This is a genomic window from Duganella rivi, from assembly GCF_009857435.1.
In the GTDB taxonomy this organism is placed as follows: domain Bacteria; phylum Pseudomonadota; class Gammaproteobacteria; order Burkholderiales; family Burkholderiaceae_D; genus Rugamonas; species Rugamonas rivi.
On record NZ_WWCK01000002.1, the window covers coordinates 630,693 to 861,378 of the forward strand.

The 230,686-nt window shown below is 63.0% G+C and carries 183 protein-coding genes and 2 tRNA genes (2 of these 185 only partly in view); 104 read left to right on the forward strand and 81 right to left on the reverse strand.

Features of this window, described 5'->3' with window-relative positions:
* On the forward strand, positions 1–1,884 hold the 3' portion of the coding sequence (locus GTP45_RS07510; protein WP_229258367.1) for a discoidin domain-containing protein. 432 nt of this gene lie to the left of the window's left edge; the window shows 1,884 of its 2,316 coding nt (coding positions 433–2,316); its start codon lies beyond the left edge, outside the window; its stop codon occupies positions 1,882–1,884.
* A gap of 95 nt (positions 1,885–1,979) precedes the next feature.
* Here the strand turns inward: GTP45_RS07510 and GTP45_RS29155 are convergent, their stop codons facing one another.
* From GTP45_RS29155 to GTP45_RS07535, 5 genes are all read right to left on the reverse strand, one after another.
* Positions 1,980–3,590 (reverse strand): methyl-accepting chemotaxis protein, encoded by a 1,611-nt coding sequence (locus GTP45_RS29155; protein WP_308494588.1) that lies wholly within the window; start codon positions 3,588–3,590, stop codon positions 1,980–1,982.
* Positions 3,591–3,681: 91 nt separating this feature from the next.
* Positions 3,682–5,826 carry a hybrid sensor histidine kinase/response regulator gene (locus GTP45_RS07520; protein ID WP_229258368.1) on the reverse strand — a complete coding sequence of 715 codons (2,145 nt, stop codon included), beginning with the start codon at positions 5,824–5,826 and terminating at the stop codon, positions 3,682–3,684.
* Positions 5,816–6,169 carry an Hpt domain-containing protein gene (locus tag GTP45_RS07525; protein WP_161013229.1) on the reverse strand — a complete coding sequence of 118 codons (354 nt, stop codon included), beginning with the start codon at positions 6,167–6,169 and terminating at the stop codon, positions 5,816–5,818. The genes GTP45_RS07520 and GTP45_RS07525 overlap by 11 nt, the downstream gene beginning before the upstream one ends.
* Entirely contained in the window at positions 6,166–7,851 is a 1,686-nt protein-coding gene (locus tag GTP45_RS07530) for a sensor histidine kinase (RefSeq protein WP_161013230.1), read from the reverse strand. Before GTP45_RS07530 ends, GTP45_RS07525 begins: the two co-directional genes overlap by 4 nt.
* Before the next feature lie 111 nt (positions 7,852–7,962).
* On the reverse strand, positions 7,963–8,574 hold the full coding sequence (locus GTP45_RS07535; protein WP_161013231.1) for a response regulator: 612 nt from the start codon (positions 8,572–8,574) through the stop codon (positions 7,963–7,965).
* A gap of 163 nt (positions 8,575–8,737) precedes the next feature.
* On the opposite strand from GTP45_RS07535, the gene GTP45_RS07540 reads away from it, so the two are divergent.
* From GTP45_RS07540 to lpxO, 9 genes are all read left to right on the forward strand, one after another.
* Entirely contained in the window at positions 8,738–9,799 is a 1,062-nt protein-coding gene (locus GTP45_RS07540; protein ID WP_161013232.1) for an HD domain-containing phosphohydrolase, read from the forward strand.
* On the forward strand, positions 9,796–10,065 hold the full coding sequence (locus GTP45_RS07545) for a helix-turn-helix domain-containing protein (protein WP_161013233.1): 270 nt from the start codon (positions 9,796–9,798) through the stop codon (positions 10,063–10,065). Before GTP45_RS07540 ends, GTP45_RS07545 begins: the two co-directional genes overlap by 4 nt.
* 12 nt (positions 10,066–10,077) lie before the next feature.
* On the forward strand, positions 10,078–10,266 hold the full coding sequence (locus GTP45_RS07550; protein ID WP_161013234.1) for a hypothetical protein: 189 nt from the start codon (positions 10,078–10,080) through the stop codon (positions 10,264–10,266).
* A 97-nt stretch (positions 10,267–10,363) separates the two neighbouring features.
* A complete protein-coding gene (locus GTP45_RS07555) occupies positions 10,364–12,808 on the forward strand; it encodes a hybrid sensor histidine kinase/response regulator (RefSeq protein WP_161013235.1) in 2,445 nt (814 codons plus the stop codon).
* On the forward strand, positions 12,805–13,425 hold the full coding sequence (locus GTP45_RS07560; RefSeq protein ID WP_161013236.1) for an ANTAR domain-containing response regulator: 621 nt from the start codon (positions 12,805–12,807) through the stop codon (positions 13,423–13,425). The genes GTP45_RS07555 and GTP45_RS07560 overlap by 4 nt, the downstream gene beginning before the upstream one ends.
* A 296-nt stretch (positions 13,426–13,721) precedes the next feature.
* Positions 13,722–14,663 (forward strand): diguanylate cyclase domain-containing protein, encoded by a 942-nt coding sequence (locus GTP45_RS07565; protein WP_161013237.1) that lies wholly within the window; start codon positions 13,722–13,724, stop codon positions 14,661–14,663.
* Complete coding sequence (locus tag GTP45_RS07570; RefSeq protein ID WP_161013238.1) at positions 14,660–18,577, forward strand: CHASE domain-containing hybrid sensor histidine kinase/response regulator; 3,918 nt, start codon at positions 14,660–14,662, stop codon at positions 18,575–18,577. Before GTP45_RS07565 ends, GTP45_RS07570 begins: the two co-directional genes overlap by 4 nt.
* A gap of 61 nt (positions 18,578–18,638) precedes the next feature.
* Positions 18,639–18,714: transfer RNA gene (locus GTP45_RS07575), tRNA-Gly, on the forward strand.
* Between the two features lie 101 nt (positions 18,715–18,815).
* The gene (lpxO, locus tag GTP45_RS07580; RefSeq protein WP_161013239.1) at positions 18,816–19,715 is read left to right on the forward strand and encodes a lipid A hydroxylase LpxO; all 900 of its coding nucleotides are present in this window, start codon (positions 18,816–18,818) and stop codon (positions 19,713–19,715) included.
* A 6-nt stretch (positions 19,716–19,721) separates the two neighbouring features.
* On the opposite strand, the gene GTP45_RS07585 is transcribed toward lpxO, so the two are convergent.
* Together GTP45_RS07585 and GTP45_RS07590 are read right to left on the reverse strand one after the other, a co-directional pair.
* A complete protein-coding gene (locus tag GTP45_RS07585; protein WP_161013240.1) occupies positions 19,722–21,026 on the reverse strand; it encodes a metal-dependent hydrolase family protein in 1,305 nt (434 codons plus the stop codon).
* Positions 21,023–22,237: a multidrug effflux MFS transporter gene (locus tag GTP45_RS07590; protein ID WP_161013241.1), complete on the reverse strand. Its 1,215-nt coding sequence runs from the start codon at positions 22,235–22,237 to the stop codon at positions 21,023–21,025. The genes GTP45_RS07585 and GTP45_RS07590 overlap by 4 nt, the downstream gene beginning before the upstream one ends.
* Before the next feature lie 73 nt (positions 22,238–22,310).
* Between GTP45_RS07590 and GTP45_RS07595 the strand changes: the two genes are divergently transcribed.
* Positions 22,311–23,063, forward strand: a complete 753-nt coding sequence (locus tag GTP45_RS07595) for an IclR family transcriptional regulator (protein WP_161013242.1) — start codon at positions 22,311–22,313, stop codon at positions 23,061–23,063.
* Here the strand turns inward: GTP45_RS07595 and GTP45_RS07600 are convergent.
* Genes GTP45_RS07600 through GTP45_RS07610 form a run of 3 tightly spaced genes read right to left on the reverse strand, consistent with a single transcriptional unit; the run spans position 23,055 to position 26,328 of the window.
* Positions 23,055–24,392: an MFS transporter gene (locus GTP45_RS07600; RefSeq protein WP_161013243.1), complete on the reverse strand. Its 1,338-nt coding sequence runs from the start codon at positions 24,390–24,392 to the stop codon at positions 23,055–23,057. The two genes, GTP45_RS07595 and GTP45_RS07600, sit on opposite strands and share 9 nt — an antisense overlap.
* 22 nt (positions 24,393–24,414) lie before the next feature.
* On the reverse strand, positions 24,415–25,206 hold the full coding sequence (locus GTP45_RS07605; RefSeq protein ID WP_161013244.1) for a substrate-binding domain-containing protein: 792 nt from the start codon (positions 25,204–25,206) through the stop codon (positions 24,415–24,417).
* Positions 25,207–25,233: 27 nt separating this feature from the next.
* A complete protein-coding gene (locus GTP45_RS07610) occupies positions 25,234–26,328 on the reverse strand; it encodes a porin (protein ID WP_161013245.1) in 1,095 nt (364 codons plus the stop codon).
* A 110-nt stretch (positions 26,329–26,438) separates the two neighbouring features.
* Between GTP45_RS07610 and GTP45_RS07615 the strand changes: the two genes are divergently transcribed.
* The 7 genes from GTP45_RS07615 (at position 26,439) to GTP45_RS07645 (ending at position 40,132) form a co-directional block, all read left to right on the forward strand.
* The gene (locus GTP45_RS07615) at positions 26,439–27,371 is read left to right on the forward strand and encodes a LysR family transcriptional regulator (RefSeq protein ID WP_161013246.1); all 933 of its coding nucleotides are present in this window, start codon (positions 26,439–26,441) and stop codon (positions 27,369–27,371) included.
* A 161-nt stretch (positions 27,372–27,532) separates the two neighbouring features.
* Entirely contained in the window at positions 27,533–30,004 is a 2,472-nt protein-coding gene (locus tag GTP45_RS07620) for a glycoside hydrolase family 95 protein (protein ID WP_161013247.1), read from the forward strand.
* A 73-nt stretch (positions 30,005–30,077) separates the two neighbouring features.
* A complete protein-coding gene (locus GTP45_RS07625; RefSeq protein ID WP_161013248.1) occupies positions 30,078–33,038 on the forward strand; it encodes a TonB-dependent receptor domain-containing protein in 2,961 nt (986 codons plus the stop codon).
* Positions 33,039–33,051: 13 nt separating this feature from the next.
* The gene (locus GTP45_RS07630) at positions 33,052–34,359 is read left to right on the forward strand and encodes a GntT/GntP/DsdX family permease (RefSeq protein ID WP_371874417.1); all 1,308 of its coding nucleotides are present in this window, start codon (positions 33,052–33,054) and stop codon (positions 34,357–34,359) included.
* Positions 34,360–34,377: 18 nt separating this feature from the next.
* Positions 34,378–37,377: a glycoside hydrolase family 55 protein gene (locus GTP45_RS07635; protein WP_161013249.1), complete on the forward strand. Its 3,000-nt coding sequence runs from the start codon at positions 34,378–34,380 to the stop codon at positions 37,375–37,377.
* A gap of 138 nt (positions 37,378–37,515) precedes the next feature.
* Complete coding sequence (locus GTP45_RS07640; protein ID WP_161013250.1) at positions 37,516–39,075, forward strand: alpha-N-arabinofuranosidase; 1,560 nt, start codon at positions 37,516–37,518, stop codon at positions 39,073–39,075.
* A 58-nt stretch (positions 39,076–39,133) separates the two neighbouring features.
* Entirely contained in the window at positions 39,134–40,132 is a 999-nt protein-coding gene (locus tag GTP45_RS07645; RefSeq protein ID WP_161013251.1) for a 2-hydroxyacid dehydrogenase, read from the forward strand.
* Here GTP45_RS07645 and GTP45_RS07650 read toward each other — a convergent pair.
* The gene (locus GTP45_RS07650; protein WP_161013252.1) at positions 40,129–40,497 is read right to left on the reverse strand and encodes a hypothetical protein; all 369 of its coding nucleotides are present in this window, start codon (positions 40,495–40,497) and stop codon (positions 40,129–40,131) included. The genes GTP45_RS07645 and GTP45_RS07650 overlap by 4 nt on opposite strands.
* A 190-nt stretch (positions 40,498–40,687) precedes the next feature.
* On the opposite strand from GTP45_RS07650, the gene acnB reads away from it, so the two are divergent.
* The 4 genes from acnB to GTP45_RS07670 all read left to right on the forward strand — a co-directional run bounded on the left by acnB (position 40,688) and on the right by GTP45_RS07670 (position 44,526).
* Complete coding sequence (acnB, locus tag GTP45_RS07655) at positions 40,688–43,273, forward strand: bifunctional aconitate hydratase 2/2-methylisocitrate dehydratase (protein WP_161013253.1); 2,586 nt, start codon at positions 40,688–40,690, stop codon at positions 43,271–43,273.
* A gap of 69 nt (positions 43,274–43,342) precedes the next feature.
* A complete protein-coding gene (locus GTP45_RS07660) occupies positions 43,343–43,789 on the forward strand; it encodes an FKBP-type peptidyl-prolyl cis-trans isomerase (RefSeq protein ID WP_217363315.1) in 447 nt (148 codons plus the stop codon).
* 72 nt (positions 43,790–43,861) lie between these two features.
* Complete coding sequence (locus GTP45_RS07665) at positions 43,862–44,116, forward strand: FitA-like ribbon-helix-helix domain-containing protein (RefSeq protein ID WP_161013255.1); 255 nt, start codon at positions 43,862–43,864, stop codon at positions 44,114–44,116.
* On the forward strand, positions 44,113–44,526 hold the full coding sequence (locus tag GTP45_RS07670) for a type II toxin-antitoxin system VapC family toxin (protein WP_161013256.1): 414 nt from the start codon (positions 44,113–44,115) through the stop codon (positions 44,524–44,526). Before GTP45_RS07665 ends, GTP45_RS07670 begins: the two co-directional genes overlap by 4 nt.
* A gap of 7 nt (positions 44,527–44,533) precedes the next feature.
* Here GTP45_RS07670 and GTP45_RS07675 read toward each other — a convergent pair whose 3' ends face one another.
* A complete protein-coding gene (locus GTP45_RS07675; protein WP_161013257.1) occupies positions 44,534–45,283 on the reverse strand; it encodes a substrate-binding periplasmic protein in 750 nt (249 codons plus the stop codon).
* A 169-nt stretch (positions 45,284–45,452) separates the two neighbouring features.
* On the opposite strand from GTP45_RS07675, the gene GTP45_RS07680 reads away from it, so the two are divergent.
* Genes GTP45_RS07680 through GTP45_RS07690 form a run of 3 tightly spaced genes read left to right on the forward strand, consistent with a single transcriptional unit; the run spans position 45,453 to position 47,724 of the window.
* Entirely contained in the window at positions 45,453–46,367 is a 915-nt protein-coding gene (locus tag GTP45_RS07680; protein ID WP_161013258.1) for a LysR family transcriptional regulator, read from the forward strand.
* Positions 46,368–46,408: 41 nt separating this feature from the next.
* The gene (locus tag GTP45_RS07685; protein WP_161013259.1) at positions 46,409–46,774 is read left to right on the forward strand and encodes a cupin domain-containing protein; all 366 of its coding nucleotides are present in this window, start codon (positions 46,409–46,411) and stop codon (positions 46,772–46,774) included.
* Positions 46,768–47,724 carry an AEC family transporter gene (locus GTP45_RS07690; protein ID WP_161013260.1) on the forward strand — a complete coding sequence of 319 codons (957 nt, stop codon included), beginning with the start codon at positions 46,768–46,770 and terminating at the stop codon, positions 47,722–47,724. The genes GTP45_RS07685 and GTP45_RS07690 overlap by 7 nt, the downstream gene beginning before the upstream one ends.
* Here GTP45_RS07690 and GTP45_RS27925 read toward each other — a convergent pair.
* The 3 genes from GTP45_RS27925 to GTP45_RS07700 all read right to left on the reverse strand — a co-directional run bounded on the left by GTP45_RS27925 (position 47,684) and on the right by GTP45_RS07700 (position 48,834).
* A complete protein-coding gene (locus GTP45_RS27925; protein WP_166454541.1) occupies positions 47,684–47,899 on the reverse strand; it encodes a hypothetical protein in 216 nt (71 codons plus the stop codon). The genes GTP45_RS07690 and GTP45_RS27925 overlap by 41 nt on opposite strands.
* Positions 47,896–48,453 (reverse strand): hypothetical protein, encoded by a 558-nt coding sequence (locus GTP45_RS07695; RefSeq protein WP_161013261.1) that lies wholly within the window; start codon positions 48,451–48,453, stop codon positions 47,896–47,898. Before GTP45_RS07695 ends, GTP45_RS27925 begins: the two co-directional genes overlap by 4 nt.
* A 66-nt stretch (positions 48,454–48,519) precedes the next feature.
* Entirely contained in the window at positions 48,520–48,834 is a 315-nt protein-coding gene (locus tag GTP45_RS07700) for a diguanylate cyclase domain-containing protein (protein ID WP_161013262.1), read from the reverse strand.
* A 174-nt stretch (positions 48,835–49,008) separates the two neighbouring features.
* Between GTP45_RS07700 and GTP45_RS07705 the strand changes: the two genes are divergently transcribed.
* The gene (locus GTP45_RS07705) at positions 49,009–49,515 is read left to right on the forward strand and encodes a hypothetical protein (protein WP_161013263.1); all 507 of its coding nucleotides are present in this window, start codon (positions 49,009–49,011) and stop codon (positions 49,513–49,515) included.
* A gap of 106 nt (positions 49,516–49,621) precedes the next feature.
* The gene (locus GTP45_RS07710) at positions 49,622–51,940 is read left to right on the forward strand and encodes a glycoside hydrolase family 31 protein (RefSeq protein WP_161013264.1); all 2,319 of its coding nucleotides are present in this window, start codon (positions 49,622–49,624) and stop codon (positions 51,938–51,940) included.
* A 1-nt stretch (position 51,941) separates the two neighbouring features.
* Here GTP45_RS07710 and GTP45_RS07715 read toward each other — a convergent pair whose 3' ends face one another.
* The 4 genes from GTP45_RS07715 to GTP45_RS29275 all read right to left on the reverse strand — a co-directional run bounded on the left by GTP45_RS07715 (position 51,942) and on the right by GTP45_RS29275 (position 57,844).
* Positions 51,942–54,197, reverse strand: coding sequence for an acyltransferase family protein (locus tag GTP45_RS07715; protein ID WP_161013265.1), 2,256 nt, complete (start codon positions 54,195–54,197; stop codon positions 51,942–51,944).
* Complete coding sequence (locus GTP45_RS07720) at positions 54,194–54,754, reverse strand: arsenate reductase/protein-tyrosine-phosphatase family protein (RefSeq protein WP_161013266.1); 561 nt, start codon at positions 54,752–54,754, stop codon at positions 54,194–54,196. The genes GTP45_RS07715 and GTP45_RS07720 overlap by 4 nt, the downstream gene beginning before the upstream one ends.
* Positions 54,751–55,767 (reverse strand): polysaccharide deacetylase family protein, encoded by a 1,017-nt coding sequence (locus GTP45_RS07725; protein WP_161013267.1) that lies wholly within the window; start codon positions 55,765–55,767, stop codon positions 54,751–54,753. Before GTP45_RS07725 ends, GTP45_RS07720 begins: the two co-directional genes overlap by 4 nt.
* 82 nt (positions 55,768–55,849) lie before the next feature.
* On the reverse strand, positions 55,850–57,844 hold the full coding sequence (locus GTP45_RS29275; RefSeq protein WP_371874418.1) for a purine-nucleoside phosphorylase: 1,995 nt from the start codon (positions 57,842–57,844) through the stop codon (positions 55,850–55,852).
* 120 nt (positions 57,845–57,964) lie between these two features.
* Here GTP45_RS29275 and GTP45_RS07735 point away from each other — a divergent pair, with 120 nt between their 5' ends.
* Positions 57,965–59,479, forward strand: coding sequence for a PAS domain-containing hybrid sensor histidine kinase/response regulator family protein (locus GTP45_RS07735; protein ID WP_229258369.1), 1,515 nt, complete (start codon positions 57,965–57,967; stop codon positions 59,477–59,479).
* A 3-nt stretch (positions 59,480–59,482) separates the two neighbouring features.
* Here the strand turns inward: GTP45_RS07735 and GTP45_RS07740 are convergent, their stop codons facing one another.
* From GTP45_RS07740 to GTP45_RS07750, 3 genes are all read right to left on the reverse strand, one after another.
* Positions 59,483–60,370, reverse strand: coding sequence for a ZIP family metal transporter (locus GTP45_RS07740; protein ID WP_161013269.1), 888 nt, complete (start codon positions 60,368–60,370; stop codon positions 59,483–59,485).
* A 3-nt stretch (positions 60,371–60,373) separates the two neighbouring features.
* Entirely contained in the window at positions 60,374–61,294 is a 921-nt protein-coding gene (locus tag GTP45_RS07745; RefSeq protein ID WP_161013270.1) for a manganese catalase family protein, read from the reverse strand.
* A gap of 124 nt (positions 61,295–61,418) precedes the next feature.
* Positions 61,419–65,246, reverse strand: a complete 3,828-nt coding sequence (locus tag GTP45_RS07750; protein ID WP_229258370.1) for an NAD(P)-binding protein — start codon at positions 65,244–65,246, stop codon at positions 61,419–61,421.
* A 130-nt stretch (positions 65,247–65,376) separates the two neighbouring features.
* Between GTP45_RS07750 and GTP45_RS07755 the strand changes: the two genes are divergently transcribed.
* Entirely contained in the window at positions 65,377–67,137 is a 1,761-nt protein-coding gene (locus GTP45_RS07755; protein ID WP_161013272.1) for a glycoside hydrolase family 2 protein, read from the forward strand.
* Between the two features lie 227 nt (positions 67,138–67,364).
* Positions 67,365–68,387 carry a polysaccharide deacetylase family protein gene (locus GTP45_RS07760; protein ID WP_161013469.1) on the forward strand — a complete coding sequence of 341 codons (1,023 nt, stop codon included), beginning with the start codon at positions 67,365–67,367 and terminating at the stop codon, positions 68,385–68,387.
* 78 nt (positions 68,388–68,465) lie between these two features.
* On the opposite strand, the gene GTP45_RS07765 is transcribed toward GTP45_RS07760, so the two are convergent.
* On the reverse strand, positions 68,466–69,749 hold the full coding sequence (locus tag GTP45_RS07765) for an MFS transporter (protein WP_161013273.1): 1,284 nt from the start codon (positions 69,747–69,749) through the stop codon (positions 68,466–68,468).
* Positions 69,750–70,070: 321 nt separating this feature from the next.
* Between GTP45_RS07765 and GTP45_RS07770 the strand changes: the two genes are divergently transcribed.
* From GTP45_RS07770 to GTP45_RS07800, 7 genes are all read left to right on the forward strand, one after another.
* On the forward strand, positions 70,071–70,571 hold the full coding sequence (locus GTP45_RS07770; RefSeq protein WP_229258371.1) for a gluconokinase: 501 nt from the start codon (positions 70,071–70,073) through the stop codon (positions 70,569–70,571).
* A gap of 33 nt (positions 70,572–70,604) precedes the next feature.
* Positions 70,605–73,604 carry a TonB-dependent receptor plug domain-containing protein gene (locus tag GTP45_RS07775; RefSeq protein ID WP_229258372.1) on the forward strand — a complete coding sequence of 1,000 codons (3,000 nt, stop codon included), beginning with the start codon at positions 70,605–70,607 and terminating at the stop codon, positions 73,602–73,604.
* Between the two features lie 3 nt (positions 73,605–73,607).
* Positions 73,608–74,975, forward strand: coding sequence for a gluconate:H+ symporter (locus GTP45_RS07780; protein ID WP_161013274.1), 1,368 nt, complete (start codon positions 73,608–73,610; stop codon positions 74,973–74,975).
* Between the two features lie 3 nt (positions 74,976–74,978).
* Positions 74,979–78,011 (forward strand): glycosyl hydrolase family 28-related protein, encoded by a 3,033-nt coding sequence (locus GTP45_RS07785; protein WP_161013275.1) that lies wholly within the window; start codon positions 74,979–74,981, stop codon positions 78,009–78,011.
* Positions 78,001–78,876: an alpha/beta hydrolase gene (locus GTP45_RS07790; RefSeq protein WP_161013276.1), complete on the forward strand. Its 876-nt coding sequence runs from the start codon at positions 78,001–78,003 to the stop codon at positions 78,874–78,876. The genes GTP45_RS07785 and GTP45_RS07790 overlap by 11 nt, the downstream gene beginning before the upstream one ends.
* 90 nt (positions 78,877–78,966) lie before the next feature.
* Positions 78,967–79,212, forward strand: a complete 246-nt coding sequence (locus tag GTP45_RS07795) for a hypothetical protein (RefSeq protein WP_161013277.1) — start codon at positions 78,967–78,969, stop codon at positions 79,210–79,212.
* A gap of 130 nt (positions 79,213–79,342) precedes the next feature.
* Complete coding sequence (locus GTP45_RS07800; RefSeq protein WP_161013278.1) at positions 79,343–80,086, forward strand: Crp/Fnr family transcriptional regulator; 744 nt, start codon at positions 79,343–79,345, stop codon at positions 80,084–80,086.
* Here the strand turns inward: GTP45_RS07800 and GTP45_RS07805 are convergent.
* Positions 80,083–80,289 (reverse strand): hypothetical protein, encoded by a 207-nt coding sequence (locus GTP45_RS07805; RefSeq protein ID WP_161013279.1) that lies wholly within the window; start codon positions 80,287–80,289, stop codon positions 80,083–80,085. The genes GTP45_RS07800 and GTP45_RS07805 overlap by 4 nt on opposite strands.
* Before the next feature lie 154 nt (positions 80,290–80,443).
* Between GTP45_RS07805 and GTP45_RS07810 the strand changes: the two genes are divergently transcribed.
* Together GTP45_RS07810 and GTP45_RS07815 are read left to right on the forward strand one after the other, a co-directional pair.
* Entirely contained in the window at positions 80,444–81,388 is a 945-nt protein-coding gene (locus GTP45_RS07810) for a fatty acid desaturase (protein WP_161013280.1), read from the forward strand.
* On the forward strand, positions 81,385–82,179 hold the full coding sequence (locus GTP45_RS07815) for a phosphate/phosphite/phosphonate ABC transporter substrate-binding protein (RefSeq protein ID WP_161013281.1): 795 nt from the start codon (positions 81,385–81,387) through the stop codon (positions 82,177–82,179). Before GTP45_RS07810 ends, GTP45_RS07815 begins: the two co-directional genes overlap by 4 nt.
* On the opposite strand, the gene GTP45_RS07820 is transcribed toward GTP45_RS07815, so the two are convergent.
* Positions 82,176–83,114, reverse strand: coding sequence for an aliphatic sulfonate ABC transporter substrate-binding protein (locus tag GTP45_RS07820; RefSeq protein ID WP_161013282.1), 939 nt, complete (start codon positions 83,112–83,114; stop codon positions 82,176–82,178). The two genes, GTP45_RS07815 and GTP45_RS07820, sit on opposite strands and share 4 nt — an antisense overlap.
* A 284-nt stretch (positions 83,115–83,398) precedes the next feature.
* Here GTP45_RS07820 and GTP45_RS07825 point away from each other — a divergent pair, with 284 nt between their 5' ends.
* From GTP45_RS07825 to GTP45_RS07835, 3 genes are all read left to right on the forward strand, one after another.
* The gene (locus GTP45_RS07825; RefSeq protein ID WP_229258385.1) at positions 83,399–83,935 is read left to right on the forward strand and encodes a flavin monoamine oxidase family protein; all 537 of its coding nucleotides are present in this window, start codon (positions 83,399–83,401) and stop codon (positions 83,933–83,935) included.
* A gap of 649 nt (positions 83,936–84,584) precedes the next feature.
* A complete protein-coding gene (locus GTP45_RS28355; protein WP_371874425.1) occupies positions 84,585–86,168 on the forward strand; it encodes a rhodanese-related sulfurtransferase in 1,584 nt (527 codons plus the stop codon).
* Between the two features lie 85 nt (positions 86,169–86,253).
* Entirely contained in the window at positions 86,254–87,951 is a 1,698-nt protein-coding gene (locus tag GTP45_RS07835; protein WP_161013284.1) for a methyl-accepting chemotaxis protein, read from the forward strand.
* Here GTP45_RS07835 and GTP45_RS07840 read toward each other — a convergent pair whose 3' ends face one another.
* The 6 genes from GTP45_RS07840 to GTP45_RS07865 all read right to left on the reverse strand — a co-directional run bounded on the left by GTP45_RS07840 (position 87,952) and on the right by GTP45_RS07865 (position 97,863).
* Complete coding sequence (locus GTP45_RS07840) at positions 87,952–89,904, reverse strand: TonB-dependent receptor (RefSeq protein ID WP_229258386.1); 1,953 nt, start codon at positions 89,902–89,904, stop codon at positions 87,952–87,954.
* A gap of 61 nt (positions 89,905–89,965) precedes the next feature.
* Positions 89,966–90,460 (reverse strand): DUF6702 family protein, encoded by a 495-nt coding sequence (locus GTP45_RS07845; RefSeq protein ID WP_161013286.1) that lies wholly within the window; start codon positions 90,458–90,460, stop codon positions 89,966–89,968.
* Positions 90,457–92,802 (reverse strand): M1 family metallopeptidase, encoded by a 2,346-nt coding sequence (locus GTP45_RS07850; protein ID WP_161013287.1) that lies wholly within the window; start codon positions 92,800–92,802, stop codon positions 90,457–90,459. Before GTP45_RS07850 ends, GTP45_RS07845 begins: the two co-directional genes overlap by 4 nt.
* Before the next feature lie 98 nt (positions 92,803–92,900).
* Positions 92,901–94,424, reverse strand: a complete 1,524-nt coding sequence (locus tag GTP45_RS07855; RefSeq protein WP_161013288.1) for a carboxylesterase/lipase family protein — start codon at positions 94,422–94,424, stop codon at positions 92,901–92,903.
* Between the two features lie 18 nt (positions 94,425–94,442).
* The gene (locus GTP45_RS07860; RefSeq protein WP_161013289.1) at positions 94,443–95,528 is read right to left on the reverse strand and encodes a LacI family DNA-binding transcriptional regulator; all 1,086 of its coding nucleotides are present in this window, start codon (positions 95,526–95,528) and stop codon (positions 94,443–94,445) included.
* 196 nt (positions 95,529–95,724) lie between these two features.
* On the reverse strand, positions 95,725–97,863 hold the full coding sequence (locus tag GTP45_RS07865; RefSeq protein WP_161013290.1) for an alpha-glucuronidase family glycosyl hydrolase: 2,139 nt from the start codon (positions 97,861–97,863) through the stop codon (positions 95,725–95,727).
* Between the two features lie 81 nt (positions 97,864–97,944).
* Between GTP45_RS07865 and GTP45_RS07870 the strand changes: the two genes are divergently transcribed.
* Positions 97,945–99,051, forward strand: a complete 1,107-nt coding sequence (locus tag GTP45_RS07870) for an endo-1,4-beta-xylanase (RefSeq protein WP_161013291.1) — start codon at positions 97,945–97,947, stop codon at positions 99,049–99,051.
* Positions 99,052–99,244: 193 nt separating this feature from the next.
* Here the strand turns inward: GTP45_RS07870 and GTP45_RS07875 are convergent, their stop codons facing one another.
* Positions 99,245–100,849 (reverse strand): glycoside hydrolase family 43 protein, encoded by a 1,605-nt coding sequence (locus GTP45_RS07875; protein WP_217363316.1) that lies wholly within the window; start codon positions 100,847–100,849, stop codon positions 99,245–99,247.
* Entirely contained in the window at positions 100,846–102,105 is a 1,260-nt protein-coding gene (locus tag GTP45_RS07880; RefSeq protein ID WP_161013292.1) for an SGNH/GDSL hydrolase family protein, read from the reverse strand. The genes GTP45_RS07875 and GTP45_RS07880 overlap by 4 nt, the downstream gene beginning before the upstream one ends.
* Positions 102,106–102,174: 69 nt before the next feature.
* On the opposite strand from GTP45_RS07880, the gene GTP45_RS07885 reads away from it, so the two are divergent.
* From GTP45_RS07885 to GTP45_RS07935, 11 genes are all read left to right on the forward strand, one after another.
* On the forward strand, positions 102,175–103,530 hold the full coding sequence (locus tag GTP45_RS07885) for an enolase C-terminal domain-like protein (RefSeq protein ID WP_161013293.1): 1,356 nt from the start codon (positions 102,175–102,177) through the stop codon (positions 103,528–103,530).
* A 25-nt stretch (positions 103,531–103,555) separates the two neighbouring features.
* On the forward strand, positions 103,556–104,728 hold the full coding sequence (locus GTP45_RS07890; RefSeq protein ID WP_166454572.1) for a fumarylacetoacetate hydrolase family protein: 1,173 nt from the start codon (positions 103,556–103,558) through the stop codon (positions 104,726–104,728).
* A gap of 18 nt (positions 104,729–104,746) precedes the next feature.
* On the forward strand, positions 104,747–105,526 hold the full coding sequence (gene xylB / locus GTP45_RS07895; RefSeq protein ID WP_174821638.1) for a D-xylose 1-dehydrogenase: 780 nt from the start codon (positions 104,747–104,749) through the stop codon (positions 105,524–105,526).
* On the forward strand, positions 105,523–106,398 hold the full coding sequence (locus GTP45_RS07900; RefSeq protein ID WP_161013295.1) for an SMP-30/gluconolactonase/LRE family protein: 876 nt from the start codon (positions 105,523–105,525) through the stop codon (positions 106,396–106,398). The genes xylB and GTP45_RS07900 overlap by 4 nt, the downstream gene beginning before the upstream one ends.
* A gap of 9 nt (positions 106,399–106,407) precedes the next feature.
* Complete coding sequence (locus tag GTP45_RS07905; RefSeq protein ID WP_161013296.1) at positions 106,408–108,183, forward strand: IlvD/Edd family dehydratase; 1,776 nt, start codon at positions 106,408–106,410, stop codon at positions 108,181–108,183.
* 29 nt (positions 108,184–108,212) lie between these two features.
* On the forward strand, positions 108,213–109,217 hold the full coding sequence (gene xylF / locus GTP45_RS07910) for a D-xylose ABC transporter substrate-binding protein (protein WP_161013297.1): 1,005 nt from the start codon (positions 108,213–108,215) through the stop codon (positions 109,215–109,217).
* Between the two features lie 9 nt (positions 109,218–109,226).
* Positions 109,227–110,753, forward strand: a complete 1,527-nt coding sequence (gene xylG / locus GTP45_RS07915; protein WP_161013298.1) for a D-xylose ABC transporter ATP-binding protein — start codon at positions 109,227–109,229, stop codon at positions 110,751–110,753.
* A gap of 13 nt (positions 110,754–110,766) precedes the next feature.
* Positions 110,767–111,909, forward strand: a complete 1,143-nt coding sequence (locus tag GTP45_RS07920; protein WP_161013299.1) for a sugar ABC transporter permease — start codon at positions 110,767–110,769, stop codon at positions 111,907–111,909.
* A 28-nt stretch (positions 111,910–111,937) separates the two neighbouring features.
* Positions 111,938–114,313 carry a glycoside hydrolase family 3 N-terminal domain-containing protein gene (locus GTP45_RS07925; protein WP_161013300.1) on the forward strand — a complete coding sequence of 792 codons (2,376 nt, stop codon included), beginning with the start codon at positions 111,938–111,940 and terminating at the stop codon, positions 114,311–114,313.
* A gap of 88 nt (positions 114,314–114,401) precedes the next feature.
* Positions 114,402–114,875 (forward strand): VOC family protein, encoded by a 474-nt coding sequence (locus GTP45_RS07930; RefSeq protein ID WP_166454551.1) that lies wholly within the window; start codon positions 114,402–114,404, stop codon positions 114,873–114,875.
* Between the two features lie 84 nt (positions 114,876–114,959).
* Positions 114,960–115,328 carry a response regulator gene (locus GTP45_RS07935; protein WP_161013302.1) on the forward strand — a complete coding sequence of 123 codons (369 nt, stop codon included), beginning with the start codon at positions 114,960–114,962 and terminating at the stop codon, positions 115,326–115,328.
* Here the strand turns inward: GTP45_RS07935 and GTP45_RS28360 are convergent.
* Positions 115,325–115,642 (reverse strand): DUF6434 domain-containing protein, encoded by a 318-nt coding sequence (locus tag GTP45_RS28360; protein WP_217363317.1) that lies wholly within the window; start codon positions 115,640–115,642, stop codon positions 115,325–115,327. The genes GTP45_RS07935 and GTP45_RS28360 overlap by 4 nt on opposite strands.
* Positions 115,639–116,358 carry an alpha/beta hydrolase gene (locus GTP45_RS07945; RefSeq protein ID WP_371874420.1) on the reverse strand — a complete coding sequence of 240 codons (720 nt, stop codon included), beginning with the start codon at positions 116,356–116,358 and terminating at the stop codon, positions 115,639–115,641. The genes GTP45_RS28360 and GTP45_RS07945 overlap by 4 nt, the downstream gene beginning before the upstream one ends.
* 120 nt (positions 116,359–116,478) lie before the next feature.
* Here GTP45_RS07945 and GTP45_RS07950 point away from each other — a divergent pair, with 120 nt between their 5' ends.
* Positions 116,479–116,817 carry a hypothetical protein gene (locus tag GTP45_RS07950; RefSeq protein WP_161013303.1) on the forward strand — a complete coding sequence of 113 codons (339 nt, stop codon included), beginning with the start codon at positions 116,479–116,481 and terminating at the stop codon, positions 116,815–116,817.
* Between the two features lies 1 nt (position 116,818).
* On the opposite strand, the gene GTP45_RS07955 is transcribed toward GTP45_RS07950, so the two are convergent.
* The 3 genes from GTP45_RS07955 to GTP45_RS07965 form a co-directional block, all read right to left on the reverse strand.
* On the reverse strand, positions 116,819–118,486 hold the full coding sequence (locus GTP45_RS07955; protein ID WP_161013304.1) for an alkaline phosphatase family protein: 1,668 nt from the start codon (positions 118,484–118,486) through the stop codon (positions 116,819–116,821).
* Positions 118,487–118,561: 75 nt separating this feature from the next.
* A complete protein-coding gene (locus GTP45_RS07960; RefSeq protein ID WP_161013305.1) occupies positions 118,562–122,098 on the reverse strand; it encodes a pectinesterase family protein in 3,537 nt (1,178 codons plus the stop codon).
* Positions 122,099–122,127: 29 nt separating this feature from the next.
* Positions 122,128–122,691, reverse strand: a complete 564-nt coding sequence (locus tag GTP45_RS07965; RefSeq protein ID WP_161013306.1) for a PEP-CTERM sorting domain-containing protein — start codon at positions 122,689–122,691, stop codon at positions 122,128–122,130.
* 391 nt (positions 122,692–123,082) lie between these two features.
* Here GTP45_RS07965 and GTP45_RS07970 point away from each other — a divergent pair, with 391 nt between their 5' ends.
* The 5 genes from GTP45_RS07970 to GTP45_RS07990 all read left to right on the forward strand — a co-directional run bounded on the left by GTP45_RS07970 (position 123,083) and on the right by GTP45_RS07990 (position 130,647).
* Positions 123,083–123,721 carry a hypothetical protein gene (locus tag GTP45_RS07970; protein WP_161013307.1) on the forward strand — a complete coding sequence of 213 codons (639 nt, stop codon included), beginning with the start codon at positions 123,083–123,085 and terminating at the stop codon, positions 123,719–123,721.
* A 180-nt stretch (positions 123,722–123,901) separates the two neighbouring features.
* Positions 123,902–125,359, forward strand: coding sequence for an efflux transporter outer membrane subunit (locus GTP45_RS07975; protein WP_371874421.1), 1,458 nt, complete (start codon positions 123,902–123,904; stop codon positions 125,357–125,359).
* A 24-nt stretch (positions 125,360–125,383) separates the two neighbouring features.
* A complete protein-coding gene (locus GTP45_RS07980; RefSeq protein ID WP_161013309.1) occupies positions 125,384–126,529 on the forward strand; it encodes an efflux RND transporter periplasmic adaptor subunit in 1,146 nt (381 codons plus the stop codon).
* Between the two features lie 12 nt (positions 126,530–126,541).
* Positions 126,542–129,613 carry an efflux RND transporter permease subunit gene (locus GTP45_RS07985; protein WP_161013310.1) on the forward strand — a complete coding sequence of 1,024 codons (3,072 nt, stop codon included), beginning with the start codon at positions 126,542–126,544 and terminating at the stop codon, positions 129,611–129,613.
* Positions 129,614–129,621: 8 nt separating this feature from the next.
* Complete coding sequence (locus GTP45_RS07990; protein WP_161013311.1) at positions 129,622–130,647, forward strand: GGDEF domain-containing protein; 1,026 nt, start codon at positions 129,622–129,624, stop codon at positions 130,645–130,647.
* A gap of 71 nt (positions 130,648–130,718) precedes the next feature.
* Here GTP45_RS07990 and GTP45_RS07995 read toward each other — a convergent pair whose 3' ends face one another.
* The 9 genes from GTP45_RS07995 to GTP45_RS08035 form a co-directional block, all read right to left on the reverse strand.
* A complete protein-coding gene (locus GTP45_RS07995; protein WP_161013312.1) occupies positions 130,719–131,621 on the reverse strand; it encodes a MaoC/PaaZ C-terminal domain-containing protein in 903 nt (300 codons plus the stop codon).
* Positions 131,618–132,988, reverse strand: a complete 1,371-nt coding sequence (locus GTP45_RS08000) for a serine hydrolase domain-containing protein (RefSeq protein WP_161013313.1) — start codon at positions 132,986–132,988, stop codon at positions 131,618–131,620. The genes GTP45_RS07995 and GTP45_RS08000 overlap by 4 nt, the downstream gene beginning before the upstream one ends.
* The gene (locus GTP45_RS08005; protein ID WP_161013314.1) at positions 132,989–135,382 is read right to left on the reverse strand and encodes a TonB-dependent receptor; all 2,394 of its coding nucleotides are present in this window, start codon (positions 135,380–135,382) and stop codon (positions 132,989–132,991) included.
* Positions 135,379–136,599, reverse strand: coding sequence for a sterol desaturase family protein (locus GTP45_RS08010; protein WP_161013315.1), 1,221 nt, complete (start codon positions 136,597–136,599; stop codon positions 135,379–135,381). Before GTP45_RS08010 ends, GTP45_RS08005 begins: the two co-directional genes overlap by 4 nt.
* A 147-nt stretch (positions 136,600–136,746) precedes the next feature.
* Complete coding sequence (locus tag GTP45_RS28955; RefSeq protein WP_161013316.1) at positions 136,747–139,899, reverse strand: S8 family serine peptidase; 3,153 nt, start codon at positions 139,897–139,899, stop codon at positions 136,747–136,749.
* Between the two features lie 68 nt (positions 139,900–139,967).
* Positions 139,968–140,642, reverse strand: a complete 675-nt coding sequence (locus tag GTP45_RS08020) for a CPBP family intramembrane glutamic endopeptidase (protein ID WP_161013317.1) — start codon at positions 140,640–140,642, stop codon at positions 139,968–139,970.
* Between the two features lie 69 nt (positions 140,643–140,711).
* Positions 140,712–141,221 carry a redoxin domain-containing protein gene (locus GTP45_RS08025; RefSeq protein WP_161013318.1) on the reverse strand — a complete coding sequence of 170 codons (510 nt, stop codon included), beginning with the start codon at positions 141,219–141,221 and terminating at the stop codon, positions 140,712–140,714.
* Positions 141,222–141,230: 9 nt separating this feature from the next.
* The gene (locus GTP45_RS08030) at positions 141,231–141,773 is read right to left on the reverse strand and encodes a carboxymuconolactone decarboxylase family protein (RefSeq protein WP_161013319.1); all 543 of its coding nucleotides are present in this window, start codon (positions 141,771–141,773) and stop codon (positions 141,231–141,233) included.
* 45 nt (positions 141,774–141,818) lie between these two features.
* Complete coding sequence (locus tag GTP45_RS08035; protein ID WP_161013320.1) at positions 141,819–142,472, reverse strand: MarR family transcriptional regulator; 654 nt, start codon at positions 142,470–142,472, stop codon at positions 141,819–141,821.
* 159 nt (positions 142,473–142,631) lie between these two features.
* Between GTP45_RS08035 and GTP45_RS08040 the strand changes: the two genes are divergently transcribed.
* Both GTP45_RS08040 and GTP45_RS08045 read left to right on the forward strand, forming a co-directional pair.
* The gene (locus GTP45_RS08040) at positions 142,632–143,246 is read left to right on the forward strand and encodes a hypothetical protein (protein ID WP_161013321.1); all 615 of its coding nucleotides are present in this window, start codon (positions 142,632–142,634) and stop codon (positions 143,244–143,246) included.
* 85 nt (positions 143,247–143,331) lie between these two features.
* Entirely contained in the window at positions 143,332–144,105 is a 774-nt protein-coding gene (locus tag GTP45_RS08045; RefSeq protein ID WP_161013322.1) for a hypothetical protein, read from the forward strand.
* 143 nt (positions 144,106–144,248) lie between these two features.
* On the opposite strand, the gene GTP45_RS08050 is transcribed toward GTP45_RS08045, so the two are convergent.
* The 4 genes from GTP45_RS08050 to GTP45_RS08065 all read right to left on the reverse strand — a co-directional run bounded on the left by GTP45_RS08050 (position 144,249) and on the right by GTP45_RS08065 (position 147,788).
* Positions 144,249–146,342: a TonB-dependent receptor gene (locus GTP45_RS08050; protein WP_161013323.1), complete on the reverse strand. Its 2,094-nt coding sequence runs from the start codon at positions 146,340–146,342 to the stop codon at positions 144,249–144,251.
* A 70-nt stretch (positions 146,343–146,412) separates the two neighbouring features.
* Positions 146,413–146,727 (reverse strand): hypothetical protein, encoded by a 315-nt coding sequence (locus tag GTP45_RS08055; RefSeq protein WP_229258373.1) that lies wholly within the window; start codon positions 146,725–146,727, stop codon positions 146,413–146,415.
* 35 nt (positions 146,728–146,762) lie between these two features.
* The gene (locus GTP45_RS08060; protein ID WP_161013324.1) at positions 146,763–147,437 is read right to left on the reverse strand and encodes a LuxR C-terminal-related transcriptional regulator; all 675 of its coding nucleotides are present in this window, start codon (positions 147,435–147,437) and stop codon (positions 146,763–146,765) included.
* Positions 147,438–147,464: 27 nt separating this feature from the next.
* Positions 147,465–147,788, reverse strand: coding sequence for a hypothetical protein (locus tag GTP45_RS08065; protein WP_161013325.1), 324 nt, complete (start codon positions 147,786–147,788; stop codon positions 147,465–147,467).
* A 165-nt stretch (positions 147,789–147,953) separates the two neighbouring features.
* Between GTP45_RS08065 and GTP45_RS08070 the strand changes: the two genes are divergently transcribed.
* The gene (locus GTP45_RS08070; protein WP_161013326.1) at positions 147,954–148,598 is read left to right on the forward strand and encodes a response regulator; all 645 of its coding nucleotides are present in this window, start codon (positions 147,954–147,956) and stop codon (positions 148,596–148,598) included.
* A gap of 4 nt (positions 148,599–148,602) precedes the next feature.
* On the opposite strand, the gene GTP45_RS08075 is transcribed toward GTP45_RS08070, so the two are convergent.
* Positions 148,603–151,602 carry a sensor histidine kinase gene (locus GTP45_RS08075; RefSeq protein ID WP_161013327.1) on the reverse strand — a complete coding sequence of 1,000 codons (3,000 nt, stop codon included), beginning with the start codon at positions 151,600–151,602 and terminating at the stop codon, positions 148,603–148,605.
* A 162-nt stretch (positions 151,603–151,764) separates the two neighbouring features.
* Here GTP45_RS08075 and GTP45_RS08080 point away from each other — a divergent pair, with 162 nt between their 5' ends.
* Genes GTP45_RS08080 through GTP45_RS08095 form a run of 4 tightly spaced genes read left to right on the forward strand, consistent with a single transcriptional unit; the run spans position 151,765 to position 155,015 of the window.
* Positions 151,765–152,028: a XapX domain-containing protein gene (locus tag GTP45_RS08080; RefSeq protein WP_166454552.1), complete on the forward strand. Its 264-nt coding sequence runs from the start codon at positions 151,765–151,767 to the stop codon at positions 152,026–152,028.
* Entirely contained in the window at positions 152,028–153,950 is a 1,923-nt protein-coding gene (locus GTP45_RS08085) for an amidohydrolase (RefSeq protein WP_161013328.1), read from the forward strand. Before GTP45_RS08080 ends, GTP45_RS08085 begins: the two co-directional genes overlap by 1 nt.
* Entirely contained in the window at positions 153,947–154,372 is a 426-nt protein-coding gene (locus GTP45_RS08090) for a DoxX family protein (RefSeq protein ID WP_217363319.1), read from the forward strand. Before GTP45_RS08085 ends, GTP45_RS08090 begins: the two co-directional genes overlap by 4 nt.
* Positions 154,359–155,015, forward strand: coding sequence for a YoaK family protein (locus tag GTP45_RS08095; RefSeq protein WP_161013329.1), 657 nt, complete (start codon positions 154,359–154,361; stop codon positions 155,013–155,015). Before GTP45_RS08090 ends, GTP45_RS08095 begins: the two co-directional genes overlap by 14 nt.
* Here the strand turns inward: GTP45_RS08095 and GTP45_RS08100 are convergent.
* Both GTP45_RS08100 and GTP45_RS08105 read right to left on the reverse strand, forming a co-directional pair.
* Positions 155,012–155,635: a response regulator transcription factor gene (locus GTP45_RS08100; RefSeq protein ID WP_229258374.1), complete on the reverse strand. Its 624-nt coding sequence runs from the start codon at positions 155,633–155,635 to the stop codon at positions 155,012–155,014. The genes GTP45_RS08095 and GTP45_RS08100 overlap by 4 nt on opposite strands.
* A gap of 44 nt (positions 155,636–155,679) precedes the next feature.
* Complete coding sequence (locus GTP45_RS08105) at positions 155,680–156,618, reverse strand: MBL fold metallo-hydrolase (RefSeq protein WP_161013331.1); 939 nt, start codon at positions 156,616–156,618, stop codon at positions 155,680–155,682.
* A gap of 117 nt (positions 156,619–156,735) precedes the next feature.
* Between GTP45_RS08105 and GTP45_RS08110 the strand changes: the two genes are divergently transcribed.
* Complete coding sequence (locus GTP45_RS08110) at positions 156,736–157,710, forward strand: LysR family transcriptional regulator (RefSeq protein ID WP_229258375.1); 975 nt, start codon at positions 156,736–156,738, stop codon at positions 157,708–157,710.
* Between the two features lie 24 nt (positions 157,711–157,734).
* Here GTP45_RS08110 and GTP45_RS08115 read toward each other — a convergent pair whose 3' ends face one another.
* From GTP45_RS08115 to GTP45_RS08130, 4 genes are all read right to left on the reverse strand, one after another.
* Positions 157,735–158,667 carry a tetratricopeptide repeat protein gene (locus GTP45_RS08115; protein WP_161013332.1) on the reverse strand — a complete coding sequence of 311 codons (933 nt, stop codon included), beginning with the start codon at positions 158,665–158,667 and terminating at the stop codon, positions 157,735–157,737.
* Between the two features lie 43 nt (positions 158,668–158,710).
* On the reverse strand, positions 158,711–159,970 hold the full coding sequence (locus GTP45_RS08120) for a D-amino acid dehydrogenase (RefSeq protein WP_161013333.1): 1,260 nt from the start codon (positions 159,968–159,970) through the stop codon (positions 158,711–158,713).
* Positions 159,971–160,018: 48 nt separating this feature from the next.
* A complete protein-coding gene (locus GTP45_RS08125; protein ID WP_161013334.1) occupies positions 160,019–161,854 on the reverse strand; it encodes a DUF885 domain-containing protein in 1,836 nt (611 codons plus the stop codon).
* Positions 161,855–161,922: 68 nt separating this feature from the next.
* Positions 161,923–163,425, reverse strand: a complete 1,503-nt coding sequence (locus tag GTP45_RS08130; protein WP_161013335.1) for an FAD-dependent monooxygenase — start codon at positions 163,423–163,425, stop codon at positions 161,923–161,925.
* A 107-nt stretch (positions 163,426–163,532) separates the two neighbouring features.
* On the opposite strand from GTP45_RS08130, the gene bla reads away from it, so the two are divergent.
* The 3 genes from bla to GTP45_RS08145 are packed head-to-tail and all read left to right on the forward strand — an operon-like array spanning position 163,533 to position 165,108.
* Complete coding sequence (gene bla / locus GTP45_RS08135; RefSeq protein WP_161013336.1) at positions 163,533–164,414, forward strand: class A beta-lactamase; 882 nt, start codon at positions 163,533–163,535, stop codon at positions 164,412–164,414.
* On the forward strand, positions 164,411–164,629 hold the full coding sequence (locus GTP45_RS08140; protein ID WP_161013337.1) for a DUF7661 family protein: 219 nt from the start codon (positions 164,411–164,413) through the stop codon (positions 164,627–164,629). The genes bla and GTP45_RS08140 overlap by 4 nt, the downstream gene beginning before the upstream one ends.
* The gene (locus tag GTP45_RS08145; protein WP_161013338.1) at positions 164,626–165,108 is read left to right on the forward strand and encodes a GNAT family N-acetyltransferase; all 483 of its coding nucleotides are present in this window, start codon (positions 164,626–164,628) and stop codon (positions 165,106–165,108) included. The genes GTP45_RS08140 and GTP45_RS08145 overlap by 4 nt, the downstream gene beginning before the upstream one ends.
* A gap of 126 nt (positions 165,109–165,234) precedes the next feature.
* Here the strand turns inward: GTP45_RS08145 and GTP45_RS08150 are convergent, their stop codons facing one another.
* Genes GTP45_RS08150 through GTP45_RS08165 form a run of 4 tightly spaced genes read right to left on the reverse strand, consistent with a single transcriptional unit; the run spans position 165,235 to position 171,137 of the window.
* Positions 165,235–165,819 carry a YdeI/OmpD-associated family protein gene (locus GTP45_RS08150; RefSeq protein ID WP_161013339.1) on the reverse strand — a complete coding sequence of 195 codons (585 nt, stop codon included), beginning with the start codon at positions 165,817–165,819 and terminating at the stop codon, positions 165,235–165,237.
* A 10-nt stretch (positions 165,820–165,829) separates the two neighbouring features.
* A complete protein-coding gene (locus GTP45_RS08155; protein ID WP_161013340.1) occupies positions 165,830–166,546 on the reverse strand; it encodes a polysaccharide deacetylase family protein in 717 nt (238 codons plus the stop codon).
* Positions 166,543–167,124: a 4'-phosphopantetheinyl transferase family protein gene (locus GTP45_RS08160; protein ID WP_161013341.1), complete on the reverse strand. Its 582-nt coding sequence runs from the start codon at positions 167,122–167,124 to the stop codon at positions 166,543–166,545. Before GTP45_RS08160 ends, GTP45_RS08155 begins: the two co-directional genes overlap by 4 nt.
* A complete protein-coding gene (locus GTP45_RS08165) occupies positions 167,121–171,137 on the reverse strand; it encodes a Pls/PosA family non-ribosomal peptide synthetase (RefSeq protein WP_161013342.1) in 4,017 nt (1,338 codons plus the stop codon). The genes GTP45_RS08160 and GTP45_RS08165 overlap by 4 nt, the downstream gene beginning before the upstream one ends.
* Positions 171,138–171,263: 126 nt before the next feature.
* On the opposite strand from GTP45_RS08165, the gene GTP45_RS08170 reads away from it, so the two are divergent.
* Positions 171,264–172,766: an AMP nucleosidase gene (locus GTP45_RS08170; RefSeq protein ID WP_161013343.1), complete on the forward strand. Its 1,503-nt coding sequence runs from the start codon at positions 171,264–171,266 to the stop codon at positions 172,764–172,766.
* Between the two features lie 2 nt (positions 172,767–172,768).
* Here the strand turns inward: GTP45_RS08170 and GTP45_RS28365 are convergent, their stop codons facing one another.
* Positions 172,769–173,404, reverse strand: a complete 636-nt coding sequence (locus tag GTP45_RS28365) for a PEPxxWA-CTERM sorting domain-containing protein (RefSeq protein ID WP_217363323.1) — start codon at positions 173,402–173,404, stop codon at positions 172,769–172,771.
* 277 nt (positions 173,405–173,681) lie between these two features.
* Between GTP45_RS28365 and GTP45_RS08180 the strand changes: the two genes are divergently transcribed.
* From GTP45_RS08180 to GTP45_RS08270, 19 genes are all read left to right on the forward strand, one after another.
* Positions 173,682–176,315: a TonB-dependent receptor gene (locus GTP45_RS08180; RefSeq protein WP_161013344.1), complete on the forward strand. Its 2,634-nt coding sequence runs from the start codon at positions 173,682–173,684 to the stop codon at positions 176,313–176,315.
* Between the two features lie 70 nt (positions 176,316–176,385).
* Positions 176,386–177,738, forward strand: a complete 1,353-nt coding sequence (locus GTP45_RS08185) for an MFS transporter (RefSeq protein ID WP_161013345.1) — start codon at positions 176,386–176,388, stop codon at positions 177,736–177,738.
* A gap of 16 nt (positions 177,739–177,754) precedes the next feature.
* Positions 177,755–178,702, forward strand: a complete 948-nt coding sequence (locus GTP45_RS08190) for a glycoside hydrolase family 43 protein (RefSeq protein WP_161013346.1) — start codon at positions 177,755–177,757, stop codon at positions 178,700–178,702.
* 75 nt (positions 178,703–178,777) lie between these two features.
* Complete coding sequence (locus GTP45_RS08195) at positions 178,778–179,836, forward strand: aldose epimerase family protein (RefSeq protein ID WP_161013347.1); 1,059 nt, start codon at positions 178,778–178,780, stop codon at positions 179,834–179,836.
* A gap of 130 nt (positions 179,837–179,966) precedes the next feature.
* On the forward strand, positions 179,967–181,709 hold the full coding sequence (locus GTP45_RS08200; RefSeq protein ID WP_161013348.1) for an IlvD/Edd family dehydratase: 1,743 nt from the start codon (positions 179,967–179,969) through the stop codon (positions 181,707–181,709).
* A 15-nt stretch (positions 181,710–181,724) separates the two neighbouring features.
* Positions 181,725–182,717 carry an AraD1 family protein gene (gene araD1 / locus GTP45_RS08205; RefSeq protein WP_161013349.1) on the forward strand — a complete coding sequence of 331 codons (993 nt, stop codon included), beginning with the start codon at positions 181,725–181,727 and terminating at the stop codon, positions 182,715–182,717.
* Positions 182,714–184,282 carry an aldehyde dehydrogenase (NADP(+)) gene (locus GTP45_RS08210; protein WP_161013350.1) on the forward strand — a complete coding sequence of 523 codons (1,569 nt, stop codon included), beginning with the start codon at positions 182,714–182,716 and terminating at the stop codon, positions 184,280–184,282. The genes araD1 and GTP45_RS08210 overlap by 4 nt, the downstream gene beginning before the upstream one ends.
* A 21-nt stretch (positions 184,283–184,303) precedes the next feature.
* Positions 184,304–185,071, forward strand: a complete 768-nt coding sequence (locus tag GTP45_RS08215) for an SDR family NAD(P)-dependent oxidoreductase (RefSeq protein WP_161013351.1) — start codon at positions 184,304–184,306, stop codon at positions 185,069–185,071.
* An 88-nt stretch (positions 185,072–185,159) separates the two neighbouring features.
* Positions 185,160–187,100, forward strand: a complete 1,941-nt coding sequence (locus tag GTP45_RS08220; protein WP_161013352.1) for a glycoside hydrolase family 97 protein — start codon at positions 185,160–185,162, stop codon at positions 187,098–187,100.
* Between the two features lie 15 nt (positions 187,101–187,115).
* Entirely contained in the window at positions 187,116–188,666 is a 1,551-nt protein-coding gene (locus GTP45_RS08225; protein WP_161013353.1) for an alpha-N-arabinofuranosidase, read from the forward strand.
* Between the two features lie 4 nt (positions 188,667–188,670).
* On the forward strand, positions 188,671–190,233 hold the full coding sequence (locus GTP45_RS08230) for a glycoside hydrolase family 43 protein (RefSeq protein ID WP_161013354.1): 1,563 nt from the start codon (positions 188,671–188,673) through the stop codon (positions 190,231–190,233).
* A 13-nt stretch (positions 190,234–190,246) separates the two neighbouring features.
* Positions 190,247–191,260 (forward strand): arabinan endo-1,5-alpha-L-arabinosidase, encoded by a 1,014-nt coding sequence (locus GTP45_RS08235; RefSeq protein WP_161013355.1) that lies wholly within the window; start codon positions 190,247–190,249, stop codon positions 191,258–191,260.
* Positions 191,260–193,689, forward strand: a complete 2,430-nt coding sequence (locus GTP45_RS08240) for a glycoside hydrolase family 127 protein (RefSeq protein WP_161013356.1) — start codon at positions 191,260–191,262, stop codon at positions 193,687–193,689. The genes GTP45_RS08235 and GTP45_RS08240 overlap by 1 nt, the downstream gene beginning before the upstream one ends.
* Before the next feature lie 114 nt (positions 193,690–193,803).
* The gene (locus tag GTP45_RS08245) at positions 193,804–194,760 is read left to right on the forward strand and encodes an ABC transporter substrate-binding protein (RefSeq protein ID WP_161013480.1); all 957 of its coding nucleotides are present in this window, start codon (positions 193,804–193,806) and stop codon (positions 194,758–194,760) included.
* 5 nt (positions 194,761–194,765) lie between these two features.
* Complete coding sequence (locus GTP45_RS08250; protein ID WP_161013357.1) at positions 194,766–196,349, forward strand: sugar ABC transporter ATP-binding protein; 1,584 nt, start codon at positions 194,766–194,768, stop codon at positions 196,347–196,349.
* Complete coding sequence (locus GTP45_RS08255; protein ID WP_161013358.1) at positions 196,342–197,427, forward strand: ABC transporter permease; 1,086 nt, start codon at positions 196,342–196,344, stop codon at positions 197,425–197,427. The genes GTP45_RS08250 and GTP45_RS08255 overlap by 8 nt, the downstream gene beginning before the upstream one ends.
* Before the next feature lie 5 nt (positions 197,428–197,432).
* Positions 197,433–198,410: a galactofuranose ABC transporter, permease protein YjfF gene (yjfF, locus tag GTP45_RS08260; protein WP_161013359.1), complete on the forward strand. Its 978-nt coding sequence runs from the start codon at positions 197,433–197,435 to the stop codon at positions 198,408–198,410.
* Between the two features lie 48 nt (positions 198,411–198,458).
* Complete coding sequence (locus tag GTP45_RS08265) at positions 198,459–199,400, forward strand: glycoside hydrolase family 43 protein (protein ID WP_161013481.1); 942 nt, start codon at positions 198,459–198,461, stop codon at positions 199,398–199,400.
* Between the two features lie 2 nt (positions 199,401–199,402).
* Positions 199,403–200,341: a LysR family transcriptional regulator gene (locus GTP45_RS08270; RefSeq protein WP_161013360.1), complete on the forward strand. Its 939-nt coding sequence runs from the start codon at positions 199,403–199,405 to the stop codon at positions 200,339–200,341.
* Positions 200,342–200,510: 169 nt separating this feature from the next.
* Here the strand turns inward: GTP45_RS08270 and GTP45_RS08275 are convergent, their stop codons facing one another.
* Both GTP45_RS08275 and GTP45_RS08280 read right to left on the reverse strand, forming a co-directional pair.
* Positions 200,511–200,915: a response regulator gene (locus GTP45_RS08275; RefSeq protein WP_161013361.1), complete on the reverse strand. Its 405-nt coding sequence runs from the start codon at positions 200,913–200,915 to the stop codon at positions 200,511–200,513.
* The gene (locus tag GTP45_RS08280; protein WP_161013362.1) at positions 200,908–201,411 is read right to left on the reverse strand and encodes a GAF domain-containing protein; all 504 of its coding nucleotides are present in this window, start codon (positions 201,409–201,411) and stop codon (positions 200,908–200,910) included. Before GTP45_RS08280 ends, GTP45_RS08275 begins: the two co-directional genes overlap by 8 nt.
* A 154-nt stretch (positions 201,412–201,565) precedes the next feature.
* Here GTP45_RS08280 and GTP45_RS08285 point away from each other — a divergent pair, with 154 nt between their 5' ends.
* Together GTP45_RS08285 and GTP45_RS08290 are read left to right on the forward strand one after the other, a co-directional pair.
* A complete protein-coding gene (locus GTP45_RS08285) occupies positions 201,566–202,504 on the forward strand; it encodes a bifunctional helix-turn-helix transcriptional regulator/GNAT family N-acetyltransferase (protein ID WP_161013363.1) in 939 nt (312 codons plus the stop codon).
* A gap of 82 nt (positions 202,505–202,586) precedes the next feature.
* A complete protein-coding gene (locus GTP45_RS08290) occupies positions 202,587–204,995 on the forward strand; it encodes a penicillin acylase family protein (RefSeq protein ID WP_161013364.1) in 2,409 nt (802 codons plus the stop codon).
* Here the strand turns inward: GTP45_RS08290 and GTP45_RS08295 are convergent.
* The 4 genes from GTP45_RS08295 to GTP45_RS08310 all read right to left on the reverse strand — a co-directional run bounded on the left by GTP45_RS08295 (position 204,931) and on the right by GTP45_RS08310 (position 209,632).
* On the reverse strand, positions 204,931–206,139 hold the full coding sequence (locus GTP45_RS08295; protein WP_161013365.1) for an acyltransferase family protein: 1,209 nt from the start codon (positions 206,137–206,139) through the stop codon (positions 204,931–204,933). The two genes, GTP45_RS08290 and GTP45_RS08295, sit on opposite strands and share 65 nt — an antisense overlap.
* A 94-nt stretch (positions 206,140–206,233) precedes the next feature.
* Complete coding sequence (locus GTP45_RS08300) at positions 206,234–206,950, reverse strand: LytR/AlgR family response regulator transcription factor (RefSeq protein ID WP_161013366.1); 717 nt, start codon at positions 206,948–206,950, stop codon at positions 206,234–206,236.
* The gene (locus tag GTP45_RS08305; protein ID WP_161013367.1) at positions 206,938–207,996 is read right to left on the reverse strand and encodes a sensor histidine kinase; all 1,059 of its coding nucleotides are present in this window, start codon (positions 207,994–207,996) and stop codon (positions 206,938–206,940) included. Before GTP45_RS08305 ends, GTP45_RS08300 begins: the two co-directional genes overlap by 13 nt.
* A gap of 1 nt (position 207,997) precedes the next feature.
* Positions 207,998–209,632: a Na+/H+ antiporter gene (locus GTP45_RS08310; protein WP_161013368.1), complete on the reverse strand. Its 1,635-nt coding sequence runs from the start codon at positions 209,630–209,632 to the stop codon at positions 207,998–208,000.
* Between the two features lie 115 nt (positions 209,633–209,747).
* Here GTP45_RS08310 and GTP45_RS08315 point away from each other — a divergent pair.
* Together GTP45_RS08315 and GTP45_RS08320 are read left to right on the forward strand one after the other, a co-directional pair.
* A tRNA-Gly gene (locus tag GTP45_RS08315) sits at positions 209,748–209,823 on the forward strand.
* Between the two features lie 148 nt (positions 209,824–209,971).
* The gene (locus tag GTP45_RS08320; protein WP_161013369.1) at positions 209,972–210,937 is read left to right on the forward strand and encodes a chemotaxis protein; all 966 of its coding nucleotides are present in this window, start codon (positions 209,972–209,974) and stop codon (positions 210,935–210,937) included.
* A gap of 190 nt (positions 210,938–211,127) precedes the next feature.
* Here the strand turns inward: GTP45_RS08320 and fghA are convergent, their stop codons facing one another.
* Entirely contained in the window at positions 211,128–211,979 is an 852-nt protein-coding gene (gene fghA, locus GTP45_RS08325) for an S-formylglutathione hydrolase (protein ID WP_161013370.1), read from the reverse strand.
* Positions 211,980–212,065: 86 nt separating this feature from the next.
* Between fghA and GTP45_RS08330 the strand changes: the two genes are divergently transcribed.
* The gene (locus GTP45_RS08330) at positions 212,066–213,250 is read left to right on the forward strand and encodes a cation:proton antiporter (protein WP_161013371.1); all 1,185 of its coding nucleotides are present in this window, start codon (positions 212,066–212,068) and stop codon (positions 213,248–213,250) included.
* On the forward strand, positions 213,250–214,368 hold the full coding sequence (locus GTP45_RS08335; protein ID WP_161013372.1) for a YbdK family carboxylate-amine ligase: 1,119 nt from the start codon (positions 213,250–213,252) through the stop codon (positions 214,366–214,368). The genes GTP45_RS08330 and GTP45_RS08335 overlap by 1 nt, the downstream gene beginning before the upstream one ends.
* On the opposite strand, the gene GTP45_RS08340 is transcribed toward GTP45_RS08335, so the two are convergent.
* Together GTP45_RS08340 and GTP45_RS08345 are read right to left on the reverse strand one after the other, a co-directional pair.
* Entirely contained in the window at positions 214,369–215,100 is a 732-nt protein-coding gene (locus tag GTP45_RS08340; protein WP_161013373.1) for a transporter substrate-binding domain-containing protein, read from the reverse strand.
* Between the two features lie 99 nt (positions 215,101–215,199).
* The gene (locus GTP45_RS08345) at positions 215,200–216,195 is read right to left on the reverse strand and encodes a gamma-glutamyl-gamma-aminobutyrate hydrolase family protein (protein ID WP_161013374.1); all 996 of its coding nucleotides are present in this window, start codon (positions 216,193–216,195) and stop codon (positions 215,200–215,202) included.
* A gap of 125 nt (positions 216,196–216,320) precedes the next feature.
* Here GTP45_RS08345 and GTP45_RS08350 point away from each other — a divergent pair, with 125 nt between their 5' ends.
* Positions 216,321–216,782: a DUF421 domain-containing protein gene (locus GTP45_RS08350; RefSeq protein WP_161013375.1), complete on the forward strand. Its 462-nt coding sequence runs from the start codon at positions 216,321–216,323 to the stop codon at positions 216,780–216,782.
* Positions 216,783–216,784: 2 nt separating this feature from the next.
* Here the strand turns inward: GTP45_RS08350 and GTP45_RS08355 are convergent, their stop codons facing one another.
* Positions 216,785–217,111, reverse strand: coding sequence for a flagellar basal body rod C-terminal domain-containing protein (locus GTP45_RS08355; protein WP_161013376.1), 327 nt, complete (start codon positions 217,109–217,111; stop codon positions 216,785–216,787).
* Between the two features lie 131 nt (positions 217,112–217,242).
* Between GTP45_RS08355 and GTP45_RS08360 the strand changes: the two genes are divergently transcribed.
* The 6 genes from GTP45_RS08360 (at position 217,243) to trxC (ending at position 223,646) form a co-directional block, all read left to right on the forward strand.
* Complete coding sequence (locus tag GTP45_RS08360) at positions 217,243–218,097, forward strand: type 2 periplasmic-binding domain-containing protein (RefSeq protein ID WP_229258376.1); 855 nt, start codon at positions 217,243–217,245, stop codon at positions 218,095–218,097.
* A gap of 67 nt (positions 218,098–218,164) precedes the next feature.
* A complete protein-coding gene (locus tag GTP45_RS08365; RefSeq protein ID WP_161013377.1) occupies positions 218,165–219,796 on the forward strand; it encodes an OFA family MFS transporter in 1,632 nt (543 codons plus the stop codon).
* A 64-nt stretch (positions 219,797–219,860) separates the two neighbouring features.
* Positions 219,861–220,739, forward strand: coding sequence for an ABC transporter ATP-binding protein (locus tag GTP45_RS08370; RefSeq protein ID WP_161013378.1), 879 nt, complete (start codon positions 219,861–219,863; stop codon positions 220,737–220,739).
* On the forward strand, positions 220,736–222,325 hold the full coding sequence (locus GTP45_RS08375) for an ABC transporter permease (protein WP_161013379.1): 1,590 nt from the start codon (positions 220,736–220,738) through the stop codon (positions 222,323–222,325). Before GTP45_RS08370 ends, GTP45_RS08375 begins: the two co-directional genes overlap by 4 nt.
* 111 nt (positions 222,326–222,436) lie before the next feature.
* Complete coding sequence (locus GTP45_RS08380; protein WP_161013380.1) at positions 222,437–223,078, forward strand: phasin family protein; 642 nt, start codon at positions 222,437–222,439, stop codon at positions 223,076–223,078.
* Positions 223,079–223,187: 109 nt separating this feature from the next.
* Complete coding sequence (gene trxC, locus GTP45_RS08385) at positions 223,188–223,646, forward strand: thioredoxin TrxC (protein WP_161013483.1); 459 nt, start codon at positions 223,188–223,190, stop codon at positions 223,644–223,646.
* Between the two features lie 24 nt (positions 223,647–223,670).
* Here trxC and GTP45_RS08390 read toward each other — a convergent pair whose 3' ends face one another.
* The 8 genes in view from GTP45_RS08390 to GTP45_RS08425 are tightly spaced (at most 11 nt apart) and all read right to left on the reverse strand, a layout consistent with a single transcriptional unit that may run on beyond the window.
* The gene (locus tag GTP45_RS08390; RefSeq protein ID WP_161013381.1) at positions 223,671–224,579 is read right to left on the reverse strand and encodes an ACP S-malonyltransferase; all 909 of its coding nucleotides are present in this window, start codon (positions 224,577–224,579) and stop codon (positions 223,671–223,673) included.
* Positions 224,576–225,577 (reverse strand): triphosphoribosyl-dephospho-CoA synthase MdcB, encoded by a 1,002-nt coding sequence (gene mdcB / locus GTP45_RS08395; protein ID WP_161013382.1) that lies wholly within the window; start codon positions 225,575–225,577, stop codon positions 224,576–224,578. Before mdcB ends, GTP45_RS08390 begins: the two co-directional genes overlap by 4 nt.
* Positions 225,574–226,227, reverse strand: coding sequence for a malonate decarboxylase holo-[acyl-carrier-protein] synthase (gene mdcG / locus GTP45_RS08400; RefSeq protein WP_229258377.1), 654 nt, complete (start codon positions 226,225–226,227; stop codon positions 225,574–225,576). The genes mdcB and mdcG overlap by 4 nt, the downstream gene beginning before the upstream one ends.
* Positions 226,214–226,927 carry a biotin-independent malonate decarboxylase subunit gamma gene (gene mdcE, locus GTP45_RS08405; protein WP_161013384.1) on the reverse strand — a complete coding sequence of 238 codons (714 nt, stop codon included), beginning with the start codon at positions 226,925–226,927 and terminating at the stop codon, positions 226,214–226,216. The genes mdcG and mdcE overlap by 14 nt, the downstream gene beginning before the upstream one ends.
* 1 nt (position 226,928) lies before the next feature.
* Positions 226,929–227,831 carry a biotin-independent malonate decarboxylase subunit beta gene (locus tag GTP45_RS08410; RefSeq protein ID WP_161013385.1) on the reverse strand — a complete coding sequence of 301 codons (903 nt, stop codon included), beginning with the start codon at positions 227,829–227,831 and terminating at the stop codon, positions 226,929–226,931.
* Positions 227,828–228,142, reverse strand: coding sequence for a malonate decarboxylase acyl carrier protein (mdcC, locus tag GTP45_RS08415; RefSeq protein WP_161013386.1), 315 nt, complete (start codon positions 228,140–228,142; stop codon positions 227,828–227,830). Before mdcC ends, GTP45_RS08410 begins: the two co-directional genes overlap by 4 nt.
* Positions 228,143–228,153: 11 nt before the next feature.
* Positions 228,154–229,806: a malonate decarboxylase subunit alpha gene (gene mdcA / locus GTP45_RS08420; RefSeq protein WP_161013387.1), complete on the reverse strand. Its 1,653-nt coding sequence runs from the start codon at positions 229,804–229,806 to the stop codon at positions 228,154–228,156.
* 1 nt (position 229,807) lies between these two features.
* Positions 229,808–230,686 carry the 3' portion of a TRAP transporter large permease gene (locus GTP45_RS08425; RefSeq protein ID WP_161013388.1) on the reverse strand. It continues 471 nt past the right edge of the window, so the window shows 879 of its 1,350 coding nt (coding positions 472–1,350); its start codon lies beyond the right edge, outside the window; it ends in the stop codon at positions 229,808–229,810.

Sequence of the window (230,686 nt, forward strand, 5' to 3'; positions counted from 1 at the left end):
CTGGTGCGCGAAGTGGCCGACGCTGCGCGCGCCGCCGGCGTCAAGCTGGGCATCTACCTGTCGCCGGCCGACCTGTACCAGCTGCGCACCAATCCGGCCAACCCCGACGGCTACTACGGCAACGGCAGCGCCGTGCGGCTGTCCACCATCCCCACCGATCCGGCCAGCTTCAAGAGCGATCCGGCCAGGGGCCGCGCGCCGGCGCCGGGTTTCGGCACCTTCAGCTACCAGGTCGATGACTACAACCGCTACTTTCTCAACCAGCTGTACGAGCTGCTGACCGCCTACGGCCCGGTGCACGAAGTCTGGTTCGACGGCGCCAACCCCGACCCCAGCGTGACCGAGCGCTACGACTACGCCGCCTGGTACGACCTGATCCGCAAGCTGCAGCCGCAGGCGGTCATCATGGGCAAGGGGCCGGACGTGCGCTGGGTCGGCACCGAGAGCGGCTACGGCCGCACCACTGAATGGAGCGTGGTGCCGCTGCCCACCGCGCCGGGCCAGTTCGACTGGCCGGACATGCAGGCGGCCGACTTGGGCGGGCGTTCCCGCCTCACGCCCGGCGCACACCTGTGGTGGTATCCGGCCGAGACCAACGTCACCGCGCTGGCCAACGGCCAGTGGTTCTGGGCCGCCAACAAGAAGCCGCGCCCGGTGGCGCAGCTGGTCGACATCTACTACGCCTCGATTGGCCGCAACAGCAACCTGATCCTGAACCTGTCGCCCGACCAACGCGGCTTGCTGCCGGACGACCAGGTGACGGCGCTGGCGCAGGTGGCCGAGGTGGTGCGCGCCACCTTTGCCACCAACCTGGCGGTCGGCGCCAGGGTCGAGGCCGACCATGCCGCGCCCGGCCACGGCGCGGCGGCGACGCTCGACGGCAAGCTCGACACCTGGTGGGAGGCCGCCGCCGGCCGCAGCGACGGCATGCTGACGCTGCGCCTGCCCAAGCCGGCGCGCTTCGACGTGGTGTCGCTGCAGGAGGCGGTGGACCAGCGCGGCCAGCGCATCGAAGCGTTCGTGCTGGAGACCTGGGACGGCGCCGCCTGGGTCGCCGCGAAGACGGTCGCCAGCGATGCGCTGACCACGGTGGGGCATCGCCGTCTGCTGCGGCTGGAGGCCCCGGTGACGGCGTCCAGGGTGCGCGTGCGCATCACCGGCGCGCGGCTGGCGCCGACGCTGGCCGAGATCGGCCTGTACCTGCAGTCGGCCGATCTGCTGCCGCCGGCGATCGCCGACCGCGGCGCCGACGGCAGCGTGCGCATCAGCCATGCCGCCGGCGGCAGCATCGTCTACACCACCGACGGCAGCGATCCCGGCCGCCATTCGCCGGTCTACACGGCGCCGCTGGCGCTGGGCGGGAGTAACCTGGTCAAGGCGGCGCGGCTGCTGCCGGACGGCCGGCTGGGCGTGATCGGCGCGCGCAACTTCATCGGCCTGTCGCCGCGCGGCTGGAAGGTGACGACGGTGGCCAGCGGCGACCTGCAGCAACACCGCGACAGCGCGGCGCTGGCCATCGACGGCGACCCGGCCACGTTCTGGGAAACCCGGTGGCCGTCGGACCCGCAGCTGCCGCACGCGATCACGGTGGACATGGGCGCGTTGCACCGCATCGCCGGCCTGGTGTACCAGCCGCGCCAGGACGGCCAGCTCAACGGCACGGTCGAGCATTTCCGCTTCGAAACCAGCGCGGACGGCGCGCAATGGCACACCGCCGTCGCGCGCGGCGTGTTCTCCAACGTGCGCAACAATCCCGACCTGCAGGAGGTGCGCTTCGCGCCGACCGGCGCCCGTTACTTCCGCTTCACCGCGCTGGACGACGTCTGGCACAACGGCTGGACCAGCGCCGCCGAGCTGACGGTGATCCCGGTCGAAGCGCCATAGTACCGGCAGTCCGTGGGCTGCCCTTTTTGCATTGAGGCCAGTTGGAGTGGACTCTTGCGGAGAAACACTCGACAAACGGCAGGGTCTTTGATGCCTCAGGCGTAGGCCAAGGCCAGGTGGTTGCGCGTCGCTCGCAGCGCGTGTGGTTTCGCCTTCGCGGGCAGGGCGGGTGCGCCACCCGGCAGGCGGAATTGCCCCATCAGGCTGGTCAGCGCATCGGCCTGCTCGCGCATGGCGACCGCGGCGGCGGCGGACTGCTCGACCAGCGCTGCGTTCTGCTGGGTCATGTCGTCCATTTGGGTGACGGCCTGGTTGATTTGCTGGATGCCGTCGCTCTGTTCACCGCTGGCTTCGGAAATTTCGCCCACCACATCCGCCACGCGGTTGATGCTGTCGACGATGCGCTGCATTGCGCCACCGGCCTGCGCCACCAGCACGCCGCCTTGCTGTACGCGGGCCGACGAGTCGTCGATCAGCGCTTTGATTTCCTTGGCCGCTGCGGACGAACGCTGGGCCAGGCTGCGCACTTCGGAGGCGACCACGGCAAAGCCGCGGCCCTGGTCGCCGGCGCGCGCCGCCTCGACAGCGGCATTCAGCGCCAGGATATTGGTCTGGAACGCGATGCCATCGATGACGCTGATGATATCGACGATGCGGGAGGAGGCGGCGCTGATGGCCGCCATGGTGTCGACCACCTGGCTCACCACCTGGCCGCCTTCCTGCGCGGTGCCGGCGGCGTCGCTGGCCAGCCGGCGCGCCTGCAGTGCGTTGTCGGCGTTGTGCTGGACGGTGCTGGTCAGTTCCTCCATCGAGGATGCGGTTTCCTCGAGCGCGCCGGCCTGCTGTTCGGTGCGGGCCGACAGGTCCATGTTGCCGCTGGCGATTTCGCTGGAGGCGGTCTGGATCGCGTGGGCGCCGTCCTGCACTTCGCCGATGATGGCGGTAAGCTTGTCGCTCATCTGGCTCAGTGCCCGCTGCAGCTGGCCGATTTCATCGTTGCTGCTGTTCTGGACGCGCACCGTCAGGTCGCCGCCGGCCACCGCGTCGGCCAGCGACACTGCGTCGCGCAGGGCACGTACCAGCTGGCGGACCAGCAGCACACCCGCCGCCGTCACGCCCAGCGTGATCAGGATGGCGATCGTGCCCGACAGCAGCATGGCGTTGCTGCGCGTCGCGGCGGCTTGCTGCGACGCCGCGTCTGCCAGCTTGATGTTGTAGGCGCGATGATCGTGCAAAGCCTGGTCCGCAGCGGCGATTTCTTTCTGGATCGCCATCTGTTGATGACGCGCATCCTCGAAATTGTCCGCGGTCGACAGCGCCAGCACGGCATCGCGTGCCGCGTAGTAGGCGTTCAATTTGTCGCGGTCGTCCTGGAGCAACTGGCGGTCATGGTCGTCCGACAGGTCTTCTTTTTCATATTGTGCCAGTACGTCCGCAATAAGTTGCTGGTGCGCGCGAATATCTTGCAGAGCAGCGGTCTTGTCCGCCGGCGCGGCGCTGGCGATGTGCTTCCAGACCAGGATGCGCATGCGGAACATGGCTTCCGCCGCATCGTCGAGGTGCTCAATGCTGGGTAAAGAATTGTCGTTGGCGTAGTTCGCCGCCTCATAGACGGAACGAATCTGCAGCATGCCACTTGCGCCCAGCGCGATCAGACCCGTGACAGCAATGAAAATCAGGATGTACAGTTTTTTTGCAAAAGACATGATGGACTCCAGCCGAAGATGGCGGCACCTGCCGCGTTGAAGCCATCATGCCACTGACATTTGATGAAATCAATTAATTTGATTAAATCGTTTATTTATGTTGTTCTGCGGCATCATTTGAGGGCAGCCAGCGCGCCAGCATGGTTGAGAACGCCGTGGTGGTGAACGGCTTGCTCAGGTAATCATCGGCGCCTGCTGCCAGACAGCGTTCGCGGTCCCCCTCGATGGCGCTGGCGGTCAGTGCCACCACCGGGGTACGTGGCCGGTTTTGCGCCTGCTCCCACAGGCGGAAGCGACGCGTCGCTTCATAACCGTCCATGACCGGCATCATGCAATCCATGAGTACGATGTCATAACTGCCGCGCTCGAGCGCCGCCAGCGCCTGGGCGCCGTCATGCGCCTCGTCGACTTCCCAGTCGAGTTTTTTCAGCAGGATGGAGGCCAGTTGCCGGTTCATTTCGGAGTCTTCCACCAGCAACACCCGCTTGCCCGCGGCTGGCGAGATTGGTGTGGGGGCCGGTGCCGGTGCCGGCACGCTAAGGTAGCGCGAGGGAATATCAACGCTGAAGCTTGCCCCTGCGCCAGCCTCACTGGTGCAGGTGATGCTGCCGCCCATCAAGCCAACCAGCCGATGGCAAATCGCCAGCCCAAGCCCGGTGCCGGTGTAACTGGCATCGCGTTCAGGCTGGCTGAACGGTTCGAACAATTGTGCCTGCGCCGCAGCGGCGATGCCGATGCCCTGATCGCGCACCCGGTATCGCAGCAGCCATTGCTCGCCCTCGGGACGGGCGCTGAAGCTCAGTTCGACCTCACCGCTGGAGGTAAATTTAATCGCATTGTCGAGCAAGTTGCCCAGAATCTGGCGCAGGGCGCCGATGTCGCCCTCGACTTGCCCGGGCGGTGCACTGCACCGGTACAGCAGCCGCAGGCCCTTGCGTTCAGCGGCCGGGCGGTGCAAGGCCACCATTTGCGCCACCAGCTGCCCCGGATCATATGGCTGACGGCTGATCGGCATCCGATTGGCCTCAAGCCGCGAAAAGTCCAGCAGGTCGTTGATGATGTTCAGTAGCTGGGCCGTCCCCTGATGGACGTTGTTGGCATAGCCGCGCTGCTTGGGGTCGAGCTTGGTATCGAGCAGTAATTCGGACATGCCCAGTATCGCATTCATAGGCGTGCGGATTTCATGGCTCATCATGGCCAGGAAGCGCGATTTGGCGGCGTTGGCCTCGTCCGCGCGCGCCTTGAGCGCCAGCGCCTGATTGGCGTCGCTTTCGCGCCGGGCCAGCAAGCGCGCCACCAGCCAGAATGCCGCCAGTGTGACCAGCGCACTGGCGGCGCCGACAGCGCCGATCAGGCGCATGCTGGTGTGCCAGCCGGAGAACAAGGTGCGGTCGCTGATGCTGGCGCTGAGCAGCACCGGATAGTCGCGCACCGCGCGTACGGCAATCAGGCTGGCGGCCGCCGCGCCGGCGCCACGGCCGGGCGCAAGGTAGATGATATCGTGTTGCTTGCCGCTGGCGAGGCGCGGCATGTCGAGCGCCGATGACGCCAGCGGCCAGCGCGCCAGCAGCGTGGCATCCTGCCGGTACAGCGCGATTGCCGCTTGCCCGTTCAGGCTGGCGGTACGGAATGACTCGCTCAGATAGGCGGCCGAGATCCCGACCACTGCCACGCCGGCAAATCGGCCATGGCTATCGTCGAGCCGCTGGCTCAGGTAAAAAATCTGGCGGCCGTCGCGCGGGTCCGCCTCGGGTGCGCTCAGATAGGGCTGCGCGACTGCGTGGCTGCGGTGGTAGCGAAAATAATCGCGCTGCGCGACGCTGGCCGGTACCGCCGGATGACCGCGCGTGGAGGCCTGCACTGTGCCGGCCGCATCAACGATTTCGGCGACCGCGATTTGCGGCAGCATGGCGGCCTGGTCGCGCATGCTGCGGTGGACCTCAAGGCTGTCGAGGTTGCCGGTATTGCTGTGCGCCAGGCCGGCCAGGCTATCGAGCATCAGGTGGCCGGAGCCCAGGGTCTGGGCGACGTTCTCCGCCAGCACCTGGCTCAGGTTGCCAAGGTCCAGTCGCCAGTCCGCGATCTCATGCTCGCGCAGCAGCCAGCCGGAGGCGCCGACGCTGGCGCCGAGCAGCGCCAGCAGTCCGGCGCAGATCAGCGCCGCCAGCCGCCGTGCGCTGCCGCCCGCGCGCTGGCCTGGCGCCGGGCCCGCGGCCACCACCGGTTCAGGCGGCAATGCTGTCATCCTCAACGCTGGCCGTCACTTCCGTTAGCACTTGCATGAACAGCCGGCCCAGTTCCGGCGTCTCTGCCGGCTGCTGGCTGCGCGCCGCCACCTCCAGCGCCTGCAGCTGCGCGGTCAGGCGGTCGGCGCCGACCAGGGTGGTCATGCCCTTGAGGGAGTGGCTGAGGCGGCCAATGGCGGCATAATCGCCGCGCTGCAGGGCGCTGACCAGCTGGCGGAACAGCTCCGGCGCATGCTCCATGAAGGTTTGCGCCAGCACGCGGAAGGTGCTGCGGTCGCCAGCCAGGCGCATCAGCACCGCCGGGTCGATTGCTTGGTAGATAGCTGTGCTCATGATGATGCCTCCTCGCTCATGGTGATGGCGCCGGCGGCGTGCTGCAGGCGCAGATAGGGCAGGGTCACCACAAAGACCGTGCCGTCGTTGTTGCTGCTTTCCAGCAAAATGGTGCCGCCCATCAGTTGGGTCAGGCGATGGGCGATGGCCAGGCCGAGGCCGGCGCCATCGCGGCCGCGGCTGGCGCTATCGTCGGCCACGGTAAATTGTTCAAACAGGCGCTGGCGCACGGCGGCAGGAATGCCGGGGCCGGTATCGCAGACGCGGAACATCAGCTGGTTGGGGGCGCTGCGCACCAGCAGCCGCACGCTGCCGGCGCTGGCCGCCTCGACCGCGTTGCGCAGCAGGATATCGAGCACGCGCAGCAGCTTGGCGCGGTCGCACACATAATGGCGCGGCAGGTTGTGGCCGAACTCCAGTTTCAGCGCCAGGCCCTTGGACTCGGCCATGGTGCGATGGGCACTCAGCGCGCGCTGCACCAGCTCGCCAAGCTGCTCCTGGCGCAGATCCAGTGCCGCATGGCCTGATTCGAGTCCGCTCAATTCCAGTACCGCTTCGACCAGGCCAAGCAGGCGCATCCCGCATGCATGGATACGGCTGGCAAAATCACCGGTTTTGCTGGCGCCCAGTTCAGCCTGCAGCAACTCTGAATAGCCGAGCACGCCATTGAGCGGGGTGCGCAGTTCGTGCGACATATTCGACAGGAAGCGCGACTTGGCGACGTTGGCGGCACAGGCCGCTTCGCGACTGACAATCAGGCGGCGCGTCAGCGCGCTCAGGGCGGCGCTGAAGGCCAGCACCACGGCGGTGACCAGGGCCGCCAGCGCCAGCGACAAGCGCTGGTGCTCGACAAAGCTGGCCATGCGTTCCTGGCGATCCAGGCCCACCAGCGCATACAGGGGCAGGCCGGTCAGCGGCGCATAGGCATAAAACCGCTTGCGGCCATCGATCGGACCGTCGTACACGCCGCCGCCGGCGCCGCGCAACATGGCGCCAAACACCGCGCTGGACTTGATATTCTGGCCCAGGCTGTCCTGCTGGCCGACGCGCCGGGCCCGCACCACGCCATCGGCGCCGATCAGGGCGACCGAGCCGAAGTGACCAACGTCCACTTCGCCGTACAGGTGGGTGAAATACAGCGGATCGAGCGACACCACCACTACCCCGCCGAAACTGCCGTCGGCCATGGTAATCCGGCGCGAGACTTGCAGCGACCATTTGCGCGACACCCGCCCCAGCACCGGCGCGCTGACATACAGCAGATCGGGACTATGGGCGCTGTGAATCCGGATGTGCGGGCGATCCGACAGGTTGGTCGGCACGAAAGGCTGGCTCGACAGGACGACATTGCCCTGCGCGTCGACAATGGTGAACAGGTTGTACAGGCGGCCCGCACCGAGGCTGCTTTTCAGCTCTTCACTGACATTCAGGCGCCGCCCCTCGGCAGCGTAGCGCTGGCGCAAGAACAGCGCGGCCTGGTCGGCGGCCAGCACGGTGCGCGCCGCGTGTTCGCTGAACAGCCGCACCAGGTCGCGGCTTTCGCGCTCGGCGGCGGCGCGCACCTGGCGCTCATCGTTATCAAGCTGCCACAGCGTCAGGCCCCAGGTGCCGGCCAGCAGCAGCACGGTGAACACCGCCAGCGTCCAGCGGGTGTCGCAGTATCGTTGTACGGATTGCCACATGGCGTACTCCCGTGGCCGGTCGCTGCCCGAGATGGGCGGCGTTCTGCCGGCCTGATAACTGAAGCATGCGTCAAATTCCCGGATTTGTCAAATTCAATTAATTCGTTAAATTTATTTGGTGTCGCGTTCTAGCTGCGCGCAGCAGGCCCGCAGATAGCCGCGCAACTCGTCAAAGTTGACCGGCTTCTGGAAAAATACCACGCCGCGCGGCACACCGCCGCGGGTCTGCAGCGCCTCATGGTCCAGGCCCGACAGGATGGCAATGTGCATCGGCCGCAAATGGCTGTCGGCCAGGATGGTATTGATCAGTTCGTAGCCATCCATGCCTTCCATCAGGATGTCCACCAGCAGGATGTCAGGCTGGCGCCGCGCCACTTCCAGCAGGGCCTGGTAGCCGTTGTCGCAAAAGGCCAGCGTGGCGGGCAGGCCCCAGCTGCCGATCTGCTTCTGGTACAACTGGCGCTGCATCGGGTTGTCCTCGACGATCAGCACCGCGGCGGCGCCGGGGGCGCTGTGCGGCTTGGCCGGCGCCAGCTCGGCGCCCGGCTGCAGCTTATAGGCCATGACGGCGGCCAGCGGGATACGGCGGTGGCCGCCCTTGGTCTTCCAGGCCTCGATTTCGCCAGCCTCCACCAGCTGTTGCACAGTGGACACAGAAATGCCCAGCAATTCCGCCGCGCGCTGCGTGGTGCAGACCTCCTCAGTTTGTGTTGCATTTTTCATAGCACTCGTTGTCACCAATAAACTACATCAACAATTAAAATTAACGAATATATCGATTTCATCATAAATTCAGGCATAATCGATTTTAATGACGAATCAATTGACCGACGCCATTATGCCGCCGATCCCGGTGAACGCCTAGGGGAACCCGAAAGGAGCTGTGATGAAAGTGCTGGTCGTAGACGATAACCAGATGAATCTGGACCTGTTCTGCCACATGCTCAGCATGCTGGACGTGGCCAACGCGCTGCCCATGCACGACGCTGCTGCCGCGCTGGCCTGGTGCGGCCAGCGCGTGCCGGACCTGGTGGTGGTGGACTATATGATGCCGGGCATGGATGGCATCGAGTTCCTGCGCCATTTCCGCGCCCTGCCGGCCATGCGCGAAGTGCCGGTGGTCATGGTCACGGCCGATACCGAAGTGGCGGTGCGCCACCAGGCGCTGCGGCTGGGCGCGAATGACTTCCTGACCAAGCCGGTCAACAGTATCGAGTTCAACGCCCGTATCGGCAACCTGCTGGCCTTGCGCCAGGCCCAGCTGCAACTGGCCGAGCGCGCCGACAGCCTGGCCGAAGCCGTGCGGCGCGCCACCGCCGCCATCCTGGCGCGCGAGCACGAAGCTATCCACCGGCTGTCACGCGCGGCCGAATTCCGCGATAACGACACCGGCTCCCACCTGCTGCGCATGGCCGCCTACGCCCGCCTGATCGCCAGCCGGCTCGGCCTGGACGACACCGAATGCGACCTGATTTGCGACGCCGCGCCGATGCACGATATCGGCAAGGTCGGCATCCCCGACGCGGTGCTGCTCAAGCCCGGCCCGCTGACGCCGGAAGAGCGCGCCATCATGCAGCGCCATCCGCAGATCGGCGCCGACATCCTGGCCGACAGCGAGTCGCCCCTGCTGCAGGCCGGCGCCGTGATCGCCATCAGCCATCACGAACGGTTCGACGGCGGCGGCTACCCGCACGGCCTTAGCGGCCACGCGATACCGCTGTACGGCAGGATCGTCGCCGTCGCCGATGTATTCGACGCCCTGACCACCGCCCGTCCCTACAAGACGGGCTGGGAGCTGGGACGGGCCATCGCCTATCTGCAGGAGCAGCGCGGCGGCCATTTCGATCCAGCTTGCGTCGATGCGCTGCTGGCCGATACCGACGCGGTGCTGGCGATCCAGCGCCGCTTTCATGATCCTGAAGTTGCAACGATGAGGAGTGCAGCATGAGCAGCAAGAAAAGCGGCCGGCCGGCCGACCCGCCCCTGTCCCATTGCCTGCTGGATGGCGTGATGGCGCGCCAGCAGATCAAAAACGATGCTGAGCTGAGCCGCTGGCTGCAGCTGGCGCCGTCCAGCATCAGCAAAATCCGCCGGCGCCGCGTACCGGTCAGCGACGGCGTGCTGCTGCGGGTGCACGACGCCTTCGATATTCCGATTGCCGAACTGAAACGCTTGCAGGCGCGCCAGGCCCACCTCGACCAACGTCAACCTTAAACGGAGAGCATCATGCCCAAACAAGCCATCGACGACAGCGCCGTGGCCGCCGTCTTGCAGCAGATCTGGCGCCTGCGGCTGACGCTGCGCCAGCAGCAACAGCTGAGCGGCCAGATACAGGCACGCCAGCAGGCCCGCCGCAGCGAGCAGGTCTGCACCGCCCTGCAGCGCTATCTGTATCGTGTTGATAGTCAGCGTTGAGGTAGCGCCTTCGCAACACTTGCCCGGCCATGCCGAAAAAAAACCGCAGCGGCAGGCGGTGCTGGTGCTATTGTGCTAACTCATACCGGATAGCAACATGCCTGACTCACACCGCTCCCGCTCCCTGATTACCGCCACCGGCGCGGCGCTGCTGCTGACCATCGCCAGCGCGCTCGGCATTGCGCTGTACCAGGCGCGTGATAGCGAAATTGCCGAATGGCGCGACCAGCTCGGCAGCACCGCCTTGCTGCTGGCGGAGCAGACCGCGCATGAAATGGGCGCGGCCGACCTGATGCTCGACGGCATGCTGGAACGGATTCGCCTGCTGGGCGTGCACAGCGATAGCGAACTGCGCGCCAGGCTCAGCGACGAGGCCGAGTTCCAGCGCCTGCAGGACCGCAAGCGGGTGCTGCCGCAAATCGACGTTGCCACCATCGTCGCCGCCAACGGGCAGGTGATCAATTTCACCCGCAGCCATCCGGCGCCGGCCATCAACCTGGCCGACCGCGACTATTTCCAGGCGCACCGCGCTTCGGCCGAACTGGGCCTGTACGTGAGCAAGCCGGTACGCAACAAGGGCAACGGCGCCTGGACCTTTTATTTGTCGCGCCGCATCAATGCGCCGGACGGCCAGTTCCTCGGCGTGGTGCTGGTCGGCGTGTCGAGCCAGCAGATCAGCGATTTCTACGGCAAGATCCGGCTCAGCGAAGGCTCGGCCGTTACCCTGTACCGGCGCGATTTCACGGTGCTGGCGCGCTGGCCGCACCAGGACGATGTGATGGGCCAGATCAACCGCAATGGCAGCAGCTACGAGATTATCGTGCGGCGCGGGCTGGAGTCCGGCACCGCCATCGTTGCCACGCCGCGGCTGTCGGACAACGGCCGCACCGTGGTGCGCATGGGCGCAGCACGGCTGATCCAGAACTATCCGCTGGTCATCAATGTCGGGGTGCCCGAGGAGGTGTTTCTGGCGCAGTGGCGCAACTTCGCCATCCAGCTGACCGCAGTGGGGGCGGTGTGCAGCCTGGCGGTGCTGGCGGCGTGCGTGATCGTGCTGCGCGCCATGCGCAAGCGCGACGGCGCGGTCCGCGAACAGCGCGCCTTGAAAGCCGAAGCCGACGCTGCCAACCGTGCCAAGTCGGCCTTCCTGGCCATGATGAGCCATGAAATCCGCACCCCGCTGACCGCCGTGATCGGCTTTGCCGAACAGCTGGAACATGCGGGCCGCGCCGAAACCAGCGAACTGGGACGCATCATTGTGCGCAACAGCCAGCACCTGCTGTCGCTGATAAATGACATCCTCGACATGTCCAAGGTCGAATCGGGCAAGCTGGTGCTGGAAAGCGTGCTGTTCTCGCCGGAGGAAGCGCTGAATGCCGTCAGCGCACTGATGCGCACCTCGGCCGCGCAGCGCGGCATCGCCTACCAGGCCGCGGTGCACGGTGCGTGCCCGGCGGCGCTGCTGGGTGACCCGACCCGCTGGCGCCAGATCCTGCTCAACCTGGTATCGAATGCGATCAAGTTTACCGAGTATGGTGAAGTCGAGGTGGCGGTGTGGTACGACAGCGAGGCCCAGTTGCTGGGGTGCCGGGTCCACGACACTGGCATCGGCATGAGCGAGGACCAGGTGGCCAACCTGTTCACCCCGTTCACCCAGGCCGACAGCAGCGTGGCGCGCCGCTTCGGCGGCACCGGCCTCGGCCTGTACCTGGTGCGGCAACTGGCCCAGGCCATGGGCGGCGGCATCCAGGTCAGCAGCGCCAAGGGGCAGGGCACCACCATGACCGTCACCATCCGCGCCGACATCGCGCCGGCGGCGGCCCTGCCGATGGCGGCGGCGCCGGCGCTCGAGCAAGGCCCGGTGAGCGGCCACGTGCTGGTGGTCGAGGATGGCGCCGACAACCGGCTGCTGATCAGCAAGCTGCTCGAGCGCATGGGCGCCACGGTCAGTTGCGCCGGCGATGGCGAGCAGGGCGTGACCGAGGCACTGGCCAAGCTGCCCGACCTGGTGCTGATGGATATCCAGATGCCCATCCTCGACGGCCTCAGCGCCACGCGCCAGTTGCGCGAAGCGGGCTACCGGCGGCCGATCGTGGCGCTGACCGCCAATGTGCTGGCGGAGGACCAGGCGCGCTACCGCAACGCCGGCTTCGACGACTGCCTGGCCAAGCCGATCGAGCGGCCGGCCTTTGAGGCGGTGGTGGCGCGCTACCTGCGGCGCGAAGTGGCGTTGGCCAGCTTCGACGACTTGCCTGAATTCCATTCCATGGTGCACGCCTTCCGCGCCAGCCTCGGCCAGCGCGTCGAGCAGGCGGCGCTGGCGCTGGAACGCGGCGACCTGTACGCGGCGCAGATGGCGGCGCACTCGATCAAGGGCTCGGCCGCCACCTTCGGCTGTCCCGACAGCGGCGCCCAGGCGGCGGCGCTGGAACTGGCCTGCCGCCACGGCGACGCGGCGCAGGCCGGCGCCGCGCTGGCACGCTTGCGCGCCGCCAGCCACCGCGAAGCGGGCGGCACGGCAGAACTGGAAACCGCGCCATGAACCATGCCGCCGATCGCTTGCCGGCGGCGCCACTGGTGCTGCTGGTCGACGATGATCCGATGATCCTCGGCTTGCTGGCGCGCACGCTCGAGGCGGCCGGTCTGCGGGTGCGGCTGGCCAGCAGCGGCGCCCAGGCGCTGGCCTCGCTCGACGATGCGGCGCTGCCCGAACTGGCGGTGCTGGACATCACCATGCCCGATATGTCCGGCCTCGAGCTGGCGGCGCAGTTGCATGGCGTGCCGCATATGTTCTTGTCGGCCAACGACGAGCAGCAGGTGGTGGAGCAGGCTGCCCGCAGCGGCGCGGTGGGTTTCCTGCGCAAGCCGATCGACCTGGCGCAGCTGCTGCCGGCGGTGCGCGCCGGGCTGGCGCGGGGCGCGGAAATCCGCAGCTTGCGGGCCGAAGAACAGCGGCTCGGGCAGGCCTTGCGGGAAGGGCGTGAAACCGGCATGGCGATCGGCCTGCTGATGGAGCGCCACCGGCTCGATCAAGTGAGCGCGCTGAATTTGTTGCGCGAGCACGCCCGCTCCAGCCAGCGCCGCCTGAACGATGTCGCGCGCGAATTGCTGGCTGCGGCCGACACCCTGAATACGCTGGGCGGCGCGCCGCGCAAGTGAGGCGCGGGCGCGACACTAGCGAGCGCGAAGTGGCGACGAAATTGGTTTTAGGAAATTTTTTGTGATAGTCTGTAATCATTGATCGTGACAGCGCCAGAACCATGCCGCGGCCCCATCCTGCTGCGGCGGCTGCGCGCTGCAATGGCTGGCCTGCTCCCCGTCCGGGCAGGAGACAGCTGACGCGGCCCCTTCCCGCCGCTCCCCGGAACCGGCCCCGCAACGACTGCTGCGCAGCGGCGGAAGGCCTAGCAGGAGCGTGTCATGTTTTCCCTTATTTCTTTGTTGCGGCGTGCATCATGGGCAGTATGATGCATTTCCCTTTGCAAGCGCCGGCGTCGGCGCGCGCCACGGTGCTGGTGATTGACGACCAGCCACTGAATATCCAGACCGTCTACAGCATGCTATCGCAGCAGTACGAGGTGCTGATGGCCACCAGCGGCGCCGACGGCATCGCCATATGCCAGGCGCAGCAGCCGGACATCGTGCTGCTGGATCTGGTCATGCCCGGCATGAGCGGCATGGCGGTGGCCGAGCGCCTCAAGCAGGATCAGCGCACCGCCGCCATTCCGGTGATTTTCATTACCGCCAGCACCGACCCGGTCGAGGAGTCAGCCTGCTGGGAAGCCGGCGCGGTCGATTTCGTCAGCAAGCCGCTCAATCCGATGACGCTGCGCCACCGCATGCAAGTACACCTGACGCTGCGGCGCCAGGCCGAGGCATTGCAGCGGCTGGCCTTTCTGGATGGCTTGACCGGCATTCCCAACCGGCGCTATTTCGACCAGCAGGCGGACACCGCGCTGGCCGTCGCGCGGCGCAGCGGCGCCCCGCTGACGCTGATGCTCGGCGACGTCGATTTCTTCAAGCGCTACAATGACCTGTACGGCCACCAGGCCGGCGACGCCTGCCTGACCCAGGTGGCGACCGCGCTGCAAGCGGGCTTGCGCCGGCCCGGCGATTTCGTCGCCCGCTATGGCGGGGAAGAATTCGCGGTGCTGCTGCCGGGCTTGGGGAGGGACGACGCCTTGCGGCTGGCGCAACACCTGTGCCAGCAAGTGCGCGCCTTGCAGTTGCCGCATGCGGCGGGCACGGCCGGCGGTACTGTCTCGCTCAGCCTGGGCGTGGCAGTCACCGACGGCAACGACAGCGTGAATCAGTTGCTGGCGCGTGCCGACGCCCAGCTCTACCGCGCCAAAGGCGCCGGCCGCGACTGCGCCTGCGTCGATGCCGGTCCGCCATGAGCACGGCCGCCATCTGGCACCGCTGGCGCGCGCCATGGTTGCTGGCGGCGGCCGGCCTGGTGCTCAGCAGCGCCGCCGCGTTCTACCAGCAAGGACAGAACCAGCGCCTGCTGCAGCAGCGGCTGCAGGTGGCCGGCAACACGGCGGCCGCCCACATGCAGCAACACCTGGGACGCTACCTCGATGCCTTGCAAGGCTTGCGCGGCGTGGTGCTGACGGCCGGCGCGGCGCACATGGGCCAGTCTGAACTCAATCTCTACCTGGCCAGCCTGGCGCCCGAACAGGAACTGGGCAGCGCGCGCAGCTTCGGCTTCGTGCGGCGCGTGGCCCGGCACCAGGAAGCCGCATTCGTGCGCGACCAGCGCAGCCGCCAGCCGGATTTCTATCTGCGTGAATTCAGCCGTCACCAGCAGGACCGCTATGTGGTGCAGGCTTACCGCTCGCTGGACGGCGGCCAGCCGCTGCTGGGACTGGACCTGGGCTCGGAACAGCTGCGCCGCCACACCGCCGAGCTGGCCATGCACGACGGCGATGCGCGCATGACGCCGCCGGTGATGCTGTTCGGCAGCGGCGAAGTGCGCCCAGCCTTCCTGCTGGTGCTGCCTGTGTATGCCGGCGGCGCGGTGCCGCCCCGCGCGCTGCGCGACGCGGCGCTGCTGGGCTGGACCTACGCCGCGCTGCGCATCGAGAAAGTGGTGCAGGACGTCGGCGCCGAAGCCGGCGGCCTGACTTTCAGCCTGGACGACATTACCGAGCGCGTGCCGATCCGGGTGCTGCCGCGTCTCGAACACGCCGAAGCCGATACGCTGCGCGCCAGCACCACACTGGACACCCATGGCCGCCGCTGGCGGCTGACGGTGCAGGCCGGAGACACTTATGTCTTGCGCCAGCACTTGCCGTCGCCGGGCGTGGTGTTTGCCGCCGGACTGGCGCTGACCGCCGCGCTGGCGGCGCTGCTGGCCGTGGCCGCCGCCGGGCGCCGCCGCCGCGACGAAGCCCTGGCTGGCCAGGCGCGCCTGGCTGCCATCGTCGACAGTTCAGCCGATGCGATTATCGGCAAGGATATGCAGGGCCGCATCACCAGCTGGAACCGCGGCGCTGAACGCCTGTTCGGCCATAGCGCGGCGCAGGCGCTCGGCCATACGGTCGGCGAATTGCTGGTGCCGGTCCATTTGCAGTACGAGGAACGCGACATCTTGCGCCGGCTGAAGGCGGGCGAGACCGTGCCCGATGTTGAAACCCAGCGCCTGCACCGCGACGGCCATCTGGTCGATGTGTGGGTGGCGGTGGCGCCGGTACGACACCCGGACGGCAGCGTGATCGGCGCCGCCAAGACGGTGCGCGATATTACCGAACGCAAGGCCGCCGAACTGCGCGTGCGCGCCGCCAACGCGCGCCTGGAAGACACGGTGGCCCAGCGCACCGCGCAGCTGCGCGACACCAACCTGATGCTGAGCAATGTGCTGGACGCGGCCACCGGCGTGGCCATCATCGCCTGTGCCGTGGACGGCAGCATTACCGTGTTCAACCGCGGCGCCGAGCGCATGCTGGGCTACCATGCCGAATCCATGCTGCGGGGCGCGACGCCGATGCGCTTCCATGATCCCGGCGAGGTGGCGGCCTATGCCGCCGAACTGAGCGAACGGGAAGGGCGGCTGGTCGGTCCATTCGAGGCGCTGGTGCTGGCGGCCGAGCGGGCCGGCGCCGAAACCCGCGAATGGACCTATATCCGGCAGGACGGCAGCCGCCTGACGGTGTCGCTGATCGTCACCGCCATGTACGGCGCGCAGGGCGAGCTGAGCGGCTACCTCGGGGTGGCGATGGACATCACCCAGCGCCACGAGCTGCTGTCGTCGCTCGAGCGGGCCAAGGAGGAAGCGCTGGCCGCCAGCGCCGCCAAGTCCAATTTCCTGGCCAATATGAGCCATGAAATCCGCACCCCCCTGAACGCGGTGCTGGGCATGCTGCAACTGGTGCAGGCCACGCCGCTGGCGCCGCGCCAGCGCGACTGCCTGGCCAAGGCCGGCAGCGCCGCGCGCGCCCTGCTGCAGCTGCTTAACGACGTGCTCGACTATTCCAAGATCGAGGTGGGCAAACTACAGCTGGACCCGCATCCGTTCGACAGCGATGCCATGCTGCGCGACCTGGCGGTGGTGCTAGGCGGCAACCAGGGCGGCAAGCCGGTGGAACTGATCTTCGACCTGGATCCGCAGCTGCCGGCGGTGCTGATCGGCGACCGCCTGCGGCTGCAGCAAATCCTGATCAACCTGGCCGGCAACGCCCTCAAGTTTACCGAGCGCGGCGAAGTGAGCGTGTGCCTGCGCGTGCAGGCCTGCAGCGAAGGTAGGCTGCGCTTGCGGGTGGCCGTGACCGATACCGGCATCGGCATCAGCCCCGCGCAGCAAGCCGGCATCTTCGACGGCTTCACCCAGGCCGAAGCATCGATCTCGCGCCGCTACGGCGGTACCGGGCTGGGACTGGTGATCAGCCGCCGCCTGCTGGGCCTGATGGGCAGCAGCCTGCAGCTCGACAGCACACCGGGCCAGGGCAGTTGCTTCTGGTTCGAGGTCGATCTGGGCTGCGGCGCGCCGGCGCCGGCGCCGGCCCTGCCGCCGTGCACGCTGCTGATCGCGCACGGCCATGCGGTAGCCGGCGGCGCCCTGCAGCGCATGGCCTGCGGCCTGGGCTGGACTGCGACCCTGGCTGGCGACGGCCTGGCGGCGTTGCAAGCGCTGTCGCTGCAGCGCTATGACGCGGTGCTGATGGACCAATCGTTGCACCAGCGCGCCACGCTGGAGCGCCACGCCGCCGCCAGCGCCCAGCCACTGGTGCTGTTGGCGCCGGGCTGTGCGGCGCCCGCCTCCGGCGAAGTGCTGAGCATGCCGGCCACCCCGCACATGCTGGCGCAAGCGGTGCAGCGCGCGCTCGATGGCCCAGCGGCGCCGCCGCAGCTGGAGCCGGCGCCGCGGCGCCTGCAGGGCATGCGCATCCTGCTGGTGGAAGACAATTCGCTTAACCGCGAAGTGGCCGGCGAGCTGCTGGGCAACGAAGGCGCGCAGGTGGCACTGGCCGAAAATGGCCGGGAGGGCGTCGATTACCTGCTGGCCGCGACCAGCCTGCCCGACGTGGTGCTGATGGACATGCAGATGCCGGAAATGGATGGCCTGGAAGCGACGCAGCGCATCCGTGCCGCGCTGGGGCCGGCGCTGCGCATCGTGGCCATGACCGCCAACGCCGGCGACGCCGACCGCGCCAGTTGCCTGGCGGCCGGCATGGATGACCATGTCGGCAAGCCGATCGACCTCGAACAACTGGTGTGCTGTTTGCTGCGCTCGGCCGCGCCGGCGCCGGCGCCGGCGGCCGAGAGCAACGAGGCGGCCGCGCTGGTACTGGCGCGCTTTGGCGGCAACGACAAGCTCTACCAGCGCGCGCTGGACGGCTTTGCCGGCCAAGGCCGCGACCTGGCGGCCCAGGCGGTGGCGGCGCTGCGCAGCGGCGAGCGGGCCGAGGCGGGCGTGGCGCTGCATACCTACAAGGGCCTGGCGGCCACGCTGGGCGCGCGTGCGCTGGCGGCCGAAGCGGCCGCGCTGGAGCTGGCCGTCAAGCGCGGCGAAACCGACGACGCGCTGCTGGCCCGGACCACGGCATTGCAGAAGGCCTGCGCCGGCGCCATGCAGCAGCTGCGGGTAGCGTTGGCCGCTGCGGTCAGCGCTACAGCGCCGCCGCCAGCGGTAGCGGTGGCCGTGCCAGCACAGCCGCCGGACGGGCTGGCGGCGCTGCTGGCCGCGGGCAACCTGCGTGCACTGGAGTGGGTCGAGCAACTGGCCGACAGCGGCGACGCCCAGTTGCGCGATGTCGCCCAGCGCATACAAGCGCTCGATTTTCCAGCAGCGTTGGCGTTGCTGGAAGAGTAAGTCACTGCGCCGTGAACCGCAACGGGGCGCAGGCGCTTTGGGAGCTGTTGCGAGACCCTAAGCGGGAGTAGCTCAGTTGGTAGAGCGCAACCTTGCCAAGGTTGAGGTCGAGAGTTCGAGACTCTTCTCCCGCTCCAAAATGAAAAAGCGCCACCATGGTGGCTCCCGCCGAGGTACGAGGCAGCCCGCCGAAAATGACAGTACAATGACAACTTATCAAAGTGTAAGAGGTTGGGCTATGAAGTACGCCGTCGTGGGTTTTTTATTTTTCTGTGTTCTGCATGTGCACTTTCGCGGCAAGGTGCGCCTGCCTTTCATGCGCCAGTTGTTCGACCACTCGTCGTTCATGGCGCCGATCAACCTGTTCATGCAGCTGTTCTCGCGGGTGCCCGCGCAGCCGTTCCTGGAGGCGGAGCGATGGGATGAGCTAGCGCCGCTGCAGCAGAACTGGCAAGTCATCCGGGCCGAGGCCGTGAACTTGCTGGCGCTGCAAAAAATCAAGGCTGCCGAGCAAAACAACGACGCCGGCTTCAATTCCTTCTTTAAGACCGGCTGGAAGCGCTTTTACCTCAAGTGGTACGGTGCGGGCCACCCGTCCGCCGAACGCCTGTGCCCGCAGACGGTGGCGCTGCTGCGCGGTATCCCGTCGGTGAAAGCGGCGATGTTTGCCGAGTTGCCGCCCGGCGCCAAGCTCAACCCGCACCGCGACCCGTATGCCGGTTCGCTGCGCTATCACCTCGGCCTGATGACGCCGAACGACGACCGCTGTTTCATCGAGGTTGACGGGCAGCGCCATAGCTGGCGCGACGGCCAGAGCGTGGTGTTCGACGAGACCTTTATCCACTGGGCCGTCAACGGCAGCGAGAGCAACCGCGTGATCTTGTTCTGCGATATTGAGCGCCCGATGCGCTTCCGCTGGGCTCAGGCGATCAACCGCTGGCTGGGGCGCACGCTCATGACGGCCGCCAGTTCGCCCAACGAGACCGGCGACCAGACCGGCGTGATCAGCAAGCTGTTCACCATCTCCTATGTGATGGGCCAGTACCGGCGGCGCTACAAGGCATGGAACAAGACTGCCTACCAGGTGACCAAGGCCGGCCTGATCATCGGCCTGGCAGCGCTGATTATCTGGTTATAGCGACGGCTACTCGGCCTTGGCCACCGCGCCGGCCCGCATCACGAAGCGCACGCGCTTGAGCTCGGTAATGTCGCGCAGCGGATCGGCGCCGACCGCGATCAGGTCGGCGCTCTTGCCGGCCTCCAGCGTGCCGGCCGTGCTGCCGATGCCGAGCAGGGCGGCGGCGTTGACCGTGGCCGCCTGAATGGCTTCCATCGGCGTCATGCCGAACTGCACCATCAATTCAAATTCATCGGCATTGCGCCCGTGTTTAGACACGCCGGCGTCGGTGCCGAACGCAATCTTCACGCCCTTGTCATGCGCCAGCTTGAACGCCTTGCCGGTGATGCCGATGCGCCACTTGATCTTCGCCAGCACGTCCGGCGAATAGGCGTTGGGATCGGCTGCCAGCCGTTCCTTGTAGCCGTTGATGGTGGACAGGGTTGGCACGTAGTAGGCGCCCGATTGCAGGAACAGTTTCACGCCCTGTTCATCGAGCAGCGTGCCATGTTCGATGGAGTCGGCGCCGGCGGCCAGCGCCAGGTTGATGCCGCCGTCGCCGTGCGCGTGCACCGCCACTTTCTTGCCATACAGGTGGGCCGTTTCGATCAGCGCCTTGGCCTCGTCGTCGAACATCTGCTTGCCTACGCCGGCGCCGACCACGCTGTTCACGCCGCCAGTGGTGGCGATCTTGATCACGTCCACGCCACGGCCGATCTGCTTGCGCACGGCGCGGCGGCAGCTTTCCACGCCGTCGCACAGGTTGTCGTCGGCGATGTGTTCCTGTACCCAGTCGGCGTAGCCGAGGCGGCCGTCCATGTGGCCCGCAGTGGCGGAGATCGGCGTGCCGGCGTCGATGATGCGCGGCCCTTGCACCCAGCCCTTGTTGATGGCGTCGCGCAGCGCCAAGGTGATGCCTTCGGGGCCGTCGCCCAGGTTGCGCACGCTGGTAAAGCCGGCTTGCAGCGTCTTGTGCGCGTTCATTTCCGCCTCGTAGGCCCAGGCGGCCTGGCTGGTGGTGACCAGGGCCAGCGCGCCGTCGTTGCCGGCGCGGTCGGAAGTCAGGTGCACGTGGCTGTCGATCAGGCCCGGCAGCACGTAGCGCGTGCGCAGGTCGATGATGCGCGCTTCGGGATATTTCTCAGATCCGATAAAACCATCGAGCACGGCGCTGATCTTGCCGCCTTCCACCACCAGCGTGGTGGCCGCGCGTGGCGCCTGGCCCGGTTTATCCAGCACGTGGCCGGCCTGGATCAGCGTGACGGGGGCGGCGTGCGCCAGCAGGGGCAGGGCGGCGAGGGCTACGGCAACAGCGCGTGCGACTGGATTCATTGCGGCTCTTTCTTAGAATAAAATAGCCGAGAGCTTACCACGAGGAAAACCACGCCGAGCACGGCATACAGCGTCATGACGGTGGCCATTACCGACAGCGGGTTGCCGGACAGCAGTCCGATCAATGCACCGGCGCTGGCGCCGGCCAGCATCTGGATCGAGCGCAGCAGGGCGGAGGCGCTGCCGGCCACCTGGCCGACCGTGGCCAGCGCCTGGTGCGTGGCGTGCGGCATGACGATGCCGGCGCACACATTGCTCAACAGGACGAAGGCCGCGACCACGGCCACCGAGTGGACGCCGCACAGGGCCGCCACCAGCAGCGCGCCGCATATCAAGGCCGAGGCGATGACAGCGCCGGCCAGCAGCCTGCCCGGGTTCCAGCGGTGCGCCAGCCTGGCGCCGGCCGCCGCGCCGCTGATGGTGCCGGCGGCCGTCAGCGCGAACAGCGCGCCATAGGCGGCGCTCGATACGCCCAGCATGTCGATGAACACTGCCGAGGAGCCGGTGATGTAGGCAAACATGGTGCCGAACGAGGCTGCCAGCAGTCCGGCGTGAACCAGATAATGCTTGTTGCGCAATACCTGGCTGTAGGCCGAGAGGGCGGCGCTGAAGGGATTCTGCGCGTTCGCCTGGGGCGGGCGCGTTTCCTGGTAGCCGAGCGCGCCCAGCACCAGCAGCACCAGCCCGATCACGCCGAGGCAGCCATAGATCAGGCGCCAACTGCCGAACGCCAGCAGGCCGGCGCCGAGCAAGGGCGCCACCAGCGGCGCCACCGCATTGACCAGCGCCACATACGATTGGCGCGACAGCGCGGCATGGCCGGTGAACACGTCGCGCACGATGGCCGCCGGCAGGGCCGCCGCCGCGCCGGCCGCCACGCCTTGTAACAGGCGGAGCAGCAGCAAGTCGGCGATCTGCCCGGTGCAGGCACAGGCCAGCGACACCAGCGAGAATAAGCCCAGCCCCAGCAGCAGCACCGGCTTGCGGCCGTAGCGGTCTGACAGCGGGCCGAACAGGATGGGGCCGACCGAGAAGCCGAGCAGGAATACGGTCAGGGTGCGGGTGGCGGCGCCGATGTCGATGTGGAAGGCCGCTTCCAGCGCCGGAATGGCGGGCAGGCCCATGTCAATGGCCAGCGGCGGCAGCGCCGACAGCAAGCCAAGCATGACAATGTAAAACGGCGAATGGGGAGGGATGTATTTCCGTGTCATAATAATCTGTATCGTTAGGCGGTACAGTTAGTGTATCACGATGCGGTACAGTTTGCTGAGCATGGAGAAATAGATGGAAGGAATACAAGTCATTGCCCGGGCGGCCGCTATCCTGCGCGAGGTCGGCGCCCAGCCCGATGGGCTGAGCCTGGGCAAGCTGGCCAATGCCACCGGATTGGCGCGCTCGACCGTGCAGCGCATCGTCGATGCGCTGGAAATGGAACATCTGGTGCAGGCCGGCGCCGGCGGCGTGCGTCCCGGCTGGGGCTTGCGGCGCTTGGGCGAGTTGCCGGGCTCGGGCATCGCCCAGGAATTGCGCGCCGCCCTGTACCAGCTGTTCGAGGCCACCCATGAAACCATCGACCTGTCGACCCTGAGCGGGGGCGAAGTGCTGTTCATGGATCGCTTCCTGTCCGACCAGAAGGAGCGCGCGCTGCCGGCGGTGGGCGCGGTGTATCCGGCTTACACCATGGCGAGCGGCAAGGCTTTGCTGTCGGACTTGTCCGGGGAAGAAGTCGCCGGCTTGTACGGCGGCGCGCCGCTGCAACGGCTGACCGAGCACACGGTGGCCGACCTGGCGGCGCTTACGCAGCAGCTCGATGACATCCGTGCCGGCGGTTTTGCCTATGACCGGGAAGAACACGCGCTGGGCCGAAGTGCGATCGGCTTGCCGGTCGGCGTGCATCAGGGCGTGCTGCTGGCGATTTCGGTGGTGATGCCGAGCCAGCGTTTCGAGCGCCAGCGCGGCATCGTTGAAGCAGCCTTGCGCACCTGCGTCGAGCGCTGCCGCGCGCGCCTGCGCGCCATGGAAGGGCTATCAGGCTGACGCCGTGCCCCGTTCCTTGACGATGCCGCGGTACACCAGCACCGTGGCGATCAGGCTGATGGTGGCCGCGCCCGCCATCCAATAGCCGGGCGCGGCCTTGTCGCCGCTGGCCTCGATCATCCAGGTCGACAGCAGCGGCGTCAGGCCGCCGAACAGCGCGGTCGCCAGGCTGTAGGCCAGCGAGAAACCGGTGGTGCGCACCTGCGCCGGGATGATCTCGGTCAGGGCGACGATGGTGGCGCCGTTGTAGCTGCCGTACAGGAAGGACAGCCACAGTTCCACCATCACCATATTGCCGAAGCTGGGGTTGGCGATCAGCCACGACAGCGCAGGGTAGGCGGTCAGCATGGTCAGCGCGGCGCAGGCCACCATCACCGGCCAGCGGCCGATGCGATCCGACAGCGCGCCCATCACCGGCAGCCAGATGAAATTCGACACGCCCACGCACAGCGTCACCAGCAGCGCTTCCTCGGTGCTCAGCTTGAGCACGCTCTTGCCGAAGGTCGGCGTGTACACGGTGATCATGTAGAACGCCACCGTGGTCAGCACCACCAGCATCGCGCCCACCGTCACCAACTGCCAGTTGACGGCGATGGTGCGCATCATCTGGCGGAAGGTCGGATGGCTTTTCTGCTTGAGGTAGGCTTCGGTTTCCTGCAGCGAGCGGCGGATGTAGAACACCACCGGAATGATCGAGCAGCCGATGAAGAACGGGATGCGCCAGCCCCAGTCGGCAATCACGTCCTTCGGCATGGCGTGGTTCAGGCCATAGCCGAGCGCGGCGGAGAAGATCACCGCCACCTGCTGGCTGGCCGACTGCCAGCTGACGTAGAAGCCCTTGTTGCCCGGCGTCGCCATCTCGGACAGGTAGACCGATACGCCGCCCAGTTCCACGCCGGCCGAGAAGCCTTGCAGCAGGCGGCCGATCAGCACCAGGAACGGCGCCGCCAGGCCAATGGTGGCGTAGCCAGGCACGAAGGCGATCAGCGCCGTGCCGGAGGCCATGATGGCCAGTGTCAGCACCAGGCCCTTGCGGCGGCCGATGCGGTCGATGTAGCTGCCGAGGAAGATGGCGCCCAGCGGCCGCATGAAGAAGCCGGCGCCAAAGGTGGCGAAGGTCATCATCAGCGCCGCGTATTCGCTGGTGGCCGGGAAGAAGGCGTTGGCGATCTGGGTGGCATAGAAGCCAAACAGGAAGAAGTCATACATTTCAATGAAGTTGCCGCTGGTGACGCGGATGACGGCGCCCAGCTTGGAGGGCGCGCGCGCCGTTTTGGTTGCGGTTGCCGCCGGTGCGGCGTGGCTGGCAGTGGTGGTTTGCGTGTTCATGATGAGCTTTCAGGGAGAGGGTTCAATGCGCGGCGGCGACCGGTTCCAGCCCGGTGGCCTCGATGGCGGCTGCGTTGTCGGGCGCGGCCAGGAAGCGCAGCAGGGCGCGTGCGCGCTCTGGCTGGCTGGCGCCGCGCACCACGGCGCCGGAAAACTGCGTGCGCAGCTGGACTTCCGGCGGAAGCAGGCCGACGATGTCGATGCCGGCTACCGGCTTCAATTCGCTGCGCTGCTGGCAGCCGAAATCGGCCTCGCCGTGGGCGATGATCTCGCCCACCGGCGTGGCCGGAATCTGCGCCGCCTTGCCTTCCATCTGCTGGCGGATGCCCAGTTTGTCGAGCAGTTGGCGCTTGATGTATTCGCCGCTGGCGCTGTCGGAATAGGCCACGCGCTGCGCCTTCAGGAAAGCCTGGCGCAGGCCGTCGACGCTGCCGATGTCGGGCCGCGCCGCGCCTTGGCGCACGGCGCAGGCGATCGGCGAGTTGGCCAGCACCACCTTGCTGCCCGGTTCCAGACGGCCCTCGGCCATCAGCTGGTCAAGCGCATCGCCGACCATGATGACCACGTCGATCGGCTCGCCGCGATCGAGGCGGGCCGGGATGGCGTTCCTGGTGGCGCCCATTGACGGGCCCCATGCGGACACCAGCTTGTCGCCGCTGCTGCGCTCGTAAGGGCCGGACAAGTCCTTGTAGGCCTGGGCGAAACCGCCCGAGCTGACGACGTGCAGATCGGCGGCCGGGGCGGCACCGCCGATGGCAAGCGCCACGGTGGTCAGTGCCGCCAGCGCACTGTGTTTGAGGTGATGTGGTCGCATAAGAACTCCCTTGTGTGCATGAATGCGTTAAAACTTCTGCATGAGGCCGAGCGTCACGCCGCTGCCGTGGCGGTCGTTGGCGCGGGCGCCGGTCAGGCCGGCGGCGTCGCCGCGCCAGCTGGTGTAGTCGGCTTCCGCGTAGGCCGTGGTGCGCGGCGCCAGCGTCTTTTCGAGGAACACAAAAGCGCGGTCGAAGCCGTCGTCGCGCAAGCCGCTGGCCTCGCGCCGCACGCTGTATAAAGCGGTGGTGAGCAGCAGGCCGGGCATGGCCTCGCGGCTGACGCCGGCCGACAGCACGCGCTGGCTGACCTGCTTGCCGGCGCCGGCGCCGGTTTCGGCCTTGTTGCGCGCCGCGTTGGCCTTGAACTGCCAGCCGTCGGCGCGCACGGCCGCGCCCAGCGTCCAGGCATCGAGCGGCAAGCCGTCGCGGCTGCGGAATTGCATGCTGGCGCCGGACACCGTCCAGTCCGGACGCTGATAGGCCAGCGCCACGCCATGGGCGGCGCCGGCGCTGTTGTCGCCAGCCACCTCGCCGGCCGACCAGGCCGCGCGCGCCTGCCATGGGCCGTGAGTGACGGTGTATTTGAGCGTGTTGTCGAGGCGGTAGAAATTGTCGTTGTAGCCGCTGGGGCCGTATTGCCGGCCGAAGGCGTGGGTGCCGAACGCGGTGTTGCTCAACGCGGCCACATTGATATTCGGGTTAAAGCTGGCGTCGCGCTTGCCGAGCGGATCGACGCTGATCAGGGCGTCGGACAGCAGGCTGGGCTGGCGTCCGGCCGCCAGCGTGCCGTACGGCGTTTCCAGCCCGGCCCAGGCCTGGCGGTCGAACAGGCGGTCGCTCTTGGCCGTGGAGCCGGTGTCGGCGTTGATGCCGCCCTCCAGGCGCACCAGCGCGCCCCAGCCGCCGCCCAGGTCTTCGCGGCCACGGATGCCCCAGCGGCTGGTTTCATTGATGCCGCTGCTGACCGCGCCGCTGCGGTCGGCGGTGGGGGCGTTGTTGGCGCCGAGGCCGTTGCTGCTGCGCAGGCCGACATCGACGATGCCGTACAGGCTGATGCTGTTTTGTGCCTGGCAGGCGCCGCTGGCGATGAGCAGGGCGGTGAGGGCGCAGGAATGGCGCATGCTGTCTCCGTTGAGGATGGCCTTCTTGTTGAGGCTCAATGTTCAGTGTCGGGATGATGCGCCAAATGGCATAATTTGATAATCGCAATTTTTACCGGGATTAATGCACCATGCGCATCAATTACGACTTGCACGATTTGCACGCCTTCGTCGCCGTGGCCGAGCGCGCCAGTTTCCGCCAGGCCGCGGCCGACCTGTTCCTGTCGCAGTCGGCGCTGAGCCGGCGTATCGAGAAACTGGAAGAGGGCCTGGGCGTCAAGCTGTTCGAGCGCACCACGCGGCGCGTGCAGCTGACCAATGTCGGCCAGGCCTTCCTGCTCAACGTGCGCACCGCGCTGGACGGGCTGGAGGACGCGGTGCTGGGCGTGGCCGACCTGGCCGCGCACCGTACCGGCACCGTCACGCTGGCCTGCGTGCCGTCGGCCGTGTGGCACTTCCTGCCGGCCGTGCTGAGCGACTTCAGCGCGCGTTTTCCGCGCATCCGCGTGCGCGTGCACGACGAGAGCGCGCAGGATGTGCTGAACCTGGTGCTGGCCGGCGAGGCCGACTTCGGCATCAACTTTACCGGGGCGGAAGAGGCGGAAATTGTGTTCCAGCCGATCTACGAGGAACGCTACGTGCTGGCCATGCGGCGCGACCATCCGCTGGCGCGCCGCAAGACGCTGAACTGGAAGGACACGGTGGGCGAACGCTACATCTCGGTGGCCAAGTCGAGCGGCAACCGCAGCGTGATCGATGCCGCGCTGGCCGGGGTGGAGAAGCACCCGTCGGTGTTTTGCGAGGTCAACCACGTGTCCGGCGTGCTGGCGCTGGTGGAGGCGGGCATGGGGGTGGCGGCCGTGCCCGGACTGTCGGTACTGCCGGGGCGGCCGGACAGCATCGTTGGCGTGCCGCTGGTGAACCCGGCCATCCACCGCACGCTGGGCCTGATCAGCAAGCGCAAGCACGTGATGGCGCCGGCCGCGCGTACCCTGTTCGAGATGCTGGCCGCCGCACTGGTGAAAAAACAACGCCGGCCGGCCGCCGCCGAGCGGCAAGCCTAGCACTGGCCCCAGTGCGATATCAATTACGGTATCGATCCAGTTAAAAAAGTTATTGGTTGCCTGCCAATGAAAGGATTACAGTGATTTAACTTATTAAAAATGTTACCGCAAACATTTTAATGTTTGGTAACATGATACTAACAAAAATAGCAGGGGACACGATGAACACACTGGGGCTGCCGGCGCGGCGCCGCTTGTTGGTCTCGGCCGGGTTGGCAACTGTCTTCCCCGGACTGGCTGGCGCTGCCCTGAGTACCGCAGACCATGCCCAGGCCGATGGCGCGCTGACGCTGTGGTACGGGCAAGCGGCCGGCCCGTGGGTCGAAGCGCTGCCTGTCGGTAACGGCCGGGTTGGCGCCATGGTGTTCGGACGGGTGCGGCAAGAGCGCTTGCAGCTGAACGAAAGCAGCCTGTTTGCCGGCGGCCCCTACCATCCCCTCAATCCCGCCGCGGCGGCCGCCTTGCCGCGCGTGCGCGCCCTGATCGCTGCCGGACGCTACCGCGAAGCCACGGAATTGACTGCCAGCGACGTGATCGCCAAGCCTTCGTCGCAGATGCCATACGGCGCAGCCGGCGATTTGTTGTTGGATTTCCATGGTCTGGACGAGGCCAGCGGCTACCAGCGTTCGCTCGATCTTGATACCGCCATCGCCTCCACCCAGTTCACCAGCAACGGCGCCCGCTATCGGCGCGAAGTGCTGGCCAGTGCGCCCGATGGCGTGGTGGTAATGCAACTGAGCGCCGATGGCGGCATGCTCGATTTCGACCTCGGCTATCGCCACCCGCGCGAAGTCCGCTACGGCGACCGCCGCGCTGCCGGCGTCGCATGGGACGAGGTGGAGTCGCTGGACGCCGAGCGCCGCCCGTCCGCGCTGGCCATCAGCGCCGACGGCCCCGGCGCGCTGCTGATTCAAGGCCGCAACATCGCCTCGGCCGGCGTGCCGTCCGCACTGCGCTATGCGCTGCGCGTGTGCGCAGCGGGCGACGGCCAGATTGCCGTGGAGGGCGAGCGCCTGCGCGTGCGGGGCGCCACCAGCGTGACCATCATCATTGCCGCAGCCACCAGCCATATCAGCAGCACCGACGTCAGCGGCGATCCGCTGGCGCTGGTGCGCGCCGCCAGCAAGGCGGCAATTGCGCAGCCATACGCCGCGCTGCGCGCCCGCCACGTGGCAGCGCATCGCGCCTTGTTCGGCCGTTTTTCGCTCAAATTTGATAGCGCTAACTTGGCCTCGGCGCCTACTGATGCGCGCATTGCCAACGCCGAACAGGCCGCCGATCCCGAGCTTGCCGCCATGGCCGCGCTGTACGTGCAGTACGCGCGCTATTTGTTGCTGTCATGCTCGCGTCCGGGTGGACAGCCGGCCAATTTGCAGGGCATGTGGAACGAGGGCGTCAATCCGCCGTGGGGTTCCAAGTACACCATCAATATCAACACCGAGATGAATTACTGGCCGGCGCAGGCGGCCAATCTGGCCGAGTGCGTGGAGCCGGTCTTGAACATGGTGGAAGAGCTGGCGCGCAGCGGCGCCGTGACTGCGCGCGCCATGTACGGCGCGCGCGGCTGGGTAGCACACCACAACACCGACTTGTGGCGCGCCAGCGCGCCGATCGACGGCCCCAACTGGGGCATGTGGCCGTGCGGCGGCGCCTGGCTGTGCCAGATCCTGTGGGATCACTGGGACTACGGGCGCGACCCGGCGTGGCTGCGCCGCATCTACCCGCTGCTCAAGGGCGCATCGCTGTTCTTCATCGACACGCTGGTGGCTGATCCGCAAGGGCGCGGGCTGCTGACCTCGCCGTCGATCTCGCCTGAAAACGAACACCATGCCGGCTTTGCGCTGTGCGCCGGCCCGGCCATGGATCGCCAGATCGTGCGTGATCTGCTGGCATGGACGTTGGCGGCCCACCGCGAGCTGCGCGACCCTGATACGGCGTTGGCGCGCACGCTGGCCCGCACCCGCGCGCGGCTGGCGCCCGACCGCATCGGCGCCCAAGGCCAGTTGCAGGAGTGGCTGGAGGACTGGGATGCCGGCGCGCCGGAGCAGCAGCACCGCCACGTCTCGCATTTGTACGCGGTCTACCCGAGCGAGCAAATCAATGTGCGCGACACCCCGGCGCTGATCGCCGCCGCCAAGGTCACGCTGAACACGCGCGGCGACCGCTCGACCGGCTGGGCCACGGCGTGGCGGCTGGCGCTGTGGGCGCGCATGGGCGAGGGCGAGCGCGCGCTGGCCATCCTGCGCGGCCTGCTTGGCCCCGAGCGCACTTATCCGAATATGTTCGACGCCCATCCGCCATTCCAGATCGACGGCAATTTCGGCGGCGCCGCCGGCGTGCTGGAGATGCTGGTGCAGTCGTGGGGCGGCGAAGTCTATTTGCTGCCGGCCCTGCCGCGCGCGTGGCCGAACGGCGCGGTGCGCGGCTTGCGCCTGCGCGGCGCGCTGGAAATAGACCTGGATTGGCAGGCAGGGCGTCCGCAGCGCGTGCAACTGCGCGGGCCGGCCCGCGCGCGCGTGCGCTTGCGCCATGCCGGCCGCCGGCTGACGCTAGTGCTCGATGCCGACGGCAAAACGCATTCGAATTTCAATAATCATTACACCAGGGAGGCCGCAACACATCAACACCAGTAGCAAGCAGTTTGCAACAGTAGACGCATCGCCTAACCGACAGGCTGCGTCATTGATCAAAAAAACGGAGACCATCATGCAGACACCATTGCCTCAAAAACTGATTTGCCTGGCCGTCGCCGGCGCGTGCGCCGTACTGGCCATGCCCGCCTACGCCCAAGAAGCGCAGCCAGCCCAGCCAGCCCAGGCCGAAGCGCCGGCCAAGGCCAGCGCCGACACCACCGCCAGCCAGCCGACCGCGGAAACCACCGTGGTCGTATCCGGCTCGCGCATTGCCGCGCGCGGCTTCACCCAGCCGACCCCGACCACCACGCTGTCGTCGGCCGACCTCGACAAGGCCGCCAAGCCCAACATCTTTGAATCGCTGATCGAACTGCCAGCCTTGCAGGGCAGCACCGGCCGCACCACCAACACCTTCAGTACCTCGAGCGGCATCCAGGGCTTGTCGTCGCTGTCGCTGCGCGGCCTCGGCACGCTGCGTACCCTGACGCTGCTGGACGGCCAGCGCGTTGTCGGCGCCAACGTGACCGGCGTGACCGACGTCAGCCAGTTCCCGCAATTGCTGGTCAAGCGCGTGGACGTGGTCACCGGCGGCGCCTCGGCATCCTACGGCTCGGACGCCATCGGCGGCGTGGTCAACTTCATCACCGACAAGAAATTCACTGGCTTCAAGGCCAACGTGTCCGGCGGCGAAACCAAGTACCACGACGACAAGGCCGGCACCGTGCAAGCGGCCTGGGGCAAGGGCTTTGCCGACGATCGGCTGCACGTGACTGTGAGCGGCGAATTCACCAAGCAGAACGGCATCGACTCGCCGGGCTTCGGCCAGGTGGGCGCCGGCGGCCGTACCTGGTACAACAACCCGGCCCTGCAGGAATCGACCAAGGAAATGCAGGCGGCCGGCTTGCCGCGCTACCGCATGATCAGCAACGCCCAGCACATCCAGTACGCCAAGTACGGCCTGATCACCAACGGCCCGCTGAAAGGCACGGCCTTCGGCCCCGGCGGCACGCCGTATCCATTCCAGTACGGCACCGATTGCGTCGGCAACTTCTGCATCGGCGGCGACCGCGAGGGCAGCGTCGGCGCCGGCACCAACCTGGCCATGAACTTCAAGCGCAAGGTGGCTTACACCCGCATCTCGTGGAATCTGGACGACGACAATGAAATCTACGTGACCGGCAACTGGGCGCAAGTGACCTCGGCGTTCTCGCCGAACCCGGGCGCGGCCAAGCAGGGCAACCTGTCGATCAAGTGCGACAACGCCTACCTGCCGGCATCGGTGGCGGCCGGTTGCGTGTCCGGTTACCCAACTGGCGTGATGTCGGTCGGCACCTCGAACGGCGAGTTCCCGGCCAACATCAGCGTCAACCCGATGCGCACCCAGCGCCGCGGCGTGATCGGCGCCAACGGTAAATTCGCGCTGTTCGGCAAGGACTGGTCGTACGACGCTTACGCCGAGCACGGCGAGAACACCACTGTGATCCACGTAAACAACATCACGCTCAATCCGCGCTACAACTTCGCCATCGACGCGATCAAGGATCCGGCCACCGGCCAGATCGTGTGCCGCAGTGCTGCCGCGCGCGCCGCCGGCTGCCAGCCGATCAATATCTTCGGCAACGTGCCGATCAACATGGCGGGCTGGAACTACATCGCGCCATCGACCGGGCCGATGCAGCATACGGATTCATCGCAGAATGTTGTTAGCGCTAACATCAATGGTGAACTGGCGCAAGGCTGGGCCGGCCCGATCTCGCTGGCGTTTGGCGGCGAGTGGCGCCGCGAAGAGTACTCGGTGTACGGCGATCCTTACGGCGCCGGGCTGGATACCGTGTCGCCGTACAGCGCGAGCTACCCGGCCGACCCGACCCTGTCGACCACCGGCGACAACTGGTTCGCGGGCAACTACCACAACGGCAAGGGCGCGTTCACCGTGCGTGAAGCGTATGCCGAGCTGAACATCCCGTTCCTGAAGTCGGCCACCTTCGGCGAAGCCAACCTCAACATCGCTGACCGCGAGGAGAAGTACAGCACTGCCGGCAAGGCGCGCGCGTGGAAGCTGGGCGCGACGTGGCAAACCCCGATCGACGGCCTGCGTCTGCGCGCGGTCGCCTCGAAGGATGTGCGGGCGCCGAACTTGTCGGAACTGTTTGCCGCCATGACTGTGACCAACCAGGCCGTCAACAACAACCAGGGCCAGTCGATCCAGATCCAGCAGCGCAACGTCGGCAATCCAGCGCTGAAGCCGGAAGAAGCACGCAACAACTCGTTCGGCCTGGTGCTGAGCCAGCCGAGCTGGGCGCGCAACTTCAACTTCTCGGTCGATTACTACGACATCAAGGTGCGCAACGTGATCAGCTCGCTGAACCCGCAGCAGGAAGTTGACCTGTGCTACGGCGGCAACCAGCAGGTGTGCTCGGCGGTGTCGATCAACGGGCCTGCCGGCACCAACTACGTGCTAGCGCAGAGCTTCAACTTCGCCTCGCTGCATACGCGCGGTGTCGACTTCGAGATGGCCTACCGCAAGAACATGAACGAGTTCGGCTTGCCGGGCACGGTCACGCTGCGCGGCCTGGCCTCGCGCATGATCCACTCGATCTCCGATCCGGGCGTGCCGGGCACCACGCCAATCGAAGGCGCCGGCGCGATGACCGGCGCCACGCCGAAGTGGAAAGCGCTGGTGCAGCAGTCGTGGGACGGCCTGATGGGCGGCAAGCTGGGCCTGAACCTGAGCGAGCGCTGGATTGGCGCCGGTGTGTTCAATAACGAATACATCGAGTGCCAGACCAACTGCCCGCTGCCGACGGCGGCGCATCCGACCATCTACGACAACCACATGCCTGGTGCGGTCTACTTCGACTTTGGCGGCAACTACCAATACTCGAAGCAGGTGTCGGCTTACTTCAAGATCGACAACCTGGCCGACCGCGCGCCGGTGCTGGTGCCGCAGACCAACCTCAGCCTCGGCCTCAATCCGGCCGTGTATGACTCGGTGGGCCGTACCTTCCGTGTCGGCGTGCGCATGAACTTCTAAGGAGAAGCCAGCTGTGTGGAATCTGTTTTCCGTACTGCTGGCGGTCGGCCTGTTGACCATCATGATCGCGTGGGGCAAGGTTCAGCCGCTCCTCGCATTCGTGTTGGCTGCCATGGCCGCCGCCTTGATGCTGGGCGTGCCGCTGGCCAAGATTCCGACCGTCATCGACAAGGGCATCGGAGATTTGCTTGGTTCGCTGGTGGTGGTGATTTGCGTCGGCGCCGTGTTCGGCAAGCTGATTGCCGACAGCGGCGCCGCGCGGCGCATCGCCATCAGCCTGATCGATAGCATGGGCCCGAAGCGCATGCCGATCGCCATGACCGTCACCGGTTTCGTGGTCGGCCTGCCGCTGTACTACAACGTTGGTTTCGTGTTGATGATTCCGCTGATCTTCTCGCTGGTGTACCAGTCGGGGCGGCCGGCGGTGGCGCTGGGCATGCCGCTGCTGGCGGGCCTGTCGATTGCGCACGGCTTCCTGCCGCCGCACCCGTCGCCGACCGCGCTGGTGGCGGCGGTGCACGCGGACATGGGCAAGACGCTGTTGTACGGCATGATCGTGGCCATTCCCACGCTGATCATCGCCGGCCCGGTGTTTGCGATGACGCTGAAAAATATCCGTGCCGAGCCGGCCGCCATCTTCCGCAGCGAGCCCAAGCCCGATCACGAGTTGCCGGGCGCGTTCGCCAGTTTCTTTACTGCGCTGCTGCCGGTCGTACTGCTGGGCGCGTTGACCTTGACCACCTTGCTGCATCCCGAACTGACGCAGTCGCTGGCTTTCTATTCCAACCCGATGGTGGTGATGCTGGCCTCGTACGGCGTGGCGATTTTTACGCTGGGGCTTAGCCGTGGTCAGACTTTGCCGCAGGTGATGGCGTCGGCGCAGGAAGCACTGCGCGAGATCGCCCCCATCCTGCTGATCATTGCTGGCGCTGGCGGCCTGAAGCAGGTGCTGACCGAATCCGGCATCAGCGCGCAGATGGGCGCCCAACTGGCGAGCTTGCCGGTGCCGCCGCTGCTGCTGGGCTGGGCGGTGGCGACGCTGATCCGTGTTTGCCTCGGCTCGGCCACGGTGGCCGGCGTAACGGCGGCGGGCGTGGTCGGGCCGCTGGCACAAACTTCGGGTGTCGATCCCAACCTGATGGTGCTGGCGGTCGGCGCGGGCAGCCTGATGTTCAGCCACGTCAATGATTCCGCGTTCTGGATGTTCAAGGAGTATTTCGGCTTGTCGCTGAAAGACACCTTCCGCTCTTGGACCATGATGGAAACGCTGGTCGGCAGTTTCGGCATCCTGTTCATCCTGCTGCTGTCGCTATTCGTTTAAAGAATTGAGGAGACTTTTTTGAATTACCGATTCATTCCATTAGCGCTGCTGGCGCTGGTGCTGGAGGCGCAAGCGGCGCCGGCCTCGGTGTCGGCCTACCAAAGCCTGCCCGACGACCCCGGCGCCGTGATCGCGCGCGCCAAGGGCGACGGCGTTGCCGATGACAGCGACGCGCTGCAACAAGCGATCAACAGCGCCGCCAACAAGGGCGCGGGCGGCGTGGTGTTCCTGCCGTCGGGCCGCTACCGCATCACCCGCAGCATCCTGATTCCGATTGCTGTGCGCGTCTACGGCGTCGGCAAAACGCGGCCGGTGCTGGTGCTGGGCGCGAATACGCCGGGCTTCCAGAAGGGCGTGGCCAACATGGTGATCTTCACCGGCACCGATACCTACAACATCGGCAAGGTCGCCATGCCAGTGCCGAGCGCCGTGCCGTTCAGCACCGAGCCGGGCAAGGCCGTGCGCGACGCCAACTCGTCGACCTTCTACTCGGTGCTGTCCAACGTCGACTTTGAAGTGGGCGACGGCAATCCCGCCGCCAGCGGCGTGCGCATGCACACGGCGCAGCACTCCAACCTGTCGCACATCGATTTTCGCATGGGTTCGGGACTGGCGGGCGTCTACCAGGTCGGCAATATCGCCTACAACCTGCGCTTCTACGGCGGCCGCTACGGCATTCTGGCCGAGAAGACCTCGCCGGCGTGGCAATTCACCTTGCTCGACTCGCAGTTTGACGGCCAGCGCGATGCCGCCATCCGCGAACATGAGGCGGCGCTTACGCTGGCCAACACGGAAATCCGCAACACGCCGGTCGGCATCGAGATTGACCGTGGCTATGGCGACTGGCTGTGGGGGCACGACGTGCGCCTGGAGAATGTCTCCAAGGCCGGCGTCATTATCAGCAACGAGAACAACGCCTACACGCAGGTCGGCTTCGAGCGCATCAGCGCGCGCAACGTACCGGTGTTTGCCCACTTCCGCGACAGCGGCAAGCAGTTGGCGGGGCAGGGCCGCAACTACCAGGTCAGCGAATTCAATCACGGCCTGAAGTTGTCGGCGCTGGGCGAACCGGGCCAGTTCGACACCAGCTATCGCACCACCGCGCTGCCGGCGAAGATCAACACCGACCGCATCCTGCGCGCCTTGCCGCCAACCGCCGACTGGGCCAGCGTGCGCAGCTTCGGCGCCAAGGGCGACGGCGTGACCGACGACACCGCCGCGATCCAGAAAGCGATCGACAGCCGCCGCGTGGTCTACCTGCCGCTCGGCCTGTACGCGGTGAACGACACCATTCGCCTCAAGCCGGACACCGTGCTGATCGGCCTGCACCCCGGCCAGACCCGCTTGCTGCTGCCGAACGGTTCGCCGCTGTACCAGGGCACGGACACGCCCAAGGCGCTGCTGGAAAGCGCGCGCGGCGGCGACGCCATCGTGACCGGCATCGGCCTGATGACGGGCGAGGTCAACCCGCGCGCGGTAGCGTTGCTGTGGCGCGCCGGCGAACACTCGCTGGTGGACGATATCCGCCTGCAGTGGGGTTACGGTTCGCCCACCGATCCGTACAAGAAAAGCGAGCGCTTCGATACCTCGGCGTGGTGGGATCACCAGTACCCGAGCATCTGGGTGACCGATGGCGGCGGTGGCACCTTCACCGGCGTGTGGTCGCCTGCCGGCCATGCGCAAGCCGGTTTCTACGTGACCAATACCAAGACGCCGGGCCGCGTGTACGAACTGTCCGCCGAGCACCACATCCGCAACGAGATCGTGCTGGACGGCGTGGAAAACTGGTCGTTCTACGCGCCGCAGACCGAGGAAGAAGTACGTGACGGCGCCGATTCGGTATCGCTCGATATCCGCAACTCGAAGAACATCCTGCTGGCCAACTACCACGCCTACCGCGTGACCCGCTCGATGAAGCCAGCGCCGACGGCGGTGCAAATCACCAACTCCAGCGATATCCGCTTCCGCAATGTCGCCGTCAACGGCGAGAGCGGCTTCCCCACCTGCGACGAGGAAGGCTGCGTTGCCGACGTGCGCGCCTCCAAGTATCCATACGAGAACGCGATTACCGACGTGACCAACCGCCTGCAAGTGCGCGAGCGCATGTTCTCGGTGCTGGACTACAGCGGCAAGCAAACCACCGCTGCCGTGGCGCCGGCAAAGGTGGACAAGCTGGAAGAGGGCTTCTATTCGATCGCCGGCGCCGCTGTCGACTCGACCGGCCGGCTGTATTTCATCGATCGACACTTCCAGCGCATCTTCAGCTACGCGCAGGGCGAGGGTTTGAAGACAGTGAGCGACTACCCGCTCGACCCGGTCAATCTCGCGATCGATGGCAGCGACAACTTGATGGTGTTGTCATCCGCCGGCAAGCAGGGCACGGTGTACGCGCTGAAGCCGGGCGTGCCGGGCGCGCTGATCTCGGTGATCAAGCCGACGCCAGCGGCGCCGCGTCCGCAGGCCCGCGTGGCGTTGCCGGTGAACTACTGGGCCAACGGCGAGTTCGAGGATCAGCTGAACCTGGACACCTACGAGTTCACCACGCTGGCCGAGATGTTCACGCGCGCCGCAGCCAAGCCGAAAGCCCGCGAGTACGTGTCCCCTGATGGCAGCCTGGTGCTGCCGGCCTTCCGCGTCACCCGCCACGGCTCGCTCGATCACCTGGGCTACCGCTGGTCGGACACGCTCGATACCCACGGCTTCGTGCCGGCCCAGCCAGGGCAGCGCGTGGTGTTTGCCAACAGCTCGCAGAACCTCAGCTATAGCGGGTTGGTGGGCGAAGGCGGCGCGATCACTGATCTGAAGCAGGTAGCTGACCGTGGTGGCGAAAGCGTAGCGGTGGGCCCGGACGGCAAGGTGTACGTGGCAAACGGGCAGATCTTCATCTACGGTGCGGACGGCAAGCAAAGCGGCCGCATCGACGTGCCTGCGCGCCCGTTGCAACTGATCTTTGGCGGCGCGGATCGGCGCACCTTGTACATCCTGACCCATCACGCGCTGTACGCCAGCCGCATTTGACCGGTGTTGTTGTAGTAGTTGTAGTTGTTGTACTTGTAGTGTTGTACTTTGTAGTCTCTCCCGGCCTCCGCAGAGGTCGTTAGCCGCTGCCATGCGTGGCAGCGGCCTTTTTTTTATAACGTCCAACTCATACCTGCCATGAAAAAAATTCTTCAGCTGATCGCGTGCGTGACCGTGTTGGCGACGGCGACAATGCCGGCCGGCGCTGCGGATCAAATTACGGTCAGCATCGACGCCGGTGCTGCCGGCCCCACCATCGACCGCCACTTGTTCGGCCAGTTCGCCGAGCACCTCGGCCACGGCATCTACGGTGGCGTCTGGGTCGGCCGCGATTCGCCGATTCCGAACACGCGCGGCATCCGCAACGACGTGGTGGCGGCTCTGAAGGCCATCAAGGTGCCTAACGTGCGCTGGCCGGGTGGCTGCTTTGCCGACGAATATCACTGGCGCAACGGTATCGGTCCCGCTGCCCAGCGCCGCGCCGGGCGCAATCCCAACTGGGGCGGGGTGGTTGAACCCAACACCTTTGGCACGGACGAATTCATGGACTTCGTCGGCCAGCTTGGCGCTGAGGCCTACATCTCGGCCAACGTCGGCTCCGGCACGCGGCAAGAGGCGGCCGAGTGGCTGGAATACCTGACCGCCGAGCAGACCGCGCTGGGCGATGAACGCGCCGCCAACGGCCACGCGGCGCCGTACAAGGTGGCGTTTTGGGGCATCGGCAATGAAAGCTGGGGCTGCGGCGGCGCCATGAGTGCCGAGCACTATCTCGAAGAACTGAAGGCCTACTCGCGCTTCAGCCGCAACTACAATCCGGCGCAGCAGATGCGCCAGATCGCGGTGGGGCCGGACGGCGCGAAGACCGAATACACCGAGACCATCATGCGCGCGTGGGCCAGCAAGACGTGGAGCTGGAATATCGACGGCTTGTCGCTGCACTCCTACACCTTGAATGGCTGGCCGCCGTCGGTCAAGGCGACCGGCTTTGGCGAGGAAGAGTACGCGCGCTTCATCAAGGAAACGCTGGGCATGGACGCGCTGATCCGCAAGCATGGCGCCATCATGGATCGCTACGATCCGCAGAAGAAAGTGGCGCTGGTGGTGGACGAGTGGGGTTCATGGCTGGCGCCGACGCCGGGCACCGATCCCGGCTTCCTGATGCAGCAGAATTCGCAGCGCGACGCCATGGTGGCCGCGCTCAACCTCAACATCTTTGCGCGCCATGCCGCGCGGGTGCGGATGGCCAATATCGCGCAGATGATCAATGTGCTGCAAGCCATGATCTTAACCGACCAGGAAAAGATGGTGCTGACGCCGACCTACCACGTGTTCAAGATGTACGTGCCGTTCCACGACGCCACCTTGCTGCCGGCAACGTTCAAGGCCGGCACCTATCGCCACGGCCAGTACGCCATGCCGCGCGTGGATGCGATGGCGGCGCGCGGCACCGACGGCAAGCTGTGGGTGGCGCTGGCCAACATCGATTTCAAGCGCCCGGTGGAATTGGCGCTGGCCGTGGCCGGAAAAACCGTGAGTACCGCTTCCGGCCAAGTGCTGTCGTCGCCCCATGCGGACAGCGTCAACACCTTCGCCGCGCCGGACACGGTGAAGCCAGCCGCGCTGGACGTCAAGCTAGTGAACGGCAAGCCGGTGCTGATGCTGGCGCCGCGCTCGATTGCGGTGCTCGCACTGGAGTAACTTTCGCTTAGAATGTCGTTGCTAAGATTCCAATTGATGTTCGGAGAAGGGCGACAAGATGAAAACAGCGGTATTTAGCGCTCGCCGCTATGACAAAACCATGCTGGCGCGGGCCAATGCCACGGCTGGGCACGAGCTGCGCTTCTTGGAGGATCGCCTGACCGCCGCCAGTGCGCCGCTGGCGGCTGGCTGCGAGGCGGTGTGCGTGTTCGTCAACGACACCGTCGATGCCGAGGTGCTGGCCATCCTGGCCGGGCAGGGTACGCGGCTGGTGGCGACCCGTTCAACCGGCTACAACCACATCGACGCGGCAGCTGCCGCGCGCTTCGGCATCGCGGTGGTGCGCGTGACCGACTACTCGCCGCATTCGGTGGCCGAGTTTGCGGTAGGCTTGCTGCTGGCGGTCAACCGCAAGATCGCCCGTGCCAGCGTGCGCACGCGCGAGGGCAATTTCGATCTCGATGGCCTGATGGGCTTTGACTTGCACGGCAAGACCGTGGGCGTGATCGGCACCGGCAAGATCGGCACCATTTTCGCGCGCATCATGAGCGGCTTTGGTTGCACGGTGCTGGGCTACGACCGCTATCCGTCGGCCGCGTTCGAGGCGCTGGGCGGGCGGTACGTGCCGGTCGATGAATTGCTGGCCAGCAGCGACGTGGTCTCGCTGCATTGCCCGCTGACCGAGGAAACCCGCCACATCGTCAATGCCGAATCACTGGCGCGCGCCAAGCGCGGCAGCGTGCTGGTCAACACCAGCCGCGGCGGCCTGGTCGATACCGAGGCCGCCACCGCAGCGCTAAAGACTGGCCAACTGGGCGGCTTGGCGATCGATGTCTACGAGCAGGAAGCCAGCTTATTCTTCCAAGACCTGTCATCCACCATCATTTGCGACGACGTGATCCAGCGGCTGGTGTCATTCCCGAACGTGATCGTCACCGGCCACCAGGCCTTTTTCACGGAAGAAGCGATCGGCCAGATCATGCAAACCACCATAGACAGCATCACCGCCTTCGAGCGCGGCGAGGAGTTGGTCAACCGCATTCCTAAAAGTAGCTAGGAAAAACGGCCGAAGGTCAGGAACACCCACGCCACGAAAATAACCACCATGCCCACCACAGTCATGCACGACCAGGTGAAAAAGCAGGCCGACCAGACGGTGGCTTGCAAGCCGCGCTCGAACAGGAAGCCCAGCCCGAAGTCGAAGGTGGCCAGCACGCTCCAGCGGCGCAGGTAGACCGGCAGGTAGCGGCTCATGTACTTGTTGTGCTGGAGCGCGGCGTGGCGCTCGAAGCGATTGCGGGCGGCACTGACGTCACGGAACAACCAGTCAAAGAAGATAAACCGGTACAGTAGCGTTCGGAAGGGGATGGTCGGATGCTGCGGTGCTTGATCCTCTTGATCGGGCTTCAATATTTCCGTCATCTTGAGCACTCCCGCTGGTGTGGCTGCCTTACAGAATATACGGAACGGCGCTCTGCCTCAAGTGATTGTGGCAAAAATAGCGGGCTGTCTCCTGTTATATGTCTTATATAAGACTTGCTGAGGTATAATAACGCCCAGTACAGGCGGTCGATCACTTGCCTGCCCTGCAATCAACCTGACGAGAACTCTCATGCTAGCTGCTTATCGCGCCCACGTTGCCGAACGTGCCACCCTTGGCATCCCTCCGCTGCCGTTGTCCGCAGCCCAGACCACCGACCTGGTCGAACTCCTGAAAGCCCCGCCAGCCGGCGAGGAGCAATTCCTGGTCGACCTGATCACCAACCGCGTGCCGGCTGGCGTCGATGATGCCGCCAAGGTCAAATCGGCCTTTCTGACTGCCGTTGCCAAGGGTACGGAAACCTCGCCGCTGGTATCGCGCGAACTGGCGACCAAGCTGCTGGGCACCATGCTGGGCGGTTTCAACATCAAGCCGATGATCGATCTGCTGGACGACGCCGTCGTGGGCGACGTGGCAGCCGAAGGCCTGAAAAAAACCCTGCTGATGTTCGACTACTTCCACGACGTCAAGGAACTGGCCGACAAGGGCAACGCCCGCGCCAAGGCCGTGCTGCAATCGTGGGCCGACGCCGAGTGGTTCACCTCGCGTCCAGAAGTACCGCAAAGCCTGACCCTGACCGTGTTCAAGGTCTCCGGCGAAACCAACACCGACGATCTGTCGCCTGCACCGGACGCGACCACCCGTCCAGACATCCCGATGCACGCGCTGGCAATGCTGAAAAACCCGCGCCCAGGCATCAATCCTGAAGAGCCGGGCAAGATCGGCCCGCTGAAGCAAATCGAAGCGCTGAAAGCCAAGGGCAACCTGGTGGCCTACGTCGGCGACGTGGTCGGCACCGGTTCCTCGCGTAAATCGGCGACCAACTCGGTACTGTGGTTCACCGGCGAAGACATCCCGTTCATCCCGAACAAGCGTTTCGGCGGCGTCTGCCTCGGCACCAAGATCGCGCCGATCTTCTACAACACCATGGAAGACGCGGGCGCACTGCCGATCGAGCTGGATGTCACGCAAATGGAGATGGGCGACGTCATCGAACTGCGTCCATACGAAGGCAAAGCGCTGAAGAACGGCGCCGTCATCGCTGAATTCAAGGTCAAATCGGACGTGCTGTTCGACGAAGTACGCGCCGGCGGCCGTATTCCGCTGATCATCGGCCGTGGCCTGACCGCCAAGGCGCGCGAGTCGCTGGGCCTGCCGCCGTCGGAACTGTTCCGCCTGCCGCAAAACCCGGCCGATACCGGCAAGGGCTACTCGCTGGCGCAGAAGATGGTTGGCCGTGCATGCGGCCTGCCGGAAGGCAAGGGCATTCGCCCAGGCACCTACTGCGAACCGAAGATGACCACCGTGGGCTCGCAAGACACCACCGGCCCGATGACCCGCGACGAGCTGAAAGACCTGGCTTGCCTGGGCTTCTCGGCTGACCTGGTGATGCAATCGTTCTGCCACACCGCTGCGTATCCAAAAGTGGTGGACGTGAAGATGCACCGCGAACTGCCGACCTTTATTGAAAACCGCGGCGGCGTGGCCCTGCGTCCGGGCGACGGCGTGATCCACTCGTGGCTGAACCGCCTGCTGATGCCGGACACCGTCGGTACCGGCGGCGACTCGCACACCCGTTTCCCTATCGGTATTTCGTTCCCGGCCGGTTCCGGTCTGGTGGCGTTTGCCGCAGCGACCGGCGTGATGCCGCTGGATATGCCTGAATCGGTGCTGGTGCGCTTCAAGGGCAAGATGCAGCCGGGCGTGACCCTGCGCGATCTGGTCAACGCGATCCCGCTGTACGCGATCCGCGCCGGCCTGCTGACCGTCGACAAGAAGGGCAAGAAGAACATCTTCTCCGGCCGCATCCTGGAAATCGAAGGCCTGCCAGACCTGAAGGTTGAGCAAGCATTCGAGCTGTCGGACGCCTCGGCTGAACGTTCGGCCGCCGGCTGCACCGTGCACCTCGATAAGGCGCCGATCATCGAGTACATGAACTCGAACATCACGCTGATGAAGTGGATGATCGCCAATAACTACCAGGACAAGCGCACGCTGGAACGCCGCATCAAGTCGATGGAAGCCTGGCTGGCCAACCCGCAACTGCTGGCCCCGGATGCAGACGCGGAATACGCCGCCGTGATCGACATCGATCTGGCCGACATCCACGAGCCTATCGTGGCTTGCCCGAACGACCCGGACGACGTGAAAACCCTGGCCGAAGTGGCTGGCGACAAGATCGACGACGTGTTCGTTGGTTCGTGCATGACCAACATCGGCCACTTCCGCGCCGCCTCGAAAGTCCTGGAAGGCAAGTCGGACATTCCAGTTCGCCTGTGGATCGCGCCGCCGACCAAGATGGACGCGCAGCAGCTGACCGCCGAAGGCCACTACGGCACGCTGGGCCGCACCGGCGCGCGCATGGAAATGCCGGGCTGCTCGCTGTGCATGGGCAACCAGGCGCAGATCCGCAAGGGCGCCACCGTGATGTCGACCTCGACCCGTAACTTCCCTAACCGCCTGGGCATTGAAACCAATGTGTACCTGGGTTCGGCCGAACTGGCGGCGGTATGCTCGGCGCTGGGCCGCATCCCGACCAAGGAAGAGTATATGTCGCACATCGGCGTGATCGACAAGAACGCCGACGACATCTACCGCTACATGAATTTCGACCAGATCGCCGAGTTCCGCGAAGTAGCGGACACCGTCAAGATCTAAGGTTTAAAGCTTAGAATGAGGGCAGTCCGAAAGGGCTGCCTTTTTTTTCATTTCACGCGAAGGATTATTTTGAAACGTCTGCTGTTTACTTGCGTATTGGGCCTGACCGTGGCCATCACCGGCTGCGAGCGCGCCAAGGCACCTGAAGCTGCATCAGCATCGGCCGTTGCGAACGCCGAGCCATTCCAGAAAATCGACACCGTGGTCGGCGAGGGCAAGGAAGCCACCACCGGCGCCACCGCCGTGGTCAATTACACCGGCTGGCTGTTCGTGAAAGACGCGCCGCAGCAGCACGGCGCGCAGTTCGACTCGTCGGTCGGCCGCGGCCCGTTCAGCTTCCCGCTGGGCGCCGGCCAGGTGATTCCCGGCTGGGACGAGGGTGTAAAAGGCATGAAAGTCGGCGGCAAGCGCACCCTGATCGTGCCTGCCAGCATGGGCTACGGCGAAAACGGCATCGGCCCGATTCCACCCAACGCCACCCTGATCTTCGACGTCGAACTGCTGGACGTGCGTTAAGCTGTATTTCTGGCTTGAAGAGTTGCATGCAAAGGCATAGGATGAATGCATTGCATGCAAGCGAGGATTATCATGGCTATGCTCACCATACGAAATCTCCCGGATGATGTGCACCGCGCATTGCGGGTGCGCGCTGCTCAGCATGGCCGCAGCACTGAGGCAGAGGTGCGCGCAATCATCGCTGCCGCAGTCAAGTCCGAATCGCGCATCCGGCTGGGGGATGCCCTCGCCGCAATGAGCCGCGAGATTGGTTTGACGAATGAGGATGTTGAAGCATTGGAACAAGTCAGGCTGAGTATGCCTGCCGAGCCGATGAAATTTGAATGATCCTGCTCGACACCAACGTCGTCTCCGAGGCGATGAAACCCAACCCAGATCCAGCCGTACAGGCATGGTTCAACCAGCAGAACTTAGAAACGTTGTACATGTCCAGTGTAACGCTGGCCGAGCTCCTATTTGGCATACAGGTACTCCCGGCGGGCAAACGCCAAGAGATGCTTACTCAAGCACTTGATAGTGTTTTGGCGCAGTTGGGAAACAAGGTTCTGCCATTTGATGGCGACGCTGCACGTGAATTTTCCCGGTTGGCAGTAATCGCGCGGTCTGCCGGTCGCGGCTTTCCTAGGCCGGACGGCTACCTTGCAGCCATAGCGAGCGCACGCGGTTTTATTGTCGCTTCGCGTGACACCGGGCCGTATGAGGCTGCGGGCGTTAAGGTCATTAATCCTTGGTTGTAGGTCTTACTCATTCCAGCTTGCGTAGGATGGCGGCCAGGCTGCCGTCTTTTTTCATGGTTTTCAGTTGCAGGTTGAAGGCGGCGATGATGTCGTTGGCCTGCGGGTGGTCGCGGCGAATCCCGAAGTGGAGCGGCAGCTTCAACACCGGATCGGCGGAGTATTTGAGCGGCGGCAGTGCGCGGTATTCGCCAGGGTAGCGGCCCACCATGTACTGCACCGCGTACTTATCCTCCAGCATCATGTCGATGCGGCCCAGTTGCAGCTTGAGCAGGTTCTGCTTGATGCGGTCGACCGGCTCCAGCTGCTTGCGGTTGCGTTCCAGGAAGCCATCGCTATAGTCGTAGTCGCGGCCGACGCCGATGCGCATGCCGGCCAGCTTGTCGATGCCGGCATTGGCGCTCAGTTCCGGCCGCAGGTAGACCAGGTAGAGGGCGTTGTCCATGTAGCTGTCGCTGAACAGCAGGCGCTCATGGCGTTGCCGGGTCGCCCAGATGCCGACCACGCCGTCGCTTTGCCCGTAGTAGGCCTGCGTCAGGGCGCGGCTCCACGGCATGAAGCTGACTTCGACCTGGTAGCCGGCGCGCGTCAGGGCCGTGACCACGATCTCGGTCGCCACGCCCTGGTTCGGCAAGTCCGCCCCGGTAAAAGGCTCCCAGTGGTTGGCGCATAGCTTGATGGTGGCCGGGACGTTGGGCCCGGCAGTCGCGGCCAGCGCCGCAAAGCCGAGCAGCAAGGTGATGAAAATCCGCTTCAGCATGGCGGCCTCATGGTTAGCATCCTGATGACATTAGATGGTAGCGCTGCCTGCCAGTTGCAGCAATTGCTTGTTGCCGGAAAGTTGATTGCCGATGGCTGTATTCTGCGAAATAATGCGTCAAACAAGAATACGCGCCAAATGGAAGTCAGTATTTCGCTGGGAGCAATGAATGGATCAGATACACCTGATGAATGTGTTCGTGGCCGTCGGCGAGGAAGACAGCTTTGCCGGTGCGGCGCGGCGGCTCGACCTGTCGCCGGCCGCCGTCACCCGCGCCATCTCGGGGCTGGAGGAGCAACTGGGCGTGAAACTGCTGTTGCGCACCACCCGCAACGTGCGCCTGACCGAGGCGGGACGGCGCTACTTGGACGATAGCCGCCACATCCTCGCCAGTATAGCCGAAGCCAACGAGGCGGCGGCCGGCATCAATTCCACGCCGAAGGGCAACCTGTCGGTGACGGCGTCGGTATTGTTTGGCAAGGCTTTCGTCATGCCATGCATCGTCAATTTCTTGAAAGAGTACCCGGAGGTCGAGGTCTCGGCGTACTTCCTGGACCGGGTGGTGAATTTGGTGGAGGAGGGCATGGACGTGGCGGTGCGCATCGGCCACTTGCCCGACTCCAGTCTGAAGGCGCTGCGCGTGGGGCAGGTGCGCCGCGTGCTGTGCGCTTCGCCGGAATACCTGGCCAGGCACGGCGTGCCGCAGCATCCGGCCGACCTGCTGCGCCACACGATTATTGCGGCCAGCGGCATCTCGCCGCGCGTGGAGTGGAAATTCGGCGTGCTGGACGATCCCACCATGGTGCGCATGAGGCCGCGCCTGACCGTCACCAGCAACGACGCCGCCATCGATGCGGTCGTGGGCGGACTGGGCGTGAGCCGCCTGCTGTCCTATCAGGTGGCCGAGCAGGTGCGCGACGGCCGCCTGCACATCATCCTGGCCGACTATGAAGAAGCGCCGCTGCCGGTGCACGTGCTGCACCGTGAAAGCAAATTCGGCTCCTCCAAGGTGCGCAAGTTCATCGACATGCTGGCCGATTATCTGCGCGGCCATGCCCACGTAAATGCGGGCTGGTGTGAATAATGAGTACAATTCGGCATCCCCGCTTTTGATGCACACCAACGATGCCTTCCATTACCGAGTTCCGCCGCCAATCGCCCGCTCCTGAATACGACCATCCGCGCGAGGAGCGGCGCCTGGTGGGGAACCCTCAGCGCACCACCTGGAATCACTTTACCAACGCCAGCGGCGAGGTCAGCGCCGGCGTCTGGGCCTGCGAGCGCGGTAGCTGGCGCATCGCTTTCGCGCCCAACAAGGACGAGTATTTCTACGTGCTGGAAGGCCGCTGCCGTGTGATCGATGAAAACGGCTACGCCGCCGAGGCCGGACCCGGCGACGCCATGGTGATCCCGGCCGGCTTCAAGGGCGTGTTTGAAGTGGTGGAAGCAGTGCGCAAGCACTACGTCATTATCGACCGCGCCGCATGCTAGACATCCTCGCCATCACCGGCCCGATTTACCTGGTGGTTCTGGCAGGCTACCTCGCTACCCGCGCTGGCCTGTTTGCGCGCACGGACATGCAAGTGTTCGGCAAGTTCGTGGTGAATCTGGCGCTGCCGGCGCTGATCTTCAACGCGCTGGCACAGCGCCGCATCGGCGAGATTTTGCACCCGGCGTATTTGCTGTCCTATCTTTTCGGCTCGCTGCTGATGCTGGCGCTGGCCTACTTTGCCGGCCGCCGGCTCGGTGGCTTGAGCCGCACCCGCAGCACCTTTCTTGCGATGGGCGTGTCCTGTTCCAATAGCAGCTTTATCGGCTTCCCGATTTTGCTGCTGATGGTGGCGCCGGTGGCCGGCGTGGCGCTGGGCCTTAACGTCATCGTGGAAAACCTGGTCATGCTGCCGCTGCTGCTGGCAATGGCGGAAAACGCGCGCGATGGCGGCGGCGGGCCTTGGCGACAGGCGCTCAAGCAATCGGCGCAGCGCCTGGCGCGCAATCCGCTGGTGATTGCGGTGACGGCGGGTCTGGTGATCAGCCTCGCCGAGATCAAGCTGCCGCAGCCCGTGGTGCGCACGGTGAATTTATTTGCGCAAGCCAGCGGCAGCGTGTCCTTGTTTGCGATTGGCGGCATGCTGTTTGGCCTGTCGCTGAGCAGCGGCTGGCAGCGCGTGATTCCGCTGGTGGCGGCCAAGCTGGTCGGCCATCCGCTGGCGGTGCTGCTGGTTGCTACGCTGTTGCTGCCGCTGCTGGGCGTCGCGCCGATGTCGCAGGAGCTACGCGCCGCCGCGCTGCTGATGGCGGCCATGCCCATGCTGAGCATCTATCCGATTCTCGCGCAGGCCTACGGCGAGGCAGACCGCAGCGCCACTGCGCTACTGATCTGCATGGTGACATCCTTCTTCACGCTGAGCGCGTGGATGTGGGTGGTGCACCCCGGCTAGACTGCGCTCCTTCACGCTTGCTTGCCGGCGCTGCGGCTGCGCCAAACAAGGCTGCCACCATGGGATCGCGACGGATTTCGGGTTGCCGCGTGCGTGTCGGGTAGTGGGTGTCGTCGATCAGCCGGTGGATGCGGGCGCCATCGCGCTTGGTGGTGATGCTGAGGGTAGTCTTCATGCTTGCAGTCTGGTGAGGGTGTGACGCTGCGCTTGCGTGGCGCAGCCGGCATACAGGGCGACGTAGGTTTGATGATCGGCCGGTGCTGGCTGCAAGGCGCGCTGGCGGTATTGCTGGTAGCCGTGGATGACCAGCAGCCGTACCATGTAAGCCTGTTCGTCGCTGAAAGCGTCGCGGTGGTTGAGCAGTTGCCGCAGCGGCTGGAAGCACTGCTGGAACGGTGCGTAGGCGGCTGCCGCTGCGCCATGAAACGGCGGCGTGTTGAGATGCTGGCGCTGCGCCAACATGGCCTCTGCGGCGGCCTGCGTCAGCCGGCATAAGCCGCGGCGGCCGTGGCGTTCAATCTGGACGATGCCGCGCGCGGCGAGCCGCGACAGGGCAGTGCGGATGGTGCGCTCGGGGTAGCCGAGTGGCGCGATCAGTTCAATCACGCTGCCCAGCCACAGCGTTTTCTGGCCAAAGGCCAGCGCTTCGCTGAACATCAATTTAAGCAGGGTGCTGAGGCGCGGCTTGGCCTGCTGTAGACAGGCCCTGATGTAAAAATCACTATTCATGGGATGCGATTGTCCCATCCGGCCCGGGCCGAAAACTTTGATTCACATCAAGGATTGCCGGATTTGTTAGCGCGCCTCGTAGATCACGTAGCCGTTCTTGCCATTGCGCTTGACCTGGTACATGGCGCTGTCGGCGCGGTCGATCAACTCGGCCAGCTTGGTGCCGTGGATCGGATAGAGGCTGATGCCGATGCTGGCGCCGAGCGCATAGTTGGCGCCGGAGATGGGAATCTGCGCGATCAGCTGATCCAGCAGCTTCTTGGCGATGTCGTAGGCCTGATCCGGGTTCTCCAGCTGCGTGCCGATAACAATGAATTCATCGCCGCCCACGCGCGCGCAAATGTCGGTGCTGCGCGTGTGCGTTTGCAGGCGTGACGCCATAGAAGGTAGGCGAGGTAAAACTGGCAGCGATAACGTTGTGTTCTATTTGCAACATTATGAACTTGTGTTTATGCCATGCGACGTGCAAGCCATCTTCCTCTAATGTCTGCTAGCGCACTATCTGGCGGCGGGTAGCGCTCTACAATGCGGCCATTGACAAGATGGGGATGAAGCATGAAACATCTGATGCTGGCATTTGGCGTAGTGCACGGGATGATTGCCCTGCTGTTCACTGCCGCGGCGCTGTTCCTGATCGTGGTCGGCGCGCAGCTGGGCTGGCACGCGCTGCAAGCGGACAGCGGCCTGTCCGCCGCGCAGGAAGTGATCGAGGCCATTGGCATCCTTGCCGCCGCCGTGGTGGCGCTGCAAATTGCCGAAACGATTATTGAGGAGGAGGTGGTGCGCGACGCCGATATCAGCGCGCCGACGCGGGTACGCCGTTTCTTGTCGCGTTTCTTCGTGGTGGTTGTGGTGGCGCTGGCGATAGAAGGCCTGGTCGCCACTTTCCGTGCCGTGCACGACGACGCCAGCGAATTGCTGTACGTGGCCGCGCTGGTAGCCGGCGTCGGCGTGCTGTTGGCGGCGTGGGGCGTGTTCATCCACCTCAACCGCTCGGCGGAGGAGTTGGAGCCCGCGGCCATGGAGGAAGCGCAGGCGGAAGACGAAAAACTCAAGCCCTAGTGCGCTGCGCGCGACAGAAACATAGTCGGATTTGGTGATTTTCGCAATTGATATTTCGAAAATGACCAAGTACAGTGCTGGCACATCTCCACTATAAGAGAGGCCTATGAGACTGTTCGCCCACACGCCGTTATGCACGGCGCTTGCTTCGATTTTTGCGTTGTCCACCAGCGCGTTTGCCGCGCCTATCGCCACCCTGGATCGCGACGGCGCCTTCGTCTCGATTGAGGCGTATGGCCCGAACGTGGTGCACGTCACCATCGCCGTCGATAAAGCCGAGGTGCTGAAAGGCCCCGGCTACGGCATCCTGCCCAAGAACGGCGATAACAGCGCCTTCCGCCACAACGCCGCCAAGGAGGGCGACGTATTTACTTCGTCCGCGATGACCGTGCGCGTCAATCCCGCGCCGCCGCCGTCGGTACCGACGCAGGGCCAGAAGTATTTCGCGCCGTCGCTGGCGCCGGTTGGCCTGCAAGTCTTGAACGCCAAGGGCGAGCAAGTGGTCAGCATGAACGGCTGGGAGATGTCGCCGCAAACGGTCAACACGGAGAAGACATTCCAGGTCGGCGCCTCGTTCTCGGTGGCGCGCGATGAGCATTACTACGGCATGGGCCAGAATCAGGAGTCGCTCGGCGCGCTCGACCTGCGCGGCCGTGTCCTCGATTGCAAGCACTGGTACGACGCGCCGGCCGGCGAGAGCGTATGCGTGCCGTTCATGGTGTCGTCCAGGGGCTACGGCATTGTGTGGGACAACCCATCGGCCACGCGCTTTGTCGCCGGCGTCAATGGGCGCACCGCGTTCCAGTCCAACGTGGGCGAGCGCGTGAGCTTCTTCGTCATCACCGGTGCTACGCCGGAAGAGATTTACTCGGGCTACGCGCGCGTCACCGGCAAGACGCCGATCCCGCCGAAATCCGCCTTCGGCCTGATTCAATCCAAGGCCCGCTACGACAGCCAGCAAGAGCTGCTGCGCGTGGCGAAGACCTACCGCGAGAAGAAGTATCCGCTGGATGTGATGGTGCTGGACTGGTTCTACTGGACGCGCATGGGCCAGATGGATATCGACCCGGCGCAGTTCCCCGATCCAAAAGGGATGAACAAGCAGCTGCACGATATGGGCATGGAGTCGATCATCTCGATCTGGCCGCGCTACGAGACCTCGGGCCGCTACTTCAATGAGCTGGATAGCAAGGGCTATCTGCTCAAGGATAAAGACGGCAAGACGGTCGATGGACTGCCGTTCCGCTCCGACCGCACCGGCGGCTTGATCGACCCGACCAATCCTGCGGCCCGCAAGTGGTTCTGGGAGAAGGCGCGCGACAACATCCTGTCGCAGGGCTTCGATTACCCATGGCTGGACGAGACCGAGCCTGACCTGGTGCCGAGTGGCTTCTTCTATTCGATCGGCTCGGGCGACCGCTATCACAACCTGTTCCCGCTGATGCATGTGGAAGGCGTGGCCGAGAATCTGCGCGCGTGGAAGCCGAACAAGCGCGTGCTGATTTTGTCGCGCGCCGCGTATCTGGGTGCGCAGCGCACCGGCGCCTTGTTCTGGTCTTCGGACATCCAGCCGACCTGGGAAGCGCTGGCGCGCCAGGTGCCGACTGGCTTGAACATGACCGCATCCGGCATCGCTTACTGGGGCAACGACATCGGCGGCTGGCAGAAGCTGGCGCCGACCACGTCGGCCGTGAAAGCGCCGCTGCTCGATCCGTCCGATGCGCGCGCGGTGGTGGGCAACTATCACGACTATCCAGAACTGATGACGCGCTGGTTCCAGTACGGGACGTTCCTGCCGACCTTGCGCTTGCACGGCGACCGCAAGGAAGCGGAGATCTGGTCTTTCGGTAAACAGGCGGAGGCGGTGATGGCGCGCTTCGACACGCTGCGCTATCAGCTGATCCCTTACATCTACTCGCAGGCCAAGTTCACGCACGATACCGGCGCGCCGTTCATGCGTCCTCTGTGGATGGACTTTGCCAACGATCCTAACGTGGCCAATATCGGCACGCAGTATATGTTTGGCCCGGCCTTTCTCGTTGCGCCGGTGACCGAGCAGGGGCAGACCGAGAAGGACGTGTACCTGCCGGCCGGTGCGGACTGGTATAACTTCTGGACCAACGAGAAGCTGGCCGGCGGACGCTGGGTGAAAGTGGCTGCGCCTATCGATCAGATTCCGGTGTTTGTGAAGGCCGGTTCGGTGGTGCCGATGGGCGCGGAAGTGCAGTCGACCGCCAGCAAGCAGGCCATCGCCAGCATCAACGTCTATCCGGGCAAGAGCGGCGAGTTCCGTTTGTACGATGACGATGGCGTGAGCTATGACTACGAGAAGGGCAAGTCGACCGTCACCGTGCTGAAATGGGACGATGCGGCCGGCAAGCTGAGTGGCGGCGGCTCTGCGCCAGTTAAAGTGATCGGCAAGTAAGTCACTTGGCTTTCGCCGCATGATGCCGCTGGCGCACGCGGTGCAGCACGCGCTGAAACACGCTGTGGCGCAGGTCGCGCCACAGCGGCAGCGGATCGCGCCAGTCGAACACGAAGTAGCCGGAGCGCGGGCGCAGGAATTCAAGCAGGTAGGCCGCCAGCTCGCGCCACGTCCGCAGATATAGCAAGCGCCGCGTTTCGGCGGTCATGTAGCGGCAGCGGACGCCGGGCACATAGCGCTGGCCGCTGACAGGTTCGCGCAAGCCGAGTGCCTGGTAGCAGTACCAAGGAAAACTTGCTCCCGCCTGGCACGCCAGCGGCAAGCTGCCCCAGAAACGCCCATTCACCTCCATCAGCGACGCCCGCCCGGCGGCCGGATCGTAGCGATACTCCACCATCGCCACGCCTTCCCATTGCAACTCGCGCAGCAGCGCGATCGACTGCTGCATCAACGCCGCATGCTGCGCTGCCGGCAGCGACGCGCACAAGGTTGACGTTCCGCCCTCCGGCGGCCACTCATGCAAACGCTGATGCTGGAACTGATACAGCGCCTGCCCATCCTGCATCAACACAAACTGCCCAAGCCCATGGCCGGCGCAGAACTCCTGCACCATCGGGAATCGCCCCAGCGATTGAAAGCGCCGCAGGCTGGCCATCAACGAGGGCGCATCGTGGCAGTAAAGCGCCTTCTCCAACGCCATGCCAGCCTGCCGCAGAATCGGCATCATGGCGTTCGGATCCGCCCACTTCAGCACCACCGGGTAGCGCGCCTGCGCAGCGGCGGACGCGCCTTCTTTAATGCTGGTCGGATGCCAGGTACGCGGCACGAACAAGTCCACCTTGGCCGCCGCCGCATACGTCAAATCCTTGCGCAGCACGCGCTCCATGCGCACCGCGTCGGCAAATATGAAGCGGTAGCCGCTTAACTGATCGCGTACCCTGTTGAGCGCAAGGATGTCCGTCTCGGAGATGGCAAACAAGGCCGCCGGCCCGATCTCGTCACTCAGCCGGCGCAACTGCACCACCACATCCGCCTCACGCAGCATGCCCCGATGCAGATAGCGCGAACTTAGTCCGAGCGCGCCCTCGCTGCGGGCAATGCCAAATACCGTCACGCCATGCCGGCCAAGATCGCGGATGATGGCAAGCCCAATCGGTGTATCGATGCCCAGCACCACGGCAGGCAGTGGCTGCGGCGCGGGCGACGCGAGCAAGTTGCGTATCGCCCGCCGCCAGTGATAACGCTGCCGCTCCGTCACCGAGCCGATGGCGAAAATGCTGGCGAATACCGCCAGCATGGTGACGATGTAGAAGCCTTGCCCGGCCGGATCGCCGTTGAACAGCGCCGCGTAACACTGGATCAACGGTTGATGCAGCAAATAGATGCTGAAGGTGTAAGCCGCCAGCGGGCGCACTGCGTGCCCGATGCGCTCCAATGGAAGCGCCAACGCGCGCGCGCCGAGGAAATAGCATGCCACAATCAACGCCAGCAAATAGTCCGTCAAGAAGTAGCGCGAGAACGCCAACTGCTGATGCCAGTGCGCGCCGATGAACTGACGCAGCCACGCTGTGCCGGCCTCGCTGACAGCCAAGCCGTGAAACAGTCCGTAACCTGCGATAGCCAGGAATAACAGCGCTAGCCCGCCGCCCCGGGCGATGCGCTGCAAGGCCTGCCAGCGATACAGCACTACGCCGGTGGCCCACACTGGCGCAAGCAGCAGGATTTTCGGCCCGATCAGCAGCATGACAGCGCCGCACCACATCACGCGCTTGCGGCCGCGCGCGAAGGTGATGATGGCAAACAGTACGTAATACCAAAACTCGTAGCACAGCGACCAATACGGCACGTTGGAGAAGGACATGATGGACAGCGTCCATACCTCGTTGAGGAAGGCCAGGCTGGTGAGGATGCGCAGCCAGCCCAGATCGTGCGTGGTGCGGCCGTCGTAGAACGGCGGCGCCATCGCGGCGCCCAGCTGGTCGAGCAAGGGCGTGAGCAGCACGGCCGGCAGGGCCAGCGAGTAGATGCGCGCCAATCGGCTAGACCAGTATTTGGCTGGCGTATTCTCGCGCGTATCGGTGATGTGGGCGATCACGTAGCCGGACAACACGAAGAACACGATGACGGCGGCATGCCCATGGTTGCTGAGTGGGAGTTTGTCGGCGGTGAGCAGGCGCAGGTTGGAGTGGTACAGCACCACCGCCAGCGCGCTCACCACGCGCATCAGGTCGAGGAAGATGGAGAAGGAGCGGGTCATGGCGTGTCTCCGTTGAGCGTGCGATGCAGGCCATGCACGGCCTGATGCAGCCGCGCGAAGCAGTGATCGAAGTAAGCGTCGGATAGCGTGTAGGGATCATGCAGGTGAGGCGAGGGCGGATCGCACCAGAGGCCGAGCAAAACGATTTGCACCTCGGCGTGGACGGCCAGGCGGCGCTGTAGCTCGCGCGCATGGCGGATTTCCATGGCGAGGAATAGATCGCCGGGCAAGGGAGTGAAGTCGCGGAAATCGGTGGCGCGATGCTCGCTCAGATCATCGCCGCGCCGCTCGGCGGCACGCTGTGCGGAGTCTGGCGAGCCGGCGCCGGTGCCAGTGGAAAGGCCGATCGACACCGCCGGCATGCCCAGACCCGCCGCCACGCGATGCGCATAGGCGCTGCGGCAGATATTCCCGAGGCAGACAAACACCACGCGCCGCACGCGCTCCGGCCGCCGCAAGCGATACGCCTCCAATAGTCCAAGGCGCAGCGCGGCGCGCGCCAGCAGCCAGCGCACCGCGCCGCGCCAAGTCCCATGCCGCCGTGCCAGCCAGTTCATGCGGCTCTCCGGGCTTGGCGCGCGAGTAGCCACTGGCCATAGCGGTCATACAGCACTTGCGTGGCGAGGCGGCTGGCGGTATGCCATGGCCGTCCGCGCAGCAACGGATTAGCGGACGACGCGGGCGTTAGCGGCTGCGCGGCTGCCGCCGCCAGGCCGCTGGCCTGAAACCGGTCAGGATGCGCCGCAATGTAGGCGCACAGCCGCTCCAACCGCGACTGATTTACCGCATGCCGCCGCAGCACGCGGAAACCATCGCCATAACTCTGCACATACTCAAACGGATGGCTGAGGATCACCGCCAGCTCCAGTCCCGCCGCCTGCGCGCGATCCAGCAACCACCGCATCTCCGCAAAGCTAGTCCCGGACACCGACACCGTCTTCAAATGCGACGGCCAATCCGCAAACGTCAGCACCGGGCATTCCAGCACGCCGTGCCGCAAATGCCGCCCCGCGCACAACTGATAATCCGCCAAGCCGCAGTTGTACACGCCCAGCCCAATATTCGAGCTATACGGAATACCCGCCACCGCCAGCGCGCGGTACAGATCCTCATCATGCTGCAAGCTCCCGCCGCGAAACACCTGCGGCGCAGGCAAGCCCCACTCGGCAAATGTCGCCTGTCCCTGCCGCAGCAAACCTACAGTGGAATCCAGGGGCCGCCCAGCCAAATCATCCTGGCGCGGTTGCGCGCGCACGCGCTGTGGCCAATCCGCATACTGGAACACCGACCAGCATGGATGCACGTGCAGCTGCAACTCGTGCCCATGCTCCGCAATGCGCCAAGCCAGCGCGCGCATCGGATCGTCGCGGAAGTAGTGGCGCTGCACCGTCTCGATGAAGAAGGTGGCCTGCATGCCGTGCCGCCGGAAGCAGGCCAATAAGAACTCCAGGCCCTGTGAACGTCCATCGGTCTCGCAGCGAACCATGGGTGCGCCCACAGGCAGCAAAGCCGGATCGGCAAACGCTCCGGCGATGCTGAACTCCGTATCGATGGTGAAACAGACGCGCATGACAAGCACCCGGCAACGGCAATCTGACCAGTGTAGTCATCGCCATTGCGGCCGGCATGCGCTTGATCAAACCTGCGCTAACTCAGTCGGCCGGTATGCCTTTTTTCCAACGCGTCCAGTTGGCGCTGATGTGGCGGATCACCGGCTGGGTGGTGATCAGCAGGTTGGCGGTGGACGGCTCAAAGCCGCCTTGTTGCGCATAGTTGACCAGCACATCGCTGTTGCTCTGGCCCGGATGCGGCCTGTCCACGTCCGACGCGGAACGCAGAATCAGGATGCGGCTGAAGTCCACCTTGCCGGCAGCCTGGCCGCGCCGCAGCACTTCCAGCGTGGCGTTGTCCTCCTGTTGCGAGGTGCAATAGCGCGCCTTGCCGTCGGTGAGCAGGGCAGACCATTCCTCGGCGCGGCGGCCCAGCGTCTCGCCGGCATACCAGGTGTCGCCGGACACCGTGTCGCAGCGCGTCACGGCGGGCGGCTGGTTGGCCGGTGCGCTGGTAAAGCCGGCGCGATACGCCTTGGCCGCCGCCGAATCATTCAGCATCACGCGCTGCGACAAGCGATAAGCGCGATCCACCAGCGCGGTATTCAGCTGGAACACCTCGGTGCGATAGTCGAAGCGCGGCTTCCGTCCCGGCCCGTCGGTGTGGATGCCGAAGTAGCCGTAAGGCCAATCCTGCGGCATCTCGCGCGCGTCGATCTCGTGCGACAGCGAATAGTCCACCGCATAATCGGCCCACGCCGCCGAACCCACCGTGCCATGCTGCGGGCTGATGCCCGCAATCCCGGCGATGATGAAATAGGTGTGACGCAGATCGAATCCGCCCGCATACAGCAGGGCGCTCATGCTGGCGGCGGCATTGCTGTAGCCCATATCGGTGGTGAGCTGGCAGATTTGCTCGCGGTTGCACAGCACATCCGGGTAGCGCGGCGACAGGCCGGGCACCCTGTGTTTTTCGGTCAGCTTCAAGCCCTTGATGAAAGGCGCAGCCTCGGCGCCGAACATATTGACGATCATGATGCGCGGCGCATACGCCGGCCCGCGCTTGCGCAAAGCAGCGGCAGGGGCCGCAGCGGGCCCGGAGCCGGCCGGCCAGCGTTGCACAATATCCTGCACCAGCGGATTGCCCGCCAAATAAAGATTTTGCAGCGCCGATGGGTAGCCGCCCGACAGCGCATTGACCGATTCAAACGCCGTCATGCCGGCCGGCGGGCGGTCGAAATTGGACGCCGTGCGCAGCACCGCAACCCGTTGCAGGTCGAGCAGGCCGGCATCCGCGCCGCGCTTGAGCGCCGTGTAAGTGGCGTTGTCCTCCTGCGCCACGATGCAGTACTTGCCCTGGCCGGCGGTCAGCAGCTGGAACCAGTCGCGCGCGCGTTGGCCCAGCAGCTCGCCGTGATACCAGGTATTCCCGGTCATGACGTCGCACTGCGTCACTTGCGGCGGCTGATTGGCCGGGGCGGCGGCGTAGCGCGCGCGGTAGCTGTGCGCCTGCTCGGAATCGGCCAGCTCCACGTTGCGCGACAAGGCCAGCGCGCGGTTCACCAAGTCCTCATTCAGCTTGTACATCTCGGAGCCGTAATGCAGCGGCGGCGTGTCGGCCGGCGTTTTCATATTGATGCCAAGGTAGCCGGTCGACCAGCCGTCCGCCCGCTCGCGCGCATCGAGCTCCCACGCCAGATCCGAATCGACCAGGTAGCGCGACCACGCCGCCGTGCCGGTGGTGCCTTGCGCCGGGTCGATGCCGCCGATGCCGGCCACCAGGAAGTAGGTGGAACGCAGGTCGAACAAGCCGCTGTGTATCAGCGCCGCCACGGAGGCTGCGGCATTGGCCTTGCCCATGTCGGTGGTTATCTGACACACGTCGTCGGTGTTGCAGCGGACTTCCGGGTGCAGCGGCGACAGGCCGGGCACCGCCACCTTCTGCTGAAGCTTCAACGGCTCGGCCCAGGCCTTTTCCTCTGCGCCGAACATGCTGATGATCATGACCTTGACCGGCCGTGGTGGCGCGGCAGCGGCGTTAAGGGCGGCGCCGGCCAGCAGCACGGCGGGGATCAGGCGCAGAGGGGCAGACAGCATTGGCGGTATCCTTGAGGTTTGTCCAAGACAGACGATTCGTCAAGTGTAACCAGTTTTTTTCTGCTCTCAAGTAAAATTCATGTCACCCAGTTCTTGAGGAAGACCATGCAGCAGAGTGCCTTGCCCAGCGTAGATGCTATCGAAGCCGAACGGTTCCGCCAATTCATCATGGGCGTGACCGACTACGCCATCTATATGCTGTCGCCCGAAGGCGTGGTCGTGACCTGGAACGCCGGCGCGCAGCGCTTCAAGGGCTACCACCCGGACGAAATCATCGGCCGCCACTTTTCCATGTTCTACACCGACGAGGATCGCGCGCGCGGCCGCCCGGTGCTGGCGCTGGAGCTGGCCCGCACCACCGGCAAATTCGAGGACGAGGGCTGGCGCGTGCGCAAGGACGGCAGCCGCTTCTGGGCCAGCGTGGTGATTGATCCTATCGTCGATCCGCAGGGCGAGCTGCTCGGTTTTGCCAAGATCACGCGCGACATCACCGAGCGCCACCAAGCGGCCGCAGAACTGGAGCGCGCACGCGAGGCCTTGTTCCAGTCGCAGAAAATGGAAGCCCTCGGCAAACTCACGGGCGGCATTGCGCATGACTTCAATAATCTCCTGAGCGTGATCATGAATGGCCTGGAGCTGCTGCGCATGTCCAAGGAGCCGGCCACCATCGCCCGCTCGGTGGACACCATGGCGCGCGCGGCCCAGCGCGGCGCCTCGCTGACGCAGCAGCTATTGGCCTTCGCCCGCCAGCAGCCGTTGAAACAGGAAGCGCACGATGTGGCGCGCGTGATCCGCTCGTTCGAGGTGGTGCTGCGGCGCGCGCTGCCGGACGAGATGCACCTGCACTTACAGATCGCACCCGACCTGCCGCAGGCGATGATCGACCCTACCCAGTTTGAATCGGCGCTGCTCAACCTGGTGGTCAACGCCCGCGATGCGATGAGCGAGACCGGCGAAGTGCTGGTCGATATTGACGCCGTGTCGCTGGCCAACCACCAGGTAGACCGTTTGCCGGCAGGCCGCTACGTGCGCATGATGGTGAAAGACAGCGGCGCCGGCATGACGGCCGAAACCATGACCCGCGCGATCGAACCGTTCTTCACCACCAAGGAAGTGGGCAAGGGCACGGGGCTGGGCCTGAGCCAGGTGTATGGCATGATGCAGCAGTGCCAAGGCGCGCTGGCGCTGGCGTCGCGTGTCGGCGAGGGCACCACGGTGTCGCTGTACTTCCCGGCGGTGGAGCATACCGACGCTGCGGACGAAGGCCACGTCGCCGGCAGCGCCGAAAAAGTGCTGCTGGTGGACGATCAGCCGGACGTGCTGGAGACGGCCATCAGCCTGTTCACCCACCTTGGCTACGAGGTGCTGTCGGCCGATAATGCCGTGCAGGCGCTGGAAACCTTGCGCCAGCATCCCGGCATTTCCATTCTGTTTAGCGACGTGGTCATGCCGGGCATGAGCGGCGTTGAATTGGGCAAGGTGGCGCGGCGCGAATTCCCCGACCTGAAAATCGTGCTGGCTTCCGGCTACGTGAAGGCCGCCCTGCGCGACCAAATGCCGGACATCGGCAATTTTGAAATGATCGCCAAGCCGTATCGCCTCAGCGATTTGATACGCGTGTTGAAAGCATTGTAGGGATTAGGCCAGCGCAGTATCGAGCACCATCATGACGATGAAGCCCACCACCAGCGAGCCGGCGGCAGTATTGCAATGGCCGTGGCGCTGGGCCTCGGGCACCACGTCGTGGCAGATCACGTATAGCATCGCGCCGGCGGCGCCGGCCAATCCCCACGGCAGCAGGGTAAGGCTAGCGTCGATCAACAGTGCCCCTGCCACCGCGCCCACCGGCTCGATCAGGCCGGAGACCGCACCCAGCAGCGCAGAGAACACGCGCCCATAGCCTACGCTACGCAAGGCCAGCGCGACCACCAGGCCTTCTGGAATGTCTTGAATGGCGATGCCGGTGGCCAGCGTGTGCGCCTTGGCGACGTCCACGCCGCCGTAGCCGACGCCGATCGCCACGCCCTCCGGCAGGTTGTGGATGGCGACGGCGGCCACGAACAGCCATGCGCGCTTCATTGCTGCGGGCGTGCGGCGCTGGCCGGCCGCCGGCAAGATCCGTTCCGAATGTACCAGGTGGCCAAGCAGCATGACCAAGGCCATGCCGATCAAAATGCCGCCCCCCACGGTCAGGCTGGCGCCGATCGCGCCGGCGCCGGCATTGCGGCTGGCGCTCAGCGCCGGGAGTACCAGCGAGAATGAGGTGGCGGCCAGCATGATGCCGCCGCCCAAGCCCAGCGCGGCGTCATAGCTGCGCTGGAAGAAATTTTGCGCGAACAGAATGGGCAGCGTGCCGGCAGCGGTTGCCGCCGCCGCCCACAAGCCGCCGATCAGCGCCATGTGCGCTAACGGCGGCAGATCGGCCAGCAGCAGTGCGCCATCGCGCAGCAGCAATAACAGCCCGAGAGCTGCAATCGCCGTACCGGTCAGTACGCGCCACGCCGGCAGGGAACGGACGCCTTGCATGTGTTATCGCACCGGCGTGGCGATATCGTCCTCGTCGTCCAGCAAGGAATCGTCCACTGCCTCGCCAAGTTCGGCGCCGGTGAGCGGATCAGCCTCTGGATCAGACATGGTACGCGCCGCCAACTGGTTGAGCAGTGCTTCCTCCGCAGTGTTCAGCATCACCGAGGCCGAACCGTCGCCGCCGTCCACCGCCAACTGTTCCTCGCGATTGCTGACGGTATCCCATTTCTCGCCATCGTTCCACGAGCCGCGCACTTCCGGGCCGCCTTGCGACATATCGAAATATACGCTGGTGAATTCCGGCCGCCCCTGCAGTTTCCCCGGTGGGAAATTGGGCTGGATGGCATACAGCGCTTTTTCAAACGACTTTTGGTGGGCGATTTCGCGCGTCATCAAGAAGCCCAGTGCTTCTTTGACACCGGGGTCGTCGGTGAGATTGATCAGGCGCTCATAGACGATCTTGGCGCGCGCTTCGGCGGCAATGTTGGAACGCAGGTCGGCGGTGGGCTCGCCGATGGTGTCGACATAGGCCGCAGTCCAGGGTACGCCAGCCGAATTGGTCAGCGGTACGCCGCCGCCGTACAGCACTTGGGTCAGGTGGCTGTCGTTGCCGGCGCCGGTGATGGCGCGATACAGTTCGCCTTCTTCATCCACGCCTTCGGCCAGCCGGCCCTTGGCGCCCTTGTTCAGCATGACGACGATGTTGCCGATGACTTCAAGGTGGCTAAGCTCCTCGGTGGCGATATCGAACAGCAGGTCTTTGCGGCCGGGATCATCTTCGGCCAGCGCTTGCGTGAAGTAGCGGCAGGCCGCCGCCAGCTCGCCTTGCGGGCCGCCGAATTGTTCCAGCATGAGGTTGGCGAGGCCGGGGTTGGTTTCGCTGACGCGCACCGTGTATTGCAGCCGTTTGTTATGAGCGAACATGTTGTATCTCCTTGGTTAGGGTGTCATTCATCGTAGTTGGGGCGGCTCGTGCTGGATATCGGCGCGAGTGCCCCTTGGATGTAAGACGGCGCTTGCAGACGGCTACTGGTATGTAGTGCTGAGCTTAACCAGCTTTTACAGCCCGGGCGTCGCGCACGCGCTCGGCCGCTTTTTTACCGGCGAGGAAAGCGTGGTCGGAGTTGTAGTACTCCCATTCGCTGTAGCGGCCGGCCAGCTCAATGTCATGCTGTTCCATCCACGCCCGCACGGTGGCAACGTTGTGTGCGCGCGCGTGATCGTAGACCACGTAGGCATACGGCATGTCGACCTGGTTGCTGGTCACGACCTGATCGTCGGCGCGGATGAAGCCGACCTTGATGCAATCGGCAATGCAGCGCGCAATCAGCTCGTCGCCATCGACCGGCAGCGGCTTCCACGGCGAGTAGGAAATCTCGCAGGTGAAGCCGAAGCCGCCCGGCGCATTGCATTCCTGGCTGGCGTTGCCCTGCACGAAAATGCGGTGGAAGATGCTGTCCTCGGGGTAGTAGATCCAATGCTTGTCGGTGATGTTGGCGCGGTTGATGCCGATGTTGACGCAGCGGATAGACACATGGCGCAAGCCCTGCGCCGCCGCCTGCACCGGCGCCGGCACGTTGGCGCCGCACAGCTGCACCAGCTGCGGCAGCGGCATGGTGCTGATCAGTTTTCCGTAGGCGCGGCGGCGGCCGTCGGCCAGCACCACCGTGTGCTCTTGCGGCAGCACTTGCACCACCTCGGCATTGAGTTCCACCTTGCCGCGCAGGTGCGGCAGGAAGCCGTTCATCAGCGCCTGGAAGCCGCCCTTGAGCGGATAGCCAAAGCGGGCGTTCGGCCCCATAGGCTTGGCCACCGGTTCCAGTGCGCCTTCAATGATCTGGCCCAGGTCGGGCAGGGGCACGCGGCCGCCCAGCCACGAGGTTTCCATTTCCTTCAGTGGCACCGTCCAGATTTTTTTGTTGTAGGGGATGGCAAAATGCTTGGCGATGCCGGCGCCCCACACGCGGTAGATGAAGTTCTCGAAGTTCTCGGCCTGCGCCACAGTCGAACCGGCATCGCTGTTGGCAATATCGGCGGTGCCGTCGGCGCAGCAGTCTTCCACCTTGCTGTCATCGCAGCGCGGCGCGCCGCCGGCCAGGCCGTAGCGCGACTCGATCGCGCCGACGATGCACTCCTTGATCACCGGCGGCGGCAAGCCGTAGAGCGCGCCCTGGAACGGATAGCGCGTGTAGACCTGCTTGCTGTACACCCACGCTTCGCGCATCTGCCAATGCTGATTGTCGCCCAGCAGGATGTCGTACAGCTTGAGTACATACGGATCGTTGGAGAACATGATGTGGCCGGCGTAGTCGAAGGTAAAGCCCTTGTCCTTGATCGAGCGGCACCAGCCGCCGACGCTGGCGTTACGCTCCAGCAGCACGCTGTCCGCGCCCAGGTGGTAGGCGGCCGACAAGCCGGTCGGGCCGCCGCCGATAATCACGCAGCCGACCGCGTTGGGCGGGCGCTTGGGGCTGATGTTGCTGCCGGGCGGAACCGCCGCTGGTGTTGCCGCCACCGCAGCCGTGACCTTGGCGGTCGCCGCTGCCGGCTGGCCGGCAACCGCAGCGCTGCTTGGGGGCGGCTGTTGCAGCAGGGCGTGCATCTGCGCGGCCGTGCTCTCCCACGATGTTTGCTCGACCACGGCCCGCATGCGCTGCGCCAGCGCGGCGCGCTGGGCCTCGTCCAGTGCCAGCGCCGCTTCGCAGGCGGCAATGAACTCCGCGTGGTCGTGGCCGATGGCGACAATGTCGCCGTAAGGCCGTTCAACGTCGGTGATGGCGGTGCTGACCGACGGCAGCTCGGCCGCCATGTATTCAAGCACCTTGGTGGGGCTGATGTAGCGGGTCGCATCGTTAAGTGCAAACGGCAGCAGGCACACGTCCCAGCCGGCCAGGAACTGCGGCAGTACGTTGTAAGACTGCTGGCCCAGATAATGGATGTTCTGGCGCTGCGGCAGCGTGGCGGGATCAATCTTCACCACAGGCCCGACCAGCACCAGCTGCCATTCTGGATGCGCGTCGGCCAGCGCGGCCAGCAGGCCGGCGTCGAAGCGCTCGTCGATCACGCCGTAGTAGCCGAGGCGCGGATGGGGGATATCGTTGTGCAGCGGGTGGCCGTTGCTGCGGTCGAGCGCCTGGTGAAAGTGCACCGCGTCGACGCTGCTGGCAAAGCAGTAAGCGTGCGCATGGCGGCTACGCTTGGCCTCGTACAAGCTCGGGCCGCCGGTGAATACCAAGTCCGCGCGCTTGAGCAGGGCGGTTTCGCGCTGCAGCAGCTGCTTGGGCGGATTCTTGAATGCCGACAGCTCATCCATGCAATCGTAGACCACCAGCCCGGCGTTGGGCGGCAGCAGCGGCAGCGCCATCGGCGTGTAGAACCACACCAGCGGCTGCTCATTAAAGCCCGGCAGTTCGGCCAGCAGCGGTTGCAGCTGGGGGATCTGGTCGTCGTGGAAACCGGCCGCGGCCACTGGCGTATGCGGCTGGCACACGGTGACATTCGGCGCCGGCGTGGAAGTCTGCATGTAGGCCGGGCCGTCATGGTAAATCGGTTCCTCGACAAACAGGATGTGGTAATGCTGAGCCAGTCGTGACAGCAATTGCTGCGGGCGCTGGTAGACGAAGTCCCACCGTAGGTGACAAAATACGATCATGGTTTGCATGGTGCTCTCCCTTTGCCCATGTGGGCTGTTAGTGGTTGGTGGGTGTAATAAGGTGGCTGGGTAACACAGGTGATTGGTCAGGCGGATCGCCTGGTGCAGCGCGGTGGCGTAAGCTGGCACCGGCAGCCGCGCCAGCGGCGGCGTGCTGTGCAGGTCGACATCCCACAGCCCGCTTTTGTGCCAGTGCTCGGCGTTGTCCCAGTCGGGCCGGTCGATGGTCGGGTACAGGCAGATGCCGCGCAGGTCGACGCCATGCTGCACCGCCAGCGCCGCCTGCTCGGCCATCTGGCGTATCCACACGCCGCGGCCGCTGCCGACGTGGCTGGTCTCAGCCAGCAACAGCGGGCGCTGGTAGCGCTGCTGCAGTTCGATCAGCATGTGGTGCAGCGGCTGGCGGCGCGGATCGTCAAGATGCCACCACAGCCGCAGGTTGGTGCCGCTCTCCCACTGGTTGCTGTGGTAGACGTTGCCGCCGACGATGTCGAGGTAGCGCTCGGCGCCGCCCAGTTCCGGCTCGCGGCGGCCGCACAGCATGTCCCAGGCGTCGAATTGCGAGGAGCGCCAGCCGGCCGCCTGCGCGCGCCAGTCCGGGTGGTCGGCGGCGGCGATGACGTGAATCAGCGGATCGCACTGCAGGAAGCGCGCGCCCGGCGTGATGGCGCGGATGGCGTCGCAGGCGGCAATGGTGGCCCGCACCAGCTGGCGCTTGCCTTCCTCGTCCGCCTGCGGATGCTCCATGCTCTTGCAGCGGAACATATGCACCGACAAGCCCCAGCTCTGGAACGAAATTTCGTTGATCGGCGAGTAGACCGGCTCCGGGCCGACATACGGCGCGAGAAAAGTTGCCAGCTGCGCGCAGTAGCGCACGAAACGGGGCACAAAGTCGGGGCCATAGATGTCAACATCGTCGGGCCAGCCGTAGTGGCAGAACGTCCAGCAGATTTGCAGCCCCAGTTCCTGCGCTGCTTGCAGGCGGCTGGTGAGCGAGCTGAAATCGAAGCGGCCATCGCGTTCGCACAGGCGCCAGCCGGCTGACTCACGCACCGTGCGGATGCCGAATTCATGGAGCAGCGTATAGTCGGCGCGGGCTTGCTGCAGGTGGCCGGTGGCGTCATTCATGTCGAGCGGGCGGCCGGCATGGTTGACGTGATCGGCGCCTTCATACCCAGCTTGCCAATAGCTGGCGAACGGCGCGGGCGCGGCGGTGGGAGGCATGGCGATCCTTAAGAGTGGTGAACCCATCCTAGCAAGCGCGCCACAGTTTTCTGCGCGGAATTGGATGATGCAGCGCGTTCGAGCGCAGCTTGCTAGGATGTGCTGATTAGCGATCCTGTCGAGGTTCAAGATGAGTCAGTTCGAATATCCGCGTCCGCAGCTGCAGCGCGACGCGTGGCAGTGTCTCAACGGTAGCTGGGACTTCACCTTTGATGATGAGCGCCGTTATCGCCATCCCGGTGATGACATCGTTTGGGACAGGCGCATCGCAGTACCGTACGCGCCGGAGTCGCGGGCCAGCGGCATAGGCGATCAAGGCTTTCATACCGTCTGCTGGTATCGCTGCATTTTCACGCTGGAGACGCGCGGCGCGCGCACCATGCTGCATTTCGGCGCGGTTGATTACCGCGCGCAGGTGTGGGTGAACGGCGTGCTGGTGGCCGAGCACGAGGGCGGCCACACGCCATTCCATGCCGACGTCACCGACGCCTTGCTGGCAGGCGAGGAGCAAACACTGGTGCTGCGCGCCGAGGATGATCCGAGCGACCTGGCCAAGCCGCGCGGCAAGCAGGACTGGCAGCTGGAGCCGCATTCGATCTGGTATCCACGCACCACCGGCATCTGGCAGACGGTGTGGCTGGAGCCGCTGCCGTCCACCTACATCGCATCGCTGCGCTGGACGCCGATGTTCGACAACTTCGAGATCGGCTGCGAGGTGCTGGCGGCCGGCGCGGTGCAGGCGCGCATGCTGGTGGAAGTGCGGCTGCTGCACAACGGTGTACTGCTGGCGGCGGATCGCTACTTGCTGGTGGGGCAGGAAGCCAATCGCAAGATCGTGCTGTCCGATCCCGGCATCGACGATTCGCGCAATGATTTGCTATGGAGCCCGGAGCGTCCAACCTTGCTCGACGCGGAGCTGCGGCTGTACTGCGACGACCAGCTGGTCGACAGCGTGCGCTCGTACACAGCCTTGCGCTCGGTCGCGATCAACCGCGACCGCTTCATGCTGAATGGCCGGCCGTATCCATTGCGGCTGGTGCTGGATCAGGGCTACTGGCCGGATACCTTGATGAGCGCGCCGTCCGATGACGCCTTGCGGCGCGACGTGGAATTGGCTAAAGAGATGGGCTTTAACGGCGTGCGCAAGCACCAGAAGGTGGAAGACCCGCGCTACCTGTATTGGGCCGACAAACTGGGCTTGCTGGTATGGGGCGAAATGCCGTCGGCGTATGCGTTTAGTGCACGTTCGATGACGCGGCTGGTCAAGGAGTGGACTGAGGTGATCGAGCGCGATTACAGCCACCCGTGCGTCATCGTCTGGGTGCCGTTTAACGAATCGTGGGGCGTGCCGAATCTGACCTCGACGCAAGCGCATCGCAATGCGGTGGAGGCGCTGTACCACTTGACGCGCATGCTCGACGCCACGCGGCCGGTGATCGGCAACGATGGCTGGGAGGCCTCGGCAACTGATATCCTAGGCATCCATGACTACGACGGAGACCCTGAAAAACTACAGGCGCGCTACGCGGTCACTGACCAGGTGCGTACCTTGTTTGATCAGCGCCGTCCGGGGGGGCGCATCCTGACGCTGGATGGTTTCCCGCACCGCGGCCAGCCGATTGTGCTGACCGAGTTTGGCGGCATCGCCTACGACCCCAATGCGCCAGAAGGGCATACCTGGGGCTATTCGCGGGCGGGCGATGCGGCCAGTTATCTGGATCGCTATCGCGCGCTGCTCAAGGTGGTCAACGAGACCATCATGTTCAGCGGCTTTTGCTACACCCAGTTCGCCGACACCTTCCAGGAGACCAACGGCCTGCTGAATGCAGACCGCTCGCCCAAGGTGCCGCTGGAGCAGATCAGCGCAGCTACCCGCAACGTGCCGCGCTAGCCTGCTTCGCGATGGTCGCGGACGGCGGTGCTGCAACTACCCGCATTTTCAAGCGAGGATTGAAGGTGCTTCAATTGCTGCCCCAATTATCGCGCGTCATGCCTGCTGCCATACTGCTCGCCAGTGAAGCAGCGAGGGCAGAAGTCACCCGAAAGGGTGTCGTCGAACCTGGTCTGCTGATGAACAATACAGGCATAGACTACGTGGCGAACCAGGAGAAGGCGAAAATGATCACCGAGCAGAATATGATTCAAACCGCAGGCGAGCCGGAAAACGCGGCACGCCGCGGCTTCCTCAACCAAGCCGGCAATGGCGCCAAGCTGGCGGCGGCCGGCCTGCTGCTCCAGGCGGCGACGCAGAATGAGGCCATCGCCGAGCCAGCGGCCGCGCAGCAGGGCGCTTTCTGGCCGAATGGTGCGCGCTTGGTGATCTCCATCTCGATGCAGTTTGAGGCCGGCGGCCAGCCGCTGATCGGCGCCGATAGCCCGTTCCCCAAGGTGGACTTCCCGTCGCATATCAAGGCTGATCCGGTCTCGAATTCGTGGTTCGCTTACGGCTACCGTGAAGGCGTGCCGCGCATGCTGGATCTGTGGGATAAGCATGGCGTGAAAGTGACCTCGCACATGATTGGCGATGCGGTGCGCAAGAACCCAGCGCTGGCGCGCGAGATCGTAAAGCGCGGCCACGAGGCGGCGGGTCACGGCCCGCGTTGGAGTTCGCAATACGCCATGAACCGCGCCGATGAAAAGAAATTCCTGATCGATGCGCGCGAGATGGTGAAGTCGGTGACGGGCGAGGCGCCGCTGGGCTACAACTGCAACTGGCTGCGCCGTGGGCCGAACACGCTGTCCTTGTTGCAGGAGCTGGGCTTCCTGTACCACATTGATGACTTGAGCCGCGACGAACCATTCATCGAACAGGTGAATGGCAAAGACTTCGTGGTGGTGCCCTACACCTTGCGCAACAACGACATCCTGTTGATCGAAGGCCGCAACTACTCGCCGCAGCAGTTCCTCGAACAGATCAAGGGCGAGTTCGACCAACTGTACGAAGAGGCGGGCACGCGCCGCCGCATGATGTCGATCAGCACCCACGACCGCATCAGCGGCACGCCGCAGATGGTGCGCGCGCTGGACGAATTCCTCACCTACGCCAAGAGCAAAGCCGGCGTCGCCTTCATGCGCAAAGACGACATCGCCCGCTATGCGCTAGCCAGCCCAATCACGGTGCGCGAAACCGAAACCATCTAAGCGCGGCGGGCATGGGCGGCAGGGAACAAACAGCGCGCGCCGTTTTGGAGAACGACGCTACGCTGTTTTACGAAGAAATCAGTAAGAAGCTTGCGGCGCAGGGCGGATGAAGAGGGCGGTGAGCATGCCGATGGCGCACACCGCGATCACGTAGTAGGCCGGGCCCAGCGGATCATTCTTCAGCATCAGCGTGACCACTACCGGCGTCAACCCGCCAAAGATGGCGTAAGACAGATTGTATGAGAACGACAGCCCCGAAAAGCGCACCTGCGCCGGGAAGGCTTGCACCAGCACGCACGGCACCGCGCCCACCACGCCGACGCAGAAGCCGGTCAGGCCATACAGCGGCAGCAGCAATTCAGGCTGCACGCGCAAAGTGGTGTAGAACACGTAGGTGCAAATCGCCAGCAGCAGCGATCCGACGAACAACACCGGCTTGGCGCCCAGCTTATCCGCCAGCACGCCGTACACGATGCAGCCCAGCGCCAGTCCCAGCGTCGCCACGGTGTTCGCCACCAGCGAGGTGCGCGGGTCGATGTGGTAGACCTTTTGCAGCAAGGCCGGCGTCATCAAGATCACCACGACGATCCCTGCCGACAGCATCCACGTCAGCAGCATGGACACGGTCACCGCGCCGCGATGGCTGCGCAGCACGGACTTGAGCGGCATCTCGGCGGCCAGCGCTTTGCGCTGCGCCATCTCGGCAAACACCGGCGTTTCGTGCAGCCAGCGGCGCAAGTACATCGCGCCCAGACCGAACACGCCGCCCAGCAGGAACGGCATGCGCCACGCACCGGCCAATACCTCGTCAGGTTTGTAGGCGGTGTTGAGCGCAGTCGCCACCAGCGACCCAAGCAGGATGCCGAAGGTGAGGCCCGCTGTCAGCACGCCGCAGGCATAGCCGGTGTAACGCGACGGCACATGCTCGGACACGAACACCCACGCCCCCGGCACCTCGCCGCCCACCGCTGCACCTTGAAACACGCGCATCAACAGCAGCAGCAAGGGCGCGGCGAGGCCGATGCTGGCGTAGGTCGGCAGCAGGCCGATGGCCAGCGTCGGCAGCGCCATCATCAGGATCGACAAGGTGAACATGCGCTTGCGGCCCAACAGGTCGCCGAAGTGCGCCATCACGATGCCGCCCAGCGGACGCACCACGTAGCCGGCCGCGAAGATGCCGAAGGTTTGCAAGGTGCGCAGCCAATCGGGCATCTCCGGCGGGAAGAACAGCTGGCCGATGGCGTTGGCAAAGAAGACGAAGATGATGAAATCGTAGAACTCCAGCGCGCCGCCCAACGCGGCCAGTGACAAGGTTTTGTAGTCTTGGCCCGTCAGCGGACGGGCAGTCTCGTTGTTGTGCATTGTGCTGTTTTTGTTGGTTGATCGAGGGTAGGGCAGACGTAGCATAGCATTCACACTGTGGCTTTTGTGCCGCACTTTATGCTGCGCCGCCGCAAACGGGCGCTGGCCTGCTCGCAACCCGCGATTTCTGGGGTGGCGCGTGACGCGTTGCAGCATGGATTTATCTTTACAAATTCCTACGGTAAGCTAAAGTCTACAAAAAATGATAACGCTAACTTGGCGCTAACGAGACTCTCCCCGTATTCGATTGATAGGCAAAGCAAGAGCGCGCCTATTTCTTCAGAATGAAAATGTTAGCGCTAACTAATCTTGGAGACATGGATGCAGACTATCCGTTGGGTGGTAATGGGCGTCAGCGGCTGCGGCAAGAGTACGGTCGGGCAGGCGCTGGCGGCTGCGAACGGCGTGCCCTTTATCGAGGGCGACCAGTATCACCCGCCCGCCAATGTCGCCAAGATGTCGGCCGGCGTGGCGCTGACCGACGAGGATCGCGCCGATTGGCTGCTGGCCTTGCAGGCGCAGATCCGCGCGGCCCGTTCGCGCGGCGAGGGCATTGTGATTTCCTGCTCATCGCTCAAGCGCCGCTACCGCAATCTGCTGCGCCAGGGCGATCCGCTGCTGCGCTTTGCGCACCTGAGCGGCCCCCAGCAAGTAATCGCGGCGCGCATGCAGTCGCGCGTCGGCCACTACATGCCCACCTCTCTACTCGACAGCCAGTTCCGCGATCTGGAACCACTACAGGACGATGAAGCCGGCATCACGCTGGACATTGCAACACCGCCCGACGATCTGGTAGCGCAGATCACGAGGGCGCAGCAGTAAGCAGCACAACACAAAAACTATATGGAGACTCACATGACTACACTCGCTACCCGCAACACCATCATGCGCCTGGCCGTGGCCAGCGCTTGCAGCTGGATCGCCGTATCGGCCGCACATGCACAGCAAGCCGCAGCCGCCGCCGACGCGCAAGCGCAATCGCAAGCCGACAGCACCCAAGCCGCACCGGCCGCCGCCACCGAACCGGAAGCCAAGGTTGACAACGTGGTGACCGTATCGGGCTCGCGCATCTCGGCGCGCGGCTTCACCCAGCCTACGCCGACCACCGTGCTGAGCTCCGAGGACTTGGCCAAGACCGCCAAGCCTAACCTGTTCAACGCGATTGCCGAACTGCCTGCACTGCAAGGCAGCACCGGCCGCACCACCAGCACCAACAGCACCTCGAGCGGCATCCAGGGCTTGTCGTCGCTGTCGCTGCGCGGCCTCGGCCCGATCCGCACCCTGACGCTGCTGGACGGCCAGCGCGTAGTCGGCGCCAACGTCACCGGCGTAACGGACGTCAGCCAATTCCCGCAGCTGCTGGTCAAGCGCGTGGACGTGGTGACCGGCGGCGCCTCGGCATCGTACGGTTCGGACGCCATCGGCGGTGTGGTCAACTTCGTCACCGATAAAAAATTCGAAGGCTTCAAATTCAATGTGGAAGGCGGCCAAACCACCTACCACGACGACAAGAACGGCACGCTGCAAGCGGCCTTTGGCAAGGCCTTCATGGACGACCGCCTGCACGTCACCGGCAGCGTGGAGTATGGCCGCGAGAAGGGCATCGAGTCGCCGGGCTTTGGCGAGGTTGGCCCGAACGGCCGTACGTGGTACAAGAACCCTGCATATCAAGTGCGTCCGCTGAGCGCGACCACCGACGGCAAGCCGCAGTACACCGTGATCGAACACGCGCAGCAGTACCAGTACGCCAAGTACGGCCTGATTACCAACGGGCCGCTGCAAGGCACGGCGTTCGGCTTGAATGGCGAACCGTATAAATTCAACTATGGCTCCAACGGCGTACCGACCGGCACCGGCGCGGTCACCGGCTGCGTCAATCCATTCTGTATCGGCGGCGATTTGAGCGGCAGCGTCGGCGCCGGCACCAACCTGGCGATGGACTTGACGCGCCAGGTGGGCTATACCCGCGTGGGCTTTGATATCAGCCCTGATCACGAAATCTACTTCACCGCCAACTTCGGCAAAGTGAAGTCGCACTTCTCGCCGAATCCCGGCGCGGCCAAGAACGCCAACCTGACCATCCAGTGCTCGAACCCCTACCTGCCGGCGTCCATCGCGGCGGCATGCGCGGCGAATAACATCACCAGCTTCCAGTACGGTACGGCCAACGCCATCTTCCCGGAGAATATCAACGTTTATCCGACCCGCGAGATGCGCCGCGCAGTGGTGGGTGCGAACGGCCGCTTCCCGCTGCTGGGCAAAGAGTGGAGCTATGACGCTTACGTAGAACGCGGCATCAACTTCACCGACATCATCGTCAAGGACATGACGCTGAATGCGCGCTACAACGCCGCTATCGATGCGGTGAGACTGGCCGACGGCAGCATCGCCTGCCGCAACGAGGCGGCGCGCGCTGCCGGCTGCGTCCCGCTCAACATCATCGGCAATGTGCCGGTCAGCGCCGCCGCATGGGGCTACGTCGCGCCGGAAAACGGCCCGCAGCAGCACACCCGCCAGCAGCAGGACGTCGGCAGCTTCAATATCAACGGCGAAGCGTTTGAATCGTGGGCCGGCCCAATCGCCGTGGCGACCGGCGCCGAGTGGCGCCGCGAGAGCTATCGCGTCAGCGGCGACCCATACGGCAACGGTGTGTGGCCTGATACCCCGAACACCGCGCAGTATCCGGCTGACCCGGTGCTGAACTCCACCGTCGGCAACAACTGGTACGCTGGTAACTACCACAACGCGTCCGGCACCTACAACGTGCGCGAGGCCTACCTTGAGCTCAACGTGCCGGTGCTGAAGTCCGCAACCTGGGGCGAGGCGAATATCAACCTGGCCGACCGCCACACCAAGTACAGCACCTCCGGCCACGTGGAAAGCTGGAAGCTGGGCGGTAGCTGGAAGACCGGCATCGACGGCCTGCGCCTGCGCGCCGTGACCTCGAAAGACGTGCGCGCGCCGAACTTGAGCGAACTGTATGCTGCGGCGGTGGTGGTGAATAACATCGTCCAGTACCAAGGCAACACCGTCACCATCCAGCAGCGCACCGTGGGTAACACCAAGCTGCGTCCTGAAATCGCGCGCAACAATATCTTCGGCGTGGTGCTGGATCGCCCGTCGTGGGCGCCCGGCTTCAGCGCTTCGGTCGACTACTTCGACATCAAGTTGAACGGCATGATCTCGTCGCTGACGGCGCAGCAGGAAGTCGACCTGTGCGTGGCCGGCAACCAGGAAATCTGCGGCGCGATGTCGCTGAATAATCCGGTCACCACCAATAACTACGTGACGGTACAAGCCTTCAACCTGGCTTCGCTGCATAGCAAGGGCTACGATCTGGAAGCGTCGTACCGCATGAACCTGAAGGACTGGAACCTGCCGGGCCGCTTCACGGTGCGTGGCCTGGTGACCCGCAATATCAGCTTCCTGACCGATGCCGGCGTGGTAGGCACCATTCCATCGGAAGGCGCGGGCAATAACCTCGGCAACACGCCGCGCTGGAAAGGCCTGATGTCTCAGTCGTGGGACACCGACAAGTACAGCCTGACGCTGACCCAGCGCTGGATCAGCAGCGGCAAGTACAGCAACGAGTTCATCGAGTGCCAGACCAACTGCCCGGTATCGACCGTGATCCACCCGACCATCTACAACAACCACATGAAGGGCGCCTTCTACTGGGACTTGGGCGGCACCTGGAAAGTCGCGGATAAAACCACGGCCTTCTTCAAGATCGACAATATCGGCAACGTCGATCCAGTGGCCGCACCGCAGACCAACCTGAGCTACGGTATCAACCCGGCGCTGTACGATGTGATCGGCCGCGTGTATCGCGTTGGTGTGCGCTACAACTTCTAAACCATGACTATCACCAGTCCGTTGGCGGCGCTCCTTGGAGTGACGCCGGCTGCGTGGGCGCTGATCGCCGTGGCATTGGCGGTCGGTTCGCTCACGCTGCTGATTGCATGGGCCAAGGTGCAACCGCTGCTGGCATTTGTGGCGGCGGCGCTGATTGCGGCCCTGCTGTTGGGGATGCCGATGGAGAGCATCCCCAAATCCATCGACAAAGGCATAGGCGATCTGCTTGGATCGCTGATCGTGATCGTCTGCCTTGGCGCGGTGTTCGGCAAGCTGATTGCCGATAGCGGGGCGGCGCAGCGCATTGCCGCTTACCTGATCGGCGTGTTCGGCTCCGCGCGCATGCCGGTGGCCTTGACGCTGACCGGCTTCGTGGCCGGCATTCCCCTGTACTACAACGTCGGCTTTGTGTTGCTGGTGCCGCTGGTGTTCTCGCTGGTCTATCAAAGCGGCCGGCCTGCGGTGGCGATGGCGATCCCGCTGCTGTGCGGGCTGTCGATAGCGCACGGCTTCCTGCCGCCGCATCCATCGCCCACGGCGCTGGTGGCGCAGTTCCATGCCGATATGGGCCGCACGCTGTTCTACGGGATGATGGTGGCCGTGCCGACCTTGATTATCGCCGGGCCGCTGTTCGCCATGACGCTCAAGCGCATCAAGGCCGAACCTGCGCCGATGTTCCGTACCGGCTTGCGCGACGAGGCGGAGCTTCCCGGTGTGTTCAACAGCTTTGCGACGGCGCTGCTGCCGGTGTGGCTACTGGCTGCCGCCACTGCTGCCGGCGCCATGCCGATTGAAGATCCGGCGTTGAAATCGCTGGTGGCCTTCCTCGCCAATCCCATGATCGTGATGCTGATTGCCTTGCTGGTGGCGGTGTGCACGCTGGGCTTGGCGCGCGGGCAGAAGCTGCCGGTGCTGATGTCTGGCGCGCAGGACGCCCTGCGCGATATCGCGCCTATCCTGCTGGTGATTGCCGGCGCGGGCGCGTTGAAGCAGGTGCTGGTCGATTCCGGCGTCAGCGCGCAACTGGGATCGCAGCTTGGTGCGCTGCCGGTGCCGCCGCTGGTGCTTGGCTGGCTGGTGGCGACGCTGATCCGCATCTGTCTCGGCTCCGCCACGGTGGCGGGGCTGACGGCGGCCGGCATTGTCGCGCCGGTGGTGCAGGCCTCCGGCATCGATCCGGCCTTGATGGTGCTGGCGATAGGCGCCGGCAGTTTGATGTGCAGCCACGTGAACGACTCCGGCTTCTGGATGTTCAAGGAGTACTTCGGGCTGTCGCTGAAGGATACCTTCCGTTCGTGGACGTTGATGGAAACGCTGGTCGGCGTGTTCGGGCTTATCTTCGTATTGATTCTTTCTGCCTTTTTGGGGTAACAGATGAAAGCAATGTTGAATATGCTGGCCGCAGCAGCTCTTGCTGCGCCCTTGCTGGTGCAGGCCGCGTCGGTGTCGGCCTACCAAACCATGCCGGACGATCCGCGCGCGGTCAAAGTGAAAGCCGTCGGCGACGGCCGCGCCGACGATAGCGCGGCGATACAGGATGCGCTGAACGCCGCCGCCAACCAGGGCGAGGGCGGGGTGGTGTTCCTGCCGTCCGGCCGCTATCGCATTACCCGTTCGCTGCTGGTGCCGCTGGCGGTGCGCTTGTATGGCGTCGGCCCTACGCGGCCGGTGCTGGTGCTGGGCGCGAACACGCCGGGCTTCCAGAAGGGCGTCGCGAACATGGTGGTGTTCACCGGCGGCGACCAGTACACGGTCGGCAAGGTGCCGGTGCCGGTGAAAAGCGCGGTGCCGTATAGCGAGAATGTGCGCGATGCGAATTCGTCGACCTTCTATTCGGCGATGAGCAATGTGGATTTTGAAATCGGCGACGGCAACCCGGCCGCCGCTGCGGTGCGCCTGCGTACCGCTCAGCACTCGTACTTGAGCCACATGGACTTCCACATCGGTTCCGGCCTGGCCGGCGTGTACATGGTCGGCAACGAGAGCTTCGACCTGAAATTCTACGGCGGCCGTTACGGCATCCTGACCGAGAAGACCTCGCCGGCGTGGCAGTACACGCTGATGGACTCCACCTTTGAAGGCCAGCGCGAAGCAGCAATACGCGGCCACGAGGCCGGCCTCACGCTGGTGAATACCACCATCCGCAATACGCCGGTGGGGATAGAAATGAGCCGTGGCTACGGCGATTGGCTATGGGGCAAGGACGTGCGCTTTGAGAACGTCTCCAAGGCGGCGGTCATTATCAGCAACGAGGATAACGTCTACACGCAGGTCGGCTTCGACAACGCGACGGCGAAGAACGTGCCGGTGTTTGCGCGCTTCCGCGATAGCGGCAAGACCGTGCCCGGTTACGGCCCTACGTACCAAATCAGCGAGTTCAATTATGGCTTGACGTTGCCGGGTCTCGGCAGCGTCGGCAAGTTCGCCACCAACGTCAAAGGCGCGGCCTTGAAAGCGCTGCCCGCACCACGCGCTCCGGTGATGCGTACGCTGCCGGCTACCAGGCAGTGGGCCAGTGTCCGCAGCTACGGCGCGGTGGGCGACGGCGTGACCGACGATACCGCAGCCGTCCAGAAAGCCATCGACGCCAATCGCGTGGTGTATCTGCCGCTGGGCTTCTACCTGGTGCAGGACACCATCCGCCTGAAACCCGACACGGTGCTGATTGGCCTGCATCCCGGCGTAACGCAACTGGTGCTGCCGAACGGCGCGCCGGCCTACGCTGGCACGGACGGGCCGAAGGCGCTGCTGGAAAGTGCCAAGGGCGGCGATGCTATCGTCACCGGTTTCGGTCTCGCCACCGGCGAAGTCAATCCGCGCGCGACGGCGCTGCTGTGGAAAGCCGGCGCCGATTCGCTGGTGGACGATATCCGCATCCAGGGCGGCCACGGCACGCGGCTGTACGACGGCAAGCGCCGCGATCCTTATCAGAAGTCGGCCAACTTCGATCCGACGCTGCATTGGGATCGCCAGTATCCGAGCATCTGGGTGACCGATGGCGGCGGCGGTACGTTTGTCGCGTGCTGGACGCCGAGCACCTTTGCGCAGGCGGGCTTCTACGTCTCCAACACCAAAACGCCGGGCAAGGTGTACGAACTGTCGGCCGAACACCACATCCGCGCCGAGATTGTGCTCGATAACGTCGAGAACTGGGAATTCCTCGCGCCGCAAACGGAGCAGGAGGTGCGCGACGGGATGGATGCGGTGTCGCTGGAAATCCGCAACTCGCACAACATCACCTTTGCCAACTACCACGCGTACCGCGTCACGCGCTCGATCAAGCCGGCCGTGGCGGCGGTGAAGATGACTAACTCGGGCAATATCCGCTTCCGCAACGTGCACGTGAACGCGGAAAGCGGTTTCGCCACTTGCGACGACAACGGCTGCGGTACCTATCTGCGCGCCAGCAAGTACCCGTTCGAGAATACCTTGCAGGATCTGACGCGCAAGCAGGAAGTGCGCGAGCATGAATTCGCGGTGCTCGATATCGGCCCGGCGGCAGCAGCCGCAGCAGCCGCTACACCGCCGGCCACGCAGAAAGTCGACAAGCTGGAAGGCGACTTTTATTCCATCGCCGGCGCGGCTGTCGATGCGCAAGGCAAGCTGTATTTTGTCGATCGCCGTTTCAACCGCATTTACAGCTGGTCGAAAGAGGGCGGACTGGCGGTGGTGCGCGATGCGCCTTTGGATCCGGTGAATCTCGCCATCGATAACAGTGGCGCGATCATGGTGGTGTCGTCGGCCGGGCCGGAGGGCACGGTGTACTCGTTCCGTCCCGAGCAGCCGGCCGGCCCGATCACCATCATCAAACCGACGCCGGCGAAAGCCAATGCCGGCGGGCGGGTGGTGGTGCCGGTGAACTTCTGGCAGAACGGCGAGTTCCGCGACCAGCTTAATTTCGATACCTACGAATTCACCACGCTGGCCGAGATGTTCGCGCGCGACGTGGCGCTGCCCAAGCAGCGCGAATACGTATCGCCGGACGGCAGCCTGGTGCTGCCGGCTTACCGCGTCTTCAAGCAAGGGCCGAACGACCATCTGGGCTACCGCTTCTCCGATACGCTGGACACGCACGGCCTGGTATCGGCCGGCGCCAATGGCCGCGTGGTGTTCACCAACGGTTCAGAGAACCGTACCTTCAGCGGCGTGATCGGCGCGGGCGGCGGCATCACGGACCTCAAGCTGGCGGCCAATCGCGGCGGCGAGAGCGCGGCGGTGGACCATGCGGGCAATGTGTACGTCGCCAACGGCCAGGTATTCGTCTACGCGCCGGACGGCAAGGAGATCGGCCGCATCGATGTGCCGGAACGCCCGCTGCAACTGATCTTCGGCGGTGCAGACAAGCGCACGCTGTTCATCCTTACCCATCATTCGCTGTACGCGACAGGAGTGTTCCATGCGCAGTAAGTTATTCGTGATGTTGCTGGCGCTGTGCGCGCACGCCGGCGCACAGCAACTGCCGCTGTGGCCCGAGGGCGCGCCCGGCTCCGAGCAGCGCCGCAACGAGGCGGAGAAGGTGGAGAACACCTACGTCAGTAATATCCACGCGCCGTCGCTGACGGTGGTGCGCGCCAATCCGCGTCACGCCAATGGCGCCGCCGTCATCATCGTGCCGGGCGGAGGGCATCGCATGCTGGTGTGGCAGAACGAGGGCATGGTAGCGGCCAAGTCGCTCAACCGCTCCGGCGTGACGGCGTTCGTGTTGAAGTACCGTCTGGCGCGCGACCAGGGCTCATCCTACTCGATTGAAAACGATGCGGCGGCCGACCTGCGGCGCGCCGTGCGCTGGGTGCGTGCCCACGCGGCGCAGTACGGCGTCGATCCGCATCGCCTGGGCATCATGGGATTCTCGGCCGGCGGCGAGCTGGTATCGCTGGTGGCGGACAACCCCGAACCATCGCCGCCGGCGCGGCAGGACGCGATCGACAAGCTGAGCGCGCGGCCGGATTTCCAGGTGCTGGTCTATCCCGGCCCGCTGGGTTCGCCTGCCAAGGCGGCGCAAAACGCGCCACCGGCGTTCATCGTCGCCGGTTCCAACGACAAGTGCTGCATGCCGCCAGCGCTGAACCTGTACCAGCAACTGGTGGCGGCCGGCGTATCGGCCGAGCTTCACTTGTATGCCGATACCGACCACGCTTTCAACATGGGCCAGCGTTCGGAGCGTCTGTCCGACGTGCACTGGCCGGACCGCCTGGCGGACTGGCTCAGCGATAGCGGCTGGCTGATTCCGCACAACGGCCAGCCGCCGCTGGGCGTGCCGTCGCCGCAGTAGAGTTGCGCGGCCGCCACTAAGTGCGCCACCGCACGGCGGCCGCTGCGGTAGAATCCGAGAATTGGATTTTATCCATTTCAGGAGGCAGTGATGTCTACCACGCAAACTTTCCGCCCCGATCACCAATCGTCCGAGGTGGTGGAGGCCGGCATCGAGCGGGCCGACCGGGTTGGCCCCGAGATCGCGGCCGCGTATCTGAGCCACCGGGGCGTGCTGGAAAGCGTTATCAAGCGCGTTGTTTCCGAGCCGGAACATCGGCGCAATCCTGGCCGCTTGCGCTCGCGCGACGAGCGCCAGATCGAAGAATCCTCGCGCAGCAGTAAGTTCAAGCCTTAAGTTTCTCGTAGGATCAGGCTGACAACGGCCTATGTTCCCAACCTACATAAGTCCTATACGTGCTCCTATAATCGAGCGCACATAGCGGCGATATAGTGCAACTCACCGATACTTATTGATGAGGCACGATATGTACGCAGCTAACCAGACCACTGTTTCCGCCAGCATCCCACGTGCGATGCAGCAGACCGCAGCACCCGCCGTCAGCCTGATCGGGGCACAACAAAACGAATTGCTGCGCGCCCTGTCGCGCGAAGAACTGGTGGATTTATTTGCGCATCTCGATCTGGTGCCGCTGAACCCAGGCAAGCGCCTGTTCGACACCGGCGAGGTGATGGAGTACGCCTACTTCCCGACCAACGCCATCGTCTCGCTGCAATACGAAACCGAGGACGGCGGCGCTGCCGAAGTGGCCGTAGTGGGCCGCGAGGGCGTGGTCGGCGTTTCCATGTATGAGAACGAGCGCGCCAATTGCAGCGCCGTGGTGCAGGCTGCCGGCTACGGCTACCGCATCAAGTCGGCCGTGCTGCGCCAGGCATTCTTTGGCGGCGGCGCGCTGGCCCAGCAACTGATGCGCCATACCAGCGCCTTGTTTGCACAACTGGCTCAGACCGTGGCCGGCGTCCGTCACGGGAGCATCGAGCAGCGCTTGTGCCGCTGGCTGCTGGAGCGTCTGGATCGTTCCCTGTCCAACGAGTTGAAAGTAACGCAGGAGATGATCGCCAACCTGCTGGGCGTGCGTCGCGAATCGATCACCTGCTGCGCCGGCAAGCTGCAAGAAGAAGGCTTGATCGAATACCGCCGCGGCACCGTCACGGTGCTTGACCGCCACGGCATGGAACGCCGCGCCGGCGGTTGCTATTCCCCTTCCTAATGCAAGTAGCGCGGCGCATGCTGGAGCTGATCCAGCTTGCGCTGCACCAGCTGATACCACGCCTGCGCCCAGCGCGCTGCCCTTTGCGATTCTTCCACCGTCGTCGCCGACATTGCCCTGCGTACCGCCGTCATCTGCCTGTGCAGCGCATAGGCAGCGGGCGTGTACTGGCGCGAGCGGCGAGTTGTGGTTTGCGTATCCATGGAGCGTATTTTGCGGGAGCCATGTAGCTGCGGCTGTACGCTGTCTCACCTAGGCCGGCACCCCGGCGTCCTCGCAAAATCTGCATAAGAAAGCGTGTTTTAATTCGTATCCAGGTTTTTGGGCTCTGCATATACTCGCCCGAAGGGAGAAATTATGCAGGCCTGGATCGATATAGCACAGCGTCAGGAAGTGATTGCAGAGCGTACGCGCCAGCTATGGCGCGGAGAGTGGCCGACATGGCTGCTGATTTTGGCGATACATGGCGGCTGGCTGGCGACGCTGGCGTATTGGCCGCTGCTGGGCGATCCCGCCGCTACCATGCTGATGGTGTGGTGGTGCGCGTGGTATATGTCGCTTCAGCATGAGCTGATTCACGGCCATCCTACGCCGTGGCCACGGCTTAACCGCGTGTTCGGCTATTTGCCGCTGGCGGTGTGGTATCCATACGAGATTTATCGCGAGTCGCACCTGCGCCATCATAATGATTTCGATCTGACCTTGCCGGAGCTGGACGCGGAGAGCACCTACGTGTCGCCGGCCGAGTGGGACGCCATGAGCCGTCCTTTGCGCGCGCTGCGCTGGCTGAATAAAACCTTCTGGGGACGCCTGGCGATTGGGCCTGCCTTGGCGATTGCTTCTACCTGGGGCGCTGCTGCGGGGCGCCTGGCGCGCGGCGATCTGCGCGATGCCGGCGTGTGGCTGCGCCACTTGCTGCTGCTGGCTGCCTTGCTGTGGTGGGTGCAGTCTGCGTTCGGCGTGCCGGCGCTGTGGTATGTGCTGGTGATTTCGTATCCGGCGCAATCGCTGTCGATGATACGCTCGTATTACGAGCATCGTCCGGCCGAAGATCACAAGCAGCGCATCGTATTGAATGGCGCGGGCCTGGTGTTTCGGATTCTGTTCTTGAACAATAATCTGCATCTCGTGCATCACGACCTGCCTTCGCTGCCGTGGTATTTGCTGCCGCGCGTGTATGCCGGCCGGCGCGAGGCTTATAATGCGCGCAGCGGCGGCTTTCACATCAACGGCTACGGAGAACTGATGCGCCGCTATGGTTTCCGCCCGATTGACGCACCTGTACATCCACGCATGCCATGAGCTGGACTGTCTCTCTACCGATGTATAACGTCTCGCCGCGCCTGCAGCGGGAGTATGAGGCCTTGCTGGCTTGCGTTCTATCCGATGCGGGCGTCAGCGATGAGGTGCAGTTATTGGCGGAACCGGAATTGCCGGCATTGTGGCGCCGCCCGGATTTGCTGCTTGGGCAGACTTGCGGCTATCCGTATGTGAGTTTTTTGCGCAGCGTAGCGTCGCTATTGGCGACGCCGTGTTTTGATTTTGCGGGCTGCGATGGCAGCGACTACACCAGCGTGATCGTCACGCGTGCTGTCGATGGCGTCGGCTCGCTGGTCGAGGCGCGCGGACTAACGGCTGCCGCCAATGACCAGCATTCCAACAGCGGCATGAACGTGCTGCGTCACGCGGTTGCGCCGCTGGCGCGCGATGGGCGCTTCTTCGGCAAGGTGAAATGGACTGGTGCGCATGTGGCCAGCCTGCGCGCGGTGAGGGAAGGGGAGGCGGACATCGCCGCCATCGATTGCGTCACGTTTGGCTACTTGCGGGAAGCGTCGCCGTATAGCATTGCGGGGATTAAGGTCTTGCAGTACTCGGCATCCTCGCCCGGCCTGCCTTTGGTGACGTCGCGCGATGTGTCCGAGCCGCTGCAAGCACGCCTGCGCGCCGCGCTATTGACGCCAAGCCCGCAGCTGCGCAAGCACATGGCGGCCCTCCACATCAAAGCCTTCCAGCATCGGCCAGACGCTGACTATAACCGCATCCAGCATCTCGAGGCGGAAGCCCGCGCTGCGGGCTATCCGGTGCTGGCCTAGCGCAGGCGCCAGAGCGGCACGGCGGTGGCGTCGAGTTTGCGCGGGAGGAGGCCTTCGCCATAGAACGCATCTGCAATACGCTGTTGCTCGCCCAGCGCATCCTTCACCACCACCCGCACATCGTAACTGCGCCGGCTATTCGCCAACTCCACCGTCTTCGCATCCAATCCCCACGCGGGCGCCAGCAACTCCGCCGCCTCCTTGGGCGACTGCTTCACCCAACGCCCGGTCTTGCGCAGAGCCTCAAACACCACCGACAACACCTCGGGGTGCGCCGCCGCATACGCGGTCGACGCCAAGTAGTAGCGCTGATAATCCGCCACATTCCGCCCATCCGCCAGCACCCGAACCTGCGACTGATTCTGCACGCCCGCCAGGTATGGATCCCAGGTGACCCACGCCGCCACGCTGCCGCGCTCAAACGCCGCCCGTCCATCGGCTGGCGTCAAATAAGCCGGTTCAATATCCTTGAAGCGCAAGCCCGCCTTATCGAGCGCCGCAATCAGCAAATAATGACTGCCAGCCGCCTTGGTCACCGCAATCTTCTTGCCCTTCAAATCCGCCACGCTATTGATCGACGAGTCCGCGCGCACCACAATCGCCTGCGCAGACGGCGACGGCGCCTCCTGCGCAAAATACGTCAACTGCGCACCAGCCGCCTGCGCAAACACCGGCACCGTATCCGCCACGTCCGCACTTAAATCCACACCGCCGACATTCAAGGCCTCCAGCAACGGCAGGCCGCTGGAGAACTCATGCCAGGTCACCTTCACGCCCAGCGGCGCGAGATCCTGCTCCAGTTGCCCGCGCACTTTCAGCACCGTCAGCAAGGTCGAAGACTTCTGATATCCGATCCGCAGCGTGGAAGGCGCCTTCTGCGCATGCGCAGCAAACGGCAAAAGGGCGAGCAGGGATAACAAGGTACGGCGGTGCATATTGAACTCCTGGAGATAGTTATCTCCTGATGGTACGACGCTCCCCGCGCGCGCGAAACGAATGCTTTCGAGTTTGAATATAGCGCCGCCACATATCGAACCCGAAAACACATTATTCGCAAATTTCATATTTCAATATAAAAAAGAATTAGTTTATGAATAATGTTGGTGCGTCATAAGATCGGCTCAACCTCACCAACCTGGAGTGATTTATGACCGTAACACGCAGGGCATTCCTGATGCAGCTTGCCGCCACCAGCGGCTACACCGCCGCTGCCGCAGCCATGACCACGCTGGGCCTCGGCGCCCCAACCATCGCTTCCGCCGCAGGGCAAACGCCCGCATTAAACCTGGCGCCTGGTTCCGGCAAAGGCACCAAAGTGCTGGTGCTGGGCGCAGGTATTGCCGGCCTGGTGTCGGCCTACGAATTGCGCAAGGCTGGCTACCAAGTCCAGTTGATCGAAGCACGCGACCGCGTCGGTGGTCGTAACTGGACGATTCGCAACGGCACCCGCATAGAACTCAACGACGGCACCACGCAAGTGGCGGACTTTGAGCCGGGCCACTACTTCAACGCAGGCCCGGCGCGCCTACCTAGCCATCACCAAACGATACTCGGCTACTGCCGCGAACTCGGTGTGGAACTGGAGGCGGAAGTAAACACTAGCCGCAGTGCCTACTTCCTGCCCGATGCAGCCAAGGGCGGCCAGCCGATCCAGCTGCGCCGCGCCATCAACGACGCGCGCGGCCACGTTTCCGAGCTGCTGGCGAAAGCCGGTGCCTGTACTGCAAGAGCGCGGCCTGTTCCGGCGCGAATATGAACACAGCACCTTACGTGGTAATCTGGGCCTCGACGTGCCGGAAAATCAGAATACGGCAGCTCGCCGCAAGGCGGCGTAAGGAGGAGACACGATGAGTGAAACACAGATTTTACCGGAGCGCCTGCAGCAGTTCGTCACGCAGCTGGAAGCGGTGATCGGCCAGGACGAGGCGCAGATTGTCGAGCAAGGCTCGGCGCTGCTGCGCGATCTGATCGCGCAGGACGACTGGCTGCCGCCGCAGGCCGCTGTGCCGCATCCGCAGTTCTATCGCCAGTACTTGCTGTACCGCGATCCGGCGGCGCGCTTCTCGATAGTGAGCTTTGTCTGGGGCCCCGGCCAGTCGACGCCGATACACGACCACACGGTGTGGGGCTTGATCGGCCTGCTGCGCGGTGCCGAGATTTCGCACGATTTCCGCCGCACCGCGGACGGCACGCTGGAACGCCACGGCGAACCGCAGCGCCTGGAGACTGGCACGGTGGTGGCGGTATCGCCGACGCTGGGCGATATCCACCAGGTCTACAACGCCTACAGCGACCGTGTATCGGTCGGCATCCACGTCTACGGGGCGGATATCGGCGCGGTCGATCGCAGCGTGTATACCCTGGATGGACAGGTGAAGCCGTTCCGCTCCGGTTACACGCCGCAGATTCCGTACCGCAGCTATCAGCGGGTGAGGGCGGAACTGCTGGCAGGACGTGAGATCGCGCTGCTGGATGTGCGCGAAGAAGATCCGCACGCGCAGGCGCACCCGCTATTCGCCGCCAACTTCCCGTATGGCCGCATCGAGATCGATGCCTACACCAAGCTGCCGCGCCGCGATGTGCCTATCGTGGTGCTGGATGACGGCGAGGGCTTGGCGCTGCCGTCGGCATTGCGCTTGCATCAGTTGGGCTACACCGATGTCGCCGTGCTGGAAGGCGGCGTATCCGGCTGGCGCGATGCGGGCGGCGAGTTATTCCGCGATGTGAATGTGCCGAGCAAATCGTTCGGCGAGCTGGTAGAGCATGAGCGCCATACACCGTCGCTGTCCGCACCGGAAGTAAAGGCGCTGATCGACAAGGGCGAAAACATCGTCATTCTTGATGCGCGCCGCTACGATGAATACCAGACCATGAGCATCCCCGGCAGCATCAGCGTGCCCGGTGCGGAACTGGCTTTGCGCGCGCGCGAGCTGGCGCCTGATCCTTCTACCCGCATCATCGTCAATTGCGCCGGACGTACGCGCAGCATCATCGGCACGCAGTCGCTGATTAATGCGGGGGTACCGAATCCGGTATCGGCGCTGCGCAATGGCACCATCGGCTGGACGCTGGCGGAGCAGCAGCTGGAACACGGCCAGTCGCGCAGCTATCCGCCTGCATCGGACGCCAATCGGCAGACGGCGGCGCGCGATGCCCGCGTGCTGGCCGACCGCGCCGGCGTGCTGCGCCTGGATCGCTCGCAATTGGCGGCGCTGCACCAGGATCGCACGCGCTCCAACTACTTCTTCGACGTGCGCAGTCCCGGCGAATATGGCGATGGCAGGCTGCCGTACTTCCGGTCTGCGCCGGGCGGCCAACTGGTTCAAGAGACCGAACAGTTTGCGCCGGTGCGCGGCGCGCGCATCGTCCTGGCCGATAGCGACGGCGTGCGCGCCAATCTGACCGCGCATTGGCTGCGGCAGATGAATCACGAAGTCTACGTGGTGGACGGCTTAGAGGCCGAAGACTTCAGCGTCTCGGGCGCGTGGAAAGACGAGCTGCCGCCGCAGCCGCAGGTCGACGAAATCAGCGTCGACACGCTGGCGCGATGGCTGGAAGACGCTCCGCAGCAGACGGCGGTGCTGGACTTCACGTCCGGCGTCAACTATCAAAAGCGGCATATCCCGGGCGCGTGGTTTGCGCTGCGTTCGCAGCTGTCTGCGGCTTTGGCGCAACTGCCGGAGGGCGTGCAGCGTTATGTGCTTACATGCGGCAGCAGCTTGTTGGCGCGTTATGTCGTTGCCGACTTGCGTACGCTAACCAAGCTGCCTATCGTGGTGCTAAGCGGCGGCACGGCGGCATGGGCTGCGGCTGGAAAGCCCGTAGAATCAGGCGCGACGCGATTGGCATCGCCGCTGATCGACCGTTATCGCCGTCCGTATGAAGGCACGGACAATCGCGCCGAAGCCATGCAAGCGTATCTCGATTGGGAGTTTGGCCTGGTGGCGCAACTGGGGCGCGATGGCACGCATGGTTTTCGCGTAGTTTGACCTCGACTGGCTGATCTCATACGTTATACTGGATTCAGGCCGCACAGAAGGCCGAATCCCTTCTACTTACATGAGAAAAGTCACAATGACGATTACGAAGCGACTGATATTGACCCTGTCGTTGGCTTTGGTGGCGCTGATTTTTGTTGGCGTCTCCGGCCTTACCCAGCTATCTCGCGCGCAGCAGCGGCTGGACATGGTGCAGACCAACCTGATTCCCAGTATCGCCGGCTTGAATATGGCGAAGGGCTATTTGGCTGATAGCCGCCTGGCTGGTTATCGCTTGTCGGTGTTCTCCAATCTAGCCGATAAAAGCGCGCTGGATAAAGCCTACAACGACGCTCACGCCAAGTTTGACGAGGTAGTGGCGCTGTACGAAAAAGATCGCATCTTCGACGACACCGACCGCAAGATGCTGGAAGCCGACAAGGCGGCGATGGCGGCATATCGTCAGGCGCTGGTGCCATTCCTGGCCGGTGCGCACGCCGGCGACATGGACGCGGTGCGCGCCACGCTGCAAGCGGGTACGCCATTGGCGACGTCGGCGGCTGCTGTTAAAAAAGCCTTTGACGATCATATCGCGTACAACAACAAGCTCAGTGACGACGTGCGCACAGAAAGCGCTGCGGCATATAGCTTTGCATTCCGCTTGCTGGTGACGGTGATTGTGCTGGCGGTGCTGGTGACTGGCGCGCTGGCGTGGCAGTTGTACGTCACTATCAAGACCAGTCTTGAGTCGATTCGCGGCACGCTGGAAGATGTGAGCCAGTCGCTGGATTTGACGCATCAGATCAAAGTCGAGCGCATGGACGAAATCGGCCACACGGCGGTGGCGTTCAACAAACTGCTGGAGCAGATTGCGGGCGTAATCGAGACGGTGCGCAGTTCCACCAGCGCTGTGGGCGCGGCTTCGCAGCAGATCGCGGCAGGTACTGGCGATCTGTCGCAGCGCACTTCGTCCCAGGCGGCGGCGCTGGAGCAGACTGCGGCCAGCATGGAGCAGCTGACTTCTACCGTCGGCCAGAATGCGGACAATGCGCGGCAGGCTAACCAGCTGGCGCGTTCGGCGTCCGAGGTGGCGACGCAGGGCGGTTCGGTGGTGGAGCAGGTGGTGGTGACCATGGGCTCGATCAACGAATCGTCGCGCAAGATCGTGGATATTATCTCGGTCATTGACGGCATCGCTTTCCAGACTAATATCCTGGCGCTGAATGCGGCGGTGGAAGCGGCGCGCGCGGGCGAGCAGGGCCGCGGCTTTGCGGTGGTGGCGACCGAGGTGCGGAATCTGGCGCAGCGTTCCGCAGCTGCGGCCAAGGAAATCAAGGCACTGATTGATGATTCGGTGGAGAAGGTCGGCTCGGGCACCAAGCTGGTGGAACAAGCCGGTAGCACCATGCACGAAGTGGTCTCCAGCATCAAGCAGGTGACCGACATCGTCGGCGAAATCAGCGCCGCGACGCAGGAGCAGAACGACGGCATCGCACAAGTGCACCGCGCGGTCACCGAGATGGATCAGACCACGCAGCAAAACTCCTCGCTGGTGGAGCAAACCGCTGCCGCCGCTACGACCTTGCGCGACCAGGCTGACAAGTTGGAGCAGGTAGTCAGCGCGTTCAAGATCAACGCATCGCGCGCCGCCTATGTGCCGCCGGTACGCGCCGCCACGGTTACCGCACTGCCGAAGGCGCCGCGCGCCAAGCCGGCAGCAAAACCTGCCGCCGCCAAGACAGCGCCGCAAAAACTCAAAGCCGCCTCCTCGGGCGACGAGTGGGAAGAGTTTTGATTAGAAGTGCTTGACCAGCGTTGCGCGCAGGGAGCGGGATTCGATGGGGTGGAAGTGGATGTCGGTGACGGCTTCCGCTTCGCCTTTTAATTGCGAGGCATAGTAGTAGTCGATGGCCGAGTCGCGGCGGTTGGTGATGTTGAAGGCTTCCAGTTCCAGTGACAGGTCTTTCTTGATCTTCCAGCCGAAGCGGCCGTTCAGTGTCATGCTGGCCTTGGAGCGAACGCTGTTGTCTTCGATCAGCGGACGCGGGCCGAAGTAGCGCAGTTTGAGCGAGGCGGAATACGGGCCGCCGTCATCGACAGTCACCGCCAACTGGCCCGTGCCTTCAATCGCACCGGGGATGTAGCTGCCTTCTTCAACCACGCCGCGCGAGCGCGCGCGCGCATAGGCCAGATCCAGATCGACCGACAGCCACTTCAAAGGCTTGTAGTAGTTGGAGAACTCAACACCATAACGGCGGCTTGGCGGGCCGGCCTCGGTGGCGCCTGCGTCGCCGATGTAGACCAGTTCCGAATCGAAGTCCAGGCGATACAAAGACAGCGCGGTTTGCAATCCCGGCAGCCACGAAGTGCGCGCGCCCAGTTCCATGCCGCGTGAACGCACCAGCGGCGTCACCTTGTCTGCCGCAAGGCCGGTCTTGGGATCGATGGTGATGGTGGTTCCGCGCGCGTCGTTGCTATGGAAGCCGCTGCCGAAGTTGGCGTACACCTCGGCCGTTTGCCACGGCCCGTAGATCAAGCTCACACTTGGGCTGAGCAAATGATCGTTAGCCTTGCCCGAATTGGCCGCAAGGTCGCTCTGCACATCAAAGCGATAGCCATCCGCGCGCGCGCCAACCACGGTGCGGAAAGCTGCATTCCAGCGCGTATTGTTTTCGACGTACAGGCCAACGCTAGATTCAACGATATGATCCTGCCGCGTTACCGACAGCGTCTTGCGCGCCTGCGTGTTGACCAAGCTGTTGAAGATATTATCGTTCTGAAGCTGCACGCCGATAGTGGTTTCGCTGTTGCCCGTCTCGGTGTGATGGTGCCAGCTGTGCGACGCATTCAAGCCGCTGGTAATACGCTTGTCCGGCTGCGCAAACTGATCACCATGCACCGGATCATCCATGAAGTAGGTGAAGTTAGACCACAATTCCAGCTGATTGGCGATGATGTAGGCATTGACCTTGGACGCGCTATCTTCTGCGGTACGGCGCCATGCGCCAGATAAGCTGTAACGGTGCGCCTTGCCGCCATCGGTATTGTCGATGGCGTCGTTGCGGCCAATTTGACCATCCTGCACCGCGCGCAACGGAATCTGGTCGGTGGAATTCCAATCGGCCTTGTACGCCATCAGGCTGATATTGAAGCCGTTGTTGGCATAGCCCTCGCTGTAGCGCAGCACTGCGTTCAGCTTTTGATAGTCGTCCGGCCGCGTGAACGGGCCGTCGTTGTGCATCGCCTCCACCGCATACAGCAAGCTGCCGCGCGAGGTCTCCACAGAATCCGCCAGCAGCGCGCGGCCATAGCCATTCTGTCCCGCAGATACGCTAGCCACGCCTTGCAGCAGGCGGTTGGCATACACTACCGAGGCCGTGCCGGCCGACGCAAAGTCGCCTTCCTCCGCAGAGTAGGGGCCTTTCTTGTAATCGAGTCGCACCGCCAATTCGGGAATCAGGAAATTCAAATCAGTCCAACCCTGGCCATGCGCATGGCTGCGCTGATTGACCGGCATGCCGTCTACCGCAGTGCGCAAGTCGGTGCCGTGATCGAGATTGAAACCGCGCAGGTAAAACTGATTGGCCTTGCCTTCGCCGCTGTGCTGGCTCACCACCAAACCCGGCACCGCCTCCAGCACCTCGCCCGGACGATAGACGGTGCGCGCAGCCAGCTCCTCCTGCGTGACGGTGCCGGAACTGGCAGCATCGGCCACGCCGAGTTGATTGGTGCGCGAGCCATCGACCATTACCCTTTGCAGGATCTGGTCGTCGGCTTGGGCAGAGCCCAATGCCAGCAACAGTGCGTACTTAAGGGGCGATTTGATCGATGCTGCCTTGATCGAAGAGGAGGGTCTTGGTGGTGCCATCGGTTTGCAGGTTAACGGTGTTCTTTTGCGACGGCAGGAAGTCTATCAGCAAAGCGTTATGAATGCGGCTGCCTTTTGCCAGTTTAACGCTCGGGATTTCCTGGAAAATGACGACGCTATCCGCGTCCACCTTGGCGCCTACCCATTGCAGCGGCAGGCGCTTGCCTTCCGCATCGGCGACGGTGAACTGCTTTTCAACGTAGCGCCGCAGCGGCGCTTCGCTATCGGCGCGGCCAAGATCGAACTGGCGGCCGTAAAGATTGGTCAGCAGCGTGGCGAGATCGTGCGCCGTGTAAGTGTGCACGATCTCGGTGCTGCCGGTGCGCTCGTTGTAGCTGATGTCCGCTATGCCCATGTGGAAGTTGTGAGCAGGGGCGGCCATGCTGGCCGACGCCAGCATGGTAGCAGCAACGAGGCGCAAGCGGCGCAGTATCACTTCTTCTCGTCCTTCTTCAGTGGCGTATTGAAGTCGCGCATCAGGTTATTTTTGTCACGCTCGGTCTTGAACAGTTCGAGACGGGACTTGGTGACCTTGCGCGGCCACGCGTTGTTGGACGTGTCGATGTCGGCGGTTTCCCAGTACGGGTCTTGGGTCAGGCCCACCATCGGTTCATCGGTGACGATCAACTTGGTGATCTTCTTCGAGTTGTAGCGCCATACTTCGGCCGGAACGCGCTCGACGTATTTCTTGCCGCTCTTGAGTTCAATCTCCAGGATCAGCGGCATCACCATGCCGCCCAGGTTGGAGAAGTCCACCAGGTACAGGTGCTTGCCTTGATCCAGCAGCTTCTTCTCCCACGGCTCCAGCTTCTCGATCGCTTCGGCGTAGCTGTTGCGATCCTTGTTGGTGACCGTGAACTCGTCGTGATCGTTGTAGAAGTCCTTCAGCTCCGGGTGCGAATCCAGGCGCTTAGGCAGGGCCTTGTTCAGCTGTTCGGAGATCGAGATAGGCTGCGCTTCCTTTTGCGCCTTCTTCCAGGCCTTTTCCTTTTCAGGATCCTTGGTGCTCACGCCGTACTCGTTGATCGCATCGATGCTGATGTCCACTGGCTCGGTGGTATAGAACCAGCCGCGCCAGAACCAGTCGAGATCCGTGCCGGAAGCGTCTTCCATGGTGCGGAAGAAGTCCGCCGGCGTAGGGCGCTTGAACTTCCAGCGCTGCGCGTATTCGCGGAAGGCGAAGTCGAACAGATCGCGGCCCAGAATCGTCTCGCGCAGGATATTCAAACCGGTGGCCGGCTTGGCGTAGGCGTTGTTACCGACCTGGAGCAGCGACTCCGAGTTGGTCATGATCGGCACCTGGTTCTGGCTGCGCATGTAATCGACGATGTTGCGCGGCTCGCCGCGGCGCGACGGATACTTGTCTTCCCATTCCTGCTCGGCGAGATACTGCACGAAGGTATTCAGGCCTTCATCCATCCACGTCCACTGGCGCTCGTCCGAGTTGATAATCATCGGGTAGTAGTTGTGGCCTACTTCGTGGATGATGACGCCGATCAGGCCATACTTGGTCTGCTCCGACCACGTCAGCGCACCGGTCTTCTTGTCCTTGGACGGACGCGGGCCGTTGAAGGAGATCATCGGATACTCCATGCCGCCTACCGGGCCGTTGACCGAAATAGCGGTCGGATACGGATAGTCGAAGCTGAACTTGTTGTACTTGTCGATGGTGTGAATGATGGCCTGCGTGCTGTACTTGCCCCACAGCGGATTGCCTTCCTTCGGATAGTAGGACATCGCCAGCACGTTGGTGGAGTCCTTCTTGTAGCCCTGCGCATCCCAGATGAACTTGCGGCTCGACGCCCACGCGAAATCGCGTACGTTGGCGGCCTTGAAGTGCCAGGTCTTGGTCGCGGTGCTGCGCGACTTCTCGGCCTTGGTGGCTTCTTCCTGCGTGACGATGACGACCGGCGAGGTTGCGCTCTTGGCTTTTTCCAGGCGTTCGCGCTGTGCGGCGCTCAGGACATCGTTCGGATTTTGCAGTTCGCCGGTGGACGCAACCACGTGGTCGGCCGGTACGGTCAGCTGCACATCGTAGTCGCCGAATTCCAGCGTGAATTCACCGGTGCCGAGGAACTGCTTGTGCTGCCAGCCGTAGACATCGTAGTAGGCCGCCATGCGCGGGAACCACTGGGCGATCTCGAACAGGTCGTTCTTGTCTTCCTCAAAATGCTCGTAGCCCGAGCGGCCGCCCAGCACTTGCTGTTCGTTGATGTTGTAAGACCAATCGATATTGAAGACGAACTTCTCGCCCGGCTTCAACGGCTTTGGCAGATCGATGCGCATCATGGTGCGATTAACGACGTACTTCAGCGGCTGGCCGCCTGCGCCTACGCTCTTGATCTTGAAGCCGCCGTCGAATTCACGGCCGGCCAGGATGCCGCGCATGCCTTCAAACTTGTAGCCGTCGTCCGGCGAGGACGGCTTGGCCCATGCCTCGCGCGATGGCTGGGTGAGCATCATGCGCGCATCGGAATCCTTCTTGTAGATGTTCTGATCCAGTTGCACCCACAGATAGCCCAGCGTATCAGGCGAATTATTGTGATAGGTGATTTGCTCGCTGCCGGTCAGCGCGCGCTTGGATTCGTCCAGCGAGGCGCTGATGGTGTAATCGGCGCGCTGCTGCCAGTAGGCGTGGCCCGGTGCGCCGGAAGCGGTGCGGTAGACGTTGGGAGTCGGCAGGATTTCGTCGAGTTGACGGAACTTGTCGTCAAACGGTTCCGCCGCGTAGGCGGAAACCGTCAGGCAGATAGCTAAGAAGCCAAGAGACTTGCGCATAGGGTCTGTGTCCTCATTTTAAGAGGATAAATTGTATAGCAGGTTTTCAATCGATTACCTATCGATACAATAAAATACAAACCGCCGCTTAAACTACTTTACTTCTTCACCTGCGTTTCCTGGAATTGCTGGTGGGCGTCGTCGGTGGCAGTGATGGCGACCGACGGCACATCGAGCTTCATCAGGCGCGAGCCCGCACCGCTGCTGGCTTGCGGCCATTCCGGCAAACCGGCGCCGTTTGGATTGCCGGTCTTGATGAAGTTGGCGAAGTAGGCTTGCATCTGCGCCGACAGCGCGCGGTCTTCGTCTGTCCATGCATAGACTTTATTTCCGTTGAGGTTACCCAGCGCGTATTCGATCTCCACCGAATGGTTGGCGCCTTCCTGGCCGGGACGCGCACGCGTGTAGTAATAGCGGTAGGTCGGCTTGCCGCTGGTGCGCGCGTGGCTGTCGATCCACTTCCACGTGCCGAAGCCGATGAAGCGGTCGCTGGCCAGTTCCGTCGCAGCCTGTTTCACATCGCCGCTATAGGCTTGCTGCGCGGCTGCCGCCTGGTCGCCGTACAGCTTTTGCAGTGCGGCGCTGAAGTTTTCTGCAGTCGGCTCGCTCTCGCCGAGGATTTGCTTGTAGTGGCCTTCATACGAGTTCCAGCCCGCCAGCAAAGGCACTTTGGCTTGTTCGCCCGCCGCGTAGATGGCCGTCGGCGAGCGCGGAATCACGTAGCCGTCTTGAATCGCAAAGAACCACGCGCCCGGTTTCTTGGTCGCGTCCAGCAGCTGTTGCGCCGGCAGGGCGCGCAGTTCGGCCAGCGTAGCTGCGCCCACGCCTTGTGCAAACGCTGCGCCCATCTGCTCCGCCGTGCTGAGCGGGGCAGGGGCCATGTGGCCGAGCAGAGAACCGCTTTCGCCAATCGCGCCGGCGATCAAGCCCTTGGCCTGCGGGTTAATCATTTGCGCGCTGACCGAGAACGAGCCGGCAGATTCACCGGCAATCGTCACGCGCGCAGGATCGCCGCCGAAAGCTGCGATATTCTTCTTCACCCATTGCAGCGCCGCCGCTTGATCCATCAAGCCGTAGTTGCCGGATGCGCGATGCGGCGACTCCTTGGTCAGTTCCGGGTGCGCCATGAAGCCGAATACGTTCAGGCGGTAATTGACGGTCAGCGTAACGATGCCCTTGGCCGCCATGCTCTCGCCGTCGTAGCGCGGCTCCGAGCCATCGCCGGCCGCAAAACCGCCGCCGTAGAAGTACACCAGCACCGGCAGCTTTTCCTTGGCCGACTTGGCCGGCGTCCAGACGTTGAGATACAGGCAGTCCTCGCTCACGCCGTCGGAACGGAACACCATATCGCTGAACAGCGGCAGCTGCATGCAGCGCGCGGCGAAATGATCGGCCTTGCGCGCGCCCTTCCACTTGGCCGCTGCTTGCGGTGCTTGCCAGCGCAGCTTGCCGACCGGCGGCGCGGCGAACGGGATACCCTTGAACGATTTGACGCCCGACGCCTCCTGCACACCCGTTACCACGCCGCCGGCGGTGGCGGCGCGCGGCGTGCTGCTGTCGGCGGCGTTAGTGGAAGAGGAGATAACACTAGCGGCAATCAACAGCACGGGGAGCTTGGTCATATTGTGGGCTAAGTTGGATTAATGTTTGGGCCGCAAACGTGGTGCGGCATCGGACTGGCGGCGTATCAGTGCGTGCTCCATGACGACGTGCTCCGGCGCTTCCGGCGTGCCGTTGCGCTGGGCGCGGATCAGGCGCACCAGTACCTGCACCGCCGCTTCCGCCATGTCGGTGATCGGCTGGCGCACGGTGGTCAGCTCGGGCCAGATGGTGGTCGCCAGCGCGGTATCGTCGAAACCGGCCACGGTCAGATCGCCCGGCACGTCGAGGCCGAGGCGGTGGGCGATCGCCACCACGGCGGCCGCCATATCGTCATTGCTGGCAAAGATGGCGGTAGGGCGCTGTTCAAGGCCGAGCAAGCTCTCTGCCGCATCCAGGCCGGAGCGGTAGGTGAACAGGCCTTGCACGACCAGCTCTTTCGCGCTCAGCGCATTTTTCTCGGCGATAGCGGCTTTGAAGCCGGCCAGGCGGCGCGCACTGGCGCTTTGATTCGGATGGCCGATCACGAAGCCGATGCGCTGGTGGCCCAGCGCGATCAGGTGCGAGGTCATTGCATACGCGGCTTGATAGTCGTCGATACTGACGCCGCCCACGCGCGGGTCGGGCTGGCCGCAAGCCACCGTGATGGCCGGCGTGCCGGAACCGGCGATCAAGTCGATCAGATTGCGTACATCGCACAGCGGCGGCGGCAGGATGATGCCGTCCACGCCATTGGCGATCAAACGGCGCGCTTGTTCAACGCCGTGTTCATCGGCCTCGCATTTTTCCACCACCAGCTGCACGTTATTGGGACTGGCTTGGTTCAGCAGGCCGACCAGGAATTCGCTCAGATAGCCCGCGCTCGGATTCGAGTACAGGAAGCCGACGCGAATCGGGCGCGAACCGGCTAGGCGGCGCGCGGCCTGATTGGGAACGTAATTGAGTGCAGCGACTGCCGCATCGACACGGTTGCGGGTTTTTTCGCGGACGTTGGTATCGCCGTTCATCACGCGCGACACGGTCATCGGGGACACGCCTGCCAGCTTGGCCACATCGGCCATGGTTGGCGCCTGCGTGCGGCTCTGCACGGCCGGTACAGGCGCCGGTTTCACCTTATTCTTTGTCATCTGCCTTGGTAACCCCGTTTTTATATGAAGCTATGTTCAGCGTCAGACTTTACCACAAGCGACCGCCGGCCGGGGCGCCTGGACGCATGCTATATGGATTGCCGCAGTCATCGTTTTTAACATTCTGCAGCAATCAATGGTAGCGCAACCAATGCAGTTTAGATGGAGTTATCGGACAAGTCAAACCAGATTTTTGTTAGCCGCGTCCGGGCGCGTAGGGATAGCTGAGCGCCTTGTAGTAGCTCAGCGGATGCGCAGGCGCTTGCACGCCGGGCGGCAACGGCAGGCCGGACACCGATTGGAAGTAGGCGATGCTTGCATCGCGCCACAGTATGGCGTTGTTGATCTGGCGCGCGAGGCGCTGTTCGACTTCGGTGTAGCGGCGCGCGTCGATCAGCGGTTTTAAAACGACCCAGCGCGCGTGCAGTGATTTGGTACCAGCGACGCCTTTGTCGTATCGGGCCAACAATTCGGCCCACAAGGTGCGGCCGGACGGCATTGCGTAATCCCATGGCAGGTGGTGGAACCACAGCAGCAGCTGTTCAGGCGTAGTGCGTGGATCGGCGTACTGTCGCGCTATCTCCGGTGCGTATTGCTGGAGCGCGCTGCTGCCGGTGGCGGTGCGATTGAAGCCGATGCCGTTGCGGTCTGCGCGATGGTAGTAGACCGGATTCCAATCAGGGCGTTCGAGATTGTCTACCCACGGTGCGGGGCCGTGGTGGTGGCTGGTGCCCATCAGGTGGTGCAGGCCGAGTGGCGTCATGTAATCGACCACGGTTTCGCGCGACATCATCAGCATGTCGACGATGGGCGCGGCGACGCGCTGGTCTGGGCTGAAGGTGAGGGCGGCCCACTCGGCGGCGATGTCGCGCGATTTGGCCTGCGGGTTCCATGCAAGGCGGCCGTAGGCATACCAGTTGGCTTGGTCGAAGTGCGAGCCGGCCCAGTTACGATCGCTGCCGATGTTGGCGACACCGGCCATGCCGCTCAAAGTTTGCGCCACCGTGCCTGCGGCTTTGGTGTCGCTCTCCAGTGTTTCTTCAAACATGGCGCCGAGGTAGGCAAGGTCGGTGGAGTAGCCGAGGTACTCTTTGGTGATCTGGAATTCCATCATCAGCGGCGTTTTCGGCATGGCGCCGAACAGAGGGTGGAATGGTTCGCGCGGCTGGAAGTCGATGGCGCCGTTCTTTACTTGTACCAGTACGTTGGCGGCGAATTTGCCGTCGAGTGGTTTGAATTCTTCGTAGGCTTGCTTGGCGCGGTCGTCGGCGAGATGCGCGCCTTTCGGCGCATAGACGAAGGCGCGCCACATGACGATGCCTTTGTGCGGCGCGACGGCGGCAGCCAGCATGTTGGCGCCGTCGGCGTGGGTGCGGTGGTAGTCCTGCGGGCCGGGCTGGCCTTCCGAGTTGGCTTTCACGAGGAAGCCGCCGAAGTCGGGGATGGCTTGGTAGATTTCGTCGGCCTTGGCGCGCCACCATTGCTGGACTTCCGGCGCGAGCGGATCGGCGGTGGCGGTTTCGTGCAGTTCCAGCGGCGTGGAGAAGCGGGCGGACAAGTAGACCTTGATGCCGTAAGGACGCAGCACGTCGGCGACGGCGGCGGCTTTGGCGATGAAGGGCGCGGTCAGGACTTCGGGCTTGGAGTTGACGTTGTTGAGTACTGTGCCGTTGATGCCCAGCGAGGCGTTGGCGCGGGCGTAGTCGGTGTAGCGCTGATCTTTAATGTCCGGCAGCGCCCACCAGTCCCAGATCGACTGGCCGGCATAGCCGCGTTCCACCGTGCGATCCAGGTTGTCCCAATGGTTCAGCAACCGCAATTGCAGCTTTGGCGCGGACGACACCGCGAGCGCGCGGCTCGCCGCCGGCGCAGCTGTCTCGCGCAGCCACGCGAAAGCGCCGTAGAGCAGGCCGATGTCGCTGTTGGCAGCGATCAGCGTCACGTTGCGGCCTTGGATGCGCGCTTGCCGCAGCAGATAGCCTTCGTCCCCCAGCGCGGCCAACTCGGTGCGCAGCGGTGATGCGGCGGCGGCCAGTTCCGGCAATCGCGCAGGCGTGGCGAGCAGCAGGGCGCCGTCACTGATGCGCGCTGCGCTGGCAGGAGCACGTCCTGTCATGCCAGACAAGCCTTTATTCAGTTCCGCCAATGCCGCATCCGTGGTCGGCGACGGTGCGCCCGGCAGCACGATGCTGCGAACCTGTATGCGCTGTTGCGCCGCGCGTTCCAAAGGCCGATACCGCAGCCACAAATCGTAGCCATCTTCGTCTGCGCTGAAAGCTGTCGCGGCGAGCGACAGCAGCAGCGCCGTCAGGGCCGCGTGTGAGAAAAAGCGCATCTTGTCTCCGTTTTTATGATAGCGTAACCATTTCATTATGCCACGATGTTAATAAACAATTCCAACGAGGAGTGAGACAACATGAAAATTTCCCGCCGCAGTTTTATCGCCATGATGGCGGCCGCCGGCGCAGCGCCGCTGCACGCCGCCGAAACGCCGGAACCCTTGAAAGTACTGGGCAAACGCAAAGGCATCAATATCGGCAACGCCATCGGCGGCGGCCATTTCCGCGATCCGGCCTACAAGGCTTTGATGGCGCGCGAGTGCAATATGCTGGTGGCGGAGAACGAAGGGAAGTGGCAAGGACTGGAGCCGCGCCAAGGCCAATATAACTTCGGCCCGGCCGACGCCATGTACGCGTGGGCGAAAGAGCAGGGCATGCTGGTGCGCGGCCATAATCTGATCTGGCAGGAGGCCAAGTGGCTGCCGAAGTGGGTTAATGAATACGACTTCGGCGCGCAACCCGCAAAGGCGGCGGAAGCGCTGCTGCGCAAGCATATCATCACAGTGTGCGACCATTTTGGCGATGCGATTTACAGCTACGATGTGGTGAATGAGGCGGTCGATCCGAAGACCGGTGGCTTGCGCGTGAATGTGTTCACTGAGCGGATGGGCGCGGTGGAGCAGATTGATTTGTCGTTCCGGCTGGCGAAGGAGCGCGCGCCCAAAGCGCAGCTGGTCTACAACGATTACATGCGCGGCGATGAGGGCAGCGCCAAGCATCGCGCGGGCGTGCTGAAACTGCTGCACGACTTGAAATCGCGCGGCACGCCGGTGCATGCGCTGGGTTTGCAGAGCCATATCGGTTCGTGGGATGAGAGCAGCGGCGCGAACTACCAGCGCGATTGGCGCAAGTTCCTCGATGAGGTTACCGGCATGGGATTGGATTTGCTGATCACCGAGTTTGATGTCAATGACCGCAAGCTGCCGGCGGATGTGAAGGTGCGCGATGCAGGCGTGGCGGCGCTGGCCAAGGATTACCTGGACGTGACTTTTAGCTATCCGCAGTGCCGCGACTTTCTGATGTGGGGCATGGCCGATAACGCCAGCTGGCTGCAAGGATGGGATGAGGCGCCGCGTACGGATGGCCAGAAAATGAGGCCAACGCCATTCGACGACCAGCTGCGCGCCAAGCCGCTGCGCGACGCGATTGCGGCGGCAATCAATGCCGCGCCGAAGCGCAGTTAACCCGCACTGCCACACAGGGTCTGACCCCGTACGGGGTCAGACCCTTAAGTGGTATGGCGTGCGTATCGCTTAAGGTTGCCGGGTTTGGTGTGGGCTTTCCGGCGGGCCGGGGTCGCTACTATTGTTGACTACCAGCTTTTGCAAAACCAACCCTGAATCCAGGGCCTGCGAGCAATCGTTGTCTCATGTAGTTTTATTTTTCCAGTGGCTGGTAGTCGAACCATGCAAAATCTGCGGCAGGCATGGCTTGCTGCTTGGCGCCTTCGGCGTACATGCCGATAAACACGCCGGTAAATCCGCCCGCCGATTCTGAGGACAGCGCTGCTGTAGGCAAGGAGCCGATCTGCTTGAGTGGTTTGCCGCCGCTGCTGTAGCTGAATTCATAGCGGCCGGCCCACGATTCCACTTGCAGCGTTACCGGGCCGGATGGCAGCGGCGCGCTGGCTTGCAGCGAGGTCACGCCATCTACGCGCTTCAGCAATTCCAGGCGCCGTTGCGGCGATCCGGTCACGCGCAGTTCGTAGTAGTTCTTCTCGTTCTGGCGCAGCACGAGGCCTGCGGCGTGGGTGGCGGCGGACGGCGTGAACTCAAGCTGCGTGGCCGCGCGCATGCGCATGTGTTCCTGGCGACGTGCGATGAAAGCCGGTTGAGCGATGTCGTTCATGGTGATGCTGCTGCCTTTCAGCCGCAGGTAGCCGGGCCGCTCGCTTAGCGACCACAAACCGTCGCCGGGCCCGCGCAGTTGCGACCATTGCAGGCCAAGTTTGGCCGCCGTGAAGTCGTCGCGCACCGGTTCAGCCGGCCATGGCGCGGATGGCGGCAAGCCTTCGGCCGACATCTCCACCGCCAGCGGCTGCCCTTTGTTCACCGTGAGCCAGCCTTGCTCATTCCACTCGACCGGCGTGAGCAGCGTTTCACGGCCAAGGTGATGGCGCTGTTCGACCGGACGGATGCCCAGCAGCGGCATCCACCATTTGCCTTCCGGCGTTTGCACAAGGTCGCCGTGGCCGGTCGCTTGCAGCGGCAGTTCGGGGTGGCCGCGATGCGTGAGTATCGGGTTAGCGGGATTGGCGGTGTATGGCCCCATGGGCGACGAGGAGCGCGCCATGGTCAGGCTGTGGTTATACGAGGTGCCGCCCTCGGAGATCATCAGGTAGTACCAACCGTTCTGCTTATATAAGTGCGGGCCTTCCGGCCACACGCCGCCGGTGCCCGACCAGATCAGGCGCGGTTGCTCCAGCAGCTTGCCCGCTTTCAGATCAATTTCCGCCTGATAGACGCCGCCATGTTCGCCGCCGCCGTGGCGGGTGTAATAGACTTTGCCGTCGTCGTCGAAGAACAGGGACGGATCCATGGCGAAGCTTGGATCGTTCAGCCACACGGGTTCCGACCAGTCGCCGGCGGGATCCTTGGCCGTGACGTAAAACGCACCGCCGCCCTCCATATTAGTGGTCACCATATAGAACACGCCGTCGTGGCAGCGCAGGGTGGGCGCGTATATGCCTTGCGAGCTGCGGGTATGCGCGAGATTCAATTGGCTGGTGCGCGTGAGGGCGTGGCCGACCTGGCGCCAGTGAACCAAGTCCTTGCTGTGATAAATCGGCACGCCGGGGAAGTATTCAAAGCTGCTGGTGGCGAGGTAGTAGTCGCCGCCCACGCGGCAGATGCTTGGATCGGCGTGGAAGCCGCTCAGCACCGGATTGGTATAAGTCGCCGGGGCGGCAGCGGTAGCCGGTGCCTGAGCGGTCAGCGACATGGCGGCCAGGATTGCGGACAGAGCTCCGCGCGCGGCCATCATTTCTTCGCTCCACATTGTTTGCGCAGCGCGGCCAGCGGCACGGCTTCAGCCAGCGCGCGGTAGCCTGCCAGCGATGGATGCAGGTGATCGCCCGAGTCGTAGACTGGCTTCATGCGATCTGGCCGCCCGGGATCGCGCAGCGCCGCGTCGAAATCGGCGACGGCGTCGAATATGCCGGAACTGCGGATCCAGTTATTCAGCTCCTGCCGATCCGCCTCGTTTTCCGGCTCCGGGTGATAGTAATCGCTGCCGACGTACGGCGTGACCGTGGCGCCGATCAGGCAAACACCACGCGCACGCGCGCGCTCAGCCAACTGGCGGTGCGCCAGTTTCAGGTCGGTCAGCATTTGCTGGCGGTCGGCTGGCGTGTCAGGCGTGTTGCGATGCAGGCCGCCCAAGTCATTCACGCCTATCAGTACTAACGCATGGGTCACGCCGGCGCGCGACGTCACGTCGCGGTCAAAGCGGGCTGCCACATTCGGGCCCAGGCCATCGCGCAGCATGCGCCCGCCGCCGATGCCGGCATTGACCACGCCTTGCGTCATGCCGTTATCGCGCAAGCGGGCCGCCAGCACATCCGGCCAGCGGGTGTTGGTATCGACCGGGACGCCGTAGCCGTCGGTAATCGAGTCGCCGACTGCCACCAGTGCGCCCACGCGGCGCGGCGCTAACACTTCCACATCGCTGATGGCGTACCATTTAGTGGTCTTGCCCGCGTCGTCCCACGCCGCTTCGTTCACGCGGTTGCCTTTGGCGAGAAAAGTGCTGGCGCGCGCGCCGGGATGGCCGGTCTGGCCTGCCGGCGCATCCTTGAAATACAGCGAAATCGCCAGGTCGGCGGCCGCTTTCACGTCCAGGGAAACAGCGTCACTGTAGTATTCCGCGCCGGCCGGGATCATGACGGTAGTGCGGCCGTCAAAGGTCAGCGGGCGCAGGGTAGGGGCGTTGACGCCAGCCTGTCCGGGCGCCTGCGCCAGCGCCACGCTGGCCGCGTCGACGATCAATGGTGCAGTGCCATATGCATTGCTGATGCGAACCCGGAACTGCTTGCCGCCCAGAGTGAGATGCACCACTTGGCGGATACTGCCATCGCGCCAGTGCTCGGCCGCCAACTCGTTTGCCGGCTCAGGAATTTGCTGCGCTGCACCCCAACTCGCCACCCAGTGCGAGGCCGGTTCCGCAGCCGTTGCGTTGATGATAAAGACCGCCAGGGCGGCACCCACAAAGCTGCGTAAAGCGTGTTGACTTGGTTGCATAAATCCTTCACACTCATAAAATGTTAGCGCTATTCATTTTAGGGTAAGCAGATGGTACATGCAACAAAAATGCCGGAAGCAGGAACTCCGGTAATAACGGAGATGCGGGTCATCCCGGTAGCAGGTCACGATTGCATGCTGCTCAATCTTTGCGGTGCGCACGCGCCGTACTTCACCCGTAATCTCGTGCTGTTGAAAGACAGCGCGGGTCGCACCGGCATGGGCGAAGTGCCGGGTGGCGCGGGCATACTGCGCGCGCTGCAAAACGCCGTGCCGCTGGTGGTGGGCACGCAGATCGGCCGCTACAACCGCACCCTGAACGCCATCCGCGCTTCGATCAGCGGCCAGCACCAGGTGACCGACGCCGCCGAAGCGGAAGTATTGAAACAGCCGCACGAAATTAATCTGCGACTGGAAAACGTGGTCACCGCCGTTGAAGCGGCGCTGCTCGACCTGCTGGGTCAACATCTGAATGTGCCGGTGTGTGAACTGCTGGGGGCAGGCCAGCAGCGCGACAGCGTGCCGATGCTGGCTTACCTGTTCTATATCGGCGACCGTCGCCGCGCCGACCTGCCTTACCTGAGCGGCGAGGGGGCATCCGATTGGTATCACCGCCGTAACCAGGAGGCCTTGACGCCGGCCGCGATTGTGGAGTTGGCCGAAGCCACCGTCGCCCAATACGGCTTCCGCGATTTCAAATTGAAGGGTGGCGTAATGCGCGGCGCCGACGAAATCGAAGCCATCGCCGCCATCAAGGCGCGCTTCCCGGAATCGCGCGTGACGCTGGATCCGAACGGCGCATGGTCGCTGCGCGAAGCCATCGATATCTGCCGCGGCCAAGGCCACATCATGGCTTACGCCGAAGACCCATGCGGCCCTGAAGACGGCTATTCCGGCCGCGAGACCATGGCGGAATTCCGCCGCGCCACCGGCATCCCTACCGCCACCAATATGATCGCCACCGACTGGCGCCAGATGGCGCACGCGCACCTGCTGGGTGCAGTCGATATTCCGCTGGCCGATCCGCACTTCTGGACGATGCAGGGTTCCGTGCGCCTGGCGCAGTTGTGCGAAGATTGGGGCTTGACTTGGGGCTCGCACTCCAACAACCACTTCGACGTATCGCTGGCGATGTTTACCCACGCCGCCGCCGCTGCGCCGGGCAAGATCACCGCCATCGATACTCACTGGATCTGGCAGGAAGGGCAGGAACGCCTGACCCGTGAACCGCTGCAAATCATCGGCGGCGAAGTCAAGGTGCCACAAGCGCCGGGACTCGGTATTGAACCTGACATGGGCCGCATCGAAGCGGCGCATGGACTGTATAAGAAGGTCGCCACCACGGCGCGCGACGACGCGATGGCGATGCGCTATTTAGTACCCGGCTGGACTTATTCCCCGAAAAAACCAAGCTTGGGCCGTTAAACAAGGAGACAATGTGAAAAACACTCTGAAACACGCGCCGGTATCGGCGCACCTTCCCGTCGATTTGCCGGAAGCGCTGCTGGTCGGCCGCGTATGGCGCAAGGACGTCAACGGCCCTAGCGTGGTGGTCGTGCGCAAAGGCGAGGTATTCGACATCACGGCGTTGACGCCGACCGTGTCCGACCTGCTGGATCGCGATGACGTCGTCGCTTTCGCCCATTCGGCGCAGGGCGAATCGCTGGGCCGCGTGGAAGCGCTGATCGAAGCTGCCCTGAGCGGCGAAGATGCGCCGGTGCGCCTGCTGGCGCCGTGCGACGTGCAGGCCATCAAGGCCTGCGGCGTCACCTTCGCCGTCAGCCTGCTGGAGCGCGTGATCGAAGAACAGGCGGGCGGCAACCCGGCCAAGGCCGACGAACTGCGCTCCTCGCTGCTGAAAGACATCGGCGCCGACCTGTCGGCCATCAAACCGGGTTCGCCGGAAGCGGAAAAACTGAAACAGCAGTTCATCGAGCGCGGCGCCTGGTCGCAGTACATGGAAGTCGGCATCGGCCCTTACGCCGAAGTATTCTCCAAGTCGCAGCCTATGTCGGCGGTGGGCTTTGGCGCGGACGTCGGCCTGCACCCTGAATCGAAATGGAATAACCCGGAGCCGGAAATCGTCCTGGCTGTGAACAGCCGCGCGCAAGCCGTCGGCGCTACGCTCGGCAACGACGTCAATCTGCGCGACATCGAAGGCCGCAGCGCGCTGCTGCTCGGTAAAGCCAAGGACAATAACGCCTCGTGCGGCGTCGGCCCGTTCATCCGCTTGTTCGATGAACGCTTCACCATCGACACCGTGCGCAATGCAGAACTGCGCCTGGTGATCGAAGGCGCGGAAGACGGTTTCCGCCTGGACGGCGAGAGCCGCATGCGCGAAATCAGCCGCGACCCGCTGGATCTGGTATCGCAAACCAGCGGCGCGCACCATCAATACCCGGACGGCTTCATGCTCTTCCTCGGCACCATGTTCTCGCCGATTAAAGACCGCGGCGCACCGGGCGCCGGTTTCACCCACAAGCTGGGTGACCGCGTCAGCATCAGCAGCGCTTCGCTCGGCATGCTGGTCAACCACGTTTATCGCAGCGACGCCGTGACCCCATGGACGTTCGGCGTGCGCGCACTGTATCGCAACCTGGCCCAACGTGGCCTGCTCAATTAATCTCTGGAGGAAAACAAGATGGTGAAACCATTGGTCTACGCCACTTACCCGGATCTCGCCGGCAAGCGGGTTCTCATTACGGGCGGTGGCACCGGCATCGGCGCGGGCATCGTGGATGCTTACGTCCAGCAGGGCGCGCAAGTGTTCTTCATCGATATCGCGGTGGAGGCTTCGCAGCAACTGGCCGAGAGCCTGAAAGGCGGCAAGCACGCACCAGTATTCTTCCACTGCGACCTGACCGACCTGGATGCGCTGTCCAAGGTCATCGCGCAGATCGAGAAGGACCACGGCGCAATCGAGATCCTGATTAACAACGCCGCCAACGACCATCGTCACCAAGTGCATGAAGTCACCGCGAAGTACTGGGACGACAGCCTGGCTGTCAACCTGCGCCACCAGTTCTTCTGCGCGCAGGCGGTGGCGCCGGGCATGAAGAAAGCAGGCGGCGGCGTGATCCTGAACTTCGGTTCGATCTCGTGGCACCTGGCGCTGCCGGATCTGACCCTGTACATGACTGCCAAGGCAGCGATTGAAGGCCTGACCCGTGGCCTCGCACGCGACCTCGGTAAAGACGGAATCCGCGTCAACTGCGTGGTTCCGGGTTCGGTGCTGACGCCGCGCCAAAAGGCACTGTGGCACGACGAAGAGGGCGGCCAGGCCATCCTCAACTCGCAGGTCTTGCCACAGCCTGTAGAAACTGAAGATATCGCTGCCATGACGCTGTTCCTGTCCTCAGACAATGCGCGCCGCTGCTCCGGCCGCGATTACTTCGTAGATGCCGGATGGTATGGAGCATGAACCTCTACCAGCCTGAGTGCATTTGGCCGCTGGCGGCGACCCTGGGCGAAGGCCCGGTATGGCATCCTGAACACAAGGCGCTGTACTTCGTCGACATCAAGCAGCGCGCCATCCACCGCTGCGCCGAAGACGGCAGCCGCCGTCAAAGCTGGACGGTGCCGGCCGAAGTGGGCTTCGCCTTGCCGATGCACGGCGGCGATTTCGTGTGCGGCCTGCCGGGCCGCATCGAGCGCTTCTCGTTCGAGAGCGGCGAGCTGACCACCATACAGGAGCTGGAATCAGACCTGCCGGGCAATCGCCTCAACGACGGCTACATCGACCGCCACGGCGCGCTGTGGTTCGGCTCCATGGACAACGCCGAGGTAGCGGCCAGCGGTGCGCTGTACCGTTTCACCGAAAACCGCCGCATGCTGCGCATGGACAGCGGCTACGTCATCACCAACGGCCCGTGCGTCAGCCCGGACGGCCGCACCTTCTATCACACCGACACGCTGGAAAAAACCATCTATGCGTTCGACCTGGACGACAAGGGCAACCTGTCCAACAAGCGCGTGTTCGTGCGGATTGAAGGCAGCGGCTACCCGGACGGCACCGCCGTCGATGCCGACGGCGCGCTGTGGGTAGGCTTGTTTGCCGGCGGCCGCATCGAGCGTTACGCCGCTTCGGGCGAACTACTGGACACGGTTTCCATGCCGTGTTCGAATATCACCAAGGTTGCATTCGGCGGCGAGGATCTGCGCACCGTGTTTGTGACCACGGCCCGCAAGGGATTGACGGACGAAGAATTGAGCCGGGAGCCATTGGCAGGGGGCGTATTCAGCTTCCGCGTGGCCTCGCCGGGACAACTGCAACATCTGTACTTACCAGAATAGGCACTTTACATGAGCACCCAATCGCGTCGCTACCGTTCGCAGGACTGGTTCGATAATCCAGACCACATCGATATGACCGCGCTGTATCTCGAGCGCTTTATGAACTACGGTATCACGCCGGAAGAGCTGCGCTCCGGCCGCCCGATCATCGGCATCGCCCAATCGGGCAGTGATCTCAGTCCGTGCAACCGCATTCACCTGGAACTCGCCAAGCGCGTGCGCGACGGCATCCGCGATGCGGGCGGCATTGCGATGGAATTCCCGCTGCATCCGATCTTTGAAAACTGCCGCCGTCCTACCGCCGCCATCGACCGCAATCTGGCGTATATGGGCTTGGTGGAGATCCTGCACGGCTACCCGATCGACGCCGTGGTGCTGACCACTGGCTGCGACAAGACCACGCCGTCGCAGCTGATGGCTGCCGCCACCATCGACATTCCGGCCATCGTGCTGTCCGGCGGCCCGATGCTGGACGGCTGGCTCGATGGTGAACTGGTGGGTTCTGGCTCGGCGATCTGGAAAGGCCGCAAGCAGCTGGCCGCCGGCAAGATCGATAACGAAAAGTTCCTGGAAATCGCCGCCGCCTCGGCGCCGTCGGCGGGCCACTGCAACACCATGGGCACCGCGTCGACCATGAACGCGATTGCCGAAGCGCTGGGCATGTCGCTGACCGGCTGCTCGGCGATTCCTGCGCCGTACCGCGAGCGTGGCCAGATGGCCTACGAAACCGGTAAGCGCATCGTTGAAATGGCCAAGCTGGATCTGCGTCCGTCGCAAGTGCTGAATCGTGACGCCTTCCTCGACGCGATCGTGGTCAACGCCGCCATCGGCGGCTCCACCAACGCCCAGCAGCATATCGTCGCCATGGCGCGCCATGCCGGCGTTGAGCTGAAGTCCAGCGACTGGATGGAATACGGCCACAAAGTCCCGCTGCTGCTGAACATGCAACCGTCCGGTAAATTCCTCGGCGAGCGTTTCCACCGCGCGGGCGGCGTGCCGGCCGTGATGTGGGAACTGGAACAGCAGGGCAAGCTGCGCTCCGACCGTCTCACCGTCACCGGCAAGACCATGAAGGAAAACCTGGTCAACCGCGAGACCAACGACCGCGAAGTGATCTACCCGTTCAACGCGCCGCTGAAAGAAGACGCAGGCTTCTTCGTCTTGAAGGGCAATCTGTTCGATTTCGCCATCATGAAGACCAGCGTGATTTCGCCGGAATTCCGCCAGCGTTACTTGAGCACTCCCGGTCAAGAAAACGTTTTCGAATCGCGCGCCATCGTGTTTGATGGTTCGGGCGACTACCACGACCGCATCAACGATCCAGCGCTGAACATCGACGAAAACTGCATCCTCGTGATTCGCGGCGCAGGCCCGATCGGCTGGCCAGGTTCGGCGGAAGTCGTCAACATGCAACCGCCGGATGCGCTGATCAAGCGCGGCGTGAACTGGCTGCCAACGCTGGGCGATGGCCGTCAATCCGGCACCTCGGACAGCCCGTCGATCCTGAACGCCTCGCCGGAGAGCGCGGTGGGCGGCGGCCTCGCATACATCCGCACTGGCGACACCGTGCGCGTGGATCTGAACGAAGGCAGCTGCAATATGCTGATCAGCGACGAGGAACTGGCCAAGCGCAAAGCCGAAGGCATCCCGCCGGTACCGGCCAGCCAGACGCCGTGGCAGCAGCTGTACCGCTCCACCGTCGGCCAAATGGAGACCGGTGCGTGCATGGAATTGGCGCTCGAATATCGAGGAGTGGGGCAGACGCTGGCGCGTCATAACCACTAAAGAATACAACCTTACGGAGACAAAAAAGCATGAAGAAGATTGTAGTCAGCGCCGTACTCGGCGCAATGATGGCCCTCGGCGCAAGCAGCGCCATGGCCGATGCCAAGAATCCTAAAATCGGTTTTTCGATTGACGACCTGCGTCTGGAGCGCTGGGCGCGCGACCGTGAGTACTTCACTGCGGAAGCAGAGAAGCTGGGCGCCAAGGTGTTTGTGCAATCGGCCGACGCCAGCGAGCAGCGCCAGATTTCGCAGATCGAGAACCTGATCTCGCGCGGCGTGGACGTGCTGGTTATCGTTCCGTACAACGCCACGGTGCTGAACAACGCCGTGCGCGAAGCGAAGAAGGCCAAGATCAAGGTGGTGTCGTATGACCGCCTGATTCTGAACGCCGATATCGACGCCTACATCTCCTTCGACAATGCTAAAGTCGGCGAGCTACAAGCCAGTAGCCTGGTCGCCATCAAACCAAAGGGTAATTACTACCTGCTGGGCGGCGCGCCGACCGACAACAACGCCAAAGTGCTGCGCGAAGGCCAGCTGAAAGTGCTGCAACCGCTGATCGACAAGGGCGACATCAAGGTGGTGGGCAAACAGTGGACTAAGGATTGGAGCGCATCGGAAGCGCTGTCCATCGTGGAAAACGCGCTGACCGCCAACGGCAACAAGATCGACGCCGTGGTCGCATCCAACGACGCCACCGCCGGCGGTGCGATCCAGGCGCTGGCTGCGCAAAAGCTGGCGGGCAAAGTGCCGGTCTCCGGCCAGGACGCCGATCTTGCAGCCGTCAAGCGCGTGATCGCCGGCACCCAGGCCATGACGGTCTACAAGCCGCTGAAAGTGATCGCCACCGAAGCGGCGCGCCTGTCGGTCAAGCTGGTGCGCAACGAGGCGCCGGCCTTCAACGCCAACTACAACAACGGCATGAAGAATGTGAACACGCTGCTGCTGGCGCCTGTCGCGCTGACCAAGGCCAATGTCAACCTACTGTCTGACGACGGCTTCTACACCAAGGCCCAGCTGACCGCGAATTAAGGAATCAGCATGGCCGAATATCTTCTGGAAATGCGCAACATCGTCAAGGAATTTGGCGGTGTGCGCGCTTTGAACGGCATCGACATCAAGCTCAAGGCCGGCGAGTGCGCCGGTTTATGCGGCGAGAACGGCGCCGGCAAGTCGACATTAATGAAAGTGCTGTCCGCCGTGTATCCGCATGGGACGTGGGACGGCGAGATTATCTGGGATGGCAAGCCGCTGCAAGCGCAATCGATCCGTGAGACCGAGGCAGCCGGCATCGTCATCATTCACCAGGAACTGATGCTGGTGCCCGAGTTGTCGGTGGCGGAGAATATCTTCCTCGGTAACGAGATCACGCTGCCGGGCGGGCGCATGGACTACGCGGCCATGAACCGCCGCGCCGAGGAACTGCTCAAGGAACTCAATATCAACGACGTGAACGTGGTGTTGCCGGTGAAGCAGTACGGCGGCGGCCACCAGCAGTTGATCGAAATCGCCAAGGCGCTCAATAAAAATGCGCGCCTGCTGATTCTGGACGAGCCTTCGTCGTCCTTGACGGCGGCTGAAATCAAGGTGCTGCTGGCGATTATTCATTCGCTGAAAGCCAAGGGCGTCACCTGCGTCTACATCTCGCACAAGCTGGATGAAGTGGCGGACATTTGCGACACCATCGTCACCATCCGCGACGGCCAGCATATCGCCACCACGCCGATGTCGGAAATGAATATCGACCGCATCATCGCGCAAATGGTGGGCCGCGAGATGACGCAGCTGTATCCGCAGCGCGAGCATACGCCGGGCGAGGTGATTTTCGAAGCCCGCAACGTCACCTGCTACGACGCCGATAATCCCGAGCGCAAGCGGGTGGACGATATCTCGTTCAAGCTGCGCAAGGGCGAAGTGCTGGGCATCGCAGGCCTGGTCGGCGCGGGCCGCACGGAACTGGTGTCGGCCATCTTCGGCGCCTATCCGGGGCCGAGCGAGGCCGAGGTGTATCTCAACGGCGTCAAGCTCGATACCAGCACGCCGGTGAAAGCCATTCGCGCCGGCCTGGCGATGGTGCCGGAAGACCGCAAACACCACGGCATCGTGCCGGATCTCGGCGTTGGCCACAATATGACGCTGACGGTGCTGAACGATTTCGTGCGCGCCACCCGCATCGACCAAGATGCCGAACTGGCGACCATCCGCCAGGAGATCAAGAGCGTCAAGCTGAAAACTTCCAGCCCGTTCCTACCGATTACCGGCCTGTCCGGCGGTAACCAGCAAAAGGCGGTGCTGTCCAAGATGCTGCTCACCAAGCCGAAGATTCTGATTCTCGACGAACCGACGCGCGGCGTGGACGTTGGCGCCAAGTTCGAGATTTATCAGCTGATCTTCAACCTGGCGAAAGAGGGCATGTCGATCATCATGGTGTCGTCGGAACTGGCCGAGGTATTGGGCATTTCGGATCGCGTGCTGGTGATTGGTGAAGGCAAACTACGCGGCGATTTCGTCAACGATAATCTGAGCCAGGAAACGGTACTGGCGGCAGCGCTGGATCAGTCGCATTGAATTGGGATTAAAAATGAAGAGTAACAATATCAAACAGCTGTTCACGCAGTACAAAATGTTGGCCCTGTTGATTGCCGTCGCTTTGATCTGGGCTTTCTTCAGCTATCACACCGAGGGCGGCTTCGTCACTCCGCGTAACCTGTCCAACCTGATGCGCCAGATGGCGATTACCGGCATTGTCGCTTGCGGCATGTCGCTGGTGATTATCGCCGGTGAGATCGACCTGTCGGTCGGTTCGCTGCTAGGCTTATTGGGCGGCGTCGCTGCGGTGCTGGATGTAACGCACCATCTGCCGCTGCCGCTTACGCTGATTGTGGTGCTGGTGGTGGGCTTGATCATAGGCCTGTTCAACGGCTACCTGACGGCCTATCTCGGCATTCCATCGTTCATCGTCGGCTTGGGCGGCATGCTGGCCTATCGCGGCATTGTGCTGGGCGTGACCGGCGGCACCACCATCGCGCCGGTATCGGACGATATGGTCTACATCGGCCAAGCTTATTTGTCGCCGACGCTGGGCATTGCGCTGGGCTTCCTGCTGTTCGTGGTGGCGGTCTACCTGATCTTTGCACAGCGCCGCAGCCGCGCCTCGCACGCCCTGGACGTAGCGCCGGTATGGCGCGACGCCGCCAAGCTGGCCGGTCTGGGTGTGGTGCTGGCGGCTTTCGTCATTACCTTTAACTCGTATGAAGGCATCCCGCTGCCGGTGCTGCTGCTCCTGGCGCTGCTGGGCATCTTCAGCTACGTCACCACGCAAACCGTGTTTGGCCGCCGGGTGTACTCGGTCGGCTCGAACATGGAGGCGACCCGCCTGTCCGGCATCAACGTGAAGTCGATCAAGCTGTGGATCTTCGGGATCATGGGTTTGATGTGCGCCTTGGCTGGCCTGGTCAACACGGCGCGTTTGGCCGCTGGTTCGCCGTCGGCTGGCACTTCCGGCGAGTTGGATGCGATTGCGGCCTGCTTCATCGGCGGCACTTCGATGCGCGGCGGCTCCGGCACCGTGCACGGCGCGCTGATCGGCGCACTGGTCATGGCGTCGCTGGACAATGGCATGTCGATGCTGGACGTGGACACGTACTGGCAGATGATCGTCAAGGGCGCGATTCTGACCTTGGCTGTGTGGGTAGACGTTAGCACTCGCGCCGGCAAACGCTAAAACAAAATAATTCATAAGGAGACAATGCATGACCAATAACCGTAGGCAGTTCCTCACTTCCGTAACCGGCTTGGCCGGGATGACCGTGTTGCCGTCGTTCGCGGCCACTGCGCAAGCGCCGTACAAGAACGCGTCGCTGCCGGTGGAGAAGCGCGTGGACGACCTGCTTGGCCGCATGACGCTGGACGAAAAAATCGCCCAGATGCTGTGCACCTGGCAGGCCAAGACCGAGATCCAGGACGCCAAAGGCGAGTTCTCCGCAGCCAAGGCGCAGAAGGCCTATCCGAACGGCTTGGGCATGATCGCCCGCCCGTCGGATCGCCAACTGGGGCAGGCCGCAGGCGCTGGCGATACCGGCGCGCTGGCCAACCGCAATGCGCTGGAGACGGCAACCTACGTCAACGCCGCGCAGAAATGGGCGGTGGAGCAGACCCGCCTCGGCATCCCGCTGTTCATGCACGAAGAGGCGCTGCACGGTTACGTGGCGCGCGATGCGACCTGCTTCCCGCAGGCGATCGGTATCGCGTCGTCGTTCGACACTGACTTGACCACCAAGATTTTCAGCGTGGCGGCGCGCGAGATGCGCGTGCGCGGCGCCAACCTGGCCCTGGCGCCGGTGGTGGACGTGGCGCGCGAGCCGCGCTGGGGACGTATTGAGGAAACCTACGGTGAAGACCCGTACCTGTGCGGCGAAATCGGCAAGGCTGCCATCGTCGGCTTCGCCGGCAAGGACGCCAAGCTGGCCAAGGACAAGGTATTCGTCACGCTGAAGCACATGACTGGCCACGGCCAGCCGGAGAGCGGCACCAACATCGGCCCTGCGGAAGTCAGCGAGCGCACTTTGCGTGAGGAGTTCTTCCCACCGTTTGAGAAAGCGATCAAGGAAACCAATGTCGGTTGCGTTATGCCGTCGTATAACGAAATCGGCGGCGTGCCGTCGCACGCCAGCCACTGGCTGCTGCACAAGGTGCTGCGCGAGGAGTGGGGCTTCAAGGGCATCACCGTGTCCGACTATTTCGGCATCAATGAACTGATCACGCGACACAAGCTGGCGGCCACGCCGAAGGAAGCTGCGTACCGCGCCATCAAGGCTGGCGTGGACGTGGAAACGCCGGACGGCTTGGCCTACAAGGAGCTGGGCGCGCTGGTGAAGGAAAAACGCGTCTCCGAAAAAGAGATCGACGTCGTGGTGCGCCGCATCCTGACCATGAAGTTCCAATCCGGCTTGTTCGAGCAGCCATACGTGGACGCCAATGTGGCCGACAGCCTGACCGCCACGCCGGACGCCATCGCCCTCGCGCGCCTGGCCGCAACCCGCACGCCGGTGCTGCTGAAGAACGACAAGGGCCTGCTGCCGCTGGATGGCAAGAAGGTCGGCAAGGTGCTGCTGATTGGTACCCACGCCAAGGACACGCCAATCGGCGGCTATTCGGATATTCCGCGCCACGTGGTGTCGATTCACGATGGCCTGGAAGCCGAGGCCAAGGCGCAGGGCTTCTCGCTGTCGTACTCGGAAGGCGTGCGCATTACCGAGAGCCGTGTGTGGGGCGCTGACGAGATAAAATTCACGCCGCCGGAAGTCAATGCGAAGCTGATCGCAGCTGCGGTGGAAGCGGCCAAGTCGGCCGACACCATCATCATGGTCTTGGGCGACAACGAGCAAACCAGCCGCGAAGCTTGGGCCGACAACCACCTCGGGGACCGCGATACGCTGGACTTGATGGGCCAACAGAACGATCTGGCGCGCGCCATTTTCGCGCTGGGCAAACCGACCGTGGTGTTCCTGTTGAATGGCCGTCCGCTGTCGATCAACCTGCTGGCGGAAAAGGCCGATGCGATTATCGAGGGCTGGTACATGGGCCAGGAGACCGGCCACGCTGCGGCCGACCTGCTGTTCGGCCGCGCTAATCCGGGCGGCAAGCTGCCGGTGTCGATTGCGCGCAGTGTGGGCCAACTGCCGATCTTCTACAACCACAAGCCATCGGCGCGCCGTGGCTACATTGATGGCTCGACCAAGCCGCTGTATCCATTTGGCTTCGGCTTGAGCTACACCACCTTTGCGATTTCCGAACCGCGCCTGGCCAAGGCCAGCATCGGCGTGAACGAGTCGACCAAGGTGGAGGTGGACGTCACCAACACCGGCAAGCGTGCCGGCGATGAAGTGGTGCAGATCTACATCCGCGATGATGTCAGTTCGGTCACGCGTCCGGTGCTGGAACTGAAAGCGTTCAAGCGCGTCACGCTGCAACCGGGTGAGAAGCGCACGCTGAGTTTCGATATCAAACCGTCCGATCTGTGGTTCTACAACACCGATATGAAGCGCGTGGTGGAGCCGGGCAGCTTCACCATCCACGCCGGCCCGGATAGCGTGAACCTGAAATCGGCCAAACTGGTGGTGAGTTAAACAGTGTGCAGCGTTTAAACTCTTCGCTGTAGAATCGCTGCTTGGTAGCCAATCCGGCTGCCAAGGCGGCGAACAGAGGAGAGTGGCAATGAAGAAGAACACGATCTGCCTGTGGTACGAGCGCGATGCTGAAGAAGCTGCGCATTTCTATGCCCGTACTTTTCCGGGTAGTACCGTCGGCGCCGTGCATCGCGCGCCAGCTGATTTCCCCGGCGGCAGGGCTGGCCAGGTGCTGACCGTGGAATTCACCGTGTGCGGCATTCCCTGCATGGGCCTCAACGGCGGCCCGGCCTTCAAGCAAAGCGAAGCCTTCTCCTTTCAAATCGCTACCGAAGACCAGACCGAGACCGACCGCTATTGGAATGCCATCGTCGGCAACAGCGGCACCGAAAGCGCGTGCGGCTGGTGCAAGGACAAGTGGGGCGTGTCATGGCAAATCACCCCGCGCGTGCTGACCGATGCCATGGCGCAAGGCGGCGATGTCGCCAAGCGTGCTTTTGCCGCCATGATGGAAATGGGTAAAATCGACGTCGCCAAGATCACGGCCGCCATCAACGGCTGATGCGGGATCGTGCGCTAGCGAACATATCGATTGTGCCTGGCTTGTTAGGATGAGTTCACTAATCCAAACAACGTGAGGCAAATCATGGCAAGCGCAAAGCAGGTACTGGTGGTGGATGATAACGTCGACGTCGTGGAGTCCTTGTCGGCTTTATTGGAGTGCCAAGGTTACGAAACTGCGGCGGCCCATAACGGCTACGAGGCCTGTGACTGGGTGCGCGAAGCGATGCCGCGGGCGATTATCATGGATCTTGGCATGCCTTGGATGGACGGCTTCTCCGCCGCCCGCGCCATCCGCCGCATCCCCGGCGCGCAGTCCGTACCTATCATCGCCTTGACCGGCTCCGCAGACCGCGACTCCGCTCGCAAGGCCGTGGCAGCGGGTTTTACCCAGCACTTCTCCAAACCGCTTAATTTCGATCACTTGAACCAGTACCTGGATAGCTTAAGTTAAAAGGTTCCGGCGCAGGCCGGAATCCAGAAGTCGGCAGTGTGCCTGCGGAGTATGGATTCCCGCTTTCGCGGGAATGACGGAGCGGCGAGTGCTGGCCGAACTTGGCCTCGCCTTGCGTGGCGCGTCCACTCGTCCGCCACGTCACCCATGTTCTTTGCAATACCGTTACGTACCCACGCCATGAATTCACGGTCGAACTTGAAATCTGGCCCACAATGATGAGAAAGAAAGCGCCTGACGTTCTGCGTGTTTTTGTAATCAGAGTTGACTACCGTTGCACGCGAAATTTCTCCTCCATGCCAATCGAATTTCATCGTACCTCCCGGGGGGATATTTCTTTTGGCACGCGGCTGTCCGTGTGGGCTAGTTGCAATATGCCGATTTCCTTGAGCCAGTTCTCAACAAGGGCGGGCCACGATGATAGCGGGTGATCCTTGTCGCGCAATCCGAAGGCGTGGCCGCCTTTGGCGTAGAGGTGGACTTCGGCTGGCGCGCCGGCGCGATCCAGCGCTTGTGCGTAGAGAATGCTGTTGCAGATTGGGTCGACCGGATCGTCCCATGCTTGCAGCAGGAAGGTCGGCGGTGTTTTATCCGTGACGCGGATGCTTGAGTCAAACTTGCCGCCGGCGCGGCACAGGTGGCCCGGGTACAGTGCAATCGCAAAATCAGAACGGCTGCTTAGCTTGTCGTTGGCATCGACTGGCGTGTAGGTGGAGGTGTAGGTATTGCTGGTCTGGGCCACCAAGTAGCCACCTGCCGAAAAGCCGATCACGCCGATCTTGGCGGGATCGATATTCAATTCCTTGGCCTTGGAGTGCACCGTCTTGATCGTGCGTTGCGCGTCTTGCAGCGCGCGCGGCACCTTGGGCGTGATGTGGCATTGGCACTTTTCATCCCAGTAGTGGTTGCTGCCGGGGACGCGGTATTTGAGCGGCACGCAGGTGATACCGCGCGATGTCAGCCAGTCGCAGATTTCCGTGCCTTCCAAATCCATTGCCAGCACCTTGAAGCCGCCGCCGGGGAAGACCACCGCGGCGGCATCGGTGCGACTGTAGATCAGTGGGCAAAGGCAAGTAAGCGGACTGTGTTCATGATATCGGTCAAACGGAACTGTGTTGACTAGGAAGGTGATGAGGCAGAATATGGAGCGATGAACTCCTTCACCGACAAAGATTATATCGATGCCAAGCTCGACGCTACGGTCGCGCGGTTCACTGGCGAGCTGAAGGCACATGAGCTCATCGTGAACGCCAGAATAGAAGAGCTCGCCAGAAATACGGACACAGGCTTCAAGTCGTTGCACGATGAGTTCACCGCAAAGTTTGCGAAGTTTGAGGGCCGCCTGATTAAATGGGTTGTGGCAACCGTACTTGGCGGCGTAGTGCTTAATACTTCCATCATGACGGCCTTATTACTGAACCGGCCGCCACAAGTGCCGGTTGCGCCCATCGTCATCTACGCGCAACCGGTGCCACAACCTTCCAGGTAAATTAACGCAGGGTCTCGACCAGCACGCGGCCTTCGCTGCCTGCCGGTGGGCGCAGGTGCAGCAGGTTGGCCAAGGTCGGCGCGATGTCGACCACTTCGGCGTACTGGCCGTAGGCGCCCGGCTTGACCCAGCGTTTACCCATAATCATCAGCGGCACGTTGGTGTCGTAAGCGTACGGCGAGCCGTGCGAGGTGCCGCTGGTGCCGGTGCCGAAGTACCAGTATGGCTTGGTGATCACCATCAGGTCACCCGACGACTGGCGATTCCACGCGCGGCGCATCAAGGTGTTGATGTGCGTGCCTTGCACCGCGCCGCTTTCAAACTGCGTACGCGTGAAGGTATCGACGATGCCGTTCTGCGCCATCAGGTACTGAGCCGCTGCGTTCTCCACGTCTTCGCGTTTCAGCTTGTTCTGATCGGCCAGCGCGTAGTCGAGGTGGATGTTCGGCAGCGACCATGCTTGCACCAGCTTCGCCACGCCGAATTTCGCTTCAAGGTGCTTGTCCAGGGCCGCCATCAGTTTGTCGCCGTCAAGACGCTGCGCATCGTAGTGCTGCGTTTGCGAGAATTCCGGCGTGTTCGGGAAGCCGTGATCGGCGGTCAGCACGACCAGCACGTTGTCCATGCCGATGCGCTTGTCCAGGTAGTTGAAGAAGTCCGCCAGCATGCGGTCTACGCGCTGCAAGTGGTCGTGCGACAGTTTGCTCTCCGGGCCGAACGCGTGATTGACGTAGTCGTGCGCCGACAGGCTCACGCCCAGCAGATCCGGCACGCCGGCCGGATTGCGGCCCAGGTTTTCACCTTCCACCGCCGCGCGCGCGAAGTCCAGCGTCAGTTGATCGAGATAAGGACCGACGCGCAGACTAGCGTAGTAGCCTGCGTCGATCTCGCCGCTCTCGCTATAGTAGGTGTACGGCAGGCGATTGTGCGAACCCGGTTTCGGCACGTTCAAATCTTCCGGCGCATCGCCCGCGTATGCGGCTTCCGGCAGCAGGGCGGACCAGGTCTTGCCGTAGTAGCGATCCTGCGGCTTGGTCGCCAAGTACTTGGTGGCCCACGCCGGATGCTCTTTCATGTAGTAGGTGCTGCTGGCGAAGTTACCGGTTTTGTCCATGTACATATAGGCGGTGCCGGTTTTACCCGCCAGCAGAATCGCGCCGCGATCCTTGCCCGACACAGTGACCACCTTGGCGCGGCTGCCGGTCGCATAGCGCAGCTCATCGCCCAGCGTATTGACTTTCAGCTTGGCCGGCGAGGTGCCGTCGCTAGGCTTGGTCTCTTCGCCGATGTAGGTGTAGTTGGTGTCTTCGGTGCAGTAGACCGATTTCTTGGTGATCGGGTCGATCCAGTTATTGCCGATGATGCCGTGCACGTAAGGATAGGCGCCGGTCAGCACTGCGCTGTGGCCGATGGCGGTCACGGTGACGCCGTGCGCCTGGTGCGCGTTGCTGAAGGACGCGCCCTGATCCAGCATGCGGCGCAAGCCGCCTTCGCCAAATTGATCTCGGTAGCGCTGCACCTGCTCATTCGGCAGGCCGTCCACCACCAGCACGACGACGAGCTTGGGCAAGGTGGAGGCGGTGGTGGCCGCCGGCGCGGCGTAGCAGCTGGTCAGTGCAAGGGTAGATGCCGCCAGCACGATGGCGCGTAGGGACATGGTTTTGGTCATAGAAGTCGTCGTGTAGGTTGTGTGGGATAACATGCAATGTTATCCCATTCTTATGACGAGACGATGACTAAGGTTTTATGGCTGCGGATTCCAGCCCGTTCCGCCACCATATGCCGCAAACACCTTGGCCCGATCCGCAAAGCCCGCCGCCACGTCGCTGGCGCTCAGCTGGAAGCCGCCGACGCGTGCCGCAAGGTTGATAGCATCACCGGCCAGCGTGGTGCTGCCGTACTCGCGCCATCCGCTGGCGGCGCTGGCGAGAGCAGGATTCGGCGCCGGCTGGCCGTTCACGCCCGCCGCAGCCCATCCGACGCTGGCAATGTGCGTATCCATCTTGGTGTTGATGAAGGCGATATTGTCCCAGTAGGCGCTGTTGCCGGCGCTGCGGGCGAGGTAGGTCGCGCCGGTTGGCACGTCGCCATGTAGCGGGCCTGGGCCAGGGCCGTGCGTCAAGCGGCTGTTGAGGAACACGTAGCCCTTGTCGCCGCCGTTGGCGGCGCGCGCTTGCAGAATGTAGCCGCCGCTGGTGGCGTTGCTGGTGTCGCCGACAGAACGAATCTCGCTTTCCTCAAACAAGGCTGCGCGGCTGCTGCCCCAGATGAAGTCCACATTGCCCGCCACTAGCGAACGCCAGAACCACGCGTAGCCTTTCAGGTTGAGCGTATCCTGCTCGCTGTAGAAATTGGCGTTCTTGGCGATCAGGCGTCCGCTGTCGTTATTGAAGTAAATCGTTTCGGCCTGCGCGGAGATCGCGGAGGAGCGCAGCGTGGTGTTTTTCAGCGTGATGGTATCCAGCACCAGCATATCCGACGATTCCACCAGCAGCACCGAGCGGCCGCCTGCTGCTGCGGCATCGGCGTTGGCCTGACTGGCGCCGGAGCCGGTGTTCAGCGTGTCGTAGTTGGTGTACTGGATGATGGCGCCGTCGCGGCTTTCGCCGACCAGCGTGACGTTGTCCTTGCCGCGCAGGTAAAGCAGCTCGTTGTAGACGCCATTGCGGACGTGGATAGTGACTGGATCAGCCGCGCCCATGTTCTGCATGGCGAAATTGAGTGCGCCTTGCACGGTGGTGAAGTCGGTGTCGGCAGCATCGCCCACGGTGAGGCTGGCGGCAGAGGACGGCGCGCTGGCGCGAGTGCTGAACGACCAGCCGCCCAGCGCACCAATGCCGACAAACGGCACGCCGCCCAGCGAGGCGCCGGTGAACACGCCGTTAGATATCGCCACGTAGTATTCAACGCCATAAGCCAGCTTGTTGGCGTGCGGCTTGATGGTGACAGTATTGCCGCTGATGCTGACCGGCGTGGTATTCACTTTGCGTACATTGGCCTGCCCGGCATAGCCGAGGATATCACTCTCTCCGGTTAAGCGAATCACGTCCACCAGCGCGTTATCGGCTTTGCGGAAGATGCGGATGGTGCCACCGCTGCCGAGCGTTGGCGGGCCGTCAAACGTCAGCCGCAGCGATGCATCGATGTTGACGCCGTCCGAGTGCGCGGCAGGCAGGGCGGCGCCGGTCAGTGCGTAAGTCTGCGTCGGCTGTACGAATTGCGGCGCGATGGTGGCCGCGATGGTGCGCATCAAGGTTGGATCGGAATCGCTGGTGACCGTGATGGTGGCCGTGCCTGCGCCCACCGGCGTTACGTTCAGCACCGTGCCGTTGATCGACACCGCCGCCACCGCAGGATTGCTGGACGAAGCGGTGTAGCCATCCAGCGTGCCATCCGGCTTCACCGCATTAACGCTCACTGCCAGCGGCGCATCGCCCACTTCCGCCGCATAAGTCAGCGTGGACGGATTCAGCGTCAGTTGCGCAGGCTTGAGCGAAGGATCGCCAATCCGCACATCGTCAATCTGGAACGACTTGTTAGTGGTGTACAGGCCGACCAAGCCGCGCTCCGCGAAAGCAGCATCGGTGATGGAGCCGAGCGCCTCGCCATCCAGATAGACCGTCAGCGTGGCGCCTTTCATTTCAAAGCGCACCGTGTAGAACTGCGCGTCCATTTGGATCGGCTTCTTCACCTGCTTGGGCCGCGTCAGCGTCCCGTTCAGCATCTTGGCGATTTCCACTTGCGTGCTGGTGGTGGCGGCTTGTACGTTAAGGCCTGCGCCGTACCAATTGGTCGCATCCTTGTAGCGCGTGAGCAGGTACAGTAGCTTGTTGCTGGTGGTGCTGTTGGTCATGGGCTTGATGCGTGCCTCGACAAAGTAGTCGCCCGAGGGAACGCCGCTCATGGCAGTGGGCTTGAGCGTCGCCAGCACGCCGCCGGTCGATGCGGCCGTGTACTGCATCACGATATTCGCGGCGCCGATGCTTTCAGGCTTGACGCTAAGGCTGCCGTTAGGGCCGGCCACCGGCAGCAGATTCCAGTTCGCCATGCTGCTGTTCTGGAAATCGTCGCAGAAGTACAAGCCGGAAGGCGGGCAGGTGAGGGTGATGCCAATGTCCGGCGTGACATTACCGCTGCCGCTGATATTCGACGTGAGCTTGCCGGCACCGGCCTGCGCGATGGCGTTAGGCTTTACTAGCGCCAGTGGCCGCGCGCTGAAAGCATACGGCACGCTGTAAGCCACGCTACTCGGCGTTGCGCATCCCACCAACGCCGCGCCATTCAGCACCGAGCCGCTATCCTTGAAAGCGCCCGGCACCGTGCCGCCTATCGGCGTAACGACATCATCGCAGCGTGATACGCCGGCAATCTCGAACACGTTATTATTGGACAGGATCTGCGCCTGCTGTCCCACGCCTACCGCATACTCGAACGGGTAAGCCGGATGCGTCTTACTGCCCACGAAGTAGTTATTAAACAGGTGAACCTGCCCATAGCGCACGCGTGGCGCGCGGCTGACGATATCGCGGAACACGTTATTGCTGAAGGTGATATGCAGCTTGCCGCTATCCGCCGTCGCCGTGTCGCTGGAGCCGATCAGATTATTTTTGCGGTGCTGGCCGAACGCGTTGTAGGACACCGTCACGTAATCCGAAGCGTTGGTGATATCAAGCGCGCCATCGTGGCATTGCTTGACCTGGCCGTTTTCGATCGGCAGCAGGTCGTCGGTCATGGCGCCATCGGTAAAGGTGACGTGATCCACCCAAACGTGATCCGAGCCGGTCACGCCGATGCCGTCGAAGGCCGAATTCCAGTTGCCGAGCGAGCCGTCGTTCGGATCCCACACTGGCCCGACGTCGCACGGATTCACGATCTTCAAATTGCGGATAATGATCTGCGAGACATTGGACACCACGATATGCCCATTCACGATGCCCGCATTGCCATCCGCGCCAATCAGCGTGGTATTGCTGGGCAATCGGATCAAGCCGCGTATCGCCTGGTCACCGCTGTTCGCATACGGCACGCCCTCGGTCATATCAATCGTGCCGCTTAACTTGATGATCTTCGGATTGACGCCGCCTCGCTGTATCGCCGCCAGCAGTTGCGGGCGCGAGCTCACGGTGTAGATTTGCGAACTGATGGCAGCCGAACCACCGACGGTGCCGGCGCCAAAGCCATCCGCCGGCGCGGTTTGCAGCGCTGGGTCGATGGTGGCGGCATGCAACGCCGTCGTCAAGCCGAGCAGGCAAAGCGCTGCCCTGAAACGAGTAAGTTTCATCTGAAGCTCCTTGAATTGTGAGAGGGCGTTTAGCGGTTGCGGCGGCGCGCGCGCATTGCTGCGCTTAGTCCGATCAGGCCGGCCGCCAGCATCCATGCCGTCGCTGGCTCTGGCACCGCTTGCAGCGTGACCGCCGTCACCAGCGGGCTGAAATCGCCATTCCACTGCACCGCGCTCAAATCGATGCTGATGGTGTGATCGTTGACGATGGTGAGCACCGGCGTGCCGCCAGTGATGCCCGCATCCACCACGCGGAAGTCCGCGATGGGCGCGCCGAGCGTGGCACCAAAGTCAAAGCTGGCAACGTAGGAACCAGCCGGAATTGACGCGTTGTTGAAGATGGTGAGCTGGCCGTCGGCAGAAAAATCAAAGCCGAACAAGGCATCAGCGGTAAAGAACTCGGCGCTGACGTTATACGGATCGAGACCGCTGACGGAGCCGCCGGCGTAGTTGTCGCCCAGGCTGAGCACGGAACCAGCGCTGTAGCTGGCGTTAATGACGGCATTTTGCAACGGATCGGCGGCCGCCCGCGTGGCGCCGGCGGCGAGCAGCAGGCATGCCGCAGCTGCGGCCTTGCGTAAGGTGAGGTGCATTTTGTCTCCAGATAGTTTGAGTTCAACAACGCCGGTCTATGCCGGTCGCCGGTCGGCACACCTCGCGTATGCCGTGCCACCGAGAGGAGGGCCGGGGGATGGCCGAGCTCGCAAGTGGTCAAAAATCTGTGATGCGGTGGGGTACTGGTTGACCAATTCTACGGTGGTCTGACCAGTTGTGCAACGCGAATGTTGTGCCTTCATCATCAAAACGCATGCAAATCTATCAAAACAAAAAGGCAATTGATTTTGACAATCAAAATAGTGTTGTATGGAAAGTTTATTTCAGGAAAAGAGCACTTTTTTGCAGGAGAAGAGCGCATGAAATGGAAACTATTGCTAAAACGCTGATAGAATATAGGGGTGAGGAATCTTCTTGCAGGAGCCGATTATGATTATGGTGAACAACATTGGTGGTGCTACCCTTTCCGCAGCCTTGGTTGCAGACAAGGCGCTCGCGCCTGTCAAACCCGCTGAGTCGGATAAGAGCACGAACGCTGACCTGAGCGCGTCGGTTGCCGCCTATCTGTCGTTGCCGGGCTTTAATGCCACTAGCCCTCTGCAAATTGACACCAGCAGCGCGACCAATACTGGCGACCAAGCCAATGCGCTGGTCAAAGCCGTGTCGGAAGACGAAACGCTGAAGACCGCTTTGCAGCAATTTGATGAAGGCCTGAAAAAGCTGGCTGAGCGTCCAGAAACGCAAATCTTCCAGGCCCGCTTTGGCGCGGAAGCAGAAGCTGCGACCGCCAACCCGCTGAACGATTCGCTGCCTACTCCAGAGCCGCTGCCGGGCGTCGGCAAAGACGGCCTGCTGGGTGTGCCGCCGCCGGACGCTGAAATGGCTGCCGACACCAACCATGACGGCAAGATCAGCGAAGACGAGCGCATCCGCTACGAAGCGCCGCTGACCTACCGCAGCCTGGCGCACGACGAAGTAGCCGATGCGCAAACCAACGGCCCTAACGCCTTCTCGCTGACCGAAGTCAACCGCGCTTATGGCGCCGTGGCGACCCCGGAACCAGCATAATTCAGCCAGCCTAAGCCTAAAACGGGCCTTGCCGGAAACGGCAAGGCCCGTTTTTTTATCTCCGCAAGGCAATAAACCCACACCTGAACCGGAAAAGATGAGAACATGTTAAATAATGTCTATTATTTAACCTTTGGTTGATGATAAGTTAAAAATCAGTAACAGGTGTGGGAGACTGTAGTGAAAAAACGGATCTTCACGGCGGCGCTGATCGCCGCGGGTCTGAGTGGATGTGCACTCGGGCCGGACTTTAAAACCCCTGCGGCGCCAGCAACCGCCAGCGATAGTTACACCCCCAAGCCGCTTCCTCAACAAACAGCATCCGCGCCGGGCATCGGCGGCGCGTCGCAGCAGTTCGCCCTTGGACAGGAGATTCCTGCACAGTGGTGGACGCTGTTCCGATCCGACGCGCTCGATCAGTTAATCCGCAACGCGCTGGCGCAAAATCCGAACATGGCTGCCGCCGAAGCCGTGCTGCGCCAGGCACAGGAAAACTATAACGCGCAATCGGGATCGCTGGTTTATCCATCGGTGAACGGGCAACTGGGCGTGGCGCGGCAGAAGGCCAGCGCCGCCACGGCGGGCGCCGGTGCGGGCGTATTCAATCTGTATAACGCCTCGGTCAATGTCTCGTACACGCCCGACGTTTTCGGCGCCACGCGCCGCACGCTGGAAGGCGCGCAGGCTGCGGTGGATTATCAGCGCTTCCAGCTTGAGGCGACCTATCTGGCGCTGAGCGCCAGCGTGGTAACGACTGCGATCCAGGAAGCCTCGCTGCGCGCCCAGCTCAAGGCCACGCGCGAAGTGCTTGATGCGCTGACCCGCCAGCTGAACGTGATCGAAAAGCAGTTTGAATTCGGCGCGGTGCCGCGCACCACGGTGCTCAGCCAGCGCAATCAGGTCGCGCAGGTGGCGGCTACCGTCGCGCCGCTGGAGAAGTCGCTGGCGGCGGCGCAGCACCAGCTGTCGGTGTTGGCCGGTAAGCTGCCGGGCGAAGCGGGCATGCCGGAGTTTGCGCTGGAGTCGCTGACTTTGCCGGAGCAGTTGCCAGTGTCCTTGCCGTCGGCGCTGGTGCGCCAGCGGCCCGACATCCGCGCCAGCGAAGAACAGCTGCACCAGGCCAGTGCCGCCATCGGCGTGGCGACGGCGGCGCAATACCCGCAGTTCACGCTGAGCGGCAGCTACGGCTCGTCGGCGCAAACCTTCGGCAAGCTGTTTGAGTCGGATACCAATGCGTGGAATCTCGCGGCCAGCCTGGTGCAACCTATCTTCAACGGCGGTGCGCTCAGCGCGCGGCGGCGCGCGGCAGAAGCAGCCTACGATGCGGCAGCAGCGCAGTATCGCGCCACGGTGCTGGTGGCGTTCCAGAACGTGGCCGACGCGTTGCGCGCATTGGACGCCGACGCCGCAGCACTGAAAGCGCAAGCGGAAGCCGAAGCGCTGGCGAAAGAGACGCTGGCCTTGTCCGAGCAGCAGTACAAGCTTGGCGGCATCAGCTACCTCGTCTTGCTCGATGCGCAGCGCAGCTACCAGCAAACCCACATCGCCCTGGTGCAGGCGCAGGCAGCGCGCTACGCCGATACGGCAGCGCTGTTCCAGGCGCTCGGCGGCGGCTGGTGGAATCGTAAAAATCAATAATCAAATACTGCAGGAGATAGCTTCATGACTAAGCGTATGCTCATCATGGTAGGTGGTGTTCTTTTACTGGTCGTCGTGCTGGCGTTCGGGAAGTACATGCAGATCCAAAAACTGATAGCCAGCGCGCCCAAGCCGAGCGCGCAAGTGGTCACTGCCGTCAAGGTGCAGGCGTCCGAGTGGCAGCCGCAATTGAGCTCTGTCGGCACGCTGGCGCCGGTGCGCGGCGTGGACGTCACCACCGAAATCGCAGGACTGGTGCGCGAAGTGCGCTTCAAGTCGGGCGACGAGGTGAAAGCAGGGCAGGTGCTGTTCGAGCTGAATGCGGATTCCGACATTGCGCAACTGCGCGCGCTGCAAGCATCCGCCGATCTCGCCGCCACTACGCTCAAGCGCGACAAGCTGCAACTGGCAGCGCAAGCCATCAGCCAGGCGCAGGTCGATAGCGACGAGGCGGATTTGAAGAGCAAGCAAGCCTTGGCCGCGCAGCAGAAGGCCTTGGTGGATAAGAAAACCATCAAAGCGCCATTTGCCGGCAAGCTTGGTATTACCGCCGTCAATCCGGGCCAGTACCTGAATCCCGGCGATAAGCTGGTGACGCTGCAAACCATTGATACTGTGTATGTCGATTTCTTCGTGCCGCAAAAGCAGCTGGCCGGCCTCTCCATCGGCCAGAAGCTGAACTTGACCGCGGATGCTTATCCGGGCGTGGCTTTCCCCGCCAAGGTCACTTCCATCAGCCCGAAAGTGGATACCGCCACCCGCAACGTCCAAGTGCAGGCCACGGTGCCGAATGCAAAGCGCCAGCTGTTGCCGGGCATGTTTGCCAACGTGGCGCTGGATCAGGGCGAGCTGAAAAAATACCTGACCTTGCCGCAGACCGCCATTACCTACAACCCGTACGGCTCCACCGTGTTCGTCCTGGCGCCGCCGGCTGCCAATGCCAAGGATGCGCTCAAGGATGACAAGGGCCAGCCGTATCTGGTGGCGCAGCAGGTATTCGTCACCACCGGCCCTACGCGCGGCGACCAGGTGGCGATCCTCACCGGCGTCAAAGAAGGTCAGACGGTGGTCACCAGTGGCCAGCTGAAACTGAAGAACGGCACGCCGGCCACCATCGACAACAAGGTGCAGCCGGCCAACAGCCCGAATCCGACGCCGCAGGAACACTGAGGATAACGCGCCATGAACTTTACCGATATCTTCATCAAGCGGCCGGTGCTGGCCAGCGTGATCAGCTTACTGATCGTGGTGCTGGGTTTGCGCTCGCTGTTCAGCCTTCCGATCAACCAGTATCCGAAGACGCAGAACGCGGTGGTGACTGTCTCCACCACTTATTACGGCGCGGATGCGGCCACGGTAGCGGGTTTTATCACCCAGCCGCTGGAATCGGCCATCGCGCAGGCGCAGGGGATTGATTACCTGTCGTCGTCGTCGAATAGCGGCGTGTCGACCATCACGGCCACGCTGCGCCTGAACTACGACTCGAACCGCGCGCTGACCGAGATCACCACGCAGGTCAACTCGGTCAAGAACCAGTTGCCGCAACAGGCGCAGCAACCGGTGCTGACGGTGCAAACCGGCCAGACCACGGACGCCATGTACATGGGTTTCTACAGCGACACGCTGCCGACCAATAACGTGACCGACTTCCTGGCGCGCGTGGTCAAGCCTAAACTCGACTCGATCCAGGGCGTGCAAACCGCCGAGCTGCTGGGCGCGCGCCAGTTCGCGCTGCGCGCGTGGCTGGATGCGGGCAAGATGGCGGCGCATGGCGTCACTGCGGCGGAAGTCAGCGCGGCGCTGGCGGCGAATAACTACCTGGCCGGTCTCGGTTCGACCAAGGGCCAGATGGTGACTGTGCCGCTGACTGCCGGCACCGACCTGCACACGGTGGACGAGTTCAAACAGCTGGCCGTCAAGCAGGCCGGCGGCGCCATCGTGCATCTGGAGGATATCGCTACCGTCACGCTGGGATCGGAGAACTATGACTTCAATGTTGCGTTCAGCGGCGTGCGCTCGGTGTTCATCGGTATCAAGGTGGCGCCGGACGCGAATATCCTGGACGTGGCCAAGCGCGTGCGCGAAGCCTTCCCGGCCATCCGCGATCAGCTGCCTGCGGGCCTGACCGGCGAGATCGTCTACGACTCCACGGAGTTCATCAACACCTCCATTGAGGAAGTGGTGAAGACGCTGGTGGAAGCGCTGCTGATCGTGACGGTGGTGATCTACCTGTTCCTCGGCAGCTTCCGTGCGGTGATCGTGCCGGTGGTGGCGATGCCGCTGTCCTTGATCGGCACCTTCTTCGTGATGCTGATCCTTGGCTATTCGATTAATCTGCTGACGCTATTGGCGATTGTGCTGGCCATCGGCCTGGTGGTGGATGACGCCATCATTGTGGTGGAAAACGTCGACCGCCACATGAAGGCGGGCATGACGCCGTTCGACGCCGCCATCGTCGCGGCGCGCGAACTGGGCAGTCCTATCCTGGCGATGACGGTGGTGCTGATCGCGGTGTATGTGCCGATCGGCTTCCAGGGCGGCTTGACCGGCGCGCTGTTCACCGAGTTTGCCTTTACGCTGGCTGGCGCGGTGGCGGTATCGGGCATCGTGGCGCTGACGCTGTCGCCCATGATGTGCGGCCACTTCTTCGATCATTCGCAGGACGAGGGCAAGTTCGTGAAAGCCATCGACCGCGTGTTCGAGAAGGTTCACAACGGCTATCTGCGCGTGCTGCATAGTTTGCTCAACACGTGGCCGGTGCTGATCGTGTTTGGCGTGATCGTGTTTGTGCTGCTGATCTTGCAGTTCAAGATGTCGCAGTCCGAACTGGCGCCGGAAGAAGACCAAGGCATCGTGCTGTCGCAAGTGGTGGGCGCGCCGACCGCGACCTCGGATCAAATGCAAGCCTACGCCAAGCAGATTTTCGACGTGGCGAAAAGCCTGCCCGAGTACGAGCAGATGTTCCAGATTACCGGCGTGCCGACCACCAATTCCGGTATCGGCGGCGTGCTGTTTAAATCATGGGACAAGCGTAGCCGCTCGGCGCACGAAATCCAGCAAGAGCTGCAAGCCAAGTGGAACGGCATTGCCGGCGGCCGCGTGGCGGCGTTCCAGTTCCCGGCGCTGCCCGGCAGTTCCGGCTTGCCGGTGCAGTTCGTGATCACCACCACCGAGCCGTTCGAAAATCTGAACACGGTGGCGCACGCGGTGTTGGAAAAAGCGCAGAAGGACAATAAATTCTACTTCGTCGACGTCGACCTGAAAATCGACACACCGCAAGCGCGCGTGGATGTAGACCGCGACAAGCTGGCCACGCTGGGCCTGACGCAGCAGGACTTCGGTAACGCCATGGCGGCGGCGCTGGGCGGCGGCTACGTCAACTACTTCTCGATCTCAGGCCGTTCGTACAAAGTGATCCCGCAGGTGCAACAGGTTGATCGCTTGAACCCAAGCGATGTGCTGGACTTCTACATCAAGACGCCAAGCGGCGACATGATCCCGGCCAGCACCGTGGCGACCATCAAGTACAGCGTGCAGCCGGAGGCGATTAATCGCTTCCAGCAGCTGAACGCGGCCACCATCTCGGGCGTGACCGGCGCCTCGCAGGGCGAGATCCAGCAGTACCTGCGCGACGCCTTGAAGGAAGTGGCGCCGTCGGGCTACACGGCGGACTTCTCGGGCGAATCGCGCCAGTATGCGGCGGAGTCGGGCGGCTTCCTCGTGACCATGCTGTTCGCGGTCATCATCGTGTTCCTGGCGCTGGCGGCGCAGTTTGAAAGCTTCCGCGATCCGGTGGTGATTCTGTTCTCGGTGCCGATGGCGCTGTTCGGCGCGATGACGTTTATCTTCCTCGGCTTCGCCTCGATCAACATCTACACGCAGGTCGGCCTGGTGACGCTGATGGGCCTCATCTCCAAGCACGGTATCCTGATCGTGGAGGTGGCGAATCACCTGCGCGCGGCCGGCAAGTCCAAGCGCGAGGCGATCGAGGAAGCTGCGGCCACCCGTCTGCGTCCTATCCTGATGACGACGGCGGCGATGGTGTTCGGCGTGGTGCCGCTGGTGATTGCCTCTGGCGCGGGGGCGGCGGGCCGTCACGCGATGGGCCTCGTGATTTTCACCGGCCTGTCGATCGGCACCTTGTTCACGTTGTTCGTGGTGCCGGCGATGTATATGTTCCTTGCGGGTGAGCACAAGGCGGAGGCCAAGCCGGCCGTCGCTTCTGGCGAGCCAGGCACGCAGGGCGCACACTGAGTATCGTGATGAATATGAGCGGCAAATCCGGTGCGGGGCGCTGGCACTGGCTGTCGGGAGGGCGCCAGCGGCGACAGGAAGAAATCATCCTGATGCTGCTGTGCGCCCTCAGCATCCCGAGCATCTTGCCGTTCGGCGTATACCGGCTGCTGCAAGGTAGCTGGGCCTCGGCGGTGGTAGACATGCTGCTGGTGGCCGGCATGACCGCGGTGATTGTGCACGTGTGGCGCACCGGCCGTTACCAGGTTGCCAGCTTGCTCGTCACGATCTTCTACTCGGTGGGCATGCTGGTGACCGTGTACCTGCGCGGCGTGTCGCTGGTCTATTGGGTGTATCCGACCATGATTGCTGCGTACTTTGTGCTGCGGCCTGCGGTGGCGGTGGCCATCAATAGTGTCGGTCTGCTGGTGCTGGTGGGCATCCTGACCATGCAGTTGGAGGTGGTCAACCTGATGACCATTGTGGTGACGATCGGTCTGGTGAACCTGTTCGCCTACATTTTCGCTTACCGCACCGGCTTGCAGAACAAGGAGCTGCACACGGCGGTGGAGCTGGACTTCCTGACCGGTGTCGGCAACCGCCGCGCGCTGGATCGCAAGCTGTCCGAGTATGCGCAGGAGCGCAGGCCCCAATTGGAATCGAGCTTGCTGCTGCTCGATCTTGACCACTTCAAGCAAGTCAACGACCAATACGGCCACGCGGCGGGCGACAAGGTACTGGTGCGCTTGGCGGAACTGATGCGCCGCCATACGCGTTCGTCCGACCGCATTTTCCGTTATGGCGGCGAGGAATTCGCCATCATGGCCAGCGGCGCGGGGTTAAATGCTGCTGCGGTGCTGGCGGAGGGCTTGCGTTCGGCAGTGGCTTCGGCCACGCTGCTGGAAGGCCATCCGATCACTATCTCCATCGGCGTGGCTTACATGAACAAGGCGCGCACGCCGGATGACTGGCTGGCGGCAGCCGACAAAATGCTGTACGCCGCCAAACAAGGCGGCCGCAATGCGGTGCGCGTGGCGGAAGACAGCATTGCATGAAGCGGGCGATAGCAGCAATGCCGGCCACGCATGCGCTGACCGCCGAGGCAAGTGCCGTCAGACCCGGGTTCTCAGCGCAGCCGTCCCGCCAGGTGTAGCGCATCGCCGCTGCCTGCGAGACGCAGGGCGCGCCAGCCTTCGGCGTCGGCCGCATCTTCCGGCGCTACCTGCACCGACAAGGCAAGGCAGGGCAGCGCTACGGGCTTGACGAAGCGGACATCGATTTCGTTGAAACGCACGTCTTGCTGCGACAGCACTTCGTAGCTGCGCACAAAGCTGCCGAAACCGTGCAGCACCATGCCTCGGAATACCGAGCGCCGCGCCAGCGGAGCAAACCAGTGAATCGGATTGAAGTCGCCGGTCAGCAGCGCGAAACGCAGGCCATCTCGCGCATCGGCGTGCCACAAACCGGCCGTGATCCAATCCGGCTCGTTGCCGCGCTCCTGCGGCGTTTTCGGCGCGCGAGGCCCCGGCAGCAGGAAACTCATATGCAGCCGCGCTTCCACCAGCGACGCTTGTTCGGCGGTGCCGGTGACAACGGCCACCACTACCTTGATGCGGCCCGGCGTCTGCTCGATTTGTTCGACGCTGGCCGTCACGTGCAGCGGCGTATTGCGCGGCAGGGGGCCTAGCACGCGCAAGCTCACACCCTGATTAATCACGCTGGTCAGGCGGTAGGGCATGCGCAGCAGCAGTTCGCCCACCAGCGGCAAGCTCCATTGCGACACCATGTGCGGCGGCAGCCGGCCCTCGTAGCCGCGCGCCGCACCGGCCCATGCAAGGTACTGCTCCACCAGTTCTTGCGGCGGGGCGCCGAGTACGCGCGTGATTGGAGCGATGCGGCTGGCCGCACCGTCGTCCGGCCTGGAGGCCGGCACCAGCGCATTGATCATCGTGTGGCCGACCACGCGCGCGCCGGTCAGCAGCATAGCGCCTTGGTGGCGCAGCAGGCCGTAAGGCACGGCGCCAGTCATGGCTGCACCGCCTTGACCACGGCTGCCAGCAGCGCTTGCGGCTGATACAGCAGGCGATGCGGCGTCAGGCCCAGGCGCACCACCACCAGCTGCTGCGAGGGCACGATGGCGATGCTTTGGCCGTCATGGCCCTTCATCCAATAGGTATCGGCGGGAAGCTGGAAGCGCGTGTCGGGATTCTGGCCTTCAGGCGTATCGCCGGACGGCCCCCAGCGCCACAACTGTCCTTGTCCGTATTGGCCGCCCGAAGCCGCAGCCACTTGCTGCATGCCTTCGACAAAACCGGCAGGCAGTATGCGTTTGCCTTGCCATATGCCGTCTTGCAGCAGGAACTGGCCGAAACGCGCCCAGTCCAGCGTATTGGCGTACATATAGCTTGATCCGACCAGATTGCCGCGTGCGTCGGCTTCGATCACCGCGCTGTTCATGCCCAGCGGCGCAAACAGGCGATTGTGCGGCAGCGACAGCGCGTCATCGCCCGCCGCGCGCTGCCAGATGCGCGACAACAGCACCGTGGTGCCGCTCGAATAATTCCATTTGCTGCCCGGCGGATGCTCCAGCGCTTGCGAAGCCGTGAAGGACGCCATGTCCGGCTCCAGGTACAGCATGCGAGTAACGTCGGACACGTCGCCGTAACTCTCGTTGTAATGCAGGCCGCTACTCATGGACATCAGCTGCGCCAGCGTGATTTGCGCGCGCGGGTCGGACTTGTCCGGCCAGAAGCCGTCCTGCTCTAACGACAGCTTGCCGTCGGCGATCTGCATGCCGACCAGCGCCGCCGTCACGGTCTTGGTCATCGACCATCCCAGCAGCGGCGTTGCGGCGTTGAAGCCGGCGCCGTAGCGCTGCGCGATCAGGCGTCCGCGATGGATCACGGCCATGCCGCGCACGCCGGGGCCGGCCAGGTCGTCCTGTTCCAATAAAGCCTGCACGGCTTTATTGGTTTCGGCCTGCGAACCAGTCGGCCAGGGCACCTTAGGCGATGGCGCCCAAATCTTGATCGGATTGAATTGGTGCTTGGCGGCTTGTTCAACATCGCCATCCGGCACCACGGCGCAGCCGGTGCCGGGACGATACACGGCCATGCCGTCGCCGATAAAGCCAAGGAACTGGGTGCGCACCGTTTTGCGTTCCTGATCGACGCGCACGCTCAGATGTTGAAGCACTGGATGGCCGGGCGCCTGCACATCATCGGCCAATACGGCCTGCGCATCGCGCCCGGCGATAAACACATTGGAACAAACGATCTTGGCGCCGTAATTGGCGCCGACCTTCAACAACTCTGGAGGATGGACGGCCAGAGTCGCCGCACCGCCTGCCGCAACCACCAATACTGCCGCAGCAGCCAGTACGAGTTTTGACGCCATTTACATGCTAGCCCTGAATTCCACGCCGATTGCGCGCGGCGGCGTGATGTTGGCATATGGCGCGCCATATTGTTCGGTTTGACCGCCCAGCGTCTGGATGTAGCGCTGGTCGAATACATTGTTGACGATCAGCGCCACGCCGTACCGCGAGCTTGGACTGTCCCAAGCCAGGCGCAAGTCGTACTTGCTCATGGCGGTGCCGGTCTTCAGTTTAGCAGTACTCAGGCAGCTCAGGTCCGCCGTGTCGCTGTTGCAGCGCTCCGCCGTGGCGTGCGTGCCCTGGAAGTTGACGCTGGCGCGGCCATTGGCGGTCTCCCAGTTCATATTGATGCCCGCCATGGCGGTCAGGCGCGGCGTGCCGACCGGTTGGCCGCCCAGATCCAGCGTGACATGGCCGGCAGCGTCGAGACGCTGGTAGCGGGTGTAAGTCTGGTTGATGTACTCAAAGCCGCCGAACAGCGTCACACGCGGCGACAGGCGAATGCGTCCATCCACGTCGAGACCATGCGCCTTCTGGTCGCTGGAGATCACGTTGTAAGTCGGGATGGTGCCCACGCTGTAAAGCTGAACGTCTTGCAGGTTCTTGAACTTGTAGGCGAACAGCGATGCGTTCAAGGTGGCGCGCAGCGCCGGCAGCACGATCTTGGTGCCGGCCTCGAAGTTGGTCATTTTCTCTGGCTCAAAGCTTGGATCCTGGCCGGTGCGCGTGGCCGATGCCGGATTCGGCGGCGTGAAGATATTGAAGCCGCCAGCCTGGTAGCCGCGCGAGATGGAGGTGAACAGCAGCGTGTCCTTAGTCAGTTTGTGGTCCAGCACCAGGCGCGGGCTCCAGTCGGTCCAATCCTTCTCACGCGTGACTGGCTTGGCGACCAGCCGCGCGGCGGTGTCGAAGATCACGTTGGATGGGAAGGACGCTGCATTCAAGCCGGCCAGTGGACCGAAACGATTCAGGAAGTCATCCAGCTGCGGCGATACGCGGCCCGGCACGTACCACGTCATCTGCTTTTTGTCCTTGGTGTAGCGCAGGCCGACGGTGGCATTGGTTTGCGGCGTCAGGTGCCAGATGGTGTCGCCGTAGATCGAGGCCGACTTGGTGCGCACGTCGCTGTAGTGGGTCTCGTCCCACGAGAACACGCTGCTTGGGCTGATGCCCGGCAGGCCTGCCGCAGCAAGGCCGCCGAACAGCATGGCGAAATTCGGATCGCCGCCGGCGAACTGGCTCAAGGTATCCAGCGTGCCGGTGGTGACGTAGGCGCCCGCGTCCTGGTGCTCGTTGTTGTGATAGAAGCTCAAGCCGCCGATCCAATCCAGTTGATCGGTCTTGCCCGACAATTTGAACTCCTGCTGGAAGCTGTGCGCGCGCTTGGCGTCCTGAGTGGTCAGGTGCAGGGTAGGGCGGTCGGTGCCGTCGTTATCGGTCAGGTTGTGCGTTTTGAAGCGGCGATAGGCGGTGGTGGAGTTGAAGGTCATGCCGGCCACCGGCGCTTCAAAGCGCAGCGTGGCGCCGTCGAACATGCGGCCCTCGCTGCCTTGCTGGTCATTGGCCAGCGGTACATCGAACGGATTGACGAAGTTGGCGGTGTAAGCCGCATCGTACACGCCGCGATAGCCGCCCAGCGGCAGCGCCGGATTCTTCACCACGCCGAAGGCCGGGCGCCCGTACTGCTCCATGTTCTCATGCTCCAACGACAAAACCAGCTTGGCGGCGTCGAAGTCCTTGCGCAGCGAAACGCGGGTGGCCCAGTCTTTATCGCCGCCTGATTTTTTACCGGTGGCGGTGTTGTCGGCCCAGCCCTCGCTGCCCGAACGTACCACCACGATGCGGGTGGCGAAGGTGTCGGTGATCGGGAAGTTGAGCATCACGTCGGCATTGGCGCGGCCGAATTTACCCAGCTTGACGTGGGCGTTGGCGTCCACTTCCTTGCCCGGCTCATTGGTGGTGATGGCGATCGCACCGGCCGCGCTGTTACGCCCGAACAGCGTGCCTTGCGGGCCTTTGACGACCTCGATGCGCTGCACGTCGATGAAGTTCATCAGCGCGCCGCCGGTCTTGCCGGTGTAGACGCCGTCGACGTAAATGCCGACTGGCGAATCGGTGGCAATGCCGAAGTCCGCCGCCTGCACGCCGCGGATGCCGAACGACGGCTGGGTAGGTTCAATCGCATCGACCGTCAAGCCGGGTATGTAGCCGTTCAAGTCCGCCAGGTCCTTGGCGCCGACGCTTTCAATATCCTTGGCGGTGACCACCTGCATGGTCATCGGTACGTCCTGCACCAACTGCTTGCGCGACTGCGCGGTGACGACTACCGACTGCACTTCGTCGGCGGCCCATGCCGGCGGGACGAAGAAGGCCGCAGCAAGGCTGGCGGCAATAACGGTGCGATGCGTTTTCATGTTGTCTCCCATTGATGTGTTTTTATATTTTTTTCCAGCCATACAGCGGCGCCCAGTGAGAGCGCCAGCACCGTTGCACGCAGCAGCAATGGCGCTTCGTATCCAAACCAATCCGGCAGCAGCGCAAAGGCCAGGCCGAGAACAACGCCGCGCGCCTGCTCAATGCGCGCACCCAAGCGGCGGCCTTCCAGCAAGGCGCCCAGCGATAAGGTACTGGCTGCGATCAGCGCGGCGTACAGCACCAGCGAAGGCAGCGGCAACGACGGGGCCAGCGCGATCAGCTGCATCACGCACGGCGCCAGCAAAGCAAATTGCAGGATGCCGTAAGCGGCGGCCGGCGCCGGCGTGTGCGGGCGATAGTGCTGGAATTGTGCGTCGTCGAAGTGGCCCAGCGGTTCGCCGGTCCACGCGCCCGGCGGCGCCAGCCACACTTGTACTTTCTTGCGCCAGCCCTTGGCCTGCGCGGTGGACTGCCACAAGTCGGCGTAGTAGTGCAGGTTGGCCCACAGCGGATTGAGGCTGCGCAGCGGCGAGCGCACGCCGTAGATGATTTTCTCGTCGTCGCGTTCATCGGCAAAAGTGCCGAACAAGCGATCCCACAGAATCAGGATGCCGCCGTAATTGCGGTCGATGCAGTAATCGTTCTGGCCGTGGTGCACGCGGTGGTTGGACGGCGTGACGAATACGCGGTCCATCCATCCGAGCCGCCCCACCATCTCGGTGTGGACCCAGTATTGATACAGCAGGTCGATCAGCGCCACGCCCACCATCACCATCGGCGGCACACCGGCAAGCGCCATCGGCAGGTAAAAGAACCATCCAAACAGCCAGCCGCTGGAAGTCTGGCGCAGCGCGGTGGACAGGTTGTAGAACTCGGACGAGTGGTGCACCACGTGCGCGGCCCACAGCACCGCCACTTCGTGGCCCATGCGGTGCGCCCAGTAGTAGAAGAAATCGTAGGCCAGCAGCGCGCCGGCCCACACCCAAACGCTGTTGGCGGGCAGGGTGGTGAAGCGCCATTGCTCGAAGACGGCGACGTAAATACCGAGCGTCGCCAGCTTGGCGAACAAGCCGGTAATCTGGCTCAGTACTCCGAGGTGCAGGCTGGTGAGAGCGTCGGCAGTGTCGTAGGCCTTGGCGCCGCGGCGATGCGCTATCCATACTTCCAGCAGGATGGAAGCGACGAACACGGGAATGGCGAAGACGATAGGATTCACTTGAGCCGGCGATCGTTTAGGTCGAAACGATTATGCCAACAACAATGCAAAATACTCAAGAAGTACCGGCCCGTGTGACGCGTAACGAACACAAACGGGCCGGATTTTGGATGCCGCCTTAAGCTAGTTGAAGGGGAGCGTGAAGGCTTAGCCGTAGAACGGCGTGTAGGTGATGCCATTCTGGGTGGCGCCAACCAGCGCCGCCACGTTTTCCGGGCTTTCGCTGAAGCTGCGTAATGCCTCGGCGGCGTCGATGGTGTGGCTGTCCAGCAGGCCTTTCCAGTAGGCCGCGCCGCCGCTGTCCGGGTCGCGGTGCAGCACGTTGTTGTACAGGTGCGTGACCAGGTCGGCGTTGCTTGGCGCAGCGCCATACTGAGACTGGAACTCGGCCGAACTGACGAAGCCCTTGGCCACGTCGATCAGCGCCACGCCCTTGTCCATCGCGTTGATCCAGTAACCGAGGCCGCCGGCATCCGGGGTACGGTTGAACGCGGCCTGGTACAGGCGGTAGGCTTGCCCGGCGATGCCGGTACTGGTGTCGAGGGCCAGCACGGAGTCGGCAAATTGCAGGCGCTCGATGCCGCTCAATTGATCGATGCCGTCGTTGCCCTTGGTATCCTTGACGGTGTAGCCGTTGGCGCTCTTGGTGATGGTGTAGTCGGCGCGCGCGTGGTGGAACAGTGCGGTGTCGATGCCGGCGTCGCCGCTGATGGTGTCGTCGCCGACGCCGCCGTCGAGGATATCAATGCCGGTCGCGCCACGCAGGATGTCGTTGCCGTCCATACCGTGTAGCGTGCCGCCCAGCGCATTGGCGATGACGGTGTCGTTGCCGTCGCCGGCGTAGGCGTTGCGGATCACGGTGCCGGCGGCGATGGTCAGTTTGCCGTCATTCAGAACAGTGGTGGTAGCGCCACTCAAGTCGATGTAATTGTCCGCACCCAGCGCCGCGGTGTTGATGGTGTTGATGCCGCCATCTTTATCGGTGAGGACGGCGCGGGTTGGATCGGCCTTCACCAGCAGCGGGAAGTCATTGGTGTAGACGTAGGTGTCGTCCTTGCTCGATGCATGGCCGACCAGGTCCAGCGTCCAGTCGGTGAATGTGCCTGCCAAGCCGGTGGCGAGGTCGGTTACGCTCAGCGTCCATTTGCCGGTGGCGGCTTCACCCCAGTTCAGCACCGTGTCGAAGGTGAAGTGGATGTCGTTCTGGCTGGAACCGTAAGCGCTCAATGCTCCTTGTGATGGCCGGTACATCAAATAGCTGGTGGTGCCGCTCGGCGAGGTCAGTGCGATTTGCAGGTCGCCGATGAACGGGTGGATGATGTTGACGCTGACATCGGCCCGCTCAACCACCATGTCGCTGGTGATGTTGACGCTGCTGGTGACGCCGCTCTTGTTGTTGTCCGGGATCGCCAGGTTGACCTTTTGCGTGGCCGTGACTTCAACCGTGTTAGCCACGGTCTTCGGCGTGCTGTCCCAGCTTGCTGCCAGCCGCACTGCGGCCAGTGCGTCGACCTGGCCAAAACCGGTGGTCTGTGCGACGGAAATGAATTGCATACCGCCGCCGTTCCAGTTGGTGGCGCCGTTGTCGGTCACATCGCCCGAGGTGTAGTCGGTTTGGTGCGCGGTATAGGCGAGGATTTCCTGCACGTCGCGATAGCCGAGATTCGGATTCACCTCCAGCATCATCGCCACGATGCCTGATACGATAGGCGCCGAGAACGAGGTGCCGTCGGCAAAGGCATAGCTGGACGAGCTTTCGCCAGCGGTGCCGGTGCGGTCGGTGGTGATGATACTGGAATAGTCGGTATTGCCCGCGCCGCCCGGCGCCGCGATCAGGATCGATGCGCCGGTGGTGCTGAAGTAGGACGCGCTGCCGAAGTAGTCGGTGGCGCCGACGGTGATCACGTAGCGGCTGTTCTGGAAGTTGTGCAGGTTGGTGTCGTCGCCGTAGCTGTAGCCGTTGCCGGCCGATTGCACCACCACCGTGCCGAGGCCATGGCGGCCGTCCGCAGCCAGATCGTGCAGCGCCTTGAAGGCAGGCGCGAACAGCGGATCGTTGGCGTTGTCGAGGAAGGCCCAGTTGGTGTCGTTGGCCAGCAGGTTACCGTAGCCCCACGAGTCGTTGAGCACATCGAAATTCTGCGCGTACGTATAAGCGTTGGCGATTTCGGTCGGCAGCTTATCGTTGATCCGGCTGGCGCTATACAGCGACACCAGTTGCGCGTCGTAGGCTACGCCGACCATGCCTTTGCCGTCGCGGGAGGCGGCGATCACGCCGGCCACCAGCGTGCCGTGGTTGTCGTCGTTGGTGACGGGCGCGCCGCCGGGAGTCATGGTCAGGGTAGTGCGGCCGAGATCCGTGCGGACGTTGGCGCTCAGGTCAGCGTGGGCGGCGTCGATGCCGTTGTCCAGCACCGCCACTTTCACGCCCTTGCCAGTTGCCTTCTCCCATGCGAACTCGGTGCGGGTGGTGTACAGGAACCAGTCGAGATCCATGTAGCCGTCGGTCGGCAGGTCGATGCCTGCGCCGTCGTTGTCGACGATGTAGCCGTCGGCGGTGAGGTCGCTGTCCTTGGCGTTACCGTTTATTAGCAAGTTAAGATCCACGCCGAAGACGCGGGTAGGCTCAAAGTCGTTATTGCCGTAGATCGGCACCGTGACCGTGGTCGTGGTGGTGTTGGGCATGAAGACCACGGGGGTGTGCACGCCGCCGTAGTCCACGCCTTCTATCGCCGTTTGGTCGTAGGTGTCGAAATACACGCCGGTGGCCATCGGCGTCGGCTGCGACAGCTTGAGTGTGAAGACCATGGACTTGGTAACGCCGTCGTCGCCTTCCACCACCGTTTGCGAGTCGATGCTCACGGTCGGCATGATCATGGTTTGAACGCCGATCACGCCGGTGCTGCTGACGGTCATCCATTTTTCGAAGCCGCCGGTATCCACCACCTGGTAGCCGCCATCGACGCCCATGTCCTTGCCGGTGTATTCGGCCAGTACCATTGTCACGTAGTGGGTGCCGGACGGCGGCTTGGTGAACGCCACAGTCTGATCGATGTTGTACAGGGTTTGGTTGGCGCCCAGCGTGCCATTGGTGGCCGGACTCAGCGCAACGTTGGCGATCTTGTAGCCTTCTTTTGGCGAGTCTTCATCCCACGGGAAGTCGGTCACCCACAATTCCAGCCGCAGGGTGCCGGTGGTGTAGCTGGAAAGGTTGGTGATTTGGTCGGCCGTGATGCGGACCGTGCCCGCGGCCGTGTTGAAGGTGTAGCCGTAGGTGCCCTTGATGTCCGCGTTGCTCATAGCGTCTCGCCGTAGAAATGGAAACGCCATTGTAGACTTTTAGCTAATTTAAAATCAACAATATTTCTTCATTGCAGCTTAAGTAGCCGGTGGACATTGATTGCGTTGGTAGCTGGCAACACAATGTGGATCACCATCAGCCACCACAAGCTGCCGGTCAAGGCGTAGCCGGCGGCGAACAGCAGCGCCATCAGCACGCTGAGGCTGAACTGCTTGGCGCTCTTGTAGCCATGGGCCGTGCCGTAAGCGAGACCGGACACCGCGACCGCGCCCCAGGTGCCGATGTACGGCGACAGCACCAGCAGCAGGAAGCCGCGGTACAGCAGTTCCCAGCCACCGCCGATGAAAACAACGAGGACGGCGAACAGGCGCATCTCGGCGGCGTTGGTGGGCATGCCACCGTCCCGGCTCGCGGCCAATAGCTGCTCGCGTTTTTCGGGAGGCATCTTGTCGGTGTGAATGAAGCTGCCGATCACCAGCGCGGTCATGGCGACGGCGGCGGCGATCAGGCACCACAGCGGCGCGCCCGATGCGGGCAGAGCGAGGCCCATGTCGGCGACGCTGTAGCCGTTCCAGTAGCAGATGAAGAGGAGGGCCAGCAGCAGCAGGCCGATGTCGCGGATCGAGCTCAGATAGCGCTGTATCGGCGGGCGCTTAGGCTTGTCGCTGGGGCGGAAGTCGCTCCACAAATGCCGGGCGGGCAGGACGAAGACGAGATAAAACGCCAGCGCTAGTGCGATCATATAATCGGCCGTTGTGATAAAAATAACGGCCGATTATACGTTACAAAATGAGCAATGCAAGATGCATTGCTAGCGGATGCTGCACGCTTCGTCGTCGCACTGTGCCTGCTGCGGTGCGGCTTCCGCCACCAACTGGCCGATCAGCGCGCCGACTTGCATATCTTCGGCACGGCCAAAGTGGCTGAGCCGCAGCCGCCCTTGGCGATCGATCAGGATCAGCGTTGGCGTGCCGCGCAGCTGATACTCCTCCATCGTCAGCGGGATGGGGCCGTGGGGCGAGGGCTGGTCTATCGCCACCGGGAAGCCGATGCGGTACTCGTGCACGAAGGCTTCCAGCGCGGCGCGATTCATCACCGCGTGGTGCTCGAACACCGAGTGCAGTCCGAGCACCGCCACATCCTTCTCATCAAACGTGGCGCGGATGCTCTTGGCCTGCGGGATGCCGTGCGAAACGCAGCCGGGGCATAGCATCTGGAACGCGTAGATGGCGACGACCTTGCCGCGCAACTGCTGCAGCGACAGCGGTTTAGCGGTGTTCAGCCATTCCGCGGCGTGCAGTTCGGGGGCGATAGGGAACATGGCCGCTCCTTATTTAGCGCGCAGTTTGACCGATGGGAAATCGACCGGCACTTTGAACGCCACGTTCACGTAGTTGGTGAACAGGTTCAGCGCCACGTGCGCCAGGATCTCGACGATTTCTTCTTCGGTGAAGCCGACGCCGCGCAGGTTGGCCACTTCTTCGTCCGTGATTTGCGCGCGGTTGTTGACCACGGCGACCGCGAAGCGCAGGGCGGCGGCAGTTTTTGGATCAGCCGATTGGCCGGCTTGAGCGGCGCTCATTTCTTCAGCGGTGGCGCCGGCTTTGCGACCCAGCACGGTGTGGGCGGCCAGGCAGTATTCGCAGTCGTTGCGGTCGGCGATGGCGACGGCGATTTGTTCGCCGAGCTTGGCGCTGATGACGCCGCCGCCCAGGGCGCCGAACGAGCCCCACATGCTTTTCAGCGCTGCGGTGGAATTGGCTACGGCCTTGAACATGTTTGGCGTAGCGCCGAAAGCGCCGTTGATTTGGGCCAGGATTTGTTGACGTTCGCCGGTGGTGTCAGCTGGGGTAACGAGGTTAATGCGAGACATGATAGGACTCCTAATTAAATTGGTCAAAAAAAATGAGTTAAGAAACTACGCAAACACTTTCCAGTTACGCGCCTTGGCTACCGGATCGGCCGGTTCGTGTTCAAGGCAATCCATGCGCAACAGCGGCACCGACAGCGGCGCATTCACCAAACCACAGTGGTGCGGGGCTGGCTTGCCTGGATGGCGATTTGGTTCAAAGAACCGGCACGACAAGCAGGCGCGCATCTCGGGGAAGCGATCCGTCTTTTGCAACTGCGCGATCAGTTTGAACAAGCCGGTGAGCAGCTCCGCCTGTTGTGACGCAGGCAGGGCGGCCGCAGCTTGGTCGGCAAAATCCAGGGCGCTACCGATACGGGCCGCCATTGTTGCACCTTCCGGGGTGAGGAAGAGTGCAGTGGCGCGGCCGTCATCTTCTGCGCGCGCCTTGTACAGCAAACCCTTGGACACCAAGGCCGATACCGAATCACTGGCGCTGGCCGCACTGATCGACAACTGCGACGCCAGCCACGACAAGCGCACTCCCTGCTTACGACCCTGCAGCAATTGCAGCATCTCGGCCTGGGTGGGATTCAGATTTTCGGCCGTGGCAAACTCCCACATACCGGAGCGCATTACGCTGGCAATGCGCCCGATAGAGGTAACGATACGGGCCGAAACGTCCGGTGTATCCTGCCACGGCTTTTTAGATTTGGTGTCCATGCTGCGTATGATACGCCATCAAATGGATTTGTCAAGGAGTCCTAATTAAATTTTTGTGTTGCTGTTTTCACATTGGCAACATGCTATCCTTGGTGTCATTGGTCGAATTTTGGCCAAGAACGGATTGACAAAGCAAGCTCAAAATAGAGAAACCCATCGATGCCGAATTGCGATTTCTACGCTACTGCGCAAGATCATGCGCCACTCTTGGATTGGCTTTTCGCTGACGGAATGTGCAGAGTATTCGAATTGTCCTCACAATTTGAAGCGCCGCTCAAGGAATTTCATTCGACGGAGGAAGTGCTGGCCGAATTTGAGCGGGTCTACACAAACGGTAGGCAATGGCATACCGTTCACCTTCAGCTCTACGTTGTCGGCGCTGGGCCGTCGTTCGTGCCGAAACGCGTAGAACTAGATCCAGAGCAGTGCAACGGTGCGAAGTTCAGATACGAAGCTGACGGTTGGGGGCTAGTCCAGCTCTATTTATCGAGAGCCGCACCAGATGGGCTAAGAAACTCTCACACAAATCATTTCACAGCGACAGGCGCTGGAAAATGGGCGCCTGTTTATCAGGAGAAGCCTTCGCCTGAAGAGTGGGACTTCAAAAAGATCGCAGCATTCTCGACACGCTTAAACCGTCAAATCAAGAAATTGAGCATTGCTAAGATTGGGAGTCGTGCCGTTTTCCCTTGTGCAGTTGAGCTCTGGAATGAAGGAGTTTCGTTGCTTCCGTTTAACCCGGCAAGCACTCAACTAACTTTGAACCGAAATTAGATAGTGGCTGCGTTCGGCCAGAACCAGACACTCAAATTCCATGAGGTTTTGAAATGCAAATCGGTACTATCTTGGGTATTGTTTGATGAACGAAGCTGCGCTTGCGGAATTGGCGAGACTCATTGTCCAAAAAGAGCTGTTTGGTAATGTCTGGTTTTATATAACTCTAATTGCATTAGCGGGTGTTGGAGCTATGTTTTCATCGTTCATCCGTAGTTACGGGGGAGAGCAAGGGAAATTCAAGGCGATTCAAGAGAACTTTGATGAAGTAAAGCATCAGCTCGCACAGACGACATTTACTGCAAAAACAGTGGAGATGGCTCTAGCGCATAGTGACTGGTCTGTTCGGGAATACAAAACCTTGCGGCGGGAAAAACTGGAAGAAGTAATGTTAACCCTTTATGCCACTAGGAGTTGGCTCGCAAGACAAATGACCGCCCCTCATGAAACTGTGTCATTCGAACCTGCGGACAGCCCGATAGATAAGTTGGATATGTTGGTAACTTTGTACTTTCCAGAATTGCAGACGCCGGGAGCGGACTTTTTTTTAGCTCATCAAGCAATGATTGTCGCCATACTTGGAAATATAGCTCCCGTCCGAGAATTGAACTTAAGAAGAGAAATGCTGAAGACTCAAATTGAAACCGCTTCAAATCTCGCGAATCCCCAACCAACAGTACAAGAGCTTCTCGCGGCATTGGACGTCGCGTCAAATGAGTATATCGCTGCGCGAAGAGCATTCCAAGATTCATTGATTCCTCTATACAGGGATCTGCAGCAACGCTCTGCTGGTTTTTCTACCGCCATAAAAGCTGTGATGAGTGAAGTCATTACCCCTTCGGCGGCTAACTCACCTTAATACGTGTGCCCGCTTTGGGGCGGAATCCGCCTATCGGATAGTTATTTCGCGAACGGGCAATGTCTACTTGAGCGGCTCAGCTGTCGGGCGGCGGTGATTGAAGGCCAACCAGTTAGTTCGAATAACGGTTGGCCTGGAGCAGGTTAGAAGCTAGTGGAGATGCCTGCGTACAGCGAGCGGCGTTCGCCGTACTGCGGTGCACCGACGCCGACCCCCGAGCCGTCGCGCAGCAGGTAGGATTTGTCGAAGGCGTTGATCAGGGCGAGGCGGCCTTCGACCGTGCCGACCGGCGTCGCTTTCCACGTGTGCGTCAGCGCGAGGTTGACGGTGGTGTAGTGCGGCAGGTGGCCGGAGTTTGGCGCTGCATCGTCCGGCGTCATGCGCAAGCCGCTGCCGTACAGGAAGTCGCCGCTGATTTGCGAATCGCCCCAGTGGTAGTGCGCGCCGCCAGACAGCGTCACGGTTTGGTCGTGGTCGACGTGGATGTAGTGGTTGGCGATGTAGGCCAATTCGTCCGGGCCAAACAGCGATTGGCCGGAGGTGATGTTGGTGCCCTCGGCCTTCTGCGTGGTGACGTTCAAGAATGCGCCCCAGTTTTTCTGGTTGTAGACGCCCGACAGTTCCAAGCCCTTGGCGTAGCCGCGGTCATAGTTAAACGGCGACAGGATCAGCGCCTGGCCGAACTGGCCTTCGTCCAGCATGTTGCGGATTTTCTTGTAGTAGGCATCCGCCGTCACGGTCAGCGAGTCGCTCAACTGGTGGCTAATGCCGACATCGAAGTAGTGCGTGCGCTCGGACTTGACGTTGTCCGATACCGGCACTTCCGGCGCATTCGAGGTGCCGGCGTATTTGTCGATGCTCGATTGCGCCGCCAGTTCCTGTGGCGGTGGCGTGAAGTAGCGCGAGTAGCCGGCGTGCAGCGCCGTGCCCTTGGCGACTTGGTAGGCCACGTTGACGCGCGGGCTCCATTGCTGCTCATCGACGAAGGCCGACACTTTATCAAAGCGCACACCATAGTTGATGGTCAGCGGCGCGCCGATATGCCATTCATCTTGCAGGTAGATGCTGGACAGTTTGCCGGTCTTGCTGCTGTTGTCGATGATGGTGCGCGGCGTGGTGGACGCTCGCGTGCCGTCGTCGTTCAAGTCGAACACGCCGACGCTGTTGTCGCTGTGCGAAGTCTGGCGGGTGTAGGCCACGCCGGTGCGCAGGGTGTGGGTGTCATTCAGTTTGTAGCTGGCGTCGAATTGCAGGCCGTTGGCGGTGTTCGAGCGCAGCGTGTCGGAAGCCACGCCGTTGTAGGCCAAGTCGCCCACCGCGTCCGGCGTGTAGTGCAGTTCCGATTTCTGATGGAAGGCGGACACCTGGTAGTTCAAATCGCCCACGCTCTTTTGCAGCGACAGCACCAGGAAGCGATTCAGTTCGCGCTGGCGCTCGTCCAGCTGCGAAGAATCCGGCGTGCCGGCGATGGTGTAAGCCGGTTCCTGATTTGGATTGTTCGGAATCTGGAAGCGGCCGTTGTAGGTGCCGAACATCAGGCCCAGGCGGGTGTTATCGTCCACGAAGTAGGACAGGGTGCCGAAAGATTTGGTTTGATTGGTGCGGTCGTGCAGCGCGGTAGTCGTCGGCAGCGGATTCTCGATGCCGAGTTTATTGGTGACGTAGCTGCCGGACAGGTAGTAGTTGAACGCGCCCTCGGTGCCGAAGAATTCCGCGCTCGGCTCTACGTGATCATGGCTGCCAACCAGCACGCCGATGCGGCCGCCGTTTTTAGGCTGGCCTTCCTTGGTCTGGATATCGACAATGCCGGACGTGCGCAGGCCGAATTGCGCCGGCAGCGCGCCGGTAATGAAGTCGGTAGATTCAACGAAGCGCGTGTCGATCGACTGGCCAAAGCCGCTGATCGATTCCGGCAACTGCACGCCGTTGACGCGGTACTGCACGTTGCCGTGGTCATCGCGCACGTGGATCGAGCCGGAACCCTTGGAATCCTGGCTCACGCCCGGAAGGCGCAGCAGCACTTCGTTGAACGGCGTGTTGTCGCCTTGGCCCAGCTGATCGACCATGTGCTTGTCGATGCTGTAGATGGTGGTGCCGACGTTAGGCGACAGATCGATGCGCGCATTTTTCAAATGGGCGGCGGTCACTTCCACTTGCGGTATGACGGTGTCGTCATCAGCGTATGCGTGGTTGCAGAAAATGGCTGCGATCAGCAGCGGCAAGATACGGCGTTGCATATTAAATCCTCGAATGTATAGGTGTGCCGCTATGCGCAAAACAATGCAGCGTAGCGAGCTTAGAAAAAATTCAGATGGAAGAAACAGCAACGCCGGGCGGCGCGTGGGACGGCGGGGTGAGATAGCTGGTTTGCGCGGCGCGTACCGCGACAGGAGGCGTCAATACCGGCAGGCTGGCTTGCAGCGCTACCGGGGCAACGGAAACGGTGGCGGGCGGTACGCCGCCAGCCGGCAGATGCACTACCGCGCAGGCGGCGCAATCCGGTTCGTGTTCGGTGTAGGCGTGGGTGTGTGAACTGGCCCCCAGCAGTTGCAGCGCCAAAAACAGCAGCACGAAGAACATCACGACGCGCTGGTAGCGCGTCTTCTGATGTTGTGTGCTCATGGTGATGGTTGGGGCGTGCATCCGCCGATTTTACCTCAATGCGGCTGATTGAGATAGGAATCGCCTACAAGTCCGCGCCGCGTGGCCAGCACCACGGCGTGGGTGCGTGCCGTTGCGCCAAGCTTGTCAAAAAGACCTTTGACGTGGGTCTTGACGGTGCCGACGCCGATGCCCAGTTCGCGCGCAATCGACTTGTTGCATTGGCCTTGTGCCAGCAGTTGCAGCACGTCGGTCTCGCGGCTGGTCAGGCCGATGCGGGTGAAGCTGTCGGCCACGCAGCGGCTCAATTCGGAGCTCAGGTAGCGCATGCCGCGGCTCAGCGTGCGTACAGCGGTGATCAACTGTTCCGGGTCGGTGTTTTGCAGCAGGTAGCCGTGCACGCCGGCCATCATGGCGGTGCGCACTTCCCATTCGCGTTCCAGCTGGGTGACGATCAGCACGCGCGGCTGCTGGTCGCCATGGTGCGCATTGGCGCACTGGCGCATGTGTTCCAGGCCGCTGCGGTGATCGAGGATGATCACGTCGGCCTTGCCGTCGGCGCTGATCTGCATATCGCTGTGCGCGCCCAGCAGCGCTGCCACGCCGGCGCTGACTATGGGATCAGCGTGCGCGATGTGCACGCTGACTTTGTCGCCTTGCTGGACGACGGTGCTGGTGTTACCGGCGCCGCCAACGGCGGTCTGTGGCCAAGAACGGGTATCCACTCGCATGTCATTCTCCTAAAAATTAAATCGCAATCAATCGCTATCCATCGGATCCGGTGGTACAACCAGGCGTCGCCGCCCAAACAGGCGCGCATCCACCGAGTACGCACCGGCTCCAGTCAGTACCAGCGCAATCGCCGTTACCGTGGCAATCATGAGCGTGGCGGCATGCGGCCAGTCGGCGTGCACAAGGCAGGCCACCTGGAAGCCGCCGCTGAATAAAGCGGCTACCGGCGTTACCACACCGACTGCTAACGCCAGCACCAGCGCCAGTTCCAGCATCGCCAGCCACCAAGGCGTGACGCCTCCGCAGCCGCTCTCGATCAGTAGCTGCAGACTTACGGCTGCTCTCAACATCAAGAGACCGACGCCCGCGCCTCCGCGCGGAAAACTGGAACTGAATCCTCGCATGAGCATAAGATTAAGCTTTTCATGCTGTTTTGCCACGCCCCGATCCGGGAGGTGGGGCCTACCTAGATGGAGGTATAGGCAAACACTTGCGGTTGTGGCATGATTTGAGGTATGAAGCCGCCTATTACGATCTTGAGCGTAGATGATCACCCCATGTTCCGCGAGGGCATAGCCAGCGTGATCGCCGACGAAGAAGATATGCAGCTGGTGGAAGAAGCCACCAACGGCGTGCAAGCGGTAGAAGCCTACCGCCGCTGGCAGCCCGACGTCACGCTGATGGATATCCAGATGCCGGACATGAACGGCATCGACGCCACCCTCGCCATCCGCAAGGAATTTCCCAATGCCCGCATCGTGGTGCTGACCACCTACGAGGGCGACGTGCTGGCGCAGCGCGCGATTGCAGCCGGCGCTTCCGGCTATCTGTTAAAGAGCATGCTGCGCAAGGAGCTGTTGGCGACCATCCGCTGTGTGCACGAGGGCCGGCGCAGCATACCGGCCGCCGTTGCCAGCGGCATTGCCGAGCATTGGCACGAGGGAGCGCTGAGCAAGCGCGAAATAGAGGTGCTGCAATTGGTGGCCGGAGGCCAGAGCAATAAGCGCATCGGCATGCACCTGGCGATTTCGGAAGAAACGGTCAAGGTGCACATGAAGAGTATCCTCGCCAAGCTCAATGCCAGCGACCGCACCCACGCCGTCACGCTGGCGATTGAACGCGGCATTCTCGATCTGCACGCCTGCGGCGTGATGCAGTAAACCTTTACGCTGCTTCGCGCATCAGCCAGCGGCGCAGCGCACCGCGCCTGCGCTGGTAGACCGCCGCAGCCGGCGCCCGCACTTCCACCACCGTGCCCAAGCCGGGGCGGCACCACAAGTCCAGCGTTGCGTCGATTTTCACGGCGCGCTCGCGCATGCCGATCAAGCCCCAGTGGCCGGGCAGCTCGCCGGCCGCCAGCACCTCATCCGAAATGCCGCGCCCATCGTCGCGCACTTGCAGCGTGACGTAATCCTGTGCATAGCCGAGTTCCAGCTCGATGCGGCACGCGTCCGAGTGGCGGAAAGCGTTTAGTAGCGCCTCGCGGCCGATGTGATACAGGTGCTCGCCGGCCGGTTCCTTCAAGCCTGCCAACTGGCCAGTGACGATCAGCGCGAAATCGGCCGCGTGCTCTTCACGCAGCTGTTGTCCCAATTCGCTGAACAAGCGCGGCAGGTCGTGCTGGTAGGACGCCAGCTTGCGCAAGCCGCTGACTTGTTCGCGTCCCTCGGCCAGCACTTCGTCGGCCTGGTTGAGAATTTTCTCCACCAGCTGATAGGCCTCGCCGCCCGGCGGCAGGCGCTTGAGCAGGGTTTGCACGCGCAGCATCAAGCCTTGCACGCTTTGCAGGAAGGTGTCGTGCAGTGCGCGGGCAATGCGCTCGCGTTCATCGGCGCGGTCTTCCAGCCCGCGGCGCAATTGATTGGTCACGTGCTGAAGGCGCAGGCGGTAGGCGATCCACAGCAGCAGGCCCACGCCCACGGTGCACAATACTTTGAACCAGGCGGTTTCGATAAAGGTGGGCGGAATGCTGAAGTCCAGTTGCGCTTCCTGCAGATTCCACACGCCGTCCTCGTTGGCCGCCATCACGCGGAAGCGGTACTTGCCCGGATCCAGATTGGTATAGAAGGCCTGGCGGCGCGTGCCTGGGTCTTGCCAGTCGCTGTCGACGCCATCGAGCCGATAACGGAAGCGCACCCGTTCCGGCACGCTGAGACTGAGGGCCGTGTAATCGAGCCGCAAGCTGCTGGTGTTTTTCGGCAGCTGCAGGCCCTGCACCGGCGTGTAGTGCTGCTCGCCGATGGCCAACCCCTGCACCAGCACCGCCGGCGGCACCGGGTTGCGGACGATGCGCGACGGATCGATCCAGTTGATGCGGTTGGCCGTCGCCATCCATAGCAGGCCGTCATCGCCAAGCACCAGAGAAGGCATGGGACGCAACTGCGAAGCCGCGCCGAGCAGGCCGTCATGCGCGTCGAAGCGTTCGTATTCCACCTCATGGCCTTGCAGGCGCCGGGCCAGCGCCACCTGTTCCGCGCTGATACGGGTTAAGCCCTCGGTGCCGAACAGCCAAAGATCGCCGCGCGCGGTGACGGCGATGCCGGACACGCCGCGGAAAGTCTCGCCCTTGCGGCCATGCAGCGGCACAAAGCGTTCGCCGTTGAACCACGCCACGCCGCGTTCACCGCCGGCCCACAGCTGGCCGCTATTGCGGTACATGGTCAGTACATTGCCCAGCTCCAGTCCCAGCTCGGCGCCGTACATGGTGACCGTGCCGCCCTCCAGCTTGACGATGTGATTGCGGATGTAGCCGGCCCACAGCACGCCGTTGCCGCCGTCGGTCAAGCAGGTCGGGAACTGGTCGGCCATCCCGGGCGTGGTGAGGGGCAGGGCAGGCTGGCGCTGCCACTCGCCGTTCTTCAGCAAATACAAGCCCTCGCGCACGATGGAGACCCACAGTCCGCCGCCGGCGGCGCGGCTCATGGCTTGCACCTCGTAGCTGCGCGCTTCCGGCGGCAGCGGGTAGCGTTCGACACGGCCACTGTCCACGCTCCAGACTTCGTCGTCGTTGCCGGCCCACAGCACGCCGTCCGGGTCGCGGTACAGCGCCGAGATATGGCCGGACAGCACGCTGCGCCGCTCGCCTTCCGGCCCCAGCGCGTGCAGCGCGCCGATACGGTCGCCGGCCCACACGCCGCCGCCGTTCACCGGCGCAATCGCCGGGTGATTGAAAATGGTTTGCAGCGGCAGCGTGAGCAAGCGGTTGCGGCGGAAGCGATTCAGTCCGGCCGAGGTGCCGATCCAGACATTGCCCTCGCGATCCTGGAAGAAGCTTTGCGGCAGGCCGCCGCTCAAATCCTGCTGGTGGGCGGTGTCGCTGCTGCCGGCGTTGCGCCGCTCCATGCCGCCGGCGCGGAACAGCCACATATTGCCATCGCGGTCGTAGTGCATATTGTTGCCGGCGAGGGCAGGCTTGGCCGCCGCCGCACCGTCCGGCGCCGATGGCTGCATGCGGTAGTAATTGTCGACGTCGGAGGCCCACACTGTGCCATCGGGTGCCAGCGATAAGCTGCTTAAATCGCCGGCGGGCCACGCCGGCTGGAATGGCGAGCGGGTGTCTGCGCGGCTGTAAATCCCGGCCTGCATTGCCACCCACTGCCGCCCGCTGCGATCGAACAGCACTTGGCGCGCGCGCCGTTTCGGCAGGCCGGCCTCCGCGCCGATGGTGACGAAACGGTCGCCATCGAGCCGCGCCAGGCCGTCGCGCGCCGCCACCCACAGCACGCCGTCCGGCCCGCGGGCAATGCTGGTAATGGCGCCGGATGGCAGTCCTTGTCCAGCGACGAAGTGGCGCGCCTGGCCGTTGTGGAAGTAGCTGATGCCGCCGCCCATGCGGTAGCCGACCCATAGCCCGCCTTCGGGCGGCGCGTACAGGGTGCGCACGTTGGAGGAGAGCAGGGCGTGGCCTTCCACGCTGTCCATGCGTTCGTAGCGGCGGCCGTCGAAGCGGTACAAGCCGGTGCCGGTGGCCAGCCATAACCAGCCATCGCTGGTCTGTGCGATGTTGAGGATATCGACCGGCGCGGTATCGAGTGCGCCCCACGCGGTGTGGGTGTACTGCTCTTGCAGGCGGACTGCCGGCTGTTGGGCTGATGCGGGGGCGCACCAAAGCAGGCCGCATAAAGCTGCGGCATGCAGGAGCAAAGATGCGCGTGCAGTCGTCATGGTGCGGGTGGGAGGGCGGATGTGGCGATTTTAGCACCTATTCAAGCGCAAGTTGAGATCCCCCAAAAGGAAGGGGCAAACACGATCAATCCCGGTGATGTGTGAAACCGACAGTCTCTCTACACTGTGCGCACGATTTACTTACTGGAGCTATGCTAAATCATGAAAATGTATATCGTGTCGGTGGCCGTCGGCCTGCTGGTCGGCCTAATCTACGGATTTCTGAACGTACGTTCGCCGGCGCCGCCGGTGATAGCGCTGGTCGGCCTGCTGGGCATGCTGGTGGGCGAGCAGCTGCCGCCGCTGCTGCGCCAGCTGTGGCAGCCGGACGCCCCCAAGGTGTCGTGGATCGAAGACCACGTCAAGCCGCATTGTTTCGGCCAACTGCCATCCGCGCAGAAGTCCGATGAAACTAGGAGTAGCTAATGTCGCAAACAACCCCTGACCTGATTCTGCATCGCGGTTTATTCACCACGCTGGACCGCAGCAATCCCCACGCCGAAGCTGTCGCCATCAAGGACGGCAAATTCACCCACGTCGGCCGTGCCGACGAGATCATGGCGCTGGCCGGCCCGCAAACCCAGGTTATCGACCTGAAAGGCAAGCGCGTGCTGCCAGGCCTGATCGACAACCATTGCCACATCATTCGCGGCGGTTTGAATTTCAACCTCGAGCTGCGCTGGGACGGCGTGCGCTCGCTGGCCGACGCCATGGCCATGCTGAAGGCGCAAGTGGCGATCACGCCGGCGCCGCAATGGGTGCGCGTGGTCGGCGGTTTCACCGAACACCAATTTGCCGAAAAACGCTTGCCGACTATCGAGGAACTGAACGCGGTGGCGCCGGATACGCCGGTGTTCATCCTGCACCTGTACGACCGCGCGCTGCTGAACGGCGCCGCGCTGCGCGCCGTCGGCTACACGAAGGACACGCCGGAGCCGCAAGGCGGCCAAATCCTGCGCGACGGCTCGGGCAATCCAACCGGCCTGCTGCTGGCCAAGCCGAATGCGTCGATCCTGTATTCGACCTTGTCGAAAGGCCCGAAACTGCCGCTGGAATACCAGGTCAACTCGACCCGCCACTTCATGCGCGAGCTGAATCGCCTCGGCGTGACCGGCGTGATCGATGCCGGCGGCGGCTTCCAGAACTACCCGGAAGACTACCAGGTGATCCAGCAGCTGGCCGACGCCAAGCAGCTGACCATCCGCATGGCCTACAACCTGTTCACGCAAAAGCCCAAGCAGGAAAAGGAAGACTTCCTGAACTGGACGCAAAGCGTGAAGTACCAGCAGGGCGACGACTATTTCCGCCACAACGGCGCGGGCGAGATGTTGACTTTCTCGGCGGCCGACTTTGAAGACTTCCGCCAGCCGCGTCCCGACATGCCGGAATCGATGGAAGACGATCTGGAAGGCGTGGTGCGCGTACTGGCGCAGAACCGCTGGCCATGGCGCATGCACGCCACTTACGACGAAACCATCAGCCGCGCGCTGGACGTGTTCGAGCGCGTGAACCAGGACATTCCGCTGGAAGGCTTGAACTGGTTCTTCGACCACGCAGAGACCATCTCTGACCGTTCGATCGACCGCATCGCCGCGCTGGGCGGCGGCGTCGCCGTGCAGCACCGCATGGCGTATCAAGGCGAATACTTCATCGAGCGTTACGGCCACGGCGCGGCCGAGGCCACGCCGCCGGTCAAGAAGATTCTCGAGGCGGGCGTGAAAACCTCGGCCGGCACCGACGCCACCCGTGTGGCTTCGTACAATCCGTGGGTATCGCTGGCCTGGCTGATCACCGGCAAAACCGTGGGCGGCGCACAGCTCTACCCGCGCGCCAATTGCCTCGACCGCGAAGCCGCGCTGCGCATGTGGACTGAGAACACCACCTGGTTCTCCAACGAAGAAGGCAAGAAGGGCCGCATCCAGGTGGGCCAGCTGGCCGACATGATTGTGCCGGACAAGGACTTCTTCGCCTGCGCCGAAAGCGAAATCTGGGATATGACTTCCGACCTGACCATCGTCGGCGGCAAAGTGGTGTACGCGGCTGGCGCTTTCGCCAGCCACGACACGCTGCCGCCGCCGGCCATGCCGGATTGGTCGCCGGTGCGCCGTTTCGGCGGCTACGCCGGCTGGGGCGAGAAGCAGGGCACCAGCCGCGCCGCGCTCAAGGAACTGGAGAAGCGCCAATTGCAGCAAAAGCGCGAGCGTGAGCAACAGGCCGCGGCCTGCGGCTGCGCCAACAACTGCAATGTGCACGGCCACCAGCACGCCAACGCGTGGGGCAGCAAGCTGCCAACCTCGGATCTCAAGAGCTTCTGGGGTGCGCTGGGCTGCGCCTGCTGGGCGGTATGATGCGCGCGCCGGCGATTGCAACTGCCGCGGCGCGCGCGCCGTGGATACGCTCGGTGTGTTTGCTGCTGCTGTGCGCCGCCTATCTGCAGGGCGGCATCAACAAGCTGACCGACTTCAATGCGGCCATCGGCGAGATGCAGCATTTCGGCCTGTCGCCGGCGGCGCCGCTGGCGGCGCTGGTGATTGCGCTGGAGCTGGGCGCTTCGGTAGCCATCCTCACCGGCTTCTATCGCTGGCTGGGCGCGGGCTTCCTCGGCGTGTTCACGCTGGCGGCCACCTTCGTGGCTAACCGCTACTGGGAGATGTCCGGCATGGAGCGCTTTGCGGCGGCTAACAGTTTTTACGAGCATCTCGGCTTGACCGGCGCTTTCCTGCTGGTGGCGTGGCTCGATTTACAAAAGGGTAGTAATGGAACGCGGTGATATCAAACAAGGCGTGGCGCTGGGCTTCCTGGCCGGCTACGTGGACACGCTGGGCTTTGTGGGTTTGTTCGGCCTGTTCACGGCCCACGTCACAGGTAACTTTGTCTTGATCGGCCGCGCCTTGATCGAGCCTTCGCAAGCGATCGGCATCAAGCTGATGGTGTTCCCGGTGTTTATCCTGTTCGTGGCCTTGGCGCGGCTGGCGATCCTGCACTGGGAGCGCAGCGGCGGCAAGACTTTGCGCAACAGCTTCCTGTTCCAGCTATTCGTGATGCTGGCGACGGTGCTGTGCGCGTGGCAGGCCGCGCCGGTGGTGGAAGCGTCGGCGCCACTGACGCTGCTTACCGGTTCGCTGTGCGCCGGTGCGATGGCGGTGCAAAACGCTTACGGCAAGCTGCTGCTGGGGAAGGCTGCGGCCACCACCGTCATGACCGGTAACGTGACCACGCTGGTGATCGAGATGGTCGATTCGCTGCGCGGCGATAAGGAGGCGATCGGCCGCTGCAAGAAGCTGGCATGGCCGGTGTTCGCGTTCGCCGCTGGCTGCATGAGCGGCGGCGTGGCGTTTGTGCTGGCTGGCTTCCACGGCTTGCTGCTGCCGTGTGTCTTGCTGGCTGGCCTGGCTTTTACAGCAAAGGATTAAATCGTAATAATCCCGCGCTTCAGGGCGATCGTCACCGCGTGGGTGCGGTCGTTCGCGGCCAGCTTGGCCAGCACATTCTTCATGTGGGCCTTGACGGTTTCCTCGGAAATCGACAGGCGCTCCGCGATGCGGCGATTGGAATGCCCACTCGCCGCATAATTCAACACCTCCATCTCGCGTGAACTCAACGGGCCCTGGCCCATGTGCTGGGCCAATTCCATCGCGATCTCCGGCGGGATGCGGCGCTGGCCGATATGGACACCGCGCACGGTGTCCAGTAAATCCTTGCGCAGGGTGCTCTTTAAAAGGAAGCCCGCCGCGCCGGCTTGCACCGCGCGCAGAATCTGCGCATCGCCCTTGTAAGTGGTGAGCATAACAACGCGCGCGTTGTTATGCTCGCGCCGTATCTCCTGCAAAGCTGTCACGCCGTCTATCTCCGGCATGGCGATATCCATGATGGTGACGTCGGGCCGCAGCTCGTTGAAAGCGGCTATGGCCTCGCGGCCGTCGCAAGCCTCTCCCACCACGCACATATCGCTTTGCGTGGAGATGGCTTCGGTGAGACCTGCGCGCAGCAGCGGGTGGTCGTCTACAACGAGAACCGAGATGGGAGAGGGCATGGTACTCATATGGCAAATTTTCACAATGTTCGCTGACACGAAACTTACTGGCGCAGTTGGCTATACGCGACAGGCACCCACTGATAGCCCTTGCCATTGCTGCGCAAATGGCCTAGGCCAGGGAACGACAGGTGGGCTACGCCGACCAGCGTGCCATCCTTGGCCACGGCCTGGAATACCTTGGCGCGGGCGGCGGCAGCGGCCTTGGCGTCGCTGTCGAAACCAATGGTCACTTCCGGGTGGTCGAACTGCACCGCGCCGACGTGGATCAGGTCACCGAGCAGCACCAGCTTTTTGCCCTTGCTCTCCACCGTGTAGATAGTGTGGCCCGGCGTGTGGCCGTAGCTCGAGGTGGCGCGGATGCCCGGCGCCAGTTCGGTGTCGCCGCTGAATGGCTTCAGGTGCTGGTTCGCTGCGTATGGCGACAGCGAGACCATCGCGCCCTGGAAGAAGCCCTTGCTGTCGGCCGGCGCTGTATCTTGATTCGCCTGGCTCAGCCAAAAATCGGTATCGCGTTGATCGGCGCGCACCACGGCATTCGGGAATACCGCTTGCGCATTGGCTGCGAGGCCGCCCACGTGGTCTGGATGCAGGTGGGTCAAATAAATTTCATCGATCTGCTCCGGCTGATAGCCAGAGGCCTTGATGTTGGCGGCCAGCTTGCCGAGGGTAGGGCCGAACAGGCCGCCGGCGCCGGCGTCCACCAAGATTAATTTGCTGCCGGTGTTGATCAGGAAGCCATTGACCGAGGTCTCGGTCGGCACGGTCTGGAAGTTGCGCGCCAGCGCTTTGGTGGTGACGTCCGCTGGTTCATGCAGCAGTTTGTCCATCGGCAGGTCAACGGTGCCGTCGCTGACGGCGGTCACTTCAAAGTCGCCCAGCATGATGCGGTGGAAACCGGGAGCGTTGGTGCCGGCCAGCGGGGCGGCGGCGAAAGCCGGTGCTGCAACGGCGAGTGCGGCAAACAAAGGTGAAAATTTCATTCTGGCGTCCTTAACAATTCATCGATAAGACGAAGTATGCTGCTTTGCAAAAAATGGCACAATATGCAAAAAGGCAAATAGTCTTTGCGTGTAATGCAAAGATGTGTTGACGAGGAAATGATGATTGACGCTTTGAAATGCTTGGTAACGGTAGTTGAACTCGGGAGCTTGTCGCGGGCGGCGGTGCAGCTGGAAATGGCGGTGTCGTCCGTGTCGCGCAAGATCGATGCGCTGGAGGAGGATTTGGGCGCGCGCTTGCTGCTGCGTAGCAGTAGGCAGCTCATCGTGACCGATGCTGGCGAACGCTTTCTGCCACGCGCGCGCAATATTCTGGCCGAACTGGCCGAGGGCAGAAGCGCGGTGCAGGAGCTGGACACCGAGCCGCGTGGCCTGCTGACGGTGACCGCGCCGGCTGCCTTCGGCCGCTTGCATGTGGCGCCGGCGATTGCGAGCTTTTTACAGCGCCATCCAATGATCGAGGTTGATCTGCATGTCAGCGACGACGTGGTGGATTTGTCGGCGCGGCGCGTCGACGTGGCGGTGCGCGCCGGCGTGCTGCCGGCCAGCGACCTGGTGGCGACCCGGCTGGCGGGCATGAACCGTGTGGTCAGCGCCAGTCCGGCGTATCTGGAGCGCCATGGCTGGCCTAAGTCGCCGGAAGACCTGCTCAATCACGAATGCCTGACAGTGAACGGTCGCGTGCCGCCGCGCGGCTGGTGGCGCTTTGAAGGAGTGAATGGCTACCAGCCCTTGCCGGTAAAGGGGCGCTTGCGCTGCGACGATACCGACTCGCTGCTGCACGCTGCCATCAGCGGTGCGGGCATTGTGCATCTGGCGAACTGGCTGGCTAGTGACGCCATCGTGGCTGGGCAGCTGGTGCCGGTGTTCCCGATGCTGCCGGTGGAGCGCGACACTGCAAGCGTGCGCCTCGATCCGAACGAGCCGGCAATCCACGCGGTGCACATGCCGGGCAGGTCGAACCAAGCCAAGTCGCAGCTATTGATACGTCATTTGAAGGAGTATTTCGGTAGCCCGCCGTATTGGGACGCGGCGATGGAAGCTGCGGGGGCGGGCGAGCGCCGCGCCCCGTGAGGTATTGCGTCTAGCGCGCCGGGATCAGTCCCAGTCGCCGCCACCGCCGCTATCGCCACCGCCGCTGCCGCCATCGTCCCAGCCGCCGCTGGTGCCGAAGTCGTTGCCGCCCATGTCGTCGCGGCGCAGCAGCTCATCGCGCTGTGACGGATCGTCGTAGACGATGTCGTTGCGCTGCTGGTCATGATTGCCCGAGCTGGAGTCATGGCCGCCGGTGAATTGGCGTGCCAGCGCTTCACCCGCCACGATACCCGCACCAACCGCTGCACCAGTGGCTAAGCCGCCCATGATGCGCGAGCCCATGCCCGATTGCGCTGGCTGTGGATAGCCTTGCTGGCCCCAACCCGCTTGACCATAACCTGGCTGGCCCTGTTGTGGATAGCCGCCAGGAGGATAGCCGGGCGCCGCGCCCGGATTGTAGGCTGCTGGGTTATAGCCATCGCCATTGATCTGCTGCTGTTGGCGGCGCTGCATGAAACGCGTCGCCAGCCAGATAAAGCCGGCCAGGCCCGCGCCAATAATCAGGATGCCGCCCCACGAAAAGCCGCTGCTCTGCGGTGCAGCGTTCGAGTAGCTGCCATTGGCGTTGCTGTGGCGCGCCGGCTGCTGCGAATAGTTCGTTTTCTGGCCTTCCGCCAGCAGCGTTTTCAGCTTGGCGACTGCTTCCGGCTTGACCTTCGGCAGACCGGGAGAAAGCTGTTCAGCTTTAGCCAGCGACGCTTGCGCAGCGACGAACTGGCCTTGCTTGGCCTGCAGCTCGGCTTCGACGAAATACGCGGTGGCGCTGTTCGGGTGCGCTTTCAGCACCTGATCCATCATCGTTTGCGCTTCTGCATATTTGCCCGCTTCGGCGGCCACGTAGACGTCGTGGATGGTCGGCTCGGCGGCAAATACAGGGGCTGCGAACGCCAAGGCGCCAGCCAGCATGGTGATACGTGCAATAGATTGTGCCGTCATGTCTGATACCTCCTAGTGAAGACAGGCCCTAGATGAAGGTAGTTTAGGCTAATTTCAAGGGCACGGTCGTGCGTTGCAGCACAGAGTCGCGTGAGGCGGCGATGCTGGCTGCCACCATATCGGCAGTGGCGGCGCATAAAGTCCAGCCCAGGTGGCCGTGACCGGTGTTATAGAACACGCCCGGGGCTTTGCCGCGGCCCACGCGCGGCATCAAATCCGGCATCATCGGACGCAGGCCGGCCCACGGCGTGATGCTGCGCGTACTGACGTCTGGGAAGTTATGCTGCACCCAGGCGGTCAGCGGTGCGATGCGGTCGGCGCGAATGTCGCGGTTATAGCCGTGGAACTCGGCAGTGCCGGCCACCCGCAGGCGCTTGCCGCCCAAGCGGCTGCACACCAGCTTTACGGTGTCGTCCACCAGGCTGACTTGCGGCGCGGCCGCCTGGCTGGCCGCGTCGTCCAAGTGCACGGTGACCGAATAGCCTTTGACCGGATAGACATTCACGTCGTCGCCGACTTGCGCCGCCAGATTGCGGCTGGCGGCGCCGGCGCAAATCACTACCGCATCGTAGTCCGTGGTGTCGGCGCTGTCGCCTTGCAGCACCGTGATGCTGACGCCATCATCGCTGGCGCTGAGCTGCACTACCTCTTGATTGAAGCGCAGCTGCGCGCCGAGGCGCTGCGCGGCTTGTGCGAGGCCCGTGGTGAATTTGTGGATGTCGCCACTGCTATCGCTCTCGGTGTAATGGCCGCCGTAGTATTGGCCTTGCAGCGCCGGCTCAATCGCGCGCATCTCATCCGGCGTAACGGCGCGGCGCGGCACGCCGCCGCGTTCCAGCAGCTTGCTGACGGCGACTGCATGCTCGAACTCCTGGCGGTCGCGGTGCAGATGCAGGATGCCTTGGCGTTTCAGGTCGAATTCAATCCTTTCCTCATCCGCCCATGCGAACAGATGCTCGCGCGCGGCAACCGCCATGCGGGCGAGGGCGATGGTGTTGTCGTGATACTGCGGCATGGCGCCGATAAACTCAGCAAACCATGACAGCTTGTGCCACGTCGGATGGGCGTGCACCAGCAGCGGCGCATCGCTGCGCAGCATCCATTGCAGAGCCCTGGCGATGGTGGCGCGGTGGTTCCAGACCTCGGCATTGGAGGCCGACAGCTGGCCGCCGTTGGCATAGGAGGTTTCCATGGCCGCGTAACGATGGCGTTCCAGCAGGGTGACGGCGAAGCCGCGCTTGGCGAGGGCATAGGCGGTAGTCACCCCGGTGACTCCGCCGCCGATAATGGCGATGGTTTTCATGATTTACATAACAAGCTTACAAGAAAATCATCGCCGTATAAACGACTTTTACGCTTTCTGTTGTTTAGTGATGTACCGGTCGATCACGGTCGGCAGAACAGTCAGCGGTACGCCGCAGCTGGTCACCAGCGCGTCATTGAAACCGGCGAGATCGAATTTACCGCCCAGCGCCGCCTTGGCGCGTTCGCGCTGGCGCAGGATTTCGTTGTGGCCCATCTTGTAGCCGCAGGCCTGGCCCGGCGATACCGTGTAGCGATCGATCTCGCTGGTCATGGCGAGCTGGCCACGGCCGGTGTTCTCGACCAGGAAGCGGATCGCTTGTTCGCGCGTCCACTTCATGGCGTGCATGCCGGTGTCCACCACCAGGCGGCAAGCGCGGAATTGCTGCGCCTGGAGGTAGCCGATCTGGCTGAATGGATCGTTGGCGTACAGGCCGAATTCATCGACCAGCTGTTCCGCATACAGCGCCCAGCCTTCGATGAAGGCGTTGAAGCCGATCAGCGAAGAGATCAGCGGCAGCTGGTCGTGATGCTCGGCCAGGTAAGCCCCTTGCCATGCGTGGCCAGGCAGGCCTTCGTGCGCGGTCAGGGTGGCGATTTCCGATTTCGGCCACAGCGTGGTCGATTTCAGGTTGATGTAGTAGATGGCCGGGCGCGAGCCATCCAGCGAGGCGAAGTTCATGTAACCGAGCGGCGCGCCGGCTTCAATATCGATCGGCACGCGCTTGATTTGCAGCGGCACTTTCAGATCGAGGTGCGAGATTTGCGGCATCAGCTTGCGCACCGCTTGTACGCGCTCGTTGCAGTAGGCGATCAGCTCTTCGCGGCCCTTGTCGTTATCGGCGTAGAAGCGCTGCGGGTCTTTCGACAATGCCAGCAGGCGTTGGCCCACCGTGCCCTTGGTGATGCCTTGCTTTTTCAGGATGGCGTCGATGCGCGCTTGCAACTGCTTGTTCTGCTCAAGGCCGATGGCGTGGATCTCTTTGGCGCTGCGCGTGGTCGAGGTGCCGAGGCGCAGCGCCCACTCGTAGTAAGCCGCGCCGTCCGGCAGGCGGTGCACGCCTGCCACGCTGGTGGCCTTGGCCGAGGCCTTGCTAAAGGCGGCGATCTGGCGTTCCAGCGCCGGATAGACCGAGCCTTCCACCAGCTTCAGTGCGCGCGCCTGCCAGTCGCCGGCGATGTTTTGCTTGTGCGTGCGCTCGGTGATCGAGGTCACCAGCTTTTGCTCTGCGGCGGCGGTCTTGCGGAAGTCCTGCAACTGGCCAAGCGCGGTGTGGCAGATGAAGTCCGGCGGCATGATGCCTTTGCCGGCTTGTTCGACGATGCGGGCGGTCTCTTGATCAAGCATCCTGGCCATGCCGGCCAGGCGTTCGATGTAGGCTTCGGCGTCGGCGGTGTTATTAATCTGGTGCTGCGAATCGAGGAATTCTGGAATGCGGGTCAGCGCGCCGTCTTGCTGCGTGACGGGGAAGGGCGCGGTGCCGCCATTGAAGCCGCTGGCCGCGCCGCCGAACGGGAAGCGCAGACCGGCAATGCCCGATTCGGCCGCGTAGGCGATGGTGTCGTAGCGGGTTTGCGCATCGGCGCCCAAGGCCGAGCGGTCAACGGCGCGCAGGCGGGTGTGGATCGATTTGACTTCGGCCGCCCATGCGTCATCGCCGGCCGGCGACAGGTCTTCCAGCTGCGACTTCAGTGCGGCGCGCGCGCCTTTGTCGAGGCCAAGGCCGGTGGCGCTGGTTGGCGACAGGCGCAGGACTTCTTCCGCGATATCGTCCAGCAGCTTGGAGAAATTGGCGTCGGCGCTCGAGGCGTTCGCCCACGACAGGCCGGGAACGGCGGTGGCGGACAGGGTGGCCAGTAAGAAGTCGCGGCGGGAGTAAGTCATGGCAGTCATCGATGAGAGTCAGCGGGAGGCTGACCTTAGCGTGTCACTCGATCGGATGTCAATGGCATTTAGTTATCTCGACTGTATCGTAATGTAAAGCGGGCGGTGAGCGCTTGCAGCACGTCGATTTCCTGGCGCGGCAGGGCGAGGGCGACGTGCATGTCGGGGCGGATTAAATAGGCCGCGTCTTGCAGCAGGCCGGCGTGGGCGGCGTCTTCGCTCCACGGCCATGCGTGCAGCGGCAGTCGTAAGGCTTGCGCGGCGGCGGCCAGCAGCGGATCGACGTGGCCGTAGACGTGCAGCTGCCAATCCAGCGACTGCAAGGCGCTGAAATTATCGGGCACCCAGGGCAGGCGGTCGCCGCCAATGACCTCACCGGCACGGCCGCCGCTGAGCGGGCTGTCGGGATAATGAACCAGCACTTGCGAGAGGGTCTTGAACAGTGTGCGTCTTGCAGCGGCAAAGCCGCTCAGCACCGGGAACACGTGCGGCAGCAGCCAGCTACGCAGCAGTTGTCCGCCCGTCCCCTGGGAGACGATCAACTGGAAGGCGCGGTCGGTGGTAATCACCAGCTTACGCGCGAAGACGATGCGTTCGGCCTCGTAGGTGTCGAGCAGCGCGGCGCTGGCGCGGCCTTGCAGCACGTGCGCCAGTTTCCATGCGAGGTTGACGGCGTCGCCGATGCCGGTGTTCATTCCTTGGCCGCCGGCCGGGCTGTGAATGTGGGCCGCGTCGCCGGACAGGAAGCAGCGCCCGGAGCGGAAGTGCGACGCCACGCGGTGATGCACGCGGTAGGTGGAGAACCAGTTCACGTGTTCCACCTGTATGCCCAGCAGCGGCTCCAGGATTGGGCGCACGGATTCAAAATTCGCGTCGGGCGACACGCCGTCCGGCATGATGCCGATCAGGCGCTGCATGCCGCGCGAGCGCACCGGCAGCATCAGCGCGAAGGTGTTGGCGGCAAGGTGTGCGACCAGGTCTTGATTGGGCGGGCCGGCGGTCTGCACGTCGGCCACGTAGTAAAGGTGATCGTAGGTGCCGCCGGTGAAATCCAGTTTGAGCGATTCGCGCACGCGGCTGCGGGCGCCGTCGCAGCCGCACAAATAGGTGCTGCTACAGGCGTGGCGTTCACCGTCCTTTTCGAGCACGGCGCGCACGCCCCATTCGTCCTGCGTGAAGGATTCCAGCTCGGTGTTCCATTCAACTTCCACGCCTTCGGCCTTGAGCTGGGCTACCAGCAGGCGTTCGTGATCGTCCTGCGGGAAGGCCAGCACGAAGGGATAGGGACTGAGGCCGGCGCCGATGTCTTTCAACGGCAGCAGCGCAATGTCCTCGCCGTGTTCGCGCAGGTGGATGGCTTCTATCTTGATGCCCTGGTTGACCACCACCTCGGCAAAGCCCAATTGACGGTAGAACTCCAGCGTGCGCGCATGAACTGCCATTGCGCGCGAAGCCTCACCGGGGCCGCTGTTTTTGTCGATGATGCGGACAATGACACCCCGTCTTGCCAACGCAATGGCAAGCACCAAGCCGGTAGGGCCGGCGCCCACGATGAGTACTTGAGTCGCCATAAAAACAGTCTACAACCAAGGCAAAAAGCGGTGCGCGCAATAGTGAGCAAAATTCCCGACGCGCTGGTATGATGTGTTTATGTTTATTTAACTGTTATTCGTAGCCGATGAGCCATTTCACAACCCGTCGCGCGCTGATGCTGGCGCTGGTCTCCACTCCCTTGGCCCGCGCAGCGGATTTGCTGGATCAGGCGCCGGCCGCCACGCCCTTGTCGCCGACGGCGCTGCTGGCGCGGTTGGAGAAGGAGTCGGGCGGGCGTCTCGGTGTGGCGGCCTTGAATACAGCCGATGGCCGCTTGGTGCTGCATCGCGCCGACGAGCGCTTCCCGTTTTGCAGCACCTTCAAAATGATGCTGTCGGCGGCGATATTGGCGCGCGAACCGTCGCTGCTGAAAAAACGCATCCAGTATGAGAAGAGTGACCTCGTGCCGCACTCGCCGATCACGGGCAAGCGACTAGCGGAGGGCATGACCGTGGCCGAGTTGTGCGAGGCGACGCTGCAAATCAGCGATAACGCGGCCGCCAATCTGCTGATGAAGCAGATCGGCGGCCCTGCGGCGGTAACGGCATATGCGCGTTCGATCGGCGATACCGAATTCCGTCTTGAGCGCTGGGAGACCGAGTTGAACACCGCCATTCCCGGTGACGTGCGCGACACCACCACGCCGCTGGCGATGGCGAAGTCGCTGCAAAAGCTGGTGCTGGGCGACGCCTTGCCGGCGGCGCAGCGCAAGCAGCTTAAAGATTGGATGCTGGGGAATCCCACTGGCGCGACCCGCATCCGCGCAGGCGTGCCGTCCGGCTGGCCGGTGGCTGACAAAACCGGCGCTGGCGATTACGGCACCGTCAACGACATCGCCGTCATCTGGCCGCCGGGGAAAGCGCCGATCGTGCTGGCGGTGTACCTTACGCAGCCCAACAAGGACGACAAATCGCGTCCCGACATTCACGGCGAAGTGGCGAAGGTCGTAATCGAAGCGTTCAAATGAAAGAACTGAAATTTAAAATCTTCGGCGCCTACATTTTGGTGACCGGAGCGCCGGGAGCATGGCGCGCCTACTACTTCGGCGCCGAGGGCAAGCGCCGTCCGGCCGACTTCATCATCCCTGGCGACGTCGCGGAGCAGGATCTGTGCGAGTACCTTTCCGATCTATTCCACGAAGACGCCACGCCGCGTAACAACACAGCGCTGCAACTCCCATGACGATATGCCGCTATACGACGGAAGAGGACTGGGAAGAACTCAAGCGCATCCGCCTGGCCGCTTTGCTCGACGCGCCGACCGCATTTGGCGTGAGCCACGCCAGCGCAGCGGCGTACACGGACGAGGCCTGGCGCGACCGCGCGGCGGGACGCGGGCCGGCGCGCTACATCCTGGCTTTTGAAGGCGACACTGCGGTAGGCATTGTGGCCCACGTGCCGGATGCGAACCGGGAACTGAACCTCATTGCGATGTGGGTTTCGCCAAGGCAGCGCGGTACGCCGACTGCTAGCCGGTTGGTAGGTGTAGTCAAGGCTCACGGCAAGGCCGAGGGCCACTCCCGCATCCTACTCGACGTGGCTCCCGCCAACCAACGCGCGGTCGCGTTCTACCAAAACCAAGGCTTTGTCTTCCTTCCCGAATGGGAACCCCTCGAAAGCCACCCCCACATCCTGGTTCAAAAAATGGCATTCAAGGTTTAGCGGGTTTCAGGGGGCGGCCTTTCTGCTGAATGTGCCGGAATTGTTTACCCCGCACTGCGGCGCACAGGGGTCTGACCCCGTACGGGGTCAGACCCCAAACTTTTGGGGTGGCTATGCGGCTCAATCTTAGTCATCCAGACCCTTGCCCGCTAGGATGCGCTGGACGTTTTTCTCGATGCGGGATTCGCGGGTCTTGGCCTGCTTGGCCGACGAGAAGTGCAGCAGGTAGGCGCGCTGGCGGCCCGGTGTAAGTTCTTCGAAGGCGGTGCGCAGGGCCGGGACATCGTCCATCTTGCGCTCCAGCTCTTCAGGGAAGGAGAACTCGGTAGTCTTTTTCATCTCAACCTTGGCGCCGGACTTTTCCAGCGCGATGGCATCCTTGATGTAGCTCTTCAAGACCTTTTCCTGCCTGCTGATTTCAGCCACGCCCTTGAAGCGGATCTGGCGCGCGGCTTGCACGTTCTCGGTTTGCTGGATCAGCAGGTTCTTCGGATCCTGCATCAACGCACCCTTGAAGAACAGCAGCGCGCAGTATTCCTTGAAGCCGTGCATCAGCACCACGTTGTGACCATCCAGCGTGTAGCAAGGCTGGCCCCATTTGAAGTCTTCGGTCAAATCGCCGTTGCTGGAAATGATGGCGCGCAGGGCGCTGAATTCTTCGCGCCAGTTCTTGGTACGCTCAAGGAAGGCGTCTACTTTATCTGTGCTCATGCTGCCCCTCTCATTCCCATTCAAGGTGGACGACCTTGTAGCCTTTGTCTTTGAGGACTTGCAGCAGCGTCGGCAAGGCCTTGGCGGTAGGGCCGTTCGCGTCGTGCATCAGGATGATACCGCTGCCCGCTTTATCGAGGCTGTTCTTTAGACGCTCCGCGAGGATGGCGGTGGTGTCTTCCGGAATCCAGTCGTTGATGGCAAGGTCGATCGAGGCGACGGTGATGTTGGCTTCCTTGAGGGCGGCCAGCAGGGTTGGCGTCTCTTCGAGGAAGGGGAAGCGGTAGGCTGGCGTTTCGATGCCGAAGACCTCTTTGTAGGCGGCGCGGCTGCGCTTGAGGTCTTCCAGTTGCTGTTCAACGGTGAGCGTTGCCAGGTGCGGGTGAGTATCGCTGTGGATGCCGGCCGAGTGGCCTTCGCGAACTACGCGCTTGGCCAATTCGGTGTTCTGCGCGATCTGCTGGCCGATCATGAAGAAGGTCGCCTTGGCGCATTGGTCGGACAGCGCTTTCAGTACCAGCGGCGTGTTTTCCGGCGATGGGCCGTCGTCGAAGGTGAGGACTACTTCGCCTTTGGCTAGCGGCAGCGCGGCGTGCTGGTTGGTGCCGTATAGGGCCCCTTCGCGTTTCAGGGTGAGGGTGCGGGAGGTGTTCAGTTTATCCGGGCCGCAGCCTGCGGCGCTGGCGGTTCCTGCAAGTGCTGCCAGTATCAATGCGAGTACTTTCATGCGCTTCTGTCTCCGATGTGTATATGCCCCAGCAGGCCGGCGACCGGCAGGGCCAGTGAGATGGACTGGCCGGGAAGGTCGCTCTGCCATTCGCTGATTTGTTGTGCATGGCATTTTAACGCGGCTTCGCGTTGTGTCCACGCTTGTGTGAAGGCGTGTGGGCGGTCGGGGGCAGCCAGCAGCGCGGCGGTGACGGCTGGGCCGAGGTAGTCGCGGGCGACGGCCTGCCAGTCCGGGATGTCTTGGACGTGCATTAGGTCTGCACCGATCGGGCCTTGCAGGTTGAAGGCGGCGAGCGCGTAGTCGCCGTCGTGGCTGAAGGAGCAGCCGATCAGGCTTTCAGGGCCAGCCAGCAGAATACGTGGCGGCGCGCCGGGCATGGAGGTGATGCTGACATCGGCGATGGGCCGGCGTAGCACGGCGGCTAGCGCCTCGCGCGCGGCAAGGCGAATCTGGCGGCGGGCGGCATCGCGCTGGGCATCGGGCGACCGGACGGTGGTTCGGATCAGGATTGCGAACAGGCCGTCCTGCGGCGCCGGCGCGGGGCCGGGCCAAGGCTGAACGGCCAGTGTGTTCATGCGCGCGACGGCGCGGCGGGGCAGCCGGCCCAGTTGCCATTGGCCGGGATGGTCTCGCCTTTCATCACCAGCGTGAGCGGGCCAAGGCGCGCGTTGTCGCCGACGGCGGCGCTGTACAGCACCGCCGCGCGTGGCCCCATGTAGACGCGCTCTCCGATCACCACCTGATCGATCTTCATCACGCGATCCTCAAACAAGTGCGTCTGCGGGCAGGTGAGGGCATTGAGTTCGCTGTTGTCGCCGATTTGTACGCAATCGAATTCGGTGATGTCGGTGGTGTCCATATAGACGCCTTTGCCGATGCGGCAGCCCAGCACATTAAACGCCAGCGGCAACCACGGCGTGCCGCGCAGGTAGCGCATGAAATTCGGCACGGCGATGCCTTCGTAAAGATTGGTGACGCCTTCCGACAGCCACACAAACGGCGTCCACATCGGCTCCGATTGTTTGCGATAGCGGCCGATCAGCAGCCACTTGAGCAGCACCACGAACACGTAGTTGCCCACGCCGTAGACCAAACCGGCCAGCGTCAAATCCCAAATCACTTCGCCCCAGCGTCCCGCACCAGCCGCCGGCATCACCGCCAGCACCAGCGTGTAGCCGACCGCGATCACCAATGCATGCGGCGCGACGATGCGGAAGGCTTCAATCAAGCCGCGGCCCAGGCGGCGCAGAGGCGATGGGTGGAAGGTCAGCCACTCTGGGTAGCCGCTGGTCTGCTCGCGCGCCGGCAGGTTGATTGGCGGGGAGCCGAGCCACGTATCGCCGCTGTTCATCTGCGCGTTGTCCGGTGCGCGCGAGTGCACGCCGATCAGCACATGCTCCGGCAGCACGGTGCCGTCCGGGATGTAGGCGCCGTTGCCGACGAAGCTGCGATGCGAGATTACAGTTGGCTTCATCACCATCCAGCCGCCGTCGATTTCTTCGTCGCCCAGCATGACGGCATCGGCGATGAAGGTTTCGTCGCCGAGGGTCAGCATGTCCGGCACCACGCCCAGCGCGGTGGAGATTTCGGCGTCTTTCCCGACCTTCGCGCCGAGCAGTCGATACCAGTACGGCGCAAACACGGTGGCGTAAATGCCGTGCAAAACGTTGAGGCTCGATTCCTGTATCTGGCTCACCAGCCATTTTGCGCAGTAGGTATTGCCGTGCACCGGGAACTGACCCGGTTTCAAGCGCGGCAGCGCGCTCCAGCGGATGCCTGCCGATACCAGCGCGGTCAGGATAATCAGCACGGCGCTGGCAGGGAAGGCCAGCAGGAAGTAGCGCAGCAGGCGGATGCGCATGTCGTCGCCTTGGATCCACGGCAGCCAGCCTGCTTCGTCGAACCAGTCGATCAGGACGAAGCTTGGGAATACCGGCATGAAGAACAGCGTCACGACCAGCAGGATGCCGAAGATGAAGAACAGTGCTTCGGCGGTGCGGCGCGCGGCCGTTACCGGAGGGCGCGGCGGCAGTTTGTTTTCAAACGCGCCGGCATCGCGCGCCGGGGAGCCTGACCACACGCGGCCTGCGGGCACTACGCCGCCATCGGCCAGCGCCGACTGGCCTTCGAGGTGGCCGAGTGCTTCAACGCGCGTATTGCCTTCCATGATGGCGAAAGAGCTGACGCAGGCGTCCTTTTCCAGCGTGATCTGTCCGAGGTGGAGCTGTCCACGTTCGACGCGGGCGTTTTCAAAATTGACGGCATTGCCGATGCTGACTTGGTCGCCGATATACAGCAAGTCCGGCGCGCGCAGGGTCATCGAACCGATGGTGACTTCTTTGCCGATTTTCGCGCCGAGCGCGCGTAGCCACCATGCGTTCAATGATGAACCGCTAAGCAGATAGGCGGGGGCGGCTTCCACCAGGCGGTCGGCCAGCCACCAGCGGTAGTAGGTCAAGCCCCACAGCGGATAGACGCCGGCTTTCAAACGGCCGGCGATCAGCCATTTGCCGGCGATGGCGATGGCGAATTCGCCGACGGTCGCCAGCAGGAAGACGCCGACCGAGGCGGCGATGGCGCGCGCCACCGAGTCGCCCGGGTCGCCGGTGAAGAAGTGGTAGGTGAAGAAGGGCGCCAGCCACTGCGCCATGCGCAGCGTGACCAGCGGCGGCATGGCCGCTGCCTGGGCGATGCCGCAGATCCAGCGTTTGAGCGTGGACGGCGGTGTCCAGTCTTGTTCTTCCCTGCTGCTGCCTGCGGCTTCGCCCAGCGCTTGGGCGATCTTGCCGATCTGGCGCTGCTGGTAGATGTCGCGCACGGTGACGTGGGCGTAGCGCGGATCGGCACGCAGCGCGGACGCCAGGCGGGCGGCGAAGAAGGAGTGGCCGCCCAAATCGGTGAAGAAGTCGGCGTTGCGCTGGATGGCCTGGCCGGGGAATAGCTTGGCCAGTGCCGCGAACAGGGCTTCTTCGGCTGGTGTTTCGGGCAGGTCGGAGTCCTCGGCGCTGCCGGCTGGCGGTGCACTCAGTGGGGTCGCCTTCAGTGTCTTGCGGTCGATTTTGCCGGAGGTCAGGCGCGGCATGGCGTCCAGCATTTCGTAGCGGCCGGGAACCATGTAGGGTGGCAGCTTGGCGGCGAGGGCGGTGCGCAGTTCGCGTGGATCGGGTGCGGCGGCTTCCGGCACGATGTAGGCGACCAGTTGGTCGATGCCATCGTCTTTGCGCAGCAGGACAGCGACGGTGCCCACGCCGGCTTGTTGCGCCAGCAGGGCTTCGATTTCGCCCAGTTCTACGCGGAAGCCGCGGATTTTAACTTGGTCGTCGGCGCGGCCGAGGCATACCACTTCGCCGTCGACGCCGATGCGGGCAAGGTCGCCGGTGCGGTACAGGCGCGCGTCGTGTGCGCCGGCAGACCATGGATTGTTCAGGAACTTCTCTGCCGTGAGGTCGGGGTGGCCGAGATAACCGGCGGCGAGTCCGGGGCCGGTGATGCACAACTCGCCGACCTCGCCGCGCGGCAGCAGGCGCAGGCCTTGCTCGACGTTGGCGTCGATGACCAGCAGGCCGTAGTTGGGTAGCGGCGTGCCGATCGTCACTGGCTGGCCCGGTTGCAGGCGCGCGAGGCTGGCGGAGACGGTGGCTTCGGTTGGGCCGTAGGTATTGAACATCTGCCGGCCTTCGCGCGACCAGCGCTGCACCAGCGACTCCGGGCAGGCCTCGCCGCCGAGGTTAATCAAGCGCAGGCTCGGCACCTCTTGATTGAATAAGGCCAGCAGCGTCGGCACCGCGTGCAGCACGGTCACGCCGTTCTGCTCCAGCATGCGCGGCAGCGTTTCAGGATCGCCGCTGATTTCCTTCGGCCCAATCCATAGCGTGGCGCCGGCCAGGTAGGCAATCCAAATCTCTTCAAACGACATATCGAAGGCTACCGAGAAGCCGTGGTAAACCTTGTCGCCGCCATGCACGCCCAGCACCGCGTTTTCACTGCGCAGGAAATGGCAGATGCTGCGCTGGGTGATCAGGATCCCTTTCGGCTTGCCGGTCGAGCCGGAGGTGTAAATCACATATGCCGGAACGTCCGGCGACACAGCACCGCGACGCGCCAGCACTTCGCCGGCAGCAGCCGGTGCAAGCAGCGCCTCCGCCGTCCACACGCCACGGCCGCTGGCCGCGATATCGGCCAAGCGTGGCGCAAACGCGGCGCAAGTGAGCACGCCGACGCCGTCCGCGTCATCAAGACAAACCTGCAAGCGCTCAACCGGCGTATCTTCATCCACCGGCAGCCACGCGGCGCCGGCTTTGGCGATGCCGGCTTGCAGCACCAGCAGCTCAATTCCGCGCGGCAGCCACAGGCCGACAATCTGGCCCGGTTGCACGCCGGCCGCGATCAAGCGCGCCGCCACCAAATCTGCCTGCGCATTCAATTCACCGTAAGTCAGCGCGCGGTCGCCGAAGATCAGCGCCACTTGATCGGGATTACGCGCGGCGCTGGCTTCCAGCAAATCGGCCAGGATCTCCTCGCGCAGCAAATCCTCCTGCTGAGGGCCGAAAAGAAGATCTGGGTTGGATGGTGTTACAGGTTGAGTCATGCTGAAACTAAGTGTGGTGTCAGGGCGCCATTGTACGGTACGACAGATGGTTCCCCTAGGGGATGAATGCAAGTTCTGCTTACAGCCTTTACAATAGGACATACGAGCCGAAACTAAAGGAGTCGCATGTCTACGCACCGCCCATTCATCGCCCCCATGCAGTTTGACGACGCCCAAGCGGCTTATGACCAAGTGCAGGCCATTTACGACACCAACATCGCTTACCTGCGCGACGCGATGAAGCGCTTTGTGGCCGGAGAAAACGTCGGTGACCACGTGCGCGCCTGCTACCCGTTTGTGCGGGTTCACACGGATACCGTGGCGCGCGCCGATTCGCGGTTGGCGTTTGGCTTTGTGGCCGGCCCAGGCACCTACGAAACCACGCTGACGCGGCCCGACCTGTTCGCGCGCTACTACCTCCAGCAATTCAAACTGCTGCTGAAGAATCACGGCAGCCACCACGTCAAGATTGAAGTCGGCACCAGTTCGCAGCCGATTCCGATTCACTTCTCGTTCGCCGAACATGAGCACATCGAAGGCAGCCTGACCGCAGAACGCCGCCTGCTGATGCGCGATGTGTTCGACCTGCCTAATTTGGCGGCAATGGACGACGGCATCGCCAACGGCACCCACGAGCCGCCGCCGGGCGAAGCACAGCCGCTATCGCTGTTCACCGCGCCGCGCGTGGACTACTCGCTGCTACGCTTGCGCCACTACACCGGCACTTCGTGCGAGCATTTCCAGAAGTTTGTCCTGTTCACCAACTACCAGTTCTATATCGACGAATTTATCCGGCTTGGACATGAGCTGATGGCCAATCCATCCGACGCGCCGGGTGACGATTACATCGCCTTCGTTGAACCAGGCAACCTGGTCACGCGCCGCGTGGGCCAGTCGGTGCAGCCGGGCGACGCGCTGGGCGCCGCGCCGCCGCGCATGCCGCAAATGCCGGGTTATCACCTGATACGCGCCGACGGCACCGGCATCTCAATGGTCAATATCGGCGTCGGCCCGGCCAATGCCAAGACCATCACCGACCACATTGCGGTGCTGCGTCCGCACGCATGGCTGATGCTGGGCCACTGCGCGGGCCTGCGCAACACGCAGGAACTGGGCGACTACGTGCTGGCACACGGCTACGTGCGCGAAGATCACGTGCTCGATGAAGACCTGCCGCTGTGGGTGCCGATTCCGCCACTGGCCGAGGTGCAGGTAGCGATTGAGGCGGCGGTGGCGGAAGTCACGCAACTGACCGGCCATGATCTCAAGCGCGTGATGCGCACCGGGACAGTGGCCAGCACCGACAACCGCAACTGGGAACTGATGCCGCAGCGGACGCCGGAGCGCCGCTTCAGCCAAAGCAGGGCGATTGCGCTCGATATGGAAAGCGCGACGATTGCGGCCAACGGCTTCCGCTTCCGCGTCCCTTACGGCACGCTGCTGTGCGTGAGCGATAAGCCGATGCACGGCGAGATCAAGCTGCCGGGCATGGCCAACCAGTTCTACCGCGACCGCGTCGACCAGCACCTGCGCATCGGCATCCGCGCGATGGAACTGCTGCGCGCCTTGGGCGTGGACAAACTCCACTCCCGCAAACTGCGCAGCTTCACCGAGGTGGCGTTCCAGTAGGTCTAGCGCCTGGAGCGCCGGCGCGCGCCGGCAACCAGGCCCAGGCCTGCCAGCAGCATGGCCCAAGTGGTGGGTTCTGGCACCGGTGTGGCGTTGAAGGTGACTTCATCGACGAACATCCAGCTTCCGGGGACGCCTGGTGTCGCCGTGATGCGCAGCTGGTCGGCGGTCACGCTCAGGCCTGTGAAGGTGTAGAACGCGTGCGGGCCGGAGTCGTAAGGGCTGGCGTCGTTGCTGCTGCTGGCAGGGTTGCTGATGGTGGCCTGATGTACCCAGCTACTACCCACATAAGCCCACAGGTCGAAGGAGGGCAGCACCACGTCGCCCAAGTTATCCTGCGTGCTGCCAACGCTGACCGATGAGAAGTTCATCGCCGAGGCAAACTGGAAGGTGATGTTCACGCTTGGTACGCCCAGCCAGCCGGCCCATTCCTTGCCCTCGTTGTAGGCCCATCCTCGATTGCCAACCGTGCCGTCAGTGAGCTTGGTGTAGTTGGGATCGTGGTAGCACCAGGTGCCGCAGGAAGTGTTTTGATCGAAGGTATAACTCGGTGCTGCGGCGTGGGCCGGATTGATTTGTCCGACCGTTACCAGTGTTGTCAGCGCCAGCGCGCCTAGCAGCTGTTGTTTTTTACTCATATTTTTCTCCCGGTTGAGTTCGTGTACTGCGGCTTTCAGATTAGCAGCCACTGTCCAAAATGAAAGTAGTTTTATCTTTCTGGTATCAGGTGGTGCAAATTTGCAACGACTTAGTTCACTGTTGCAAGTGAGGTAGCGCTTCCACTGGCCTCGATATCTTTTTCGGTATCGAAAATCGCCAAAAATTGATTGGTTTGTTTTTTCTCCAGCCCCTAAGATTTGTTACCGAGAACTGCTATCACGCAGCTCTCTAGAAAACAGATAACACTGGAGACCTATGAACTACAACGTATCCGGGGCTTGCGAGCCTCAGGCAAAGCATCGTCTCGTCCTGAAATCCGGCGTCGCCGTGCTGGCCGCCGCAGGCCTGTTGAGCGCCTTCCCAGTTCTGGCGCAAGAAGCGTCCACCGCCCCGGCAGCCGAAGTGTCCGAGCAGTCCACCGTCACTGTGACCGGCGTGCGCCGCGCCGCGCAGAGCGCGCAGAAGATCAAGAAGGATGCCGACAATGTGATCGACTCCATCGTCGCGGACGACATCGGCAAATTCCCGGATACGAACGTGGCCGAAACGCTGGCCCGCGTCACCGGCGTGCAAGTGCGCCGCGACGGCGGCGAAGCCAACACGGTTTTGATTCGTGGTCTGCCAGGTATCGCCACGCTGCTGAATGGCCGCGAGATGTTCAGCACCATCGGCCGCTACATCCAGTTGGCCGATATCCCATCGACCATGCTGCAACGCGTGGACGTGTACAAATCGCAGAGCGCCGATTTGCCGGAAGGCGGCATCGCCGGCGTGATCGACGTGCGCACTAACCGTCCGTTCGACTTCAAGGGCTTCACCGCCGTGGTCAATGGCGGCGCCACCAACAACTCGCTGGCCGAGCGCACCGACCCGAATGTCAGCGGCATGATCTCGAACCGCTGGAAAACCGACATCGGTGAATTCGGTGCATTGTTCGGCGTATCGTATCTGCGCAATCACTACACCGAAGAACGCGTGTTCAACACCAAGCCGATTGACAAGAGCTGGCTGCTGCCCAAGCTGACCGGCCCTGACCTGGTCGGCCTCGAAAGCATTAAGGGCGACCGTCGCCGCAGTGCCGCCAACTACGCTTTGCAATGGAAGCCGAACAGCGACGTTGAGCTTTATGCAGAAGGCCTGAGCTCGCACTATCTGAACAACTTCGAGACCGATTTCTTTGTCGGCCTGCCATGGTGGGGCCCTGGCGATCAAATGAGCGCCACCAAGATCCCGGGCACCGACCAGCTGCAAACGCTGAATTCGCACAACGTCAACACCATCATGTCGACCCAGGCCAACCGCGCCAGCAACGTGACCCAGCAGCACGCCATCGGCGGCCGCTGGAACGCCGCGCCAGGCCTGCGCCTGAGCAGCGAGATCGCCCGCACGCTGTCGGATTTCGATTGGCAGAATCCTATTCTCGATACGCTCACCACAGTACCTAACGCCACGGTGAACACCAATGTCGGCGGCAGCTCCTACGTGGCTTACGGCGGCATGAACCTGAACGATCCGACCAAGTACAACCTGCAGGCGCTGTTCGACCGTTACGGCCACGACCAAGGCGCTTCGACCGACTGGCGCGCCGATGGCACGTACACCTTGCAGGATGAGGGCTTGTTCAAGGACTTCGGCTTCGGTGTGCGCGCCGCCAAGCGTACCGCCGCCTCGATCAAGTCGTTCGAAGGTTCGGTGCCGGCGCCGGCCGGTGTGCAAGCTAGCTCGCTGCCGGGCATGAACTGCACCGCGCAGATGCAAAACAACTGGGGCACGACCTCGTGGTACACGCCGTGCGCCAGCTACCTGATTTCCAACACCGCCGATGTGCGCAAGGCCGTCACCGGCAGCAGCGCCGCCAAGGCGATCGATCCGGGCTCGTTCTTCGCCGACGAAGAAAAGAACTACGCCTTGTACGGCAAAGCGCACCTGGGCTGGGAGACCGCCGGCATTCCTATCGACGGCACGATCGGCATGCGTATCACCAAGACCGATTCGGACTTGCTCGGTAATTCGCAGGCCAACGGCGCCTATGTGCTGACGTCGAAAACGTCGAGCGATACGTCCTACCTGCCGAGCGCTAACTTCAAGGCGTCGCTGCGCGATGACGTGATTGCGCGCTTCTCGGTGACCAAGACGCTGACCCGTCCAGATTTCGCACAACTGAATCCGGGCACCGCGTACATCACGCCTAACGGCACCACGGTGCTGGCGACGGCGTCGGGCGGTAATCCAGACTTGAAGCCATTCACGGCGCGTAACTACGACGGTTCGCTCGAATACTACTTCTCATCGACCGGCATGGCCAGCCTCGCGTTGTTCCGCCACGAGTTCAAAGGCTACATCATGAACAAGGTGGTGAAGGAGACTTTCAACGGCGTGACTTTTGACACCACCCGTCCGTTCAATACGGATGACGGCTACCTGCAAGGCGCCGAGGTATCGTACCGCTCCTTCTTCGACAAGCTGCCGGGTTGGCTGGGCGGCTTCGGCGTGGAGGCGAATGCGACCTACACCCAGGGAGAAACCAGCTCGTCGAGCAATCCAGACTTGAACGGCAAACCGTTTGCCGGCATGTCGAAATGGTCGTACAACGTGGTTGGCCTGTACGAGAAGTACGGCGTGTCGGCCCGTCTGGCCTACAACTGGCGCTCGAAGTTCACGCAGGTCTACAATGACGGCGGCCCAGGCTTGGACTTGATCGCATCGGCGATGTCGTCGCTGGATGGTTCGCTGGGCTACAAGATCAACGAGAATACGTCGATCACGCTGACCGGCACCAATCTGCTCAACTTCAAGTACACCGACTACTGGACTAACAAGGCACTGTATCCACGCGATACGCGCAAGTATGATCGCTCGGTAGGCTTGTTCTTGAACTGGAAGATCTAAGTTCGTTGCTCTTTAATGGCCGCGTCCCCGCTTGAGCGAGGGCGCGGCCTCGCACTTTGAGGTAATCACGATGTCGAATCAAAAAATGTCGGTGCTGGAGAAAATCGGTTTTGGCGCGGGCGATATGGCGCTGAACGTGGTGATCTCGTCGATGATGCTGATCATTACCTTCTTCTACACCGATATCTACGGCTTGAAGACCACTGATCTGGCGCTGATGTTCGGTGTCGTCAAATTTGTCGGCGCGATGGCGGATCTGGTGATGGGCCAGATCACCGACCGCATCACCACGCGCTGGGGGCGTTATCGTCCATGGCTGCTGTTGCTGGCCGTGCCTTACGGCGTCAGCGTGTTCTTCGTTTTCCTTACGCCGGATTGGGGCTACAGCGCCAAGCTGGTTTGGGCATACTCGACCTACATCATCATGACCATCATGACGGCAGGCGTCGGCATTCCTTACATCTCACTGCCTAGCGTGCTGTCCAAAGATCCGCAGGAGACCTTGTCGGCCAACGGCTACCGCCTGTTCTTCGCCAAGATCGGCGCCTTCATGGTGACAGTGATTGTGCCGTTGCTGTCCGAACGTCTCGGCAACGGCAATGCGGCCGCCGGCTACGAGTTGGCCATGGCCGTGATGGCGGCGATGGGCGTGGCGCTGTTCCTGTTCTGCTTCTTCACGACGAAGGAACGCGTCCAGCACGAGATCAAGCGCCAGCCGCTGTGGGAGCAGATCAAGGTCTTGGTGCGCAATGACCAGTGGCTGATTCTGTGCGGTGTGTGCGTGACCGGCACCGTGGGTTACGTGCTGCGCGGCTCGGTGGCGATTTACTACGCCAAGTATTATCTGCACGCCGACGCGGCCACCATCTCGGCTTTCCTTTCCACCGGCGTGGTGGCGGCCATCTTGTCGATGATCGCTTCGACCTGGATCACCAAGTTCTATTGCAAGATCAAGTTGTTCCGCTGGACGCAGATCGCGGTAGGCGTGATCAGCGCCGCGATCTACTTCTTCGTCAAGCCGGGCGACGTGGTGCTGGCGTTTGCGCTGTACTTCCTGCTGTCTTTTGTGGTGGACTTGCATGCGCCGGTGTTCTGGTCAGCCATCGCCGAGACCATCGACTACGGCGTGGTCAAGACCGGCAAACGCGTTTCCGGCTTCGCTTTCGGCGGCATTTCGGTGTGCCAGAAGGCGGGCATGGGTATCGCCGGCATCGTGGTTGGACAACTGCTGGCGTACTTCGCCTATGTGCCTAACGTGGAGCAAACCGCGTTCGCATTGCACGGCATCGTCTTGATGATGACGCTAATTCCTGGTTTCTTCCACACCGTCATGGGCCTGTTGATGTTCAAGTACCGTATCAACGACGGCTACTACGCGCAGGTCAAACAGGAGATGGGAGCGAAAGGCTATGTGGCAGTCTAATTTTATGGAAATTGAAATGGAAAACATCCTCACTCCGCTGATCGAGCAGCGCGCCGATCCGCATATCTACCGCCACACCGATGGCTATTACTACTTCGTCGCCTCGGTGCCGGAGTACGACCGCATTGAACTGCGCCGCGCGAAAACCATCGCCGGCCTGGCCGATGCGGAGAAGGTCAACGTCTGGTACAAGCCTGACACCGGCCCTTACAGCGAATTGATTTGGGCGCCGGAACTGCACTTCAACGACGGCGCCTGGTACGTCTACTTCGCCGCCGCGCCTAGCCGCGAGATCAAGTACAAGCTGTTCCAGCACCGCATGTACGCGATCAGCACCGCCGCCGCCAATCCGCTGGAAGGCGAGTGGGAGTTCAAGGGCCAGATCGATACCGGCATCGACACCTTCTGCCTTGACGCCACCACCTTCACCCACAAGGGCCAGCTGTACTACGTGTGGGCGCAGAAGGACAACGCCATCGAGGGCAATTCCAACATCTACATCGCGCCGATGAAAACGCCGTGGCAGCTGGGCGGTGCGCCGGTCATGCTGAGCAAGCCGGAATTCGATTGGGAGATCCGCGGCTTCTGGGTCAACGAGGGCCCGTCCATCCTGAAAAAGAACGGCAAAATCTTCCTCAGCTATTCGGCCAGCGCCACGGATGAGAACTACGCCATGGGCCTGCTGTGGGCGGACGAAAACGCCGATGTGATGGATCCGGCATCGTGGACCAAATCGAAAGAGCCGGTGCTGCAGACCTGCTTCGATCACAAAGTCTATGGCCCCGGCCATAACAGCTTCACGGTTGGAGATGATGGCGAAACCGTGATGTTGGTTTATCATGCACGCACCTACACTGAGATTATCGGCGACCCGCTGTGGAATCCAGACCGTCACACCTACGTTAAACCGCTGAAGTGGGACGAGCAGGGTATGCCCGTATTCGGAAAGCCGTCGATCGCCTGATCATCCGCGCGAACGCACCAATTCCGGCGGCCGAGCAGGGGAACCTCTCGGCCGCCTTGTCATTAGAGAGTCAACATGCAAGCAACGATCACTGAATCCCCATTTGGCAAACTGCCCGACGGCCGCGAGGCCACGCTTTACACCCTGACCAACGCCAACGGCATGATCGCCAAGATCAGCAACCTTGGCGGCGTGATCGTGGAACTGCACGTGCCGGATCGCGACGGCGTGCTGGCCGATGTCTGCCACGGCTACGATAACGTCGACGCCTATCTGGGCGAGTCGCATTTCTTCGGTGCGCTGGTGGGCCGCTACGGCAACCGCATCGCCAACGGCCGCTTCACGCTGGACGGCCTGACTTACCAGCTGGACGTGAACAACGGCGCCAATCACCTGCACGGCGGCAGCGGTGGCTTCCATCGCCAGCTGTGGGAGGCCGAAACCTTCAACACGCCGAAGTCGGTCGGTGTAATCCTGACTTATCTGAGCATAGACGGCGACCAAGGCTATCCCGGCACCGCCGAAGTCACCGCCATCTACGAACTGCGCGACAATAACGAATTGCGTATCGCCTTCCACGCCGTTGCCGACAAGGCCACGCCGATGAATCTGACCAATCACGCTTACTTTAACCTGGCCGGCCATGGCGATATTCTCGGCCACGAGTTGACCATTCCGGCCGACGCGTACACGCCGGTCGATGCGGGCCTGATCCCGGACGGCCCGCCGGCGCCGGTGGCCGGCACGCCGTTCGACTTCCGCACCGCCACCGACATCGGTGCACGCATCGATCAAAAGGATGAGCAGCTGGGCTACGGCGCGGGCTACGATCACAACTTCGTACTGAATAAATCGGAGCCGGGCAAGCTGGAAGTGTCGGCCCGCGTGTTCGATCCCTCGTCGGGCCGTGTGCTGGAAGTGCTGTCGCAGGAGCCTGGCATCCAGTTCTACAGCGGGAACTTCCTCGGCGACTCGATCAAGGGAAAAGGGCGCATCTACGGTTATCGCAGCGGCATTTGCCTCGAACCGCAGCACTTCCCGGATTCGCCGAATCGTCCTGACTTTCCATCGACCATTTTGCGTCCGGGTGAGGAGTACACCACGGTCATGGCTTACAAGTTCAGTATCGCTTAGTCATATCAATTTCGGTATCGATATCGATAAACAATTTATTGGAAAGTTATCTCAGTCCGCCTTAGTATGCCTTATCGATGCGGGGGCATGATATTCACGTCCCCGCACAGGAAAAACTGAGGAGAAATGCATGTCTGAGAATGACAAAAAGGTGAAGCTGCGCTCCGCCGAGTGGTTTGGTACGCAAGACAAAAACGGCTTCATGTACCGTAGCTGGATGAAGAATCAGGGCATCCCTGATCACGAATTTGAAGGCAAGCCGATTATCGGCATCTGCAACACCTGGTCTGAACTGACTCCTTGTAACGCGCATTTCCGCAAGCTGGCGGAACACGTCAAGCGCGGCATCTACGAAGCCGGCGGCTTCCCAGTTGAATTCCCAGTTTTCTCCAATGGCGAATCGAACCTGCGTCCAACCGCCATGTTGACCCGTAACCTGGCGTCGATGGACGTGGAAGAATCGATCCGCGGTAATCCGATGGACGGCGTGGTGCTGCTGGTCGGCTGCGACAAGACCACTCCGGCGCTGCTGATGGGCGCTGCCTCGGTGGATATCCCGACCATCGTCGTTACCGGCGGCCCTATGCTGAACGGTAAACTGAACGGCAAAAATATCGGCTCCGGCACCGCTGTCTGGCAGCTGCATGAACAAGTTAAAGCCGGTGAAATCTCGATGCACGAGTTCATTGGCGCGGAAGCGGGCCACTCGCGTTCTGCCGGTACTTGCAACACCATGGGCACCGCATCGACCATGGCCTGCATGGCCGAATCGCTGGGCACCTCGCTGCCGCACAACGCCGCCATCCCTGCCGTGGATGCGCGCCGTTACGTGCTGGCCCATATGTCCGGCATCCGCATCGTGGAGATGGTGAAGCAGGATCTGAAGCTGTCGAAGATCCTGACCAAAGAGAATTTTGAAAACGCGATCCGCGTCAATGCCGCTATCGGTGGTTCGACCAACGCCGTGATCCACTTGAAGGCCATCGCCGGCCGTATTGGTGTCGATCTGGAACTGGAAGACTGGACGCGCGTAGGCCGCGGCACCCCGACCATCGTCGACTTGCTGCCTTCGGGCCGCTTCCTGATGGAAGAGTTCTACTACGCCGGCGGCCTGCCGGGCGTGATCCGCCGCATGGGCGACGGTAACATCCTGCCGCATCCGAACGCGCTGACCGTCAACGGCAAGACTATCTGGGAAAACTGCCAGGACGCGCCGATCTACGACGCAGAAGTGATCCGCACGCTGGATAACCCGATCCGCAAGGACGGCGGCATCTGCATCTTGCGCGGCAACCTGGCGCCGCGCGGCGCGGTGCTAAAACCATCGGCAGCGACGCCGGAACTGATGCAGCATCGCGGCAAGGCCGTGGTGTTTGAAGACTTTGAACACTACAAGTCGCGCATCATGGATCCTGATCTGGATGTCGATAAAGACTCCATCCTGGTGATGAAAAACTGCGGCCCGAAAGGTTATCCAGGCATGGCGGAAGTGGGCAATATGGGCCTGCCGCCGAAGTTGCTGGCAGCCGGTGTGAAAGACATGGTGCGTATCTCGGATGCGCGCATGAGCGGTACGGCATATGGCACCGTGGTGCTGCACGTAGCGCCGGAAGCCATGGCAGGCGGCCCGCTGGGCATCGTCAAAGACGGCGACTACATCACGCTGGACTGCGCAGGCGGTCAATTGAATCTGGAGATTTCGGACGAAGAAATGGCGGCACGCCAGGCTGTCCGCGTTCAAGGCAGCGCACCGGGGCCGAAGACCGGCTACCAGCAGCTGTACATCGAACACGTGCTGCAAGCCGACGAAGGCTGCGACTTCGACTTCCTGGTCGGCAAGCGCGGTTCGGCCGTGCCGCGCCACTCGCACTAATCCCGGAGACTCCTCATGCTACTCGTACAATTTAAAAATGAACAAGGCGCGCGCAAGGTCGGCGTGCTGGAAGATAAAACCATCCGCATCATCGACGGCTACAGCACCACTTACGCGCTGGCCCAGGATGCGATCCGTAAGTCGGTTGGCCTGGCTGCGCTGGCGGAAAAAGCCATCGGCGCGCAAACCACCTCGTTTGAAGCCGTTGCGGCGGCAGGCCGCCTGCTGTCGCCGCTCGATCACAGCGACGATGCGCACACCTACGTTACCGGCACCGGCCTGACCCACTTGGGCAGCGCCGACACCCGCGACGCCATGCACAAGAAAATCGGCGGCGATGTTGAATCGCTGAGCGATTCGATGAAGATGTTCCGCATGGGCGTTGAAGGCGGCAAGCCTGCGCCAGGTACGGCGGGTGTGCAGCCGGAATGGTTCTACAAGGGCGACGGCTCGATCGTTGCAGCCAGCGGCCAGGATTTGAATATGCCGGACTTCGCGCTGGACGGCGGTGAAGAGCCGGAAGTGGCCGGCCTGTATGTGATCGGCGACGACGGCCAGCCTTACCGTGTCGGCTTCGCCATCGGTAACGAGTTCTCGGATCACGTGACCGAGCGCCAGAACTACCTGTACCTCGCGCATTCCAAACTGCGCGTCTGCGGCCTTGGCCCGGCGCTGCTGGTGGGCGAGGCGCCGGCCAGCATCGAGGGCACCTCGCGCATCTACGATAAAGAGGGCAAGGTACGCTGGCAGAAGCCGTTCTTCAGCGGCGAGCAGAATATGTCGCACACCATCGCCAATCTTGAGCATCACCACTTCAAGTATGCGCTGTTCAAGCGTCCGGGCGACGTGCATGTGCACTTCTTCGGCACCGCGACCTTGAGCGTGGCCGATAACATCTCGGTGCAGCCGGGTGAAACGTTTGAAATCGAATCGCCGCAATTCGGCCCGGCGCTGCGCAACAAACTGGCCGTATTCAAAACCGAAGTCGCCAAGGTGAAGGCATTATGATCATCTCCGGCGATGCACTGATTGGCGGTCAGACCGTTAAAGGCACCGGCGCGGGCGTCCGCGCTTACAACCCGGCCACGCAGCAGGTAATCGAGCCCGAATTCCGTACCGTGGATGCGGCGCAGATTGACCGGGCTTGCCGCCTGGCTGATGAAGCTTTCGATACCTTCCGCGCGCTGAGCGACGAAAAGCGCGCGGTCTTCCTCGAAACCATTGCTGACCAAATTATGGAACTCGGCGATGTGTTGATCGAACGCGTCATGGCTGAAACCAGCCTGCCGCGTCCACGTGTGGAGGGCGAGCGCGCCCGCACCGTCGGCCAGCTCAAACTGTTTGCCAACTTGCTGCGCGAAGGCTCCTGGCACGATGTGCGCTTTGACAAAGCGCTGCCGGATCGGACGCCGCCGCGTCCCGACCTGCGCATGCGCATGATCGGCCTTGGCCCTGTGGCGGTTTTCGCTGCCAGTAACTTCCCGTTGGCTTTTTCTGTCGCAGGCGGCGATACCGCGTCGGCGCTGGCTGCCGGCTGCCCGGTGGTGCTGAAGGCGCACTTTGCGCATCCAGGCACTTCGGAGCTGGTGGGGCGCGCAGTCGTTAAAGCGGTTGAGATTTGCGGCCTGCCTGCCGGCGTGTTCTCGCTGCTGACCGGCGTTGGCAATGATCTCGGCATTGAGCTGGTGCGCCATCCTGCCATCAAGGCGGTTGGCTTTACCGGTTCGCGCGGCGGCGGCTTGGCGCTGATGGCCGCTGCGGCTGCGCGCCCGGTGCCGATTCCGGTGTATGCCGAAATGAGTTCGATCAATCCGGTGTTCCTGCTGCCGCAGGCACTGAAGAATCGCGCGGAAGATATCGCCGCCGGTTTCGCTGCCTCGCTGACTTTGGGCGTGGGGCAGATGTGCACCAATCCTGGTTTGGTGCTGGCCTTGGCCGGCCCTGACCTGGATCGCTTTACCGCTGCTGCGTCGCAGGCGCTGGCTGGTGGTGCGGCGTGCTCGATGCTGTCGCCGGGGATTGCAGGTAATTTCGCTCGCGGTGTGAATCAGCTGGCGGAGCATACGGATGTGAAGACGCTGGCCTTGGCGCCGCAGGCGGAAGGCAAGGGCGCTCCGGCGTTCTTCGTGTCGTCGGCTGATGCGTTCTTGTCGCAGCACGCTTTGCAGGAAGAGGTTTTTGGCCCGGCGTCGCTGCTGGTGGTGTGCAAGGACGTGGCCGAGCTGCGCGCTGTTACGGACAAGCTGGAAGGCCAGCTGACCGCCACGCTGCAAATGGACGAAGGCGATCTGGAAGCTGCGCAAGCGCTGCTGCCGGTATTGGAACGCAAGGTTGGCCGTATCTTGGCCAACGGCTATCCAACCGGCGTGGAAGTGTGCAGCGCGATGGTGCACGGCGGCCCGTTCCCATCGACCTCGGATGGGCGCAGCACCTCGGTCGGTACGGGCGCAATCACGCGCTTCCTGCGTCCGGTGTGCTACCAGAACCTGTCGCAAGCCTTGCTGCCTGAAGTCCTGCGCGACAACGGCTCGGCCAAATGGCTGCGCCGCGATGGCGAATTGACTCGCAACTAAAAAAAACAAACCGGAGACTGTATGACTCAACTGGCCAAGTTTGGCAGCTTGCGCGGTAAGCGCGTATTCATTACTGGCGGCGGCACCGGCATCGGTGAAGCGATGGTGATTTCCTTTGCGGAGCAGGGCGCGCAAGTCGCCTTTGTCGATATCGCCGTCGATGCCAGCCACGCATTGATCCGCCGCGTGAAAGAAGCAGGCTATCCCGAACCGCTGTTCCGCCAGTGCGACATTACAGACATTCCGGCATTGCAGGCCACCATGGCCGAATTGGCGGGCCTGGTTGGCGACTTCGACATCCTCGTCAACAACGCCGCCAACGACCAGCGCCACGACACCGCCGAAGTCACGCCCGAATACTGGGATAAGTGCATCGCCGTCAACCAGCGTCCGATGTTCTTCACCTGCCAAGCGGTATTGGAAGGCATGAAGAAGAAGGGCGCTGGTTCGATCATCAATGTTGGCTCGATTTCCTGGCACGTGAAGAACGCGGGCTATCCAGCATATGCGACCACCAAGGCCGCTGTGCATGGCCTGACGCGCGGCTTGGCCCGCGAGTTCGGCGCACACGGTATTCGCGTCAACACCGTCACGCCGGGCTGGGTGATGACACAACGCCAGATCGACCTGTGGCTGGACGACGCCGGTGAGCAGGACATCAAGCGCAATCAGTGCTTGCAGAATAAATTGATGCCGCAGCACGTGGCGTCAATGGTGCTGTTCCTGGCCGCCGATGACGGCGCCATGTGCACCGCTCAAGAGTTCATCGTCGACGCAGGCTGGGTATAAACCGCTTGCAGTAAGTAGCACTGTTCGCCCCCGGAGACACCGCACGTTGATGCGGCGGGGTATAGCAACCATAGAAAATGGTAGGAACATGGTGAAGACAACCATCGCCGCCGCGCTGACCAGCGTGGCCGCAGTCATAGCGCCCGCCGCAGCGCAAGCCGCCCAGCCAGGCGTGCTGGCGCTGCACAGCCCCGATAAACACGTCGCCGTCACCGTGCGCGCCGCCGACGGCAAGCTGACGTACGCCATCGCCCGCGATGGAAAGCCTGTTTTGCTGGCTTCCGATCTTGGCCTGCAACTCGCCGGCGCGGATCTGAGCAGCGACCTCACTTTGCTCGCCGCTTCCGCGCCGCGAACCCTCGAAGATCATTACCAAATGGCGGTCGGCAAAAAGCGCGATATCAGCTATCGCGCCAACGAGCAAACCTATTCGTTACAAAACGCCAGGCAGCAGAAGATCGACATCACCTTCCGCGTATCGAACGACGGCGTAGCCTTCCGCTACATCGTCGCCGAACCATCGCTGCCGCTGAAAAAGCTAGTCCAGGAACACACCACCTTCGCCCTGCCAAGCGGCAGCAAGGCATGGCTGCAACCGATGGCGGTCGCCCAAACCGGCTGGAGTAACACCAATCCATCCTATGAAGAGCACTACCAGATGGAGATCCCGGCTGGCACGAAAGCGCCAACGGATGCCGGCTGGGTCTTCCCAGCCCTGTTCAAGGCATGCAGCAACTGGCTCGCCATCTCCGAAGCCAATATGGACGGCACATGGCAAGCCTCGCGCCTTGCAGCCGACTCCACCGGCGGCAAATACAGCATCGGCAACCCGATGGCGCCAGAGGTCTACACCAACGGCGGCCTGATGGCGGAAGTGGAGGGAACACTGACCTCACCGTGGCGCGTGATCGCACTCGGTTCGCTGGCCACTGTCACCAACTCGACCCTCGGCACCGACCTGGCCGCTCCTGCCATCGCCTTTGACGCTTCGCGCGTCAAACCTGGCCACGCCTCGTGGAGCTGGGCCATCCTGAAAGACGACGGTACTGTCTACGACGTGCAAAAGCGCTTTATCGACTACGCCGCCCAGATGCACTGGGATTACACCCTGATCGATGCCGACTGGGATCGCAAGATCGGCTACGACAAGGTCAAGGAACTGGCCGATTACGCCGCCACCAAAAACGTCGACCTCCTGCTGTGGTACAACTCGTCTGGCGCATGGAACAAGACCGAGTACTCGCCAAAAAGTAAACTGCTGACCCACGAACAGCGCGTCAAGGAATTCCAGCGCCTGCGCGACATCGGCATCAAGGGCGTGAAAATCGACTTCTTCGCCGGCGACGGCCAGTCCATGATCGCCTACTACAACGGCATCCTGCGCGACGCTGCCGATGCCGGCCTGCTGGTCAACTTCCACGGTTCCACGTTACCGCGCGGCTGGTCGCGCACTTGGCCGAATCTCATGACCATGGAAGCGATCCGCGGCTTCGAGTTCACCACCTTCGAACAGAAGGATCAAGACCTGATGCCGAGCCACGCCGCCATGCTGCCGTTCACGCGGAACCTGTTCGACCCGATGGACTTCACGCCGATGGTATTCGGCGACATCCCGAATATCAAGCGCGCCAGCACCAATGGCTTTGAACTGGCGACGTCTGTGCTGTACCTGTCCGGCATCCAGCATTTTGCCGACACGCCGGAAGGCATGGCCACCGCGCCGGCCTACGTGAAAAGCTTCCTGCAAAACCTGCCGCGCAGCTGGGACGATAGCCGCTACGTGGACGGCTATCCTGGCAAGCACGCTGTGATCGCACGCCGTGCCGGCGACACCTGGTTCATCGCCGGCATCAACGGCACGGACAAGGAAAAAACGCTGACGCTGGACTTGTCCTTCGTCGGCAACAAGCAGGGCGTCATCTTCACCGACGGCGACCAGCCCCGCAGCTTTAGCCAGCGCAGCATCGCTGCCAGCAAAAAAGTAGTAGTCATCGTCAAGCCGCACGGCGGTTTTGTCATCCAACTATAAAACAGGAGACCGAGAATGAATCCAATTAAACGCGGCGTGTTCGCATTGTGCATGCTGGCTTCCGGCGGCGTATTTGCTGCCGATCCAGTCAGCCTCACCATCGACACCGCCAAGCCGGGCGCGATCATCAACAAGGATGTGTATGGCCAGTTTGCCGAACACCTTGGTACCGGCATCTACGAAGGTATTTGGGTCGGCCCTAAATCCAAAACGCCCAACACCAAGGGCTGGCGTAACGACGTGGTCGGTGCGCTGAAAGACATCAAGGTGCCGCTGGTGCGCTGGCCGGGCGGCTGCTTCGCCGACGAATACCACTGGCGCGACGGCATCGGCCCACGCGAGAAGCGCCCGGTCAAGGTCAACACCAACTGGGGCGGCGTGGATGAATCCAACGCCGTCGGCACGCATGAATTCTTCGACCTGGTTGACCTTCTGGGCGCGGACGCCTACGTCAACGGCAACCTCGGCACCGGCAGCGCGCAAGAGATGTCGGAGTGGGTCGAGTACATGACCTCCGACAGCAAGTCCACGCTGGCTAACATGCGCCGCAAGAATGGCCGCGACAAGCCGTTCAAGGTCGCTTACTTCGCGGTCGGTAACGAGGCTTGGGGATGCGGCGGCAATATGAGCCCGCAGTACTACTCGGATCTGTACAAGCAGGTCGAAACCTTCCTGCGCGCACCGAAGCAGTATCGTCCTAAGATTATCGCCAGCGGTGGTAACGACAACGACGTGGCTTGGTCTGATGTGCTGAGCAAGGAGCTGAAAAAACAAACCGACGGCATCAGCTTCCACTACTACACCATCCCAACCGGTAAATGGGACGTGAAGGGCGCTTCGACCAGCTTCCAGGAAAACGAATGGATTTCGACGCTGTCCAACACGCTGCGCATGGAGAGCCACATCCAAAAGAACACCGCCGCCATGGACAAGCACGACCCGGAGAAAAAACTGGGCCTGTTCGTCGACGAATGGGGCACTTGGTACGACGTGGAGAAAGGCACCAATCCTGGCTTCCTGTTCCAGCAAAATACCCTGCGCGATGCCGTGGTTGCAGCGCTTAACTTCAACATCTTCCACGCCCACGCTGATCGTGTGCGCATGACGAATATTGCGCAGATGGTCAATGTGCTGCAAGCGATGATCTTGACCGACAAGGACAAGATGATTCTTACGCCGACATACTACGCATACCAGATGTATGTGCCGTTCCAGAATGCGACCTCGCTGCCTGTCTCGCTGCAAAACAATCCTGACTACAGCGTCGGCAATGTGAAGATCCCTGAGATCAGCGCGTCGGCTGCGCGCGGCACCGACGGCAAGCTGTATGTGGCGCTGGTGAATACCAATCCAAATCAGCCGGCCGATGTGGCACTGAACATTCCGGGCCAAGCTGTGAAAGCAGTGAAGGGACGCGTGCTGACCGCCGCTGCGATGGATGCGCATAACACCTTCGCAGCGCCGCAAGCGATTAAGCCTGCGCCGTTTAGCGCTGCTGCCGGCGCCGATGGCAAGCTGACGGTCAAAGTGCCTGCCAAGGCCGTGATTGTGGTCGCAGTGGAGTAAATATATGGATGACATCAACATCACGCGCCGGAAGGTGATTTCCGCCGGCGGCGTGGCGTTAGTGTTGGCGGGTTGCGGCGGCGGTGGCGGCGGGACTACGCCAACACCCGCGCCTACGCCGACGCCGACTCCTACGCCCACTCCGACACCAACGCCAACGCCAACGCCAACGCCAACGCCAACGCCAACTTCAGTCACGTTCACGGAAGCGTCGGTACACGATCCATCCGTCATCAAGGTGGACGGCACGTTCTACGTGTTTGGTTCGCACCTCGCCGCTGCCAAATCGACGGACTTGATGAACTGGACTAAGGTCGCCGATGGCGTCAACGCGGCTAATCCACTATTCAACAATGTGGTGACCTCGCTGGCCGATACCTTCGCATGGGCGCAGGTGACGGATCTGTGGGCGCCGGATGTGGTGAAACTCGCCGACGGCAAGTTCTATCACTACTACTGCGCTTGCAAAGGCGACTCCCCGCGCTCGGCACTGGGTCTCGCGGTGGCGGACAAGGTGGAAGGCCCGTACGTCAGCAAGCAAATCCTGCTCAAGTCGGGCAACTGGGGCGGGCCGGGCGAGGATGGCGTTACGATTTACGACGCGCTGACCATGCCCAACGTGGTGGATCCGAACACCTTCTTCGACCAGCAGGGCAAGCTGTGGATGATCTACGGCTCTTACTCGGGCGGCATCTTCATCCTTGAGATGGACACCGCCACCGGTTTGCAGAAGCCGGGGCAGGGCTATGGGAAGCACCTGATCGGCGGGAATCATAGCCGCATCGAGGGCGCGTATGTGTTGTACAGCCCTCAGTCGAAGTTCTACTACATGTTCACGTCCTTCGGCGGCCTGGATGCCAACGGCGCGTATAACATGCGCGTATCGCGCTCGGTTAATCCGAACGGCCCGTATCTGGATGCGAAGGGCAACGATATGGCGAACGTCAAATCGAATCCAGCGCTGCCGCTGTTTGACGATGCGACCATTGCGCCATACGGTCAGAAGATCATGGGCAATCACCAGTTTGCGCTGGCGGCTGGCGAGACGGGGACGCCGCTCGGCTATGTATCGCCGGGCCACAACTCGGCTTACTACGAAGCGTCGACCGGCCAGTACTTCCTGATCTTCCATACCCGTTTCCCTGGTACGGGTGAACTGCACCAGATCCGCGTGCATGAGATGTTCATCAACGCCGATGGCTGGCCGGTGGTGGCGCCGTTCCGCTACGCGCCGCTGAGCAAAAACGCTACTACCTTGTCGGCTGAAGTAACGGCGTCCGATGCGGCGGGAACGTATAAGATGATCAATCACGGCAAGGACATCTCGACGGCAATCAAGGCTTCGCAAGAAGTGGTGTTGAAGGCGGATGGCACGGTGTCCGGTGCGGCCAGCGGTACGTGGAAGCATGACGGCAGTAACAAGATCACGCTGACGCTCGGCGCAGCCGGGACGTTCGCTGGCGTGCTGTCGCGCCAGTGGAATACCAACGCCAGCGCGTTTGTGGTGACGTGGACGGCGCAATCGGTGGACGGCGTCTCCATTTGGGGCGCGCGTACCGGCAACTGATAAGAGGTTCGTAATGAAGCAAGTTTTATTGGCGGTGACGTTTGCGTTGGCTTCGGTGGGTTGCATGGCCAAGGAAGTCAGCGTGCACGATCCGGTAATGGCCAAGGAAGGCGATACTTACTACGTGTTCAGCACGGGGCCGGGGATCACTTTCTACAGTTCCAAGGATATGAAGAACTGGACGCCGGAGGGCCGAGTGTTCAAGGGCCAGCCGGTATGGGCGAAGAAGGCCGCGCCGACGTTTGACGACCATATCTGGGCGCCGGACATCCAGTTCCATAACGGGCAATACTATTTGTATTATTCCGTTTCGGGATTTGGCAAGAATACGTCCGGCATCGGCGTCACAGTCAATAAAACGCTCAATCCGCGCTCGCCTGACTACAAGTGGGAGGACAAGGGGATGGTGCTCCAATCGGTGCCGCTGCGCGATGACTGGAACGCCATCGACCCGAATGTGATTCAGGATGAGAAGGGCGACGCCTGGATGTCGTTCGGCTCATTCTGGAGCGGGCTGAAAATCGTGAAGCTGAACAAGGAGTGGACTGGTTTGGCCGAGCCGCAGGAGTGGCACGCGATTGCCAGCCGGTCGCGCAGCAAGTCGGTCGCCGACGCCTCGGCAGGGCCGGACGAGATTGAAGCGCCGTTCATCTTCAAGAAGGGTGATTACTATTACCTGTTTGCGTCGTTTGGTCTTTGCTGCCGCAAGGGCGATAGCACCTACAACGTGGTGGTCGGACGCTCGAAGCAATTAATCGGGCCATATGTGGACAAGAGCGGCATCGACATGATGAAAGGCGGCGGCTCGCTGCTGATCGCCGGCGACAAGGACTGGAAGGGCCTGGGGCACAACAGCGCTTACACGATGGACGGCAAGGACTACCTTGTCCTCCATGCGTATGAGACGGCCGACAATTACCTGCAAAAGCTGAAGATCATGGAAATGAAGTTCGACAGCGCCGGCTGGCCGACGGTCGATCCTGCAGACCTGAACAAATACCGCAGCAACCAGCTGCCAGCGAAGTAATGACGTCCGCGCAGCCATCCCGCCGCCGCGCGCTGAAACTAGCCGCCGGCGCTGCTGCCACCGTCGCGTCTCACCGCGCGCTTGCCAGTGCGTCCGATGCGCCGGCCGCGGCGGCGGGGGCCGGCCTCGCTACGTCCGGCAAGCTGTCGCTGTTCCCGCTGAACGCAGTGCGCCTCGGCCCCAGTCCTTTTCTGGAAGCCCAGCAGACCGACCTGCGCTACATCCTCGCGCTGGACGCTGACCGTTTGCTCGCTCCGTTTCTGCGCGAAGCCGGCCTGCCGCTCAAGCGGCCCACGTACGGCAACTGGGAATCGAGTGGCCTTGATGGCCACATGGGCGGCCACTATCTGTCCGCGCTCGCCCTCATGTTCGCCGCCACCGGCGACAAGCAAGTTCACGAACGCCTGAACTACGCCATTGCAGAACTCAAACGCTGCCAGCAAGCCAACGGCAACGGCTACATCGGCGGCATCCCCGGCGGCGCGGCCGCATGGAACGACATCGCGCAAGGCAAACTCCACGCCGATAACTTCTCAGTGAACGGCAAATGGGTGCCATGGTATAACCTGCACAAAACCTACGCCGGCCTGCGCGACGCCTACACGTACGCGGGCAGCGAAGACGCCCGCACCATGCTGATCGCGCTGTGCGACTGGACGCTGGAACTAAGCTCGCACCTGACCGACGACCAAATGCAATCCATGCTCCGCGGCGAGCATGGCGGCATGAACGAAGTACTGGCCGACGTCGCCCAAATGACCGGCCAGCAAAAATACATGGACTTGGCGATCCGCTTCTCGCACCAGGCCATATTGCGTCCTCTGGAACAGGGCAAAGACCAGCTCACCGGTCTGCACGCCAACACGCAAATCCCGAAAGTCATTGGCTTCAAACGCATTGGCGACATCACGCAGCGCAAGGACTGGCAAAAAGCCGCAGCATTCTTCTGGCAGACTGTCCACGATCACCGCACCGTCGCCATCGGCGGCAACAGCGTCAAAGAACACTTCCACGACGATAAAGACTACTCGTCCATGATCGAGGAAGTGGAAGGCCCGGAAACCTGCAACACCTACAATATGCTCAAGCTCACCGAACTGCTATTCCTCGGTGACGCCAAAGGCAGCTACGCCGATTACTACGAGCGCGCGCTGTACAACCACATACTCTCGTCGCAGCACCCGAACAGCGGAGGCTTCGTCTACTTCACGCCGATGCGGCCGAATCACTACCGCGTGTATTCGCAGCCGCAGAAGGCAATGTGGTGCTGCGTTGGTTCCGGCATCGAGAGCCATGCCAAATACGGAGAATTCATCTACGCCCATCGCGGCGACAGTTTGTACGTCAACCTGTTCATCCCATCGACGCTGGATTGGCGCGAGCAAGGCGTGCAAATCCGCCAGTCCAACCGCTTCCCGGATGAAGGCCGCAGCACCATCACCATCAAGGGCAATAAGACCTTCACGCTGAAGATCCGTTATCCAGAGTGGGTGCAGCAGGGCGCATTGCGCCTGACAGTCAACGGCAAGCCGATGGCCGCCGCCATCGGCGCGGATCGTTACGTGAACCTGCGCCGTCTATGGCGCGATGGCGATAAAGTCGAAATCCACCTGCCGATGACGACGCGGCTGGAACAAATGCCCGACAAATCGGCCTACTTCGCCGTGCTGCACGGCCCTGTGGTGCTGGCCGCGAAAACCAATCCGTTCCCCGGCGAGCAGCTCAACTATCTGGCCGACGACAGCCGCATGGGCCACATCGCCAGCGGCCCGGTATGCCCGTTGGAGCAAGCGCCGGTGCTGGTCAGCGACAACGCCAACTTTGCGGGCCGCTTCCGTGCAGTCCCAGGCCGCCCGTTAACCTTCACCGCACCGGGCCTGGTGCAGAGCGCCGCTGCCGGCCCGACCACTTTCGTCCCATTCTTCCGCGTGCACGACGCGCGCTACGTGGTCTACTGGCCGTACTCCACGCAGGACGGCCTGGCCGAACGCCGCGCCAAAGCTGCGGAAGCAGAAAAAGAGCGCCTCGCGCTGGACGCGCAAACCATCGACCAAGTCGCACCGGGCGAACAGCAACCGGAGTCCGATCACTTCTTCAAGGCCGAAGGCGCCGACGCGGGCGTCAACAAGGGCAAGCACTGGCGGCACGCAACCGGCTGGTTCAGCTACGAGCTGACCGATAAAAACTCCGAAGCCCGCGTGCTGCGGCTGACATATGCAAAAGCAGATGCCGGCCGCCGCTTCGATATCTTAATCAATGACCGGTTGCTGGCCGAAGTCCGCCTTGATGCGGTTGCTCCTGGGGAACTTTACACCCACGACTACGCCATTCCGGCTGGCGCCGCAGTGGCGGGCAGGCTGGTAGTCAAATTTGTGGCCCGCGAAGGTTCGGTGGCAGGGGGCTTGTACGGCTTGCGTTTGCTGCGCTGACATATCAAAATTGATATTGCAGACTGCGAAAATATCATTGGATAGATATTTGTAATTCTCATAGTATTTATCTGAAAAATAAAAACCTGACAGCTATTTGGAGACTTAGCCATGATGAATCGTAGAACCGTGCTGGCTGCCGCATTGGCCGCTGCCGCCGCCCTGGGCGCACCAGCCTTCGCCGCCAAGCCGCTGGTGATCGGCTTTTCGCAGGTCGGCGCCGAGAGCGAGTGGCGCACCGCGAACACCGTCTCGATCAAGGACGCCGCCAAGAAGGAAGGCATCACCCTCAAATTCGCCGACGCCCAGCAGAAGCAGGAAAACCAGGTCAAGGCGATCCGCTCCTTCATCGCCCAGCGCGTGGACGTGATCGCGTTCTCGCCGGTGGTGGAATCGGGCTGGGACACTGTGCTGCGCGAAGCCAAGCGCGCCAACATCCCCGTGATTCTGACCGACCGCGCGGTCAACGTCAGCGATCTTTCGCTGTACGTGAGCTTCCTCGGTTCGGACTTCGTGGAAGAGGGCCGCCGCGCCGGCCGCTGGCTGGTGGAACGTCAAAAGAAAACCCCCGATGCCGTTTTAAATATCGTTGAACTGCAAGGCACCGTCGGTTCCGCGCCGGCGCTGGATCGCAAGAAGGGCTTTGAAGAAGTCATCGCCGGTAACGCCAAGCTGAAAGTGATCCGCTCCCAGACCGGCGACTTCACCCGCGCCAAGGGCAAGGAAGTGATGGAAGCCTTCCTCAAGGCCGAGGGCAAGAAGATCAACGTGCTGTATGCGCACAACGACGATATGGCCATCGGCGCGATCCAGGCGATCGAGGAAGCTGGCCTGAAACCGGGCAAGGACATCATTGTGATTTCGATCGACGGCGTGAAGGGCGCATTTGAAGCCATGATCGCCGGGAAGCTGAATGTGACGGTGGAGTGCAATCCACTGCTCGGCCCTCAGTTGATGCAGATCGCCAAGGATGTCGTGGCCGGAAAGCCTGTACCTAAGCGCGTTGTGACGCAAGAAGGCGTGTTCCCGGCCGAAGTCGCGGCCAAGGAATTCCCGAACCGTAAATACTGATTGCAATGACGATCATCTCCTCTGCGCCGGCGCCAGTGCTTGAACTGCGCGGCATCAGCAAGGCTTTCACCGGTGTGCAGGCTTTGAATGGCGTGTCGCTTAATCTGTATCCCGGTGAAGTGCACACGCTGATGGGCCAGAACGGCGCGGGCAAGTCGACGCTGATCAAGGTGCTGACTGGTGTTTATACGCCGGATCATGGGCAGATCCTGTTGGCGGGGCAGGCGATACAGCCGCAGTCAACGCTGGATGCGCAGAACCATGGCATCAGCACTGTTTATCAGGAAGTGAATCTTTGCCCGAATTTGTCAGTGGCGGAGAATATTTTCATCGGACGCTATCCGCGCAAGCTGGGGCGCATCGATTGGGCCGGCATGGCGAAGCAGGCTACTGAGCTGCTGGAGCGCATGCAGATTCGGATCGATGTGACGCTGCCGCTCGCACACTATCCGCTGGCGATCCAGCAGATGGTAGCGATTTCGCGTTCGCTGCTGGTGTCGGCCAAGGTGCTGATCCTGGACGAGCCGACTTCCTCGCTCGATGAGAAGGAAGTGGATTTGCTGTTCAGCGTGTTGCGTGGCTTGCGCGAGCAGGGCATGGCGATTCTGTTTGTGACGCACTTCCTTGATCAGACCTATGCGATTTCGGATCGCATTACCGTGATGCGCAATGGCGAGCGGGAAGGCGAGTACCTGGCCGCCGACCTGTCGCGCGTGGAGTTAGTCAACAAGATGGTCGGTGCACCAGCCGCCAACGATGCTGCCACCGCGAGCGCACAGCCTACCGCCAGCCACGCGGCCGCAGGCGGCGTCGCCGACGCGAATGGGACGGCCGTCGCTGGCGAGGGCCGCTTCAAAGCGTTCTTGCGTGCGGTCGGCTTGGGGCGGCGGGGCGCGTTGCAGCCGATGGATCTGGAAATCCGCGAAGGCGAGTTACTGGGCCTTGCCGGTTTGCTGGGATCCGGCCGCACCGAGGCAGCCCGCCTGCTGTTCGGCGCGGACAAGGCGGATAGCGGCGCCATCACCATCGACGGCAAGGAGCGCAATCTGTCCTCGCCGCGCGACGCCATCGCCGCCGGCATTGGCTTCTGTTCCGAAGACCGCAAGCACGAAGGCGCTATTCTCGACCTCTCTGTGCGCGAGAACCTGATCCTCGCCCTGCAAGCCCGCACTGGCATCATGCGCGCCATCCCGCTCAAACGCCAGCAGCAACTGGCGGAAGAATACGTGAAAGCGCTCGGCATCAAAACCGCTAGCATCGAAACGCCTATCGGTTCGCTCTCCGGCGGCAATCAGCAAAAAGTGCTGCTGGCCCGCTGGCTGGTCACCGATCCAAAACTGCTGATACTGGACGAGCCAACGCGCGGCATCGACGTCCGCGCCAAGCAGGAGATCATGGACTACGTGTCGGCACTGTGCAAGAAAGGCATGTCCATCCTGTTCATCTCCTCCGAATTGCCCGAGGTGCTGCGCGTGAGCGACCGCATCGTCGTCATGCGCGACCGCAAAGCCGGCGGTGAATACCCGCGCGGTGCGCTGGATGAAACCTCCGTGCTGCAAGTAATCGCTGCTGGAGACCAGCATGCATAGTTCCGCCGTACGCGCCGCCGCACCAACCAAATCAAGCTTGCCTATGTTCGTGCATCACCCATTATTCCGGCCACTGGCCGCGCTGGCGATCCTGCTGTTGATCGACTTGATCCTGATCCCCGGCTTCTTCCACCTGGAGATCAAGGACGGCCACTTGTACGGCAGCTTGATCGACATCGCCAACCGCGCGGCGCCGCTGATTCTTGCGGCCATCGGCATGACGCTGGTGATCGCCACGCGCGGCATCGACATCTCGGTCGGCGCCACGGTCGCCATCAGCGGAACCGTAGCCGCGATGCTCGTCGGCGGCACCATGGTCATGAACAATGGCACGCCCGAATACGTGGCCAACACCCCGATGTGGATCGCGCTGGCCGCCGCCATGGGCGCAGCGCTGCTGTGCGGTGCATGGAACGGCGCACTGGTGGCAGGTCTCGGCCTGCAACCCATCGTCGCCACCCTGATCCTGATGGTGGCGGGGCGCGGCCTTGCACAGCTGTTTACCGACGGCCAAATCATCACCGTCTACTACCAGCCGTTCTTCTTCCTGGGCAGCGGCTATCTGCTTGGCTTGCCGTTCTCGCTGTTCATCGTTGCCGCCGTCTTTATCGTGACCGCAGTGCTGCTGCGTAAAACAGCGCTCGGCCTGTTCATCCAATCAGTCGGCATCAACCCGGTGGCCGCGCGGCTGGCCGGTTTGAAGACAGCCTCGCTGATCTTCTTCGTCTATGTCTTCTGCGCTGCTTGTGCGGGCGTGGCAGGCCTGATGATCACCTCCAACATCAAAAGCGCGGACGCCAACAACGCTGGCCTGCTGCTGGAACTGGACGCCATCCTCGCCGTCACGCTGGGCGGCACCTCGCTGGCCGGCGGCAAATTCAGCTTGGCCGGCAGCGTGATTGGCGCGCTGATTATTCAAACGCTGACCTATACCATCTACTCTCTTGGCCTGCCGCCGGAAGTGAACATGGTGGTCAAGTCGGTGGTCGTCTTTGTGATTTGCGTATCGCAGTCGGCGGAATTCAAAACCATGTGGCGCCGCGCTTTCCCTGGCGCTCGCGGAGGTAGCCAACAATGAGCAGCATGAGCCTTCCACGCACGTCTATCACCTCGTCGCCGTACTTTACTTCGCTGATTACCGTATTCCTGCTGGTTGTCCTGCTGGGCGCTGGCGGTGCCGCTTATCCGGGCTTCCTGTCCTTGCAGGTGCTGTTCAACCTCCTGATCGACAACGCGTTCCTGCTGGTGATTGCGGTCGGCATGAGCTTCGTCATCCTGTCCGGCGGCATCGACCTGTCGGTGGGCTCCGTGCTGGCGCTGACTACCATGATCAGCGCCTACATGCTGCAAACGTGGCACCTGCCGCCGCTGCTGGTGATCGTCATCGCACTGGCCATCGGCACGCTGTTCGGCGCGGCGATGGGGGCGATGATCCACTACTTCAAACTGCAGCCGTTCATCGTCACGCTGGCCGGCATGTTCCTCGCGCGCGGCCTGTGCTACCTGATCAGCATCAACTCGATTACCATCGACGACCCGTTCTTCGTCGCGTTGTCGCAAACGCAGCTGCCGGTTGGCGACTGCTTCATCTCGCCGGGGGCCTTGATCGCGCTTGTGACACTGGCCGCCGCCATCTACGTCGCGCATTGCACGCCGTTCGGCCGCGCCATCTACGCCATCGGCGGCAACGAGCAATCGGCATTGATGATGGGCCTGCGCGTGGCGCGCACCAAGGTGCTGATCTACGCCTTCAGCGGCTTTTGCGCGGCGCTGGCCGGCATCTTGTTCTCGTTCTACATGCTGTCGGGTTACGGCCTGCATGCACAAGGTACGGAGCTCGACGCCATCGCTGCGGTGGTCATCGGCGGCACGCTGCTCAGCGGCGGTTACGGCTATGTGGCAGGCGCGCTGACCGGCGTGCTGGTGCTGGGCTCCATTCAAACACTGATCGCCTTCGATGGCACATTGAGTTCATGGTGGACTAAGATCGTCATTGGCGGTCTGTTGTTTATGTTCTGCGTCGTACAGCGCGTGATGACAATGCGCAGCAATAAAAAATAAATAAAAAAGACCCTCACTACACTGGAGAGCAACTTGAAGAAAAATCTGATGCTCGCTGCGGCGAGCCTGTTGGCGCTCGCCGCTAACGCGGCCAATCCCATCCTGCCCAAGCTGTACACCGCCGATCCCGCGGCCTTCGTGGAAAACGGCACCGTCTACCTGTACGTCGGCCATGACTCGGCCTCGCCGACCGACAAGGACTACGTCATGAAAGAATGGCGCATGTACAGCAGCTGCGACATGAAGAACTGGGTCGACCGCGGTTCGCCGATCCAGCCATCCGCCTTCAAATGGGCCATCGGCAAAGTGGATGCATGGGCAGCCGACATCACCAAGCGCGATGGCAAATACTACTTCTACGCCACCGTCGATCACGCCAGCATTCCGGGCCGCGCCATTGGCGTGGCGGTGTCCGATAAACCGGAAGGCCCGTTCGTGGACGCGCGCGGCACGGCGCTCATCACCAACAATATGACGCTGGAAGCGCCGATCGCATGGGACGATATCGATCCCGGCGTCTTTATCGACGATGACGGCCAGGCGTATCTCTACTGGGGCAACACGGTGCTCAAGTACGCCAGGCTGAAAGCCAATATGACCGAGCTGGATGGACCGATTCACACCGTGGGCATGGATCGCTTCACTGAAGCGCCGTATCTGCACAAGCATAACGGCACCTACTACCTGTCCTACTCGCGCGACTTCCCGGAGGAGACCGCGTACTACACCGGCCCTAGCGCCACCGGCCCCTGGAAATTCCAAGGCGTGATCATGTCGAAAAACGCCAAGGTGAAAACCATCCACCAGGCGATCGTTGAGTTCAACGGCAAGAACTACATCTTCTACCACAACGCCAAACTGCCGGGTGGCGCGGAGTTCCGCCGTTCGGTCGCGGTGGAGGAGTTCACGTACAATGCTGACGGCACCATCCCGTTCATCAAGCAGACAAAAGAAGGCCCGGCGGCCAATCCAAGCGCTGCCTGTAAGTGATTATGGATACAAACCCAAATTGGTTCCTGCGCGCGCGCCTGAAAACGCGCCAGCTGTTGCTGCTCATTGCGCTGGACGAACAACGCAACATCCACCGTGCTTCGGAAGAACTGCACATGACGCAGCCTGCCGCGTCCAAGCAGCTGAAGGACTTGGAAGAGATGCTGGGGGTGCAGCTGTTCGAGCGCCTGCCGCGCGGCATGGAGCCGACAATCTACGGCGAGACCATGATCCGCCACGCGCGCATGGCGCTGACCAGCCTCTCGCTGGCGCACGAAGACATCGTCGCCATCAAGGCTGGGCTAAGTGGGCAGGTGGACATCGGCACCATCATGACGCCGGGGATTGCGCTGCTGCCGCAGGCGATCACGCGCACCAAGCAGCATGCGCCCAAGCTGCGCATCGGCGTGGAGATGGAGCAGTCCAACGTGTTGCTGGAGCAGTTGCAGCGCGGCCGTCTCGACTTCATGATCGGCCGCATTCCAGAACGCGAAAGCGCCGAGGGCTTGAGCTACGAAGAACTGGGCGACGAGCCGGCATGTGCGGTGGTGCGTCCCGGCCATCCGCTGCTGAAGGCCAAAAACCTGCAACTGCGCGACATCGCCACCCAGCCGTGGATCTTGCCGCCGCAAGGCTCGATCTTGCGCGCGCGCTGCGAGTTGATGTTCCGCCGCGCCGGCCTGGAAGTGCCGATCAACGTGGTCGACACCACGGCGGTGCTGCTAATTAAGCCGCTGCTGCAGCAAACGGATGCGCTCAACGTGATGCCGATCGCGGTGGCCAAGTACTATGAATCGCAGGGCGTGCTAAACATCCTGCCGATCGAACTGCCATGCCGGATGGACGCCTTCGGCATTATCACCGTGGACGGCCACATCCTCTCGCCGGGCGCGGAACTGCTGCTCAAATCCGTGCGCGAAGTGGCGCGGGAAATCTATTAGAGGGTTTGACGCTGCTTGTCGCTGTAAAAATGCGCGGCACCAACCCAACCCGCACACCGCTGCGGCCAGGGTCTGACCCCGTACGGGGTCAGACCCTTTTGTTTGGGGTACTAAGAGCAGCAAACCTGTTTGGTTCCCACGGTAATTGAGACTGTGTACCCCGGCTTGGCTACTTGCCAAATGCCTCAAACGCTTCCAGCAGGATTTTGGCGCGGAAGGGTTTGAGGATGACGCGGTTGACTTGGCGTTCGCGCAGTTCGCGCATGAGGTCTGCGGTGGCCTGGTCGACCATCACGGCGATGGGGATGGTGGCCGGGCTGGCGGACAGGCCGTTGCGGACTTTGTCCAGTAGCGCGAGGTTGTAGTGGCCGTCGCCGTCCGCGCCGCAGTCGATGGAAATTACTGCGCCTTGATAAGCGCGTTCGCGTAGCATGCGTTCGGCCGCTTGCACGGTGGCTGCTTCGTGCACTGTCCCCATGCCCAGCGAGCGCGCCGTCAGCGAGACGGTTTTGCGCAGCAGGTTTTGTTCTTCCACCAGCAGCATGTTGAGGTTACGCGCCGTAGCTTCAGCCATGGGGCGCCTCCGCAGGCTTGGACAGTTCTTCAACGAGAAGGTCGCGCAGCGAGGTGAGGATCGCTAACTCCGTCACATCCAGATCGCGCGGCGTGTGGTCGATCAGGCATAGCGTGCCGATGACGTAACCGGACGGCATGGCCAGCGGGGCGCCGGCGTAGAAGATGACGTGCGGCGGCCCGGTCACCAGCGGGTTGTCGGCAAAGCGCTCGTCCTCGCGCGAGTTGGGAATGACGAAGATGTCCGGTTGCAGAATGGCGTGGCCGCAGAACGAGATATCGCGCCCGGCTTCGCACGCATCCAATCCCACGCGGGCCTTGAACCACTGGCGATTTTCATCGATGAGGGAGATGAGCGCGATCGGCACGTCGAATTCCTGCGCGGCGAATTGCACCACTTTGTCGAGACGTTCTTCCGGCGGCGTGTCGAGGATCAGCATCTCGCGCAGGGCGGCGAGACGTTCGCGATCATTGTCCGGGATCGGCGCAACTAACATGGCAAAGACGGCGCGATGGCCGCGTAGTCGTGTTGCGCTTACTTTAACAGTATCGGCTTCGCACGGCACATTTCTGTGCGTGGCTGCGACACTTTGTTGACTCAGTCAGCAATATGTCGCACAATCGTCGGCAGTTTGAAATGTCGGAGTCCTCATGCCTGTCCCTGCGTTCACAGACCGCGTTGCGGCGGTTCGTTCCTTTAATCGCTTTTTCACGCGCCAGATCGGGGTGCTGCGCGAAGGCCTGCTGCACAGCGAATTCACGCTGACCGAGATGCGCGTGCTGTACGAGCTGGCGCATCACGGCGACCAGCCGTCGGCGGCGCTGTGCCGCGATCTGGGATTGGATCGCGGTTACCTGAGCCGCATCATCGCCAAGTTTGAAAGCGCGGGCCTGGTCAGCAAAGTGCCATCGGCTACCGACGGCCGTGCCAAGCTGCTGCACCTGACGGAGCAGGGCCGCGCTGTCTACGAGCCGCTGGATCGCCGCTCGCGCGAGGAGGTGGGCGATATGCTGTCGCGCTTTGGCGAGTCGGATCAACTGCGCATGCTGGACGCCATGCGCACCATACGCGATCTGCTTGATGCCGAAAGTGGCATGAAATACGCGCAGCCGTTTGTGTTGCGTGCTCACGGCCCCGGCGACATGGCCTGGATCACGCGCCGCCACGGCGAAATCTATACGACCCAGCAGGGCTGGGACAGCAGCTTCGAAACGCTGGTCGGCCAAATCTGCGCCGACTTTGAACGCGACTTCGATCCGAAACTGGAGCACTGTTGGATCGCCGAGATGAACGGCCAGCCGGTTGGTTCCATCGCGCTGGCGCGCAGCGGCGAAGAGGGCGTGGCGAAACTGCGGCTGCTGTTGGTCGAAGAGCAGGCGCGCGGCTACGGGCTCGGATCGCGACTGGTCGACGAGTGCCACCGCTTCGCCCGCGCCGCCGGCTACCGCAAGATGCGCTTGTGGACTACGGATCAGCAAAAGGAAGCACGCCACATCTATCAAAACAAGGGCTACGTGCTGGTGGCGGAAGAGCCGGCGCATGCCTTCGGCAAGGACATGGTCAACGAGACGTGGGAGATGGATCTCTGACGTGCATATAAGTAGCTGATTGCCCGCGCCTCCGCTCTCTGGCAGTATTCCCCAGTTAATGATTTTCTATCACGGGGATGGTATGCAGAAAAACGGGGTGCTGGTGTGGTCGAAGCGGATATTGATAGCGGCGGTGGTGTTGCTGCTGCTGGCGATAGCCGCCGCGTGGCTGTATTTGCGCGGCAGCCTCGCGCAGCTGGAAGGCTCGCGCCAGGCGGCGGGTCTTGAAACCACGGCCAGCGTGGCGCGCGACGAACACGGCGTGCCGGTGATTAGTGGCGGCAGCCGCGCTGACGTGGCCTACGCCACCGGCTTCGTGCACGCGCAGGAGCGCTTCTTCCAGATGGATTTGCTGCGCCGCGTGGCCGCTGGCGAGTTGTCCGAGCTGTTTGGAGAACGCGCGCTGCCGCTCGATAAATCGCATCGCTTGCATCGTTTCCGCGCCCGCGCCGAACTGGCGCTGAAAACCATGGCGCCGGCCGACCGCGCGCTGCTGGATCGCTACGTGGCCGGCGTCAATGACGGCTTGAATGCGCTGAGCGCCAAGCCGTTTGAGTATGCGCTGGTTGGCTCGCCGCCGCGCGCATGGGGCCCGGCCGATACCATGCTGGTAATCTGGGCTATGTACTTTGATCTCCAAGGCAGCCAGGAACCGCGTGAACTGGCGCGCGGCTGGTTCAAGGACAACGCCAGCGAAGAGCAGCGCGCCTTCCTCGCACCGGAATCGACGCCATGGGATGCGCCGCTGGATGCCAAGACCATCGCCGCCGCTGATGTGGTGATCCCGGCCGCGCCGCCTGCATGGTGGGGCAAGCCGAAGGCCGCCGACGCACCGGCGCCGGCCAAGGTAGCCGCCGCAGAATTCCTTAACACGGTAGGCAGCAACAACTGGGCGGTATCGGGCGGGCGCAGCGACACCGGCGCGGCCATCGTCGCCGACGATATGCACCTCGGGATTTCGCTGCCGACTATCTGGTATCGCGCCGCGTTGCAGTTCCCGGACGCGAAGGGCGGCCAGCGCCGCATGGTCGGCGTAACGCTGCCGGGCGCACCGCTGGTGGTGGTGGGCAGTAACGGCAAGGTGGCGTGGGGCTTCACCAACAGCTATGGCGACTACATGGACTTCATCGCGCTCGAAACGGATGCGTCCAAGCCGGGCCAGGTGCGCACGCAAGCCGGCTGGGAGACGCCGGTGGTGCATGAAGAAACCATCCTGGTGAAAGGCGCGCCAGCCGCCAAGCTGGCCGTGCGCGAAACCTCGCTCGGCCCGATCCGCGAGGCGCTGGGCCGCAGCTACGCGCTGCACTGGACGGCGCACTTGCCGGGCGCCGTCAACTTCAATCTGGCCCGGATGGAATCGGCAGACACGCTCGATCAAGCGCTGGAAGTCGCCGCCACGCTGGGCGTACCGGCGCAGAACTTCATGGGCGGTGACGACAAGGGTAACATCGGCTGGACGATCGCCGGCCCGTTGCCGCGCCGCGCGCCGGCCGGCCTGGCGTCTACCTATCCAATGAGCGCTGATGATGCAGCTGGCGTGTGGCAAGGCTGGCTGACGCCTGCTGAATATCCGAAAGTGGTGAATCCGGCGGATGGCCATCTGGCTACCGCCAACAGCCGCCAGCTGGCTGGCGCCAACGCTGCGCTGATCGGCGACGGCGGCTTCGACCTCGGCGCGCGTACGCACCAGGTGCGCGACGACTTGGCGGCGCTAGGCCCGAAAACGGATGTGAAGAAGGTCTATGCGATTGGCCTCGATGACCGCGCGGTGTTCCTCAGCGCGTGGCACGAGCGCGCCGTGCTTGCGCTGGACGCCAAGGCCGTCGCCGGCAATGCGCAACGCGCCGAGGCGCTCAAGCTGTTGAAGGATGGCTGGACTGGCAAGGCTAGCGTGGACTCGGTCGGCTATCGCATCACGCGTGGCTTTATGTATGCGGTGTACGACATCATGTACGAAAGCGCCAACGTGGAACTGGCGAAGATCGATCCGAAAGCCAGCATGGCGTCGGTGAGTTCGCGCTGGCCGGTGGTGCTGGCGCGACTGCTGGATCAGCAACCAGCTGCTTGGCTGCCGTCGCAATACGCCGATTGGCAAGCCTTGCAAGTAGCCGCAATCGACCGCGTGATCAAGGATCTGACCAAGGACGGCCAGCCGCTGTCCGCCGCCACCTGGGGCCAGCGTAATACGGCGGCCAGCGCGCACCCGATGGCGTCGGCGATTCCGCTGCTGGGCAAGTACCTGAAGGTCGCGCCGGACATGCTGCCAGGCGATCAGCACATGCCGCGCGTATCCGGCCCGACTTTCGGCCAGTCCGAGCGTCTGACCGTATCGCCGGGCCACGAGGAGCAGGGCATCTTCAACATGCCGGCAGGGCAGAGCGGCCATCCGCTGTCGCCTTACTTCCTCGATGGCCGCATGGATTGGCTTACCGGGCGGGAGTCGCCGCTGCTGCCGGGGCCTGCGCAGCATACGCTGACGTTTGTGAAGTAATCCGGCCCAGTCCAAACAGTGGGCGCAACACGGCGATGCGGCGCACCACTTCAAACACGCCGAAACTGATGGCGAAGGTCAGCACGATCAGGAACACGCCTTCTATGGCCGGCGCCAGTTTGATGGGCTTCATCCAGTGCGCCATGCTGACGATCAGCGTCTGGTGCAGGATGTAGACCGGGAACACTGCTTCGGTCAGGTAGCGGCGCTTGGCGCTATCGAAGTTCAGGTGGCGGTGGCCGAAGCCGCAAACGGTCAGGATCGGCGCCCATTGGCACAGGCAATAGATGGAGCGGAAGACCGGCTTCCATTGCTGTACTTCCGGCGTGTTGGCCAGCGCTTCGGGGATCGACCAGTAGCAGACGACCAGCGCCCAGCTGCTTAGCCACAGCGTCAGGCTAGTCCAGCGCAGCGCTTCCACCTTGGTCCAGAACTGCGCTTGCATCGCCAGCAATGCGCCAAGTGCGAACAGGAAGAAGTAATGTGCATGGTTGTACCAGTCATCGGTTAGCGCATGCGTGGTTGGGAAGCGATCGACCAGTGCGAAGCGTGCGGCGGCCAGCACTAGTACCGGCAGCACGATGATGCGCCAGCCGCTCAGCAAACGGCCCAGCGCATTCGAGACCGCATCGAAGCGCGCGCCCAGCAGCCACACGATCAAGCCGGCTGCCATGGTGTAGGCCCACAGGTAGGCCACGAACCACAGGTGATTCCAGGTCGGCATGTCGAGACAATCGGTGCCGCGGCAGAAGCCTTTGTAGCTGGTGACGTACAGCTGCATGAATTCCTGGTAGCCGCCTTGGTAGGCTACTTTTTCCACCACTTCAAAATACGCTTGCGGCGGCACGATCACGAACATGCCGAAAATTAGCGGCACCAGCAGCCGCCAGCTGCGCTGTTTGAGTAGCGCGCCGAGGCGGAATTTCTTCAGCATGAAGGCGGTGGCGACGCCGGAGATCATGAACAGCAGGCCGAGACGCCACGGCGAGGACAGGATCATCAGCGGTTCGATGGCGTCGCTGGCGTGCGGGCTTTTTACGTGCCAGTCCCACGTTACGTAGTACATGCCGGTATGGTAGAGGATCAGCACGAAGAACGCGAAGATGCGTATCCAGTCGAAGTAGTAGAGGCGGTTGTTGTTCATTCCTGGCTCCTTGATAATGAAGCCAGATTAACGATGGCCTCCACGCGCGTCTATCGCCGTGGGGCGAAATGGGCGCGGCGTGGGGCGAGCCGGATTAGTTGGAGGCGAGCCGGGTTTCGATCTCGGCGCGGAACTGGCGGCTTAGCGGGACGCGGGCGCCGTTGTGGAGGATGATTTCGCCGTCGCCTTTATCGAGGTTGGCGATGCTGGAGATCCAGCTTAGCTGGATGGCGGCGCGGCGGTGGCAGCGGATGAAGCGCGGGCCGAGTTTTTCCAGCAGGCCGGCCAGTGTTTGGCGCATCAGCGGTTCGCCGTCTGCGGTGTGCAGGATGACGTAGTTGTCGGCGGTTTCAATCCACTGGATTTGGTCGACTTTGACGATGCGGGTGCCGCTGCGTTCGGGGACGAGCAGTTGGGTGACGGCGGGCAGTGGCGCCTCGCTGGCGGGGCGCTGCTGGGCGAGGCGGTCGCGCACGCGGTGCAGGGCGCGTTGCAGGCGCGGCTGGTCGTAGGGTTTGAGCAGGTAGTCGATGGCGTTGGCGTCGAAAGCGCGGATCGCGTATTCGTCGTAGGCGGTGACGAAGACCACCAGCGGGGCTGGCGTCGGCAGCGAGGCGGCGACATCGAGGCCGGTGATTTCGGGCATCTGGATGTCGAGCAGGAGCAGGTCGGGTGCGAAGGCGGGCAGGCGTTCGAGGGCTTCCACGCCATCGCGGGCTTCTTCGATGGCGGTGATGCCGGGCTCGGAGGTCAGCATGCGGCGCAGTTTGTCGCGCGCCGGGCGCTCGTCGTCGACGATCAGGATGCGCATGGCAGCCTCACTTCCGCGCGCACGCCAGCCGGCGAGAGTTGAATCAGATCGAATGCGGCGCGCTCGCCGTACAGCGCCGCCAGCCGCTCGCGCAAATTGCGCACGCCGATGCCGCTGCCCGTGCCATCGCCTTGCAGCGTGCCGCTGTCATCCTCTATGCGCAGCAGCAGCGTGTCTTGCTGGCGCTGGGCGGAGATGCTGATGGCGGTTAGCTGGCGGCGCTTTTCGACGGTGTGCTTGAATACATTCTCCAGCAAGGGCTGCATGCTCATCACCGGCACCTCAATGCCGAGCAGCGACTCGTCGATATCCCAGGCGATGCTGACGCGGTCAGCAAAGCGCTCGCTCATCAAGGCCGCGTAGCCGCGCAAGATGCGTAGCTCGGTCTCCAGCGGCACCAGGTGGCGCTCGCCCACATCCAGCGTGGCGCGCAGCACGTCCGATAACTGCACCAGCATGGCGTCGGCCCGCTGTACGTCGCTGTACATCAGCGACGATATCGTGTTCAAGGCATTGAATAGGAAGTGCGGCTGCATTTGCTGGCTCAATCGTAGCAGCTGCGCTTCCCGCAGCGAGGCATTGGCGCGCGCCACCCGCAGCTTCTCTTCCAGCATTGCGTGGAACGACAGCACGCCGAATACGATGCCGGTGAAGGTGGTGAAGAACACCGTGATCTTCACATCTTCATACAAGAAGGTTTGTGCCCATGGCGTGTGCGTGTAGATCTCGCCGTTCATGGCATAGATCGCGTGGCGTATCCCAAACGCGATAGGCGTGAACAGGATCCAGTACATTGGCAGAAACACCAACTGCCGCGCAAACCAGCGCACCGGCGACGATATCAGCCCGTCGTACTTGCGTGTCAGGTGGCGCTGAACCATCAGCAGCACGGTGCAGGTGAAGGCCGACGAGGTCTCCCACAGGATAGGCTTCCAGTATTCATGGCCGCCGTCGCGCGCATACTCCTGCAATGCGGTGGACACCATCAGCACCCAAAACAGGAGCCATGCGACGATCAACAGGAAGCGGGTCTGGGAGCGTAGCATCTTAGCGGTAGCGTGCTTCCATCAGGTCGATCTCGCGTACCAGCTTGCGCGAGATTTCGTCGGAGATGTGGTCATGCCGCGCCAGGTCAAACACGGTGCGGCGCTCGGCCTCCAGTGCCGCCAGGCGCAACTCCTTCTCGGCGGAGTCGGTCTTGCGCCATGCTTGTTCGCTTTCTGGATCGACCTCTTTCAGCTTGTGCTCATAGAAGGCGATCACGCGCGCCGCTGCTTGCGGGTAGACCTCGGGATCGACGCAGGAATCGGACTCCATCAATTCAATCTGTGTTTTTTCGATGGCGGAGATGGCCGCGTTGGCCGCCGCGCGGCGCGCCAGGTCTTCCTCCTGCTGTTCTTCCGGCTCGGCCGGGAAGGTCATGCCGGCCAGCAGGCGCGGCAGGGCGATGCTGGCCACCAGCAGCGAAATCAAGATCACCGAGCAGGCGAGGAAGATGGTCAGCGCGCGCGCCGGGAACGGCGAGCCGTCCGGCAGCGCTAGCGGCAGCGTCAACACGCCGGCCAGCGTGATGGTGCCGCGCGCGCCCGCCAGCGTGGTCGCCAGCAGCAGGCGCAGTTTGATTTTGTGGCGCGGCTGGTGGCGGATCTTTTGCTTGAAGATGGTCAGCCGCAGCGAGGCCCACACCCACACCATGCGCAGCAACAGCAGGCCGCCAGTGATCGCAAATGCGTAGGCCACCAGCCACCAGCGGTTCACGTGGCCGCTTTCTTCCAGCGAGGCGCCGGCAAGACGGAAGATGTCGGGCAGCTGTTCGCCCAGCAGCACGAACATCACGCCGTTAAGCGAGAACTGCACCGTGTCCCACACAGCCGAGCGCTGGATGCGGGTGTTGGCGTGGGCGTGGCCGCTCAGTTCCACGTAGCTCATGGTGACGCCGGCCGCCACCGCCGCCAGGATGCCGGAAGCATGCAGGCGCTCCGCGACGAGATAGGCGCCGAATGGAATCAGCAAGTTGACCAGGATCGGAGAACCCGGCGGCTCGCCGAAGTGGCGCACCAGCCAGCGCTGAATCCACGTCACTACCATGGTCAGGCCGACGCCGGCCGCAATCCCGGCCACCACCAGCCAGACGAAGGTGAGGGCGGCGGTTTGCAGCGAGAAGGCGCCGGTCATGGCCGCGGCCACCGCAAAGCGGAAGCACACCAGGCCGGAGGCGTCGTTCAGCAGCGACTCGCCTTCCAGGATGTGCATCAGGCGCTTGGGGATCGGCGAGCTGGAAGCGATCGAGCTGACCGCAATCGGATCGGTCGGCGAGACGATGGCCGCCAGCGCAAACGCCACCGGCAGCGGCATGGCCGGAATCATCCAGTGAATCAGGAAGCCCGCGCCGATCACCGTGAACACCACCAGCCCGAACGCCAGTTCAAGAATGGTGCCCTTGTCGCGCAGCAGGCCGCTTTTCGGGATGCGCCAGCCGTCCAGGAACAGCAGCGGCGGCAGGAAGACGAGGAAGAACAGGTCAGGCTCAAGGTCGACGCCGTGCGAGGACTTGGCCGCAATCAGCGCGCCGAGCCCAATCTGCACCAGCGGCAGCGGTATCGCGCGCGGCAGCAGGCGCCGGATGTAGGCGCTGGCCACTACCGCCAACAACATGATCAGCACGACTTCTATCGAATCCATTCCCGTCCCTGTTCATCGCAAAACGAGGCTAAGCTTACACTATTGGCAGTCTGGTAAAAAGTTGGCCGCTGGCTCTGGCGTAATGGAAATCTTTCTGTCATAATACGTGCCTTCTGCGGGAGTAGCTCAGTTGGTAGAGCGCAACCTTGCCAAGGTTGAGGTCGAGAGTTCGAGACTCTTCTCCCGCTCCAGAATTCAGTAGTGACTTACTACAAACAAAAAAGGAAGCCTGCGGGCTTCCTTTTTTGTTGTTTATCGTTCTCCGAAACAACATCCAGTACGACAACTTAGCGTTGCAAACGTTATACTAGGCGTGGATCACCGAAGGAGACGATATCCATGAAATCTGTTCAACAGGAAGTTGATGAGCGCAGTAACTTAACCAACTCCAACAAATTCGAACTGCTCCTGTTCCGACTTGGCGGCGACGCCAACGGCGAACATTCCGAGCTGTTCGGTATCAACGTCTTCAAAATCCGCGAGATCGTGGCCATGCCCGAAGTAACCGCTGTGGCCGGATCCCCGCCACACATGCTGGGCGTTGTGAACCTGCGCGGACAAATCATCACGGTGCTGGATTTGCCAGGCATCGTCGGTGTGACCCCAAAAACCGGTCTGAATATTATGTTGGTCACTGAATTCGCGCGCACCACGCAAGCGTTCGCGGTCGAATCGGTGGATGAAATTGTGCGCCTGGACTGGAGCCAGGTGCTGACGGCGGAAGGCACGGCCGGCGGCAAAGTCACCAGTATCGCGCGCGTTGACGGCGACACCCAGAACACCCGCCTGGCGCAGGTGCTGGACGTGGAAACCATCCTGCGCGAACTGGTGCCACCGGAGCGCGAGGACATCGACCCGGAAACCATCGGCCCGAAAGTGCTGCTGAAACCGGGTTCCGTGGTGCTGGCTGCCGACGATTCGGTGGTGGCGCGCAACCTGATCGAAAAAGGTTTGGAAGCGATGGGCGTGCACTTCATCATGACCAAGTCCGGCAAGGAAGCGTGGGATCGTCTGCAAGCGATTGCAGAAGGCGCCAAGGCCGAAGGCCTGCCGATCACCGACCGCGTGGCGATGGTGCTGACCGACCTGGAAATGCCGGAGATGGATGGTTTTACGCTGACCCGCTTGATCAAGCAGGATCCGCGCTTCGGCAAGATCCCGGTTGTGATTCACTCGTCGCTGTCGGGCAAGACCAACGAGGACCACGTCAAGGGCGTGGGTGCGGATGCGTATGTGGCCAAGTTCTCGGCAGAGGATTTGGCTGGTACTATCCGCAGCGTGCTGGGCAAGGCTGCCAACGCTTAAGCGGACGTGTTATGTCGAAGGCCGTGACGGAAACGTCACGGCCTTTTTTATGCGGGGTGCGGCGCATGCTTTTGCTGCAGGCGTTTAGCAGGCGTGCTGTTTTTAGTACCCCTAGCAAAAGGGTCTGACCCCGTACGGGGTCAGACCCTGACGCCAACGGTGTGCGGGTTGGGTTGGTGCCGCCCGCTTTTCAGGCGACAGGCAACGTCAAACCCTCGTAGTGGAAGCGCAGGTGGTCTTCGATGAAGGTTGAGATGAAGTAGTAGCCGTGATCGTAGCCCTCATGCCGGCGCAAGGTCAGCGGCTGCTCTGCGCTCATGCACGCGGCTTCAAACGCTTGCGGGTACAGCTGCTCTTGCAGGAATTTGTCGCCCAAGCCTTGATCGATCAAGATGCCGGCCGGGAAGGGCGTCTTCGATTGCGCCATCAGCATGCTGGCGTCGTACTGCGCCCACTCGGCCTTGTCTTCGCCCAGGTAACCGGTGAAGGCTTTCACGCCCCACGGGCATTTCGACGGCGCGGCGATCGGCGCAAAAGCCGACACCGTACGGAATACGTCCGGCCGTTTCAGCGCCATGGTCAACGCGCCATGCCCACCCATCGAGTGGCCGAAGATGCCGATGCGCGATGCATCGACCGGCAGTTCCCGCGCCACCAATTCGTGCAGCTCATGAATGTAGCTGTACATGCGATAGTGCTTGGCCCACCCAGGCTGCGTCGCATCGAGATAGAAACCGGCGCCGACGCCGAAGTCCCAACTCTCGCTTTCGCCCTCAACACCAGCACCGCGCGGCGACGTGTCCGGCGCGATCAGCATCAAGCCCAGTTCCGCCGCCACGCGCTGCGCGCCGGCCTTGATCATGAAGGTCTCTTCGGTGCAGGTCAGGCCCGCGAGGTAGAACAGCGCAGGCACCGCGCCGTGCCCGGCTTGCGGTGGCATGAAAACCGAGAAGCGCATCGGCAGGCCGATCTCGCGCGAATCGTGACGGTAGAAGCGCTGTACGCCGCCATAGCAAGCGTGTTCGCTGACAAGTTCCAGCATAATTGTTTCCTTATGTCCCCCAGCGCACAGTGAAAAAGCTGGTAATAGTCCAGAATTGTACAAGTATCTTTAAAAAGGAGAAGTACATGCCGGATATTCAAGGCATTTTGGCCGATCTGGGCTGGCCGCTGGCGATTGCCGTGGCATGGCTGTCGGGGGAATTCGTGCATCGATGGACGCGTCTACCGCGCATCAGTGTTTACGGTTTGATTGGTTTTTTACTGGCACAGGCATTTCCTGAAGCGCTCAGCAGCGGCGCTTCCAGCAATGTGACCATCTTGGCTAATATGGCCTTCGGTCTGATCCTGTTTGAATTTGGTTATCGCATCAATCTGCACTGGTTGCGGATTAATCCCTGGATTGCCGTCACCGGCCTGGTGGAATCGGCCGCCACTTTCGGCGTGGTCTACCTGATCTCGCATGTCACCGGCATGCCGCCGCTGACCTCCCTGTTACTGGCCTCGCTGGCCATGTCCACTTCGCCGGCCGGTGTGCTGCGCGTGATTAATGAAGAAGATAGCTCGGGCCAAGTGACCGAGCGCGTGCTGCACCTGGTGGCGATCAATAGCGTGATTGCGCTGTTTGTGTTCAAGGTGGTGGTGGGCTTCTGGGTGTTCCAGACCTCCGGCAGCCTGACGCAGGCGATTTCGCACAGCGGCATCGAGTTGCTGGTGTCGGCCGCGATGGGCGCGCTGATGGGCTTCATTGTGCCGCTGGTGCTGCGCCGCCTCGGCGCGCTGGCGCAGGATGGCACGGTGGCGTTTGCGCTCGGCGTGATTCTGCTGGTGGCCGCATCGCGCGCGTTTGACGTGTCGCCGGTGCTGGCGACGCTGACCTTCGGCCTTGCGGCGCGCCACAAGCGGGTGGCGTTCAGCCGCACCGAACGTAACTTCGGCGGCATCGGCGAGTTGCTGACGGTGCTGCTGTTTGTGTTTGCCGTGTCGACCCTGGAGTGGGAGCGCGTGGTTGACGGCGCCGGGCTGGCGGTGGTGCTGCTGCTGGCGCGCTTTGTGGTGAAGGCTGCGAGCGTGGCGGCGTTCGCGCACGTTGGCGGCATCTCGTGGCGCAAGGGGCTGTTGACCGGTATCGCGCTGTCGCCGATGTCGGTGTTTGTCACGCTGCTGCTGGAGCAGACGAAATACATGGGGATCGTGCTGGTTGACGAACTGGCGGCGCTGGCGGCGATGACGCTGCTGCTGGAAGTGGTCGGCCCCGTCATCACCCAGCGCGCGCTGCACTGGGCGAAAGAAACCCCGCAGGAGGAAAAATAATGGCATTGGAAGCATTCAAATCATCGCAGCCGCTCACCATGGGCGTGGAGCTGGAACTGCAACTGGTTAGCTTGTCGGACTTCGACTTGACCGCATCGAGCCCGGACTTGCTGCATCTGTTGAGCCGCAAGCCTTTCCCCGGCAACGTCACGCCGGAAATCACCGAGAGCATGATCGAGATTAACAGCGACGTGCACACCAATCACACCGAGTTGGTGGCGCAGTTGCAGCTGATCCGCGATACCCTGGTGCAGGCGGGCGAGCAGCTCAACATCGGCATTTGCGGCGGCGGCACGCACCCGTTCCAGAAATGGTCGGAGCGGCGCATCTTCTCCAAGCCGCGCTTTAAAGAAGTGTCGGAGCTGTACGGCTACCTGGCCAAGCAGTTCACCATCTTCGGCCAGCACGTGCACATCGGCTGCGAGTCGGGCGATGACGCGCTGTTCCTGCTGCATGCGCTGAGCCGCTACGTGCCGCACTTTATCGCGCTGTCGTCATCGTCGCCGTACGTGCAGGGGAATGACACGCTGTTCAACTCCGCGCGTTTGAACTCGGTGTTTGCCTTCCCGATGAGCGGCCGCGCGCCGTTCACGCAAAGCTGGTCGACCTTTGAGCACGAGTACTTCGCCAAGATGGAGCACACGGGCGTTATCAAGAGCATGAAGGACTTTTACTGGGACATCCGCCCCAAGCCGGAATACGGCACCATCGAACTGCGCGTGTGCGACACGCCGCTGACGGTGGAGCGGGCGGCGGCGCTGGCCGTGTACTTGCAGGCGCTGTGCCGCTACCTGCTGGAGCGGAGAGAGGAAGCGCCGGCGGAAGACGATTACCTCGTCTACAACTACAATCGTTTCCAGGCCTGCCGCTTCGGCCTCGATGGCACGGTCGTACATCCGAAAACCTACGAGAGCTTGTCGCTGCGCGAAGATATCCTGACCACGCTGCGCAAGATGGAGCCGCACGGCGCGGCGCTCGGCGGCACGGCCGGCTTGCAGCACTTGGTGCAGATCACGCACGAGGGAAGCGACGCCCACTACCTGCGCCAGCAGTTCGACCGCAGCGGCAGCGTGGAGGGCGTGGTGGATGCAGCGATTCAGCGCTTCCGCGGCCGCTGATTATTTGAAGGTGATGGCCTTGTTCAAGCGGGCGATCACCTCGTCCGGCACGGCCCTGCTGCACATGATGTGACGGTCGCCGCCGCGCGGCATGTCTTTCAATTGCAGCAGGCGCAGGCTGGCTGCATACTCGCCAGCCTCGTTCTTGAGGATGTAGTTGCCCTCGTCCTCGGACACGAACATCATGTCGACCGCGCCCTTGGCCACCGACTGCACCATCTTGACCGTGGAGGCGGTGGACACGGCCACCACCGGATGCCATTTGTGGATGAATTTATCCAGTCCGCCGTACGAAAAATTATCCTTGACCAGCACGCGGATGTCGCGCTGGCTTGCCAGCTCGGCCATGGTGGTGATGCCGCGCTCGGCGAATGCGGCGTTAGTTAGCAGCAGCCAGCTCTTGTCGCGGTAAATCGCCTTGGTGTACTTGGCGTAGGCCTGCCGTTCCGGCACCGAAAACCAGCCGATGGTGCAGTTCAGCCCCTTGGGATCCTTGATCATCGCCAGCTGGCGATTGGTCGGCACGATGTGCCATTGCACCGGGATGCCGGCGGCTTTGAAGGCGGCCGTGGTTGGCGTTCCGGTCAGGCCGGCCGGCGAGCCGTCGGCCTGTTGCAGCAAGTAGGGCGGACGCTCGGCGTAGGCGACATGGATGGTGTCCTGCGCCGCGCAAGCCAGCGGGGCCAACAGCAGGCTTGCGATGAGTAGGGCGTTGCTACGCTGGCATCTCATGGAGTGCATCCAGTTCTACGAAGATCGCCAGTCTACACCCGGTGATAGCATTCAATCAAAATACATTATTAATGGCATCACTTTCGTGCTGCATGCCTGTCAAAAACGTGTCTCTCGCGCCACGCGCAAGAAGTTATCGAGGATGCCGGTGCAGTCCAGCAGTTCGACGCCGCCGGCGCGGTGGAATTCCGGGTGCCATTGCAGGCCCATCACAAACGGCGCTTTGCGGTAGCGGATCGCCTCGATCATATTGTCCGGCACCGACAGCGCTTCGACCGACATATCGCGGCCCAGTGTTTTGACGGCCTGGTGGTGGATCGAGTTGACCAGGCGGCTGCCCTGGCCGTGCAGCATGCGCGCCAGCGAGGAGCCGGCCGGGAAGCTGATTTCGTGGCGGTTGCGGTCGTAATCGTCGTTGACGTGGGCCAGCGACTCCGGCACGTCGGTGGCGATGTCCTGGTACAGCGTGCCGCCGAAGGCAACGTTAATCAGCTGGCAGCCGCGGCAGATGCCGAGCACCGGCTTGCCGGCTTCGACGAATTCGTGCAGCAGCTCCAGTTCGTACATATCGCGCGCGCGGTCGCCCGACCACTCGGGCCGGGTCGGCACCTCGGAGTAGCTTTGCGGCGAGACATCGGCGCCGCCTTGCAGCACCAGTCCGTCGAGGTGCTTGGCGTAGTCGCGCAGGCGGATGTTGGATGGATGCAGCAGCCCCTCGGTGTTCACGGTCGGTATCATGAACACCAGCACGTCGCGCGACATCACCCATTGCGCGATCGATTCTTCAAGGTATTGCAGGTTCTTGCTGCGCAGGCCGGTAGCGCCGGGCTCGGGATGGAAGATGCGCGCCGAGACGCCGATGTGCAGCGGCCGCTGGATGATGTGGCGCGTGGCCGCCGCCGCAATGCGCCGGTAGCGCGCCATGATGACGCGGCCCCACAGGCTGAACACGGTGTCGCCAGGATCGAGGTAGCGCGGCGTATTTTGGTCGTGGCGGGTCTTGCGTTCGTGCTGGCGGCGGTCGCCGTGGTCGGAGGCGCGGCGTTGCTGCGTGGCCGGTTGCGGAGTGTGGTCATCATCGGGGCCGGTGCTCATACTGATTCCTGTCTGTCTCGGAAGGCTTCAGTGTGCCATACGTCAAAGTCATCAGTCGCCCGCTTCGGCGCCGCTGGGTGAGGGCGCGCACGTAATCCCCGATGCGCGGCAGGTAAGCTGGCTGCATGTTCGATCTAAGCTTACCTTGGTGGGAATTTATACTGCGCGGCGTGGTGGTCTACAGCGCCTTGCTGGTATTGATGCGCCTGTCTGGCAAGCGCACGGTAGGCCAGTTCACGCCGTTCGATTTGCTGGTGGTGATGCTGCTCAGCGAGGCGGTCTCGAATTCGCTTTCGGGCGGTGACGATTCGGTGGCCGGCGGCTTGCTGATCGCGTGCACCTTGATTGCATTGAACATGCTGCTGGCGTGGCTATCGTCGCGCAGCAAGCGGCTGGCCAGCCTGATCGACGGCGACAGCGTGCTGCTCGGCCGCGACGGCCAGATTTACTACGGCGTGCTGAAAAAATGCCGCATCGCCGAAAGCGACGTCCACCAGGCCCTGCGCGAAGCCGACGTCGAACTCGCCCAAGCCCGCTGCATCTTCCTTGAAGCCGACGGCAGCATCACGGTGCTGGAGAAGAAATAGCGTTACGCCCTGATGTCGATCAGGGTGCCAAGATTCTGGTCAGCGGCTTGAATCACTTTGGCCGACAAGTCGAATTGCGCTTTGTAGACCAGCGAGTTGGTGGTTTCCACTGCGAGGTTGGTCGCGCTCGGCGCTTCAACTTGCAGCAGTTCCTGGCCCCGTATGGAAATCGAGACGCCGCTGCCGGCCGGCGCGCTTTCCTGGAATACCGCCTGCGACGGCTGGAAACCCTGGGTGCCGATGTTGGCGATCGCGTGCGCGCTATTGCCCAACGCGCGCTCGGCGGCGTTGAGACCGGTCACTCCAGAACTAAGCGCGGCGATGGCCATGATATTTCCCTTCGGCAAGAAGACTCCAGTGTACACCGCAACGTAAGCTGTTGCAATTTCCATTGGCAGCTTGATAATATCGTGGGGCAGGCGTAGGATCAAACTAGATACATCCTTGAAAGTTACTGGCCATGCGCTACCTTTTACTCATCGTCTGCTGGTGGTGCGGCGTGGCGCTGGCGGCGCCGACGACCGTGTATTACCCGCGCGTGGAAAGCGACGGCGACAATGGCGAATACGGCATCGCCTTGCTGCAGCTGGCCTTGGCCAAGGCTGGCGGCGAGTACCGCGCCGAGGTGTCGCCGCTGGGCATGCAGCAAAACCGCGCGCTGACCGAACTGCAATCGCCGCAAGGCCGCATCGACGTGGTGGGCACCATGACCTCGGCCGAGCGCGAAACCAAGCTGCTGCCGATCCGCATTCCCATGACGCGCGGCCTGATCGGCTGGCGCATCGGCCTGCTGCGCTCGGATCACAGGGATCTGCTGCAATCGGTGCGCGGCCTGGACGACCTCAAACACTTCAACGCCGGGCAGGGCCACGACTGGCCGGATCTGCAAATCCTGCGCCACAGCGGCGTGCCGGTGCAGCCGATTACCATCTACCACACGCTGTTCGGCATGCTGAACGCCAACCGCATCGACTGGGTGCCGCGCTCGGTCAATGAGATTTGGCGCGAGGTGGCCCGCCATCCCGAGCTGGTGGTCGATCCTTACGTGGTGGTGCGCTACCCGACCGCCGATTACTTCTTCGTCAATCGCAACAACTCGGCACTGGCGGAGGCGATCCGGCGCGGCCTGGAGACGGCCTTGGCCGATGGCAGCTTCGAGAAGCTGTTTTACGTCCACTACGGTGCGCTGATCCGGCAAGCGCGCCTGGACAAACGGGTGCTGATCCAGCTGCCGAATCCGCTGCTGTCGCCGGCCACGCCGCTGCAACGCAAAGAACTTTGGTTCACGCTGGACGACCTGAAACGTATCCCATAACAATTGCACTTGTGCTATTCTTGCGCCCGATATTGTTCATAAGAAACACTTATTGGGGAAAAACTGCATGGCTTTGTTGGACTTTCTAGAGAAGGAACGCACCGTCGCCGGTGCCGGATTCAATCGTTGGCTGGTGCCGCCTGCGGCGCTGGCAATTCACCTGTGCATTGGCATGGCCTATGGCTTCTCGGTGTTCTGGCTGCCGCTGTCGAAGGCGCTGGGCATCAAGGAATCGCTGGCGTGCCCGGCCGATATCGGCGTGCTGGAACGCATCCTGTCGTCCAGCTGCGACTGGCAGATTTCCATGCTGGGCTGGATGTACACCATGTTCTTCGTGTTCCTCGGTTTGTCCGCGTGGTTGTTCGGCGGCTGGCTGGAACACGCCGGCCCGCGCAAGGCCGGCGTGGTGTCGGCCGTGTGCTGGTGCGGCGGCCTGGTGATCTCGGCGCTGGGCGTGTACCAGCACCAGATCTGGCTGATGTGGCTGGGTTCCGGCGTGATCGGCGGTATCGGCCTGGGCCTGGGCTACATCTCGCCGGTGTCGACCCTGATTAAATGGTTCCCGGATCGCCGCGGCATGGCAACCGGCATGGCCATCATGGGCTTTGGCGGCGGCGCCATGATCGGCGCGCCGCTGGCCGACAAGCTGATGAAATACTTCGCCACCCCGGATTCGGTGGGCGTGTGGCAAACCTTCCTGGTCATGGCTGCGATTTACTTCGTGTTCATGATGGCCGGCGCGCTGTCCTACCGCGTGCCGCCAACCGGCTGGAAACCAGCAGGCTGGACGCCGCCTGCCACCAACGCCAACGCGATGATCACCACCCGCCACGTGCACGCGAGCAAGGTGTGGGGCATTCCGCAATTCTGGCTGGTGTGGCTGGTGCTGTGCTTGAACGTGACCGCCGGTATCGGCATCCTGGGCATGGCGTCGCCGCTGCTGCAAGAAATCTTCGGCGGCCAGTTGCTGGGCGTGGCCAAGACTTTCAATGAACTCGATACCGCGCAGAAAGCGCAGATCGCGGCGATTGCTGCGGGCTTCACCGGCTTGCTGTCGCTGTTCAACATCGGCGGCCGCTTCGTGTGGGCGTCGTGCTCGGACTATCTGGGCCGCAAGGCGACTTACGGCATCTTCTTCGTGCTGGGCCTGGGCTTGTACGCGTCGATTCCGTCGATGGCGCATGGCGCGCACCTGGCGCTGTTCGTTGGCTTCTTCTGCATCATCCTGTCGATGTACGGCGGCGGCTTTGCTACCGTACCTGCTTACCTGGCTGATTTGTTCGGCACGCAGATGGTGGGCGCGATCCACGGCCGCCTGCTGACCGCGTGGGCGGCTGCCGGCGTGTTCGGCCCGATCCTGGTCAACTACGTGCGCGAGTACCAAATCGCCAACGGCGTGCCGAAAGCGCAAGCCTACGACATCACCATGTACGTGCTGGCCGGCCTGCTGGTGGTTGGCTTGATCTGCAATCTGCTGGTGCGTCCGGTGGCCGACAAGCACTTCATGACCGACGCCGAACTGGCCGCCGAGAAGAAGCTGGCGCACGAGCGTGATGCAGCGGCGGCGACCGGCGCGGCAGTGGCGTCGAACGGCGTGACCAGCCCGGTGGCGGTGGCCTTCGGCTGGCTGGCCGTTGGCATTCCGCTGGCGATCGGCGTTGCCATTACCGTGCAAAAAGCCTCGGTGCTATTTAAATAACACGGTAGAATTAAACTCCAGCTTACGGGACCGCTGACGGCCCCGTTTTCATTTCAGGAGTGCCATGCTCGAACTACGCAATGTTGTGAAGGTTTATGGGAAAAATGTCCGTGCCGTGGACGACGTTAACCTGGAGCTGCCGTCCGGCGTGACGGCGCTGATCGGCCACAACGGCGCCGGCAAGACCACGCTGATGCAGATGATCGCCACCATCGCCAGGCCCACCGGTGGGCAGATCTTGCTGGAGGGCGTAGACATCGTCAAACAGCCCGACGCCATGCGGGCGCGGCTTGGCTTCCTGCCGCAGGATTTCGGCGTGTATCCGAACCTGAGCGCGCTGGAGTTCATGCAGTATTTCGCCGCGCTCAAGGGCGTGCGTGATCCGGCGCGGATTCGCCGCTTGCTGGAACTGGTCAACCTGCACGACCATGCCGATCGCCAGGCGGCCGGGTTCTCCGGCGGCATGAAGCGCCGGCTCGGTATCGCTCAGGCGCTGCTCAATGATCCCGATGTGCTGATCGTCGACGAGCCGACCGCCGGCCTCGATCCAGAGGAGCGGCTGCGCTTCCGCCACCTATTGTCCGAGATTGGCCTGCGCAAGCTGGTGCTGCTATCGACCCACATCGTGTCCGATATTGAAAACATGGCGGGCCGGCTGGCCGTCATGAACCAAGGCCGGCTGGTGGCCTGCGACACGCCGGACAGCTTTGTGCAGCGGGCGCGCAGCCAGGTGTGGTCGGTCACCGTGCCGACCCAGGATTACGAGCGGCTGAGCGCAGGGCTGCAGGTGCTGCAGGCGCAGCGCCATGCAGAGGGCGTCACGCTGCGCATCGCCCATCCAACGGCGCCGCTGGCCGGCGCCTTGCCCGCCGAGCCGACGCTGGAGGAAGCCCTGATGACGCAGCGTTACGCCGTGCGCGAGCGCCAGGATCTGGCGGCATGACGGCGGCCTTTACGCCGCACGGCGGCGCCGCGCTCAAGGTATTGTTGCTGACCGAGGTGCGCCTGCGTATGCGCCGCCCTGGCACGCTGGTGGCGGTGCTGGCGTTGATTGTGCTGACCTGGCTGATGGTCGGCGACCCCGCCAAGGGCCAGGCCATGATTGTCAGCGACAACGTGCGTGTGGCGTACACCAGCATCAGCCTGGCGATGGGCAGCGCGGCACTGACCGGCCTGTTCTTCGGCCTGGCCGGCTTCTACCTGGCGCGCGGCCGCATGGGCGAAGATGTGCGCAGCGGTATCGGCGCGGTGCTGGCCGCCACGCCGTTGGCGTCCGCCGTGTTCCTGCTGGGACGCTGGCTGGGCAACGCGGCCTATTTGTGCGCCCTGTTGCTGATTTTCCTGGCCACCATGCTGGTGCTGCATGTGCTGCGCGGCGACGGTCCGGTGCAGCTGGCGATTTATTTGCAGACCTATGCGCTGGTGCTGTTGCCGCTGGTGTTCTTCACCGCCAGCATGGTGCTGCTGTTCGACGCCTGGCCGCCGCTGATGGGCAAGGGCGGCGACGTGCTGTACTTCCTGGTGTGGGTGGCACAACTCTCGGTGGGCGCTGTGTCCGCCGGCGAACGCAACGGCTGGCAGCCCTTGATGCTGCTGGATTTCTCGGGCCTCGGCGCGATCGTCGGCGCGATCCAGCAGGTGCTGCCATCGCAAGGCCTGGTGATCGGCGGCGGCGACTTCGACCCGGCGCGCGCGCCACGCGTGTTGCCGGACGCCCTGTGGACATTGACCATGGTGTGGAGCCGGCTCGGCAGCGCCTTGCTGGCCTTGCTGCCTTTGCTGCCGGCGCTGCTGCTGTTCCACCGTTTTTCGCCAGACCGGGTGCGGGCGCGGTCGGTGCGCGGCGGCTGGTCGCCGCTGGCGCTGCTGAATCGCTGGCTGCAACCGTGCGCGCGCCTGGTGCGGCCATTGTTCGGCCTGGCCGCGCGGGTGCCGGGTGTCGCTGGCCAGGCGCTGACGCAACTGGCCTTAACGCTGGTCGTCAATCCGGTGGCGCTGCTGGCGGCACTGGTGCTGCTGGTGGCTGGCTGCGTGGCCGGCAGCACGCAGCTGGGGACGGTCGTCTGCGTGGCGATCCTGTTGTGGGGCGTGCTCATCAGCGACATCAGCGTGCGCGATGCGGAGTACGACGTCGAAGCCTTGAACGCCGCCACGCCCGGCGGCCGCCTGCGTGCCTACGCGGCGCAATGGATGGCCAGCGTCGCGCTGGCGCTGCTATTCACCGCGCCGGCATTGCTGCGCTGGCTGGCGCAGGCGCCGCTGCGGGCACTGGCGTTGCTGGCCGGCGTGCTGGCCTTGTCGGCGGCCGCCGCCTTGCTGGGCACCTGGAGCCGTACCGCGCGCTTGTTCCTGGCCTTGTTCCTGTTCGGCATGTACGTGGCGACACAGGCGGCGAGCGTGCCGTGGTGGGATGTAGCCGGCTTCAACGGCGCGGCGACGCCGGCGTCGGTGGTCTGTTATGGCTTGGCGGCCCTGCTGTTATTTGCGTGCGGCATCGTGACGCAGCAACAGCGCCTGACGGGGAAGTAGCGACACGTTTGACGCAGATCAAACGAGGCCGATCGAGCTAACGTAGCCTTGATGTTCGCGCTGCAATCGCAGTGCGAATAACTCCCGGCACTTAACTTTCGAGGCAAATCCATGTATCCATTCTCCCAAACTGTCACCCCTGCAGCAAAAACGCACCTGGAAGCGCAACTGTCGTTCTTCAACGATATGTCCAAATCGCTGTTCCGCACCGTTCAACAGTACAGCGACCTGAATATCCAGCTGGCGCAAACCCTGCTGGAAGAAACCACGCAGGCCGGCCAGCAGGTCATCACCGCCCATCGTCCGACCGAGGCGCTGGCCGCAGCCGCGGCCCATGCCCAGCCAGCCGCTGAAAAGCTGCGCGCTTATCAGCAGCACCTGTCCCGTATTGCTGCCGACACGCACGTTGATCTGTCCAAGGTCGCTGAAGAGCACGTGCAGGAAACCAGCCGCACCGCCAAGGCGCTGGCCGACGAAGTGGCGCGCGTCACGTCGGAAGAAACGGAAAAAAACCTGCGTAAGCACCAGGATGCGGTGGAGCGCTTCACCGATCCGTTCTCGTTCAACAAAGATGGCGCTCAGCAATCGCGTGGTAACGAGGGGCGCGGCAGCCAGACCCTGCAAAGCGGCCAGAGCGGCGCCGACGGCCGTGAAAGCGGCAATATGCAGGGCGGCCAAGCGACGGCGGCGCAAACCGCTGCGCAAGCTGCCAGCCAAAGCGGCAAACAGACTGGCGCCCGTAAAGAGACTTAATCTTCAACATTGAGTTGAATGTGCCGCGCCGCGCGGAGCTGATTCGCGTGGCGCGGTATTTTTTTGTGCCTTGGATTATCATGCTGAGCTTGATGTCTGGAGATTTATGATGAACCAATCCTCTCAAGCGCAGCCGGAGTCGCTGCATATCGTTTGTCCGCATTGCGATGCGGTGAATCGCGTGCCGGCCGCCAAGCTGGCGGCGCAGCCGGTGTGCGGCAAGTGCCAGAAGGCCTTGTTCACTGGTGCGCCGGTAGACTTGACCAGTGCCCGGTTTTTGAAGCATATCGAGCGTAGCGATATTCCGGTGCTGGTTGATTTCTGGGCGCCGTGGTGCGGCCCGTGCCGCACGATGGCGCCGTTTTATGCGCAGGCCGCGCAGCGGCTGGAGCCGCAGTTCCGCGTGGTGAAGGTGGATACCGAGCAGGCGCAGGACTTGGCGGCGCGTTATGCGATACGCAGTATTCCGACGCTGGCTTTGTTCAAGGGCGGGCGCGAGGTGGCGCGGCAGCCGGGCGCGATGGATGCGCAGAATATTGTCGCTTGGACGATGCAGAATAATCGCTGAGCTGAGCTGCTTCGACTGCGCCGGCTAGCTTTCGCTGGCGCGGTCTAGCCATTTCTTGATGCCGTCCAGCGTGCGGAAGTCGGCCACCGAGCGGGTGTTGATGTGCGGGTGGCGGTTTTGCAGCATGCGCGAGAGGGCGCTGCCGGGGCCGAGTTCCAGTGCGACCGTGATACCCGCTTCGGCGAAAGCGTCCATGCAGGCGAGCCAGCGGATTTTTTCCGCGAGTTGGCGCGAGAGTGTGTCGACCGCGCGGGCCTGGTCGTTGACTGGGGCCGCGTCTATGCCGGCCAATACGGGCGCTTGTGGCGGCTGGAACGTGGCTGCTTGCAAGGCTTGTGCGAAAGGCTCAACGGCGTTTTGCATGTAGGGCGTGTGCGACGCTACGGCTACCGGCAGGCGTTTGCTGCGCGCGCCGTGTGTTTCGATGGCTTGCTGTAGCGCGGTTGCTTGTTCTGCCGGGCCGCCGACGATGCAAGTATCTTCTCCTGTTTCGATGCTGAGATGATAGCCGTGCGTGGCGGCCAAAGTGCTGGCGCTGGCGAGCGTTAGGCCGGTAATGGTCAGTAGTGCTTGGCCGGGTGCGGCGCGCTGGCAGTCGTCCATCAACTGCGCGCGTTGGGCTGCCAGTGCGACGGCTTGCTCGGACGTGAGCGCGCCAGCCACGGCGTGCGCAGAGAGTTCGCCGATGCTGTAGCCGGCCACCAGCGCTGGCGGCGGTGCGGTGTCGCGGATGGCTTCCCACATGCTCAGCGTGGCCGCGACGATGAGCGGCTGGGCGATGCGGTTGGCGTAGATGTCGGCTGGCTGCGGTAGGCCCGCGAGCAGGCGGTCTACGAGGGTGTTGGCTGCGGGGTGCGTGCGGGCGAGGTCGAACATGGCAGGATGCTGGTCGCCTTGTCCGGGGCAGAGCAGCAGCAGGCGCGCGCGGCTCATGGGCTATCCAGTGCGGCGATGGATTGTACGAGGCAGCAGGCGGCCAGCAAGTCCGCCGCGCCGCCGGGCGAGAGGCGATGCTGGATGAAGACTTGATGGTCGTGCAGCGCCTCCGCGTACCAGTTAGGGTTTGCAGTGCCGCCTTGCGCGAGAAAACGCTCTGCGTGATCGCGCACGATCTGCGCGCCTTGCGGGCCGGCGCGGTGATAGATGTTGCTGTCGCTGATGTGCGCCATCAGCGCGTACAAAGTATCGATGCGCTCCTCGGTCACGCTAGCGCCCCGTGCGCGCGAGGCGAGAAGGGCGGGCAGGCCAATCTCGAACACCGACGGCAATCCAAGCGCACCTTCCTCGCGCGCGCCGCTCACCGCGTACCGCGCCGCGACGCGTAATCCATTGCTCAGGGCTGCGTCACCGACGGGCGCGCGCAGGCTGGCGCGTACGGTATCGCCGCTTGCGCCCTCGCTGACGGTGGGCGTGGTGATGGGGGCTGCGTGGGCGGCGAGTTCTTCGCCCCAGCGGATTAGCAGGGCGGCGCGCAGGGCGGCTGGCGTCATCGGCGTGCCCTGGGCGCGGGCACGGCCGGCGGTGGCGCACAGCATGCCAAGGCTGAAGATGGCGCCGCGATGGGTGTTGATGCCGCGCGTCGCCTTCAGCATCGCCGTTTCGGCCGCGATGCCAAGCTGCTTCAGTTGCGCGAACGGCGCATCGTTCCATCCTGCCAAACAGATTTTTCTAAAGTAGTGGCGCAGCGCGAACATGCTGCGCATGAAAGTGCCGGCATCCATATCGTCATGGCTGCCGCTGTCCACCGGCGAGACGAGGCCCGGCTTGGGATACAAGCACAACTCCGCGTGCAAGCTGCGCACCGCCAGCTGCGCAATCTCGCGAGCAAACGCCCGCTGCTCCGCGCGGCCAAGAACGCCAGCCACGCGAGCCGAGGTCGTGCCGGCGCCGATTTGCGCGAGGGCGCGGCGCGCGTTGGCGATGTGTGTCATTGCGCCTCCAGCGTTGCCAGCATCGATGCGGTGTCGGCCAGCCGCACCGTGTGCAGTTCTTTCACCATTACCTTGGCCGGAGTCTTGATCGCCATTTCCCATTCTTTCCACGATACCGCCGCACCGCCGGGAAAGACGATTTCGCCGTCCAGCGGCAGCAGCGTGATATGCCGCGACAGCAGCGCTACGCCTTCCTCCAACGTTTGCCGGTTCGCCGGATGGAACAGCACATCGATATCCGACGTTGGCGACACGTACTGCAAGCCGGTCAACGCCTGCATGGCCAGAGAGCCAAACACGCGCAGGTTCAGCGCCGCCGCCTCGTTGCACAGCGACGTTAAACGCTCTTGCCATGGGCCGGAGAAGGGCTGTGCGGACTTCAGCTCCAGCGCATCGCTGGTGCGCGCGACGTGTTCGGATCGCACGCGCAGCGCGAGCCGCAGCTTGGCGCCGTCGCGCTCAGGCGGCAGCGGCAGGCCGAGGCAAATCTCGTCGGCGGCCGCATCCGGTTCCGCGCGGCGCACCACCACTGGCCAGTCGTGGCGCTGCCACTGCGACAACGCTACCTCGTGCTGCCGCGTGGAGGCCAGCACCGCTTGCCAGCCAGCGTCGTTCAACCACGCCAGCGAGTGACGTTCAACGTTGGACATGGCCGCCAGAGAGCACCGCATCAATCACCGGCTGCGCCGAGCGGCGGCCGCCGCGCTGCAAGCCCAGGGCGCTGCGCTGATCGCCCGCCACCGGCTGCGCCAAGGCCGCGCGCAAATGCGCCGCCAGATCGCCATTCCAGATCGACTCCAGGCCGCCCATGCGCAGATAATTCTCCGGCCCCGGCGCAAACACCGGATTACTTTGCGCCAGTTCGGTCAGGCGTTCTTCCGGCACCTTGGTAATGCGCGCCATCGCCGGGAGGCCCATCACGCGGATGGTCGCATCGGGCAGCGCGTGGCAAGCATCGGCCATCAAGCCGCTGGTAATGAAGCCGCCCGACAGGGCCTGGTCGTACACCAAGCCGATAATCTTGTGGCCTTTGCGGCGCGCCAGATCCACGCATTTTCCCAGGTGCGCCATGTAGCTGTTGATGCCCAACATTTCGTCGCGATGGCGCAAGCGCTGGCCCTGCGTATCGATCAGCATCAGTATCGGCATGCCGGGATACTCGCGCACCGTGCGCAAGATCGCCTGCGCTTGCGCCAGCGCGATTTCGACGCCTATCGGCGTGTGATTGGTGGTGCCGATTACCGCCACGGCTTGACCATCGACCTGCGCGCTGCCGCACAAAAACTCATTCTGCTCGACGATGGCATGGCCTTCGGGGAACAGCGTATCAGCCAGTTTTTTCCAGTCCATCTTAAACTCCCTGGCGACGCGTTGCCGCTGCCGCGATAAAACTGTCCACGTCCAGCATCGGGATATTGGCCGCATCCGGCATCTGCATTGCGCTCCAGATGTCGATCGGATCTTGCAGGGCGCCATAATTCTGCAGGCGCGCTTCCAGCATCTGCTGTTCGGCCTCCAGCGCCGCCAGCGTCAAGCCGGTGTCGCCGCCGGCCAGCGCCGCCACCGCTTCCTGCGCCGCCGAGCGGAACGCCGCCACATCGTCGGCGACGATGCGCTGGCAATCGCCCAGCAAATAGCGATGCTTGCCGCCCGACGTGCGCCACACCAGCGCGCGGTCGCGCGAATCGAATTCTTCCACGCCGTTGGCCGTTTCAATCACCTCCGGCCCGGACATCGCCAAGCGTCCTTCTTCCGACATGATGACCACATTGGCGCAGCGCGTGACGATGCCCATGCCGCCGAACGCGCCATTCGCGCCGCCGACCAGCACAATCACGGCCACGCCGGCCTCACGGGCGTCGAGTAAAGCGCGCATTACTTCCGACACCGCGATCAAGCCGGCATTGGCTTCGTGCAGCCGCACGCCGCCCGATTCCACCAGCAGCACCACGGCGGCCACCTTGTCCGCTACAGCCTTGCGCAGCAGGCCAACCAGCTTGGCGCCATGCACCTCGCCGACCGCGCCGCCCATGAACGAACCTTCTTGCGCGCCGACGTACACCGGCACGCCGCCCAGCAGTGCGCGGCCGATCACCACGCCGTCATCAAACGCCACCGGCGCATTCAATTGCGCCAGGTGCGGGCTGGTGACGCGTTCGGACGGCGGAATGAATTCCTCAAAACTGCCGGCATTGAACAAATGCTGCAAACGCTCGCGCGCAGTTAATTCCTGATAGCTGACAGGGCGGCTCATGCGGCGTCTCCCAGCATGGTTTGCACGGCTTGATCCATGCGCAGGCTCACCACGGCAGGCGTGGCACCCATATCGTTGATCGAAATGCGCGTGTCGGCCAGCAGCCAGCGCGCGTGGAAGTCGGTCATCACCGCTTCCCAAATCGGGCCGAAGCCGACAGCGGCGGTGCTGATCTCGATGCTGCAAGCGCCGTTTAAATCGGCTGGTTCGATCAGCACTTCCAAATTGCCCGAGCCGACCACGCCAACCACTTCCGGCGATGCCGTGAGGCGGCGCGTGCCTTGCTCGAATCGGTAATTCAAGGTTTCCATCTTCGTACTCCTTACCAGTTGCGGAAACGCTTGGGCGGGTTATACAAGCCGCCCGATGCGCGCACCAGGTCTTTCATATTGCGGGCCGCCAGCAGGTCGCGGGTAGCGAGGCGCTTGTCGATGCCCAAGTCTTCGGCGCGGGTGATAATGCCGCGATCACGCAGATTCTCCACCACGCGTTTGTCGCGGCCCAAACCGACCGGCGTGTAGCCGGCCACGCCGCGTATTGCTTGCTCGCGTTCCTCGTCGGTGCGGCACAGCAGCAGGTTGGCGATGCCCTCTTCGGTCAGGATGTGGGTGACGTCGTCGCCGTAAATCATCACTGGTGGAATCGCCATCTTGGCTTGTTCCATCAGCTCCCATGCGTCGAGTTTTTCAACGAAGGCAGGCTGCATATGCTCGCGGAAGGTTTCCACCATCTGCACTACCAGCTTCTGGCCGCGCGGGATGGTATTGCGGCCCGCACGCGCTTGCTCGCCGGCCTTGAGCCATGCAGGACTGGCGTGACGCCGTCCGCGCGCGTCCGCGCCCATATTGGAGGCGCCGCCGAAACCGGAGATGCGGCCCGCCGTCGCGGTGGACGAATTGCCCTGCAAATCAATCTGCAAGGTCGAGCCGATAAACATATCGCAAGCATAGTGGCCGGCCGCCTGGCACATGGCGCGGTTGCTGCGCATGCTGCCGTCCGGGCCGATCGCAAATACGTCCGGCCGCGCGTGGATGTATTCTTCCATGCCCAGCTCCGAGCCAAACGAGTGGATGGAGGTGACGAAGCCCGCTTCAATCGCAGGAATCAGCGCCGGGTGCGGATTCAGCGCCCAGTGCTTGCCGATTTTGCCGCGCAGGCCCAAAGACTCGGCATACGTCGGCAGCAGCAGCTCAATCGCGGCGGTGTCAAAGCCGATGCCGTGGTTCAGGCGCTGGACCTCGTACTCGGCGTAGATGCCTTTGATGGCCATCATCGCCATCAGCACCTGAATCTCCGAAATCTGCGCCGGGTCGCGCGTGAACAGCGGCTCGATGTAGTAGGGGCGCGGCGACTGCACCACGAAATCGACCCAGTCGCCCGGCACGTCCACGCGCGGCACGCTGTCGACCACCTTATTCACCTGCACGATGACGATGCCTTGCTTGAAAGCCGTGGCTTCGACGATGGCTGGCGTGTCCTCGGTATTCGGGCCGGTGTACAGATTGCCGTGACGGTCGGCCGCTTCCGCCGCGATCAGGCACACGCGCGGCGGCAGGTCGATGAAGTAGCGGCTAAACAGTTCAAGGTAGGTGTGGATGGCGCCGATATTCAGCTTGCCGGCGGATGCCAGCCGCGCCACCCGCGCCGCTTGCGGGCCGGAGAAAGAAAAATCCAGCCGCGAAGCGACGCCGCGCTCGAAGACATCCAGATGCTCCGGCAACGCCAGCACCGATTGCAGCATGTGCAGGTTGTTGACGCGTTGCGGATCCAGATTGGCCAGCGCATGGCCGAGAAAATCGGCCTGCTTCTGGTTATTCCCTTCGAGGCAGACGCGGTCACCGCACTCGATGACCGCATGCAGCAGATCGGCGATGCGCGCCGCCGGTAGGCTCTTGCCGTCCAGCTGATTGCCCAGCGCCGCGCGGGCGCGCTGCAATCGCGCTTCGCGATTTTGCTGCAAGGTGTTCCAGGACATTTTATTTTGCTCCCATAATCATGTCAGGCAGGCCGGTTGCAATCGACGGGAAGACGCACAGCAGCAGCACGGCGACCACCATCAGCAACAGGAAGGGGAACACGCCCCAGACCACATCCTTGAGCGGAATGTCCGGCGCAATGTTCTTGATGACGAAAATATTCAGTCCCACCGGCGGATGGATCAGGCCCATTTCCATCACCACCGTCATGACGATGCCGAACCAGATCAAGTCAAAGCCGGCTTCGCGCAGTGGCGGCAGGATAATCGGCGCGGTCATCAGGATGATGGAGACCGGCGGCAGGAAGAAGCCGAACACGATCACCATCAGCAGGATCACCGCCAGCAGCACCCACTTCGACAGGTGCAGACTGACTACCCACGCCGCCGCCGATTGGCTGATGTGCAGATAGCTCATCACGTAGGAATACAGCAGCGACATGCCGATGATGAGCAACAGCATGGTCGATTCCTTGATCGACGAGCCGAGAATCGGTGACAAGTCCTTCGGCTTCCACACGCCGTAGATCACGGCCAGCAGCGCCAACGCCAGCAGCGCGCCGAGGCCCGCAGTTTCAGAAGGGGTGGCGAAACCGCCGTACAAGGCCACCATCACGCCGATCAGCAAGACGATAAATGGTAGCACCCGCGGCAGCATTTCGACCTTCTCTTTGAGGGTAAAGTGCTCGTCCTCCAGATAGGCAGATTTCTCGCCTCCCTTCTGGTAGATGTCCAGCGCCATGCGGTATTCCTTGCGGGCGCGGTAGACGGCATAGCCGGCAAACAGGATCACCAGCAGGATGCCGGGGCCGATCCCGGCGAGGAACAAGCGGCCCAGCGACTGCTCCGCAGCCACCGCATACAGGATCATGGTGATCGA

Bases quoted from the DNA above. Each gene is read 5' to 3' on its own strand.
- GTP45_RS07675 (WP_161013257.1), bottom strand. From the start codon at position 45,283: ATGCTGAAGCGGATTTTCATCACCTTGCTGCTCGGCTTTGCGGCGCTG.
- GTP45_RS27925 (WP_166454541.1), bottom strand. From the start codon at position 47,899: ATGAAGACTACCCTCAGCATCACCACCAAGCGCGATGGCGCCCGCATC.
- GTP45_RS07530 (WP_161013230.1), bottom strand. From the start codon at position 7,851: ATGTGGCAATCCGTACAACGATACTGCGACACCCGCTGGACGCTGGCG.
- GTP45_RS07640 (WP_161013250.1), top strand. From the start codon at position 37,516: ATGAAAAAAATTCTTCAGCTGATCGCGTGCGTGACCGTGTTGGCGACG.
- GTP45_RS07555 (WP_161013235.1), top strand. From the start codon at position 10,364: ATGCCTGACTCACACCGCTCCCGCTCCCTGATTACCGCCACCGGCGCG.
- GTP45_RS07805 (WP_161013279.1), bottom strand. From the start codon at position 80,289: ATGGATACGCAAACCACAACTCGCCGCTCGCGCCAGTACACGCCCGCT.
- GTP45_RS08215 (WP_161013351.1), top strand. From the start codon at position 184,304: ATGACTCAACTGGCCAAGTTTGGCAGCTTGCGCGGTAAGCGCGTATTC.
- GTP45_RS08190 (WP_161013346.1), top strand. From the start codon at position 177,755: ATGGAAAACATCCTCACTCCGCTGATCGAGCAGCGCGCCGATCCGCAT.
- GTP45_RS07905 (WP_161013296.1), top strand. From the start codon at position 106,408: ATGAGCACCCAATCGCGTCGCTACCGTTCGCAGGACTGGTTCGATAAT.
- GTP45_RS07970 (WP_161013307.1), top strand. From the start codon at position 123,083: ATGATTATGGTGAACAACATTGGTGGTGCTACCCTTTCCGCAGCCTTG.
- GTP45_RS08255 (WP_161013358.1), top strand. From the start codon at position 196,342: ATGCATAGTTCCGCCGTACGCGCCGCCGCACCAACCAAATCAAGCTTG.
- GTP45_RS08200 (WP_161013348.1), top strand. From the start codon at position 179,967: ATGTCTGAGAATGACAAAAAGGTGAAGCTGCGCTCCGCCGAGTGGTTT.
- GTP45_RS07930 (WP_166454551.1), top strand. From the start codon at position 114,402: ATGAAGAAGAACACGATCTGCCTGTGGTACGAGCGCGATGCTGAAGAA.
- GTP45_RS08160 (WP_161013341.1), bottom strand. From the start codon at position 167,124: ATGAACACACTGGCCGTTCAGCCTTGGCCCGGCCCCGCGCCGGCGCCG.
- GTP45_RS08155 (WP_161013340.1), bottom strand. From the start codon at position 166,546: ATGAAAGTACTCGCATTGATACTGGCAGCACTTGCAGGAACCGCCAGC.
- GTP45_RS07560 (WP_161013236.1), top strand. From the start codon at position 12,805: ATGAACCATGCCGCCGATCGCTTGCCGGCGGCGCCACTGGTGCTGCTG.
- GTP45_RS08055 (WP_229258373.1), bottom strand. From the start codon at position 146,727: ATGAGCACACAACATCAGAAGACGCGCTACCAGCGCGTCGTGATGTTC.
- GTP45_RS07810 (WP_161013280.1), top strand. From the start codon at position 80,444: ATGCAGGCCTGGATCGATATAGCACAGCGTCAGGAAGTGATTGCAGAG.
- GTP45_RS08145 (WP_161013338.1), top strand. From the start codon at position 164,626: ATGACGATATGCCGCTATACGACGGAAGAGGACTGGGAAGAACTCAAG.
- GTP45_RS08345 (WP_161013374.1), bottom strand. From the start codon at position 216,195: ATGAGCACCGGCCCCGATGATGACCACACTCCGCAACCGGCCACGCAG.
- GTP45_RS08340 (WP_161013373.1), bottom strand. From the start codon at position 215,100: ATGAGATGCCAGCGTAGCAACGCCCTACTCATCGCAAGCCTGCTGTTG.
- GTP45_RS07795 (WP_161013277.1), top strand. From the start codon at position 78,967: ATGTCTACCACGCAAACTTTCCGCCCCGATCACCAATCGTCCGAGGTG.
- GTP45_RS07595 (WP_161013242.1), top strand. From the start codon at position 22,311: ATGGAAGGAATACAAGTCATTGCCCGGGCGGCCGCTATCCTGCGCGAG.
- acnB (WP_161013253.1), top strand. From the start codon at position 40,688: ATGCTAGCTGCTTATCGCGCCCACGTTGCCGAACGTGCCACCCTTGGC.
- GTP45_RS08040 (WP_161013321.1), top strand. From the start codon at position 142,632: ATGCCGAATTGCGATTTCTACGCTACTGCGCAAGATCATGCGCCACTC.
- GTP45_RS08240 (WP_161013356.1), top strand. From the start codon at position 191,260: ATGACGTCCGCGCAGCCATCCCGCCGCCGCGCGCTGAAACTAGCCGCC.
- GTP45_RS08305 (WP_161013367.1), bottom strand. From the start codon at position 207,996: ATGCTACGCTCCCAGACCCGCTTCCTGTTGATCGTCGCATGGCTCCTG.
- GTP45_RS07815 (WP_161013281.1), top strand. From the start codon at position 81,385: ATGAGCTGGACTGTCTCTCTACCGATGTATAACGTCTCGCCGCGCCTG.
- GTP45_RS08115 (WP_161013332.1), bottom strand. From the start codon at position 158,667: ATGACGGCACAATCTATTGCACGTATCACCATGCTGGCTGGCGCCTTG.
- GTP45_RS08005 (WP_161013314.1), bottom strand. From the start codon at position 135,382: ATGAAAACGCATCGCACCGTTATTGCCGCCAGCCTTGCTGCGGCCTTC.
- GTP45_RS08090 (WP_217363319.1), top strand. From the start codon at position 153,947: ATGATGCGCGCGCCGGCGATTGCAACTGCCGCGGCGCGCGCGCCGTGG.
- GTP45_RS08350 (WP_161013375.1), top strand. From the start codon at position 216,321: ATGTTCGATCTAAGCTTACCTTGGTGGGAATTTATACTGCGCGGCGTG.
- xylB (WP_174821638.1), top strand. From the start codon at position 104,747: ATGGTGAAACCATTGGTCTACGCCACTTACCCGGATCTCGCCGGCAAG.
- xylF (WP_161013297.1), top strand. From the start codon at position 108,213: ATGAAGAAGATTGTAGTCAGCGCCGTACTCGGCGCAATGATGGCCCTC.
- GTP45_RS08070 (WP_161013326.1), top strand. From the start codon at position 147,954: ATGAAGCCGCCTATTACGATCTTGAGCGTAGATGATCACCCCATGTTC.
- GTP45_RS07755 (WP_161013272.1), top strand. From the start codon at position 65,377: ATGAGTCAGTTCGAATATCCGCGTCCGCAGCTGCAGCGCGACGCGTGG.
- GTP45_RS07870 (WP_161013291.1), top strand. From the start codon at position 97,945: ATGAAAATTTCCCGCCGCAGTTTTATCGCCATGATGGCGGCCGCCGGC.
- GTP45_RS08140 (WP_161013337.1), top strand. From the start codon at position 164,411: ATGAAAGAACTGAAATTTAAAATCTTCGGCGCCTACATTTTGGTGACC.
- GTP45_RS08165 (WP_161013342.1), bottom strand. From the start codon at position 171,137: ATGACTCAACCTGTAACACCATCCAACCCAGATCTTCTTTTCGGCCCT.
- GTP45_RS07695 (WP_161013261.1), bottom strand. From the start codon at position 48,453: ATGAATAGTGATTTTTACATCAGGGCCTGTCTACAGCAGGCCAAGCCG.
- GTP45_RS08150 (WP_161013339.1), bottom strand. From the start codon at position 165,819: ATGAGCACAGATAAAGTAGACGCCTTCCTTGAGCGTACCAAGAACTGG.
- GTP45_RS07925 (WP_161013300.1), top strand. From the start codon at position 111,938: ATGACCAATAACCGTAGGCAGTTCCTCACTTCCGTAACCGGCTTGGCC.
- GTP45_RS07745 (WP_161013270.1), bottom strand. From the start codon at position 61,294: ATGTTCGCTCATAACAAACGGCTGCAATACACGGTGCGCGTCAGCGAA.
- GTP45_RS07765 (WP_161013273.1), bottom strand. From the start codon at position 69,749: ATGCACAACAACGAGACTGCCCGTCCGCTGACGGGCCAAGACTACAAA.
- GTP45_RS08180 (WP_161013344.1), top strand. From the start codon at position 173,682: ATGAACTACAACGTATCCGGGGCTTGCGAGCCTCAGGCAAAGCATCGT.
- mdcB (WP_161013382.1), bottom strand. From the start codon at position 225,577: ATGACACACATCGCCAACGCGCGCCGCGCCCTCGCGCAAATCGGCGCC.
- GTP45_RS08355 (WP_161013376.1), bottom strand. From the start codon at position 217,111: ATGGCCATCGCCGCGCTTAGTTCTGGAGTGACCGGTCTCAACGCCGCC.
- GTP45_RS07615 (WP_161013246.1), top strand. From the start codon at position 26,439: ATGCGCATCAATTACGACTTGCACGATTTGCACGCCTTCGTCGCCGTG.
- GTP45_RS07705 (WP_161013263.1), top strand. From the start codon at position 49,009: ATGAAACATCTGATGCTGGCATTTGGCGTAGTGCACGGGATGATTGCC.
- GTP45_RS08380 (WP_161013380.1), top strand. From the start codon at position 222,437: ATGTATCCATTCTCCCAAACTGTCACCCCTGCAGCAAAAACGCACCTG.
- GTP45_RS08250 (WP_161013357.1), top strand. From the start codon at position 194,766: ATGACGATCATCTCCTCTGCGCCGGCGCCAGTGCTTGAACTGCGCGGC.
- GTP45_RS07545 (WP_161013233.1), top strand. From the start codon at position 9,796: ATGAGCAGCAAGAAAAGCGGCCGGCCGGCCGACCCGCCCCTGTCCCAT.
- GTP45_RS07680 (WP_161013258.1), top strand. From the start codon at position 45,453: ATGGATCAGATACACCTGATGAATGTGTTCGTGGCCGTCGGCGAGGAA.
- GTP45_RS08225 (WP_161013353.1), top strand. From the start codon at position 187,116: ATGAATCCAATTAAACGCGGCGTGTTCGCATTGTGCATGCTGGCTTCC.
- GTP45_RS07955 (WP_161013304.1), bottom strand. From the start codon at position 118,486: ATGACCAAAACCATGTCCCTACGCGCCATCGTGCTGGCGGCATCTACC.
- GTP45_RS07980 (WP_161013309.1), top strand. From the start codon at position 125,384: ATGACTAAGCGTATGCTCATCATGGTAGGTGGTGTTCTTTTACTGGTC.
- GTP45_RS07540 (WP_161013232.1), top strand. From the start codon at position 8,738: ATGAAAGTGCTGGTCGTAGACGATAACCAGATGAATCTGGACCTGTTC.
- GTP45_RS07920 (WP_161013299.1), top strand. From the start codon at position 110,767: ATGAAGAGTAACAATATCAAACAGCTGTTCACGCAGTACAAAATGTTG.
- GTP45_RS07700 (WP_161013262.1), bottom strand. From the start codon at position 48,834: ATGGCGTCACGCCTGCAAACGCACACGCGCAGCACCGACATTTGCGCG.
- GTP45_RS08025 (WP_161013318.1), bottom strand. From the start codon at position 141,221: ATGTTCCCTATCGCCCCCGAACTGCACGCCGCGGAATGGCTGAACACC.
- GTP45_RS08265 (WP_161013481.1), top strand. From the start codon at position 198,459: ATGCTCGCTGCGGCGAGCCTGTTGGCGCTCGCCGCTAACGCGGCCAAT.
- GTP45_RS08120 (WP_161013333.1), bottom strand. From the start codon at position 159,970: ATGAAAACCATCGCCATTATCGGCGGCGGAGTCACCGGGGTGACTACC.
- GTP45_RS08125 (WP_161013334.1), bottom strand. From the start codon at position 161,854: ATGACTTACTCCCGCCGCGACTTCTTACTGGCCACCCTGTCCGCCACC.
- GTP45_RS07985 (WP_161013310.1), top strand. From the start codon at position 126,542: ATGAACTTTACCGATATCTTCATCAAGCGGCCGGTGCTGGCCAGCGTG.
- GTP45_RS08130 (WP_161013335.1), bottom strand. From the start codon at position 163,425: ATGGCGACTCAAGTACTCATCGTGGGCGCCGGCCCTACCGGCTTGGTG.
- GTP45_RS07770 (WP_229258371.1), top strand. From the start codon at position 70,071: ATGCAGACTATCCGTTGGGTGGTAATGGGCGTCAGCGGCTGCGGCAAG.
- GTP45_RS07935 (WP_161013302.1), top strand. From the start codon at position 114,960: ATGGCAAGCGCAAAGCAGGTACTGGTGGTGGATGATAACGTCGACGTC.
- GTP45_RS07775 (WP_229258372.1), top strand. From the start codon at position 70,605: ATGACTACACTCGCTACCCGCAACACCATCATGCGCCTGGCCGTGGCC.
- GTP45_RS07610 (WP_161013245.1), bottom strand. From the start codon at position 26,328: ATGCGCCATTCCTGCGCCCTCACCGCCCTGCTCATCGCCAGCGGCGCC.
- GTP45_RS07625 (WP_161013248.1), top strand. From the start codon at position 30,078: ATGCAGACACCATTGCCTCAAAAACTGATTTGCCTGGCCGTCGCCGGC.
- GTP45_RS07785 (WP_161013275.1), top strand. From the start codon at position 74,979: ATGAAAGCAATGTTGAATATGCTGGCCGCAGCAGCTCTTGCTGCGCCC.
- GTP45_RS08230 (WP_161013354.1), top strand. From the start codon at position 188,671: ATGGATGACATCAACATCACGCGCCGGAAGGTGATTTCCGCCGGCGGC.
- GTP45_RS08280 (WP_161013362.1), bottom strand. From the start codon at position 201,411: ATGTTAGTTGCGCCGATCCCGGACAATGATCGCGAACGTCTCGCCGCC.
- GTP45_RS07570 (WP_161013238.1), top strand. From the start codon at position 14,660: ATGAGCACGGCCGCCATCTGGCACCGCTGGCGCGCGCCATGGTTGCTG.
- GTP45_RS07650 (WP_161013252.1), bottom strand. From the start codon at position 40,497: ATGACGGAAATATTGAAGCCCGATCAAGAGGATCAAGCACCGCAGCAT.
- GTP45_RS07620 (WP_161013247.1), top strand. From the start codon at position 27,533: ATGAACACACTGGGGCTGCCGGCGCGGCGCCGCTTGTTGGTCTCGGCC.
- GTP45_RS08365 (WP_161013377.1), top strand. From the start codon at position 218,165: ATGGCTTTGTTGGACTTTCTAGAGAAGGAACGCACCGTCGCCGGTGCC.
- GTP45_RS07645 (WP_161013251.1), top strand. From the start codon at position 39,134: ATGAAAACAGCGGTATTTAGCGCTCGCCGCTATGACAAAACCATGCTG.
- GTP45_RS08220 (WP_161013352.1), top strand. From the start codon at position 185,160: ATGGTGAAGACAACCATCGCCGCCGCGCTGACCAGCGTGGCCGCAGTC.
- GTP45_RS28955 (WP_161013316.1), bottom strand. From the start codon at position 139,899: ATGAGCAACGCGGACATCAAGGGCACCTACGGCTACACCTTCAACACG.
- GTP45_RS08050 (WP_161013323.1), bottom strand. From the start codon at position 146,342: ATGCAACGCCGTATCTTGCCGCTGCTGATCGCAGCCATTTTCTGCAAC.
- GTP45_RS07740 (WP_161013269.1), bottom strand. From the start codon at position 60,370: ATGCAAGGCGTCCGTTCCCTGCCGGCGTGGCGCGTACTGACCGGTACG.
- GTP45_RS08000 (WP_161013313.1), bottom strand. From the start codon at position 132,988: ATGGCGTCAAAACTCGTACTGGCTGCTGCGGCAGTATTGGTGGTTGCG.
- GTP45_RS07855 (WP_161013288.1), bottom strand. From the start codon at position 94,424: ATGACCAAGCTCCCCGTGCTGTTGATTGCCGCTAGTGTTATCTCCTCT.
- GTP45_RS07690 (WP_161013260.1), top strand. From the start codon at position 46,768: ATGCTAGACATCCTCGCCATCACCGGCCCGATTTACCTGGTGGTTCTG.
- GTP45_RS07670 (WP_161013256.1), top strand. From the start codon at position 44,113: ATGATCCTGCTCGACACCAACGTCGTCTCCGAGGCGATGAAACCCAAC.
- mdcA (WP_161013387.1), bottom strand. From the start codon at position 229,806: ATGTCCTGGAACACCTTGCAGCAAAATCGCGAAGCGCGATTGCAGCGC.
- lpxO (WP_161013239.1), top strand. From the start codon at position 18,816: ATGAAGTACGCCGTCGTGGGTTTTTTATTTTTCTGTGTTCTGCATGTG.
- GTP45_RS08310 (WP_161013368.1), bottom strand. From the start codon at position 209,632: ATGGATTCGATAGAAGTCGTGCTGATCATGTTGTTGGCGGTAGTGGCC.
- GTP45_RS08075 (WP_161013327.1), bottom strand. From the start codon at position 151,602: ATGACGACTGCACGCGCATCTTTGCTCCTGCATGCCGCAGCTTTATGC.
- GTP45_RS07590 (WP_161013241.1), bottom strand. From the start codon at position 22,237: ATGACACGGAAATACATCCCTCCCCATTCGCCGTTTTACATTGTCATG.
- GTP45_RS08290 (WP_161013364.1), top strand. From the start codon at position 202,587: ATGCAGAAAAACGGGGTGCTGGTGTGGTCGAAGCGGATATTGATAGCG.
- GTP45_RS07790 (WP_161013276.1), top strand. From the start codon at position 78,001: ATGCGCAGTAAGTTATTCGTGATGTTGCTGGCGCTGTGCGCGCACGCC.
- GTP45_RS07875 (WP_217363316.1), bottom strand. From the start codon at position 100,849: ATGATGGCCGCGCGCGGAGCTCTGTCCGCAATCCTGGCCGCCATGTCG.
- GTP45_RS08210 (WP_161013350.1), top strand. From the start codon at position 182,714: ATGATCATCTCCGGCGATGCACTGATTGGCGGTCAGACCGTTAAAGGC.
- GTP45_RS08100 (WP_229258374.1), bottom strand. From the start codon at position 155,635: ATGCCCTCTCCCATCTCGGTTCTCGTTGTAGACGACCACCCGCTGCTG.
- GTP45_RS29155 (WP_308494588.1), bottom strand. From the start codon at position 3,590: ATGTCTTTTGCAAAAAAACTGTACATCCTGATTTTCATTGCTGTCACG.
- GTP45_RS08170 (WP_161013343.1), top strand. From the start codon at position 171,264: ATGTCTACGCACCGCCCATTCATCGCCCCCATGCAGTTTGACGACGCC.
- GTP45_RS07600 (WP_161013243.1), bottom strand. From the start codon at position 24,392: ATGAACACGCAAACCACCACTGCCAGCCACGCCGCACCGGCGGCAACC.
- GTP45_RS07685 (WP_161013259.1), top strand. From the start codon at position 46,409: ATGCCTTCCATTACCGAGTTCCGCCGCCAATCGCCCGCTCCTGAATAC.
- GTP45_RS07715 (WP_161013265.1), bottom strand. From the start codon at position 54,197: ATGACCCGCTCCTTCTCCATCTTCCTCGACCTGATGCGCGTGGTGAGC.
- GTP45_RS07725 (WP_161013267.1), bottom strand. From the start codon at position 55,767: ATGCGCGTCTGTTTCACCATCGATACGGAGTTCAGCATCGCCGGAGCG.
- GTP45_RS08335 (WP_161013372.1), top strand. From the start codon at position 213,250: ATGGCATTGGAAGCATTCAAATCATCGCAGCCGCTCACCATGGGCGTG.
- GTP45_RS07710 (WP_161013264.1), top strand. From the start codon at position 49,622: ATGAGACTGTTCGCCCACACGCCGTTATGCACGGCGCTTGCTTCGATT.
- GTP45_RS08060 (WP_161013324.1), bottom strand. From the start codon at position 147,437: ATGCGAGTGGATACCCGTTCTTGGCCACAGACCGCCGTTGGCGGCGCC.
- GTP45_RS08410 (WP_161013385.1), bottom strand. From the start codon at position 227,831: ATGAGCCGCCCTGTCAGCTATCAGGAATTAACTGCGCGCGAGCGTTTG.
- GTP45_RS07800 (WP_161013278.1), top strand. From the start codon at position 79,343: ATGTACGCAGCTAACCAGACCACTGTTTCCGCCAGCATCCCACGTGCG.
- GTP45_RS08245 (WP_161013480.1), top strand. From the start codon at position 193,804: ATGAATCGTAGAACCGTGCTGGCTGCCGCATTGGCCGCTGCCGCCGCC.
- GTP45_RS08330 (WP_161013371.1), top strand. From the start codon at position 212,066: ATGCCGGATATTCAAGGCATTTTGGCCGATCTGGGCTGGCCGCTGGCG.
- GTP45_RS08375 (WP_161013379.1), top strand. From the start codon at position 220,736: ATGACGGCGGCCTTTACGCCGCACGGCGGCGCCGCGCTCAAGGTATTG.
- GTP45_RS08110 (WP_229258375.1), top strand. From the start codon at position 156,736: ATGATGATTGACGCTTTGAAATGCTTGGTAACGGTAGTTGAACTCGGG.
- GTP45_RS07760 (WP_161013469.1), top strand. From the start codon at position 67,365: ATGATCACCGAGCAGAATATGATTCAAACCGCAGGCGAGCCGGAAAAC.
- GTP45_RS08195 (WP_161013347.1), top strand. From the start codon at position 178,778: ATGCAAGCAACGATCACTGAATCCCCATTTGGCAAACTGCCCGACGGC.
- GTP45_RS08080 (WP_166454552.1), top strand. From the start codon at position 151,765: ATGAAAATGTATATCGTGTCGGTGGCCGTCGGCCTGCTGGTCGGCCTA.
- GTP45_RS28365 (WP_217363323.1), bottom strand. From the start codon at position 173,404: ATGAGTAAAAAACAACAGCTGCTAGGCGCGCTGGCGCTGACAACACTG.
- GTP45_RS07605 (WP_161013244.1), bottom strand. From the start codon at position 25,206: ATGCGACCACATCACCTCAAACACAGTGCGCTGGCGGCACTGACCACC.
- GTP45_RS07995 (WP_161013312.1), bottom strand. From the start codon at position 131,621: ATGACTGGCGCCGTGCCTTACGGCCTGCTGCGCCACCAAGGCGCTATG.
- GTP45_RS07585 (WP_161013240.1), bottom strand. From the start codon at position 21,026: ATGAATCCAGTCGCACGCGCTGTTGCCGTAGCCCTCGCCGCCCTGCCC.
- GTP45_RS07865 (WP_161013290.1), bottom strand. From the start codon at position 97,863: ATGCGCTTTTTCTCACACGCGGCCCTGACGGCGCTGCTGCTGTCGCTC.
- trxC (WP_161013483.1), top strand. From the start codon at position 223,188: ATGAACCAATCCTCTCAAGCGCAGCCGGAGTCGCTGCATATCGTTTGT.
- GTP45_RS08235 (WP_161013355.1), top strand. From the start codon at position 190,247: ATGAAGCAAGTTTTATTGGCGGTGACGTTTGCGTTGGCTTCGGTGGGT.
- GTP45_RS07950 (WP_161013303.1), top strand. From the start codon at position 116,479: ATGAACTCCTTCACCGACAAAGATTATATCGATGCCAAGCTCGACGCT.
- GTP45_RS07965 (WP_161013306.1), bottom strand. From the start codon at position 122,691: ATGCACCTCACCTTACGCAAGGCCGCAGCTGCGGCATGCCTGCTGCTC.
- GTP45_RS08065 (WP_161013325.1), bottom strand. From the start codon at position 147,788: ATGTTGAGAGCAGCCGTAAGTCTGCAGCTACTGATCGAGAGCGGCTGC.
- GTP45_RS07820 (WP_161013282.1), bottom strand. From the start codon at position 83,114: ATGCACCGCCGTACCTTGTTATCCCTGCTCGCCCTTTTGCCGTTTGCT.
- GTP45_RS08020 (WP_161013317.1), bottom strand. From the start codon at position 140,642: ATGATCGCACTAGCGCTGGCGTTTTATCTCGTCTTCGTCCTGCCCGCC.
- GTP45_RS08270 (WP_161013360.1), top strand. From the start codon at position 199,403: ATGGATACAAACCCAAATTGGTTCCTGCGCGCGCGCCTGAAAACGCGC.
- GTP45_RS08045 (WP_161013322.1), top strand. From the start codon at position 143,332: ATGAACGAAGCTGCGCTTGCGGAATTGGCGAGACTCATTGTCCAAAAA.
- GTP45_RS08390 (WP_161013381.1), bottom strand. From the start codon at position 224,579: ATGAGCCGCGCGCGCCTGCTGCTGCTCTGCCCCGGACAAGGCGACCAG.
- GTP45_RS07835 (WP_161013284.1), top strand. From the start codon at position 86,254: ATGACGATTACGAAGCGACTGATATTGACCCTGTCGTTGGCTTTGGTG.
- xylG (WP_161013298.1), top strand. From the start codon at position 109,227: ATGGCCGAATATCTTCTGGAAATGCGCAACATCGTCAAGGAATTTGGC.
- GTP45_RS07850 (WP_161013287.1), bottom strand. From the start codon at position 92,802: ATGCGCAAGTCTCTTGGCTTCTTAGCTATCTGCCTGACGGTTTCCGCC.
- mdcG (WP_229258377.1), bottom strand. From the start codon at position 226,227: ATGTCCAACGTTGAACGTCACTCGCTGGCGTGGTTGAACGACGCTGGC.
- GTP45_RS07840 (WP_229258386.1), bottom strand. From the start codon at position 89,904: ATGGTCGATGGCTCGCGCACCAATCAACTCGGCGTGGCCGATGCTGCC.
- GTP45_RS07900 (WP_161013295.1), top strand. From the start codon at position 105,523: ATGAACCTCTACCAGCCTGAGTGCATTTGGCCGCTGGCGGCGACCCTG.
- yjfF (WP_161013359.1), top strand. From the start codon at position 197,433: ATGAGCCTTCCACGCACGTCTATCACCTCGTCGCCGTACTTTACTTCG.
- GTP45_RS08105 (WP_161013331.1), bottom strand. From the start codon at position 156,618: ATGAAATTTTCACCTTTGTTTGCCGCACTCGCCGTTGCAGCACCGGCT.
- GTP45_RS08300 (WP_161013366.1), bottom strand. From the start codon at position 206,950: ATGCGCATCCTGATCGTCGACGACGAGCGCCCGGCGCGCGACAAACTG.
- GTP45_RS08030 (WP_161013319.1), bottom strand. From the start codon at position 141,773: ATGTCTCGCATTAACCTCGTTACCCCAGCTGACACCACCGGCGAACGT.
- GTP45_RS28360 (WP_217363317.1), bottom strand. From the start codon at position 115,642: ATGAAATTCGATTGGCATGGAGGAGAAATTTCGCGTGCAACGGTAGTC.
- GTP45_RS07665 (WP_161013255.1), top strand. From the start codon at position 43,862: ATGGCTATGCTCACCATACGAAATCTCCCGGATGATGTGCACCGCGCA.
- GTP45_RS08035 (WP_161013320.1), bottom strand. From the start codon at position 142,472: ATGGACACCAAATCTAAAAAGCCGTGGCAGGATACACCGGACGTTTCG.
- GTP45_RS07535 (WP_161013231.1), bottom strand. From the start codon at position 8,574: ATGAAAAATGCAACACAAACTGAGGAGGTCTGCACCACGCAGCGCGCG.
- GTP45_RS08370 (WP_161013378.1), top strand. From the start codon at position 219,861: ATGCTCGAACTACGCAATGTTGTGAAGGTTTATGGGAAAAATGTCCGT.
- araD1 (WP_161013349.1), top strand. From the start codon at position 181,725: ATGCTACTCGTACAATTTAAAAATGAACAAGGCGCGCGCAAGGTCGGC.
- GTP45_RS08085 (WP_161013328.1), top strand. From the start codon at position 152,028: ATGTCGCAAACAACCCCTGACCTGATTCTGCATCGCGGTTTATTCACC.
- GTP45_RS08275 (WP_161013361.1), bottom strand. From the start codon at position 200,915: ATGGCTGAAGCTACGGCGCGTAACCTCAACATGCTGCTGGTGGAAGAA.
- GTP45_RS07860 (WP_161013289.1), bottom strand. From the start codon at position 95,528: ATGACAAAGAATAAGGTGAAACCGGCGCCTGTACCGGCCGTGCAGAGC.
- GTP45_RS07550 (WP_161013234.1), top strand. From the start codon at position 10,078: ATGCCCAAACAAGCCATCGACGACAGCGCCGTGGCCGCCGTCTTGCAG.
- GTP45_RS07750 (WP_229258370.1), bottom strand. From the start codon at position 65,246: ATGCCTCCCACCGCCGCGCCCGCGCCGTTCGCCAGCTATTGGCAAGCT.
- GTP45_RS07525 (WP_161013229.1), bottom strand. From the start codon at position 6,169: ATGAGCACAGCTATCTACCAAGCAATCGACCCGGCGGTGCTGATGCGC.
- GTP45_RS08360 (WP_229258376.1), top strand. From the start codon at position 217,243: ATGCGCTACCTTTTACTCATCGTCTGCTGGTGGTGCGGCGTGGCGCTG.
- GTP45_RS08095 (WP_161013329.1), top strand. From the start codon at position 154,359: ATGGAACGCGGTGATATCAAACAAGGCGTGGCGCTGGGCTTCCTGGCC.
- GTP45_RS07885 (WP_161013293.1), top strand. From the start codon at position 102,175: ATGCCGGAAGCAGGAACTCCGGTAATAACGGAGATGCGGGTCATCCCG.
- GTP45_RS07825 (WP_229258385.1), top strand. From the start codon at position 83,399: ATGACCACGCTGGGCCTCGGCGCCCCAACCATCGCTTCCGCCGCAGGG.
- GTP45_RS07960 (WP_161013305.1), bottom strand. From the start codon at position 122,098: ATGAAACTTACTCGTTTCAGGGCAGCGCTTTGCCTGCTCGGCTTGACG.
- GTP45_RS08295 (WP_161013365.1), bottom strand. From the start codon at position 206,139: ATGAACAACAACCGCCTCTACTACTTCGACTGGATACGCATCTTCGCG.
- GTP45_RS08320 (WP_161013369.1), top strand. From the start codon at position 209,972: ATGAAATCTGTTCAACAGGAAGTTGATGAGCGCAGTAACTTAACCAAC.
- GTP45_RS29275 (WP_371874418.1), bottom strand. From the start codon at position 57,844: ATGCTGTCTGCCCCTCTGCGCCTGATCCCCGCCGTGCTGCTGGCCGGC.
- mdcE (WP_161013384.1), bottom strand. From the start codon at position 226,927: ATGGACTGGAAAAAACTGGCTGATACGCTGTTCCCCGAAGGCCATGCC.
- fghA (WP_161013370.1), bottom strand. From the start codon at position 211,979: ATGCTGGAACTTGTCAGCGAACACGCTTGCTATGGCGGCGTACAGCGC.
- mdcC (WP_161013386.1), bottom strand. From the start codon at position 228,142: ATGGAAACCTTGAATTACCGATTCGAGCAAGGCACGCGCCGCCTCACG.
- GTP45_RS07990 (WP_161013311.1), top strand. From the start codon at position 129,622: ATGAATATGAGCGGCAAATCCGGTGCGGGGCGCTGGCACTGGCTGTCG.
- GTP45_RS07565 (WP_161013237.1), top strand. From the start codon at position 13,722: ATGGGCAGTATGATGCATTTCCCTTTGCAAGCGCCGGCGTCGGCGCGC.
- bla (WP_161013336.1), top strand. From the start codon at position 163,533: ATGAGCCATTTCACAACCCGTCGCGCGCTGATGCTGGCGCTGGTCTCC.
- GTP45_RS07880 (WP_161013292.1), bottom strand. From the start codon at position 102,105: ATGCAACCAAGTCAACACGCTTTACGCAGCTTTGTGGGTGCCGCCCTG.
- GTP45_RS07720 (WP_161013266.1), bottom strand. From the start codon at position 54,754: ATGAACTGGCTGGCACGGCGGCATGGGACTTGGCGCGGCGCGGTGCGC.
- GTP45_RS07780 (WP_161013274.1), top strand. From the start codon at position 73,608: ATGACTATCACCAGTCCGTTGGCGGCGCTCCTTGGAGTGACGCCGGCT.
- GTP45_RS08285 (WP_161013363.1), top strand. From the start codon at position 201,566: ATGCCTGTCCCTGCGTTCACAGACCGCGTTGCGGCGGTTCGTTCCTTT.
- GTP45_RS08185 (WP_161013345.1), top strand. From the start codon at position 176,386: ATGTCGAATCAAAAAATGTCGGTGCTGGAGAAAATCGGTTTTGGCGCG.